The 182,175-nt window shown below is 62.2% G+C and carries 174 protein-coding genes, 2 tRNA genes, 3 pseudogenes and 1 riboswitch; of the genes and pseudogenes, 90 read left to right on the forward strand and 89 right to left on the reverse strand.

The window, feature by feature from the left end; all coding sequences use genetic code 11:
* Window positions 1-87: 87 nt before the first annotated feature.
* Window positions 88-2,316: a RelA/SpoT family protein gene (locus AC0L3O_RS20960; protein ID WP_023800771.1), complete on the reverse strand. Its 2,229-nt coding sequence runs from the start codon at window positions 2,314-2,316 to the stop codon at window positions 88-90.
* Between the two features lie 111 nt (window positions 2,317-2,427).
* Window positions 2,428-2,829 (reverse strand): DNA-directed RNA polymerase subunit omega, encoded by a 402-nt coding sequence (gene rpoZ, locus AC0L3O_RS20965; RefSeq protein WP_023800772.1) that lies wholly within the window; start codon window positions 2,827-2,829, stop codon window positions 2,428-2,430.
* A 320-nt stretch (window positions 2,830-3,149) separates the two neighbouring features.
* Between rpoZ and AC0L3O_RS20970 the strand changes: the two genes are divergently transcribed.
* Together AC0L3O_RS20970 and AC0L3O_RS20975 are read left to right on the forward strand one after the other, a co-directional pair.
* Complete coding sequence (locus tag AC0L3O_RS20970; protein ID WP_023800773.1) at window positions 3,150-3,731, forward strand: LabA-like NYN domain-containing protein; 582 nt, start codon at window positions 3,150-3,152, stop codon at window positions 3,729-3,731.
* Complete coding sequence (locus AC0L3O_RS20975; protein WP_373420431.1) at window positions 3,728-4,405, forward strand: uracil-DNA glycosylase; 678 nt, start codon at window positions 3,728-3,730, stop codon at window positions 4,403-4,405. The genes AC0L3O_RS20970 and AC0L3O_RS20975 overlap by 4 nt, the downstream gene beginning before the upstream one ends.
* Here the strand turns inward: AC0L3O_RS20975 and AC0L3O_RS20980 are convergent.
* From AC0L3O_RS20980 to dapA, 3 genes are all read right to left on the reverse strand, one after another.
* On the reverse strand, window positions 4,374-5,117 hold the full coding sequence (locus AC0L3O_RS20980) for a glycoside hydrolase family 25 protein (RefSeq protein WP_473616496.1): 744 nt from the start codon (window positions 5,115-5,117) through the stop codon (window positions 4,374-4,376). The two genes, AC0L3O_RS20975 and AC0L3O_RS20980, sit on opposite strands and share 32 nt — an antisense overlap.
* A gap of 28 nt (window positions 5,118-5,145) precedes the next feature.
* A complete protein-coding gene (gene smpB / locus AC0L3O_RS20985; RefSeq protein ID WP_128172698.1) occupies window positions 5,146-5,625 on the reverse strand; it encodes an SsrA-binding protein SmpB in 480 nt (159 codons plus the stop codon).
* 245 nt (window positions 5,626-5,870) lie between these two features.
* Complete coding sequence (gene dapA / locus AC0L3O_RS20990; RefSeq protein WP_023800777.1) at window positions 5,871-6,752, reverse strand: 4-hydroxy-tetrahydrodipicolinate synthase; 882 nt, start codon at window positions 6,750-6,752, stop codon at window positions 5,871-5,873.
* Between the two features lie 136 nt (window positions 6,753-6,888).
* Here dapA and AC0L3O_RS20995 point away from each other — a divergent pair, with 136 nt between their 5' ends.
* From AC0L3O_RS20995 to AC0L3O_RS21015, 5 genes are all read left to right on the forward strand, one after another.
* On the forward strand, window positions 6,889-7,029 hold the full coding sequence (locus AC0L3O_RS20995) for a hypothetical protein (protein WP_473616497.1): 141 nt from the start codon (window positions 6,889-6,891) through the stop codon (window positions 7,027-7,029).
* Between the two features lie 55 nt (window positions 7,030-7,084).
* On the forward strand, window positions 7,085-9,139 hold the full coding sequence (locus AC0L3O_RS21000; protein ID WP_473616499.1) for a lytic transglycosylase domain-containing protein: 2,055 nt from the start codon (window positions 7,085-7,087) through the stop codon (window positions 9,137-9,139).
* 300 nt (window positions 9,140-9,439) lie between these two features.
* Window positions 9,440-10,348: an alpha/beta fold hydrolase gene (locus tag AC0L3O_RS21005; RefSeq protein ID WP_473616500.1), complete on the forward strand. Its 909-nt coding sequence runs from the start codon at window positions 9,440-9,442 to the stop codon at window positions 10,346-10,348.
* Between the two features lie 52 nt (window positions 10,349-10,400).
* A tRNA-Ser gene (locus AC0L3O_RS21010) sits at window positions 10,401-10,491 on the forward strand.
* A gap of 408 nt (window positions 10,492-10,899) precedes the next feature.
* Entirely contained in the window at window positions 10,900-12,114 is a 1,215-nt protein-coding gene (locus tag AC0L3O_RS21015; RefSeq protein WP_128168083.1) for a porin, read from the forward strand.
* A gap of 324 nt (window positions 12,115-12,438) precedes the next feature.
* On the opposite strand, the gene AC0L3O_RS21020 is transcribed toward AC0L3O_RS21015, so the two are convergent.
* Window positions 12,439-14,121: a tetratricopeptide repeat-containing sulfotransferase family protein gene (locus AC0L3O_RS21020; protein ID WP_473616501.1), complete on the reverse strand. Its 1,683-nt coding sequence runs from the start codon at window positions 14,119-14,121 to the stop codon at window positions 12,439-12,441.
* A 141-nt stretch (window positions 14,122-14,262) separates the two neighbouring features.
* Between AC0L3O_RS21020 and AC0L3O_RS21025 the strand changes: the two genes are divergently transcribed.
* The 9 genes from AC0L3O_RS21025 (at window position 14,263) to AC0L3O_RS21065 (ending at window position 23,047) form a co-directional block, all read left to right on the forward strand.
* The gene (locus AC0L3O_RS21025; protein ID WP_473477320.1) at window positions 14,263-15,375 is read left to right on the forward strand and encodes a pyridoxal phosphate-dependent aminotransferase; all 1,113 of its coding nucleotides are present in this window, start codon (window positions 14,263-14,265) and stop codon (window positions 15,373-15,375) included.
* Window positions 15,376-15,594: 219 nt separating this feature from the next.
* Window positions 15,595-16,251 (forward strand): TetR/AcrR family transcriptional regulator, encoded by a 657-nt coding sequence (locus tag AC0L3O_RS21030; RefSeq protein WP_473616503.1) that lies wholly within the window; start codon window positions 15,595-15,597, stop codon window positions 16,249-16,251.
* A gap of 57 nt (window positions 16,252-16,308) precedes the next feature.
* Window positions 16,309-17,472: an isovaleryl-CoA dehydrogenase gene (locus AC0L3O_RS21035; RefSeq protein ID WP_473616504.1), complete on the forward strand. Its 1,164-nt coding sequence runs from the start codon at window positions 16,309-16,311 to the stop codon at window positions 17,470-17,472.
* Between the two features lie 84 nt (window positions 17,473-17,556).
* The gene (locus AC0L3O_RS21040; RefSeq protein WP_287173896.1) at window positions 17,557-17,949 is read left to right on the forward strand and encodes an AbrB/MazE/SpoVT family DNA-binding domain-containing protein; all 393 of its coding nucleotides are present in this window, start codon (window positions 17,557-17,559) and stop codon (window positions 17,947-17,949) included.
* Window positions 17,946-18,329: a type II toxin-antitoxin system VapC family toxin gene (locus AC0L3O_RS21045; protein ID WP_128168076.1), complete on the forward strand. Its 384-nt coding sequence runs from the start codon at window positions 17,946-17,948 to the stop codon at window positions 18,327-18,329. The genes AC0L3O_RS21040 and AC0L3O_RS21045 overlap by 4 nt, the downstream gene beginning before the upstream one ends.
* A gap of 5 nt (window positions 18,330-18,334) precedes the next feature.
* Window positions 18,335-19,942 (forward strand): carboxyl transferase domain-containing protein, encoded by a 1,608-nt coding sequence (locus AC0L3O_RS21050; RefSeq protein WP_473616505.1) that lies wholly within the window; start codon window positions 18,335-18,337, stop codon window positions 19,940-19,942.
* 3 nt (window positions 19,943-19,945) lie between these two features.
* A complete protein-coding gene (locus AC0L3O_RS21055; protein ID WP_287341839.1) occupies window positions 19,946-20,506 on the forward strand; it encodes an O-acetyl-ADP-ribose deacetylase in 561 nt (186 codons plus the stop codon).
* Between the two features lie 89 nt (window positions 20,507-20,595).
* The gene (locus AC0L3O_RS21060) at window positions 20,596-20,973 is read left to right on the forward strand and encodes a hypothetical protein (protein ID WP_023800789.1); all 378 of its coding nucleotides are present in this window, start codon (window positions 20,596-20,598) and stop codon (window positions 20,971-20,973) included.
* A 115-nt stretch (window positions 20,974-21,088) separates the two neighbouring features.
* On the forward strand, window positions 21,089-23,047 hold the full coding sequence (locus AC0L3O_RS21065) for an acetyl/propionyl/methylcrotonyl-CoA carboxylase subunit alpha (protein ID WP_473616507.1): 1,959 nt from the start codon (window positions 21,089-21,091) through the stop codon (window positions 23,045-23,047).
* A 116-nt stretch (window positions 23,048-23,163) separates the two neighbouring features.
* Here the strand turns inward: AC0L3O_RS21065 and AC0L3O_RS21070 are convergent, their stop codons facing one another.
* A complete protein-coding gene (locus tag AC0L3O_RS21070) occupies window positions 23,164-24,282 on the reverse strand; it encodes an ABC transporter substrate-binding protein (protein WP_473616508.1) in 1,119 nt (372 codons plus the stop codon).
* A gap of 447 nt (window positions 24,283-24,729) precedes the next feature.
* Window positions 24,730-24,996, reverse strand: a complete 267-nt coding sequence (locus AC0L3O_RS21075) for an SEL1-like repeat protein (RefSeq protein ID WP_027152750.1) — start codon at window positions 24,994-24,996, stop codon at window positions 24,730-24,732.
* Window positions 24,997-25,458: 462 nt separating this feature from the next.
* On the opposite strand from AC0L3O_RS21075, the gene AC0L3O_RS21080 reads away from it, so the two are divergent.
* The 5 genes from AC0L3O_RS21080 to AC0L3O_RS21100 all read left to right on the forward strand — a co-directional run bounded on the left by AC0L3O_RS21080 (window position 25,459) and on the right by AC0L3O_RS21100 (window position 29,130).
* Window positions 25,459-25,803, forward strand: coding sequence for a DUF2147 domain-containing protein (locus AC0L3O_RS21080; protein WP_128172685.1), 345 nt, complete (start codon window positions 25,459-25,461; stop codon window positions 25,801-25,803).
* Between the two features lie 204 nt (window positions 25,804-26,007).
* Entirely contained in the window at window positions 26,008-26,160 is a 153-nt protein-coding gene (locus tag AC0L3O_RS21085) for a hypothetical protein (protein WP_287173901.1), read from the forward strand.
* A gap of 36 nt (window positions 26,161-26,196) precedes the next feature.
* Window positions 26,197-26,391: a hypothetical protein gene (locus tag AC0L3O_RS21090; protein ID WP_128172684.1), complete on the forward strand. Its 195-nt coding sequence runs from the start codon at window positions 26,197-26,199 to the stop codon at window positions 26,389-26,391.
* Window positions 26,392-26,517: 126 nt separating this feature from the next.
* Window positions 26,518-27,978 carry an AMP nucleosidase gene (locus AC0L3O_RS21095; RefSeq protein ID WP_245277730.1) on the forward strand — a complete coding sequence of 487 codons (1,461 nt, stop codon included), beginning with the start codon at window positions 26,518-26,520 and terminating at the stop codon, window positions 27,976-27,978.
* 123 nt (window positions 27,979-28,101) lie between these two features.
* Window positions 28,102-29,130, forward strand: coding sequence for an endonuclease/exonuclease/phosphatase family protein (locus AC0L3O_RS21100; protein WP_245277731.1), 1,029 nt, complete (start codon window positions 28,102-28,104; stop codon window positions 29,128-29,130).
* Between the two features lies 1 nt (window position 29,131).
* Here the strand turns inward: AC0L3O_RS21100 and AC0L3O_RS21105 are convergent, their stop codons facing one another.
* Both AC0L3O_RS21105 and AC0L3O_RS21110 read right to left on the reverse strand, forming a co-directional pair.
* Window positions 29,132-29,737, reverse strand: coding sequence for a DUF922 domain-containing protein (locus AC0L3O_RS21105; protein WP_128172683.1), 606 nt, complete (start codon window positions 29,735-29,737; stop codon window positions 29,132-29,134).
* Between the two features lie 145 nt (window positions 29,738-29,882).
* Window positions 29,883-31,562, reverse strand: a complete 1,680-nt coding sequence (locus tag AC0L3O_RS21110; RefSeq protein WP_473616509.1) for an electron transfer flavoprotein-ubiquinone oxidoreductase — start codon at window positions 31,560-31,562, stop codon at window positions 29,883-29,885.
* Between the two features lie 247 nt (window positions 31,563-31,809).
* On the opposite strand from AC0L3O_RS21110, the gene AC0L3O_RS21115 reads away from it, so the two are divergent.
* The 3 genes from AC0L3O_RS21115 (at window position 31,810) to AC0L3O_RS21125 (ending at window position 34,550) form a co-directional block, all read left to right on the forward strand.
* Window positions 31,810-32,454, forward strand: a complete 645-nt coding sequence (locus AC0L3O_RS21115) for a hypothetical protein (RefSeq protein WP_128168068.1) — start codon at window positions 31,810-31,812, stop codon at window positions 32,452-32,454.
* A gap of 127 nt (window positions 32,455-32,581) precedes the next feature.
* On the forward strand, window positions 32,582-33,469 hold the full coding sequence (locus tag AC0L3O_RS21120) for a uracil-DNA glycosylase (RefSeq protein WP_473616511.1): 888 nt from the start codon (window positions 32,582-32,584) through the stop codon (window positions 33,467-33,469).
* 268 nt (window positions 33,470-33,737) lie between these two features.
* Window positions 33,738-34,550, forward strand: a complete 813-nt coding sequence (locus AC0L3O_RS21125; protein ID WP_473616512.1) for a helix-turn-helix domain-containing protein — start codon at window positions 33,738-33,740, stop codon at window positions 34,548-34,550.
* On the opposite strand, the gene AC0L3O_RS21130 is transcribed toward AC0L3O_RS21125, so the two are convergent.
* Both AC0L3O_RS21130 and AC0L3O_RS21135 read right to left on the reverse strand, forming a co-directional pair.
* A complete protein-coding gene (locus AC0L3O_RS21130) occupies window positions 34,551-35,453 on the reverse strand; it encodes a DMT family transporter (protein WP_473616555.1) in 903 nt (300 codons plus the stop codon). It lies immediately after the preceding gene.
* Between the two features lie 44 nt (window positions 35,454-35,497).
* Window positions 35,498-37,803 (reverse strand): annotated as a pseudogene (locus tag AC0L3O_RS21135) (xanthine dehydrogenase family protein molybdopterin-binding subunit).
* A 155-nt stretch (window positions 37,804-37,958) separates the two neighbouring features.
* Here AC0L3O_RS21135 and pepN point away from each other — a divergent pair.
* Window positions 37,959-40,604, forward strand: coding sequence for an aminopeptidase N (pepN, locus tag AC0L3O_RS21140; RefSeq protein ID WP_473616513.1), 2,646 nt, complete (start codon window positions 37,959-37,961; stop codon window positions 40,602-40,604).
* Window positions 40,605-40,921: 317 nt separating this feature from the next.
* Window positions 40,922-43,249 (forward strand): PAS domain-containing sensor histidine kinase, encoded by a 2,328-nt coding sequence (locus tag AC0L3O_RS21145; RefSeq protein WP_473616515.1) that lies wholly within the window; start codon window positions 40,922-40,924, stop codon window positions 43,247-43,249.
* 67 nt (window positions 43,250-43,316) lie between these two features.
* Here the strand turns inward: AC0L3O_RS21145 and AC0L3O_RS21150 are convergent, their stop codons facing one another.
* The 4 genes from AC0L3O_RS21150 to AC0L3O_RS21165 form a co-directional block, all read right to left on the reverse strand.
* Window positions 43,317-46,274 (reverse strand): bifunctional [glutamine synthetase] adenylyltransferase/[glutamine synthetase]-adenylyl-L-tyrosine phosphorylase, encoded by a 2,958-nt coding sequence (locus AC0L3O_RS21150; RefSeq protein ID WP_473616516.1) that lies wholly within the window; start codon window positions 46,272-46,274, stop codon window positions 43,317-43,319.
* Complete coding sequence (locus tag AC0L3O_RS21155; protein ID WP_287064264.1) at window positions 46,274-47,743, reverse strand: sensor histidine kinase; 1,470 nt, start codon at window positions 47,741-47,743, stop codon at window positions 46,274-46,276. Before AC0L3O_RS21155 ends, AC0L3O_RS21150 begins: the two co-directional genes overlap by 1 nt.
* 1 nt (window position 47,744) lies before the next feature.
* A complete protein-coding gene (locus AC0L3O_RS21160) occupies window positions 47,745-48,419 on the reverse strand; it encodes a response regulator transcription factor (protein WP_023800810.1) in 675 nt (224 codons plus the stop codon).
* Between the two features lie 360 nt (window positions 48,420-48,779).
* Window positions 48,780-50,309: a Do family serine endopeptidase gene (locus AC0L3O_RS21165; protein WP_473535239.1), complete on the reverse strand. Its 1,530-nt coding sequence runs from the start codon at window positions 50,307-50,309 to the stop codon at window positions 48,780-48,782.
* Window positions 50,310-50,494: 185 nt separating this feature from the next.
* Between AC0L3O_RS21165 and AC0L3O_RS21170 the strand changes: the two genes are divergently transcribed.
* Window positions 50,495-50,764: a CopG family ribbon-helix-helix protein gene (locus tag AC0L3O_RS21170; protein WP_091590846.1), complete on the forward strand. Its 270-nt coding sequence runs from the start codon at window positions 50,495-50,497 to the stop codon at window positions 50,762-50,764.
* Between the two features lie 71 nt (window positions 50,765-50,835).
* On the opposite strand, the gene AC0L3O_RS21175 is transcribed toward AC0L3O_RS21170, so the two are convergent.
* The 9 genes from AC0L3O_RS21175 to AC0L3O_RS21215 all read right to left on the reverse strand — a co-directional run bounded on the left by AC0L3O_RS21175 (window position 50,836) and on the right by AC0L3O_RS21215 (window position 58,920).
* Window positions 50,836-51,303: a cytochrome c-type biogenesis protein gene (locus tag AC0L3O_RS21175; protein WP_128172672.1), complete on the reverse strand. Its 468-nt coding sequence runs from the start codon at window positions 51,301-51,303 to the stop codon at window positions 50,836-50,838.
* Entirely contained in the window at window positions 51,300-53,291 is a 1,992-nt protein-coding gene (locus AC0L3O_RS21180; protein ID WP_473616517.1) for a heme lyase CcmF/NrfE family subunit, read from the reverse strand. The genes AC0L3O_RS21175 and AC0L3O_RS21180 overlap by 4 nt, the downstream gene beginning before the upstream one ends.
* 105 nt (window positions 53,292-53,396) lie before the next feature.
* The gene (gene ccmE / locus AC0L3O_RS21185; protein WP_023800816.1) at window positions 53,397-53,837 is read right to left on the reverse strand and encodes a cytochrome c maturation protein CcmE; all 441 of its coding nucleotides are present in this window, start codon (window positions 53,835-53,837) and stop codon (window positions 53,397-53,399) included.
* Between the two features lie 3 nt (window positions 53,838-53,840).
* Window positions 53,841-54,974, reverse strand: a complete 1,134-nt coding sequence (gene ccmI, locus AC0L3O_RS21190) for a c-type cytochrome biogenesis protein CcmI (protein WP_023800817.1) — start codon at window positions 54,972-54,974, stop codon at window positions 53,841-53,843.
* Between the two features lie 245 nt (window positions 54,975-55,219).
* Window positions 55,220-55,660, reverse strand: coding sequence for a hypothetical protein (locus AC0L3O_RS21195; RefSeq protein WP_023800818.1), 441 nt, complete (start codon window positions 55,658-55,660; stop codon window positions 55,220-55,222).
* Between the two features lie 178 nt (window positions 55,661-55,838).
* The gene (locus AC0L3O_RS21200; protein WP_128172669.1) at window positions 55,839-57,305 is read right to left on the reverse strand and encodes an ATP-binding protein; all 1,467 of its coding nucleotides are present in this window, start codon (window positions 57,303-57,305) and stop codon (window positions 55,839-55,841) included.
* Entirely contained in the window at window positions 57,289-57,954 is a 666-nt protein-coding gene (locus tag AC0L3O_RS21205; RefSeq protein WP_023800820.1) for a response regulator transcription factor, read from the reverse strand. The genes AC0L3O_RS21200 and AC0L3O_RS21205 overlap by 17 nt, the downstream gene beginning before the upstream one ends.
* 87 nt (window positions 57,955-58,041) lie before the next feature.
* The gene (locus AC0L3O_RS21210; protein WP_473535237.1) at window positions 58,042-58,341 is read right to left on the reverse strand and encodes a hypothetical protein; all 300 of its coding nucleotides are present in this window, start codon (window positions 58,339-58,341) and stop codon (window positions 58,042-58,044) included.
* Window positions 58,342-58,509: 168 nt separating this feature from the next.
* Complete coding sequence (locus tag AC0L3O_RS21215; RefSeq protein WP_473616519.1) at window positions 58,510-58,920, reverse strand: DUF3168 domain-containing protein; 411 nt, start codon at window positions 58,918-58,920, stop codon at window positions 58,510-58,512.
* A 145-nt stretch (window positions 58,921-59,065) separates the two neighbouring features.
* Between AC0L3O_RS21215 and AC0L3O_RS21220 the strand changes: the two genes are divergently transcribed.
* The gene (locus AC0L3O_RS21220) at window positions 59,066-59,335 is read left to right on the forward strand and encodes a hypothetical protein (RefSeq protein ID WP_473616520.1); all 270 of its coding nucleotides are present in this window, start codon (window positions 59,066-59,068) and stop codon (window positions 59,333-59,335) included.
* Window positions 59,336-59,657: 322 nt separating this feature from the next.
* On the opposite strand, the gene AC0L3O_RS21225 is transcribed toward AC0L3O_RS21220, so the two are convergent.
* Window positions 59,658-59,924, reverse strand: a complete 267-nt coding sequence (locus AC0L3O_RS21225) for a DUF1488 family protein (RefSeq protein ID WP_027152775.1) — start codon at window positions 59,922-59,924, stop codon at window positions 59,658-59,660.
* Window positions 59,921-60,193 carry a hypothetical protein gene (locus tag AC0L3O_RS21230; RefSeq protein ID WP_077381975.1) on the reverse strand — a complete coding sequence of 91 codons (273 nt, stop codon included), beginning with the start codon at window positions 60,191-60,193 and terminating at the stop codon, window positions 59,921-59,923. Before AC0L3O_RS21230 ends, AC0L3O_RS21225 begins: the two co-directional genes overlap by 4 nt.
* A 246-nt stretch (window positions 60,194-60,439) precedes the next feature.
* On the opposite strand from AC0L3O_RS21230, the gene AC0L3O_RS21235 reads away from it, so the two are divergent.
* The 4 genes from AC0L3O_RS21235 to AC0L3O_RS21250 all read left to right on the forward strand — a co-directional run bounded on the left by AC0L3O_RS21235 (window position 60,440) and on the right by AC0L3O_RS21250 (window position 63,265).
* Window positions 60,440-60,802 carry a co-chaperone GroES gene (locus tag AC0L3O_RS21235; protein WP_473616521.1) on the forward strand — a complete coding sequence of 121 codons (363 nt, stop codon included), beginning with the start codon at window positions 60,440-60,442 and terminating at the stop codon, window positions 60,800-60,802.
* A 100-nt stretch (window positions 60,803-60,902) separates the two neighbouring features.
* Window positions 60,903-62,522 (forward strand): chaperonin GroEL, encoded by a 1,620-nt coding sequence (groL, locus tag AC0L3O_RS21240; protein ID WP_473616522.1) that lies wholly within the window; start codon window positions 60,903-60,905, stop codon window positions 62,520-62,522.
* Between the two features lie 88 nt (window positions 62,523-62,610).
* Complete coding sequence (locus AC0L3O_RS21245; protein ID WP_128184590.1) at window positions 62,611-63,000, forward strand: hypothetical protein; 390 nt, start codon at window positions 62,611-62,613, stop codon at window positions 62,998-63,000.
* 100 nt (window positions 63,001-63,100) lie between these two features.
* Window positions 63,101-63,265, forward strand: a complete 165-nt coding sequence (locus tag AC0L3O_RS21250) for a hypothetical protein (protein WP_167366301.1) — start codon at window positions 63,101-63,103, stop codon at window positions 63,263-63,265.
* A gap of 18 nt (window positions 63,266-63,283) precedes the next feature.
* Here AC0L3O_RS21250 and AC0L3O_RS21255 read toward each other — a convergent pair whose 3' ends face one another.
* Window positions 63,284-64,837, reverse strand: a complete 1,554-nt coding sequence (locus tag AC0L3O_RS21255) for a trimethylamine methyltransferase family protein (protein WP_473616523.1) — start codon at window positions 64,835-64,837, stop codon at window positions 63,284-63,286.
* Window positions 64,838-65,007: 170 nt separating this feature from the next.
* Between AC0L3O_RS21255 and AC0L3O_RS21260 the strand changes: the two genes are divergently transcribed.
* From AC0L3O_RS21260 to AC0L3O_RS21280, 5 genes are all read left to right on the forward strand, one after another.
* Window positions 65,008-65,646 (forward strand): TetR/AcrR family transcriptional regulator, encoded by a 639-nt coding sequence (locus AC0L3O_RS21260; RefSeq protein ID WP_473616525.1) that lies wholly within the window; start codon window positions 65,008-65,010, stop codon window positions 65,644-65,646.
* Window positions 65,647-65,804: 158 nt separating this feature from the next.
* Window positions 65,805-67,964 carry a transglycosylase domain-containing protein gene (locus AC0L3O_RS21265; RefSeq protein ID WP_473616526.1) on the forward strand — a complete coding sequence of 720 codons (2,160 nt, stop codon included), beginning with the start codon at window positions 65,805-65,807 and terminating at the stop codon, window positions 67,962-67,964.
* 115 nt (window positions 67,965-68,079) lie between these two features.
* Entirely contained in the window at window positions 68,080-68,664 is a 585-nt protein-coding gene (locus AC0L3O_RS21270) for a DUF1214 domain-containing protein (protein ID WP_236371816.1), read from the forward strand.
* The gene (locus AC0L3O_RS21275; RefSeq protein ID WP_473535228.1) at window positions 68,657-69,205 is read left to right on the forward strand and encodes a DUF1254 domain-containing protein; all 549 of its coding nucleotides are present in this window, start codon (window positions 68,657-68,659) and stop codon (window positions 69,203-69,205) included. Before AC0L3O_RS21270 ends, AC0L3O_RS21275 begins: the two co-directional genes overlap by 8 nt.
* Before the next feature lie 551 nt (window positions 69,206-69,756).
* Complete coding sequence (locus AC0L3O_RS21280; RefSeq protein WP_287228792.1) at window positions 69,757-70,764, forward strand: hypothetical protein; 1,008 nt, start codon at window positions 69,757-69,759, stop codon at window positions 70,762-70,764.
* Between the two features lie 171 nt (window positions 70,765-70,935).
* Here the strand turns inward: AC0L3O_RS21280 and AC0L3O_RS21285 are convergent, their stop codons facing one another.
* The 3 genes from AC0L3O_RS21285 to AC0L3O_RS21295 all read right to left on the reverse strand — a co-directional run bounded on the left by AC0L3O_RS21285 (window position 70,936) and on the right by AC0L3O_RS21295 (window position 73,842).
* Window positions 70,936-71,283: a DUF1491 family protein gene (locus tag AC0L3O_RS21285; RefSeq protein WP_128168044.1), complete on the reverse strand. Its 348-nt coding sequence runs from the start codon at window positions 71,281-71,283 to the stop codon at window positions 70,936-70,938.
* Window positions 71,284-71,363: 80 nt separating this feature from the next.
* Entirely contained in the window at window positions 71,364-72,128 is a 765-nt protein-coding gene (locus AC0L3O_RS21290) for a peptidoglycan-binding domain-containing protein (RefSeq protein ID WP_473535227.1), read from the reverse strand.
* Entirely contained in the window at window positions 72,103-73,842 is a 1,740-nt protein-coding gene (locus AC0L3O_RS21295) for a PAS domain-containing sensor histidine kinase (RefSeq protein ID WP_473616527.1), read from the reverse strand. The genes AC0L3O_RS21290 and AC0L3O_RS21295 overlap by 26 nt, the downstream gene beginning before the upstream one ends.
* 520 nt (window positions 73,843-74,362) lie before the next feature.
* On the opposite strand from AC0L3O_RS21295, the gene AC0L3O_RS21300 reads away from it, so the two are divergent.
* Entirely contained in the window at window positions 74,363-74,713 is a 351-nt protein-coding gene (locus AC0L3O_RS21300; RefSeq protein WP_473535225.1) for a DUF5330 domain-containing protein, read from the forward strand.
* A gap of 132 nt (window positions 74,714-74,845) precedes the next feature.
* Entirely contained in the window at window positions 74,846-75,274 is a 429-nt protein-coding gene (locus tag AC0L3O_RS21305) for a SufE family protein (protein WP_023800835.1), read from the forward strand.
* Window positions 75,275-75,419: 145 nt separating this feature from the next.
* Here AC0L3O_RS21305 and AC0L3O_RS21310 read toward each other — a convergent pair whose 3' ends face one another.
* Together AC0L3O_RS21310 and AC0L3O_RS21315 are read right to left on the reverse strand one after the other, a co-directional pair.
* Entirely contained in the window at window positions 75,420-75,845 is a 426-nt protein-coding gene (locus AC0L3O_RS21310) for a Ros/MucR family transcriptional regulator (RefSeq protein ID WP_023800837.1), read from the reverse strand.
* 427 nt (window positions 75,846-76,272) lie between these two features.
* Window positions 76,273-76,641 carry an SH3 domain-containing protein gene (locus AC0L3O_RS21315; protein ID WP_473535224.1) on the reverse strand — a complete coding sequence of 123 codons (369 nt, stop codon included), beginning with the start codon at window positions 76,639-76,641 and terminating at the stop codon, window positions 76,273-76,275.
* 118 nt (window positions 76,642-76,759) lie between these two features.
* On the opposite strand from AC0L3O_RS21315, the gene AC0L3O_RS21320 reads away from it, so the two are divergent.
* Together AC0L3O_RS21320 and AC0L3O_RS21325 are read left to right on the forward strand one after the other, a co-directional pair.
* Complete coding sequence (locus AC0L3O_RS21320) at window positions 76,760-78,910, forward strand: S9 family peptidase (RefSeq protein ID WP_287239318.1); 2,151 nt, start codon at window positions 76,760-76,762, stop codon at window positions 78,908-78,910.
* A gap of 159 nt (window positions 78,911-79,069) precedes the next feature.
* The gene (locus AC0L3O_RS21325; RefSeq protein WP_287064288.1) at window positions 79,070-79,453 is read left to right on the forward strand and encodes an SET domain-containing protein; all 384 of its coding nucleotides are present in this window, start codon (window positions 79,070-79,072) and stop codon (window positions 79,451-79,453) included.
* Between the two features lie 29 nt (window positions 79,454-79,482).
* On the opposite strand, the gene AC0L3O_RS21330 is transcribed toward AC0L3O_RS21325, so the two are convergent.
* From AC0L3O_RS21330 to AC0L3O_RS21345, 4 genes are all read right to left on the reverse strand, one after another.
* The gene (locus AC0L3O_RS21330; protein WP_473616529.1) at window positions 79,483-80,433 is read right to left on the reverse strand and encodes a cytochrome c; all 951 of its coding nucleotides are present in this window, start codon (window positions 80,431-80,433) and stop codon (window positions 79,483-79,485) included.
* A gap of 9 nt (window positions 80,434-80,442) precedes the next feature.
* On the reverse strand, window positions 80,443-80,886 hold the full coding sequence (locus tag AC0L3O_RS21335; RefSeq protein ID WP_091590353.1) for a c-type cytochrome: 444 nt from the start codon (window positions 80,884-80,886) through the stop codon (window positions 80,443-80,445).
* 198 nt (window positions 80,887-81,084) lie between these two features.
* Window positions 81,085-81,681: a superoxide dismutase gene (locus AC0L3O_RS21340; protein ID WP_128168037.1), complete on the reverse strand. Its 597-nt coding sequence runs from the start codon at window positions 81,679-81,681 to the stop codon at window positions 81,085-81,087.
* A gap of 107 nt (window positions 81,682-81,788) precedes the next feature.
* Window positions 81,789-82,667 (reverse strand): branched-chain amino acid aminotransferase, encoded by an 879-nt coding sequence (locus AC0L3O_RS21345; protein WP_128168036.1) that lies wholly within the window; start codon window positions 82,665-82,667, stop codon window positions 81,789-81,791.
* Window positions 82,668-82,824: 157 nt separating this feature from the next.
* Between AC0L3O_RS21345 and AC0L3O_RS21350 the strand changes: the two genes are divergently transcribed.
* Window positions 82,825-83,487, forward strand: a complete 663-nt coding sequence (locus AC0L3O_RS21350; RefSeq protein ID WP_023800845.1) for a haloacid dehalogenase type II — start codon at window positions 82,825-82,827, stop codon at window positions 83,485-83,487.
* Between the two features lie 9 nt (window positions 83,488-83,496).
* Here AC0L3O_RS21350 and AC0L3O_RS21355 read toward each other — a convergent pair whose 3' ends face one another.
* Window positions 83,497-83,757, reverse strand: a complete 261-nt coding sequence (locus AC0L3O_RS21355) for a hypothetical protein (RefSeq protein WP_473616530.1) — start codon at window positions 83,755-83,757, stop codon at window positions 83,497-83,499.
* Between AC0L3O_RS21355 and AC0L3O_RS21360 the strand changes: the two genes are divergently transcribed.
* A complete protein-coding gene (locus AC0L3O_RS21360) occupies window positions 83,750-84,574 on the forward strand; it encodes a L,D-transpeptidase (protein WP_128247474.1) in 825 nt (274 codons plus the stop codon). The genes AC0L3O_RS21355 and AC0L3O_RS21360 overlap by 8 nt on opposite strands.
* Window positions 84,575-84,693: 119 nt before the next feature.
* Here the strand turns inward: AC0L3O_RS21360 and AC0L3O_RS21365 are convergent, their stop codons facing one another.
* Complete coding sequence (locus tag AC0L3O_RS21365) at window positions 84,694-86,241, reverse strand: helicase HerA-like C-terminal domain-containing protein (RefSeq protein WP_128172653.1); 1,548 nt, start codon at window positions 86,239-86,241, stop codon at window positions 84,694-84,696.
* 257 nt (window positions 86,242-86,498) lie between these two features.
* On the opposite strand from AC0L3O_RS21365, the gene AC0L3O_RS21370 reads away from it, so the two are divergent.
* The 4 genes from AC0L3O_RS21370 to AC0L3O_RS21385 all read left to right on the forward strand — a co-directional run bounded on the left by AC0L3O_RS21370 (window position 86,499) and on the right by AC0L3O_RS21385 (window position 90,737).
* Entirely contained in the window at window positions 86,499-87,938 is a 1,440-nt protein-coding gene (locus AC0L3O_RS21370) for a methylmalonyl-CoA mutase subunit beta (RefSeq protein ID WP_287140535.1), read from the forward strand.
* Complete coding sequence (gene scpA, locus AC0L3O_RS21375) at window positions 87,935-90,058, forward strand: methylmalonyl-CoA mutase (protein ID WP_473616531.1); 2,124 nt, start codon at window positions 87,935-87,937, stop codon at window positions 90,056-90,058. Before AC0L3O_RS21370 ends, scpA begins: the two co-directional genes overlap by 4 nt.
* Window positions 90,059-90,129: 71 nt before the next feature.
* Window positions 90,130-90,351 (forward strand): AbrB/MazE/SpoVT family DNA-binding domain-containing protein, encoded by a 222-nt coding sequence (locus tag AC0L3O_RS21380; protein ID WP_023800850.1) that lies wholly within the window; start codon window positions 90,130-90,132, stop codon window positions 90,349-90,351.
* On the forward strand, window positions 90,348-90,737 hold the full coding sequence (locus tag AC0L3O_RS21385; protein WP_473535221.1) for a type II toxin-antitoxin system death-on-curing family toxin: 390 nt from the start codon (window positions 90,348-90,350) through the stop codon (window positions 90,735-90,737). Before AC0L3O_RS21380 ends, AC0L3O_RS21385 begins: the two co-directional genes overlap by 4 nt.
* Before the next feature lie 121 nt (window positions 90,738-90,858).
* Here the strand turns inward: AC0L3O_RS21385 and greA are convergent, their stop codons facing one another.
* From greA to AC0L3O_RS21400, 3 genes are all read right to left on the reverse strand, one after another.
* Complete coding sequence (greA, locus tag AC0L3O_RS21390; protein WP_128184556.1) at window positions 90,859-91,332, reverse strand: transcription elongation factor GreA; 474 nt, start codon at window positions 91,330-91,332, stop codon at window positions 90,859-90,861.
* 168 nt (window positions 91,333-91,500) lie between these two features.
* On the reverse strand, window positions 91,501-92,505 hold the full coding sequence (locus AC0L3O_RS21395) for an asparaginase (protein ID WP_287173932.1): 1,005 nt from the start codon (window positions 92,503-92,505) through the stop codon (window positions 91,501-91,503).
* Between the two features lie 129 nt (window positions 92,506-92,634).
* Window positions 92,635-93,801: an acetyl-CoA acetyltransferase gene (locus tag AC0L3O_RS21400; protein ID WP_473535220.1), complete on the reverse strand. Its 1,167-nt coding sequence runs from the start codon at window positions 93,799-93,801 to the stop codon at window positions 92,635-92,637.
* Between the two features lie 225 nt (window positions 93,802-94,026).
* On the opposite strand from AC0L3O_RS21400, the gene betI reads away from it, so the two are divergent.
* From betI to betB, 5 genes are all read left to right on the forward strand, one after another.
* A complete protein-coding gene (betI, locus tag AC0L3O_RS21405; RefSeq protein WP_473535219.1) occupies window positions 94,027-94,617 on the forward strand; it encodes a choline-binding transcriptional repressor BetI in 591 nt (196 codons plus the stop codon).
* The gene (gene betC, locus AC0L3O_RS21410; protein ID WP_473535218.1) at window positions 94,614-96,143 is read left to right on the forward strand and encodes a choline-sulfatase; all 1,530 of its coding nucleotides are present in this window, start codon (window positions 94,614-94,616) and stop codon (window positions 96,141-96,143) included. Before betI ends, betC begins: the two co-directional genes overlap by 4 nt.
* Window positions 96,140-97,147: a threonine/serine dehydratase gene (locus AC0L3O_RS21415; RefSeq protein ID WP_473535217.1), complete on the forward strand. Its 1,008-nt coding sequence runs from the start codon at window positions 96,140-96,142 to the stop codon at window positions 97,145-97,147. The genes betC and AC0L3O_RS21415 overlap by 4 nt, the downstream gene beginning before the upstream one ends.
* 3 nt (window positions 97,148-97,150) lie before the next feature.
* On the forward strand, window positions 97,151-98,803 hold the full coding sequence (gene betA / locus AC0L3O_RS21420; protein ID WP_473535216.1) for a choline dehydrogenase: 1,653 nt from the start codon (window positions 97,151-97,153) through the stop codon (window positions 98,801-98,803).
* 162 nt (window positions 98,804-98,965) lie between these two features.
* Window positions 98,966-100,429: a betaine-aldehyde dehydrogenase gene (gene betB / locus AC0L3O_RS21425; RefSeq protein ID WP_473535215.1), complete on the forward strand. Its 1,464-nt coding sequence runs from the start codon at window positions 98,966-98,968 to the stop codon at window positions 100,427-100,429.
* Window positions 100,430-100,470: 41 nt separating this feature from the next.
* Here the strand turns inward: betB and AC0L3O_RS21430 are convergent, their stop codons facing one another.
* Complete coding sequence (locus AC0L3O_RS21430; RefSeq protein ID WP_473616533.1) at window positions 100,471-101,991, reverse strand: phosphomannomutase/phosphoglucomutase; 1,521 nt, start codon at window positions 101,989-101,991, stop codon at window positions 100,471-100,473.
* Window positions 101,992-102,194: 203 nt separating this feature from the next.
* Between AC0L3O_RS21430 and AC0L3O_RS21435 the strand changes: the two genes are divergently transcribed.
* Window positions 102,195-102,271, forward strand: a tRNA-Pro gene (locus AC0L3O_RS21435).
* Between the two features lie 287 nt (window positions 102,272-102,558).
* On the opposite strand, the gene AC0L3O_RS21440 is transcribed toward AC0L3O_RS21435, so the two are convergent.
* The 7 genes from AC0L3O_RS21440 to AC0L3O_RS21470 form a co-directional block, all read right to left on the reverse strand.
* A complete protein-coding gene (locus AC0L3O_RS21440) occupies window positions 102,559-102,837 on the reverse strand; it encodes a hypothetical protein (RefSeq protein ID WP_287345141.1) in 279 nt (92 codons plus the stop codon).
* A gap of 107 nt (window positions 102,838-102,944) precedes the next feature.
* Complete coding sequence (locus AC0L3O_RS21445) at window positions 102,945-104,033, reverse strand: hypothetical protein (protein ID WP_473535213.1); 1,089 nt, start codon at window positions 104,031-104,033, stop codon at window positions 102,945-102,947.
* Window positions 104,034-104,281: 248 nt separating this feature from the next.
* Window positions 104,282-104,779, reverse strand: coding sequence for a hypothetical protein (locus AC0L3O_RS21450; RefSeq protein ID WP_473535212.1), 498 nt, complete (start codon window positions 104,777-104,779; stop codon window positions 104,282-104,284).
* Window positions 104,780-105,108: 329 nt separating this feature from the next.
* Window positions 105,109-105,660 (reverse strand): hypothetical protein, encoded by a 552-nt coding sequence (locus tag AC0L3O_RS21455; protein WP_473616534.1) that lies wholly within the window; start codon window positions 105,658-105,660, stop codon window positions 105,109-105,111.
* Window positions 105,657-106,577, reverse strand: coding sequence for a hypothetical protein (locus AC0L3O_RS21460; protein ID WP_473616535.1), 921 nt, complete (start codon window positions 106,575-106,577; stop codon window positions 105,657-105,659). Before AC0L3O_RS21460 ends, AC0L3O_RS21455 begins: the two co-directional genes overlap by 4 nt.
* Before the next feature lie 21 nt (window positions 106,578-106,598).
* Complete coding sequence (locus tag AC0L3O_RS21465; protein WP_473535210.1) at window positions 106,599-107,054, reverse strand: hypothetical protein; 456 nt, start codon at window positions 107,052-107,054, stop codon at window positions 106,599-106,601.
* A gap of 49 nt (window positions 107,055-107,103) precedes the next feature.
* Window positions 107,104-108,987 carry an ATP-dependent helicase gene (locus tag AC0L3O_RS21470; protein WP_473616536.1) on the reverse strand — a complete coding sequence of 628 codons (1,884 nt, stop codon included), beginning with the start codon at window positions 108,985-108,987 and terminating at the stop codon, window positions 107,104-107,106.
* A 284-nt stretch (window positions 108,988-109,271) separates the two neighbouring features.
* Between AC0L3O_RS21470 and AC0L3O_RS21475 the strand changes: the two genes are divergently transcribed.
* The 3 genes from AC0L3O_RS21475 (at window position 109,272) to AC0L3O_RS21485 (ending at window position 112,257) form a co-directional block, all read left to right on the forward strand.
* Window positions 109,272-109,883 (forward strand): hypothetical protein, encoded by a 612-nt coding sequence (locus AC0L3O_RS21475; protein ID WP_473535208.1) that lies wholly within the window; start codon window positions 109,272-109,274, stop codon window positions 109,881-109,883.
* Window positions 109,880-110,674 carry a TIGR02391 family protein gene (locus AC0L3O_RS21480; RefSeq protein WP_473616537.1) on the forward strand — a complete coding sequence of 265 codons (795 nt, stop codon included), beginning with the start codon at window positions 109,880-109,882 and terminating at the stop codon, window positions 110,672-110,674. The genes AC0L3O_RS21475 and AC0L3O_RS21480 overlap by 4 nt, the downstream gene beginning before the upstream one ends.
* 458 nt (window positions 110,675-111,132) lie before the next feature.
* Window positions 111,133-112,257 (forward strand): aminopeptidase, encoded by a 1,125-nt coding sequence (locus AC0L3O_RS21485; protein WP_473535206.1) that lies wholly within the window; start codon window positions 111,133-111,135, stop codon window positions 112,255-112,257.
* Between the two features lie 162 nt (window positions 112,258-112,419).
* On the opposite strand, the gene AC0L3O_RS21490 is transcribed toward AC0L3O_RS21485, so the two are convergent.
* Together AC0L3O_RS21490 and AC0L3O_RS21495 are read right to left on the reverse strand one after the other, a co-directional pair.
* A complete protein-coding gene (locus AC0L3O_RS21490; protein WP_128172638.1) occupies window positions 112,420-112,653 on the reverse strand; it encodes a hypothetical protein in 234 nt (77 codons plus the stop codon).
* 136 nt (window positions 112,654-112,789) lie between these two features.
* A complete protein-coding gene (locus AC0L3O_RS21495) occupies window positions 112,790-113,626 on the reverse strand; it encodes a universal stress protein (protein ID WP_473535205.1) in 837 nt (278 codons plus the stop codon).
* A 328-nt stretch (window positions 113,627-113,954) separates the two neighbouring features.
* On the opposite strand from AC0L3O_RS21495, the gene AC0L3O_RS21500 reads away from it, so the two are divergent.
* The 14 genes from AC0L3O_RS21500 to AC0L3O_RS21565 all read left to right on the forward strand — a co-directional run bounded on the left by AC0L3O_RS21500 (window position 113,955) and on the right by AC0L3O_RS21565 (window position 128,525).
* Entirely contained in the window at window positions 113,955-115,517 is a 1,563-nt protein-coding gene (locus AC0L3O_RS21500; protein ID WP_473616538.1) for a bifunctional aminoglycoside phosphotransferase/ATP-binding protein, read from the forward strand.
* A 38-nt stretch (window positions 115,518-115,555) separates the two neighbouring features.
* Window positions 115,556-116,002, forward strand: a complete 447-nt coding sequence (trxC, locus tag AC0L3O_RS21505; RefSeq protein ID WP_473535275.1) for a thioredoxin TrxC — start codon at window positions 115,556-115,558, stop codon at window positions 116,000-116,002.
* Between the two features lie 196 nt (window positions 116,003-116,198).
* Window positions 116,199-116,951: a FadR/GntR family transcriptional regulator gene (locus AC0L3O_RS21510; RefSeq protein WP_473535203.1), complete on the forward strand. Its 753-nt coding sequence runs from the start codon at window positions 116,199-116,201 to the stop codon at window positions 116,949-116,951.
* Between the two features lie 63 nt (window positions 116,952-117,014).
* A complete protein-coding gene (gene kdgD, locus AC0L3O_RS21515; RefSeq protein WP_473535202.1) occupies window positions 117,015-117,920 on the forward strand; it encodes a 5-dehydro-4-deoxyglucarate dehydratase in 906 nt (301 codons plus the stop codon).
* 106 nt (window positions 117,921-118,026) lie between these two features.
* Window positions 118,027-119,535: an ABC transporter substrate-binding protein gene (locus tag AC0L3O_RS21520; protein ID WP_473535201.1), complete on the forward strand. Its 1,509-nt coding sequence runs from the start codon at window positions 118,027-118,029 to the stop codon at window positions 119,533-119,535.
* 82 nt (window positions 119,536-119,617) lie between these two features.
* Window positions 119,618-120,532 carry an ABC transporter permease gene (locus AC0L3O_RS21525; protein WP_128168008.1) on the forward strand — a complete coding sequence of 305 codons (915 nt, stop codon included), beginning with the start codon at window positions 119,618-119,620 and terminating at the stop codon, window positions 120,530-120,532.
* A gap of 3 nt (window positions 120,533-120,535) precedes the next feature.
* Window positions 120,536-121,459, forward strand: coding sequence for an ABC transporter permease (locus AC0L3O_RS21530; protein ID WP_128168007.1), 924 nt, complete (start codon window positions 120,536-120,538; stop codon window positions 121,457-121,459).
* Window positions 121,456-123,096, forward strand: coding sequence for an ABC transporter ATP-binding protein (locus tag AC0L3O_RS21535; protein WP_473530751.1), 1,641 nt, complete (start codon window positions 121,456-121,458; stop codon window positions 123,094-123,096). Before AC0L3O_RS21530 ends, AC0L3O_RS21535 begins: the two co-directional genes overlap by 4 nt.
* A gap of 82 nt (window positions 123,097-123,178) precedes the next feature.
* Window positions 123,179-123,295: riboswitch (TPP riboswitch) on the forward strand.
* A 101-nt stretch (window positions 123,296-123,396) separates the two neighbouring features.
* Window positions 123,397-125,226, forward strand: a complete 1,830-nt coding sequence (thiC, locus tag AC0L3O_RS21540) for a phosphomethylpyrimidine synthase ThiC (protein ID WP_473535200.1) — start codon at window positions 123,397-123,399, stop codon at window positions 125,224-125,226.
* The gene (gene thiO, locus AC0L3O_RS21545; protein ID WP_473535199.1) at window positions 125,223-126,224 is read left to right on the forward strand and encodes a glycine oxidase ThiO; all 1,002 of its coding nucleotides are present in this window, start codon (window positions 125,223-125,225) and stop codon (window positions 126,222-126,224) included. Before thiC ends, thiO begins: the two co-directional genes overlap by 4 nt.
* A complete protein-coding gene (thiS, locus tag AC0L3O_RS21550) occupies window positions 126,193-126,390 on the forward strand; it encodes a sulfur carrier protein ThiS (RefSeq protein WP_128168003.1) in 198 nt (65 codons plus the stop codon). Before thiO ends, thiS begins: the two co-directional genes overlap by 32 nt.
* 4 nt (window positions 126,391-126,394) lie before the next feature.
* The gene (locus AC0L3O_RS21555; protein WP_128172631.1) at window positions 126,395-127,168 is read left to right on the forward strand and encodes a thiazole synthase; all 774 of its coding nucleotides are present in this window, start codon (window positions 126,395-126,397) and stop codon (window positions 127,166-127,168) included.
* Entirely contained in the window at window positions 127,165-127,770 is a 606-nt protein-coding gene (locus AC0L3O_RS21560; RefSeq protein ID WP_473535198.1) for a thiamine phosphate synthase, read from the forward strand. Before AC0L3O_RS21555 ends, AC0L3O_RS21560 begins: the two co-directional genes overlap by 4 nt.
* Window positions 127,761-128,525, forward strand: a complete 765-nt coding sequence (locus AC0L3O_RS21565; protein WP_128172630.1) for a hydroxymethylpyrimidine/phosphomethylpyrimidine kinase — start codon at window positions 127,761-127,763, stop codon at window positions 128,523-128,525. Before AC0L3O_RS21560 ends, AC0L3O_RS21565 begins: the two co-directional genes overlap by 10 nt.
* 116 nt (window positions 128,526-128,641) lie before the next feature.
* Here AC0L3O_RS21565 and AC0L3O_RS21570 read toward each other — a convergent pair whose 3' ends face one another.
* The 7 genes from AC0L3O_RS21570 to AC0L3O_RS21600 all read right to left on the reverse strand — a co-directional run bounded on the left by AC0L3O_RS21570 (window position 128,642) and on the right by AC0L3O_RS21600 (window position 135,880).
* Window positions 128,642-129,610, reverse strand: a complete 969-nt coding sequence (locus AC0L3O_RS21570; RefSeq protein WP_473535197.1) for an ABC transporter ATP-binding protein — start codon at window positions 129,608-129,610, stop codon at window positions 128,642-128,644.
* 2 nt (window positions 129,611-129,612) lie between these two features.
* Window positions 129,613-130,620, reverse strand: coding sequence for an ABC transporter ATP-binding protein (locus AC0L3O_RS21575; protein WP_473535196.1), 1,008 nt, complete (start codon window positions 130,618-130,620; stop codon window positions 129,613-129,615).
* A gap of 2 nt (window positions 130,621-130,622) precedes the next feature.
* A complete protein-coding gene (locus AC0L3O_RS21580) occupies window positions 130,623-131,540 on the reverse strand; it encodes a dihydrodipicolinate synthase family protein (RefSeq protein ID WP_473535195.1) in 918 nt (305 codons plus the stop codon).
* A 19-nt stretch (window positions 131,541-131,559) separates the two neighbouring features.
* Window positions 131,560-132,462 (reverse strand): ABC transporter permease, encoded by a 903-nt coding sequence (locus AC0L3O_RS21585; RefSeq protein ID WP_473535194.1) that lies wholly within the window; start codon window positions 132,460-132,462, stop codon window positions 131,560-131,562.
* Window positions 132,462-133,421: an ABC transporter permease gene (locus AC0L3O_RS21590; RefSeq protein ID WP_027154064.1), complete on the reverse strand. Its 960-nt coding sequence runs from the start codon at window positions 133,419-133,421 to the stop codon at window positions 132,462-132,464. The genes AC0L3O_RS21585 and AC0L3O_RS21590 overlap by 1 nt, the downstream gene beginning before the upstream one ends.
* A gap of 82 nt (window positions 133,422-133,503) precedes the next feature.
* Window positions 133,504-135,090, reverse strand: coding sequence for an ABC transporter substrate-binding protein (locus AC0L3O_RS21595; protein ID WP_473535192.1), 1,587 nt, complete (start codon window positions 135,088-135,090; stop codon window positions 133,504-133,506).
* 40 nt (window positions 135,091-135,130) lie between these two features.
* Window positions 135,131-135,880 carry a FadR/GntR family transcriptional regulator gene (locus tag AC0L3O_RS21600; RefSeq protein ID WP_473616539.1) on the reverse strand — a complete coding sequence of 250 codons (750 nt, stop codon included), beginning with the start codon at window positions 135,878-135,880 and terminating at the stop codon, window positions 135,131-135,133.
* Between the two features lie 110 nt (window positions 135,881-135,990).
* Here AC0L3O_RS21600 and AC0L3O_RS21605 point away from each other — a divergent pair, with 110 nt between their 5' ends.
* From AC0L3O_RS21605 to AC0L3O_RS21620, 4 genes are all read left to right on the forward strand, one after another.
* Window positions 135,991-136,962, forward strand: a complete 972-nt coding sequence (locus tag AC0L3O_RS21605; RefSeq protein ID WP_473535190.1) for a Gfo/Idh/MocA family protein — start codon at window positions 135,991-135,993, stop codon at window positions 136,960-136,962.
* Window positions 136,959-137,954, forward strand: coding sequence for a Gfo/Idh/MocA family protein (locus AC0L3O_RS21610; RefSeq protein ID WP_128167993.1), 996 nt, complete (start codon window positions 136,959-136,961; stop codon window positions 137,952-137,954). The genes AC0L3O_RS21605 and AC0L3O_RS21610 overlap by 4 nt, the downstream gene beginning before the upstream one ends.
* Complete coding sequence (locus AC0L3O_RS21615) at window positions 137,944-138,897, forward strand: dihydrodipicolinate synthase family protein (protein WP_473535189.1); 954 nt, start codon at window positions 137,944-137,946, stop codon at window positions 138,895-138,897. The genes AC0L3O_RS21610 and AC0L3O_RS21615 overlap by 11 nt, the downstream gene beginning before the upstream one ends.
* A gap of 97 nt (window positions 138,898-138,994) precedes the next feature.
* On the forward strand, window positions 138,995-139,765 hold the full coding sequence (locus AC0L3O_RS21620) for a TIGR01458 family HAD-type hydrolase (RefSeq protein WP_473535188.1): 771 nt from the start codon (window positions 138,995-138,997) through the stop codon (window positions 139,763-139,765).
* Window positions 139,766-139,804: 39 nt separating this feature from the next.
* On the opposite strand, the gene AC0L3O_RS21625 is transcribed toward AC0L3O_RS21620, so the two are convergent.
* Window positions 139,805-141,337, reverse strand: coding sequence for an FAD-dependent oxidoreductase (locus AC0L3O_RS21625; protein WP_473616541.1), 1,533 nt, complete (start codon window positions 141,335-141,337; stop codon window positions 139,805-139,807).
* 279 nt (window positions 141,338-141,616) lie between these two features.
* On the opposite strand from AC0L3O_RS21625, the gene AC0L3O_RS21630 reads away from it, so the two are divergent.
* Together AC0L3O_RS21630 and AC0L3O_RS21635 are read left to right on the forward strand one after the other, a co-directional pair.
* The gene (locus AC0L3O_RS21630; protein ID WP_023801357.1) at window positions 141,617-142,588 is read left to right on the forward strand and encodes an SDR family oxidoreductase; all 972 of its coding nucleotides are present in this window, start codon (window positions 141,617-141,619) and stop codon (window positions 142,586-142,588) included.
* A gap of 88 nt (window positions 142,589-142,676) precedes the next feature.
* Window positions 142,677-144,389: an HAD family hydrolase gene (locus AC0L3O_RS21635; protein ID WP_473616542.1), complete on the forward strand. Its 1,713-nt coding sequence runs from the start codon at window positions 142,677-142,679 to the stop codon at window positions 144,387-144,389.
* Between the two features lie 162 nt (window positions 144,390-144,551).
* Here AC0L3O_RS21635 and AC0L3O_RS21640 read toward each other — a convergent pair whose 3' ends face one another.
* Window positions 144,552-144,998 (reverse strand): TIGR02588 family protein, encoded by a 447-nt coding sequence (locus tag AC0L3O_RS21640; protein ID WP_023801355.1) that lies wholly within the window; start codon window positions 144,996-144,998, stop codon window positions 144,552-144,554.
* The gene (locus AC0L3O_RS21645) at window positions 144,995-145,783 is read right to left on the reverse strand and encodes a TIGR02587 family membrane protein (RefSeq protein WP_473608460.1); all 789 of its coding nucleotides are present in this window, start codon (window positions 145,781-145,783) and stop codon (window positions 144,995-144,997) included. The genes AC0L3O_RS21640 and AC0L3O_RS21645 overlap by 4 nt, the downstream gene beginning before the upstream one ends.
* 254 nt (window positions 145,784-146,037) lie before the next feature.
* Here AC0L3O_RS21645 and AC0L3O_RS21650 point away from each other — a divergent pair, with 254 nt between their 5' ends.
* Window positions 146,038-146,481, forward strand: a complete 444-nt coding sequence (locus tag AC0L3O_RS21650; protein WP_023801352.1) for a PPC domain-containing DNA-binding protein — start codon at window positions 146,038-146,040, stop codon at window positions 146,479-146,481.
* A 508-nt stretch (window positions 146,482-146,989) separates the two neighbouring features.
* Here the strand turns inward: AC0L3O_RS21650 and AC0L3O_RS21655 are convergent.
* From AC0L3O_RS21655 to AC0L3O_RS21685, 7 genes are all read right to left on the reverse strand, one after another.
* Window positions 146,990-148,552 (reverse strand): adenylate/guanylate cyclase domain-containing protein, encoded by a 1,563-nt coding sequence (locus AC0L3O_RS21655; protein WP_023801351.1) that lies wholly within the window; start codon window positions 148,550-148,552, stop codon window positions 146,990-146,992.
* 25 nt (window positions 148,553-148,577) lie between these two features.
* The gene (locus AC0L3O_RS21660) at window positions 148,578-148,949 is read right to left on the reverse strand and encodes a response regulator (RefSeq protein WP_031255744.1); all 372 of its coding nucleotides are present in this window, start codon (window positions 148,947-148,949) and stop codon (window positions 148,578-148,580) included.
* A 49-nt stretch (window positions 148,950-148,998) separates the two neighbouring features.
* Window positions 148,999-151,731, reverse strand: a complete 2,733-nt coding sequence (locus AC0L3O_RS21665) for a hybrid sensor histidine kinase/response regulator (RefSeq protein ID WP_473616543.1) — start codon at window positions 151,729-151,731, stop codon at window positions 148,999-149,001.
* The gene (locus tag AC0L3O_RS21670) at window positions 151,728-152,489 is read right to left on the reverse strand and encodes a Tll0287-like domain-containing protein (RefSeq protein WP_031255742.1); all 762 of its coding nucleotides are present in this window, start codon (window positions 152,487-152,489) and stop codon (window positions 151,728-151,730) included. Before AC0L3O_RS21670 ends, AC0L3O_RS21665 begins: the two co-directional genes overlap by 4 nt.
* Window positions 152,490-153,667: 1,178 nt before the next feature.
* Window positions 153,668-154,942, reverse strand: coding sequence for a DUF763 domain-containing protein (locus AC0L3O_RS21675; RefSeq protein WP_473535184.1), 1,275 nt, complete (start codon window positions 154,940-154,942; stop codon window positions 153,668-153,670).
* A 150-nt stretch (window positions 154,943-155,092) separates the two neighbouring features.
* Window positions 155,093-155,530: a GFA family protein gene (locus AC0L3O_RS21680; RefSeq protein ID WP_473535183.1), complete on the reverse strand. Its 438-nt coding sequence runs from the start codon at window positions 155,528-155,530 to the stop codon at window positions 155,093-155,095.
* A complete protein-coding gene (locus AC0L3O_RS21685; RefSeq protein ID WP_473616544.1) occupies window positions 155,527-156,189 on the reverse strand; it encodes an alpha-ketoglutarate-dependent dioxygenase AlkB in 663 nt (220 codons plus the stop codon). Before AC0L3O_RS21685 ends, AC0L3O_RS21680 begins: the two co-directional genes overlap by 4 nt.
* A 131-nt stretch (window positions 156,190-156,320) precedes the next feature.
* Here AC0L3O_RS21685 and AC0L3O_RS21690 point away from each other — a divergent pair, with 131 nt between their 5' ends.
* Complete coding sequence (locus tag AC0L3O_RS21690; RefSeq protein WP_473616557.1) at window positions 156,321-156,503, forward strand: KTSC domain-containing protein; 183 nt, start codon at window positions 156,321-156,323, stop codon at window positions 156,501-156,503.
* A gap of 94 nt (window positions 156,504-156,597) precedes the next feature.
* Here the strand turns inward: AC0L3O_RS21690 and AC0L3O_RS21695 are convergent, their stop codons facing one another.
* On the reverse strand, window positions 156,598-156,825 hold the full coding sequence (locus AC0L3O_RS21695) for a lipoprotein (RefSeq protein ID WP_245268702.1): 228 nt from the start codon (window positions 156,823-156,825) through the stop codon (window positions 156,598-156,600).
* 177 nt (window positions 156,826-157,002) lie between these two features.
* On the opposite strand from AC0L3O_RS21695, the gene ku (AC0L3O_RS21700) reads away from it, so the two are divergent.
* Together ku (AC0L3O_RS21700) and ligD are read left to right on the forward strand one after the other, a co-directional pair.
* Window positions 157,003-157,872 carry a non-homologous end joining protein Ku gene (ku, locus tag AC0L3O_RS21700; protein WP_031255739.1) on the forward strand — a complete coding sequence of 290 codons (870 nt, stop codon included), beginning with the start codon at window positions 157,003-157,005 and terminating at the stop codon, window positions 157,870-157,872.
* A 3-nt stretch (window positions 157,873-157,875) separates the two neighbouring features.
* Window positions 157,876-160,425 (forward strand): DNA ligase D, encoded by a 2,550-nt coding sequence (gene ligD / locus AC0L3O_RS21705; RefSeq protein WP_023801341.1) that lies wholly within the window; start codon window positions 157,876-157,878, stop codon window positions 160,423-160,425.
* Between the two features lie 33 nt (window positions 160,426-160,458).
* Here the strand turns inward: ligD and AC0L3O_RS21710 are convergent, their stop codons facing one another.
* Window positions 160,459-161,499 carry an ATP-dependent DNA ligase gene (locus AC0L3O_RS21710; RefSeq protein WP_023801340.1) on the reverse strand — a complete coding sequence of 347 codons (1,041 nt, stop codon included), beginning with the start codon at window positions 161,497-161,499 and terminating at the stop codon, window positions 160,459-160,461.
* A 41-nt stretch (window positions 161,500-161,540) separates the two neighbouring features.
* Entirely contained in the window at window positions 161,541-162,344 is an 804-nt protein-coding gene (gene ku / locus AC0L3O_RS21715; protein ID WP_473523381.1) for a non-homologous end joining protein Ku, read from the reverse strand.
* Window positions 162,345-162,649: 305 nt separating this feature from the next.
* Between ku (AC0L3O_RS21715) and AC0L3O_RS21720 the strand changes: the two genes are divergently transcribed.
* Window positions 162,650-163,354: a phosphoribosyltransferase gene (locus AC0L3O_RS21720; protein ID WP_473535180.1), complete on the forward strand. Its 705-nt coding sequence runs from the start codon at window positions 162,650-162,652 to the stop codon at window positions 163,352-163,354.
* Between the two features lie 202 nt (window positions 163,355-163,556).
* Here the strand turns inward: AC0L3O_RS21720 and AC0L3O_RS21725 are convergent, their stop codons facing one another.
* Window positions 163,557-163,772, reverse strand: a complete 216-nt coding sequence (locus AC0L3O_RS21725; protein ID WP_027154083.1) for a hypothetical protein — start codon at window positions 163,770-163,772, stop codon at window positions 163,557-163,559.
* 16 nt (window positions 163,773-163,788) lie between these two features.
* Window positions 163,789-164,034, reverse strand: a complete 246-nt coding sequence (locus tag AC0L3O_RS21730) for a hypothetical protein (protein WP_128247512.1) — start codon at window positions 164,032-164,034, stop codon at window positions 163,789-163,791.
* 358 nt (window positions 164,035-164,392) lie between these two features.
* Here AC0L3O_RS21730 and AC0L3O_RS21735 point away from each other — a divergent pair.
* The 3 genes and pseudogenes from AC0L3O_RS21735 to AC0L3O_RS21745 form a co-directional block, all read left to right on the forward strand.
* Window positions 164,393-164,524: pseudogene (locus tag AC0L3O_RS21735) on the forward strand (IS481 family transposase); the annotation flags it as partial.
* 213 nt (window positions 164,525-164,737) lie between these two features.
* Window positions 164,738-166,060: an NAD(P)/FAD-dependent oxidoreductase gene (locus AC0L3O_RS21740; protein WP_473535179.1), complete on the forward strand. Its 1,323-nt coding sequence runs from the start codon at window positions 164,738-164,740 to the stop codon at window positions 166,058-166,060.
* Between the two features lie 626 nt (window positions 166,061-166,686).
* Window positions 166,687-167,085, forward strand: a pseudogene (locus AC0L3O_RS21745) (thiamine pyrophosphate-dependent enzyme); the annotation flags it as partial.
* A gap of 13 nt (window positions 167,086-167,098) precedes the next feature.
* Here AC0L3O_RS21745 and AC0L3O_RS21750 read toward each other — a convergent pair.
* From AC0L3O_RS21750 to AC0L3O_RS21760, 3 genes are all read right to left on the reverse strand, one after another.
* Window positions 167,099-167,413: a hypothetical protein gene (locus tag AC0L3O_RS21750; protein WP_287239413.1), complete on the reverse strand. Its 315-nt coding sequence runs from the start codon at window positions 167,411-167,413 to the stop codon at window positions 167,099-167,101.
* Window positions 167,414-167,554: 141 nt separating this feature from the next.
* Window positions 167,555-167,803 carry a hypothetical protein gene (locus tag AC0L3O_RS21755; protein ID WP_287228727.1) on the reverse strand — a complete coding sequence of 83 codons (249 nt, stop codon included), beginning with the start codon at window positions 167,801-167,803 and terminating at the stop codon, window positions 167,555-167,557.
* An 85-nt stretch (window positions 167,804-167,888) separates the two neighbouring features.
* Window positions 167,889-168,710: an SIR2 family NAD-dependent protein deacylase gene (locus AC0L3O_RS21760; RefSeq protein WP_128247517.1), complete on the reverse strand. Its 822-nt coding sequence runs from the start codon at window positions 168,708-168,710 to the stop codon at window positions 167,889-167,891.
* A 186-nt stretch (window positions 168,711-168,896) separates the two neighbouring features.
* Between AC0L3O_RS21760 and AC0L3O_RS21765 the strand changes: the two genes are divergently transcribed.
* On the forward strand, window positions 168,897-169,214 hold the full coding sequence (locus AC0L3O_RS21765) for a hypothetical protein (RefSeq protein WP_031255729.1): 318 nt from the start codon (window positions 168,897-168,899) through the stop codon (window positions 169,212-169,214).
* Window positions 169,215-169,472: 258 nt separating this feature from the next.
* Here AC0L3O_RS21765 and AC0L3O_RS21770 read toward each other — a convergent pair whose 3' ends face one another.
* Complete coding sequence (locus AC0L3O_RS21770) at window positions 169,473-169,934, reverse strand: GFA family protein (RefSeq protein ID WP_091590273.1); 462 nt, start codon at window positions 169,932-169,934, stop codon at window positions 169,473-169,475.
* Between the two features lie 257 nt (window positions 169,935-170,191).
* Between AC0L3O_RS21770 and AC0L3O_RS21775 the strand changes: the two genes are divergently transcribed.
* On the forward strand, window positions 170,192-170,809 hold the full coding sequence (locus AC0L3O_RS21775; RefSeq protein WP_287374455.1) for a TetR/AcrR family transcriptional regulator: 618 nt from the start codon (window positions 170,192-170,194) through the stop codon (window positions 170,807-170,809).
* A gap of 59 nt (window positions 170,810-170,868) precedes the next feature.
* Here the strand turns inward: AC0L3O_RS21775 and AC0L3O_RS21780 are convergent, their stop codons facing one another.
* The 5 genes from AC0L3O_RS21780 to AC0L3O_RS21800 form a co-directional block, all read right to left on the reverse strand.
* The gene (locus AC0L3O_RS21780; protein WP_245268704.1) at window positions 170,869-171,819 is read right to left on the reverse strand and encodes an NAD(P)/FAD-dependent oxidoreductase; all 951 of its coding nucleotides are present in this window, start codon (window positions 171,817-171,819) and stop codon (window positions 170,869-170,871) included.
* Window positions 171,820-171,878: 59 nt separating this feature from the next.
* Window positions 171,879-172,352 (reverse strand): DUF2269 family protein, encoded by a 474-nt coding sequence (locus AC0L3O_RS21785; protein ID WP_473535176.1) that lies wholly within the window; start codon window positions 172,350-172,352, stop codon window positions 171,879-171,881.
* Window positions 172,352-173,638: an SDR family oxidoreductase gene (locus AC0L3O_RS21790; RefSeq protein WP_473616546.1), complete on the reverse strand. Its 1,287-nt coding sequence runs from the start codon at window positions 173,636-173,638 to the stop codon at window positions 172,352-172,354. Before AC0L3O_RS21790 ends, AC0L3O_RS21785 begins: the two co-directional genes overlap by 1 nt.
* Window positions 173,639-173,876: 238 nt before the next feature.
* Window positions 173,877-174,095, reverse strand: coding sequence for a hypothetical protein (locus AC0L3O_RS21795; protein WP_236388317.1), 219 nt, complete (start codon window positions 174,093-174,095; stop codon window positions 173,877-173,879).
* A gap of 781 nt (window positions 174,096-174,876) precedes the next feature.
* Window positions 174,877-175,167 carry a hypothetical protein gene (locus AC0L3O_RS21800; protein WP_473616547.1) on the reverse strand — a complete coding sequence of 97 codons (291 nt, stop codon included), beginning with the start codon at window positions 175,165-175,167 and terminating at the stop codon, window positions 174,877-174,879.
* Window positions 175,168-175,247: 80 nt separating this feature from the next.
* Between AC0L3O_RS21800 and AC0L3O_RS21805 the strand changes: the two genes are divergently transcribed.
* Window positions 175,248-175,940, forward strand: a complete 693-nt coding sequence (locus AC0L3O_RS21805; RefSeq protein ID WP_473616549.1) for a DUF899 domain-containing protein — start codon at window positions 175,248-175,250, stop codon at window positions 175,938-175,940.
* Window positions 175,941-176,009: 69 nt separating this feature from the next.
* Here the strand turns inward: AC0L3O_RS21805 and AC0L3O_RS21810 are convergent, their stop codons facing one another.
* The 5 genes from AC0L3O_RS21810 to AC0L3O_RS21830 all read right to left on the reverse strand — a co-directional run bounded on the left by AC0L3O_RS21810 (window position 176,010) and on the right by AC0L3O_RS21830 (window position 179,801).
* Complete coding sequence (locus AC0L3O_RS21810; protein ID WP_287052275.1) at window positions 176,010-176,504, reverse strand: hypothetical protein; 495 nt, start codon at window positions 176,502-176,504, stop codon at window positions 176,010-176,012.
* 157 nt (window positions 176,505-176,661) lie between these two features.
* The gene (locus AC0L3O_RS21815) at window positions 176,662-177,282 is read right to left on the reverse strand and encodes a DUF4142 domain-containing protein (RefSeq protein ID WP_473616550.1); all 621 of its coding nucleotides are present in this window, start codon (window positions 177,280-177,282) and stop codon (window positions 176,662-176,664) included.
* A 47-nt stretch (window positions 177,283-177,329) separates the two neighbouring features.
* Window positions 177,330-178,727: a cytochrome B6 gene (locus AC0L3O_RS21820; RefSeq protein WP_473616551.1), complete on the reverse strand. Its 1,398-nt coding sequence runs from the start codon at window positions 178,725-178,727 to the stop codon at window positions 177,330-177,332.
* A gap of 109 nt (window positions 178,728-178,836) precedes the next feature.
* On the reverse strand, window positions 178,837-179,340 hold the full coding sequence (locus AC0L3O_RS21825; RefSeq protein ID WP_287052269.1) for a DUF2243 domain-containing protein: 504 nt from the start codon (window positions 179,338-179,340) through the stop codon (window positions 178,837-178,839).
* A 281-nt stretch (window positions 179,341-179,621) separates the two neighbouring features.
* Entirely contained in the window at window positions 179,622-179,801 is a 180-nt protein-coding gene (locus AC0L3O_RS21830; RefSeq protein WP_128247528.1) for a DUF3606 domain-containing protein, read from the reverse strand.
* 112 nt (window positions 179,802-179,913) lie between these two features.
* Between AC0L3O_RS21830 and AC0L3O_RS21835 the strand changes: the two genes are divergently transcribed.
* The 3 genes from AC0L3O_RS21835 (at window position 179,914) to AC0L3O_RS21845 (ending at window position 181,545) form a co-directional block, all read left to right on the forward strand.
* The gene (locus AC0L3O_RS21835; RefSeq protein WP_287052267.1) at window positions 179,914-180,066 is read left to right on the forward strand and encodes a hypothetical protein; all 153 of its coding nucleotides are present in this window, start codon (window positions 179,914-179,916) and stop codon (window positions 180,064-180,066) included.
* Window positions 180,067-180,201: 135 nt separating this feature from the next.
* The gene (locus AC0L3O_RS21840) at window positions 180,202-180,621 is read left to right on the forward strand and encodes a DUF983 domain-containing protein (RefSeq protein WP_473523392.1); all 420 of its coding nucleotides are present in this window, start codon (window positions 180,202-180,204) and stop codon (window positions 180,619-180,621) included.
* A gap of 519 nt (window positions 180,622-181,140) precedes the next feature.
* Complete coding sequence (locus AC0L3O_RS21845) at window positions 181,141-181,545, forward strand: hypothetical protein (protein WP_473616553.1); 405 nt, start codon at window positions 181,141-181,143, stop codon at window positions 181,543-181,545.
* A 147-nt stretch (window positions 181,546-181,692) separates the two neighbouring features.
* Here AC0L3O_RS21845 and AC0L3O_RS21850 read toward each other — a convergent pair.
* On the reverse strand, window positions 181,693-182,175 hold a 483-nt coding region (locus AC0L3O_RS21850), incomplete at its 5' end, for a YciE/YciF ferroxidase family protein (protein ID WP_473616554.1).

Below are 182,175 nucleotides of genomic sequence, written 5' to 3' on the forward strand. Positions count from 1 at the left end.
TTCACTATTCACTATTCACTATTCACTATTCACTATTCACTATTCACTATTCACTATTCACTATTCACTATTCACTACTCTCGCCATTCACCCATTCACCCGCCGTGCGTCGCTGACGCTCGAATTGTCCTTGAGCTGCGACAGCAGCCGGTTCAGGTGCTTCAGGTCCCAGACTTCGAGATCGATCAGCATTTCGGTGAAATCAGGCGCGGTGCGCACCATCGACAATGTATGGATGTTGGCGTCGTTGGATGCAACGACCTGCGCAATGTCGGCCAGCGAGCCCGGCGCGTTGATGGCGGTGACCGAGACGCGCGCCGGAAACCGCTCCTTGGTGCGCTCGTCAATGTCCCAGCGCACGTCGATCCAGCGTTCTGGCTGGTCGTCGAAGGCCTGCAGCGCCGGCGACTGGATCGGATAGATGGTGATGCCGGTCCCCGGCTGCACGATGCCGACGATGCGGTCGCCGGGCACGGCACCTTCCGGCGCGAAGCGCACCGGCAGGTCGCCGCGCACGCCGCGGATCGGTACGGCGCCGTCCCTTGGTTGGTCCTTGTCCTTGCGTGCGGCGCGGCCCGGAATCTGGAACAGCATGCCGGCGGCGTTGCGGATCTTCGACCAGCCCTCCTCGCGCTGCTTGGGCGCCGCCAGCGTGATGCGCTCGTCCTTGTAGTCGGGAAACACCGCCTTGATGACATCGGTAGAGGCAAGTTCGCCGCGGCCGACAGAGGCCAGCACATCCTCGATGTCCTTGCGTGCCAGCCGATGAAGCACCGATTTCAAGCTTTCCTTGGTAAAAATTTTGCCTGACCGTTCGAAAGCACGTTCCAGTATGCGGATGCCGAGACCCGAATACTGCTTGCGGATGGCGTTCTTGGTGGCGCGGCGGATCGCCGAGCGCGCCTTGCCGGTGACGACGACCGATTCCCATGCCGCCGGCGGCACCTGCGCCTTGGAGCGGATGATCTCGACCTCGTCGCCATTCTTCAGTTCGGTCATCAGCGGCATGATGCGGCCGTTGACCTTGGCGCCGACGCAGGTGTCACCGACATCGGTGTGCACGGCGTAGGCGAAATCGATCGGCGTCGCGCCTCGCGGCAGCGCGATCAGCATGCCCTTGGGCGTGAAGCAGAAAACCTGGTCCTGGAACAACTCGAGCTTGGTGTTTTCGAGGAAGTCCTCGGGATTGTCGCCTTCGGCAAGCTGCTCGATGGTGCGCCGCAGCCAGGCATAGGCGTTGGTCTCCTTCGAGATCGCATGGGCAGTGCCGTTCACCTTGCCGCCGCTGTCCTTGTAGATAGAATGCGCGGCAACGCCATATTCGGCGATCTTGTTCATCTGATAGGTGCGGATCTGTAGCTCGACGCGCTGGCGCGACGGTCCGACGATGGTGGTGTGGATCGAACGGTAGTCGTTCTGCTTCGGCGTCGAGATGTAGTCCTTGAAGCGGCCGGGCACCATCGACCATGTCGTGTGGATGGCGCCGAGCGCCCGGTAGCAGTCCTCGACAGTATCGACGACGACGCGAAAGCCGAAAATGTCGGACAGCTGCTCGAAGGACAGCGCCTTGGCCTCCATCTTGCGGAACACCGACCACGGCTTCTTCTGACGGCTCTTGACCTCGGCCTTGATCGCATATTTGTCGAACAGCGTGGATAGCGCCTTCTCGATCTCGGACAGCACATCCTTGTTGCGCTCGAAGATTTCCGCGAGCCGCGCGGTGACGGCGCGGTAGGCTTCCGGATTGATGAAGCGGAAGGCGATCTCCTCGAGCTCCTCGCGCATGCCTTGCATGCCCATGCGCCCGGCCAGCGGCGCATAGATATCCATCGTTTCCTCGGCGATGCGCAGGCGCTTGGCTTCGGGGACATGGTCGAGGGTGCGCATGTTATGCAAGCGGTCGGCAAGCTTGACCAGAAGCACGCGAACGTCTTCTGATATCGCCAGCAACAGCTTGCGCAGGTTTTCCGCCTGCTCGGCCTTCTTGGAGACGAGGTCGAGTTTCTTCAGCTTGGTCAGGCCTTCGACCAGTTTGCCCATTTCCGGACCGAACAGCTCGTCGATCTCGGCCCTGGTCGCCGTGGTGTCCTCGATGGTGTCGTGCAGCAAGGCAACCGCGATGGTCGCCTCATCCATGTGCATTTCGGTGAGGATGGCGGCGACTTCGAGCGGATGCGAGAAATAGGGATCGCCGGAGGCGCGCTTCTGGTGACCATGCTTCTGCATGGCGTAGACATAGGCCTTGTTGAGCAGCGCCTCGTTGACGTCAGGCTTGTAGCGCTGGACGCGCTCGACAAGCTCATACTGACGCATCATGGGCGGGATCTCGCAGTGCAGAAATGAATCATGCGCCGCACTGGCGTACGGCGCATGTCATAGATAACCACGAAACCGCCGGCGCGAAAGTGTCGGCGGCCGGTGGGAAGATCAATAATCGTCGCTTTTTTCCGGCGGCACCAGACCTTCGATGCCGGCCAGGAGGTCTTCCTCGGTCATGCGGTCGAAGGTGATGTTGTCCTCGGTGTCGTCGGCGTCAGTTGCCGCAGCGGCGGTACCGGTCTGGTCGGCGATCGCCTCGCCGTCGGCTTCCGGCTCATCGACCTCGACATGCTTCTGCAGCGAGTGGATCAGGTCTTCCTTGAGGTCGTCGGGCGACAATGTCTCCTCGGCGATCTCGCGCAGCGCGATGACCGGATTCTTGTCGTTGTCACGAGGAACGGTGATCTGCGCGCCCTGGCTGATCTGACGGGCGCGGTGGCCGGCCAGAAGCACGAGCTCGAAGCGGTTGTTGACCTTGTCGATGCAATCTTCAACGGTTACGCGGGCCATGAGCTGCCCCTTTCATGCCTGGATTTGATGGAAAACAGGCGCGGTCCATAACCCGAACGCCGCCAAAATACAAGCTTTTTGGCAGTGCCGGACAATGCCGGGCCTGGGGGCCTGGGCTCGGGGTCTGGCCAAGGCCAGTCTGGGCGCGCGCCGCCTGCGACATGCGGCACCGATCACAATTGCTTGCTATGCAGCATCATACCCTTGGATTGCCGTAAAACCGGCGTTATCTCGAATGACGAAGGTCAGCCGGTTATTTCAAGCTGACCGATAGTCACGCGCATTTAGACGACCGCATATTTTCGAAAAGGAATATTTCCATGTTCGACCCTCGTGAGAAAATCGCCCTTTTCATCGACGGTGCCAATCTTTACGCCACGTCGCGCGCGCTCGGCTTCGACATCGACTACCGCAGGCTTTTGTCGAACTTCCAGAAGCGCGGCTACCTGCTGCGTGCCTACTACTACACCGCGCTGGTCGAGGACCAGGAATATTCCTCGATCCGGCCGCTGATCGATTGGCTCGACTATAATGGCTTCAAGGTGGTGACCAAGCCGGCCAAGGAGTTCACCGACTCGACCGGCCGCCGCAAGATCAAGGGCAATATGGACATCGAGCTGACCGTCGATGCGCTGGAACTCGCCGATGTCGTCGACCACTATGTCATCTTTTCCGGCGACGGCGATTTCCGCACGCTGGTCGAGGCGCTGCAGCGGCGCGGGCGCAAGGTCTCGATCGTCTCGACCATGGCGTCGCAGCCGCCGATGATTTCCGACGATCTGCGCCGCCAGGCCGATCATTTCATCGACCTGATTACCTTGAAGAGCGATGTCGGCCGCGATCCGTCAGAGCGGCCGGTGCGCCGGCCCGAACCGGCCGAAGTCGACGAGGACGAGTATTGACGGCGGCGGTCTTGACCGCTCCCCTGGTCGCGTCCTCCGAGCCCGACCGCGATTGCCCGCTCTGCCCGCGGCTGCATGATTTTATCGCGCAATGGCGGCAGCGCGAGCCGTCCTGGTTCAATGCACCAGTGCCGACCTTTCTGCCACCCGAGGGCGAGGATGCGGTGCGGCTGCTGATCGTCGGACTGGCGCCGGGCCTGCGCGGCGCAAACCGCACCGGACGCCCCTTCACCGGCGATTTTGCCGGCGACCTGCTCTACAACACGCTGATCGCACACGGCTTTGCCCGTGGCCAATTCAAGGCGCGGCCCGATGACGGGCTGGAGCTTGTCGGCACGGCGATTACCAATGCAGTTCGCTGCGTGCCGCCGGACAACAAGCCGGCCGGCGCCGAGATTGCCACCTGCCGGACGTTCCTGGTGCCGACGATCGCGCGGTTCAAGAACCTGCGCGCCGTGCTGGCGCTGGGCTCGATCGCGCACCAGTCGACCGTGCGGGCGCTCGGCCAGCGTGTCGCCGCTTATCCGTTCAAGCATGGCGGGCAGCAGCAAACCAATGGCGTGACGCTGTTTTCCAGCTATCATTGCTCGCGCTACAACACCAACACCGGCGTGCTGACGGAAGCAATGTTCGTCAACGTCTTCAGGGAGATAGCGGCGTTTCTGGAGAGATAGATTCGGGCGGTGACGCAAACAGCTCGGCCAATTTCTCCGGCCCGCCCTGAAGCACATTCAGATCGACATCCCCGGTGATGCCGTCGACGCGACCGCTGTCGTGGTACTGCCAATAGATCCAGTCGTCATGACCTGGCTGCAGCGCCAGCGAACGAACCCAGCGCAGGCGGCCGACGATCTGGCTGGTATAGGCCCGTGCCGCGTCGTCGGTCACGTAAAGGATCGCCGTCTTGCCGAAAGCTGCCTCGACAGGGCCGAGGAAAGCCGAGAGTTCAACGCTCAATTCTTCGGGCGATGGCCGTCGCGGGCAATTGCCGACGAATTCGATATCAACCACCGGCGGCAGCAGCGCTTGATCGCTCGGCACGACGGAGATGAAATTCTTCGCCTGATCGGCGCCAGGCCGGCAGAAGGTGAAGAAATGATAGGCGCCGACCGCCAGACCAGCCGCACGCGCCTCACGCAGATTGGCCGCGAAGGCATGGTCGACGTGGTCGCCGCCTTCAGTTGCCTTGATGATGGCGAAGGCGACATCGTCGGCGGCAACACGCCGCCAGTCGATCTGTCGCTGGTGATGGGAAACGTCGATGCCCCTGACCGGATATTTGCCGCGGTCCGGAGAAAACGGCTGGAAGTAGAAATAGCCGGCGGCCGTGACAAGGCACGCCAGGATCAGGCTGGCCGCACCCCAAAGGACAATTCGGTTCCTCATCCGGTTCTTCAAAAGAGTGGCTCCCGGCCTACCCACGCTCCTTCAGCAGCCGGCCCTTTTCGCGCGACCAGTCGCGCTGCTTTTCGGTCTCGCGCTTGTCGTGCAGTTTCTTGCCACGGCCGACGGCGAGCAAAAGCTTCGCCCGGCCCTTTTCATTGAAATAGATTTTTAGCGGCACCAGCGTCATGCCTTCGCGATCGACACTCTGCGACAGCTTGGCCATCTCGCGCTTGTTGAGCAGGAGTTTGCGGCGCCGGCGCGGCTCATGGTTGAAGCGGTTGGCCTGCAGATATTCCGGCAGATAGGAGTTGATCAGCCAGATCTCGCCGCCCTCGACCGAGGCGTAGCTGTCCTGGATGTTGGCCTGGCCCTGGCGCAGCGACTTCACCTCGGTGCCGGTCAGCACCAAGCCGGCCTCGATCGTGTCGAGCACCTCGTAGGAAAACCGCGCCTTGCGGTTTTCCGCAACGGTCTTGTTGTTGGGATCGGCTTTTCTGACCTGGTTCATGACGTCTATAGTCCGTTTCGAAACTCGCTCCTGCGAGTCAGATGATGGTGCCACTAGAGCGCCGCGCTTTTTTAAACGCGCAAAGGACGCTCTAGAAGTCTGAGTTTGCGCATGGTCCTTTCCGAAAGCGAACGCTTTCGGGGCCATGCGCGAACCGGAGCGGAGCGTACATATAGTACGTGAGCACCGGAAGCGCAGGTGACGCCTTCAGTTGGCCGCAGGAGTAGAGTTTCCAAACGGGCTCGCTAGTTAATCAAGCCAGCGTGCTTCATGGCCGCATCGATCTTCTCGGCGGTCGACTGCTCGACGGTGACCAGCGGCGAACGCAACACATTCTCGACCTTGCCGAGCTTCGACAGCGCATATTTTGCGCCGGACACGCCGGGTTCCAGGAAAATCGCCTTGTGCAGCGGCAGCAGGCGGTCCTGCAAGTCCAGCGCCTTGGCGTTGTCGCCGGAAAGCGTCGCCTCCTGGAATTCGGCGCACAGCCGCGGCGCGACATTCGCCGTCACCGAGATGCAGCCGACGCCGCCATGGGCGTTGAAACCGAGTGCCGAGGCGTCCTCGCCGGAAAGCTGGATGAAATCTTTGCCACAGGTGGCACGCTGCTCGGAAACCCGCTCGACCTTGCCGGTGGCGTCCTTGACGCCGACGATATTCTTGAAGTCATGCACCAGCTGGCCCATCGTCTCGGGCATCATGTCGATCACCGAGCGCGGCGGAATGTTGTAGATGATGATCGGCAGGCTGGTCGCTTTGGCGACGGCAGCGAAATGCGCATAGAGGCCGCGCTGCGTCGGCCGGTTGTAGTAGGGCGTGACGACGAGTGCCGCGTCGGCGCCCGCCTTCTCGGCATATTGCACCAGGCCAACCGCCTCCTCGGTGTTGTTGGAGCCGGCGCCGGCGACGACCGGAACGCGGCCCTTTGCCACCTCGACGCATACTTTGACGACGTGGCGGTGCTCGTCATGCGACAGCGTCGGCGACTCGCCGGTGGTGCCGACCGGAACCACGCCGGTCGTGCCTTCAGCGATCTGCCAGGCGATGAAGGCGCGAAACGCTTTCTCGTCGAAACGGCCGCTCTTTTCGAACGGTGTCACGAGCGCGGTAAGCGAGCCTCTCAGCATGTCGTCCAACTCCTTGGGACTGGCGCACGAGCCCGAAAATCGGAGCCGATTCACGGAAAGATCATGCGCCAAATTTAAAGTGCCACAGCGTCCCTTGCGCATCCGAGATGACGCGCGGTGCTGCAGGTGTTTTGTCGTGCGCGCCTTCTACCCGAAAGCGAAGCGGCGCACCATAGTCTCGACATTGTTGCGCGGCAAGCATGACAAGAATGCCAGCAAGCGCAATTTGAACGACTTCGATAGCCCCGTTTACAGGCTCTTCACCACAGCCAACTAGGCTTCAGTTGATCTGTGCCTGTTGGTGATTGTGCAAGACAGGAAATGAGAAGACGATGCCGACCCGGCAGCCTCATTTTTTCGCGCTGCTTGGCGCAATTCTCCTGTTGACGCCGACCCTTGTGGCCGCCGGCAAGGTCGATGCACAGGTCACGTCGACCATTCCGAAGCCAAACCTGCTGGATACCGGTCTGCAGGGTCCGGAATCCCCACCCGCCAGCGTCGCCAGGTTGAAAAGCGGCCTCGATGCGCTGGCGGCAAACGACATTGCCGGTGCGCGCCAGGTGCGCGACGCCCTGCCGGTCAATTCGCTCGACCAGCACATCCTTGCCTGGGCGATCGCGTTCTATGGCGGCGACAAGGTGCCAAGCGGTGACATCGCCGATGCTGCGAAAATGCTGCCGAACTGGCCGGGCATGATCGCCTTGCGCAAGAACAGCGAGCGCGCGCTCTACCGCGAGAACCCCGCGCCTGAGATCGTGGTGCAGGCATTCGGCGGCAGCCAGCCGCAAACAGCCGAGGGCGTGGTGATCCTCGCCCGCTCCTATGTGTCGCAGGGCAACGTCCAGGCGGCGCGCTCGGTGCTGTCGCCTTTCTGGCGCACCGAGAAACTGCAAGCCAGGGACGAGGCGGCGATCATCCAGGAATTCGGCACGCTGATCCCCGCAGCCGACCACCGTTTCCGCATGGAGCGCATGTTTTATGCCGACCGGGTCAATTCGGCGCTGCGCGTCGCCGGCCTTGCCGGCGCCCGGCAGCTGGCCGACGCCTGGGCCGCGGCGGACAAGGGCGACAAGAATGCGGGCGACAAGAACGCGGCCAGACTGCTGAAGGTGGTGCCCGCCGCGCAGCGTTCGGCCGGCTATCTCTTCGCCCAAGCCCAATATCTGCGCAAGCAGCAGAAGTTTTCCGACGCCGCCGCAATGGTGATGAAGGCGCCGAGCGACCGCAACGCTCTGATCGACCCGGATGCCTGGTGGGCCGAGCGCCGGGTGCTTTCGCGCGAACTGGTCGACCAGGGCGACATGAAGACCGCCTACAGGATAGTCGCCGCACACGCCGGCGAAACTGCTGCCAACGTGGCGGATGCGGAGTTTCATGCCGGCTGGTACGCATTGCGCGGCCTCAACGATCCCACCACCGCTGCCAAGCATTTTGAGCGGATCGCCGGTCTCGCCCAGGGGCCGATATCGCTGTCGCGCGCCTACTACTGGCTCGGCCGTACGGCCGAAGCCGGCGGCCCCGGCAGCGCCAGGGATTATTTTAGCCGTGCCGCAGTTTACGGCACGACGTTCTACGGCCAGCTCGCCGGCGAGCGCGTCGGCCGGCAGGTCCTCAACATCGCCCATCCGCAGCCGAGCGCCACCGATCACCGGAATTTTTCCAGCCGCGAGGCGGTCAGCGCCATCAAGCGACTGCAGCAGGCGGGCTATCAGCGCTACGCCGACACGCTTTACCGCGACCTCGCCGGACAGCTGAGCAGTCCCGGAGAGCTGGCGCTGCTGGCCGCGATGGCGGAAAAGCAGGGCAATCACTTCCTGGCACTGAAAGTCGGCAAGATCGCCGGCGCGCGCGGCATCGATGTCGGGGCGCTTTCGCATCCGCTCGGCGTCATTCCCGAGACCGCCAATATTTCCGGCTCCGGCAAGGCGCTGGCCTATGCGATCGCCCGCCAGGAAAGCGAGTTCAACATCGGCGCCGTCTCCAGCGCCGGCGCACGTGGGCTGCTGCAGCTGATGCCGGCGACCGCCAGGCAATTGGCTGACAAGGCCGGAATGACCTTCTCGCAGGCGCGGCTGACCACCGACGCCGGCTACAACGCGACCTTGGGCGCCGCCTTCCTCGGCGAGCAGCTCGGCCGCTTCGACGGCTCCTATGTGCTGACCTTCGCCGGCTACAATGCCGGTCCCGGCCGCGCCGCCCAGTGGGTGGCCAGATATGGCGACCCGCGCGGCAAGGACATCGACGCCGTCGTCGACTGGATCGAGCGGATTCCCTATACCGAAACAAGAAGTTACGTCCAGCGCGTGATGGAGAATTACGAAGTCTATAAGATGCGCATTTCCGGCAAGTACGACATTGTCGGGGATTTGGTGAACGGGCGGAGTTGATCCGTTCGGGCGAAGGCTGGCTTGGCGAAGCACCCCCCTCTGCCCTGCCGGGCATCTCCCCCTCAAGGGGGAGGTTGGCAGTTTCACTGGCGGCGCCTTCCTTATCAGCGTTGGCGATTGGCGAAAAGCAAAGGGACAGCCAATCTCCCCCCTTGAGGGACCCTTGAGGGGGAGATGTCCGGCAGGACAGAGCGGGGCGCTGTCCCGCCGACATCTCGAAAATGACGCTTCGATTTGACCGTGCCCGCCCTCGCCTGTAGCAGTCGACGATCCGGCAACGGCGAGGAATCGAGTCCCAAAATGTCGATCGATTTTTCCGACTTCTTCTACGCCTCGCCGGACGGGCTTGAACTCCACGCCCGCATCTATGGCGAAGCGAATTCCGGCCACTGGCCGGTCGTCTGCCTGCCTGGCCTGACCCGCAATAGCCGCGATTTTCATGAGCTGGCGCTGCATCTGTCGCGGCGGGCGCAAACGCCGCGAAAAATCGTCGCTTTCGACTATCGCGGCCGCGGGCAATCCGCCTACGACCCCCATATCGGCCACTACAATATCGGCGTCGAAGCCGGTGACATCCTCGCCGGCTTGGCGGCGCTGGGCATCGAGGAAGCAGCGTTCATCGGCACGTCACGCGGCGGGCTGATCATCCATGTGCTTGGCGTGATGCGGCCGGCAGTCCTGCGGGCTATCGTGCTCAACGATATCGGCCCGGTGCTCGAGGCCGGCGGTCTCGCCCATATCCGCTCCTATCTCGAGCGCGCGCCGAAGCCGAAAACCCACGCCGAGGCCGTCGGCGCCCAGCGCGGCGCGCATGGCAGCGACTTTCCTGCCCTGACCGAGGCGGATTGGGAGCGGATGGCAGCGGCGCTCTACCGAGATACGGGTGGAGGATTATTGCCGGATTTCGATCCGAATCTGGTCGAGACGCTGGCGGGACTCGACCTGACCCAGAAGCTGCCAGACATGTGGCCGCAGTTCGAGGCACTGGCGGCAATACCCTTGCTCGCCATCCGCGGCGCCAATTCGAAGCTGCTGTCCGCCGAGACCTTCGAACAGATGCGAAACCGTCATCCTTGTGTCGAGACGATCACGGTCGAAGGCCAGGGCCATGCGCCTTTCCTCGAGACCGGCGGCCTGCCCGGCGCCATCGCCGCTTTTCTGGACAGGACCGAGCAACGCTTCGCCGGGAGCCGGTTTTTTCAACGATAATGGGTCAGGCTTGTTGATTGTGCCGGCGCTTTTCTTTATCCACCAGCGCAACGGAGAGGTGGCCGAGTGGTCGAAGGCGCTCCCCTGCTAAGGGAGTAGAGGTCAAAAGCTTCTCGTGGGTTCGAATCCCATCCTCTCCGCCATCCCGCTTCGCGCTCGCCGCTTTTCGCCATGCGGCGATTCTGCGGCAATGCCTTGGCCGGCGACTCACAGACATCGCCGCAATTGCGGCAGGCAATTGCCGGAATCGGCCGGATTGCAAGGGCTGGCCCAATGGGTCTCCAACCTGTCTCCGGCGGCGCAATGGTTAACGGGAGCTTTCCGAGTGAGGCCAAATCGTGTCATTTGTGCAACAAGGCAAGGTGATAGCGCCTGCACAGACCTTTCGCCGATGCGATGGTTGTTGAACGCCGCCGCCTCATGGGTAATGTCGGGTTCGAAGGAGCGGCGCGGTGCGCATCTTTTTCGGTAGTGGGGATGGGGCAGGGAACGCTGTCCTTCAGCAAAGAATACCCAGACCCGTTTTTTAACTTTTGACTGGAGGTCAGAAAATGAACATCAAGAGCCTTCTTCTTGGCTCCGCTGCGGCTCTGGTCGCAGTTTCCGGTGCGCGCGCCGCCGACGCCGTCGTCGTCGCCGAGCCGGAACCCGCTGAATACGTCCGCATCTGCGACGTCTACGGCGCTGGCTACTTCTACATCCCCGGCACCGAGACCTGCCTGCGCATCGGCGGCTATGTCCGCTACGACATCGGCGTCGGCGACGTCGGCTCGTTCGACGGTGCTGAGAACTTCGACGTCGAGGACGGCGACATCCAGGACACGTACTACAAGCAGGCCCGCTTTAACCTGAAGACCTGGACCGGCCAGGAAACCGAGCTCGGCACCTTGAAGACCTACACCGAGACCCGCTTCAACTTCGGCAACCGGAACCGGCACGTCAGCAGCACATACGTCCCCGGTCCCGATCCGGACGGCGCCGGTCCGCTGCCCCCGCTGCCAGGTGAGACTATCATTGTCGCTAACCCTGCCGAGAACAAAGGCATTTCGCTGAACTTCGCCTGGATCCAGCTCGGCGGCCTGCGCGTCGGTAAAGACGAATCGGCCTACGATACGTTCATCGGCTACGCCGGCAACGTCATCCAGGATACGCTGGTTCCCTACGGCGGTTTCGACACCAACGTCGTCCAGTACTACTTCGACGCCGGCAATGGCTTCTCGGCCGTGGTCTCGCTCGAACAAGGTTATGGCGACTTCACGATCGACAGCTATGTTCCGCATGTTGTCGGCGGCGTGAAGTGGACGCAGGGCTGGGGCGCCATCACCGGCGTCATTGCTTACGACGCCAACTACGAAGAAGTGGCCGGCAAGGTTCGCCTCGACGTCACCCCAATGGAGAACCTGTCGCTGTTCATCATGGCCGGCTACGGCACTGACGACAACTACGAGGATCCCGGCTTCGCAACACCCGTCGCCGGCGGCCGCGGCATGTACAAGCTGTGGAGCGGCAACTGGGCGGTCTGGGGCGGTGGCACCTACACCATCAACGAGAAGACCTCGTTCAACACCCAGATCTCGTATGACGAAGGCGAAAACCTCGGCATCGCTGCCAACATCGCCTATGACATCGTTCCGGGCCTGACGATCACGGCCGAAGTCGATTACCTGCACGCCGGCGACTTCGACGAGCCCGACTTCTCCAACTGGACCGGTGCGGACGACGAAGACAGCCTCGGCGGCATGCTCCGCTTCCAGCGCTCGTTCTAATCAGCAGCGTTTGACTGAACTCGAACCCGGCGGGCAACCGCCGGGTTTTTTTCGTGTCGGCGTGGCTGTCAAGGCCGGAATGTTTTCAGCCGAATAATGCAGCTGCACAGAATGAAAGCAGCGGCGATCCTTCGCGCCCCCCTCTGTCCTGCCGGACAGGGCTCTTCCTTCTCCCTCTGTGGGAGAAGGTGGATTGGCGCGCAGCGCCAAGACGGTTGAGGGGTGTTGGACGGAGTGCGGTTGGTGCCAAGCTGGAACACCCCTCATCCGACCGAGCTTCGCTCGGCCACCTTCTCCCACAAGGGGAGAAGGAGAGAGCCCCGGTCAAATCTCAGCAAGATCGCCCAGCGACTGTATCAGTGGCTGAATTTCGTTTTCATAATTCTTCCAGCGCTTGACCGACGATTTGTAGATCGGTTGGCGAACCTGCCAGCGGCTGGGCGTGTTGACCGAACCATCCCTGTCGAAAAAGCGCAGGCAGGCGTCATCCCAAGGCAGCCCGAGATAATCTATCAGGCGGCGCGACTGGGCTTCCTGGTCCTCAACCAGCGTTTCATAGCGATTTTCGAAGATAAGGCCTGGAAAGACCTCGTTCCAGTGCCGCATCAGGCGGTCATACTCGCGATAGTACAGGCCTAGTGTATTCAGGTCGGTGTTGTAGCTGTGTGCCTCGCTGAAGTTGAGGACGAAGCAGGAGACGCAGTTGTCGATGGCATCACGGCGGCAATGAATGATGCGTGCGTTGGGGAAGAGAAGGCCGATAAGGCCGATCAGTTCAAAATTGTGCGGCGTCTTGTCCACGACGCGAAGTGCGGCAGGCGCCCGCTCCCGCAAATAGGACAGATGCTCTTCGGCCAAGGTTCTGGACAGGTCTTCCGTGATCGAGGTGATCGGCTGGTTCAAATCACCAGCCGATGATGTCTTGAGGCCGATCGCGTTAGCAACCCGACTCAGTTTGCTAAGCTCCCCTGCGCCATGAACGTCGGGATGGCTGGCGCAGATCTGCTCGGTGAGCGTCGTCCCCGAGCGGGGCATGCCAACCACGAACACAGGCGCTTCGGAAGGATTTCCATAGCCGGCCCTGGCAGCCAAAAAGTCCGGCGTGACGGTTTCAATCATCGAATCGACCCACCGACGATACAGATCGATATCGAACCTTTGGCCGGAGGCCTGTTTCGCCTTGTTGAAATGGTCGAATGCCTCGTCATAGCGCTTGAGGTCGTTCAGCACCTTGCCGGCGGCGTGATGGAGTTGCTGCGCGCCTTCCGAACCAAGTTTCGGATTGCCGAGCTCACGAAGGATGGATTGGAGCTCCTCGGGCTCCTCGGTGAAGTTTCGCGTCTGTACAAGGTCGTTGTAGGCAGCCGGCACGCCAATACGACGTGCGATTGCTTGCTTCAGATAGGCGGCGGCTTCATCCATACGGCCCAGGCCGCTGAGCGCGCTGGCCAGCCCGGCTCGCACCTTGGGATGATCGCGGTTGATTTTCAGCGCCTTCTCGTAAAGCGGCAGAGCCATGTCGGGCTTGTCGAACGCCGTGTAAGTGCGCCCCAATGCACAAAGTGCTTCGATAAGGCCGGGCTGCAGTTCCAGGGCGTACTGCATATGCTTGATTGCTGGCGCATACTCGCTGACCTTCACATAGGCCTCGCCCAGGCTGAGGTGGTAGTAGGGGTTTTTAGGTTCCTCGCCGACCGCCCGTGCGAAATATCGCAAGGCCCGCTCATCGTCGTAACCCAGGTATATGGTCCCCAGGATGTATAAGGCGAGCGGATGGTTTGGCGTGCGCTCCAGAACCCGAAGGCATAGGTCCTGAGCCTCGTCGAGCCGCTTGGCCTGCTGAAAGGCATATGCCTGTTTCAGCAATGCGTCGTCGGCCTGCGCACGCGATTGGGCGGCGCTTGCTTTCTGCGGGCTCACCAAAGGCTTCACTATCGGCCCCTTCACTTTTGGCGCGGGTCCGGGCTTGATGTGCTTTGACCAGGCAGGCGGGAGTCGATTGTTCATGATATCTCGCTAGCAAAAAGAAATATCTCGCTAGCAAAAAGTGCGGGGGGAATCCAGCATGCTGGCTGCAGCCAAGGCGGGAGCTTGCGCGGCCACCTGTGCCGCGCTAGCAAGAAGGCACTTTTCGAGCGAGCTTTTGCCATGCGCCAGCGCCCTCCCCTCACGCCGATCGTCAGCGCGCTTCCTTCGACGGTGCCGTTTGTCGGCCCGGAGGCGCAGGAGCGGGATCGCGGCCGCGCCTTTCGCGCCCGCATCGGCGCCAATGAGAGCAGTTTTGGCCCCTCGCCGCGCGTCATCGCCCGCATGGCCGGCATCGCCCGCGACATGTGGATGTATTGTGATCCAGACAATCACGATTTGAAGCTGGCTGTTGCCGCGCATCTTGGCGTTGGCGTCGAAAACGTGGTGGTCGGCGAAGGCATAGACGGGTTGCTCAGCCTGGTGGCGCGCATGTATGTGGCGCCGGGCGACGCGGTGGTCACCTCGCTCGGCGCCTATCCGACCTTCAATTTCCATATTGCCGGCGTCGGCGGCCGGCTGGTCGCGGTCCCCTACGAGAACGACCGGGAAAGCCTCGACGGCCTGTTGGCTGCGGTCACCAGGGACAAAGCGCCGCTGCTCTACCTGTCCAACCCGGACAATCCGATGGGCAGCTGGTGGGAGGCGGCGGAGCTCATCCGCTTCATCGAAGCCCTGCCGGAGACCACCATGCTGGTGCTCGACGAGGCCTATGGCGAATTGGGCCCTGCCTCGGCGCTGCCGCCGATCGACGTGTCACGGCCGAACGTCATCCGCATGCGCACCTTCTCGAAAGCCTACGGGCTGGCCGGCATACGCTGCGGCTATGCGGTGGCCGACGCCCAGGTGATCCGCGATTTCGAGAAAATCCGCAACCACTACGGCGTCAGCCGCATGGCGCAGATCGCCGGCGTCGAGGCGCTGGCCGACCAGGACTATCTGCAAAGCGTGGTGACGCGGGTCGCTGCCGGCCGCCGGCGCATCGCTGAAATAGCCGAAGCGAACGGGCTGAAGCCGCTGCCCTCGGCGACCAATTTCGTCACCATGGACTGCGGCGGCGACGGCGCCTTCGCGCTGAAGGTGCTGCAGGCGCTTTTGTCGCGCGATGTGTTCATCCGCAAGCCGATGGTGCCGGTGCTCGACCGTTGTATCAGGGTCAGCGTCGGCCTCGACCACGAGCTCGACATTTTTGCCGAGGAATTGCCGGGTGCGCTGGCGGCGGCACGGGGAAGCTGAGAGGCGCTCTTCCTTCTCCCTTGTGGGAGAAGGTGGATCGGCGTGTAGCGCCGAGACGGATGAGGGGTGTTGGACGGAGTGCCCACGGTGCCAAGCTGGAACACCCCTCATCCGACCTCGCTTCGCGAGGCCACCTTCTCCCACAAGGGGAGAAGAAGGAGTCGCACTCTTGAATTAATTGAACGTTCGTTTTATTCTTATCCTCTCAACGAGGCTCGCATGGCGCGCACGACGGGTTCCGACGGCGAAAAGACCGAAGCAGCGGTCCGCGAGGCGGCAGTCAGCCTGATCGCGCGTCTCGGCTATGAGGCAATGTCGATGCGCCAGCTGGCCGCCGAGGTCGGCGTCCAGGCGGCGGCGCTCTACCGTTATTTTCCGACCAAGCAAGACCTGTTGTTCACGCTGATGCGCGAGCACATGCAAGGGCTGATCGAGGCGTGGGACTCGGCGCGCCCGGCCGCGGCCGATCCGGCGACCCGGCTCGCCGCCTATGTCGAAAACCACATCGCCTTCCACATCGAACGCCGCCATTCCACCCATGTCTCGAACATGGAATTGCGCAGCCTGTCGCATGACCGCCTGACGCAGATCCTGCGTATGCGCACCGCCTATGAGAAGGAGCTGCGCGTCATTTTGCGCGACGGCGCGGAAGCCGGCGTCTTCAGCGTCGAAGACACAGGGCTGACGGCCATGGCGCTGATCCAGATGATGACCGGCGTCATCGTCTGGTTCCGGCCGGGCGAGCGGCTATCGATCTCGGAGGTGACCGCCACATATCTTTCAATGACGATGCGCCTGGTTGGAGCAAAGGCCCATGGCGCGACAACGCGCCTGCAGCGCCACAGCCGGCGCGCAAAGGACGCTGTGGCACTTTGATTTTGCGCCCTTCCCGAAATTGAATTCGATTTCGGGCCGTGCGCCGGGAGGAACGGCATGTACACGCACACACTCAACTTCGGGCTTGACGAAGACATCGAGGCGCTGCGCGACCTGGTGCGGCGCTTCGCCCAGGACAAGATCGCCCCGATCGCCGCCGAGATCGACCGCTCAAATGAATTTCCGTCGCATCTGTGGGCCGAACTCGGTGGGCTCGGCCTGCTCGGCATCACCGCCGATCCGGAATTCGGCGGCACCGGCATGGGATATCTCGCCCATGTCGTGGCGATGGAGGAGATTTCGCGCGCCTCGGCCTCGGTCGGCCTTTCCTACGGCGCCCATTCCAACCTCTGCGTCAACCAGATCAATCGCTGGGCAACGCCGGCGCAGAAGGAAAAATATCTGCCTGCGCTGTGCAGCGGCGAAAAGGTCGGCGCGTTGGCAATGTCGGAATCCGGCGCCGGCTCCGACGTCGTGTCGCTCAAACTGCGCGCGGAAAAGCGCAATGATTGCTATGTGCTGAACGGCACCAAGATGTGGATCACCAACGGCCCGGACGCCGAGACGCTGGTAGTCTACGCCAAGACCGATCCAGAACTCCAGTCGCGCGGCATCACCGCCTTCATCGTCGAAAAGGATTTCGTCGGATTTTCCGTCGCGCAAAAGCTCGACAAACTCGGCATGCGCGGCTCCAACACCGGCGAGCTGGTTTTTTCGGATGTCGAAGTGCCGTTCGACAACGTGCTGCATGAGGAAGGGCGCGGCGTCGAGGTGCTGATGTCGGGTCTCGACTACGAGCGCACGGTGCTCGCCGGCGGCCCGCTCGGGCTGATGGCGGCGTGCCTCGATGTGGCGGTCCCCTATGTGCACGAACGCAAGCAGTTCGGTCAGCCGATCGGCGAGTTCCAGCTGGTGCAGGGCAAGCTCGCTGACATGTATACGACGATGAACGCCGCGCGCGCCTATGTCTATGCCGTCGCCGCTGCCTGCGACCGCGGCCAGACGAGCCGCAAGGACGCCGCCGCTTGCGTGCTGTTCGCTGCCGAGAAGGCGACGCAGATGGCGCTCGACGCCATCCAGCTGCTGGGCGGCAATGGCTACATCAACGACTATCCGACCGGCCGGCTCTTGCGCGACGCCAAACTCTACGAGATCGGCGCCGGCACCAGCGAGATCCGCCGCTGGCTGATCGGGCGGGAAATCATGGCGGAAAGAGTCTGATGGCGCTATCTCCTGAATTTGCCATGCTGGACAATTTGCCCCATATTTCTCCTGACATGTCATATTTCCGGACCGAGGCAGAACATGGCGAACGGAACCGAAAAGGCGGGGGTTGACGAGAATCCGCCGACACAATTCGAGGCAGGTGCTCCAAAAACTCCGCTCCGGTTGCCAGCGAAACGCGAGCGCGTAAGACTTGGCGAGGGCGGACGCTTCGTTATCCCGGCTGCGATGCGCGAGGAAATGGGCGTGAAGCCTGGTGAAGACTTGATCCTTCACGTCGAGAACGGCGAGTTGCGGGTAAGGTCGTGGCTTCGGAATCTGCGGCGCGTCCAGGCCGAATTGTCAGCGTTGAAAAAGCCCGGCGAAAGTGTCGTCGACGAATTTCTGAAGGAGCGGCGCGAAGAACAGCGTCGAAGCGATAGACGTTTGGACCGGCTTCATGCTGAAGGAACGGCGAGGAAGGGAGCGAAGTGAAAGCTTACGTCATGGACAGCTCGGCGGCGCTTGCGATCCTGCTTGACGAGAAAGGCACCGATGTTGCCTTGGGTTTCGCGCCGGATGCGCAATTCAGCTCCGTCAATGCGGCCGAAATTATCGCCAAGCTGATCGACAAGGGACGCAGCATGGAAGAGGCCGCTGACGACCTCGCCAGTCTCGGCATGCCGGTCGCTGCTTTCGACGAGATGATGGGCATCGCCGCCGGTCAGCTTCGCGAGCTGACGCGGCATCGCGGCTTGTCGCTGGGCGATCGGGCCTGCCTGGCCCTGGCAATTCGCGAGAACGCCATAGCCGTCACCGCCGACCGCGGCTGGGGCGACCTGGATATCGGCTGCAAGATCGAACTGATCCGGTAACGCCAATGGCCCCCCTCACCTCGCAGATCTCGCCAGCCTCCGACACCTTCCGCGCCAATGCCGAGCGCATGCGGGCGCTGGTCGCCGACATTGCGCAAAAGGCGGCAACCGTCGAGCGTGGCGGCTCGGAGGAAGCGCGTGAGCGCCACCATCGCCGCGGCAAGCTTTTGCCGCGCGAGCGCCTCGCCCAATTGCTCGACACCGGCTCGCCATTCCTCGAGATCGGCCAGTTCGCCGCGTGGTCGATGTATGGTGAGGACATCGCAGCGGCCGGCATCATTACCGGCATCGGCCGCGTCGAAGGCACCGAAGTGATGGTCGTCGTCAACGACGCCACGGTGAAGGGCGGCACCTATTATCCGCTGACGGTGAAGAAGCATCTGCGCGCCCAGGAGATCGCGGCGCAGAACAGATTGCCTTGCGTCTATCTGGTCGACAGCGGTGGCGCCAACCTGCCCAACCAGGACGAGGTGTTTCCCGACCGCGACCATTTCGGCCGCATCTTCTACAACCAGGCCAACATGTCGGCTTCAGGCATTCCGCAGATCGCCTGCGTCATGGGTTCGTGCACGGCGGGCGGCGCCTATGTGCCGGCGATGTCGGACGAGACGATCATGGTGCGCAACCAGGCGACCATCTTCCTCGGCGGTCCGCCGCTGGTGAAGGCCGCTACCGGCGAGGACGTCAGCGCGGAGGAATTGGGCGGCGCCGAGGTCCACACGCGGCTTTCCGGCGTGGCCGATCATTTTGCGCTGGACGACGAGCATGCGCTGGCGATCGCGCGCCGCATCGTCAAGAACCTCAATCGAAAGAAGCAGATCGGGCTGGCGCTACGCGATCCGATTGCGCCGCTTCATGCAGCCGAAGAACTCTACGGCATCGTGCCGACCGATCTGCGCCAGCCCTATGACGTGCGTGAAGTGATCGCCCGCATCGTCGACGGCTCCGAATTCGACGAGTTCAAGCAGAATTATGGCACCACGCTGGTCACCGGCTTTGCCCATCTCAACGGCATGCCGGTCGGCATCATCGCCAACAACGGCGTGCTGTTTTCCGAAAGTGCGCTGAAGGGCGCGCATTTCATCGAGTTGTGCTGCCAGCGCAAGATTCCGCTGATCTTCCTGCAGAACATCACCGGCTTCATGGTCGGGCGAAAATACGAGGCCGGCGGCATCGCCAAGGACGGCGCCAAGCTGGTGATGGCGGTCGCCACGGCCCGCGTGCCGAAGGTCACCATGATCATCGGCGGCTCGTTCGGCGCCGGCAATTACGGCATGTGCGGACGCGCCTATTCGCCACGCTTCCTGTGGATGTGGCCGAATGCCCGCATTTCGGTGATGGGCGGCGAGCAGGCGGCCACCGTGCTGGCCGTGGTCAAGCGCGAGGGGATCGAACGCAAGGGCGGGGAATGGAGCGCGGAGGAGGAGGCAAAATTCAAGAAGCCGATCCTGATGAAATACGAGCATGAAGGCCACCCGCTGTATTCCTCCGCCCGGCTCTGGGACGACGGCATCATCGATCCGGCCAAGACGCGCGAGGTGCTGGCGCTCAGCCTGTCCGCAGCGCTGAACGCCGGGATCGAGGAGACAAGCTTCGGCGTGTTCAGGATGTGACCGATGAGCGAGATCGAGGCAAGGATTCGCGTTCATGTCGGCGACATCACCAGGTTGGCGGTCGACGCCATCGTCAACGCCGCCAACACCTCACTTCTGGGTGGCGGGGGCGTCGACGGCGCCATCCACCGTGCGGCCGGCCCCGAACTTCTGGCCGAATGCCAATCCCTCAATGGCTGCAAGGTCGGCGACGCAAAACTCACCAAGGGCTACAGGCTGCCGGCACGCTATGTCATCCACACGGTCGGGCCGGTCTGGCAAGGCGGCGGCAAGGGCGAAGCCGAGTTGTTGGCCTCCTGCTACCGCCGGTCGCTCGAACTCGCCGCCGGCAAGGATTGCAGGACGGTGGCATTTCCGGCGATCTCGACCGGTGTATACCGGTATCCAAAGGACCAGGCGACGCAGATCGCCGTTGGCACGGTGAGCGCCTTTGTCAGCCACAATGCGGTTCCTGAAACCGTCATCTTCTGCTGCTTCGACCAACAGACGGCGGACCTATACCAACAGGCGTTGCTGCGCAATGGCGGGAGCGCGACCGGCTCAGGTAAGAAAATCCATTCATAGTTTTCAGACTTATTTTCATTCCCCGATCTGGCCAGACGAAAGAATCGCGGCTATTGCTCATTGCAAATACCAGTGGGGATTGGGCGAAGATGAGACAGCAGCTTTTTCAGAAAACAACTGTATCTGTACTTGCGGGATTGCTTATATTAGCAGCGCCCGGCATTGGAGCGGCGGAATCGCTGGCGGGAAGCAAGGGCGACAGACGTTTCGCCGTCCATTTTCCGGCAGGTTCGACTGGAGATTGCCCGAAGGCCTACAAGGCCTATGTCGCGGCGAGCGGCCATTCGGCCTATGCGACGACGTTCCAATCGCGCGTGACCGACCTCTACATCATCTGCGGCTCCAAACTCAACGCACCCTCGCAACAGGCCGCGGAAGAGAGTGCGTTGCGCAATTGCCAGGCCGGCTTGACGAGATGGAAGGTCAAGACCGCGGCCGGCGGCTGCGGGATCGCTGCCTCCAAGTAGGCAGGCTGGCTTACCGATCCTTTGACAATGGCCGGACTGCAAAGCAGGGTGTTGCCACAGCCCGCGTGAAGGAGCATTCGCGCCGTTGGCGGCAAGCTCTGGCTTTGGAGGTCCCATGTTCGCCAAAATCCTGATCGCCAACCGCGGCGAGATCGCTTGCCGGGTGATCCGCACCGCGCGCAGGATGGGCGTGCGCACGGTCGCCGTCTATTCCGAGGCCGACGCCGGCGCCTTGCATGTCGAGATGGCCGACGAAGCGGTGCATATCGGACCCTCGCCGGTCGGCGAAAGTTATCTGCGCGGCGACAAGATCGTCGCGGCGGCTTTGGCCACCGGCGCCGAAGCCATCCATCCCGGCTACGGTTTTCTGTCGGAAAACCCTGATTTCGTCGATCAGGTGACAGCGGCCGGGCTCGTCTTCATCGGCCCGTCGGCCGCCTCGATCCGCGCCATGGGGCTGAAGGACGCGGCCAAGCGGCTGATGGAGAAGGCCGGCGTGCCGGTTGTGCCGGGCTATCACGGCGAGGCGCAGGAGATCGTGCTGCTCGCCTCCAAGGCACGCGAGATCGGCTATCCCGTGCTGATCAAGGCGCGCGCCGGCGGCGGCGGCAAGGGCATGCGGCGCGTCGAACATCCCGACGACTTTTCCGAGGCGCTGTCGGGTGCGCGGCGCGAGGCCAAGGCCGCGTTCGGCGACGACCGCGTGCTGGTCGAGAAATATGTCGACAAGCCGCGCCACATCGAGGTTCAGGTTTTCGGCGACATCTTCGGCAATGTCGTGCATCTCTACGAGCGCGACTGCTCGGCGCAGCGGCGCCATCAGAAGGTGATCGAGGAAGCCCCCGCCCCCGGGATGACGCCGGCATTGCGCAAGGCAATGACGGAGGCGGCGGTGAAGGCCGCCAAGGCGATCGACTATTCCGGCGCCGGCACGATCGAGTTCATCGTCGACGCCTCGCAAGGGCTGAAGGCCGACCGCTTCTGGTTCATGGAAATGAACACTCGCCTGCAAGTCGAGCATCCCGTCACCGAAATGGTCACCGGCACCGATCTGGTCGAATGGCAGTTGCGGGTGGCGTCCGGCGAAAAGCTGCCGAAGACGCAGAGCGAGATTGCGCTCTCCGGTCACGCCTTCGAGGCGCGCATCTATGCCGAGGACGCGGCAAAGGGCTTTTTGCCGGCGACGGGCACGCTGCATCACCTGAAATTTCCGGATACAGTGCCGGAGGGCGCCAGCATGCGGATCGAGACCGGCGTGCGGACCGGCGATGCCATCTCGCCGTTCTACGACCCGATGATCGCCAAGCTCGTCGTCCACGGCAAGAACAGGCAGGCGGCGCTCGAGGCACTGGGCATTTCCCTTTCGCAAACCGAGATTGCCGGCTCGACCGTCAACACCGCCTTTCTCGCGGCTCTCGCCGCTGACGCGGATTTTTCGGCAGGTGACGTCGACACCGGGCTGATCGGCAGGCATCAGCAAGCGCTGACCGCAGTGCCGCCGCCGAGCAGCGAGATCGTCGCTGCAGCCGCACTTGCGGCGTCCGGCGCCGGGGCTCAGGCGCCGACCCGCGACCCGTGGTCGTCGCTTGCCGGCTATGCGCATTTCCACGCGATGGCGCGGCGCACGCGGCTTCGCTACGGCGAGGACGATATCCTGGCGCTTGTATCGATGCGGCCGGACGGGCGCTTCCAGGTGGCACTGGACGCACCTTATGACAGCGCGCTTGATCTTCGCGCTGCCCCTCGCCTCGCCCGCTGGCCAGGCCATGTCACTGTCTTTTCAGGCGCCGTCGGCTACAGCTTCGCGGTGCCGGACCCGTTGGCAAGGGCCGACGAAATCGCCGCCGGTGCCGACAGCCTGCGCGCGCCGATGCCGGGACTGGTCAAGCTGGTGCGCGCGGCAAAAGGCGAAACCGTCATCAAGGGCCAGCCGCTGTTGATCCTGGAAGCGATGAAGATGGAGCACACGATTTCCGCCACGCATGACGGGACGATCGCCGAGATCGCAACAGAGGGCGCGCAGGTCACCGATGGGACGGTGCTGGTGCGTTTTGCCGAGGAAGCCCACGGCTGACGCTGTTCATCCAAGGAGAGGCGACGACGGAAGACGCGCGCCACAAACGCATCACCAAATGAAAATGGCCGGATCTGCCCCGGCCATCTCCGATTGTCGCCAGGCAAAGCCGGCGATCAAGGCTGGATCGGCGCGTATTTGCCGTCGTGCCACTGGTTGATGTCGTAGCTGACGTTCTTGAGGTCGCCCTTTTCATCGAAAGTGACAGGGCCGACGACGGTGCTGATCGGCTGGCCATTCTTCAGCGCTTCGGCAACCTTGGCCGGGTCGTCACTGCCGGCGCGCTTGATACCCTCGGCAAAGGCCTGGATCACGGCATAGGAGAACAGCGTAAAGCCCTCGGGCACGAAGCCGCCCGCCTTGATCTTTTCGATGGCCTGCTTGGCTTCGGGCTTCGCCTGCGGATCCGACGGGAAGACGAACATGGTGCCTTCGCCGGCCGGGCCGGCAACCTGCCAGAATTCCGGCGTGGCAATCGAGTCCGGCATGATCAGCTGGAACTTGAAGTCCTGTTCCGCCGACTGGCGCAGGATGAGGCCGGCCTCTGGGTGGTAGCCGCCGAAATAGACCACATCAGCCTTCAGTTCCTTGAGCTTGGTGACAAGCGCCGAATAGTCCTTTTCGCCGGCGTTGATGCCCTCGTAGAGGATCTCGTTGAGGCCGTTCTGGTTCATCGTCGCCTTGACGGCATCGGCCACGCCCTGCCCATAGGCGCTCTTGTCATGCATGATGACGACCTTCTTGCCGGCGTATTTCTTGGCGATCCATGGACCGATGAAGGCGCCCTGCGCATCATCGCGCGTATAAAGGCGCATGATCGTCGGCCAGCCGGATTTCGCCGCCGCGTCCGTCAGCTCCGGGTTCGACGAAGCCGGACTCATCATCATCGCACCGGCTTCGGCATAGACGGCCGAGGCCGGGATGCTCGAGCCCGAGCAGGCATGGCCATCGATGAACTTGACGCCGTTGGCGACGATGCGGTTTGCGACCGAAACCGCCTGCTTCGGATCGCACTGGTCATCCTGGACATCGAGCTTGATCTGGCGGCCGTCGACGCCGCCGGCGGCGTTGATCGCGTCGGCGGCGGCTTGCGCGCCCTGCTTGAACTGGTCGCCGATGGTGGCAAGCTGTCCGGTCATCGGTCCGACCACCGAAAAGGTGATGTCTTCGGCGAAGGCCGGCGCGCTCATCACCAGGCCGACAATGGCCGCGCTCAAAATACCCAAGTTTTTCATGGCGATACAACTCCTCCACTCGCGCGCGGCCGCTCCGACCGCGCCTCTTCCAGATTAGGTGGGAGAATTTCACCGTTCGCCAAGCCTGTCTTGGCGCATCGGCGGCACTCGATTGGGCCTGCCGCCTTTCTGTTTGGCCATGATCTTCTTCCAAAAACCAGTTTCCACTTTTTGGGACCATGGTCCGAAAACGCGAAAAGCCGCGCCGGCCTTGTTCCGGCCGGTCGCGGCTTTTGTCGATCGAACAATCCCGAACGCTACGCGCGCCCCGAAAACCGCTCGCCTTCCCTGTCCGTCGCGCAGCTGGGCTGTATCCGGCCTGCGGCGTTCTTGTCATTGTTGGTCCGGCCGTCTTGCGCGGCCTTGTTCTTGCCGGTCCGGCCGTCTTCGCGCGGCCTTGAAGCGTCCCTGTCGGTGATCTCAGTACATGATGAGTTCAGGTGAGACTTAGTGCATCGTCATCCATTCGCGGGCTTCGCGCAGCGCCCTGGCGATCTCGACTTTCGACATGGCGGCCGACAATTCCGAGCGCAGTTCCGCGGCGCGCACCGAGCCCTTGATCGCAGCGATGTTGAACCATTTGTGGGCGGCGACGACATCGGTCTCGCAATCGCGGCCGGTCGCATACATCATGCCCAGTTCGAAAAGAATGTCGGCCTGGGCAGTTGCCCCCATGGCGCCGAAGCCGGCTTCAGGCATTTCAAAACGTGCCATTTCAATCCCCTGTTCTAGCCCCTGTCAGGCTCCCGAGAGCTGCCTCGTTCTGTCCCTTGGAAACCCTTGGGCGGCCGCTCTTTCGATGCTTTCGAGAATGAACCGAAGGCTTGAATCCGTCGTTAAACGGCGTGCTTAATTTGAGGAAAACAAAGCTAAAACAAGAGGTAAACGCCGAAATTCATTAACGATGCAAAGCCAGCAATTGCGCCGGTTTGCGCCAATATTGATGAAAATTTGCGAGGCGCAAATCAAGACTCCGCTAACCACGGAAGACAAAGCCAGCATGCCCGGCATTTCATTTCTCGCCGACCAGACCGCTTCAGGCGGCCGGGAAAAATCCCGAAGTCTTCCGCAGCGGCACCGCTTTTGTTTTGCCGGGAGGTGGATTAGCTTACGTTTGCGTAAGAGGCAGACTGGCGGGGCGGAACGTTCGTCCGGATGTCCACAGGGAGGAGAAACATGTTTCGCAAAATCAGCATGGGCCTCGCGGCCACATTGATCATGGCCGGCACCGCTTGGGCCGACCCGATCGAAGGCAACTGGAAAACGCAAGCCGGTTCGACCGCCGCCATCACGGGCGGTGGCGACGCATTTTCCATCACGCTCAAATCCGGCAAGTTTGCCGGCAAGCGTATCGGTTCGTTCAAGGTGTCCGGCGCCAACAAATACACGGGTACGATAACCGACCCGGAGACCGACAAGACCTATTCGGGCAAGGCCTCGGTCTCAGGCGCTTCGCTCAAGATGAGCGGCTGCGTGCTCGGCGGGCTGATCTGCAGGAGCCAGACCTGGCACAAGCTCTGATCGTTTCGACTGCCGCACAATGAACACGGGGCCGCAAAGGCCCCGTTTTTGTTCGCGCCTCTGTGTTTGGGAACACCGATCGATCGCGCAGGCTGCGCCTTCCGCGCCCTAACAGTCCAAATTTGAACCGCAGATGAACACCGGCATCAGAGCCGGTTCAGTTGCATCAGGGCATTGTCATGCGTGTTGAAGGAGAACCACGCCATGTTCGCCCGCCGCTTCGCCATCGTCTGCCTGCTAATGAGCCTGTTCGGCATGGCGTTCGCCATCCTCGTTGCAGAGGCCGGGCGCCCGGCCCGTTCCTGGGACCAGGCCAATTCCTGCCGGTTCGATTGCGTGAACCATTTTCGCCCCTGAACCGACAAAGTCTTCGAGAGGAGAAAAGCAAAAACCATGGACCGCATCGCCGCCAACGCCCGCAAGACCCTTCGGCTAGTGCCGCGGGCGACGCTCATCCTGATGGTTCTTGCCGCGCCGGTTCTGGCCGTGCCGACGATGCGCGCCGATGCCGGCTCGACGATCGAAGCGCCGGCGCTGAAGAAGACCGGCGTCGGCTTTGTGCTGCTGATCAGCCTGCGGCGTGGTTAGGCAATCGGCCTTCATCGAAACTCAAAACAAAAAACGACCCTTCGGCCCCCTCCCAACCGCGTGGCCAAGCCTCTATATTGGGTCATGGAAAAGCGAATCTACCCCCAAGCCATAGACTCAGTCGTGATGCCGGAGCCATTTGGCCGGCAGATCTTCAATGATGCAGCAAAGGCCGTCGCGGCCTTGCAGGCGCTCTACGACCGCAACACCAAATTCCTGCGCGATTCGTTTACGGCGCTCGCCGCAGGCGGCGACAACAACAAGCGCTACCGGGCGTTTTATCCGGAGGTCGGTGTCACCACGACTTCGTTCACCCAGATCGACTCGCGGCAGGCTTACGGCCATATGCCGACGCCTGGGCATTTCTCGACCACCATAACCCAGCCCGCCCTTTTCGAACGCTATCTCATCGAACAGCTTCGCCTGATCATGCGCAATCACGGCGTTCCGGTCACGGTCTCGGAATCGACGACGCCCATCCCGCTGCATTTCGCGTTCCTGGAAGGCTCGCATGTCGACGGCGCGGCAGCCGAGCGCATCAGACGGCCGATCCGTGACCTGTTCGACGTGCCGGATCTCGACGGCACCGACGACCAGATCGCCAACGGCACGTTCGAAGTGGCGCTAGGCGAAGCCAGGCCATTGGCGGCGTTCACGGCGCAACGCATCGACTACTCGTTGCACCGGATGTCGCACTACACGGCGACCAGTCCGCAGCATTTCCAGAATTTCGTGCTGTTCACCAACTACCAGTTCTACATCGACGAATTCGTCGCCCGTGCGCACGATCTTATGGCGAAAGGCGGCGGCGGATATGTCGAATTCGTCGAGCCGGGAAACGTCGTCACCAAGGCTGGACAAAATGCGCCCAGCCATGGCGTGGCGCCGCCGCGCCTGCCGCAGATGCCGGCCTATCATCTGAAGAAGCCGAACCATGGCGGCATCACCATGGTCAATATCGGCGTCGGCCCCTCCAACGCCAAGACGATCACCGACCACATAGCGGTGCTCAGGCCGCATGCCTGGGTGATGCTCGGCCATTGCGCCGGCCTGCGCAACACCCAGGCGCTGGGCGACTATGTGCTGGCGCACGCCTATGTGCGGGAAGACCATGTTCTGGACGACGATCTTCCGGTCTGGGTGCCGATCCCGCCGCTGGCCGAAATCCAGGTGGCGCTGCAGGAGGCGGTCGCCGAAGTCACCGGCCTTTCCGGCTATGACCTCAAGCGTATCATGCGCACCGGCACAGTCGCTACCATCGACAACCGCAACTGGGAGTTGCGCGACCAGCGTGGACCAGTGCAGCGGCTGTCGCAGTCACGGGCGATCGCGCTCGACATGGAGTCGGCGACGATCGCCGCCAATGGCTTCCGCTTCCGCGTACCCTACGGTACGCTGCTTTGCGTCTCCGACAAACCGCTGCATGGCGAATTGAAGCTGCCCGGCATGGCGACCGAGTTCTACAAGCGGCAAGTGGCACAGCATTTGACCATCGGCATCAGGGCGATGGAAAAGCTGGCCGAGATGCCGATGGAACGGTTGCATTCGCGCAAGCTCAGAAGCTTTTCGGAGACGGCGTTCCAGTAGGAACGGCGGCTTTCATCGATCGGAGTATGGTAACAGCGCGGCAGGGCGTTTCACCATCTTGATTGGCTGCATTTCTGCCGATAAGCAAAGTAGATGGCACCCGTTCGAGACATGATGGCTTCGATGGCATTCGTCGCAATGCTCGTCTTCTCGGTCGCGCTGGTGGCCGGGTTTTTCGGAACGCTGCATCCGGCCTTCGATTCCTTCGCTCATTTCCGCGTTCATCTTGCCGTGCTGATGGCGCTTTGCGCGCTGCCGCTGCTGGCGACCTCGTTTCGCCTGCAGGCGGCCACAGGGCTGCTCTTTGCGGTGGCTGCCTTTGCCACCACGTCGAACGCCCTGTCGGTGCCCCGCCTGTGGCCGGTCCAGGCAGCCTACGAAGTCGAGGCCGGCGATCAGGCGGTCTACCCCGGTGATCAGGCGGTCTACCGCCTGCTGCAGATGAACCTGCGGTTCAACAATTCAACGCCTGAAAAAGTCCTGTCGCTGATCGGCCGGACCCAGCCTGATGTGATCACCCTCGACGAGGTGTCCGACATGTGGAAGGCGAAACTTGGCCATGTTGCAAGCGCCTACCCTTACCGGATCTTCTGCCCCTACCCCAATGGCGTATTCGGCGTTGCGCTGCTGTCCAGACGGTCGTTTGCCGCCGGCGCGCAACCGCGCTGCTATGGCCGCGGCGCGATGGCCATCGCGACGGTCGATTTCGGCGGAACCGAAGTCGACGTCGCCGCCATGCACCTCACCTGGCCATGGCCGCGCAACCAGTCACGGCAGATCGGCGGATTGTCGGGGGAGTTCGCCTCGCTTGGCGAGACATCGATCATGGCATGCGACTGCAATGCAGCGCCGTGGAGCGCCGCCGTCCGGCGCGTCGCAGGTCTTGGCAAGCTGACCGTGGCGCCTTCGCCGGGGCCGACCTGGCTCCCTATCAAGCTGCCGGAATTCCTGCGCTTCGCCGGACTGCCGATCGACCTTGTTTTCAGCAAGGGCGCGGTTCTCATCCATTCGGTGTCGAGGCTAGAAAACACCGGCTCCGACCATCTTCCGCTGATGGTGGAGTTCTCGCTCAGGCAGGAACAGAAGAAGCCGGTCGACGAACAAGAAACCGCGACGGCATCGGTGAGACAGAACGGCAGGACCCGAGGCTGAGCTACTGCTTGCGCAACAGCGCCCTGATGAGGTGCTCGACATGGCCGCCGTCGCGATGCTCGCGCGCGTCGAAGGCGTTCTGTTTCGCCTCGTATTCGGCATAGACGGCCTTGATCCGGCGCCTCGCCTCGCGGTGCGTCTTGCTGCAAAACAAGTTGTCGGCGAACTCCAGTCCAGTGATCGATTTCTCGGTCGCCCGCATCATTGTCCTGGCGATGCGGCCATGGTTATGCTCGTGAGCACGAACGCCCGCGAAAAACCGCTTCCAGCGCTTCTGCAGCGCCGGCGTCGCGGCTGAGGCCAAACGCGGCAAGGTGTAGGTGAGATCGAGCGTGCCATTGGCTTGGCGCAGACGGCAGACACCACCCTCCCTTGTGACGTCAAGGTCCCAATCCACGGTATAGGCGGCCAGCGCGATGGCGTGCGTCATGAAGCCGTGCCGCTTCGGACCGTTGCGGTCCATGGCCTCGATCAGGGCGGCGCCCGTGGTTCCAGTGATGTCGTAGGTCCGGGTCTTGACCAGCACCTTCGTGTCAGCCAATGCCGGCGGTGCGAAGCCGCACAAGCCGCCAATCGCCACAAGGCACGTCAGAACCGCCAGGCGCATGGTCATCTCCCGGGTCAGAAAGAATGGAACCACAGGCGCCGCCCCGCTTCAACTTCTTTTAGACGCCGCACATATAATAGGCCTTCACGCGCTTTCATTTTGGTCAACGGGCGAGACGGCCGCCGGGCCGTTCTGGCTTGCTGGGCTACATGTTTTGGTAGACTGGTCCCTCTCCACCTTGTGGCGGCACCCAGGTAATGTTTCGGTTCGGATCCTTGATGTCGCAGGTCTTGCAGTGGACGCAGTTCTGCGCGTTGATGACGAAGCGCACGTCCTTCGCCGCGGGATCGGCGGCGGCGTTGCCATCCTTGTCGACCCATTCGTAGACGCCGGCCGGGCAGTAGCGTGTCGAGGGCCCGGCATAGACATCGTGCTCGGAACGCCGCTGCAGATCCATATCCGCGACCAGCAGGTGGACAGGCTCGTTTTCCTCGTGGTTGGTGTTGGACAGAAACACCGAGGACAGGCGGTCGAAGGTGAGCACGCCATCCGGCTTCGGATAGGAGATCTTCTTATGCCTGGCGGCCGGCTCCAGCGTCGCATAATCGGCCTTGCCGTGCTTCAGCGTGCCGAAAGGCGAGAACCCGAACAGCGAATTCAGCCACATGTCGAGACCGCCGATGCCGACGCCGACGACGGTGCCGAAGCGCGACCACAACGGCTTAACGTTGCGCACCTTCTTCAAATCCTTGCCGATGTCGGTTGCCCGCCATGCCGCCTCGTAAGAAGCCAGTTCGTCATTGGCGCGGCCGGCGCCGATCGCCTCGGCGACATGCTCGGCCGCCAGCATTCCGGAGAGCACGGCATTGTGCGAGCCCTTGATGCGCGGCACGTTGACGAAGCCGGCAGCACAACCGATCAGCGCGCCACCGGGGAAGGACAGTTTCGGCACCGACTGCCAGCCGCCCTCGGTGATGGCACGGGCGCCATAGCCGAGCCGCTTGCCGCCCTCGAATGTGGCCCTGATCGCCGGGTGGGTCTTGAAGCGCTGGAACTCGTCGAACGGCGACAGGTAGGGGTTCTTGTAGTTGAGGTGGACGACGAAGCCGACCGCCACCTGGTTGTCCTCCAGATGGTAGAGGAAGGAGCCGCCGCCGGTCTTCATGTCGAGCGGCCAGCCGAAGGAGTGCTGGACAAGGCCCGGCCGATGGTTCTCCGGCTTGACCTGCCAGAGCTCCTTGAGACCGATGCCGTATTTGCCGGGCTCGCGGCCGTCGGAAAGATGATATTTGGCAATCAACTGCTTGGCCAGCGAGCCGCGCGCGCCCTCGCCGATCAGCACATATTTGCCCATCAGCGCCATGCCCGGCGCGAAGCCCGGGCCTTGCGTGCCATCCTTCTCGACGCCCATATCGCCGGTGACAACGCCGGTGACCGCGCCCTCGTCACTGTAAATGAGGTCCACGGCGGCAAAGCCCGGATAGACCTCGACGCCCAGCGCCTCGGCCTTGGTCGCCAACCAGCGGCAGACATTGCCGAGCGAAACGATGTAGTTGCCGTGGTTGTTCATCAGCGGCGGCATCAGGATATTGGGCAGACGGAACGAACCGGCGGGGCCGAGGACCAGGAAATGGTCTGCGGTGACCGGCGTCTTGAACGGATGTCCCTCTTCGTCACGCCAGCCCGGCAGCAGCCGGTCGATGCCGATCGGATCGACGACGGCGCCGGACAGGATGTGAGCGCCGACTTCGCCGCCCTTTTCCAGGACGACGACGGAAAGCTCGGGATTGACCTGCTTGAGACGGATCGCGGCCGAGAGGCCGGCCGGACCGGCGCCGACGATGACCACGTCGAATTCCATGCTTTCGCGTTCGATCTCGCTCATCAACCCCTCACTGGCTGCCGCATTTGCGCATCTTGCTGGCTTATCCGCTGCATAGCGCATCAATTCGCGACGCGAAACCGGCGCTGACGTGACAATGCCGATTTCGTCAAAAGGCCGCGCATCGTACTACAAAATCGCGATTTGCGGGTCCACCAACATCGATCCGGGTCAAGCCAGTCCAAAGAGAGCCGTTGCCCTGATTTTTTTTAATTGTTCGGCGGCTTGCTTATCGGCCATACTTCGCACCATGCGCACATACGGGCCATCCGGCTTTTCATCGACGCGCTTTTTTTCGCCGCCCGGACGGGTTTGCCGGGCGCTCGTTTTGGCCCTTTTGCCGCTGGCGTCCGTTGGCGCCCACGCCGAGCCGCAAAGGGTCTGGGTGGCCGGAGCCTACTCCTTTTCCGACGAGCTGGGCGGCTTCCGCATCACCAGCGCCTCGGGCATCGGGACAAAGGAGGACCCGCTTGTCATCACCGAAGAGTTGAATTCGGCGACACCAGTGACACTGACGATCCGCACGACGAAGCCGATCCACCCCTTCGGCACTGCGGGCCAATTTGCCAACGGCCTCATGTACATGCGCATCGACGTGCTCAACAACAGCGGCCAGGCCTGGGTCGAGTTCCAATTCGAGCTCCAGGAGATACTCCACCGGCCGAGCGTGTTCGGCGACGGCCTGTCGTTCGACCAGCGCAACAAAACGCCTGACAACATCTGGTCGAGCAGCTTTGCCGATTTCGATCGCGACTTCGAACCCTATGACCGGCTGCTGTTCAAGAGCGGCAAGATCGACCCGTTGAAGACGGCAAAATTCGATTACCTGATCACCGACTACACACCACGCTGGACGTTCTATCTGGTGCAGGATCCGCGTATACCGTCGAGCTGAACTACTTCGTCATACTGGGTCTTCGCAACGTCTCTTCGCTCATGCTCCGCCCGACGATGACGAAATCATGAAGCATCGCGCCAATCACGATGTTGCAAATTCCTGCCGCGCGACTGAATGTGAAAGCATGACTGCCGTTTCCCGAGACAACCGACCTGATATTGCCGAGCTGCTGGCCTTCTACGCCAGCGCCGGCGTCGATGAAGCGCTCGAAGAGGAGCCGCTGAACAGGTTTGCCGAGGCTGCGTCAAAGCCGCCTGAGCGGGCGCCAGCGACAGTTACGCCGCCAACCGGTGAGAACGCAGCGCTGCCACGCTCGACAAGCCTGTCACGCGCCGGAATGGGCGAAAGGCAAGCTGCGGCGCCGGCGGTGCGCGCGCCGTCCGGTACGGCGACAGTGCCCGACGAGCAGCAAGCGGCATTGGCGCGACACCTGGCGACGACGGCGGCAACCCTGGACGAACTTCGCCAGCACATGGCGGCATTCGACGGCTGCAACCTCAAATTCACCGCCAAGAACCTGGTGTTCGCCGATGGCAATCCGAATGCCGCGGTGATGCTGGTCGGCGAGGCACCCGGGCGCGACGAGGACATCGAGGGATTGCCGTTCGTCGGCCGCTCGGGCCGGCTGCTCGACCGGATGCTGGCCGCGATCGGCCTCGACCGGACCTCGGCCTACATCGCCAATGTGATTCCCTGGCGGCCGCCGGGCAACCGCACGCCGACGCCGCACGAGACCGAGATTTGCCGGCCGTTCATCGAACGGCAGATCGAGCTGGTCAATCCGAAGGTGCTGGTCAATTTGGGCGGCCCCTCGGCAAGCACCCTTCTCAACACCACAGAGGGCATCCTGCGGCTGCGCGGCAACTGGCGCGTCCACACGACCGCCGCCGGCATTGCCATCCCCGCCATGCCAACGCTTCATCCGGCGTATCTCTTGCGAACCCCCGCGCACAAGAAGCTGGCGTGGCGGGATTTCCTTGAAGTGAAGGCGAAGCTTCGGGCGCTGGGTTGAGGGTTCGAGATTAGCCAGTCTCCCCCCTCGTGGTACCCTCGTGGGGGAGATGGCCGGCAGGCCAGAGGGGGGGCGCGAAGGATGGCCCACTTTCGTGGCCTCCCGATAGGTCGGCGGGACAGCGCCCCCCTCTGCCTTGCCAGGCATCTCCCCCACAAGGGGGAAGATTGGCTGTCATCACCGCTTTCGCAAATCTCCGACGTAGATGCTGTACCTATAACCTCCCCGGTAATTGAAATGCATCTGCGGCCGGCCTAGTCATGCACCCATGACCGCAACCCAGACTTCCGCCGGCAGCCTCATTCGCGAATGGCGCACGCGCCGGCGCATGAGCCAGCTCGACCTCGCCATGGAAGCCGAAATCTCGCAGCGGCATCTGAGTTTCGTGGAAAGCGGCCGCGCGGCACCCTCGCGCGACATGGTGCTGCATCTGGCCGAGCAGCTGTCGATCCCGTTGAGGCAGCGCAACCAGCTCCTGCTGGCCGCGGGCTTTGCCCCCAGCTTCAGCGAGCGTCCGCTCACCGATGCCTCGCTGGCGCCGGCGATGGCGGCGGTCGAGATCGTGCTCAAGGGTCACGAACCCTTCCCGGCTCTGGCTGTCGACCGGCACTGGAACCTGGTGTCGGCAAACGCCGCCATCGGCCCGTTCCTCGCCAACGTCGCCGAGCCTTCCTTGCTGAAGCCGCCAGTCAACGTGCTGCGGCTCAGCCTGCACCCGGGTGGCGTCGCGCCGCGCATCGTCAATCTGGCCGAATGGCGCGCGCATCTTCTCGACCGGCTGAAACACCAGAACGACGCTTCAGGCGACCCGGTTCTGGTCGAACTGGAGCGCGAGCTTCGGACCTATCCGTCCGGCCTGAACGGCGCACGGCCGGTGCCGGTCGAGCCGAACGCGATCGTGCACCCGCTGCGGCTTGCGCATGGCGATGCCGTGCTGTCGTTCATCAGCACCATCACCGTGTTCGGCACGCCGCTCGACGTGACGCTGTCGGAACTGGCGATCGAATCGTTTTTCCCCGCCGATGAGCAGACAAGGACCGTGCTGGTGCGATTGGCGAACGAGCGGGCCGAGCCGTCCTGATCATCCTTGTGGCGGGGTCGCCTGGCGGGTGCGGGCACGTTCAAGGCCCAGTTGCCGCTCGCGCCAGATGATGAAGATGCCGGCGGCAACGACGATCACGCCGCCGATGAGCATATGAACCGTCGGGACGTCGCCGAAGGCGAGATAGCCGACAACGATGCCAAGCAGCATCGACGTGTATTCGAAAGGCGCCACGACCGAGGCCTCGGCATGGCGATAGGCGGCCGTCATCAGAATCTGGGCGAGCCCGCCGCAAAAGCCTGCAGCAATGAGCAGGCCCGCCTGCGCCGGTGTCAGCGCCTGCCAGCCGAACGGCAGCGACAGCAAGGCCAGGAGGCTCGCCGTCACCGAAAACCACAACACGATGGTTGCCGTCGGCTCGCTCTGGACGAGGTTGCGCACCAGCAGCATGGCGACGGCCGAGATCGCTGCCGCGACCAGTGCGGCGATGACGCCGAGCACCTCCTGATCGCCGAGTGCTGCGCCCGAACCCAGCAGCGTCAGTTCCGGCCATGAGATGACCAGCACCCCGACCAGTCCGACCGCAACCGCGCTCCAGCGATAGACGCGGATCGCTTCGCCGAGGAAGATCGAACTGAACACCACCACCAGCAGCGGCTGTGCGTAGTTCAGCGCGATCGCTTCCGGCAGCGGCAGCCGAATCAGCGCGAAGAAGCCGAGCCCCATGGCGCAGACGCCGACAACGCCGCGCGCAATGTGGTTGAGCGGGCGCTTGGTCGAAAATGCGGTGCCAAGTTTTCCCTGGAAGGCCAGGAAGACGACGATCGGAAAGATGGCGAAGAACGAGCGGAAGAAGACGATCTGGCCCGCCGGCACCGTGCCCGCCGCCTTGATGCAGGACGACATGGCGACGAAGACCGCCACCGACGCGATCTTGAGCATGATCCCGGTCAGCGTGTTGTGCCCGCCGGGATGGTCCGTCGGGTTCACTTGGCAGCTGCTTCCTGGATCGCCGCCCAGATGCGCGCCGGCGTTGCCGGCATGTCGATGTGCCTGATGCCGTAGGCGCGATAGAGCGCATCCGTCACCGCGTTGAGCGCGGCCGGCGTCGCTCCGATCGTGCCTGCCTCGCCTGCCCCCTTGATGCCGAGCGCATTGGTGGTCGAGGGCACGTTGCGGGTCTCGAAATGGAAGAACGGCAAATCGTCGGCGCGCGGCATGGCATAGTCCATGAAACTTGCCGTCAACAGCTGCCCGTCCTCGTCATAGACCGTGTTCTCGGTCAGCGCCTGGCCGATGCCCTGGACGACGCCGCCATGCACCTGGCCGGCCAGCAGCATAGGGTTCACGGTGACGCCGAAATCGTCGACGATCGTATAGCGGACAATTTCCGTCACGCCGGTGTCGGGATCGATCTCGACCTCGCAGATGTGGGTGCCGTTCGGATAGGTGCATTCGTCCTGCACGAACTCGCCAAAGCCCTTGAGATCGTCCGGGTTCTTGGCTGCCTTGGCGATGCTCGAAAAATCGATCGTGCGGTCGGTGCCGACGATGCGAGCAACGCCGTTGGACAATTCGATGTCGTCGGCCGAGGCTTCCAGCTCATCGGCGGCGATGCGCCTGATCTTGATGGCCAGATCCTCGCCGGCGCGAGAAGCTGACACACCGCCAAGCGGAATGGAGCGCGAGCCACCGGTGCCGCCGCCGGCCTTCAGCTCGTCGGTGTCGCCCTGGCGGACATGAATGTTGCCGATGTCGAGATGAAGCTTTTCCGAGAGGAACTGCGCATAGGCGGTCGCATGCCCCTGCCCGTTGGTCTGGGTGCCGATCTTCAGCGTCACCGTGCCGTCGCCGTTCAATTCGACAAAGGCCGGTTCAGAGCCGGGAAAGGCACAGGCCTCGATATAGGTCGCCATGCCGATGCCGCGGATTTTGCCTTCCGCCTTCGACTGCGCCAGTCGCTCCGGGAACGCCTGCCACTCCGCTTGTTCGATGGCGCGGTCCATATGGCCTGCGAATTCACCGGTATCATAGAGGCGGTCGGTCTGCGTGCGGTAAGGAAACTGTTCGGGCCTGATGAAATTGCGCCGGCGGATCTCTTCGACTGGCAAGGCCAGGTCGTGGGCGCAGGCGTCGACGAGCTTTTCCAGCAGGAATGCCGTTCCGGACGGCCGGCGCCGCGGTAGGCATCGACCGGGCAAGTGTTGGTGTAGAGGCCGGTCACCGACACGTCGAGCGCCTGGATGTCGTAGACGCCGGTCGACATGGTGACGCCGATATAGGGGATGAACGGGCCATATTGCGAGATATAGGCACCGATATTGGCGAGGAGATCGACCTTCATGCCGAGAAAGCGGCCGTCCTTGTCCATCGCCATCTCGGCGGTCACGACATTGTCGCGACCTTGCGCATCGGTGAGGAAATGCTCGGTGCGGTCGCCGGCCCATTTCACCGGGCGGCCAAGGCGCCTGGCGGCCTCCAGCACCAGCGGATGCTCGCGATAGACGAAGCTTTTCGGCCCGAAGCCGCCGCCGACATCCGGCGTGATGACGCGCAGCTGATTCTTCTTGATCTTGAATATGTCGGCCAGGATGTACTGCATGGAATGCACGCCCTGCGAGCCTGTGGTCAGCACGAAGCGGTTCTCCTGCGTGTTCCACTCGCCGATCGCCGAACGCGGCTCCATGTAGTTGCAGACCAGCCGGTTGTTGATGAATTCGATGCGGGTGACATACGCCGCCCTGGCGAATGCCGCCGCGGTCTTCGCCTTGTCGCCGATGTGGTAGCTGAAGGCGCGGTTGGAGCCGAGTTCCGGCCAGACAAGCGGCGTGCCTTCGTCAAGCGCCGTGGCGGTGCCGGACGCGGCATCCTCGCCCTCGTATTCGACCTCGATCAGTTCGGCCGCGTCCTGCGCCAGCGCGCGGCTGTCGGCGACGACGAAGGCGACGGCGTCGCCGACATAATTGACCCGGTCGCGGCAAAGGACCGGAATGTCGCGGGTCGGCGCCTTGGTGCCGTCCGGCTGCCTCTGCATGACGCCGGATTTCAGCTTGCCGAGATGAGCAAGATCCGCACCGGTCAGCACCAGATGGACGCCAGATGCCGCCTTGGCCGCCTCGGTCGAACCGAGGGTGAAGCTTGCCTTGGCCACCGGCGAGCGCAGGACATAGCCGTGCAGGAGGCCGGCCGGTTGGATGTCGTCCGTATAGCGGCCGAGACCCTTGATGAAGGCCTGGTCCTCGCGACGCAGCACAGAGGCGCCCATGCCGAATTTCGGTGTGACGACGGTCATGGATACCTCGCGACGATGATTGGAAAACGAGTGCCTGAAATAGGCGCTGCGCCAGTTTTGTCGAGTGACGGTTTCGTGTAAAGAGCGCGTGCTTCACATTTCTTCGACCAGCGGACCCACCTGCCGCTGCGGGAATCGACAGGAAAACCAACGGAATGCGCACGGACACCGGCCAGGTCTTCAAGCTCGAAGACTATCGCCCCACCGACTATCTCATTCCGGAAACCGGCCTGACTTTCCGGCTGTCGCCGGAAGCCACGCGCGTCATCGCCGTGCTGACGGTCGAGCGCCGCGACGGCGTCGCGGCGTCAATGCCGCTGGTGCTGGACGGCGATGGCCTGACGCTCAGCCGCATCGCAATCGACGGCCAGACACTTGCGCCGGCCGATTTTTTCGCCACGCCCGATCAGTTGACGATCACCACGCCGCCTACAGCAGCCCGCTTCCAGCTGCTGATCGAAACCGAGCTGGCGCCGGCGCACAACGAAGCCCTGATGGGCCTCTATCGCTCGAGCAACGTCTATTGCACGCAATGCGAGGCCGAGGGCTTTCGGCGCATTACCTATTTTCTCGACCGTCCCGATATCCTGTCGGTCTATACGGTGCGCATCGAGGCGCCGCACCACGAGTCGCCACTGCTTCTTTCCAACGGCAACCCGGCTGGCGGCGGCGAACTTGCCGACGGCTGGCACTATGCAGTCTGGCACGACCCCTTCCCCAAGCCGTCCTATCTGTTCGCGCTGGTCGCAGGCGCTCTCGGCAAGGTCGCGGACAGCTTCGTCACATTGTCCGGCCGCGAGGTCGAGCTCGGCATCTTTGTCGAGCCGGGCAAGGAGCGGCTCGCCGGCTACGCCATGGACGCCCTGAAACGGTCGATGAAATGGGACGAGGAAGCGTTCGGCCGCGAATACGACCTCGACGTCTTCAACATCGTCGCCGTGTCCGACTTCAACATGGGCGCGATGGAGAACAAGGGCCTCAACATCTTCAACGACAAGTATGTGCTGGCCGACCAGGAGACCGCAACGGACGCCGATTTCGCCAATATCGAGGCGATCATCGCGCACGAGTATTTCCACAATTGGACTGGCAACCGAATCACTTGCCGTGACTGGTTCCAGCTTTGCCTGAAGGAAGGGCTGACGGTTTTCCGCGATCACGAATTCTCCGCCGACCAGCGATCGCAAGCGGTGAAACGCATTGCCGAAGTGCGCACGCTCAAGGCACATCAGTTTCCCGAAGACCAGGGACCGCTGGCGCATCCAGTGCGACCGCGCCGCTACCGCGAGATCAACAATTTCTACACGGCGACAGTCTACGAAAAGGGCTCGGAAGTGGTGCGCATGATCCGCACCATTCTCGGCGCCGAGACGTTCCGGGCCGGCATGGATCTCTATTTCGAGCGCCATGACGGCGAGGCTGCGACAATCGAGGACTTCATCAAGGTGTTCGAGGATGTGTCCGGGCGCGACCTCGCGCAATTTTCGCTGTGGTACCATCAGGCCGGCACGCCCAATCTGACCATCAGTTCGACGCACAATGCGGCGGCCCAGGAATTCACGCTCGAGATCGAGCAGTCGGTGCCGCCAACGCCGTCCGAAAGCCGCAAGCGGCTGATGCATATCCCGCTGGCCTTCAGCCTGGTCGGCACCGACGGCAAAGCGATAGAATATAGCGGCGTCGAGGGCGCCAGCGTCGAGGACGGCGTCATCCATATCCGCAGGCGCCGGCACATGGTGCGCTTCTCGGGCGTCACTGAGCGCCCGGCGATGTCGCTCAACCGCGGCTTCTCGGCGCCGGTGACGCTTTCCGTCGAGCAGAGGGCCGACGATCAGTTCTTCCTTGCTGGCCATGACAACGATACCTTCTCGCGCTGGCAGGCGTTCAACACGCTTTTGACCGAGGCTCTGATATCCACCTTCCGCCAGGTCCTTGACGGCAAGCAGCCCGGTTTCGCATCGCGGTTGATCGAGCTTGCCGGCAAAATAGCCGGCGACGAGACACTCGAACCGGCCTATCGGGCGCTGGCCCTGGCGCTTCCAAGCGAAGCCGATATCGCCCGTGACATCGGCAAGAACATCGACCCCGATGCCATTTTCTCGGCCCGCGAGGCGCTGACGGTCGCAATCGCCGAGGCGAATCGGGAGATATTCTCCGGCCTCTACGATCGACTGACCGACAAGGACGCTTTCAGTCCTGATGCGGCAAGCGCCGGTCGCCGGGCGCTGCGCAACACCTTGCTCGACTATCTTTCGCTGCTGCAAGGAGGTGCGACGCTTGCGGCCCGGCATTTCCAGTCCGCGACCAACATGACCGACCGCGCCGCCGCATTGAGCGTGCTTGCGCTGCGCCATGGCGGTTCGCCCGAGACGGTCAAGGCGCTGGCGGAGTTCGAAGCGAAATATGCGACCGATCCGCTGGTGATGGACAAATGGTTCCATATCCAGGCCAGCGTGCCGGGCCCGCAAACCATTCATGCGGTGCGCGCCCTGACCGGCCACCCGGCCTTCTCGATGGCCAACCCGAACCGGGTGCGCTCGCTCGTCGGCACGTTTTCCAGCGCCAACCAGACCGGCTTCCATCGCGCCGACGGCGAAGGCTACCGGTTTTTCGTCGAAACGGTCCTGCAGGTCGAAAAGCGCAACCCGCAATTGGCCGCCAGGCTGGCGACGGCACTCAGATCATGGCGCTCGCTGGAACCTGCCCGGCAGGGCAAGGCAAGGGAAGCGCTGCTTTCGATTGCCAATACCGAGAACCTGTCGGCCGATTTGCGCGACATCGTCGAGCGCACGCTGGCGTAAGGTGTGTCGATATTCAGGTGATGCCGGCCTGCGAACGGCGGTTTCCTGCGCTTCCGGTGCTCACGTACCCAAAAGTACGGTCCGCTCCGGTTCTCGGAATCCACCGTTCTCGGCGCGGCCTGACCTGAATCTCAACACACCTTAGAAGGTTGCCGCCCGGCATCATCGGGCGGGAAAGTCCATTATTTTAGTCGATTTTTAATCTTTTTTCGCTGCGCCTCTGGACAAGCCGAATCACCTTTGATTCTTTAGCTGAAGATTCGGAAGTGCGGCGTCGCCGGATCGTCAAGCAGATTTAAAATCGGGGAGAGCCATTTATGGCGAAGGCGGACGCGTGGGGCGCGCCCGGAGGGACGGGTTTTGAGCAGCGTGAGGCGGGAAGCGACGGTCTCGCCGGCAATGCGCGGCTGATCGCCGAACCCGCCTACCGACGGCTTCTGGCAGCCGAGCCATTGCTGCGCCGATCGATACCGGCCCTCATCATCATTTTCCTGATTGTCATCGCGGCACTGCGGTTCCTGTCGCTGATGCACGAGCGCGACGACGTGGAACGCGACGCCAAGGCGATCCTCTCGCTCGCGGCGGGCCAACTGGCCAGTTCGATCAGCGTCGATGCGAGCATGACCTCGACGCCTGGCGCGACGCAGGACCTGTTGGAGGGCATCAGCCGTCAGGGCGCCATGGGCCGAAGCCACGTGCTTGCGGTCACCGACAGCGCGTTCAAGATCGTTGCCGTGACACCGCAATCGACGGGCTGGGAAGGGCGGTCGCTCGACGCCATCGCCCAGGGCGGTCAACCGCTGTTCATGTTCGGTGACCGCGCCGGGGTGATGGAGGTCAGCATCGGCGGCCAGGACTGGTATGGCGCGGTGAGCCTGGCAAATGGCAGGAATGGTGCTGCCGCAGCGCTCGTTCCGCAGGATGCGGTCTTCGACACGTGGCGCAAGACCGTTTCGCTCAACGTCACGCTGTTCGTGCTGACGGCCGGCGTGCTGATCATCGTCCTCTATGCCTATTTCGGCCAGGCGGCGCGCGCCCAGACCGCCGACCGCATCTATCTCGAAGCGCACCAGCGCATCGACATGGCGCTGGTGCGCGGCCGCTGCGGCCTGTGGGACTGGGACATGGTGCGCGGCAAGATGTACTGGTCGCGTTCGATGTACGACATGCTGGGCTATGAGCCCTGCGACACGATGCTGTCGTTCGGCGAGGTCGACGGGATCATCCATCCCGAGGACGGCGACCTATTCCAACTCGCCAACAGGATCGTCGCACGAGAGATCGACCACATCGACCAAGTGTTCCGGATGCGCCACGCCGACGGACAATGGGTGTGGATGCGCGCAAGAGCGCAGGTGATCGACCCGGAAGCGCCGGAGATCCAGTTGATCGGCATCGCCGTCGACGTCACCGAGCAGCGGCATTTGGCGCTGCGCTCCGAGGCCGCGGATCTTCGCCTGCGAACGGCCATCGAAAACATCAACGAATCCTTCGTGCTCTGGGATTCGGCCCAGCGCCTGATCATGTGCAATTCCAAGTACCAGCAGGACAACGGCCTGTCGGATCGCGACGTAATGCCGGGCGCCTCGCGCGCCGTTCTCGAAGATCGCATGCTTGCCTTCGCCTCGGAGCGCCGGCTTGCCAACACCAACGGGCAGCAAGGCGGCGTGACCTTCGAGCGGCAGCTTGCCGATGGCCGCTGGCTGCAGGTGAACGAATTGCGGACCAGGGACGGCGGCACCGTCTCGGTCGGCTCCGACATCACCCAGATCAAGCTGCACCAGGAGAAGCTGGTCGACAGCGAGCGCCGGCTGATGGCGACGATCCACGATCTCAGCCTTGCCCGCCGGGCAGAGGAAGAGCGGTCGCGCGAACTGGTCGAGCTCAATCACAAATACATGAAGGAAACCGAGCGCGCCGAGGCCGCGAACCGGGCCAAATCCGAGTTCCTGGCCAACATGTCGCATGAATTGCGCACGCCGCTCAACGCGATCATCGGCTTCTCCGAACTGATGGAACAGGCGCTGTTCGGGCCCCTGGGTTCGCCGCGCTACGAGGAATACGCCACCGACATCAACGGCAGCGGCAAATATCTTCTGGGCGTCATCAACGACATCCTCGACATGTCGAAGATCGAGGCCGGCCAGTTCTCGATGGATCAGGAGGAGATCGACCTCTGCCCGCTGATGCGGGAAACGGTGCGCGTCATCTCGCTGCAGGCGGCGGAAAATTCGATCACCGTCGAAACACGCATCCCCGATTCGCTGACGCTGTTCGCCGACCGCCGGGCGATCAAGCAGATCATCATCAACCTGCTGTCGAATGCGGTGAAGTTCACCGGCCAGGGCGGCCGCATTGCGGTAAGGGCCCGCAACACCTCCAGCGCTCTGGTGCTGACGATCGAAGACAATGGCTGCGGCATCCCGAAGGAGGCGCTGAGCAAGCTCGGGCGGCCGTTCGAGCAGGTGCAGAACCAGTTTTCCAAGAGCCATGCCGGTTCCGGCCTTGGCCTTGCCATCTCACGCTCGTTGGCCGAGCTTCAGGGCGGCGCCTTGAAAATCCGCTCCACCGAAGGCACCGGCACGATCGTGTCGGTGCGCATTCCGACCAGGAAGCCGACGCAGCCAGTCAGGGCCGCCGCCTGACTAGTGAATAGTGAATAGTGAAATAGTCAGTAGTGAATATCTAATTCCATTCACCATTCACTACTCACTACTCATTCACACGAAGCAAAAAGCCAAAATCCTTCCTGACATTTTGCGACGTCTCCTTGAGGTGCGCTTCCAGCACCCCGAAATCCGGCAGGTCGGTGACCGCCAGTAGCAGATCCGAAAGCCCCGGCGGAACGTCGTCGCGTTCGAATACGCCGGTGAGGCAGAGCCGCGTCATCTGGGTCAGCGCCAGATAGAGCGCATAGGCATCGCAAAGCTCCTGCCTGATCTGCGCCTCGGCGAAATCCGGCGCCAGCCTCGACAGCACGTCCGCCGTCCCGGTGACCCGGCGGCCGGCTTCGACCTTTCCCGTGATCACCGCCACCTGCGCGATGAATTCGAGATCGATGAGACCACCCGGGATCAGCTTGATCTCCCAGAGATCGCGCGGCGGTTTTTCCTTCTCGATCATCGCGCGCATCTCGGCCGCCTCGGCCATCACCTTGGCGCTGTCGCGCGGCAGGGCAAGCACCTGTGCCACTTCGGTCTCGACCTCGGCGCACAGCGCTTGATCGCCGCCGATCGCGCGGGCCCTTGACAGCGCCATATGCTCCCAGGTCCAGGCGTCCTTGCGCTGGTACTTCTTGAAGGCATCGACATGGGTCGCCACCGGCCCCTTGTTGCCGGACGGCCGCAAGCGAAGGTCGAGTTCGTAGAGAACGCCCTCGGCGGTCGGCGCGGACACCGCAGCGATCAGCCGCTGCGTCATCCTGGCGTAATAGTGCGACGGGGCGAGCGGCTTGTCGCCATCGGATTCGTCGGCATCGGCGTCGTGATCATAAAGCAGGATGAGGTCGACGTCTGAGCCGGCCGTCAATTCGCGGCTGCCGAGCTTGCCCATGCCGAGCAGCGCAACCGTGCCGCCGGCGATGCGACCGTGGCGTAGCGCGAACTCGGCGATGACCGCCCGCAGCGCCGCGTCGATGGTGAGATCGGCCAGATCGGAAAAGGCACGGCCGGCGCGCGCCGGATCGATCGAGCCGGCAAGCAGCCTGACGCCGATCAGGAATTTTTGCTCGGACGCAAAGATGCGCAAGCGGTCGAGCACGTCCTCATAGGCCCTGTCGCCTTCGAGAAACGCGGCGAGACGGCCGGACAGATAGGCGCGGTCCGGCAGTTCGGTCAAAAGGGCCGGATCAAGCAGGCCGTCAAACACGTGCGGCCGGCGTGTGATGATGGCGGCCAGCCGGGGCGCCGCGCCCATGATGGTCGCCAGCAGCTTCAGCAGAGCCGGATTGGAGTGGAGCAGCGAGAACAGCTGAATGCCGGCGGGCAGACCGGCAAGGAATTCGTCGAAGCGTATCAACGCCTCGTCCGCGCGGCGCGTCTGGCCGAAGGATTGCAGCAGCGCCGGCGTCAGTTCGGTCAACCGCTCGCGCGCCTCGGCTGACTGGGTGACGCGATAGCGGCCGAAATGCCAGCCGCGGATGACGCGGCAGATGTCGCTCGCCCGCTGGAATCCCAATCTCTGCAGGGTCTGCAACGTATCGGGGTCGTCGACATCGCCGGTAAAGACCAGATTGCCGATGCCCGCCGAAAGCTCGGGCGCGGTCTCGAAAAGCGCTGCGTAGTGGCGTTCGACCTGATGGAGTGCGGCGCGGAACGCCTCGGCAAAGGTCGCCGCATCGGCAAAACCGAGCAGGCGGGCAATGCGTTCGAGCCCTTCGTCATCGTCCGGCAGTATGTGGATCTGCTCGTCGGCGACCATCTGAACGGCGTGCTCGACGCGGCGCAGGAGCCAGTACTGCCTTGTGAGCGTATCGCGCGCATCGGCAGTGATCCAGCCGCGTGCCGCAAGCTGGCCAAGCATCGGCACCGTCTCGCGGCCGCGCAGTTCGGGGAAGCGGCCGCCGGCGATGAGCTGCTGGGTCTGGACGAAGAACTCGATCTCGCGGATGCCGCCGCGGCCGAGCTTGACGTTGTGGCCCTTCACCGCGATCTCGCCAAGACCCTTGTGGGCATGGATCTGGCGCTTGATCGAATGGACGTCGGCGATCGCCGCATAGTCCATGTATTTGCGCCAGATGTAGGGCTGGAGCTCCTTCAGGAACGCAGTGCCGGCGGCGACATCGCCGGCCACCGGACGCGCCTTGATCATTGCGGCCCTCTCCCAGTTCTGGCCCCGCGCCTCGTAGTAGCGCAGCGCCGCCTCGACCGGGATCGCCAGCGGCGTCGAACCGGGGTCGGGACGAAGCCTGAGGTCGGTGCGGAAAACATAGCCGTGTTCGGTGCGGTCCTGGAGCATGCGGACCAGCCGGCGGGTCAGGCGCGAAAACAGCTCCGTCGCATCGAGCGGATCGACGACTGCTGGCGCTTGCGGGTCGAAGAAAACGACGAGATCGATGTCGGAGGAGAAGTTCAGCTCATGCGCGCCAAGCTTGCCCATGCCGAGCAGGATCCAGCCCGACCGGCGCGCCGGATCCTCGAGATCCGGCAGTTTGAGCTTGCCTTGTCGGTGCGCGTCGCGAAGCAGGAAGTCGACGGCAGCGCGGGTGCAGGCGTCGGCAAGATCGCTCAGCCGCCGTACTGTGATTGCAGTTTCGGCCTCGCCTGCAAGATCGGCCAGCGCGATCAGGACATGCGCTTCCGCTTTCCATTGCCGCAACTCCATCATCAGGCCGTTTTCAGAGATGGCTTCCGCCCGCGCGGCCTTGCCGATGGCGGCGCCGATCGACGCCAGCCGCGCCTCGACGGTCTCATCGAAAAGCGCATCTAGGATCTGCGGGCGGCGGCGCACCGTGTCGCGCAGGAACGGCGACAGGTCGAAGACTGCCGCGAGAAACTCCTGGACGGCGCCCTCGCCGGCCAGGAATTTCGCCAGCACGGCAAGCCCCTCTTCCTGCGCTGCGGAAGCGATCTCCGACAATTCCCCCCGGGCTCGGTTCTGATCCAGAGGCACGAGCCTTGCCGCCGGCCTCAGAAGCCAGTTGGTGTGTTCCGCAGCCGCCTTCACCGCCATCAGCGATCCTCCCGTTCGGGAAAACTCATGACGACGGATAATCCAGGATTGGCGGGCAGGAGATCAAGCCGCCCTTTGTGGAATGTCATGATCGCCTTGGCGAGGCTGAGGCCGAGACCGGAACCCGGCTGCGAGCGGCTCTTCTCCAGCCGCACGAAACGCTCGGTCGCCCTGGCGCGATCGGCATCGTCGGGAATGCCCTGGCCGTTGTCGGTGACGGAAAGCCTGATTTCGCTGCCGACGCGATCGAGCGCCACGCGAACGGTCGGCTTGGCTGTCGAGTCGGTCGAATATTTGATCGCGTTGTCGACGATGTTCGATAGCGCCTGGCCGATCAGCTCGCGATTGCCTTCAACGGCGAAGCCGTCCTGCACAGAGGTCTCGAGTGTCACTCCCGCCTCCTCCGCCACCGGCTCGTAGAGCTCGACGACATCGCGCACGGAAGCAGCCAGATCGACCCGGCTGGTGATTTCTGAGGAATAGCCCGCCTCCAGCCTTGAGATCATCAGGATGGCGTTGAAGGTCTTTATCAGATGGTCGGACTCGGCGATGGTCGCTTCCAGCGCCTGCCGGTAGGCGGCGGAGTTGTGCTTGCCGGAGAGCGTCGCCTCGGCGCGGTTGCGCAGCCTGGTCAGCGGTGTCTTCAGATCGTGGGCGATGTTGTCGGAGACCTGCTTCAGCCCTTCATTCAGCGTCGCGATCCTGGCCAGCATGGAATTGAGATTTTCGGAGAGCCGATCGAACTCGTCGCCGGCCCCGGTGACCGGCAGCCGGCCGGAAAGGTCGCCGCCCATGATGCGGCGACTGGCCTGCGACACCGAGTCGATGCGCTTCAGCGCCGCGCGGCCGACGAAGAACCAGATCAAAATTCCGCCAAGCGCCATCATGCCGAGCGCCAACGTCAAGGCGCGGCGGATGACGGCGCGGAACCGCTCAGGCTCGCCGAGATCGCGGCCGACCAGCATGATCATCTGGTTCGGCAGGCGCAGCACCAAGGCAATGGCGTTGTGGCCCTTCTCGCCTTCGACCTGGACTTCGCTCTGGCTGGGTTCGTTCGGGTCGGCGATCGGGTTGCGTTGCCGCTCGAGCTCGCCCTCGCCAAAGCGCCGGTAGGAAAACGGCTCCGTCGTCCAGCCCTCGGCCACGAGAACGCCGGGTTCCAGGCTCTGCACGTTGCCGGTCAGGATCTGGCCGTTGGCATCGGCGATCAAATAGAGGTTGGCGCCGGGCTGGCGGGAGCGCTGCTCGACCACCCGCACCAGCAGCGGCAAGCCGCCGCGCTGATAGACCCGGGCGAGGCCGAGCACCTCGTCGTTGATGGTCTCCTGCGTCTGGCCGGTCAGCATGCGCGCCGACAGCGAGGTCATGTAGAAGACGAGCAGCACCGCACAGATGGCGAACAGCAGGAGATAGAGCGCCGAAAGCCGCGCTGCCGTCGTCTTCATGATGGCCGGCATGGAAAGGGCCATGCTAGCCGCTCTTGAGCATATAGCCGGCGCCACGAACCGTGTGCAGGATGGGCTTGTCGAAGCCCTTCTCGATCTTGCCGCGCAGCCGCGAGACGTGAACGTCGATGACGTTGGTCTGCGGATCGAAATGATAGTCCCAGACATTTTCCAGCAGCATGGTGCGCGTCACCACCTGGCCGGCATGGCGCATCAGATATTCGAGCAGGCGGAACTCGCGCGGCTGCAGCGTAATCTCGCGGGCCGCGCGCCGTACCGAATGCGACAGCCTGTCGAGTTCGAGGTCGCCGACCCGGTAGACGGTTTCGGCCTCCCTGGCGCTGGCGCGGCGGTTCAGCACCTCGACCCGGGCCAGAAGCTCGGAAAAGGCATAGGGCTTGGTCAGATAGTCGTCGCCGCCGGCCCGCAAGCCGGTGACCCGGTCGTCGACTTCGCCGAGCGCCGACAGGATCAGCACCGGCGTAGTCTTGCCTCGGGATCTCAGACCGGCGATGACCGACAGGCCGTCACGGCGCGGCAGCATGCGGTCGACGACCATCACGTCATAGTCGCCGGAGTCAGCGAGCGCGAAGCCGGTTTCGCCGTCGCCGGCGACATGGGCGGTATGCCCGGCCTCGGTAAAGGCTTTCTGGAGGTAATCGGCCGCTTCGCGATCGTCTTCTATGACGAGAATCTTCATGGGACCGTTATACGCGATTTCGCTGGAAGATTGAGTGGCCGGCATAGGCATCATGGCCTCGAGGTGTATCGCGAACAAAATGATTCAAGAACGAGCAGTAAGTCTTTGTTTTATAATGTTATTGGCGTCGAGCCGCCGCATCCTCGGATTTGGGCGACATGCTTTGTTGTTTGAGCATGTCGTCATCCCAAAACCGTTTCACACTTTGGGCGACTGCTCTGTTATTCGAGCGGCAGCGGGCGATGGGAGCCCGCTGCCGCTGGGCCGGAACACGATGACTGACTAACGTATTCAAGCCCCGTGCTTTCCCATGCTACGGCTCGGGTGTTTGAAACCGCCGCATCGGAAGAGTCTGGAACGTCAGCCCTTGGCGACAGGCAGCGCGACGAAGCGGTTGCTGTCCTCGCGGGTGATCTGCATCAGCACCGCCTTGCGGCCCGACTTCACCGCGTCGGCCATGGCCTTGGCGACGTCCTCGGTGCCATTGACCTCCGTCGAATTGACCGAGGTGATGACATCGCCGGGCTGGATCCCGCGATCGGCAGCATCGCTGTCGGGATCGACATCGGTCACCACAAGCCCTTTGCCATCGTCGGACCTGGTGACGGTGAGACCGAGATCGGCCAGTGTATCGGCCTTTGGTGGAACCGAAGGCTGCTGGTCGGCCGAAGCCTGTTTGTCAGTCGAAGGCAGCGTGCCGAGGTCGACCTTGACCGTTTCACTCTTGCCGTCACGCCACAGCGTGACGTCGACCGGCTTGCCGGGCGGGTAGGCGCCGATCAGACGGGCGAGTTCCTTCGGCGAAGCGACGTCCTTGCCGTCCACCTGAGTGATGACGTCACCAGCCGATATGCCGGCCTCCTTGCCGGGACCATCGTCCTGGGCGCTGGAAACGAGCGCACCCTTGTCGGACTTCAGCCCGAGCGATTCGGCGATTTCGGAGGTGACCGGCTGGATCTCGACGCCAAGCCAGCCGCGCTGGACGGTGCCGTCCTTCATCAGATCCTGCACGACCTGTTTGGCGGTCGAGGCGGGAATGTCGAAGGCAATGCCGACGCTGCCACCGGACGGCGAGAAGATCGCGGTGTTGATGCCGACGACCTGGCCGTTAAGGTTGAAGGTCGGGCCACCCGAATTGCCGCGGTTCACCGAGGCATCGATCTGGATGAAATCATCATAAGGACCGGCGCCGATGTCGCGACCACGGGCCGAGACAATGCCGGCAGTGACTGTGCCGCCGAGGCCGAACGGATTGCCGACGGCCACCACCCAGTCGCCGACGCGAACCTTTGAATCGTCGGCGAAGTCGACATAGGTGAACTTGCCGTCGCCTTCAACCTTGAGCACTGCGAGGTCGGTGCGCGGATCTGTGCCGACCAACTTGGCGTCGAGTTCCTTGCCGTCATGCATCACCACCGTGAAGGACGAGCCCTCTCCGACGACATGGTTGTTGGTGACGAGGTAGCCATCCTCGGAGATGAAGAAGCCGGACCCCTGGGCGACCGGGCGTGGCTGGCGGTCACCGCGTCCGAAACGTCGCATTCCATCCCGGCCATCCTGATCGCCAAAGCCACGGAACTCCCTGAAGAAGCGGCGCAATTGCGGATCGTCGGGGAGATTGCCGAAGGCGTCGGGCATGTCGGAGCCGTCGTCGGCGGTCGATTCTATCTTGGCTTTGACGCGGACACTGACGACCGCCGGCGAAACGCGCTCGACCACGTCGGCGAAGCTCGGAACTTGAGGCGCCTCGACACGCACGGCCTCGGCCAGGACGGGGGCTGTCCCGGTGGCAACCGCGCCGAAGCCGATCGCGCCGGCAATGGCCACTGATGCGGCGGCGGCCATCAAGCGTTTGCGGGTGCGGGAATGTGAATTGGGGGCAATATTCATGGGTCTCGTATCCTCTTTCAAGGGATGCGCTTCGCTCGGCATCCTCGGCCAAGAGAAATAGAGGCGCGCACATTACGGCGCCATTTCCAGTGCATGAAACTTTGGTAATGTTTGCAGGCACCAACCCTTTGGTTGCGCCCGCCCGTTGCCCTATGTTGTACACAGTTCAGCACAAGGCTTTCACCATGACCGCAAGCGCCACCATGACGATACGGGTTTCGTCCGAAACCAAGCTGAAGCTGGAGCGGATCGCCGCCGACACGCGGCGCAGCAAATCCTTCCTCGCGGCCGAGGCGATATCGGCCTATGTCGATCGCGAGCTTGAGATCATCGAAGGCATCAAACGCGGCATGGCCGATGCGGCAGCTGGCCGTGTCGTGCCGCACGACGAAGCCATGGCGGAAATCGACGCCATCATCGAAGCGTCGGAAGCCAGGCGCGCAGACAAGGCTTGAAGCGGTTCGTCACCTGGTCGCGAGACATCGTGACACGGCCGCGGTCTTGGCGACGGGGCGGCCGGGCCGAACTAGTTACCCAGAACCTTGTCCAACGCTGCCTTCTCCTCGGCGGTGAGCGTGGCCGCAGGCGTCGAACGGCGCGACCGGGCGGTCAGCACGATGAAAATCCCGCCGGCAAGCAGCAGAAGGACCGGCGTGCCCCACAATAGCGCATTGCGCAGGCTGAAGCGCGGCTTCAACAGCACGAACTCGCCATAGCGGGAAACGATGTAGTCGATCACCTGCCGGTCGGTATCGCCGGCGACCAGGCGCTGGCGCACCAGCACGCGCAGGTCGCGGGCAAGGTCGGCATCGGATTCGTCGATCGACTGGTTCTGGCAAACCATGCAGCGAAGCTCTTCCGAAAGCGTCCGCGCCCGCGCCTCGAGCGCCGGGTCGGCCAGAACCTCGTCCGGCTTCACCGCAAGTGCGGCGCCGGCAAACAACAGCGTCAGCAGCAGGATCAGGGAGGCCAGTGAAGTTTTTCTTGCGGTCATGGCAGGCTCGCCGAAGGCATGGCGCCCGCCGACTTGCGGCTGCGGGACGGTGCGCCGACGCGCAGCCGCCGGTCCATCAGCGACATCGCAGCGCCTGCCATCATGACAAGGGCGCCGCCCCAGATCAGCGTCACCAGCGGCTTCCACCACAGCCGCACCACGACGGAGCCGTCGGTCGCCTCATCGCCAAGCGAGAGGTAGAGCTGGCTGAAACCGATCGTCTTGATACCGGACTCGGTCGTCGTCATCTGCCGGACCGGATAGGAGCGCTTGGACGAGGTGATCACGGCGGTGGTGCTTCCATCAGCGCCGAGCAGGGCGAAGCGGCCGCGATCCTCGCTGTAGTTAGGCCCCTGGGTCGGATAGAGCCCTTCGAAGCGCAGTGTGTGGCCGGACAGTTGCACGGTCTCGCCGGCACGCATCGACAGGATCTTCTCGGTGCCGAAGCAAAGCGTGCCGACAATGCCCAGCGTCGTCAGCCCAAGACCGAGATGGGCGAGCGCGGTGCCGAAGACCGAACGCGGCAGGCCGGCGAAGCGCCTGAACATGATGCCGGGCGCGACACTGCCAAAGCCGGACTTGACGGCAATATCGGTGAGCGCGCCGCAGATCAGCCAGAAGGCCAGGCCGACGCCAAGTGCAGCGAACACCGACGAGCCGTCGATGAACAAGGCCGTCACCAGCACGGCCAGAAGCCCGGCGGCGAAGGCCGCCATCAGCCGCTGGGCGACGGCGAAAATGTCGCCGCGCTTCCAGGCCAGCAGCGGCCCGAACGGAACCGCGACCAGGAGCGGCACCATCAGCGGGCCGAACGTCAGGTTGAAGAACGGCGCGCCGACCGAAATCTTGTCGGCCGAAACGGCCTCGACGACCAGCGGATAGAGCGTGCCGATCAGCACGGTGGCGGTGGCCGTGGTCAGGAACAGATTGTTGAGGACCAGCGCCCCTTCGCGCGAGATCGGATGAAACAGGCCGCCGGCCGTCAACCTCGAGGCGCGAAAGGCGAACAACGCCAGTGATCCGCCGATGAACAGTGTCAGGATGCAGAGAATGAACACGCCGCGCGTTGGATCGGTGGCGAAGGCGTGGACGGAGGTGAGCACGCCGGAGCGCACCAGGAAGGTGCCGAGCAGCGACAGCGAGAAGGTCAGGATCGCCAGCAACAGCGTCCAGATCTTCAGGGCCGAGCGCTTTTCCATGACGATCGCCGAATGGAGCAGCGCGGTGCCGGCCAGCCAAGGCATGAACGAGGCGTTCTCGACCGGATCCCAGAACCAGAAACCGCCCCAGCCAAGTTCGTAATAGGCCCAGTAGGAACCCATGGCGATGCCGCCGGTCAGGAACATCCAGGCGACCAGCGTCCATGGCCGCACCCAGCGCGCCCAGGACGCGTCGATGCGGCCTTCGATGAGGGCGGCGACCGAGAAGGAAAAGCAGATCGAGAAGCCGACATAGCCGAGATAGAGCAGCGGCGGATGGATGGCGAGGCCGAGATCCTGCAGGATCGGGTTGAGATCGCGGCCCTCGATCGGCGCCGGATTGAGCCTGGCGAACGGGTTGGACGTCGCCAGGATGAACAGCAAGAAGGTGGCGCCGATCGCGCCTTGCACGGCCAGCACGTTGGCTCGAAGGGTCGCTGGAAGATTGCTGCCGAAAGCAGCGACGAGCGCCCCGAAGAAGCTCAGGATCAGCACCCAGAGCAGCATCGAGCCCTCGTGATTGCCCCATGTGCCGGTGATCTTGTAGATCAGCGGCTGCAGCGAATGCGAGTTGTCCCAGACGTTGGCCACCGAAAAGTCGGACGTCGCATAGGCCGTCGCCAACGCCGCGAAGGACAGAGCGGTCAAGGCGAAGCCGGTCACCGCGACCGGACCGCCGACGGCCATCATCTTCTGGCTGTTGATACGCGCGCCGAACAGCGGCACCAGCGCCTGTACCAAAGACAGCGCGAACGCCAGGACCAGTGCGAAATGTCCGGTTTCAACCATTGTGGCCAAGCCCGCCAGGTTTTTGCTTTGCCGCAGGGTCTTGCCGCAAAATCGTGGGAACCCTCGGGTCAAGCCCGAGGGCAGGCTTTTGCGGAACCTGCTTAGTCACTTTTTGCTCTCCTGCCACACGCCTCTGGACTTGAGGCCGTCGGCCACCTCCTTGGGCATATAGTTCTCGTCGTGCTTGGCCAGCACGCTGTCGGCGACGAAGACGCCGTCCGGGCGAAAAATGCCTTCAGTGATGACGCCCTGCTCCTCGCGGAAAAGGTCGGGAAGAATGCCGGTGTAGGTGACCTTGACCTGCTTCTGGTTGTCGGTCACCGAAAAGGCGACGGTGGTCCCCTGACCGCGCTCGATCGTGCCTTTTTCGACGAGGCCCCCGAGCCTGATACGCTGCCCGGGCTGCAGGCTGGCGGTGGTCAGATCGGCGGGCATGTAGAAGTAGGAGGCCTTCTGGCCGAGCGCATAGAAGGTCAGGCCGGTGGCGGCACCGAGGAAGGCCAACCCTCCGGCGATCACCGACAGTCTTTTCTGCTTGCGCGTCATTTCTTACTCCGTCGCCGTCAGGCCAAGCGAGGCGGCAAAGGCGGTGAATTTCTTCGCTTCGTCACTATCGGAGCCAAAAACGGCGATACCGCGATTGAGCGCGTCGCGCGCCTGATCGGCCTTGCCCAGCACGACATAGGAACGAATAAGCTGCATCCATCCTTCCACATCGCGCGGGTTTTGCCGCAGTTTTTCGTCAAGCCCCGCAACCATGGTGTTGATCATCGCTTCCTTATCCTGCGGCGACATCGACGAGGCGGCGTCGACATCCCCGGCGTTCGGGCCTTTTGCAGGCACTCCCGAAGCGACGCTGCGCCTGGCGGTTTCGGCCAGTGCCTGCGCGACGGCGCCGCGCCAGGGCGAGTCCTGCGGCAAGGCCGCGAGCATTTTCTGCCAGCCGGCCGTCGCCTCCTCGATGCGGCCTTCCTGCGCCATGCCCATCGCCAGATAAAAGCTGGCCTTCGGAGTCGCCGGATCGAGCTTCAGCGCCGCCTCGAAGGCTGCCTGGGCATCGGCCGAGACAATGCCGCCCGCTTCGCTGGCGATCGCCTCGCCGAGGCCGGCCTGGCGGGCTGCGCTGTCGCCGTCGAGGCGAATAGCGTTGCGGTAGGCCGTCACTGCGTCGGAGAACCGCTGCATGCGCAGATAGATTGGCGCCAGGACGTCCCAACCCTTGCCATCGGACGGGTTGGCGGCAAGGTGGGCCTCGGCGCGTGCCACCAGTTCGTCGACCGAACTGTCGGCGGGATTCTTGGCCAGTCGCTCGCTGAGCGGCTGCGACGGCAGATCGGGCGAGCCGAGTTGGCTGTACAAGCCCCAACTGACCAGCGGAACCGCCAGGACCGCAGCCGTCGCGACCAGCCTGGTCGCCATCGACGGCTGCCGCGCCGCTGCCTTGTCGGCGGCATTGTCGAGGCGAAGGATGCGGCGGGCGATCTCCGCACGCGCCTCTTCGGCCTCGGCCGGCTGGATCAGGCCACGCGCCACGTCGCGGTCAAGCTCGGACAGCTGGTCGCGATAGACTTCAAGGTCATGATCGCTGCTTGGCGAACCACCCTTCGGGCCGCCGGCCAGTGGCAGCAGCACCGCCAGGCTTGCACCCAGCGTGAGAATGGCGGCTATGACCCAGAACAGCATGCTTCTTCCAATAACGGCAGAGCCCTGCCCTGCCAACACAGGCGTCCTGCGACGCTTTGACGGCAGATGCGTCGCATGTCCTTGATTGATGTCAACCGGACCTAAAGCGCGTCGCGTTCGACCGGCGTCATGCGACGCACCTTAGATAGTTGTTTTCATGCATATCGTCATCGCAAGATCGCTGCACACCCTCGAGTCAGGCCCGAGGGCATGCTTTTGCGCCACATGCATTATCCGGCCGGTCGTTACGTCAGCGGCGTCCAGCTGCCATCGGCGTTGCGGCAAGCGGTTCCGCGCGCGGTGGCCCCGGCGGCGCCGGTAAACACCGTATGGGTGTATTGTCGGCAGTCCTGCGAGCCGACACGATAGGGCTGGGCGGGCACGACTTCACCGTAATGCGCCGACCGATCGCTCTTCCACGTCACCTTCTGGCTGCTCGCCGTGTACTCGAGCGCCCTGTATTCCGCCTCCAGCGCCTTGCGCTTTTCGGGATCGCTCAAGCCAGTACCGATCGATCCGCTGACGAGGCCGCCGCCCATGGCGGAAATGACCGTCGTCGCGATCTTGCCGTCACTTGGCGGCGTTGCGGCCGGCTGCGGCGCCACCGTGGGGCCAGGGTTCCTGCCCAGCGTCGTGCAGCCGGAAACGGCCAGCAGTGCGGAGACGAGCGCGACGCGAATCTTCATGCCAAAAACCGGTCTCTTGAGTTAAAGCTGGGGGCCGCGCCATCGGGGAAGTCGGCGTGGCCATAGTGTCGATGTTTGTCGGAAATTTGGCCGCGGCCGACGGCTCCCGGACCAGTCGACATGCCGCCATATCACGCACCGTCGATCAATGTCGACCGGCCCAGCAAAAAGCATGGGCCTAGTGAAGGCTCCGCAATCGAACCACCGCCTTCAACCCGCCCATGCTGGACCGTTCCAGAGCCAGAACGCCTCCGTATTCGTTGACGAGGTCGGCGACAATGGCAAGTCCAAGCCCGGTCCCCGGCCTTGTCTCGTCGAGACGCCGCCCGCGCTTCAGCGCCTCGCGCGCCTTGTCTTCCGGAATGCCCGGGCCGTCATCCTCGATACTGATCTCGAACAGGTTGACAGCACCCTCCTTGCCGGCGCCACTCTTCTTGGCGGAGCCACCCTTGCCCGAGATTGGCGCCACCGACACAGCGACCGCGCTCTTTGCCCATTTCATGGCGTTGTCGAGCAAATTGCCAAGCAATTCTTCCAGATCCTGGCGTTCCCCGGCAAAGACGATATCGACTGCCGGCAGCGAAAGTGAGAGAGCTGTCTGCGGATTGAGTTTTTGCAGCACGCGCACCATGCGCTGGACCAGCGGCGCCACCGGCGTGCGGTAGACGACGCTGTCGCGTTGCGCCGCAACGCGGGCCCGCTGCAGATAATGGTCAATCTGCTTCTGCATCGAGGCGGCCTGTTCGGCTATGAGTTGGCCCTTGGCACCGCCGAGCGCCCGTCCCTCGTTGATCAGCACCGCCAGCGGCGTCTTCAGCGAATGGGCGAGGTTGCCGACCTGCGTCCGCGAGCGCTCGACGATACGCTTGTTGTTTTCGATCAACGCGTTGGTCTCGTCGGCGAGCGGCTCGATCTCGGCGGGGAAGCGACCGTCGAGCTTTTGCGCGGTTCCTTCGCGCACCATGGCGAGAGCGTCCCTGACCCGGCGCAATGGCTGCAGGCCCAGCAGGATGGCGATGGCGTTGATGGCGATCATGCCGACGCCGAACAGCGAAAGATAGGTCAGCAGGCGACGCTGAAAGGCGCTTATCTCCTGCTCGAGCTCGGTCCGGTTGCCCATGACGCGGAAGCGCGCTGCGCGATTTTTCGCGTCGAGAACGAATTCGCTCTCGAACACTTCCAGTTCCTCGCCATCGATGCCTTCTGTCGTATAGCTGCGCTGGAAGCTGGCATTGAACGGAACCTCGGCGACGCTTGGCGACAGGATCGCCGTGGTCATCGAGGAGGAGTGCAACTCACCACTCACGCCTTCCGACGCAGGCTCCACCGACCAGTACCAGCCGGACTTCGGCTCCGAGAACCGAAGGTCGCCCAGGTCGGGAGCGCCGGTCAGCGAACCGCCTTCGGACACGCCGACCGAGCCGATCAGATTGAACAGATGCGCCGACAGCAGGCTGTCAAAACCGCGCTCGTTCGCCTGGCGATAAAGGGTCGTGATCAGCGTGAAGATGACAATCAGGGTGAGTATCGCCCAGACCGTGGAAAAGGCGATCACCCGGAACGCCAGCGAACGCGGCCCGAACCGCACTGAAAGCGGCGTCCTTACAGTCTGTCTGAGCGGTTCCGCCTTACGCCTCCGGCTCACGCATTCGATAGCCCATGCCGCGAACGGTTTCTATCATGTCGATGCCCATCTTCTTGCGAAGCCGCCCGACAAAGACCTCGATTGTGTTGGAATCGCGGTCGAAATCCTGATCGTAAAGGTGCTCGACCAACTCGGTTCGGGACACGACCTCGCCCATATGGTGCATCAGATAGGCAAGCAGGCGAAATTCGTGCGACGTCAGCTTCAACGGCACGCCGTCGACATCGGCCTTGGAGGCTTTGGTGTCGAGCCGCAACGGCCCGCAGGTCAGCTCCGACGACGCATGGCCGGCCGCGCGCCGGATGAGCGCTCGGACCCTGGCCAGCACCTCTTCGATGTGGAACGGCTTGGTGACATAATCGTCGGCGCCGGCGTCGATGCCGGATACCTTGTCGCTCCAGCGATCGCGCGCCGTCAGAATCAGGACCGGCATCTTGCGGCCGCCGCGCCGCCAGCGTTCGACCACGCTGATGCCGTCCATCTGCGGCAAGCCGATGTCGAGCACCACGGCGTCATAGGGCTCGGTGTCGCCGAGGAAATGCCCTTCCTCACCGTCGAAAGCCCGGTCGACAACATAGCCGGCATCGACCAGCGCGTCGGATATCTGCCGGTTCAAGTCCTTGTCATCTTCGACAACGAGTACGCGCATATGGGATCATACCAGTTGAGGAATCGGCCTGTTGAGGAGCTGGACGTCAGGTATAGGCCGATTCCAGCGCCTGGGATACGGCAGGCATCAGTTCAGCGGAACGACGATCTCCGTGCGGCGTGGACGCTGCCCATCCTTGCCCGGGACCAGCACGACGATGACGCAGACCGGCTGGCCACCGCGCGTCGACTGTGACGCCTTGGCCAGCGTGCCGCCATTCTGCTCGGCGACCTGCTGACCGATCGCGTAGCAGTCGGAGGCGGCCGGGACGATCGGCCGGTTCTGCTCGGGCACGACGACCGGCAGCGCCGTCGCCTGCGACGCAAACAGACCAGCAGCGCAGAGAGCAAGTGTCGCGGTTGGGAAGTGGGAGCGAAGCGTTTTCATGATCAGCGTCCTAACGCATCGGTGCTGAACGTGATATGAACATTGCCTGCAACATATGCCTGTCTCACCCCCTGGTATGCGACACAACCAACCCCGGTGATTTGGCCGCCCCAACCCGGCAAATCCCGGCGCCAGTCTAGACTGTGTTGCAGCCTTATTGAAAGCGCGTCAGGCGTTTTCTTCCGTCACGGCAAGAAAGCGCAGCAGCCCGTGACAGGCTGAAAGATCCTGGTCGTAACGGACCTCGGTGAATTCGAGCCTGAGGTTGACGCGGTGATGCTCGTCGAGCGCGAGCGCCGCATCCTGGAGGCGGGCGCTGACCATGTCCATCACGTCGAGCATTTCTTTCCTGGCCTCGGATTTCGACCAGAAATGCAGAGTGAAAAGCTGCTCGGCGTCTTTCTCCCTGCCTGTTACCCAATCATAGACGCTGGTCCGGCCGAACGTCACATAGGGAAACGGGATGTTTTCCGGGACATGGTCGAATAGTTTTGCGCCGCCCAACGCCGCTGACAGGGAACCGTCAGCGTCCAGCGCCTGGAACAAGGCCTTCTGCAACGCGGCAGCCGGCGCGGCCATTGTTTTCTCCCTCGCCCGTCGCGGCTGAACAGGCCTTTGTGTCGTCAACGATTCGTGCTTGCAGCGTAGCCGCGTTGAGGTGGCTGCGCCAGATCAGGGGGATCTCAGGTGGCTACCCACGCCTTTCATTTGACATGCAAGGCGTTTGAAAAACGGTGCTATGGAGTGTTTGTTTCTCCAGACCTTCGAGGTTGTTTTCGTGCGCGAGCCATCTCTGCTGCCTGTTTTCGGAAAGCTTGGGATCAAGACGCCAGTCGTCGTTGCGGCGGCGCCGACCATGTCGAAAAGCATTAAGAACATTGTGCCCCGCATGCGGGAGGTTCTGTCTTCATACGGAGGCCTAGCCTTGAAGCTGTTCGTCGTCGTTTGGACGGTCCTTGTCCTGGCGGCAGTGTTCTACATCACGCAAGCCTGACAAATCGCATTCATCGATCGGGGACGGAAACGAAACGGATGCCGGAATGGCAAACCGCTACGCACTGCGCATGGAGCATCCGCACAGCTGGGCCGTCTTCGATGGCTTCACCGGCCAGCCCGTCGAGCTTAAGCACCGGGTCTTGGTTGGCATGAACACGCGCGATGCAGACGCGATGGTCGGATCGGCCGAACAGCCGAGACGTCAAGCGACGGGCAAAGGCGGAGAGCAAGCCCTGATCCTGCCGCTAGGTTCACTCGGCACATTCGTGCGCCTGGATCGGATCTGGCGCGTTGGCCCTGAACGCGATGACGTTCGGGATTTAACGAAAATCGGCCGCCGTCAGCACATATATGCTCTTGCGGGTCCGGTCATAGGCATTCCTGGCAACGTCGTGGATGGAGCTGGAAGCCGTATCGAAGGCGGCGAGATAGGTGGCTTCTGCAGTTGGTGTCCCCGACTCTGCCTTCGAGATGGCATCCGTGGCTACGGAGAAGGAAATCTGGAACATGCCGTCATGGCCGACGAAGCGGATGCGTTTGCCCGCCTCGTCGTAGCTGCGGCTTCGATTGGGAAATGTCAGGCTCATGACTTGACCTCCGTTGATGCAACGTCTGCCTTCTTGACCGCCCGCGACGCCCGCTTTTTCTTGGGGGCGACGGGATTGAGGGCCTCCGCGGCGCGGTCGGCCTCTTCCTTGGCCAGCCGCAACGCCCGCAATCTTGCCGTCTTAATGGTCCTGGCCTTGGCCTCGGAAACATACTCGGCCGTTGCCTGGTTGCGTTCCGCGGTTTTCTTCTGCTTCTCCATGAAGCGCGCTTCGGCTTTTTCCATGATGTTCTGGCTAACTTCCGCCATCGATTAAAACCTCCTTTTGGCTGCAATGATGAAAATGATTTTCTCCCTTAAAATAGTCACTCGATGTGGAAAAATCAAATTCTGACCTATTTTTGATCGAGCAAATTTCTGAAGCGAAAACGCAAAATAATACTATTCAATGTTTTACGGCGGCCAACGAATATTTTTTGGCACTCCTATCTATCGAGTGCCAACGCGCCTATAGAAGGGAGCGGCCGCCTAAGCCGGCCCCAGAAAGAAGTTTCCATGAAATTCCGGCCACTCCACGATCGCGTCGTCATTCGGCGCGCCGAAAGCGACACCAAATCCAAGGGCGGCATCATCATCCCCGACAATGCCAAGGAAAAGCCGCAGGAAGGCGAAGTGATCGCCGTCGGGCCGGGCGCGCGTGACGAAAGCGGCGCGCTGATCGCGCTCGATGTCAAGGCCGGCGACCTCATCTTGTTCGGCAAATGGTCCGGCACCGAGGTCAAGATTGACGGAGAGGACCTTCTGATCATGAAGGAGGCCGACATCATGGGCATCATCGACAGGAGCGAGATGGGCATCATCGACAAGAGCGAGATGGGCATCATCGAGAAGACCGGGGCTGCCAAGAAGGCCGCCTGATTGGAGCGCCGCGCGTCTTGGACGCGCAAAGGACGCTCCAAATTTTTGATTCAGGCGGTGCTGACAGCGCCCTGCCGCAACCAACCGAACTGGAAAAAAGATGTCTGCCAAGGAAATCAAATTCTCCACCGATGCGCGTGACCGCATGCTGCGTGGTGTCGAAATCCTCAACAACGCCGTCAAGGTGACGCTCGGCCCCAAGGGCCGCAACGTCGTCATTGACAAGGCCTATGGCGCACCGCGCATCACCAAGGACGGGGTGGCGGTAGCCAAGGAAATCGAGCTTTCCGACAAGTTCGAGAACATGGGCGCGCAGATGGTGCGCGCAGTGGCGTCGAAGACCAACGACCTTGCCGGCGACGGCACCACCACCGCCACGGTGCTTGCCGCTTCCATCTTGCGCGAGGGCGCCAAATTCGTTGCCGCCGGCATGAACCCGATGGACCTCAAGCGCGGCATCGACCTTGCCGTTACCGCTGTCGTCAAGGAAATCCAGGCACGCGCCAAGAAGGTCAAATCTTCCGGTGAAATCGCGCAGGTCGGCACCATTGCCGCCAATGGCGACACCACCGTCGGCGCCATGATCGCCAAGGCGATGGACAAGGTCGGCAATGACGGCGTCATCACCGTCGAGGAAGCCAAGACCGCCGACACCGAACTCGACGTCGTCGAGGGCATGCAGTTCGACCGCGGCTATCTCTCGCCCTATTTCGTCACCAATGCCGAGAAGATGCGCGCCGAGCTGGAGGACCCTTACGTCCTCATCCATGAAAAGAAGCTCGGCAATCTGCAGGCGATGCTGCCGATCCTCGAAGCCGTGGTGCAAAGCGGCAAGCCGCTGCTGATCATCTCCGAGGACGTCGAAGGCGAAGCGCTGGCGACGCTGGTCGTCAACAAATTGCGAGGCGGCCTCAAGGTTGCGGCCGTCAAGGCGCCGGGCTTCGGTGACCGCCGCAAGTCGATGCTGGAAGACATCGCGGTGCTCACCGCCGGCCAGGTGATTTCGGAGGACCTCGGCATCAAGCTCGAAAACATCACCATCGACATGCTAGGCCGCGCCAAGCGCGTGCTGATCGAAAAGGACACGACGACGATCATCGACGGCGCCGGCGAGAAGGCCACGATCCAGGCGCGTGTCCAGCAGATCAAGGGGCAGATCGAGGAAACCACTTCCGACTACGACAAGGAGAAGCTGCAGGAGCGGCTGGCCAAGCTCGCCGGCGGCGTCGCGGTCATTCGCGTCGGCGGCGCGACCGAGTCCGAGGTCAAGGAAAAGAAGGACCGCATCGACGATGCGCTGAACGCCACGCGCGCGGCAGTGGAAGAAGGCATCGTTCCCGGCGGCGGTGTCGCGCTGCTGCGCGCCAAGGCCGTGCTGAACGGGCTGACCGGAGCCAATGCCGATGTGACGGCGGGCATTTCGATCGTGTCGAGAGCGCTCGAAGCGCCAATCCGCCAGATCGCCGAGAACTCCGGCGTCGAAGGTTCGATCGTTGTCGGCAGGCTCACGGACAGCAAGGATCACAATCAGGGCTTCGACGCCCAGAACGAGACCTATGTCGACATGATCAAGGCTGGCATCGTCGATCCCGCAAAGGTGGTGCGGACCGCGTTGCAGGACGCCGGGTCGATCGCGGCGCTGCTGATCACCGCGGAAGCCATGATCACCGACATTCCAGCAAAAGACGCTGCGCCTTCGGCCGGCATGGGCGGCTACTGACCACCCCTCCCGTAAATGGGCCCCTGCAAGGCCTGGCCCCAGCAAGGCCGGGCGACCGATCCCAACATCAACCAGGAAGGAACTGTCCGTGGCCACACAAAGCAGCAAGCCATCTCTCGCGCGTCGATGGGAAGATTACCAGCCGGCCAAATCCACGCTTTTGTGGGCATGCGCTGCAACCTTCGTCGCCACGCTGATCATCGGTTTCAACTGGGGCGGCTGGGTGACCGGCGGCACCTCGCGCGCGCTGGCGGCCACCGCCGGCGATACGGCGCGCGGCGAACTGGCCTCGGCGGTCTGCGTCGATCGCTTCAATACGGCGCCCGACGCGGCCGCCAAACTTGTCGAGTTCAAGGCCATAACTGACAGCTACAAGAAGCGGCAGTTCATCGAGACGGGCGGCTGGGCGACCATGCCCGGAAAAACCTCGCCCGACAGGCTGGGTGCGCAAAGCTGCGCGGTCGCTCTCGCCACCTAACATCTTCGACCTCTCGGAGAGAACGTGCTCTTGACGAGAGCCCGAAAGACAGCCGCCGGGGCATCCTCCGGCGCGCAGCCGTCGGCAAGGAGATCGATCCATGATTGCATTCGTCCCGAAGCCAAATGCTGTAGTAAAGACCAAAGTGGCCGAGGAAAGCCGCTTCGATCGCATTCGCAGACTCGCCGCCGACAAGCACAGGAAAGCCGATGCCGGCACGATCCGCCGCGACCCGCAGAAGGCAGGCGACAAGCGCCCCATGTAACGCCCTCGCTGAACTACATCACGAGACCGGTGCTGCGCCACCCTCTTCCGTGCGCCGCGCAATGAATTCGTCGAGAACACCTGATGTGGCAGCGGCGCAAGCCGGCGGCCGAAAATCGGCCAGCAGCCGTTTCCAGATGCCGGTGGCGCGCTCCGTGGCGGTTCTTGACCCGGCCTCAGTCCAGTTGCCGAAATTCGACCAGTCGGCGACCAGCGGTTCGTAGAAAGCGGTGCGGTACCGCGCCATTGTGTGCCCGGCCGAGAAGAAATGCCCGCCCGGCTGCACTTCAGCGATGGCCTCGAAGCCGATCGCGGCCTCGTCGCCGGGCGTCGCGGCGCAGAGTTCCGCGATGGTCTGCAGCGCCTCGATGTCGGTGATCAGCTTCTCGAACGAGACGCTCAACCCGCCTTCGAGCCAGCCCGCAGCATGGATGCAGACCGTCGCGCCGGCGAGCACCGAACCCCATAGCGCGAACTGCGTTTCGTGGGCTGCCTGCGCGTCCGAAATGTTGGCGGCACTGCCGCCGCCGGACCGCCAGGGAAGGCCGGTGAAGCGTGCAAGCTGACCGGCGCCGAGCGTCGCCTTGACGTGCTCCGGCGTGCCGAAGGCCGGCGCCCCGGACTTCATGTCGACATTGGAGGAGAAGGAGCCATAGACCACCGGCGCGCCCGGCCGCACGATCTGGGCCAGCGTCAGCCCGGCCAGCGCTTCGGCGTGCTGCAGCGTCAGCGCGCCGGCCACGGTGATTGGCGCCATGGCGCCGGCCAGGCAGAAGGGCGTTATGATCAGCACCTGCCCCGCCTTGGCAAAGTCGATGATGCCTTGTGCCATCGGAATGTCGAGCTGACGCGGCGAGTTGGTGTTGATGACGGTGTAGCAATGAGCGCCCGAACGGAATTCGTCCTCGGACAGACCGCGCGCCAGCCGCAGCATCTCGAAGCCGTCCTCGACCTGCGGCGTGCCGCGCGCGAAGACGAACGGCAGCTTGTCCGACAGCGTCAACTGCGCGCGGTTGACGGCATAATGGCGGAAGCGGTTGTCGATGTCCTGCGGCTCGATGCAAGGTCCCAGCATGTGCAGCACGTCGAAATGCTGCACCAGGCGGATGAGATCCTCGAAAGCGGCAAGCGTTCCCGGCCGCCGGCCGTGCTCCAGATCGGTGACGTTTGGCGCCCCGGATCCTGCCAGGAACGTCATCGAGCCGAGTTCGAGCGTCAGGTCGCGGGCACGGTCACCGGCATGGACGCGGATCGATTTCGGCGCCGAGCCCAGCGCCGCCGCGACGATATCGCGGCCGATGCGCACCATCTGGCTGTCCTCGTCGACCAGCGCGCCGGCACGGGCAAGAATGGCGCGCGCCTCCGGCAGCAGCACCTTGGCGCCGAGTTGCTCGAGCACGCGCAGCGCCGTGTCGTGGATCGCGGCGACCTGGTCGGCCGAAAAGATCGGCTGCGGCAGGAACGGGTTCTTCAGCGAACGATAGTCCGGCCGGCGGCTGGTCTCGCTGCCGGCCTCGCCGGTTCGTCCGCGCCTGCGTTCGCGCCTGAGGTTGCGTGCGGCGTCATCGACCATGGCGGATACTCCTCATTGCCGTATTGCCCTGCGTTGCGGATCGTAGGCAGGAGCCGCGATGACGCGCGTCGGCCGCTCGGCCCAGTTCGTTGAGGCAGACAGGATACTTGTACTGTACATATGTGTCTAGTACGGTTGTATGCAGTTCGCCCTCATGCCTTTGTGCGGCCATGACCATGATTTCTCCGCAGCACGAGCCGGCGCCCGGCAACACCAAGGTGACGCGCCGGGACTGGATCAATCTTGCGCTCCAGACACTGATTTCAGACGGCATCGAAAGCGTGCGCGTGCTGCCGCTCGGCCAGAAGCTCGGCGTATCGCGCTCAAGCTTCTACTGGTATTTCGAGAGCCGTCAGGACCTGCTCGACCAGTTGCTTGCCCATTGGCGGGACACCAACACCAAGTCGATCGTCGAACGCGCGCAGCGGCCGGCCGAAAGCATCATCATGGGGGTCATGAACGTGTTCGAATGCTGGGCCGACGAGCGCCTGTTCGATCCCAGGCTCGACTTTGCCATCCGGGAATGGGCGCGTCGCTCCTACGACGTGCGCCGGGCCATCGACCAGGCCGACAATGACCGACTGGGCGCGATCCGCGACATGTATCGCCGGCATGGCTACGCCGAAGAGGATGCCTTCATCCGCGCCCGTGTGCTCTACTACATGCAGATCGGCTATTATGTGCTCGACCTCAAGGAACCGGTCGAGGCAAGAGTCAGTCATCTCGCCGCTTATCTGCGCAGTTTCACCGGCCAGGAGCCAAGCGATGCCGACGTGGCGCATTTCATGCGCTTTATCGCGGCGCGTTAAGTGAGTGCGAGGTGGCAGAGGTGGCAGGCCCGACCCCGGTATCAACAAACTGTACCGCGAAAGCCCCCCTCACCCTTGTGAGCGAGGCCAAAATGGACAAATAGTCTGGTATGAGTGCCGCTTCTCAGTGGGAGGCGTAGCCGCAGCCGGATCTTGGAATGGCCAGTCCTTTGAAAACACGCAGGAGAAGGGGTCCGATTGCCGCAAGACTGCTGGCGGCGGATGCGTGGTTCGATTCCTCGCTCTACGAGACCGGCTTCAAGGCGCGCCGGTTCTGGGAAGCGGCCACCATTTTTTTCCGGCGCTTCCGCGTCTCCGGCTGGCGCCGCGGCATCATCGAACTGTTGAGCGAAGGTTTCACGCTCGGCGCCGGCGGCATCGTCGTCATGCTGGCGCTCGCCTTGCCGGCCTTCCAGGAAACCGCCGGCGACTGGCGCGCCCAGGGTGATTTCGCCATCACCTTCCTCGACCGCTACGGCAATGAGATCGGCCAGCGCGGCATCATCCAGCGCGATTCGGTGCCGGTCGACGAGATGCCCGACCAGGTCATCAAGGCGGTGCTGGCCACCGAGGATCGGCGTTTCTTCGATCACTACGGCATCGACGCGCTCGGCCTTTCGCGCGCGATCTTCGCGAATGTGCGGGCGAATTCCGTGGTGCAGGGCGGCTCAAGCATCACCCAGCAGCTGGCCAAGAACCTGTTCCTGACCAATGAACGGACGTTGGAGCGGAAGGTCAAGGAAGCCTTCCTGGCGCTATGGCTCGAGGCCAATCTGTCGAAGAAGGAGATCCTGCAGCTCTATCTCGACCGCGTCTATATGGGCGGCGGCACGTTCGGCATCGAAGCGGCCGCCGATTTCTATTTCGGCAAAAGCGTCAAGGATGTGAACCTCGCCGAAGCGGCGATGCTGGCCGGCCTGTTCAAGGCACCGACCAAATACGCGCCGCACATCAACCTGCCTGCTGCCAGGGCGCGGGCCAATGTGGTGCTGTCGAATCTCGTCGAAGGCGGCTTCATGAGCGAGGGTCAGGTGCTGCAGGCGCGGCTGCATCCGGCTGAAATCGTCGACCGCGGCGAGCAGAAGAGCCCGGATTACTACCTCGACTGGGCATTCGAAGAGGTCAAGAAGATCGCCGCGAAGTCCGGCCAGCATTCGCTGGTCGCCCACACCACTTTCGACGCCAACATCCAGAAGGCGGCGGAAGAATCGATGGAGTTCCATCTCCGCCAGTTCGGCAAGGAATACAACGTCACCGAAGGCGCCATGGTCGTCATCGAAACCAATGGCGCAGTCAGGGCGATCGTCGGCGGCCGCGACTACGGTGCCAGCCAGTTCAACCGCGCCACCAAGGCGCTGCGCCAGAGCGGCTCATCGTTTAAACCCTACGTATACGCAACGGCGATGGAGCACGGCTTCACGCCGGACTCCGTCGTTTCCGGCGCGCCGATCTCCTGGGGTGCCTGGTCGCCGCACAATTACAATGACGGACGGGCCGGCAAGGTCACGCTGATCACGGCGATGGCCAAATCGGTCAACACCGTGCCGGTGCGGCTGGCCAAGAATCATCTCGGCATCAAGCCGATCAAGGCGATGGCGGAAGCCATGGGCGTCGAATCGCCGCTCGAATCGCACAAGACGATGGTGCTCGGCACATCGGGCATGACCGTGATGGACCAGGCGACAGGCTTTAGCGTGTTCGCCCAGAACGGCTTTGTCGGCTCCCGGCATGGCGTCACCCAACTCGTCACCCGTACCGGCGAGGTGGTTTACGATTTCGCCAAGGATGCGCCGCCGCCGCGCCGTGTGCTCTCGGAGCAGGCACTGAAATCCATGAACACCATGCTGGCGGCGGTGCCGGTGATGGGCACGGCGCGGCGCGCGGCGCTTCCCAATATCGTTTCGGCCGGCAAGACCGGCACAACGCAGTCTTACCGCGACGCCTGGTATGTCGGCTTTACCGGCAACTATACGGCTGCCGTGTGGCTCGGCAATGACGACTTCACCCCGACCAACAACATGACCGGCGGCTCGCTGCCGGCGATGGTTTGGCAGCGGCTGATGGTCTATGCGCACCAGAATATCGACCTCAAGCCGATCCCCGGCCTCGATCATCCCTTCGTCGACGAAGAGATCGCCGCCAAGGCCGAGGAAGCGGAAAAGACGAATGCCGAGCAGGCAGCGGCCGACACCGCCGCCGAGCGGCCGCCGGTGCTGTCCAGCCAGACGACGCGGGCGCTCAGGGACATCACCAGGCTGTTCCAGTCGGCACCCGTCCTCCAGGCGCCTGCGACACCGGAGACCCTGTCGGCGCTTTGATGCCGGCACGACTGGCCAGGCCATCCCTCGCGCCGCAATTCCACAGAGGTCCGCTTGCCATGGCCCCCTGCCCCGCGATATCCCCGAGCGGCACTCCTCTTGCCCGCGGCTCTTCATGTTCAAGAACGCATTCCTGACGCTCCTCGCGCTTGCCATATCCATCGGCGGCGGCGGCAGCAGCGTCTGGTACGCTCTCAAGACGCAGGATGGCATTGGCGCGATCAGGATCGGCCAATGGACGGCGTTTCCCGATATCGGCACGCAGTCGGCGGATCCTTATTCGAAAGCCCGCGTGGCGCGCGAGGGTGTCCTTGCACTCGGGCAGGCAGAAGGCCTGTCGTTTATCGCCGAACGCGATTCCGATGGCGAACTATTGAAACGCCAATGCGCCTATGAAATCGAAGGCGGATTTCCCACAGCCCGGTTCTGGACCCTCTATGCCGCCGATCGGTCGCTCGGCGTGGTCGAGACCGGCAAGCCAAGGCTTGCGGCACTTCAGTCCTACCAGGTGCTGCGCCAGCCCGACAATTCCGTGCTTATTTCCGTCAGCAACCGCCCCGCGCCCGGCAACTGGCTGCTTTCCGACGGCTTCGGCCGGATGTATCTCGTGCTGACATTCTACGACACGCCGATCGCCAGCAGCACGGGCCTTTCGGATGTCACGCTGCCGCAGATCGTAAAGGTCGGCTGCAATGCGTAGGCTGCTGCACGCGATCCTGCTCGGCCTGCTTGGCGCCGGCATCGTACACATCATCGTGCTGCTGCTCGCCCCGGAATTTTCCGAACGCAATGCCTGGTCGCGGCTGGCCATGGCCTCCAACCTTTATCGGATGACCAGGCTGGACGCTGAGGCCGGCGGTACGCCTGTGGTGAAATCGGTCGATCCGCTGTTTTATGCTGCGGCTTGCCGCTTCGATCTGTCCGATGGGATGGTTCGGGTGAAGGCACCGGGAAACGTCCCGTTCTGGTCCGTATCGGTCTATGACCGCAGCGGCCATAACATCTACTCCTTCAACGACCACAGCGCGACCGGAAGGGTGCTGGACAGTATCGTACTGACGCCGGCGCAGATGATCGAGATCCGCAAGGATCTCCCGGAGGAATTGCAAGGGGCAATCTTCGTCGAAGCGCCGATCGACGAAGGCATGTTCGTCATCCGCTCCTTCGTGCCCGACGACAGCTGGAAGCTGACCGTGTCGCGGTTTCTCGAGCAGAGTTCCTGCGAGCTGCAGGACTACTGACGTCAACTGAAACATGCCGCCGGTTGCGGCCCATGCCTTGCGAGCCGCCGCGGCGCTCATTCAAGAGATAGAGCGTCCTTCGCGCGCCCAACGGGGCGCGGCGAATCCATTCAGCCGCGACGCGCGTTAATGATGCGGAACAGGCAACGTCCCCGACGTCCCCGGCATCGTCCTTGACGAACCCGGCTTGTCCGGACCGGCGCCTGGCCGCGTCTCGCCCGTCAGTGGCGGTTGCTCGTAGCGGACGCCGGGGAAAATGATCACCGCCGCCGGCGTTCCGGTGTTTCGGTCTGATCGATTGGTTGCCGCCGTTCGCGGCACGAAAGACAGTACCATGCCCATGGTTCGTGCATTCCTCTCGGTTGCCCCGGAGCACAACGCAACGCCTCCAACCTGATTAAGGAGCCAGTAGGTTAACGGAACGCTAACGGATCGCCGCTAATTTGATCTTTGTTCTGAGGTCAGGAAGTCCTGACCCGTGGCAAATGCGAAACCGACACAGTCCCGGTCGAGCATGGTCCAGATTGTGTCGAGTGTCAGGCGTATCCTTCGTGTCATCTGCGGATTTCAGGCAAATCGCTATACGGGCTGAACCGGGAAAGGCCGAAAGGCTGTTCCGCGCCACGGTGTCGGCGTTCTGTTCGCTGACCCGCCCTTCGCGCCGGGAGATCGCGCAACTTGAGGATCTGACGCTTCCGCTTTTCGCCGATGTGTCGGTCGAATCGCGCCGCTACGTCGCCGCCGCCCTTTCCGAATGCGAATATGCGCCCGCTGCGCTGGTCCGGCGGCTTTGCGAGGAGCCGGTCGACGTTGCCGCGCCGCTGCTCATCCGCTCGCGCGCGCTCAGCGATATCGACCTGATCGCGCTGATCGGCCGCCATGGCCTGCCGCATGCGCGCGCCATTGCGCGCCGCAAGGATCTGAACCCGACCATCGCCCACCTGATCAGGGCGCTAGAAAAGCCGACGCTGGTGAGCGTGCGGCAGCCTGAGGCGAACGCCAAGATGGTGCCCGAAAGCGCCGAAGTCGTCGCCGACAGCCAGCAGGTGCCCGGCGCCGCCGCCGAGACTGCACGGCGCCGGCTGCGGTCGATGATGCGTGATGCCGAGAGCGGCGGCGCGACGATCAATCCGTTCGCCGGCGCTAACACCTATGTCAAACTGCGCGAGACGGCGCTGACCGGCAATGCCGCATTCTTCCAGACAGCACTGGCCGACGCGCTCGAGATCGATTTTTCAACGGCGCGGTCGCTCACCGCGCACCAGAACTACACGTCGCTGCTGGCCGCCCTGCGCGCGCTCGATCTCGGCGAAGAGAGGGCGTTCCTGATCACCGCCGCCGTCTATCCCACAGAGTTCTCGCATCCGCAGGCCATCCGCATCTTCCTCGACCGCTATCGGCTGCTGCATCGCGACGCAGCGCTGGACAGGCTACGCGGCTGGAAAGCCGAGACACTGTCGAAGGCCATTCGCAATGCCGGACCGATCGCGGCAAACGCCGACGTCCGCAAAGCGCACAGCGACAATACTGCCGCCAGCCCTAAAGCGCGCCGCGTTTGACCCGCCTCATGCGACGCGCTTAGGCTGTTGTTTTTAAGCATGTCGTTATCGCAAAACCGCTGCACACCCTCGGGTCAGGCGCGAGGGCATGCTTTTGCGCGACATGCTTTAGGCGCGTCGCGACTGAAAAAGAGATTCAAGCGAACGCTCTAAGCCTTTGTCTGCATATCGCTATTGCGACTTGACGGAAAGAAGCTCCTCGACGGGAACAGAGCCGGCCTCGATCTCGACCACCCAGATGTCGGGATCGAATTTCTTCTCCCTTTCCAGTCGCCCGTCAAAGACGGCGGCATCGTCGCCGGCGCCGAGCAGACTGAAGTAACGGTCGTCGGGTTTGGCTGAATCGTAGCTCGTCTGCGGCGCCGGGCCAAACAAGGCAATCTCGCCCATGCGGCCTCGCGCCAGCACGAAGACGGCACCGGCCTCGGTTGCGCCGCGCTTGACCACGGCGGCAAAGCCGCCGGCGCCGAAAACCCGGCGCAACAAGGCCGACACCCACAGATCCGTGGTTACGCGCATGGCAGCATTCTGGACAACATCGGACGGTACTTAGAGCGCTTTGCGTTTGGGTGAAACCAAAAACCGCCCGCCTCCGCTCATCAGTTGGTCAGGCCGATCTCGCGCATCTTGACGTAGACGACCTCGTCGGGCTCGCCGGTCTCAGGCAGCCCGAACAGCGACTGGAACTCCTTGATCGCTGCCTTGGTGCGGGCCCCGACCACGCCATCGAGTTGCATGTCGTCATTGCCGAATGCCTTCAACCCGGCCTGGATCTTGATGATGCGGGCGTCGGGTGCCTGCGCCGACGCATCTGCCGGCGAAGCCGAGACGGGAGTCGCGGCCATGTCGTCCGGACGGGGTGCCGGATGTGGCACGACCGTCGAGGCGGTTGGCATGGCGCCCAGTTGATCGAGCAGAATGCTGTCGATCTCGCCGGAAGCGTTGAGCCCGACCTTCTGCTGATAGGCTTGGATGGCCTTGCGCGTGTTGGGGCCGGAAATACCGTCGACGGTGCCGGAATAGAAATCGAGATCCTTCAATATGCCCTGGACCTGCTCGACGATCGGATCGCTCTTGATCGGGGCCGGCTCCGGCCGCACGATGTTGATGGTGGTTTCAGGCTCGTCGGCGCCGGCTCGAGGAAAGCCCTCCATGCTCCTGGTCGCAAAAAACGCGCCGGCATGAGGAAAAGGCTGATACCACAAAGCGTTCGCCGAGACGTAGAACAGCGTCACCAGGAAGGCGGTCGAACCGCCAACCAGAACCGGATTGCGTGAAATCTGGCTGCCGAGGGCGACCGCGCTGCGTTGGAAGGCATTGCCGCGGCGCTTGACCGCCTTAGGCTGTTTTGCGGAGCGAGCCATGCCTGTCCCCTTTCGTCTCCGCCTTGGCTGCAGGCATCGGCAGTACGCCGGGCTTGTCGTTCGAACGTCCTTTCGGTCCGTTCACCGGCAAGCTGATCGTGACCGTGGTGCCCTCCCCCGGCATGCTTTCGATCGACATCGTGCCCTCGTGAAGCGCCACCAGACCCTTCACCAGCGACAGGCCGAGCCCGGTCCCCTCGAAGCGGCGCGTATAGTCGTTCTGGATCTGCATGAACGGCTTGCCGAGATTGGCAAAGTCTTCCTCGGCGATGCCGATGCCGGTGTCCCTGACCCAGAAATGCAGTCGCGAGCCGATCCGCTTGGCGCCGACGACGACATCGCCGCCATCGGGCGTGAACTTGATAGCGTTGGAGACGAGGTTGATGAGTATCTGCTGCACGGCACGACGGTCGGCGTTAATCTCGCCTGCATCCGGCGCGATCTGGGCCTGTAGATCGATGCTCTTTGCGTCGGCCTGCAAGCGCATCATCGACTGGCACATTTCGACCGCTTCGACGAAACGGAATGGTTCCGGCTCGGTTGCGTAGGCGCCGGCCTCGATCCTCGATACGTCGAGTATCGAGGTGACGACGGCAAGCAGATGCTGGCCGGACTCCTTGACCAGGCCGACATATTCCTTCTGGCGCGGATCCTTGAAGGTGCCAAACATCTCATGCAGCAGCATGTCGGAAAAACCGATGATGGCGTTCAACGGCGTGCGCAGCTCGTGGCTGACGACCGCCAGAAACCGTCCCTTTGCCACTTCGGCAGACGCGGCCGCCTCTTTCGCAGCGGCAAGCTCTTCGCGCAAGCCGGCGAGTTCGTCGTTTTCGCGCAGGACGAACGTGAGGACGTCCTGCTGCTCTTCCCCGCGCGCCAATTCAAGCGAAAACGGCCGGTAATTGTCCGCCGTCGGGCCATTGCCGTTTTGCGGCAGCCGGACGCGAAGATCCAGCCGGCGCGCCGGCGCGCCATCGCGCATGTCGGCCAGCGCGCTGAGGTATGCGACGCGATCGGAAAGATGGATGCGGTCGAACAGGCCGGTGCCGAACAGCAGTTCCGGCTGCAGCTTCAGGATCGTGCGCGCCTTTGCCGACGCATCCAGAACCTCGCCATGCCGGCCGGCCCGCAGGACAACGGCGTCGATGATGTTCTCGAGCCGATCGTCGGTCGCCGGATCAAGCTGCGCGCCGGCCGCGCTGCCAAGCGCTGCGACGCGGGGAACGAGGGTGAGCGCCCAGGCCAGCGGCAGCAGCCAATGCCAGGCGGCGATTTCGGCCGGACCGAACGGGAAGACAGAACCGGCAAAAGCCTGCAGCAGGATAGCGACACATGCGGATAGGGCACCCCAGAGTGCAGCGCGACGAGACGCGCCGATCCACCAGGCTTCGAACGGCAGCGCCACGACAAGCATGGCGACCGGCGAGGCCATCCCGCCCGCCGCGGCGATGACACCGGCAAGAGCAAGACTGCCCATCACCAGGGCGACCTGGCCGGCGAACGCCATCTTGCCCGATGCCGCCACCAGCAAGGCAGCAAACCAGCAGAGGCCGAACGTCGCAAAGATCGCCGCCATGGTCACGGCCACGCCCATGCCCGAGGTGACCAGCGTGACTGCTGCGCCTGCGGCGAAGAACGGAGCGGCCAGCATGACACCGATAAACCGCCTCTGGCACCGGCGGTCGTTCTGTCCGAGGATCGACGGATGAACCATACGTTCGCAACCGGCTGCCATCGCGCCGGGCAACTCAACGTATCTGGCCCTTATCGAACTCAACTCAACGCACTCGCACCTGGTCGTGAACAGCCCTGCTTCGCAGATGCTTTTGTCGATCTGAAACTCGCATCCAGCGTTTAAGGAATGGATAAGGCAGGACCGATCAATGCCCGGCCTGAGGCAGATATTGGGGGGCCGGCACGGGGCAAACCTTGGCAATTGCGGCCATAGTAAACGGAGCGTTATCCGGGCGAACCGCCCTCCCGCCTTTGACAGTCGCCCCGGTGAGCCGCGCTTCTGGGAAATACATAAGGAAAACAGTTGGATATATGGTTAACCTTAAGTGAAGAAAATCGGCTGGATCTGAGACAAATCCATTGCAAAATGCTTCGTTTCGAATTTGCCTAAAATTTGAGGAAAATTTTTGCTGACCGGGCAAGCCGTCCTTTGCGCGTCCATGCCACTATCGTATCATGCCGCATGAACGCATGATCCGGTCACGAATGAGGGCATACAGATGGGCTTTCTGATCAGAATGGCTTTCTGGTTTTCGCTGGTGCTTCTGGCGCTGCCGCTGAATGTCGGCTCCGACGAGACCGGCCAGCAAAGCGTCGGGCCGATCCAGGCGTTGTTTGCGGCACGCGAAGCCGTCGGCGACATTGCCGGCATATGCGAGCGCAAGCCCGACGTCTGCGAGACCGGCAAGTCCGCAATGCACACGATCACCGCCCGGGCCAGGGAGACAGCCAAGATCGCGGCCGCCATGTTGGACGACAAGACCGCCGAACCCGACACGGCGACAACGACCGGCAGCGTGCCCGAAGACATCGTGTTACCGGTGAAAGTCGATTTGCCGGCGAAAAACTGAGATATTTTTCAGCGCATCTGTCACCGTCCGCAGGCCGTCCGCGCTAAAGCGCGTCGCATTTGACCGGCCTCACGCGACGCGCTTTTCCTCTTTTTCCGTGACGCGGCGTCGCCGGATGATTATATCCGGCCTATGACCACGACGATCCAAACGATCCGCGACGACTTCTCCCTGCTTGACGAGTGGGAAGACCGCTATCGCTATGTGATCGAACTGGGCGAGGCCCTGCCGCCATTCCCCGATGAGGAACGCAACCCTGCCAACAAGGTGCCCGGCTGCGTCAGCCAGGTCTGGCTGACCACCGAGTATGGTCCGGGGCCCGACCCAGTCGTCACCTTCGCCGGCGATTCGGACGCCCATATCGTGCGCGGCCTCGTCGCTATCATGCTGGCGCTGTTTTCCAGACGACCCGCCAGCGAGATCCAGAAAACCGACGCGGAAGCCACGCTGAAGGCACTTGGCCTCGACGAGCACCTGTCGCCGCAACGCGCCAATGGTCTTCGTTCAATGGTCAAGCGCATCAAGCGCGACGCAGAGGCGGCCTTGAAGCAGACCGCCTGATCAGACGAACAGCGCGCGATGGCCCGACATGATCGGAGCCGCACATGTTGCGACGCATATCGATTGCTCCAGCATCGCCCCAAGATCAAAACGGCGCCCGGAGGCGCCGTTGATCATCTAACCCAGGTCGGGAAGGGAGCCGGTATCAGCGCCCCTTGCGCTTGCGGCCGAGACCCATCTTCTTGGCGAGCTGTGAGCGGGCGGCAGCATAGTTGGGAGCAACCATCGGGTAGCTGGCGTCCAGGCCCCATTTTTCACGATACTCGTCGGGCGTCAGACCGTAGTGGGTCATCAAGTGACGCTTCAGCGACTTGAACTTCTTGCCGTCTTCAAGACAGACGATGTAGTCGTCATGGACGGAGCGTTTCGGGTTTACTGCCGGCTTCTGCTTGTCGGCAGGAGGCTGTTCACTGGCCCCGCCCACGCGCCCGAGGGCGGCATGGACATCGGCGATGAGGCTAGGCAGCTCGCCGACCGGCACCGGATTGTTGCTGACATAGGCGGCCACGACATCGGCCGTCAATTCGATCAGCGCATCACTATTTCTGGAAGGTGTTTCGATAATATCCATGGCTTCCTGGCCCCAACGTGAGTTGTTTCTACCTGCGCCCTATTTTTGATAGGTCGGGCATCGCGCGAAATTTTTGCAGGAAAGAGCCTCTGCGATTCGCGTCGCAGCATCCTAATGAGCCACTAAACCAAGTAAGTCAATTCGCTTCTTGCGCTGTATTCATCGATGGCAATAAAATATTCGACGATCAGCTTCAACCTTTCGTGCACTCTGTGACTTTGCGATATTTTCTGGGCAGACCAGCAGCGGCGGACGCCCAGTCAAGCTGCCGTTACATCCCATGAGAGCAGTAAAAAAATCTCAATGCTTGGCTATGCTTGGTTGTGGCGTAGGCTATCTGGTTGTTTTTAGAATCTACAAAACCATAGGTTGCGATTTGCTGTTGCAAGCAAGCCGGAAATCAGCACCGCGGACCGGCACCGATCCATCAATGTGGGGTGATGTATTTTCCGTAGACCCAGCCGGTGACGAAATTGCCGTTCTGGGCCGGATCGTGCCAGACTTCGCACCAGCCATAGCGGATCTTCTGTTCCTGCTTCCAAACCGGCTGTTTGCCGATGTCGAGCAGCTTTATGCCGCCGGTGCATCTCCCGGTCATCTGCAAAACAGCACCGTTGGGATAGGCGGCCTGCCTCTGGGACGATCCCGCCGGATACTTGCGCACGTTGAGCGTGTCGCCAAACGGAAGGTTGGTCACTTGCCAAGCTGCGAACACGGTTGCATGAGATTGGCCGATAAAGGCCAAGACTGTCGAAGCGACGGCGAAAGCCGCAGCAGCGTGAAAACGGAACTTCATTTTTCCCTCTCCTCCGGCTCATCTTTTGGAGCCCGACGCAAACATATACTCCGGCTCTTGAACCTGCGCTGATCGGCGTGTTCATTCTTCATTCAAATAACTTCCACAGCGAGACGCAATGACCCGAACCCCAGCATTTCCGACTGCCAGCCCGCCGCAACCAGAGAAGCGACCGGTCTTCGATGTGCATCATGGAGTGACCCGGACGGACGACTATGCCTGGCTGAGAGCCGGCAATTGGCAAGAGATGTTCAGGGATCCGTCGCTGCTCGACGCCCAGATCCGCGCCCATCTCGAAGCCGAGAACGCCTATCAGGCAGCGCTCATGGCCGACACCGCCCAGGTGCGGAAGCAGCTCTTCAAGGAGATGAGGGGCCGCATCAAGGAAGACGATTCGTCCGTGCCGATGAAGGATGGACCGTACGCTTATGGGTCATCTTTCAAGCTTGGCGGCGAGCAGCCGCGTTATTTCCGCACGCCGCGCGACGGCGGCGACCAAGAGATCCTGCTCGACGGCGATCTCGAGGCCGAAGGCAAGGCCTATTTCCGCCTCGGCGGTGTCGACCATTCGACCGACCACCGCAAGCTTCTGTGGGCCTTCGATGATAAGGGTTCCGAATTCTACACGCTTCGCGTCCGCGATCTCGCCGACTGGAACGATCTGGCCGACAGGATTCCGGACACCGGTGGCGGCGGCGTGTGGGATGCCGGAAATGACGGATTTTTCTACACCCGCCTCGATCCCAACCACCGTCCTTCCAAGGTGCTGTTCCATGCCCTTGGCGACAGTCCTGAGAACGACCGGCTGATCTACGAAGAAACCGATCCAGGCTTCTTCATGAATGTCGGCGGCACACGCTCCAACGAGTGGATCATGCTTGGCATCAACGACCACGAGACCTCGGAATATCGCATCATGAGCGCCAGCGAGCCGTTCGCCGAACCGAAGCTGGTTGCCCCGCGCGAGACCGGCCTGCAATACGACCTCGAAGAAGGCGGCGATATCTTCTTCATTCTCACCAACGCCGACGGCGCCAAGGATTTCAAGATCATGACTGCGCCGGCGAGCGACCCGGTGCGCGCCAACTGGCAGGCGTTGGTGCCGCACGAAGCGGGCCGGCTGATCCTTTCGGTAATCGGTTTCAAGGACCACATGGTCAGGCTTGAACGCAAGGAAGGCCTGCCGCGCATCGTCGTGCATGACCGCAACAGCGGCGAGGAACATCTCATCTCCTTCGACGAGGAAGCCTTCTCGCTCGGCCTGTCGGGATCCTATGAATACGATACCGAGATCATGCGCTTTTCCTACTCATCCATGACAACGCCGGCGCAGGTCTTCGACTACAACATGCGGACCCGCGAGCGCGTGCTGCTGAAGACCCAGGAAGTTCCGTCCGGTCACGACCCGGACCACTACGTGACGCGGCGGCTGATGGCGCCCGCAGCCGACGGCGAACTGGTGCCGGTCTCGCTCATTCACCATCGCGACACGCCGCTCGACGGATCAGCGCCTTGCCTGCTTTACGGCTACGGCTCCTACGGCATCACGGTCCCGGCCGCCTTTAACACCAATTTGTTATCGCTGGTCGATCGCGGCTTCGTCTACGCGATTGCCCATGTCCGCGGCGGCAAGGACAAGGGCTATGGCTGGTACGACGACGGCAAGCGGGCGCACAAAATGAACACGTTCACCGATTTCATCGCAGCCGCCCACCATCTCGTCGCCGAACGCTATACGCAACATGACCGCATCGTCGGTCAGGGCGGCTCGGCCGGCGGCCTGCTGATGGGCGCTGTCGCGAATATGGCGCCGGAATGCTTCGGCGGTATTGTCGCCGAGGTTCCGTTCGTCGACGTGCTCACCACCATGCTCGACGCGACCCTGCCGCTGACGCCACCGGAATGGCCCGAATGGGGCAATCCGATCGCCTCGGAGGAGGACTACCGAACGATCGCCGCCTACTCGCCCTATGACAATGTCGCCGCGCTCGACTATCCGCCGATCCTGGCGCTTGCCGGCCTCACCGACCCGCGTGTCACCTATTGGGAGCCGGCCAAGTGGGTGGCGCGGCTGCGCGACCGCAAGATCGGCGACAATCCGGTGCTGTTCAAGATCAACATGGACTCCGGTCATGCCGGTGCATCCGGCCGGTTTTCCCGGCTCGAGGAAATCGCCTTCACCTATGCGTTTGCGCTGAAGGTGGCGGGCAAGGCCGACCTTGCCACCACAGCGCCGCCGACCCTGTTGGACGCACAGACGGCGCTGTAGGAGCTTGATCTTGCGCACCATCCCCACCAGCGGAAAATCGATTCCGGGTCAGGTCAGGTCGATTTTCCGCTCGCGATTGCCATAGCTGCGCGCTACCCAATGCGCGGCTTTTCGCAGCCGCGCCACCCAAAAATCATCCAGTCAGGCCAAGGGTCCGCCATGTTGCTCGTCGACGTCTATCTCGACAAATCGCCCATCCAGGGCATCGGTGTCTTTGCCAAGAACCACATTCCCCGCGGCACACTGGTCTGGAAGCTCCATCCCAATTACGACCGGCGCATCCCAGTCGAGGTCTATGAACGCGAAACCGGGCCGGTCAGAGCCTATCTCGATCGCTATTCTTATCCCGACCGGCGCGATCCAAACTTTGTCGTCTTCGAAGCCGACGACGCCCGCTACATGAACCATGCCGACGACCCGAATTGCGACGTCGCCTCGCCCGAGGAGACCTATGCACTGCGCGACATCGCGCCCGGCGAGGAAATGACCTGCAACTACAATCATTTCTTCGAGACCGGCTTCGATTTCCTCGGCGATCGCTGACGCGCCGCCATCCCGTCCGGCTCCCGGAATCAGTTCGCTGGCTGCTTGCGCGCCGGATAGCCGCTGGGATGCGGCGGTATCGCCTTGAGATAGGCTGATATCGCCGCCCGGTCCTCGGGCGTCAACTCGGCCAAGTTTCTCTGCACGTCGACCATGGCGCCACCGACGGAATCGAAATCCGGGGTGAAGCCGGTTTCGAGAAAGTAGGTTATGTCGGCCTCCGACCAGTCACCGAGCCCGCCTTCGCCCGAGGTGATGTTCGGCACGATGCCACTGCCTTCGGCAGCCGCGGCCCCCGCCAGCCACTCGCTCTTCCTGGTGCCGCCAGCAAAATCGCGCGGCGTGTGGCATTCGCCGCAATGGCCGGGCCCTTCGACCAGGTAACGGCCGGCCATCACCGGATCCGGCGTGCCATCGGGGAAGGAAACCACCGGCTGGTCACTCAAATAGAGACGTTTCCACAGCCCGATGCCGCGACGGATGTTGAATGGGAACCCCAGCGAATTGGGCGGCGCCTTGCCCGCCACCGCCGGAAGCGTTTTCAGGAAGGCATGGAGATCGGCAATGTCGGCCGGCTTCATGCGTGCGTAGGACGCATAGGGAAACGCCGGATAGAAGTGCTCGCCGCTCGGCGACACGCCCTTCAGCATGGCGTTGGCGAGGTCTTCGACCGACCAGCCGCCGATACCGTCCGTGGCATCCTGCGAGATGTTCGGTGGCACGAAGATGCCGAACGGCGTCTTGAGTTCGAGACCGCCGGCCAGTTGAAGGCGGGCGTCGCCTTGCGAGCTTGGCTTCGCATGACAGGACGTGCAGCCGCCGGCATAAAAAATGCGCTTGCCCCTGGCGGCATCGCCGGGGCCGAGCTGCGTCAGAGCCTCGCTGTCGAGCCTGACCGGCGCCGACAGGAACCAGCCGGCAACCGCGCCGGCGACGCCCAGAACGAGGGCGGCGCCGACGAGTTTTTTCAGCAGGCGCATCGCCCGCTATCAGCCCTTCTTAATCCTGTATGTCTTGTGGCAGGTGCCGCAATCGCCGCCTATGGTGTTGAACCCCGCCTTGAAGGCATCGACGTCGGCAGGAGCGGCGGCCGCCGCAGCCTTGACGTCGGCGAGATATTTTTCTTCCACCGCCTTGAAGCCGGCCATATCGTCCCAGATTTTTGGGGCAGCTGTGGTGTCGCCGGTGTCGCTGCCAGCCGGGAAAAGAGTGTCGACGTTTGCATGGAACTTCTCGGCGTTTGCCTCCAGCGCCTTCAACGCCGCCAGCACGGCCGCTGCGTCGTAAGGGGTCTCGCCCTTGACGACTTTCGACAATTGGCCGGCGATCTTTCCACGTTCCTTCATAATGGCCTGCCGCTCCTGGATCGGATCGGCAAACGCCGCCGAACCGGCGAAGGCGAGCATCGAGATGGCGAGGATAAGCTTTCTCATTCAACTGGCTCCATGGTGAAGATGTTTCGGGTGAAGGTCCGACTGATCCATAACGGCAAAACTGGCTTGAAAATTCCGGAAATTCGCCTCACGCTTGTGTGAATTTTTCGCGACGGTCGTTGGAAAAGGGCGGCCGATCATTTGGCACATAGAGAAAAGCCCCGGTTTTGCCGGGGCTCTTCTGCAACTCAGTCAGGCCTACGCCTTTTCGTAGAGCTCGAGGACATGGTCCCAGTTGATGAGATTGTCGACGAAGGCTTCGAGATATTTCGGCCGGGCGTTGCGATAGTCGATGTAATAGGAGTGCTCCCAGACATCGACGCCCAGGATCGGGGTCGCGCCATGGACCAGCGGGTTCTCGCCGTTCGGGGTCTTCGAGATCGCCAGCTTGCCGTCCTTGACCGAAACCCAGGCCCAGCCCGAACCGAACTGGGTGGTGCCGGCGGCGATGAAATCGGCCTTGAACTTGTCGTAACCGCCAAGATCGCTGTCAAACGCCTTTTGCAGCGCGCCGGGCAATTTGTTGCCGCCGCCGCCCTTCTTCATCCACTGCCAGAAGTGGATGTGATTGTAGTGCTGGCCGGCATTGTTGAAGAGCCCGGGGTTCTTGCCGAAGGATTGTTTCACAATCTCTTCGACCGACAAATCGCCGAGCCCGGCTTCGGCAGCCAGCTTGTTGCCGTTGTCGACATAGGCCTTGTGGTGCTTGTCGTGGTGATACTCCAGCGTCTCCTTCGACATGTAAGGCTGCAATGCCTCATAGTCATAGGGCAAGGCGGGCAATTCGAAAGCCATCGGTCGTACTCCTCGTGGAAAAAATCCGGTGTCGATACCGGACTAACATAGGTCTGGATTGGTGTGGAGCAACTCCGGAACGAAGCGCCGGTTCGCTTTTTAGCCAGTCAGCCGGCCGAAGTCGAATGCGCCCACTCCCAATAGAGTTCGCGCGCCTTTTTCGCTACAGGCCCGGGCTGGAGATTGCGATCCTCGATGCGGGTGACCGGCACGACTTTCGAGTGGTTTCCGGTCGAGAATATCTCGTCGGCTTCGAGGAATTCGCGCACCGACAGCGCCTTTTCGATGGTCTTGAAGCCATATTCGTCAAGCAGCGTCATCGTCCGCGAACGGGTGATGCCGGACAGGAACGTGCCGTTCGGCGCCGGCGTCAGGACATGGCCATCCTTGACCAGGAAAATGTTCGAGGTTCCGGTCTCGGCGACATTGCCCAGCATGTCGAGCACCAGCGCGTTGTCGAAGCCGCGCATCTTGGCTTCGAGGATGGCACGACCATTGTTGGGATAAAGGCAGCCGGCCTTGGCGTTGGTCGGCATGGTCTCGATGGTCGGGCGCCGGAACGGCGAGACGGTGACAGAAAAGCCTGCCGGCGAGATCATCGGCGATTCATAGAGGCAAAGGCAGAACCGGGTCGAGGCCGGATCTGCCGGCACGCCCATATAGCCACCATGTTCGGCCCAGTACATCGGCCTTATGTAGACCGCCGTCTTGCCGTCGAACTTCTTCAGCCCGTCCCAGGTCAGCCCGACGATCTTTTCGGCGCTCATGGATGGTTTGAGACCAAGCGCGATCGCCGAGGCGTTCACCCTGGCGGCGTGGCGGTCGAGGTCGGGGGCGACGCCCTCGAACCAGCGGGCGCCGTCGAACACGCTGGTGCCGAGCCACATGGCATGGCTGCGCGGCCCCAGAATGGCGACGTTGCCGTCATACCAGTCGCCATCCACGAAGGTCCATGTCGCGGATTGCGCCGCAGCCGCCAGTGTCATCGCTTGATTCCGCGTTTCAGAGCTGTCTTGTCTCGCCATTGGAAGATGCTTTGGCGTCTGCCGTCAACTGATATGGCTGAGATTTGTTAAGGCCAGCGGCATGCGAAATTGCAATCCGTGCTTGCGCCTGGCCTTGCCTCGCCGCAAAACTGTCACCATGCAACATGCGGCTTACGTTTTCGACGCTTACGGAACGCTGTTCGACGTGCACGCAGCCGTCCGCCGTCATGCCGACCAGATCGGACCGGACGGCCAGCTCCTGTCGGAGATCTGGCGCGCCAAACAATTGGAATATTCCTGGGTGAGGACGCTGATGGGCGCCTACGCCGATTTCTGGCAACTCACCGAACAGGCGCTGGATTTCGCCTTGCGCAAGGTTCCCTCCGCGGACAAGGGACTGAGGGCCAAGCTGCTCGACGCCTATTGGCGGCTGGACTGCTATCCGGAGGTGCCGGCCGTGCTCAAGGCGCTCAAAGCATCTGGCGCCAAGCTGGCGATCCTATCCAACGGCTCGCCTGAAATGCTGGAAGCGGCGGTCAAATCGGCCGCGCTCGACCAGGTTCTGGACGACATCTATTCCGTCGAGGCCGTCAAGCGCTTCAAGGCCGATCCGTCGGTCTACGACATGGTCACGACAGGCTGGCGTCTCTATCCGGGTGCGGTGTCGTTTCAGTCATCCAACCGCTGGGACGTCGCCGGCGCCACCAAATTCGGGTTCCGGACAGTCTGGATCAACCGCTCCGACCAGCCCGAGGAATACCGGGACTTTCCGCCGGCCCTGATCCTGCCCTCGCTCGAAGGCCTGCTCGCCGCAGGCTGACACATGACCCTAAATCGGAATCGATTCTTGGAAAGGATCATAGGCAAAATAAAACTGCGACAGCGTCCTTTGCTGACGCGCGGCGCTGCGGGCCTGATGCCTCGGCGCAACAGGGGCTGAACCGTCACAGCTTTGCCTTTGTTTGTTCACCCTCAGGCCAGAATCGGAACCGCCTATCGCGCCAGGCATTGGTAGGGCTGGCGCGCCGTACTGATTGGCGTATTCATGTTCTGTTTCGATATGAGACTTAAAAAAGGCAACGATGTTCACAACCGAAATCGACTCCTATCGCCTGAGCCGTCGCGGCTTTCTCAACGCCGCTGCGCTCGGCGCCGCCTCGATTGCGGTTTCCGCCTGCACCACGACGGCAGGCCGGCCTGTCGAGCCGCCGCCGCCAGCCAATGTCGAGCCGCCGCTCATGGACTATGCAACAATGTACGGTCCGGTCAGCGACAATGGGTTCGAGCTGCCGGGCATACCCTACGAGAAAATCGACGAGCAATTTCTGCGTCAAATCGTTCCCGATCCGACCGGCCAAGCGCCCGGCACCATCGTCGTCGATACGGCCGGCCACCACCTCTATTTCGTGCGTCCGGGCGGACAAGCCATTCGTTATGGGGTCGGGCTGGGTCGCGCCGGTTTCGAATGGTCTGGCGATGCCGTCGTCCAGTGGAAGCAGAAGTGGCCGAAATGGACGCCGCCGGCCGAAATGATCGCCCGCCAGCCCGAGTACGCAAAATACAGCGCCGAGAATGGCGGCATGCCCGGCGGGCTCACCAATCCGCTCGGAGCGCGGGCGCTGTATCTCTTCGAGGGCAACGAGGACACGCTGTACCGCCTGCACGGCTCGCCGGAGTGGTTTTCCATAGGCAAATCAGTGTCATCTGGCTGCGTTCGCTTGATAAATCAGGACATTATCGACCTCTATGACCGTGTGCCCAACAAGACGCCGGTGATCGTTACCTCCGGTGTCGGTCAGGAACTGGTTGCCACGGCAGACCGCAAAGCCATTCCAATCGATGCGGGCGTCCCGGAAGGATCGATCCTGCTCGGCCCGGCAAGGGCGATCTCGGAACCGATCTTCTGAGCTGGTCGAAGGCGCTGGAGCGGCGGACTTTCGGCGCCGCGAATTTCCGGTCCGATGCTTTTCCCGAGCATCGGATTCTCGCAAAACCGGTGCCCGGTTTTGGGTCCGATGCGGTGCTTTCAGCGCCGCCCCCTGGCCAGGCTGCCGAGGATGCCGCGCACGATCGCCCGTCCAACCGACGTGCCGACCGAGCGAACCACCGATTTGATCGCCGCCTCCGCCACCGTCTGGCGATTGGACGCTCGCGGCGCCGGTGCTCGCCTGCCGCCGGTGGGCTGGGGGGCGGGATCATCATTGCCGAAGCCTGGAATGGTCCAGCGCGAGCCGCCGCTCTCCTGCTGCTGTGCCTCCGCGTCCAACGCATCCTTGGCTTTTTTCTGCAGCATCTCGAAAGCCGATTCGCGATCGACGGTCTGATCGTACTGCCCCACAACCGGGCTCTCGGTGATCAGCGTGCGGCGCTCGTCAGGCGTGATCGGGCCAAGTCGCGACGACGGCGGGCGAACCAGCGTCCGCTGGACCATGGACGGAACACCTTTGGCTTCCAGCGTCGAGACCAGCGCCTCGCCGGTGCCGAGCTGCGTGATCACGGTAGCACAGTCGAAGTCGGGATTGGGCCTGAACGTCTCGGCGGCGGTCCTCACGGCCTTCTGCTCCCGTGGCGTGTAGGCGCGCAGGGCGTGCTGCACCCGGTTGCCGAGCTGGGCCAGAACGGTTTCGGGGATATCCAGCGGATTCTGGGTGACGAAGTAGACGCCGACGCCCTTCGAACGGATCAGGCGGACCACCTGCTCGACGCGGTCGATCAGCACCTTCGGCGCGTCGTCGAACAGAAGGTGCGCCTCGTCGAAGAAGAAGACCAGCTTTGGCTTGTCGGGATCGCCGACTTCGGGCAGCTCCTCGAACAGTTCCGACATCAGCCACAACAGGAATGTCGCATAGAGCCGGGGATTCATCATCAGCTTGTCGGCGGCCAGCACGCTGATCGCGCCGCGCCCGTCGCGGGTGGTGCGCATGATGTCGGCGATCCGCAATGCCGGCTCGCCGAAGAAATTCGTCGCGCCCTGCTGCTCCAGAACCAGCAGCGTGCGCTGGATTGCGCCAACCGAAGGTTTCGTCACATTGCCGTAGCGAGCGCCGATTTCTTCGGCGCGTTCGGCGATGTTGGCAAGAAGCGCTTGCAGGTCCTTCAGGTCCAGCAGCAACAAGCCTTCCTCGTCGGCGATGCGGAAGGCGATGTTCATGATGCCTTCCTGCGCCTCGGACAGGTTCATAAGCCGCGACAGCAGCAGCGGCCCCATTTCCGAGACGGTGGCGCGGATCGGATGGCCCTGCTCGCCGAAAAGATCCCAGAATATGACCGGAAATTCCTGGAAATCATAGGGATCGAGCTTGACCTGCTCGGCGCGCTTGACCAGAAAATCCTGTGCCGCGCCCATCATGGCGATACCGGACAGGTCGCCCTTGATGTCGGCGCAGAAGACCGGCACGCCGGCGTTGGAGAAACCTTCCGCCAAAATCTGCAAGCTCACGGTCTTGCCGGTGCCGGTCGCGCCGGTGACCAGGCCATGACGATTGCCATACTGAAGCAGCAGGTTTTCGGCGCGCTGGTAGCTGTCATCAGGCTTTCGGCTGGCTCCGATGAAAATACTGGTGTCGTCAGCCATGTGTCGGGTCTCCGCAACCTGAAGTGTTGAATGCCCTGATCTATTGAAAGTAGCGGGGCTCGCCGCAGGTATAATGACGCCATTGCGCAGCGACAATGGCCATGGTCGAAATTGGGTTTTGGAGCTTGCGGATTTTGCGCATGTTTGGCAATCGGTTGACGGTTCACCGTCGCAGGGCCCGTGTTGCATTGTGATATGCGACGGGGAACCGTAGACTGACGTTCCAGGCCTATCGGCCGAGAAGACGAGGAGAGCGGATGGCCGGTGCCTTGAACCACGATGCCGAACTTCCGAACCCTGACCGGCAGCGGTGGCTGGCCCTTGCGGAAAAAGCCCTGGCCGGCGGATCCTTCGAGGAAAAACTCGTATCCCATACGGACGATGGCATCCGCATCGAACCGCTTTATGATCGTTCGGTCACCGCAGAGCCTCTCCCACGGGCAAACCCCGGATCGCCGTGGATCGTCAGCCAGCGTATCGACGATCCGGATGTCGGCCGCGCCAAAGCCCAGGCCCTGGAGGACGTCGCACAGGGCGCCACCGGATTGTCGCTTGTCTTCGAAGGCGCGCCGAATGCGTTCGGCTACGGCCTGCCGAGGACTGCCGAGGCGCTGGAGACCGTGCTGGACGGCGTGCCGCTCAACCGCATCCAGGTCCGCATCGACGCGCATCCCTGGAGCCGCGCCGTGGCCGACTGGCTGGTTGCGTTCTTGAGCAAGCGCCGGTCAGACCCGGCAAAGCTCAACCTGTCCTTCGGCATCGACCCGGCGGCGATCTTTGCCGGAACCGGCCGGTTGCGGATGTCGATCGAGGCCTTGCAGGCGTCGATGCCGCAGTCCCTGGCGCACTTTTTCTCGATGGGCGTGCCCGGGGTCCTGCTGGAGGCAGACGGACGCGTCTTCCACAATGCCGGTGCCACCGAAGCGCAGGAGCTGGGCACCATGATGGCTTCGGCGGTCTCCTATCTCCGGATGTTCGAGGAGGCGCGCCAGCCGCTTGTCTATGCGGCGCCCCATATCGGCTTTGCGCTGAGCGTCGACCAGGACCAGTTCGTATCGATGGCCAAGGTCAGGGCCCTGCGCAGGCTGTGGGCGCGGGTCCAGGAGGCATGCTCGATCTCCGCCGCCACCGCCAACATCCATGCCGAGACATCGTTCCGCATGATGACCTCGGCGGATCCGGAGACGAACATCCTGCGCACCACGATCGCCGCTTTTGCCGCGGCAGCCGGCGGGGCGGACTCGGTCTCCATCCTGCCTCATACGATCGCGCATGGCCTGCCGGCGGGCTTTGGCCGCCGTGTTGCCCGCAATACGCAACTGATCATGGCCAACGAAAGCCATATCGATCATGTCGCAGACCCTGCTTGCGGTTCGGGCGCCGTTGAAGCGCTGACTGGCGAACTCTGTGAAGCTGCGTGGGAAGAATTCCAGCGGATCGAGGCGGAAGGCGGCGTGCTGTCCAGCCTGCAGCAAGGACACATCCAGAAACGGGTTCAGGCGGCCGCCGCCCGCCGCAATGCCGCCTATCAGGCGGGCGACCGGGCCATCATCGGCACGACGCTTCACCCGTCGAAGATCGAACGTCCGGTCGAAACCTTGGCGGCGGAGCGGCGGCCCTCGGTCACCGAGGGCGTCGCGGTGTGCGAGCCGCTGTTTCCGATCCGTATCGATCAATCGATCGGAGCAGCATCATGATTCCGGATTTCAGCCAGATCGGCTGGTCGGCGCCGCGCCGGGCGCCGATTGAGGTCAAGGGCCAGCGGATGACCCCGGAAGGACTGGCCATCACGCATCTGTACAACCAGGGCGACCTCAAGGGGTTGCCGCATCTCGACACTTATCCGGGCCTGCCGCCATTCGTGCGCGGCCCCTACCCGACCATGTATGTCCAGCAGCCGTGGACGATCAGGCAATATGCCGGCTTCTCGACGGCGGAAGAGTCGAACGCCTTTTACCGGCGCAACCTCGCGGCCGGCCAGAAGGGACTGTCGGTCGCTTTCGACCTTGCCACGCATCGCGGCTACGACAGCGATCATCCGCGCGTTGCCGGTGATGTCGGCATGGCAGGCGTCGCCATCGATTCCATCCTCGACATGCGCCAGCTCTTCGACGGCATCCCGCTTGATGAGATGACGGTGTCGATGACCATGAACGGCGCGGTGCTGCCGATCATGGCGCTCTACATCGTCGCCGCGGAAGAACAGGGCGTTGCGCAAAAGGACCTCGCCGGGACCATTCAGAACGACATTCTGAAAGAGTTCATGGTGCGCAACACCTACATCTATCCGCCAAAACCTTCGATGCGGATCGTGTCGGACATCTTCTCCTATACGTCGCAGCACATGCCGAAGTTCAATTCGATTTCGATCTCCGGCTATCACATGCAGGAGGCAGGGGCGACCGCCGACCTCGAGCTCGCCTACACGATCGCCGATGGAATCGAATATGCCCGCGCCGGTGTCGCGGCGGGTCTCGATATCGACCGTTTTGCGCCGCGCCTGTCCTTCTTCTGGGCGATCGGCATGAACTTCTTCATGGAGGTCGCCAAGCTGAGGGCAGCCCGCCTTTTGTGGTCGACCCTGATGCTGAAGAACTTCTCGCCGAAGGACGAGCGCTCGCTGTCGCTGCGCACCCATTGCCAGACTTCGGGCTGGTCGCTAACGGCGCAGGACCCTTACAACAACATCATTCGCACCATGATCGAGGCGATGGCGGCGACGCAGGGTCATACACAATCGCTGCACACCAACGCCTTCGACGAGGCGATGGCGCTGCCGACCGACCATTCGGCCCGCATCGCCCGCAACACGCAGCTCATCCTGCAAAAGGAATCCGGCACCACCCGCATCATCGACCCGTGGGGCGGCTCTGCCTATCTCGAACGGCTGACGCATGACCTGGCGGCGCGCGCGCTTGCCCATATCGAAGAGGTCGAGAGCCTGGGCGGCATGGCCGCCGCAACCGAAAAAAACATACCGAAGCTGCGCATCGAAGAGGCCGCCGCGCGCACGCAGGCGCGGATCGATTCGGGCGAGCAGATCCTGGTCGGCGTCAACGCCCATCGTCCCGAGACGGATATCAAAGTCGACGTGCTGAAGATCGACAACGCGGAAGTCAGGGCCCGGCAATTGTCGAAACTGCAGCGGCTGAAAGGCACGCGCGACGTCGGCGCCGTCGAGAGCGCACTGAGTGCGCTGAGCCGGGCTGCGGAGAGCGGCGAAAATCTGCTGGAGTTCGCCATTCGCGCCGCACGCGCCAACGCCACGGTCGGCGAGATTTCACTGGCGCTGGAAAAGGTTTTTGGCCGCCATGTCGCCTCCGTCCAGACGATCTCCGGCGTCTATCGCAAGGCGCTCGGCGACAATCCGGAGGTCGATCGGCTGCAGGACAAGATCGTCGCGTTCGAGGAGAAGTCCGGCGGCAAGCCACGCATTCTCGTCGCCAAGATGGGACAGGATGGCCACGATCGCGGCCAGAAAGTGATCGCCACCGCCTTTGCCGATCTAGGCTTCGACGTCACCGTCGGGCCGATGTTCCAGACGCCGGACGAGATCGCCAGGCTTGGCGTCGAGCACGACGTGCATATCATTGGCGCCTCGTCGCTGGCCGCGGGTCATTTGACGCTCATTCCCGAACTCAGGGACGCGCTGAAGAAGCTTGGCCGCGACGATATGCTGATCGTCGCCGGCGGCGTCATCCCGCCGCAAGATCATGAGGCGGTACGGCAGGCGGGTGCTGTGGAAATCTTCCCGCCAGGCACCGTCATCCCGGAAGCGGCGGAGCGGCTGATGGATAGGCTGCTGCAGGCCGGCTGAACTTGTTATAATCCATGTTGCAACGACCGACAATTGGAGTTATAATTGGCGTTGCAACAAGGGTTGAATCCATGAACACGACCATTCGCAAAATCGGCAATTCCGAAGGCGTGATCCTGCCCAAGGAAATTCTCGATCACCTGAATTTGAAGGCCGGCGATCAGCTTGAGATCGTCGAAACGAGCAAGGGCATCGCCCTTCGGCCAGTGGACGACAGCTTCGAGCGGCAGATGGAAGCTGCTCGCCAAGTCATGGACAAATACAAAGTCGCGCTTCAGAAGCTCGCCGAATGAGCTGGGAGTTCCTGAGCCGGCGTGCGGTCGAAGCCATGCACGCCGACCAGTTGCGTCGGCACGGCGGAGCGCACGGTTTGAGGGATGAGAATGCCCTCGAATCGGCGCTCGCCCGAGCCGAGAACAAGGCGAACTATGGTGATCCATCGATCGAGGATCTGGCGGCGGCCTATATCTTCGGCATCGCCAGAAATCACGCCTTTGTCGACGGCAACAAGCGCGCGGCCATCGTCGCCGCCGGCGCGTTCCTGATTGTCAACGGCTATGTGCTGACGGCCGACAACGGCACGATCTATGAGTTCGTCATGGGCGTCGCCGCCGGCGAAATCGACGAGGCGGGTGCTGCGGCGTTCTTCCGCGACCATGTCGTCAAGGTCGAGGGCTAATGTGCGTCGCGTTCGGGATGGATTCCCGCGACGCGCTTTAAGTTCTCGTTTTTATGCAGTCGCTATCGCAAAACCGCTGCGCACCCTCGGGTCAGGCCCGCATGCTTTTGGGCGACATGCATTAGCTGTCGGAGAGCTTCACAATCTCCCACTCCCTGCCGTTCACCACGGCAATTTCGCCGACCTTCTTGCCGAACAAGGCCAAGGCCATCGGTGAAACATGGGAAATCGTCCCCTTGGCCGGATCGGCCTCGTCCTCGCCGACAATCCTCCAGTGCACCTTCCTGCCGTCATCGCCTTCCAGCGTGACGCCCATGCCGAAGCGAACCAGGTCGCTGCCCGGTTCCGGCACGGAAAGCTCGGCGCTTTCACGCCGCGCGGTCCAGTAGCGCAGGTCGCGCGAGATGAGCGCGATGCGCTCGCGGTCGGCCCTCTTTTCCGCTCTGCCCAGATCGTCGCGCAGGGCAGCCAGTTCGGCGTCGATCAGCGCCAGGCCGCGTTGCGTCACCAGATTGCGATGGTGGCTGATCGGCCGCTCGCCGATGCCGGCGATGGCGTTTTCGCTATCTTCTTCGCGCGTGAAGGCTCTGCTCATCAGTCGAGCTTATGCCTCGCGTGGCGACTCCACAAGCTATTGCCGGAAAACCGGATCTGCCGATCCGGCGTGACACGATTCCTGCGGCGCGACGGGAGGACGCTGGGAATTTGTGTGGCTTTGCGCAACTGACCGTCGGACGCAATCATGCGAGCTGAATGCCCGTTCTCAGTCCAGCGCAGCAGTAGGGCGGAGTGAGCCGACCTTGGCGCCGATCCGGCTTTCTATGGGCGGATGTGCCTCTTCGGTCAGTATCGCCGCCAGCGCCTTGTCGGCGTGCAAAAACCTGGCCAGCACGGCCGCGACCGTGACTTCAGCGGCGCGGCCGGCGCCATCATCGCATTTCAGCGCAATGCCTAGGCCAAGCTCGGGAAGTGCCGCGCAATAGACGCCTTCGGCCCCTCCCTTCACAAAAATCCGGCCTGACGCGGCCTGCATCAGCGCAACATCAGCCCTGCCCGTGCCGGCGACCAGAAATGGCTCGGCCATGCAGGCGGAAAGCAGCCGCTTTGCGGCCTTGGCGCGCACGGGTTCAAAGCCGGCACCGGTCGCCATGCGGGCAAAGCCGAGGGCGAAGCTGCGCAGCGGCACGGCATAGGTCGGGATCGAGCAGCCGTCGGTGCCGCAATGATCGACATCATGGGCGGCACCGGTCACCGCTTGCATCGCATCGCGCACCATCTCCTGCGAGGCATGGCCGGATTTGACGTAGCCGCGATGGGCGACGCCGGCATGGACGCAGGTGCAGAGGAAGCCCGCATGCTTGCCGGAACAATTGTTGTGCAGCGCGTTTGGCAAATTGCCGTTGCTGGCCAGCGCAACGGTCGCGTCATGGCTGGACGGCCAATGCGCGCCGCATTCCAGTGCCGCCACGTCCAGCCCGGCCTTGGCCAGCATCGCCCGCGCCAGTTCGACATGCGCCGGCTCGCCGGAATGCGAAGCGCAGGCCAGCGCCAGTTCGCGGTCGCCGAAACCGTACGCATCGGCGGCGCCGCTTTCGACCAGCGGCAGCGCCTGGATCGCCTTGACCGCCGAGCGCGGGAACACCGGGCGAGCCGTATCGCCGATTTCCCAGACCGGCTTGCCATCGGCATCGAAGACCGCAATGGCGCCACGATGCGCGCTCTCGACCACGGCGCCGCGCAAAACTTCGACCAGAACCGGATTTGTCATGAATTCCCCACTAACGCACGACCTCGAAAATCGGATTCGATTTTCGAAAAGGATCATGCGTAAAATCAAAGTGTTACAGCGTCCTTTGCGCGCCCGGAAGGGCGCGCGGCGCTGTAATGCGGGCGGGTTTTATCTGATCCGATCGAGAATGGAAACATAGTTGGCGACGGCGGCGCCGCCCATATTGAAGATGCCGCCGAGCTTTGCTCCGGGCACCTGGATGCCGCCGGCCTCGCCGACGAGCTGCATGGCGCTCAGCACGTGCATCGAGACGCCGGTGGCGCCGATCGGATGGCCCTTGGCTTTCAGCCCGCCTGACGGATTGACCGGCAGCCGGCCGTCCTTCGCCGTCTCGCCGTCCAGCGCCAGTTTTGCGCCCTCGCCCGGTTTCGCCAGGCCCATCGCCTCATATTCGATCAGCTCGGCGATGGTGAAGCAGTCATGCGTCTCGACGAAGGACAGATCGTCGAGCGTCACACCGGCCTTGTTCAGCGCCTGGTTCCACGCCTGCTCGCAACCCTCGAATGCCAGGATGCCACGCTTCGACATCGGCAGGAAATCCTGCACATGCTCGTTGGCGCGGAAAGCGACGGCGCGGCGCATCTTCAATGCCGTCGCCGTGTCGGCAAGCACCAGCGCGGCGGCGCCGTCCGACACCAGCGAGCAGTCGGTACGCTTCAGGGGACCGGCGACGAAGGGGTTCTTCTCGCTCTCGTGCCGGCAGAACTCATAGCCGAAATCCTTGCGCATCTGCGCGTAGGGATTGTCGACGCCGTTCCTGTGGTTCTTGGCGGCGATCATCGCCAGCGCGTCCGACTGGTCGCCATAGCGTTGGAAGTAGGCTTGGGCGATCTGGCCGAAAACGCCGGCGAAGCCTGCCGGCGTGTCGCCCTCCTCGGGCAGATAAGAGGCCTTGAGAAGATTCTTGCCGATTTCTGGACCTGATGTCGTCGTCATCTGCTCGGCGCCGACCACCAGCACGATGCGAGCCGCTTTGGCGTCGATGGCGCGGATGCCTTGCCTGACCGCCGCCGAGCCGGTGGCGCAGGCGTTCTCGACGCGCGTCGCCGGCTTGAAGCGCAGTCGGTCGTCGGCCTGCAGGACCAGGCTTGCGGTGAAATCCTGTGCGGAAAAGCCGGCATTGAAGTGGCCTAGCACGATCTCGTCGACCTCGTCCGGACCGATGCCGGCATGATCGAGCGCCTCGCTGGCCACCTTGGTGATCAGGCCCTCCAGCGTCTCGCCTTCGAGCTTGCCGAAGCGCGAATGCGCCCAGCCGACGATGCATGCTGTCATGGTTATCTCCATCCCTGCGGGCCGGGCTACGCGATGTCGCGGCGCGCTATCAACATTGTTCAAGCATGAACCGTTCCAGCGACTTCGTAAAGGGGCCGGAACCACACAACGACTTGATCTTGATATCTGGTCACGGCAGCTGACATTTGCCACACAATCGCGTCGGATTTTTGTTGATTGATCCGTCAATAAAAAATAATCTTGCCGCAACGGACCGGAGCAAAGATGCCGAAAATCGGAATGGAGCCGCTGCGCCGCAGGGCGCTGATCGACGCGACGATCTCGGCGATCGGCGAGCGCGGTTCGCTTGATGTGACGATGTCGGAAATCGCCGGGCGCGCCGGGGTGTCCTCGGCGCTCGCCCATCACTATTTCGGCGCCAAGGACGAACTTTTGCTGGCGACGATGCGGCACATCCTGGCCGAGTTGACCGCCGACATGCGGCGCGCGCTTCGATCGGCCAGCACGCCACGCCAGCGCGTTTCGGCGGTGGTCGCCGTCAATTTCTCCGACGCCCAGTTCCAGCCGGAAACGATAGCCGCCTGGCTCGCCTTCTATGTCGAGGCGCAGAAATCGCCTGCGCTGCGCCGGCTGCTCAAGGTCTATGCGCGGCGCCTGCATTCCAATCTGTTGAGCGGGCTGACCGGCATCCTGCTGAGAAGCGAAGCCGACCGCGTCGCCGAGGCGACAGCGGCGCTGATCGACGGGCTCTACATCAGGCGCGCGCTGAAGGACGGCGTGCCCAATGCCGCGACCGCGATCGCGCTGATCGAGGACTATCTCGAAACGAAACTCGGCCGGCGGAGCGCGCAGTGACGTCAAAGCGACCCAATTTTCTGATCGTCATGGTCGATCAGCTCAACGGCACATTGTTCCCGGATGGGCCGGCGGACTTCCTGCATGCGCCGCATCTGAAGGCGCTGGCGGCTCGTTCGGCGCGCTTCAAGAACAATTACACCGCCTCGCCGCTCTGCGCGCCGGGCCGTGCGGCGTTCATGAGCGGCCAGTTGCCATCGCGCACCGAGGTCTATGACAATGCCGCCGAATTCGCCTCTTCGATCCCGACCTATGCGCATCACCTGCGCGCCGCCGGCTACCACACCTGCCTGTCCGGCAAGATGCATTTCGTCGGGCCGGATCAGTTGCATGGCTTCGAGGAGCGGCTGACCACCGACATCTATCCGGCCGATTTCGGTTGGACGCCGGATTATCGCAAGCCCGGCGAGCGGATCGACTGGTGGTATCACAATCTCGGTTCGGTGGCCGGCGCCGGCGTCGCCGAGATCACCAACCAGATGGAATATGACGACGAGGTCGCCTTTCACGCGGTGCAGAAGCTTTATGATTTCGCCCGCGTCTCGGACGATGCCGCGCGCCGGCCGTGGTGCCTGACCGTCTCCTTCACCCATCCGCACGACCCCTATGTCGCGCGCCGGCGCTATTGGGATCTCTACGAGGATTGCCCGGCGCTCGAGCCGGAAGTCGGCTTCGTCCCCTATGATGAACAGGATCCGCATTCGCAGCGGCTCTACCGCGCCAGCGACTATGACAGTTTCGACATCACCGGCGAGCAGATCCGCCGCGCGCGGCGCGGCTATTTCGCCAGCATCTCCTATCTCGACGACAAGGTCGGCGAACTGCTGTCGGTGCTCGAGCGCACGCGAATGCTCGACGACACGATCATCCTGTTCTGCTCCGATCACGGCGACATGCTCGGCGAGCGCGGCCTGTGGTTCAAGATGTGCTTTTTCGAGGGCTCGGCGCGGGTGCCGCTGATGATCGCCGGAAAAGACATTTCGGCCATCCTGATCGACGCACCGGTCTCCAATCTCGACGTCGTGCCGACGCTTTGCGACCTCGCCGGCATCGACATGAGCGGGATTGCGCCATGGACCGACGGCCAGTCGCTGCTGCCGCTGCTCGACGGCAAGACGCGCACTGAACCTGTGCTGATGGAATATACGGCCGAAGGCTCCAACGCGCCGATAGTGGCGATCCGCGAGGGCCGTTACAAATTCATCCATTGCGAGATCGATCCGCCGCAACTGTTTGATCTTGAAGCGGATCCGCGGGAATTGACCAACCTCGCCGCCGACCCGGCGCACGCGGCTTTGGTGGCTTCCTTCACCGACAAGGTCCGGGCGCGCTGGGACATGGCTGCCTTCGATGCCGCCGTACGCGCCAGCCAGGCGCGCCGCTGGGTGGTCTATCCGGCGCTGCGCAACGGCACGCATTACCCCTGGGAATTCCAGCCGCTGCAGAAGGCCTCGGAACGTTATATGCGCAACCACATGAACCTCGACCTGCTCGAAGAGCAGAAGCGCTTTCCACGAGGCGAATGATGACAACCCAGGTCCCCTCCCTCGATCACCTCAAACAGGCCTATGCCGTCACCGCCAAGGCGACGCAGATCACGCCGCTGCTGGAATCGGCGGCCTTGGCCAGAGAGACCGGCGCCTTGCGCGTCTTCGTCAAGCCGGAGTCGCTGCAATGGGCGGGTTCCTTCAAGGTGCGCGGCGCCTATTGGCGGCTGAAGCGGCTTTCGCCCGATGATGCCAGGAAGGGCGTTGTCGCCTATTCCTCCGGCAATTTCGCGCAAGGGCTGGCCGCCGCCGGCCAGGCGCTGGGCATTCCGGTGACCATCGTCATGCCGATCGACGCGCCGGCCGCCAAGCGCGACGCAACGACCGGCTATGGTGCGCGCGTGGTGCTGACCGACCATGGCGAGCGCGCGCGTGAGGAGGTTGCCGCCGCCACGGCGCGCGAGATCGCCGAGACCGAGGGGCTGGCGCTGCTGCATCCGTTCGACGACCCTGAGATCGTCGCCGGCCAGGCTGGTGCCGGGCTGGAGGCACTCGAGCAACTCGATGCCAGGAATGCCAGCGCCGATCTGCTGTTCTCCGCGGTCGGCGGCGGCGGGCTGATCGGCGGCGTTTCGCTGGCTTTCCACTATCTGTCGCCGGCGACCGAGATCATCGGTGTCGAGCCGGAAGGTTTCAACGGCATGGGCGCGTCGCTGGCGCATGGCGTCATCGAAACCATGCCGATCGGGCCGAAATCGATATGCGACGGGCTGATGGCGCGCAGGCCCGGCGACGCGCCGTTCGCGGCGGTCAGGACCGCGGGCGTTCGCGGCATCACCGTCGACGATCAATCGGTGCGCGGCGCGATGCGCGTCGCCTTCGAACGGTTGAAGCTGGTGCTGGAACCTTCGGGCGCTGCATCGCTGGCGGCGCTGCTCGGCGGCAAGGTGGATGTGAGCGGCAAGAGCGTGCTCGTGGTGGCAACCGGCGGCAATGTCTCGCTCGCCGATTTCATGACGCATATGAACGATGGGCGCATATGAACCATGCTTGAGGCGGATTTCGTCATCATCGGCGCCGGCTCGGCCGGCTCGGCCATGGCCTACCGGCTGTCGGAGGATGGCAAATATTCGGTGATCGTCATCGAATTTGGCGGCAGCGACATCGGGCCGCTGATCCAGATGCCGTCGGCGCTGTCGATCCCGCTCAATATGAGCCTCTACGACTGGGGTTTTGCCAGCGAGCCGGAGCCGCATCTCGGCGGCCGTGTGCTGGCGACGCCGCGCGGCAAGGTCATCGGCGGCTCGTCCTCGATCAACGGCATGGTCTATGTACGCGGTCACGCCCGCGATTTCGACCATTGGGCGGAACAGGGCGCGGCTGGCTGGGGGTTTGCCGACGTGCTCCCCTACTTCAAGCGCATGGAGGACGCCAACGGCGGCGAGAATGGCTGGCGCGGCCATGGCGGCCCGCTGACCGTGCAGCGCGGCTCAAGGACGAATCCGCTCTACGGCGCCTTTGTCGAGGCAGGCCGTCAGGCCGGCTTCGAACTGACCGACGACTACAACGGCGCGAAGCAGGAAGGCTTTGGGCCAATGGAGCAGACCATTCGCGGCGGCCGCCGCTGGTCGGCGGCGAGTGCCTATCTCAGGCCGGCGCTGAGGCGGAAAAATGTAAGCCTGGTCAAGGGCTTCGCCCGACGGGTGATCATCGAGAATCAACGTGCCACCGGTGTCGAGATCGAAGTGCGCAGACGGATTCAGGTGATCAAGGCACGACGTGAAGTGATCGTTGCCGCGTCCTCGATCAATTCGCCCAAGATCCTGATGCTGTCCGGCATCGGCCCGGCCCAACATCTCAGGGAATACGGCATTCCGGTGGTCGCCGACCGGCCCGGCGTCGGCCGCAACCTGCAGGACCATATGGAGCTCTACATCCAGCAGGAATCGACGCAGCCGATCACGCTGAATTCGGTGCTGAACCCGTTCTCCAAGGCGCTGATCGGCGCGCAATGGCTGTTCTTCAAGTCGGGCCTTGGTGCAACCAACCATTTCGAGGCGGCCGCCTTCGTGCGCTCGCGCGCCGGCGTCGACTATCCCGACATCCAGTATCACTTCATCCCGGCGGCGGTTCGCTATGACGGCAAGGCGGCGGCGAAAGCGCACGGTTTCCAGGCGCATGTCGGGCCGATGCGATCGAAGTCGCGCGGTTCGGTCACGCTGCGCTCGCCTGATCCCGGATCGAAGCCGGTGATCCGCTTCAACTACATGTCGCATCCGGACGACTGGATCGAGTTCCGCCACTGCATCCGGCTGACGCGCGAGATCTTCGGCCAGTCGGCCTTCGACCCCTATCGCGGCAAGGAGATCTCGCCGGGCTCGCAGGTGCAGTCGGACGACGATCTCGATGCCTTCATCCGCGATCACGCCGAAAGCGCCTACCACCCCTGCGGCACTTGCAAGATGGGCCGCAAGGATGATGCGATGAGCGTCGTCGATCCGGAATGCCGTGTCATCGGCGTCGACGGGCTGCGGATCGCCGATTCTTCGATCTTCCCGCGCGTCACCAACGGCAATCTGAACGCGCCGTCGATCATGACCGGCGAAAAGGCCGCCGATCACATTCTCGGCCGCACGCCGCTGGCGCCGTCCAACCAGGAACCATGGATCAATCCGCGCTGGCAGGTGTCGGATCGATAGAACGACGTGGGTCCATTCGGACGCACATGCGCTCTATCGCTTTTTTAGTCCTCGCATCGTGCTTTCCGAAAATCGATTCCGATTTTCGGGCCGATGCGATAAGCGATGATCCGGCGGTGTCTGCCCGCCGGGCCCGTCGAAAGACAATTTGGAGAAGATCCCATGCGCGCCCAGCCAAAGGCATCGCACTATGTCAACGGACGCTACATCGACGATGAGCAAGGTGCGCCGCTGCCGGTCATCTATCCGGCAACCGGCGAGACCATCGCGATGCTGCGTTCGGCGACGCCGAACGTGCTTGAACTGGCGATCGAAGCAGCGCGTGCAGCACAACCGGCCTGGGCGCGGCTGAAGCCGGTCGAGCGCGGGCGCATCCTGCGCCGCGCCGCCGACATATTGCGCGTGCGCAACGCCGACCTGGCGCGCATCGAGACGCTGGATACCGGCAAGCCAATCCAGGAGACGCTGGTGGCGGACGCGCCATCGGCAGCCGACTGCCTCGAATATTTCGGCGGCGCGGTCGCTGCCTATAATGGCGAGTCCGTCGATCTCGGCGGCGCCTTTGCCTATACAAGGCGCGAGGCGCTGGGCGTCTGCGTCGGCATCGGCGCCTGGAACTATCCGATCCAGATCGCCGGCTGGAAATCGGCGCCGGCACTCGCCATGGGCAACGCCATGGTGTTCAAGCCGTCCGAGAACACGCCGCTGTCGGCGCTGGCGCTCGCCGAAATCTACACCGAGGCCGGCCTGCCCGACGGCCTGTTCAACGTCGTGCAAGGCTATGGCGATGTCGGCGCCGGCCTCGTCGGGCACGATGTCGTTGCCAAGGTTTCGGTGACCGGCTCGGTGCCGACCGGCCGCAAGGTTCTGTCGCTCGCCGGCTCGAAGATGAAGCACGCCACCATGGAACTTGGCGGCAAGTCGCCGCTGATCGTCTTCGACGATGCCGATCTCGAAAATGCCATTGGCGGGGCCATGCTCGGCAATTTCTATTCGACCGGCCAGATCTGCTCCAACGGCACGCGGGTGTTCGTGCAGAAGAGCATCCACGACCGTTTCGTCGAACGGCTGGTCGAGCGGACCAAGAAGATCCGTGTCGGTGATCCGCTCGACCAGGAAACGCAGATGGGGCCGCTGGTCTCCAAGGCCCAGCATGAAAAGGTCATCGGCTATATCGAGACCGGCAAGCAGGATGGCGCTGTGCTCGCCTGCGGCGGCAATGTACCTTCGCTGCAAGGTTTCCAGGGCGGCTTCTTCGTCGAGCCGACGGTCTTCACCGGCGTCACCGACACGATGCGCATCGCGCGCGAGGAGATTTTCGGGCCTGTCATGAGCGTGCTGAAATTCGACGGTGAGGACGAGGTGATCGACCGCGCCAACGATACCGAATTCGGCCTTGCCGCCGGCGTGTTCACGCGCGATCTGCCGCGCGCCCACCGCGTCATCGCCGAGCTGCAGGCCGGCACCTGCTGGATCAACGCCTACAACCTGACGCCCGTCGAAATTCCCTTCGGCGGCTTCAAGCAGTCGGGAATCGGGCGAGAAAACTCACTTGCCGCGTTGGCACTCTATTCCCAGTTGAAGTCGGTCTATGTCGAGACCGGCGACGTCGCGAGCCCCTATTGAGGCTCACCGGCGCCGCCGACCAGAGACCTTAGCCAGAGAACTTAAAACGTCTGGTTGTAGGCGCCGACCTCAGGGCTGCGGCGCAGCACCGCATCAACGGCTTCGAACATCTGCCGGCGCCGCTCCGACGATACCGGGCTCTCCACCACGACGACAAGCTCCGGCTTGTTCGACGACGCCCGCACCAGGCCCCAAGTGCCGTCCTCGGCAACGACGCGAACGCCATTGACGGTGATCAGCTCGGCGATCTTCTGGCCGGCGAAGATGGCGCCGTCATGCTTCATGGTCTGAAAGTCGGAAACGACCCGCTCGACCACGCCATATTTCAGCTCGTCGGCGCAGTGCGGCGACATGGTCGGCGTGCCGAAGGTCAGCGGCAGGTCGCGATAGAGATCGGCCATGCTGCTTTTGGGGCTGCGACCCAGCATCTCGCAGATGGCGATGGCTGTGATCAGACCATCGTCATAGCCGCGCCCGATCGGCGGGTTGAAGAAGAAATGACCGGATTTCTCGAAACCGGCGATAGCGCCAAGCTCGGCGACGCGCCGCTTTATGTAGGAGTGGCCGGTCTTCCAATAATCGGTGACGGCTCCATCGGCGCGCAGCGCGGCGTCGGTATTGAACAATCCGGTCGACTTGACGTCGACGACGAAGGTCGAGCCTGGATGCAGGCGCGCAATGTCGCGCGCGAGCATGACGCCGACCTTGTCGGCGAAGATCTCGTTGCCTTCATTGTCGACCACGCCGCAGCGGTCGCCATCGCCGTCGAAGCCAAGCCCGACATCTGCTCCTGTCTCCAGCACCTTGTCGCGGATCGCGTGCAGCATCTTCATGTCTTCGGGATTGGGGTTGTAATTCGGAAACCTATGATCGAGCTCGACATCGAGCGGGATCACCTCGCAGCCGATCCGTTCCAGCGCTTCAGGTGCAAAAGCGCCGGCAGTGCCGTTGCCACAGGCGGCGACCACCTTGAGCTTTCTCGCTATGCGCTTGTCGCGGGTCAGGTCGTCGAGATAGATCTTGCGGAAATCCGCAACGAAGTCATATGAGCCGCCGCCGACCAGGTCGAAGTCGCCGGCAAGCACGATCGTCTTCAATGCGCTCATTTCCTCCGGACCGAAAGTCAGCGGACGCGCCGCCCCCATCTTGACGCCGCTCCAGCCGTTCTCGTTATGCGAGGCGGTGACCATGGCGACAGACGGCGTGTCGAGCGCGAACTGGGCGAAATAAGCCATCGGCGACAGCGCCAGCCCGATATCCCTAACCCGCGCGCCGGCGGCCATCAGCCCGGAAACCAGCGCCAGCTTGATCGCCAGCGAATAGGAGCGGAAATCATGCCCGGTCACGATGTCCGGCCCGGCGCCCAGGCGCCGGATCAGCGTGCCGAGCCCCATGCCAAGCGCCTGGACACCGATCAGGTTGAGCTCCGGCGGCTCGGCAGAGCCCGGATGGCCGAACCACCAGCGCGCATCATACTCACGAAAGCCGGACGCCTTGATCAGCGCCGTGGTTTCAAACTCGAAGGTGTTGGGAAGGGCTTCACTAACGATCTTCAGGGACAAGACAGCAACTCCAAGCGGCTGGATTCAGAGTGGTTTCAACGCAGGTGGCCATGCCTATAACACGAGCCGTTAAGCGGTGTTTATCCCGCAGGGAACTGAAACCTGTATGACGTTAGAGCGAAACGGCAAGAAATGCGACAGAAGCGCTGCCATTGGTGCTTGCAGGAAGGAAGTACGGCGGCTATAAGCCCGCGGTCTGGTCACGGAGTGTAGCGCAGCCTGGTAGCGCACATCGTTCGGGACGATGGGGTCGCAGGTTCAAATCCTGCCACTCCGACCAGAAAAAACAATGGGTTAGGCATCCCGAATTCTGCCTGCCCCACAGATATCCCCACTGAAAAGATGGAAAAGCATCTAGGCCGCTCGATGGAGCTGGCAGACGCATACCAAACCACTCGCGATTTTGCAGAATCTGAGGCCGCGCCATCTAAACTATGTCTGCTTCGCGCCAAACGTGTTCAATCGGCGATAGTTGTCGAATGACTTCACTCGGGGCCGTAAGCAGTCCGGCAGCTATCAGGAAGCGGCGCAACAAGCGGCCGTTCTGTTGACGGCCCCTTTGCGGACTCAAAAGCAGGGTTCACAGACGAAGTGAGAACGATAGCGTGGATCCTCTAACAGCGTGCCAAAGCCGAGAAGAAATGCTCCCTGTGCGAGCACAACTGCCGCAGCCATGATGCCAACTCCTGAAGCCAGTTTGCAAGCCAAGCCGACCGATGAAGAAAAGCGCCAAGGGCGTATCAATGCAACGATTGCGGCTGATGCCAGCAGAATAAGCCCTGGAACGCCTAAGACCACGGCGTGCATCTCCAGCATAAGGGCGAACGGAGTATCCGCTTTTATCATCGGCTTAATCTCCCCTAAAACCTGAAGGCATTCAACATCGCGACTTCAATGACTAAAGCGTTAACATTCCACCATTTGTAACCTGCCATTGGCGCTGTGCGCGGGATTTAGGCTGCCGCGGATCGGACACCGCCGGCACCGGCGAGTCGTCCAACGATCTTGCTCAGCGTTCGCAGCGTCCAGGCCAGCGGCGCCAGAACCATCCTCAGCAGAGAAGCCAGGACAAGACAGAGTATAAGGTAGGCCGCAAAGGCGCCGAGCCAGGCCGGGAGACCTGCTTGTTCGGCTATCCAACCGGCCGCGTCTGTCAGAAGGTGAGGTCGCGTGATCGCCACATAGGGAAGTGCGACGACGGCGGCGACACCGGCTGCGGTACCGACGGCGGAAAGCGATTGGAACGCGCCTTTGCCTGCAGCCCTCAGATGTGCCATCCGCACAGTTCCGCGACCAGCCGCGGCCACCGGTGCCTTCGCAACGCGCAATGCCTTGGCTGCGGCGCCCACCCCCCCGACGACGATTGCCGCATCGAAGGCCGCCCAACCCATCTCGCCCCAGGTCGGAAGCCGCTCGCCGCGGGTGATCACCCCTTCCAGATCGGAAACGCCGCCCAGGACTATGTTCTTCGCAACAAGCAGCGTGCGGGTGAACTGTCTGCGGACTGCTGTTCCGTCAACGATCTCGAACTCCGACAGCATCTCATGCCCGCGATCCTTGAGCTCGTGAATGGCAATAAGCCCATATTGCTCCGGCGAAATCTCGGCGAGGCCGAATCCTACCTGCCGGTCGTCCCACAGGCTCGAGAGGCCCTGACCGACGGTTTCCTGCAACAAGTACTGCGACGATCCATTCCTCACGAAATAAGCAATCACCGGCACGACCGGATGGCCGAGACGGTCGAAAACCTCCACGAAATCCGCATCCTCGCCATAGACGAGGAACACTCTGGCTGCATCGTCGCCATATTTCGCCGCTGCCTCATGCCAGCCGAGCCCGCCTGCCGCGCAGGCTGCAAGAACCCATGGCCGAGCCTGCTCCACAGCTTTGCTGCTGAGCGGGCAACGGGTGTCGTCCCGGCGAACTTCCTCCGCCAGCGCGGCTCGCATGACCTCATCCTCGAAGTGATGGGGCTCCCGCCATTCCCATCTGAGCGTCAGGACGATTGCCACAACGAGTGAGGCGGCTAGCAGATATCTCATTCTCAAGGGGGCATCCTCCCGCAGTCCTGTCATCCCAAGACGTGCCGAAGCTATCAGCCAATCCCGATGAAGCGATCGTTAGTTCTGGGATGTGGTGGAAATTTGCTAGAGGGTGCGCCGACATCAGATGTTCCGTTTTCCACCAAATCTCGGCGTTCATGGTCATTTTGGGGCCGCGAGCTGTCGGTCTGCTTAGGAGTTCCAGCCAAAGGAAAGCGGCCTTCAGGTCACGACCTCAATTTCGCCGTTCAGTGTCCCGGCTGCAAGCCAAACGCTGCGCTTGCGCCTATCCGCTCATCAACCACGCGATCCAGCTCCTGCAGGATGGTGACGACGGCGACATAGTCCATAGGATTGTACTGGCTGGTATCGTGCATGTAGCGATACCCGAAGTCTTTGTGGTCGGAGCCGAGCTCCTGAACCAACCGGCCAAAGTCAGGCGTCTGTGGTAGACCGTTGGCAATCGCGTCCTGATGCAGGTCCTCGATATCATGGCCGTAGATGTCCCGCAGGTCGCCTTCGGTTGTTCCGGAATGATGCAGCCACGCTTTCAGGAAGAGCTCCAGCGCGAACCCGAGCAGCATCCTCTTGGGAAGATGGAAGCTCATTTCGTAAGCGGTGCCGAAAGGTTGGTGGTTATGACCGACCACCACGAACTGAAGGTAGCCGCGGGCCGTACTGTAGATGAACTGAGATGTCGTAGTCCTGGCCGGACGCTGGTTCTTGGGGCGACTCTTCTTGGCCATCAGGCTGCCCCCGTGCCCAATATCCCCGCAACCACGCCGATCGCGAAATTCACGATGGTCTGAATGACCTGCTGTGCGAACTTCATCCGCTCCGAATCCTTGCTAAAAGCATAGATCAGCACAAGCCCAACTAGGATCGACCGGTCACGTTGCCGTCCCGGTCCGGGCTGCCTATAAGCCGTCTTTCTGCTTTTCCCCGATAGGTGCAGTAGACCTCGGCCCACCCGCTTCCAAAGTGGGAATGAATTCCCGTGGCCGATCTGGGGCCGTGAACCGACGGACATCTTTCGAGCTGAAGTCATCAATAAGCGGCTGTTATTCCTCCGACTTCATTGTAGTCGTTCCGCTACGAGGTAGCGCCGTATTTGCTCGGCCTCGCCCTCCGTACAAAGCCGGCGATCGAACGCCTCCTCGTCTTCATGTCCATAGGAGAAAATGGGAACGCGCCGCTCGAGTGTCCTCACGACGGTGATGCAGGGCCTTGCGATCACAGCCACCCGGTGGATCACGCCCGCCTCAAGCCGGTAGGATGCGCCCGCAGCGGTCTCGAACGACGCGATCGGGAGGAGCCGTCCCCTTCTTCCTGATGGCGTCAGGATCGACTCCTGCGCATCGTAGGTAACCGCGTATTCCGCCTCGGGACCGTCCGCCTCCTCTTCGAACCGGAACAGTTCGCTGCGCATGCGCCCGGCGACCACTAAGGATTCGATGTCGAACGAATGCTGGTGACGGTCATTCTCCGGCCGGTCCGGACCGTCGGATAGCCAGACATGGACGCGGCGCGTCCTCCCCTCCACGACAGCACCCTGGAGGTAGAAGAACCCGAGCGGATGCAAGCGGAAATTGCTGGCCCGCTGCGCGGCCTCGACCAGTTCCTTCATCCGTAACGGTGGGGCCGGACCGTGATCAGGCGCGCCACCTCCTGCTGAATCGCGTCCACGTCGGCGACGTTGATGCCAAACGCTCTTAGGGTCTTCGCGTCGCAACTTCTCTCTTCCAGCGTCAGGTCCGCGAACAGCTCCTTGTCCCAGATCACTTCTCGGGAAACGTCGCGCTCGTTCGTCACCGTACTACGGAACATGTCGTAGAACTCGGAGCCGTAGCCGAAATAGAGGGCCGACCTCTTCTTGTCGTCCTGCGTGAGGATCGCGCCGTTGTCGGAAAGGTCGACCCGGAACGCTGGCAGAAAGCGGGACAGATGAACCTTGATGTCGAGGTGCTTGTTGTTCGACGACACGATTGCGCAGGCCATACAGGTCGCCAAGACATTGGGAAGCAGTGGGTTGGCCCCCGGCTCCTCCCCAAGCGCCTTCAGGATCTCCCTGTATGACCTTACGAGGCGCTCGTCGTCGGGATCGGGCAGGAGGACGTCGACCACGATGTTGCGCTTGTTCTCGCGGGCCTGCCTGTCTAGCTGGAGCAGCGGATAAGCCCTGAAGAACGAACCCGACCGTCCCCAGAACATGTAATGCCGGACGTCCTTAGGCATCGCAATCATCCGCTCGCTGATATCCTGCGGACGGGTGACGTTCACCTCTCTGACGGCTGTATTGGCTCCGATGAAGTAGACATAGAGAGCGTAGAACCCGAGGATGATCACTGACCCGGCCACGATCTCGATCAGCACGGAGACGATGATCTCGTTGGTGATTGGCCATGTGACGTATGCTTCAACAACGCCGACGAGGACCAGGCAGAACACTATCAGCAGGCTGAACCCACCGAAGAACCTTTTGCGCGCGTAACTTGAGGTCAGGTCGTCAAAGAAATCTATCGCCGTTATTTTAGATGCTCTCATAGTATTGCTTTCGAGTGGCGATTATGTTCGCTGCGGCGAAGATGCATCATGTAGAATAATTTCCGATATTTGTGACGTAATGGCGCTGGCGATCTGCCATGCTTGGAATAGTTCTTCGTGGATAGCTTCCAGATCGGCAATCATTGCGTCCCGCCCCACGTCGGTCTGGATCTTGAAGTTGTGTCGTTCGTAAAACCCATGGTTCAGACGATTTCGAGCTCTCAGAGCGGACGCGAACCTATCCGCAAGGTCTCCTTCAAAGCGGATCGGACCTTTGAAACTATTTAATAGGCGCCCGAGCGTGCTCCGGTCGATCTCATCCAGAAAGGCGCGCGCTTTCTCGCCATTCGGCACGAGGTGCCAGCCATGCTCGAGTCCTTGCGAGCAGAGAAGCAACGTTCCGAGCTCTGTTTCGAATAGCTGACCGGCTTCGGCCGTGATCCCGAACTTCGCGTACAGTTCCTCTCGCGTCGGCAATTTCGGTCACGCGCCTCCTGTCGTGGGCTTGGGCGCGGCCGGTCCGAGATCACTCAAGAAGCGGCTCGGTAGGAGGTTCGCCATGGGGCCGTACTTCGATTTGAAAGCTACATTCGCGCCGTAGGCGTCCTTGATCGTCATCTGCTGCGGAGCTGATGAAGAGATTTCCCGGCCGACCGTTCGCCAGGTCGGATTTCACGCGCGTGATCCCCACGTAGAAAAGCCGTCGCGCTTCCTCAAGGGCGGCGTCCTTCACCTCCTTCGGCCACTCTGGATCGGGCGCCGCCGGCAGAATGCCCTCAACACAGCCCGCAATGAAAACGAAGGGCGAGCTTAAACCCTTGCTCTTGTGAAGGCTCATCAACCGCACTTCCTGGACGGTGGGAGGGATATCGGGCTGCGTGATTTCCTCCATCATGCCGCCGAGCAGTCCCTCGGGCGTCCCGGCCGCCTCCAGTTGTGCCACTGCCAGCCCCCGCAACTCCGACAAGTTCTCATCACCGGCCGGGAAGAGCGCATCAACAAAAGCGGGCAAGTCCGCCTTTAGCACGTCCAAGGTGTCCAGTTCGTTCCGGATTGCCTTGAACCGCTCCACTAACGGCTTTGTGTGGGAGAGCTTCAGCACGTCGTCCGCGAGCTTTTGCATCGCGATCCATGGACTGTCTCCGCTCGCCTCGCAATGCGCACGAACCCGGGCGTAAGCATTCCGGCGAAAATCGCCATCGCCGGCGCCTAGCAGATACCGGAGCGCCACTCGGTCCTCATTGTTGAGTAGGAGCTTGAAGGTCGCGAACCGCTCTTGCGCCGCCTCGGAGTCGAGCTGGCTTTCCTCGTAGTAGGACTTGGCGGGAACACCCGCCTGTTTCAGCGCCTCGAGTATGGGACGGCTCGCGACGGCGCGCTGGACAAGAATGATGATGTCGCTCGGATGGACGCCGCTCGCGAGCAACTCCGACACCTTATTGGCGATCCACTTCCCCTCGCTCCAAAGGTAGGGGACCTGGACGATGACTACCTCCCCCGGCCCCTTATCCTGCAGCGGATTGAGCGCTCGTGGCAGGCGGCTTTTGTTCACGGCGATGAGCGCATTCGCCATGCCGACGACCGTTGTCGGGCACCGGTGGCAATCGGCCATCTCGAGGTCGGCGCACTCGGGATGGAGATCCTTCCATTGCCGGATTCCATCGGGGTGCGCGTTCTTGAAGCTGTAGATCGATTGGTCGTCGTCACCGACGATACAGATTTCCGCTGCCTCGCCGAGATAGGCGAGAGCCGTCTGCTCGGCTTTGTTGAGATCCTGGAATTCGTCGATCAAGAGGTGTCGGAATTCCTTCCGTTCCGCCCCGGCCGGGTTATCTTTCAGGTAGCGGACCAGGTACGGGATCAGCTCACCGATCAGCATGCCCTGGTGAAAGTCGAGCCAGTCCAGCAGCTGGGCTTGGAAATGCTTTTCCTCACTCGTTTTCGCGAAGCCCGGTTCATCCCCCTGGCTCTGCGCCCACGCCGCCGTGTAATCCTGGATCATCCTCTTGACTGCCCGCTTCCCGCCGTTCTCGCCGGCTAGGTCGCAGATCATTGCCTTCGTCTCGAAGGTATTCAGCGGGCGTGGAGCGCGGCCAACCGCCTCGAGCACATGCTTCCGGGCGAGAATGCGCATCGCGAGGCTATGGAGCGTCTGCCCCTGAAGTTCCTCGCAGCCCGGCGTGTCCAGCTTCTGCAGTTCGCGATGTAGATCCTCTGCAGCCACGCGCGTGAAGGTGACTGCCAATACCTCGTTGGGAGCACTCCCGGACTCAAGCAGCCGCGCCACACGCCGCTTCATCGCGAATGATTTTCCGGTTCCCGGACCGGCGATCACCCGCACCCGAGGTTCGGGTGCTGACGCGATCGCGTAGGCAACACTCCCCTCATCAAGTCCTGAATCCCAAGCCAATACTCGCCCCCATTTGCTTTGATCGTCAATCTACCGGTTCCGGGACAAATTCAAAGTGCCCTTCTACGTTAGCGTGATTGTCCACCGTTGCTCCCTGTGCGAGCCCGCGGGGCGGCCTTAACCTCGCTATACAGGCTGACAGGTTTAAGCCCGCGGCGGGGGAATACGCGAGGAGTCCAGCGCACAAGCATCACAGATCCAGGACGGCATTGGGGTCCGCGTGCAACTGTCGAGGTCGAAGATGTAAGAACGTGGTACCGAAGCAAGACCGGAGGGGAGTTGCCATGAAGAAGAAAGCCAGCCATCTCGACAAGTACGCCGCACTTTTTCACGAGAAGATGGGGCAGATCGATCCGCTCCTTCAGGCAGTCTTGACAGGTCACCTGATCATTGAGACCGCGCTAGACAACATCCTGACCGTAGTCTTCTTCCACCCAGAGCATGTTTTCAAGGAAGCACGCCTCAGCTTCTCACAAAAAGTTCACGTCGTACGCGCCTACGGTTTACGGAAAGACGATAACTCAATCTGGGACCTGATTCTCGCTGTGAACTCAGTGCGCAACGAGATCGCCCACAATCTCGCGGGCGAGAAACGCGACGCACGGCTGCAGCAGCTCCGGTCACTTTTCATGGCCGAGGCCAGCGGCGAGATGCAAAATGCGCTTGAGAGGGAGTGGAAGAGGCTGAAGGACGTGCCCGACCCGGTAATTGTGCTCTGGGCATGCTCCCTGTGCACGGGCTTCCTCGGAGAGTTTGAGGCGGATGTCTCTTCCCTGAGAAACATGATCGACGCGCTCGATGGGAGTATTAATCCATATCGGGAGCGAGTTGCGCGGAAGACGCCGGAGGAAGCGAAAGCCAGGATGAAGAAAGCGGTGAAGGGGGATGCACGATGAAGTTCAAGCAGGAGCATCTGGAAGCGATCGCGGACGCGCTGGGCGACACTGACGAGGGTCTGAAGAACAACGAGATCGACTTCCTGCTTGAGAGCGCGAAACTGAAGAATCCCGGTCCCGGCACGAAGCGCGACAGGATCTACAACGCCTTCGTCGAGTACCAGAACCGAGAGCAGACCAACACCCACATCCTTGCCTTCATCCGCAAGGCTCTCAAGCCTGCCCGGTTCGTCAGGTTCCCAGAGCGGTACGAGCCGATGCGGGCGAATATCAATCGTGCGCTGGCCTTCACCGGGTTGTACGTCGACGAGTCCGGGAAGCTCGGCAAAGGTGGAACGGCGACCACGCTGTCAGAAGCTGAACGCCGAGCGTCGGAACTCAGGAAGGACTTGGCGTCGCGAGGCACCCATCCTGACGTTCTCGATTTCTGCCGGGCCGAGTTGATCGCGGACAACTACTTCCACGCAGTCCAGGAGGCCGTGAAGAGCGTTGTCGAGAAGCTCCGAAATCGGACTGGCCTCATCGACGACGGGAACGTGCTGTTCGACCACGTCTTCGGCGGCGACATCCCGATGCTCATCATCAACGGGTTTCAAACTATGAGCGAGAAGAGCGAGCAGAAGGGCTTCGTGAACCTGCTGAAGGGGACGTACGGCACCTTCCGGAATCCTACCGCTCATGCGCCTAGGAAAGACTGGGAGATGAAGAAGGAAGACGCAGAGGATCTGTTGTCGCTCCTCTCCTTCATCCACCGGAGGATCGACAAGGCGATGATGCCGCCAAGGGTCTGAACGCCTGGTCCTCTGGTGCGCATAGATCCAACCGTACCTTCTACAGATTAGATGTCAGAGTGGAACCCAGCCCATGATGAGCCTCTTCGGGTTAGGGATGGCCCGGCGAGCTTCAGCGTCGTCGCGACGACGTCCGCTTTTAAGACGCGGCGAAGATCTTCGCAACGGCGAGCTTGGGCGCATTGCGGACCAACAGCGGTGGGCCGGATGCGACCGGAAGCTCCAGGAGAAAAAGACCTCCTAGGCGGATAGTTCGCATGCCGCCGTGTCCGGCTTATAGCGGACATTCGGCAATTTGGCAGCGAATGATCACATTGTGACAACCTTGCCGAAGACGAACGTCTAACCTAAACCCTCATCCCAGGATATCAACCGAATTGGAGCCACTGTTTGGGACCGGGCGTAGTTGCGACGTTTGCCCTATCCGGACGTGTGAGCAAATGCCGTGGGCAACCGTGATGCGTGCATTTTTTCGTTCGGTTGCTGCGACGATCGTGATGTCCGGCGTGGCCGGTTGCACCAGCATTTCTTACTACGCACAATCCTTGAAGGGTCACGTGGAGATCATGGCGGCGCGCCAGGATGTCGAAGAGCTGATCGACGATCCTTCGATCCCTGGGACACTACGCGCTCGAATGGAATCGGCGAGCGCCATCCGACAGTTTGCGATAGATGAACTAGCGCTGCCGGACAACAATAGCTACCGCAGCTATGTTAACGTTGGTCGGGACGCGGTGACATGGGCCGTCTTCGCCGCGCCGGAATTCTCGCTGACGCCACGAACATGGTGCTTTCCGGTGTTCGGATGCGTTCCGTACCGAGGATACTTCTCCAAAAGGTCTGCGATTGAAACCGCTGTCGAACTTCAGAGACAGGGCCTGGACGTCTATGTGACGGGCATCACTGCATATTCCACGCTTGGCTGGTCAAGTGACCCACTGCTAAATACGATGCTCAGCCAAGATGAAACGTATCTTGCGGGGCTAGTTTTCCATGAGCTGGCCCACCAACGCGTCTATGTGAAGGACGATTCCGCATTCAACGAGGCATTCGCTGTCGCCGTCGAAACAACCGGCGTGAGAAAATGGCTGCGCGCGGCTGGTGATACCGGCGAGTTGCGCCGTTACAAAGCCGACCGGAGGCGCAGAGCTCAATTTCTTGCGCTGGTGTCGCAGACCCGGGACGAGCTAAGCCATGTCTATGACGGCAGCGCTACCTCTGAGCAGAAGCGGGCCGCGAAGATGGCCGCGATCGAACGGCTGCGGATGCGCTACCGAGAGATGCGCGACAGTCGCTGGCGTGGATACCAGGGATACGATGTCTGGTTCGATTCTCCGATTAACAACGCGAAGCTCGCCGCGACTTCCGTCTACGGCGATCAGGTGGCGACGTTTCTCCGCTTGTTCGATTTGTGTTCGGGCGACTATCCACGGTTCTTCGCGTCGGTTCGACGGATCGGAGCGTTAGACAAGGCTTACCGCGCCGAAGCGCTCAAAGCAGCAGATTCATGCGATAGCCGGTCAAATCCGAAGGCCAGAAGCGGCGAGTCGGTCGCCGATGTGCTCGGCAGCCGGCGCAGGTGATTGAATTGACCATTTGTCGGCCGATTTCCTAGGAACTTTCACGTCGGCGGGGCCGGAAGCCGCATGTCGGCCTACAGAAGCCAAAAGCGGACTTGCCTGAACTCCCCGGCGGATCCTGGACCACAATGGTTGCCGGCGGGCCGTGGCGCCTCAGCCTGCGCCCTACGAGGCCGAAAACCTCACGCTCACGCCGCGCTGCCGAAAATAAGCCTGCATCAGCTTGCGGCCCGAACGGTTGTTCTGCGCCAGTCTGGTCGGATCGAACACCGCCTGTTTTATCCCTTCTCGTGTCATCGCCACCTTAAGCGTCGCGATATGCGCGTCGATGTCGGCATTGTCCGCCCGCAGCGATGCATAGATACTTTCGGTCGCCTCGGCCACGGTCGGTTCGCTCACAGGTGTCGTCCTTTGGTTGGTTGAGCGGCGGCTTACCACAGATTCGCGGCTCCGCCGATACCGATGAGACGGCTAGATGGGCGGCAACAGTGTCCCTTGGGACTTAAAAAGGGATGCCAATGACGGGCGCCGGCGGCTAACGCGCCATAAGGATCGGCATCGACGGGTCTTCAAGCATCGAGACGGTGACGCCACCGAAGATGCGCTCGCGCAACCGGGAATGACCGTAAGCCCCCATCACCATCAGATCGGCGGCGATGTCGAGCGCGTGCCGGCGAAGCACGTCGACGACTGAATGGTCCAGGCTGGGCAGCCGGTCGACCGTGACATTCACGCCATGCCGCGCGAGATAGGCGGCGGCGGCGGCTCCGGATTCGGCCCCGTGGCGGTACTCGTCCTCCACCGGATCGACCATAACGAGGTGCACCTCATCGGCGCCTGGCAGCAGGCCGAGGGATTCGCGGACGGCACGCGATGCCTCCAGACGGGCGTCCCATGCAATCAGCACGCGTTTCGGCTTCAGGGTCGGCTGCGCCCCCGCGGGGATGAGCAGCAAGGGCTTTCCCGAAGAAAACAATGCGCCTTCGATCGCTTTGCTTTTCAGCGTTTCGTTGGCGAGCAGCTCCGGTCCAATGACCGTAATGTCGGCATAGCGGGCACGGCGGCCGATGGTGTCGTCGGCCCAGCCGGCTTCCGGATATTCGCTGGAGACATCGGCCGAAAGCACGCTGCCGGCGAGAAAAGCCGACAGGTCAGCAGTCCGCTTCTTCAACAGATCCTCGACGGCCCGACGCTCGTCCAGCCAGGCTTCTGAAACGACCGCGGCATACTCCCCGACTGGTGGCGGCGCAGCTACGGCAACGACCAGAACAGCAAGATGGGCGCCGATCTCGTTGCACAGGTCGGCGGCAGGTTTGAGATCACCGTCTCCCTCGTGCGGTCCCGTAACGGCAAGTATCGTCCTGAAAGCCATGGCGGCTGCTCCCGATTTTGCCCCAAAGCCCAATCGTCGTTGCAACAACAGCGAGACGGCTCGGCGCGCTGCTAGCGCTGAGTCAAGAACGCCGCCGGTCATCATTTGATCCGTATCAACATGCCCACGTGCCGACGCCAACAGGTTTCAGGCCGCTGGAGGACGCCAAGAATACGCCCCGAACACCGGAGCAGCAGCAGCACGGAACGCATTCGTGACCTGGCTGGTTATATCCAGGCGCTGTGGCAGCAAGGGCCTGATGGCGTGGAATTTCAGCGACCACGCTCGCTGGCTTCCCCAGGTTGGGTACAAAACAAAGAGGCATCCGATGATCGTCGAGGATCAGCAATCCGTGGCCGCGATGTTGATGGACCCTGCCGCATATGGCGAGAGCGGACCGGTCGAGGCGATCGAGACCCATATCTCGCGGATATTCCTGGTTGGCCAGCGCGCCTACAAGATCAAGCGAGCGGTCAAGCTGCCCTATGTCGACTTCTCGACCCCAGCGCTGCGGCTCGCCGCTTGCGAGAAGGAGGTCGATCTCAACTCCAGGACTGCCCCCGGCCTCTATCTGGGGGTGCGGCGCGTCACCCGCGAGGCCGGCGGCGAGCTGGCCTTCGACGGAAGCGGCAAACTGGTCGATGTGGCGATCGAGATGGTCCGCTTCGATCAGTCGAAGCTGCTCGACCGAATGGCAGTCGGTGGCGAACTGACGCCTGCGCTGATGACGGATGTCGCGCGCATGATCGTGCGCTATCATCGTGGCGCGCCGGAGGTCCACAAGGGGAGCGGATCCTGCAACCTGGCAGGCGTGCTCGCCATCAACGAAGCCGGCTTTGCCACCAGCCATGTTTTCGAGCAAGCCGAGATAAAGGCATTCACCGGGATGTTTCGCACCGCCCTCGCCCGTCATTGCGAGTTGCTCGACCGGCGGGAGACGGCAGGCAAGATCCGACGATGCCACGGCGACCTGCATCTGCGCAACATCTGTCTCTTCGACGGCGAGCCCCGCCTCTTCGATTGCATCGAATTCAACGACCAGATCGCCAGCATCGATGTGCTTTACGACCTGGCTTTCCTGCTGATGGACCTCTGGCATCGCAGCTTTCCGGAACTCGCCAACCTGGTGATGAACCGCTATCTCGACGAAGCAGACGACGAGGACGGCTTCATCCTCCTGCCGTTTTTCATGGCAGTGCGGGCCGCGGTGCGCGCGCATGTCACCGCAACCCAGATCGAGGAAAGCGGTGACGATTCCAGCGGGCTGCTTGCCGAGGCCAGATCCTATTTCGAGCTTGCCCGAACACTTCTCGAGGAAAAGCCTCCTCGGCTGATCGCCATCGGCGGCTTGAGCGGTTCCGGCAAAACGGCCGTTGCCGAGGCACTCGCCGCACATGTTGGCGCGCCGCCCGGCGCACGCATTGTCGAAAGCGACCGCATCCGCAAAGCCCTGCATGGGGTGCCAGCCGAGACGAAGCTGCCGGACAGGGCTTATCGACCTGATGTGTCGGACCGCGTCTACCGCGAAATGGCATGGCGCGCCGACTTGATCATTGCCGAAGGCGGTTCGGTGGTCGCCGATGCCGTCTTTGACCGGCCGGCCGATCGCAACCGCATCGAGAAAGCTGCAAACGGCAGAGACGTTGCTTTCGCCGGATTCTGGCTGGAGGCGGATCCGCTCGTTCTTTGGCAGCGGGTGAGCGAGCGCAGTGGCGGTCCTTCTGACGCCACAGTCGATATCTTGTCGCGGCAATTGCAGCGAAAGGCTACCCCGTCCAACTGGCGCAAGGTCGACGCCGATCGAAAGCTCGCCGATATCGCCGCAGAATTGGCCAAGGTTTCGGACGCGGTCGCTTTTGCGCAGAATCCTCCACTCAAGACCGCATCGTGACGGCGACGATCGACGCGCATAAAGACGGGTAAATGGGAATGACGCAGGAAAAACTGGTGGTTTGCGGCAAATGCGGCGGGGTCAATCGCCTGCCGCCGGCAGGCGATGCCGGGGACGCGAAATGCGGAAAGTGCGGCTCCAGGCTGTTCTCGGGTCATCCGGCAGACGTCGATGCACAGAGTTTCGATCGCCAGGTCACGCGAAGCAGCCTCCCCGTCGTCGTCGACATATGGGCACCATGGTGCGGCCCGTGCAAGATGATGGCGCCGGCCTATGAAGCGGCAGCCAACGAACTGGAGCCGCATGTTCGACTGATCAAGCTCAATTCCGACAATGAGCAGGCCGTTGCAGCCAGGCTCGGCATCCGCGGCATTCCGACCATGATCATCTTCCACGGCGGACGGGAGGTTGCGCGCACATCCGGCGCAATGACGGCGGGACAGATCGTCAGGTGGGTCCGCGATCACCTGCCGGCCGCAGCCTGAAAGCTGCTACTGCGTGGATTTCGCTGATCGCCGTGCCCAGCACGACGGGCGAATTGATGGCCGACACTGAGCACAAAAGCCATATGATGACCTTAAGAAGTTCGAGACATCGAACGACGAATTTTCATATGATGACCTCGCTTTTGGCCCGCACTGGGAGTATGAATCCTCAGATCCGGCAAAGTTGGGAGGACCCATGCAGCAGGCCGAACATCGAACGTCCCGGCGGTCGTTCGTCTCTCAAGTTGCCGATGCGCTGCGCGACCAGATCGAAGCCGGCTTTTATGCGCCTGGCGATAAATTGCCGACAGAACCCGCGCTGATCGACCGGTTCGGGTTCAGCCGCACCGTGGTCCGGGAGGCCATTGCCGCGCTTCGCGCCGACGGACTGGTGGAATCGCGGCAAGGCGCCGGCGTCTTCGTTCTCGGCGCGAAACCCGTCGACGAGGGATTGAAGCTGTTCACCGACGAAACGAACAAGATCTCGGACATCATCGAAGAGCTCGAGCTGCGCATCGGCATCGAAGTCGAGGCAGCCGGTCTTGCCGCCGCCCGCAGCTCGCCGGCGCAAGAGGCCGAAATCGAGGCCCAGGTCGAAAGGTTCGCCGACCTCATGGCGCAAGGGCAACCCACGGACGATGCCGACTTCCAGTTCCACATGGCGATCGCCGCCGCAACCAATAACGCCAGGTTCAAGGCCTTCCTCGAACATGTCGGCCGGCGGATGATCCCGCGGGTGAAGTTCAAGACGATGATGGGCGGCGTCGACCCCTTGCCCAATCGCGACCATCCGATTCTGCAGGAGCACAGGGAAATCGCCGATGCAATCCTCGCCCGCGACCCGGAAAAGGCGCGTGAGGCGATGCGCCGCCATTTGGTGACCGGGATAAAGCGCTATCGCGCCCTGACCATCCGGCGCCCGACAAATCAGGACAACACCGGCGGTTGACTCGTCTGGATACTCATCATATGAATCTAGATGACATCATATTAATTTGTGGGATGAGTTCCTTTGTCGCCAGATGAAATCAAGTCGCGTGTCGCTTCAGGGCTGCTGTCGTTTCCGGTCACGCATTTCAACGAGGATTTCAGCCTCAATCTCGAAAGCTATCGCGCGCATGTCGAATGGCTGTCGGGGTTCGGTGCCGCTGCCCTGTTCGCGGCCGGCGGCACCGGTGAATTCTTCTCCCTGTCGCCGGAAGAGGTCGCCGACGTTACCCGCGCGGCCAAGGATGCCTCGGGAGACGTGCCGATCATCGCCGGCTGCGGCTACGGCACGGCGCTCGCCACGGAAATCGCCCGCCGCGCCGAGGCTGCGGGAGCCGACGGTCTCCTGCTTCTGCCCCACTATCTGATGGAGGCCTCGCAAGAAGGGATTTTTCGGCATGTCAAAGCCGTGTGCCAGTCCACCGGCCTCGGCGTCATCATCTACAACCGTGCGAACTCGGTCGCCAATGCCGACACCGTTGCCCGCCTTGCTGACGCGTGCCCAAACCTCATCGGGTTCAAGGACGGCACAGGCAAGATAGATCTTGTCCGCCACGTCACTGCAAAGCTCGGCGATCGGCTCTGCTACATCGGTGGCATGCCCACGCATGAGCTTTTCGCCGAGGGCTTCAACGGCGCCGGCGTGACGACTTATTCCTCCGCGGTCTTCAACTTCGTGCCGGAATTGGCCCAGCGCTTCTACAGGGCGATGCGGACAGGTGATCGCGCTGTGATGGAAGAAATCCTCCACAGCTTCTTCTTCCCCTTCGCGGCTTTGCGCGATCGCGAGCAAGGTTATCCGGTGTCGATCATCAAGGCCGGCGTCGAGCTCATCGGACGGACACCCGGCCCGCTTCGGCCGCCGCTGACCGATCTGAAGCCGCAGGAGAAAGACGTGCTGCGCGGACTGATCGAGAAGATCGCCGCCTAGCTGCCGCGAGATCGGCAAATTGTCGGCCGCACGGGATGAGGAGGATCGTCTCGTGCGCCAGCCAAAAACGGAAGATCCCAAACGGAAGCTCAAAGGGAGGAGTGACATGAACAGAAGCATTCATGCGATTGCAGCTGTCGTATTGATGACCGCTGCCGCGCCATCGGCCGTCGCACAGGAAGCGGCGCAGGAGATCCGTATCGTCCTGCCGGAGCAGCCGGCCAATCTGGAGCCCTGCGGCACCATCATCACCAATGTCGGCCAGATACTCAGCCAAAACGTGGTTGAATCGTTGACCGTCATCGATCCGGTCAGCGGACAGCCCCAGCCGAAACTGGCGACGGAGTGGACCAGCGTGGACCCGACCACCTGGCGGATCAAGCTGCGCGAGGGCGTCAACTTCCAGGACGGAACCGAACTCAATGCGGATGCGGTCGTCTTCTCCATCAACCGGATGATCAGCGGCAAGCTTACCTGCAGCAACATTGCGAAATTCGGCGATGCCAAACTGACGCTGACGCCGGTCGACAAGCTGACCGTCGAAATAAAGTCGGACAGGCCCGAGCCCATCATGCCGACGCTGTTGAGCGTGGTCATGATCGTCTCGCCGAAGACGCCGGTCGACCAGGCGGTGAACGATCCGGTCGGCACCGGCCCGTTCACGCTGTCGACCTTTTCCCCGCAGACCGTGGTGCTGGACGCATTCGACGGCTATTGGGGCAACAAGCCGCAGATCACCAAGGCAACCTATGTCTGGCGACCCGAATCCTCGATTCGAGCCGCCATGGTGGAAACCGGGGAAGCCGACCTGACACCGTCGATTGCCATCCAGGACGCCAGCAATCCGGAGACGGATTTCGCCTACCTGAACTCCGAAACCACTGCCATCCGCATCGATGCCGCCGAGCCGCCGCTCGACGACCTGCGCGTGCGCAAGGCGCTCAACCTGGCGATCGACTGGGAGGGCCTTGCGCAGCTGTTCGGCGACGACGTCAAGCGTGCGTCGCAGATGGTCGTCTCCGGGATCAACGGCCATGACGATGCGCTCGAGCCTTGGTCGTATGATCCGGAAGAGGCGAAAAAGCTCATCGAAGAGGCGCGCGCGGCGGGTGTCGCGGTCGACACCGAGATCAAGCTCATCGGGCGAAACGGCATCTATCCGAACGGCGCCGAAGCGATGGAGGCGATGATGACGATGTGGCAGGACGCCGGTCTCAACGTCAAGCTTACCATGCTCGATGTCGCCGACTGGCTGCGCTATCTGCAAAAGCCGTTCCCGGCGGAGCGAGGCCCCAATCTCCTGCAGATGATGCATGACAACAACAAGGGCGATGCGGCCTTCACGGTGCCGATCTTCTATCGATCGAGTGGCAGCTACTCGACCTTGGCCGATCCGGCATTCGACAAGCAGATAGACGAGGCACTGGCGGCGACCGGCGAAGCCCGCACCAACAGCTTTAAGGCGATTTTCGGCAAGGCCCGCAACGAAGTGGTGGCGGACATCCCGATGTTCCACATGATCGGCTACACCCGGGTTGGCACCAGGCTGGAATGGAAGCCCGATATCACCACCAACAGCGAAATACCGCTGGCCAATATCGCCATCAAAGACTGAGCGATACGGGGGTGCCAGGCGGTCGTCGCCCTGCGCCCCCTGACCCGCTGCCTCCGTCGATATCCGCCGAAGGGCATCCGAAATGATAATCTATCTTGGACGCCGGGCGTCGCACAGCATCCTGTCGGTCATCGGTCTTTTGACCTTGGTTTTTTTCCTGACACGGCTCACCGGCGATCCTTCCGCCTTGTACCTGCCTCTGGACTCGACTGCAGAAGCTCGGGCCGCGTTCGCGCGGTTGAACGGCCTCGATCAGCCGATCCATTGGCAGTTTCTGGGATATCTGCGCGATCTGCTGCAGCTGGATTTCGGTGAATCGCTGCGCCAGAACCGCTCGGCGATGCAGGTCGCGCTCGAGGCGTTCCCGGAAACGCTGAAGCTGGCCGTCGTCGCGATCACGCTGTCGACCGCCTTGGCAATCCTTGTCGGCTCGCTGGCGGCCGCGTGGCCAGGCAGCATCTTCGACCGTATCGCCAGCCTCGTCTCGCTGGCCGGCGCAAGCGCGCCGGATTTCTGGGTCGCCATCGTCGGCATCCTTGTCTTCGCCGTGGGGCTCGGGCTTTTGCCGACATCGGGCACCGGCACCTGGGTCCACTGGATCATGCCGACCTTCGTGCTGATGCTTCGCCCTTTCGGTCTCCTGGTGCAGGTTGTGCGCGGAACCATGCTGTCGGCGCTTGCCTCTCCATACATCAAGACCGCAAGGGCCAAGGGCCTGCCGCGGCAGAAGATCATCTTCGGCCATGCGCTTCGCAACTCGCTGCTGCCCGTCGTCACGGTCGCCGGCGACCTGGCGACCAGCCTCGTCAACGGCGCCGTCGTCGTGGAGTCGATATTCGGCTGGCCCGGCATCGGCAAGTTGATGATCGATTCGATCATCCAGCGCGATTTTGCCGTCGTCCAGTCGACCATCCTGGTGACGGCAACCGCCATCTTCATCCTGAACATCGCGATCGACCTCCTCTACGCGGTTCTCGATCCGCGCATCCGGTACTGAGCCATGACGATCATCACCCCCGACATCAAGCCGGCGGCCGTTCCAGGCAGCGGCCGCGTGCTTTTCGCCTATTTGAAGCGCGACAGGCTTGCGCTCGCCGCCGCCATTTTCCTGGTGATCGTCGTGCTCGCTGCGGTCCTCGGCCCGTGGCTGGTGGGCGATGCCGCTTCGCGGCTGGGCCTGCGCCAGCGCAATCTTGCCCCGTTCTCGCTGGCCAGTGGCTGGATCTACGTCCTTGGCGCCGACACCCTCGGCCGGCCCATCCTGGCCAGGCTGATTGTCGGCGCGCAGAACACATTCGGCATTGCCGCGGCGGCGGTGTTCGCGTCGATGCTGGTCGGTGGAACGCTGGGCCTGATAGCGGGCTATTCGGAGCGCTGGTACAGCCATCTCATCCTGCGCCTCGCCGATGTCGTCATGAGCTTTCCCTCGCTGCTGCTGGCGCTCATCGTGCTCTACACGCTGGGTCCGAGCATCACCAACCTGGTGATCGTTCTCGCCGTGACGCGCATGCCGATCTACCTCAGAACGGCGCGCGCGGAAGTGCTGGAGTTGCGCGAGCGCATGTTCGTCAGCGCGGCGCGAGCCATGGGCGCGAAGCCGGCCCGGATCATCATCCGGCACATCGCCCCCCTGGTCCTGCCGACATTGGTGACGATTTCAGCCATTGATTTCGCGACCGTCATTTTGTCGGAATCGGCGCTGAGTTTCCTTGGCCTCGGCATTCAGCCACCCGACTTCACCTGGGGCGCAATGGTCGCAAACGGCCGCGGCTATCTCGCCACCGCCTGGTGGATCGCATTCTGGCCGGGCCTTGCAATCATGCTGACGACGCTGTCGCTCAACATCCTCTCGAACTGGGCCCGCACCGTCGCCGATCCGCAGCAACGCTGGCGCCTTCAGACATTGCGAAAAGCTGCCCGATGAGCAACGCGACCATTCTCAAGGTGGAGTGTCTGACCGTCGATTTTCTTTCGGACGATGAACCGATACGCGCCGTCGACGATGTCTCTTTCCACGTCAGCCGTGGCGAGACGCTGGTGATCCTCGGCGAAAGCGGTTCGGGTAAGAGCGTCAGCACCAGCACGGTGATGGATCTCATCGACTGTCCGCCAGGCGACATCGTGGCCGGCTCCTGCCTCTTCGATGGCGTCGAACTGTCAGGCCTCGGTGCCGAGGCGCGCCGAAGCATCAACGGCCGCAGGATTGCGATGATCTTTCAGGATCCGCTCGCCTATTTGAACCCGGTCTACACGGTGGGGCGCCAGATCGAGGAGGTCTATGAGAGCCACGGCGCAGAGAGCGGCAAGGGCGCACGCGCCAAGACGATAGAACTGCTTCGGCGCGTCGGCATTCCAGAGCCGCAAAACCGCGTCGACTTCTATCCGCATCAGTTCTCGGGCGGACAGCGCCAGCGCGTGATGATTGCCATGGCGATCGCGTTGAAACCGGACATCCTGATCGCCGATGAGCCGACGACTGCCCTGGACGTCAGCGTGCAAGCGCAGATCCTCGATCTGCTGCGCGATCTCCAGCGCGAAACCGGCATGGCGTTGATCATGATCACCCACGACCTCGAAGTCGCCGCGTCCATGGCGGACCGGATCATCGTCATGAACGGCGGCAAGGTCGTCGAGACAGGCATCGCCAAGGAGGTCTTCAGCAATCCGCAGCACCCCTATACGCGCCGCCTCATCGCCGCCCTGCCCCACGGCAACGCAGCGGAGGCGCCGAACAGGCGTTCGACGGCGATCGCCGGCGAGACGCTGCTCAAGGTGGAACATCTCACCAAGCACTATGAGCTTGCTTCCGGAGCTTTTAGCAGCAAGCGGACGTTCAAGGCGGTGGACGACATAAGCTTCGAGGTCAGGAGAGGAGAAACGCTCGGCATCGTCGGCGAGTCCGGCTCCGGCAAATCGAGCGTCGCGCGCATGCTGTTGGGGCTGAACGCGCCAAGCGCCGGCAGCGCGGTCTTTGCCGGTGAGAACATCTTCGACATGAATGGAAAGCGCCTCATGGCGTTTCGGCGCAAGGTCCAGATGGTCTTCCAGGACCCATACGGATCGATGAATCCGCGCATGCGCGTTTATTCGATCATTTCCGAGCCCTGGGTGATCCACCGCGATATCCTGCCGAAGGACAGGTGGAAGGCTCGCGTGGCAGAGCTCCTGGAACTGGTGGGGCTGCTGCCGGAGCACGCCGAGCGCTACCCGCATCAGTTTTCCGGCGGCCAGCGGCAGCGCATCGCCATTGCGCGCGCGCTTGCCAGCGAGCCGGAACTGATCGTCTGCGACGAGGCGGTTTCGGCGCTCGACGTCTCTATCCAGGCGCAGGTGATCGACCTTCTGGCCGACCTCAGGACGAGGCTCGGCCTCTCCTATATCTTCATCACCCACGACCTGCCGATCGTGCGCCATTTCGCCGACCGGATCATGGTCATGAAAGACGGAAGGATTGTCGAGGAAGGCCAAACCGCGGCGCTGTTCGGGGCGCCTCGCCACGACTATACGCAAAGCCTGCTGCAGGCGGTGCCGCAGCCCAAATGGCTAACGCAGGCTCAATAGTTCGTCCGCGCGCGCCCAGCAAGCGTTGCCGATTGATGGGCCGAATGCGCTTGACAAAATGGCGATCGCCCGCTCAATTTGACCCATTCACCAGGGGGGTCCCGGCAAGGGGCTGAGATACTGCTGGCTTTCGCGGCGCAGTGACCCGTTGAACCTGATCCAGTTCATACTGGCGTAGGGACGGTGCAAGCGCTTTGGGGGAGTCCATGCCCGAAAACCTGTAAGCAGGCAGGCAGAAGCGTCTTTTCATCCTTCCGGCACAGAACTGGGTCTCCAATGCATGAGCAAAGGAGCCTCAAAATGAATGCCATTTCCCCCGCCGTGTCGACGGGACCGCTGCCCGCCTCAAGGAAAATCCACAAACCCGGCCTGATTCACCCGCAGATCAGGGTGCCGATGCGGGAAATCGCCGTCCATCCGACGGCAGGCGAACCGCCTGTCACCGTTTACGATCCGTCCGGCCCCTATACGGACCCGACTGTCGAAACCAGCATCGAAAAGGGCCTCGCCAGGTTTCGCAATGAATGGGTGACGGTGCGCGGCGACGTCGAATTCCACGATGCCCGCAGTGTCAGGCCGGAGGACAACGGCTTTGCGTCAGGTGAGCGCCTGACGCCGGAATTTCCCGTGCGCCACCGGCCGCTAAAGGCAAAAACGGGCCAAGCGGTGACGCAGCTTGCCTATGCGCGCGCCGGGATCATCACCCCCGAAATGGAGTTCGTCGCCATTCGCGAGAATCTCGGCCGCGAGAGCTTACGCGGCGGGATGCAGCGCGACGGCAACTCTTTCGGCGCGGCGATCCCGGACTTCGTCACGCCGGAATTCGTGCGCGACGAGATAGCGCGCGGACGGGCTATCATTCCAGCCAACATCAACCACCCGGAGAGCGAGCCGATGATCATCGGCCGCAATTTCCTGGTCAAGATCAATGCCAATATCGGCAATTCAGCCGTCACCTCGTCGATGGCCGAAGAGGTCGAAAAAATGGTCTGGGCGATCCGCTGGGGGGCCGACACCGTCATGGACCTGTCGACCGGTCGCAACATCCACAACATCCGCGAATGGATCGTCCGCAATTCGCCTGTGCCGATCGGAACCGTGCCGCTCTACCAGGCGCTTGAGAAGGTCGGAGGGATCGCCGAGGACCTGACCTGGGAAATCTACCGCGATACGCTGATCGAACAGGCCGAACAGGGCGTCGACTATTTCACCATCCATGCCGGTGTGCGGCTGCACTACATCCCGCTGACGGTCGACCGGGTCACCGGCATCGTGTCGCGCGGCGGCTCCATCATGGCCAAGTGGTGCCTGCATCATCACCGCGAAAGCTTCCTCTACGAGCATTTCGAGGAAATCTGCGACATCTGCCGCGCTTACGACGTGTCGTTCTCGCTCGGCGACGGCCTTCGTCCCGGCTCGATCGCCGACGCCAACGACGCGGCGCAGTTCGCCGAACTGGAAACGCTCGGCGAGTTGACAAAGGTCGCCTGGGCCAAGGATTGCCAGGTCATGATCGAGGGGCCGGGCCATGTTCCGATGCACAAGATCAAGGAGAACATGGACAGGCAGCTCGAAGTCTGCGGCGAGGCGCCCTTCTACACGCTTGGGCCGCTGACCACCGACATCGCACCCGGCTACGACCACATCACCTCAGGCATCGGCGCGGCAATGATCGGCTGGTACGGCACGGCGATGCTCTGCTATGTCACGCCCAAGGAGCATCTCGGTCTCCCCGACCGCAACGACGTCAAAACGGGCGTCGTCACCTACAAGATAGCCGCGCACGCCGCCGATCTCGCCAAGGGTCATCCGACGGCGAAGGTCAGGGATGACGCCCTTTCCCGCGCACGCTTCGAGTTTCGTTGGGAAGACCAGTTCAACCTGTCGCTCGACCCCGAAACCGCGCGCTCCTTCCACGACGAGACTTTGCCGAAGGAGGCGCACAAGCTGGCGCATTTCTGCTCGATGTGCGGGCCGAAATTCTGCTCGATGCGCATCTCCCACGACATTCGGGCCGAGGCACAGAAAGAGGGCATGGCGGCGATGGCCGCGAAGTACCGCGAGGGCGGCAATCTTTATATGCCGGTGGACGGCGAACCGCCCATGCCGAAGATGCCGGAGCCGTCATGAGGCTGCTGGTCAAAGGGGCTGGCGTCGCCGGCCTCACCGCCGCCTTCGAACTCGCCGCCCGCGGTGCTGCGGTAACCATTGCCGAGACCCGGCATGGCCTTGGCGGCAACGCATCATGGATGGCCGGCGGCATGCTGGCGCCCTGGTGCGAGCGCGAAAGCGCCGAGCAGCCGGTGCTGGATCTCGGACGCGATGCCGCCGACTGGTGGGATGCGGTCCTGCCGGGTCATGTCACGCGGGCCGGAACGCTCGTTCTGGCAACGCCGCGGGATGCGGGCGAACTCGACCGGTTTGCAAGCCGCACGTCGGGTCATCGGCGGATCGACGAAGACGAAATCGCGCTCCTGGAACCCGATCTCGCCGACCGCTTCCGTCGCGGGCTGTTCTTCCCGGGCGAAGCCCATCTCGACCCACGCCGTGCAATGGCGGCGCTGCATGAAAAACTCGCCGGAAGCGGCGTCGAGTTCCGCTTCGGAATGGACGCCCTGCACATGACGGGATTCGACCGCGAGATCGACTGCATAGGAATGGCGTCCAGCGATGAAAGGCTTCGCGGCGTTCGCGGCGAGATGCTGATCCTGCGTACACCGGACATCTCGCTGTCGCGCCCGGTCAGGCTGCTGCACCCGCGTTTGCCGCTCTATCTGGCGCCGCGCGCCGACCATCATTTCATGGCGGGTGCAACGATGGTCGAGAGTCTGTCCACGGAGCCGGTCACGGTGCGGGCGATAATGGAACTCCTGAACGCCGCCTATTCGGTTCATCCCGCCTTCGGCGAGGCCGCGATCGTTGAGACGGGCGTCGGCATTCGCCCGGCGTTTTCCGACAACCTGCCGCGCGTCGAAGCGCATGGCAGGACCGTCGCGATCAACGGGCTCTACCGCCATGGTTTCCTTCTGGCCCCCGCCATGGCGCGTCGGGCGGCCGACCTTGTTTTCGATTCTGACAAACCGGTGGAACTTGCTGATGAAACTGACGGTCAACGGCGAAGCGCATGAGATCACCGCCGCCACCCTGGCGGAGCTTCTCGCGGCGCTCGACTACGAAGGCAACTGGCTTGCAACGGCAGTGAACAGCGAGGTTGTGCACGCGACTGAGCGGGCGCTGTTCCAGCTGAAGGACGGCGACCGGATCGAAATCCTCTCACCCATGCAAGGAGGTTAGCAACGTGATCGAGCTTTACGGAACCAAGCTTCCGTCGCGCCTGCTTCTCGGCACCGCACAGTACCCCTCGCCCGCCATTCTTGCCGATGCGGTCAAGGCATCCTGCGCGTCCGCGGTGACCGTCTCATTGCGCCGCGAAATGGCCGGCGGCAAGGGTGGCGAGAAATTCTGGTCGCTTATCCAATCGCTGCGGCTGCATGTCCTACCCAACACCGCCGGTTGTCACTCCGTCAAGGAAGCCGTCACGACCGCAAATATGGCGCGCGAGGTCTTCGGCACGAACTGGATCAAGCTCGAGGTGATCGGCAATCATGACACGCTGCAGCCTGACGTCTTCGGCTTGGTCGAGGCCGCGCGAATCTTGTGCGACGACGGCTTTGCTGTATTTCCTTACACGACGGACGATCTCGTCGTCGCCGAGCGATTGCTGGAAGCCGGATGCAGGGTGCTCATGCCCTGGTGCGCGCCGATCGGTTCTGCGCTTGGACCGGTAAATATCACCGCGCTCCGCTCGATGCGCGGCCATTTCCCGGATGTCCCGCTGATCGTGGATGCGGGCCTCGGCCGCCCATCTCACGCGGCTCTCGTGATGGAACTCGGCTTCGACGCGGTGCTCCTCAACACGGCAGTGGCCAAGGCCGCCGATCCGATCGGCATGGCGCGCGCGTTCGGCAAGGCGGTCGATGCCGGCCGTGAGGCGTATCGCTCGGGCCTGCTCGAGCCGCGCGACCTCGCCGTCCCATCGACGCCGACAATTGGCCGGGCAGTCTTTCAATGAAACTCGATCCTTTTTATCTGATCGTCGACAGCGCCGCCTGGATTGAAAGGCTGGCGCCGCTCGGCGTCAGGCTGGTGCAGCTTCGCGTCAAGAACCTCGACGAGGCTGCGTTGCGCGCCGAGATCCGTAAGGCGAAGGCCTTGTGCGCCCGTTACAAATGCCAGCTCATCATCAATGACTTCTGGCGGCTGGCGATCGAGGAGGACTGCGATTTCATTCATCTCGGACAGGAAGATCTGCAAGCGGCGGACCTTACCCGGATAAGGGCTGCGGGTCTCCGTCTCGGCCTCAGCACGCACGACCATCTCGAACTCGAAACAGCCCTTGCCGCCAGACCGAACTATATCGCGCTCGGCCCAGTCTATCCGACCATCCTGAAACAGATGAAATGGGCGCCGCAGGGGCTCGAACGGCTTGACGAATGGAAGCGCCGGATCGCGCCGACACCTCTGGTCGCGATTGGCGGCCTCAATCCCGACCGGATCGAGGGCGTCTTCGGTGCCGGTGCGGACAGCGCCGCGGTAATGACCGACATCACATTGGATGCCGATCCGGAAGCGCGAACGCGCCAGTGGATCGAAAAGACGAGCCGATGGCGTTGAGGCGCGAACCGCATGTGCTTGTCGTCGGCGGCTCGGACTCCAGCGGCGGCGCCGGCATAGTCCGCGACATTGAGACGATCTCCGCCCTCGACTTGCGCACCTGCCTTGCCATTACCACCGTGACGGTGCAGACGCATGAAGCCGTCACGCAAATCCACAATTTGCAACCCGGTCTGGTGGCCGATCAGATGCGTGCCGCGCTGCAAGCCAATGCGGTCGGGGCGATCAAAATCGGCATGCTCGCGACGGAGCAAACCATCGTCGCCGTCGCGGATGTGCTGCGCCAAAACCCACAGATACCGGCAGTCATCGACCCGGTGCTGGTCTCTTCTTCGGGTTGGCCGCTTCTGGACACAGGCGCTATCGGCGTCCTGAAGCATGAACTCATCCCGCTTTGCCGTCTCGTCACACCCAACCTCATCGAACTGGCTGTCCTTGCCGGCTCAGACCTGGCCATCGACGAGGACGGCGCATTGCAACAAGGTCAGAAATTGCTCACCGCCGGATTGCAGGCCCTGCTGATCAAGGGCGGCCACGCCGCGGGGTGTCGATCGACGGACATCCTGCTGCGCGCCGATCAAGAGCCCATCCGCTTCGATGCGCCGCGTCTTGGCGGATCGATGCGCGGGACGGGTTGCGCGCTGGCCAGCGCCATCGCCGCGCACCTGGCAAACGGAAGCCTGCTTGAAGACGGCGTGCGCAAAAGCAAGCTGTTGGTTTTCGAGAAGCTTCGGAAATCGATCTCTCGGGATTGAGGCGGTTGAGCTTGGCGGGGGCTTTTCTGGGCAGCAAGCTGGCGGCCGGTTCTTCGCCTTCCTTCGGAGAGTCTCTCAGACAGCACGCGAAGTAAATCGCCTTGTCGGGTCTTGTCTCAAGCGATGTCGTCGCGAATGCAGGCCTTCAAATGGCCATCGGACGTTGTTGCCCGTAATGGCGGGACGATGCCGGCGCAAGCGTCGAGGGCAACCGGGCAGCGGGTTCGGAAAACACACCCGGTCGGCGGATTTGCCGGGCTTGGAATGTCGCCCTTCAGCACCTGCCGGCCTTGCCTGGCCAGCGGGTCGAGCGACGGAATGGCCGAGAGCAGCGCGCGCGTATAGGGATGCTGCGGCCGGGCATAGAGCGCGGCAGCAGGCGCGACTTCCATGATGCGGCCGAGGTAGAGAACGATCACCGTGTCGCAGATATATTCGACGACGGCCAGGTCATGCGAAATGAACAGCATGGTCAGGCCGAGCCGGACCTGCAGGTCGCGCAAAAGATTGATGATCTGCGCCTGAATGGAGACATCGAGGGCAGAGACCGGCTCGTCGGCGACGATGAATTCGGGTTCGAGCGTAAGCGCCCGGGCGATACCGATGCGCTGGCGCTGCCCGCCCGAAAATTCGTGGGCGTAGCGATCGTAGGCATCGACTGGCAACTCAACAGCAGCAAGCGCCTTCTCAGCCTTCGCCCGCCGCTCGCGCCTGCTGCCGATGCCCTGAATATCGAGGCCTTCGGTCAGGATCTGACCGATGGTCATGCGCGGCGACAGGCTGGCGAACGGATCCTGGAAAATATACTGCATCTTGCGGCGCTGGCGAGCCAGAGGCCCGGCGCTCAGCTTGGTGATATCGACGCCGTCAAACCTTATTTCGCCGGACGTCGGCTCGATGAGACGCAGCACCGAGCGGCCAATCGTGGTCTTGCCAGACCCGGATTCGCCGACGAGGCCGACCACCTGGCCGCGCGCGATGTCGAAGGAAATATCGTCCAGCGCCCTGACGACAGGACCGCGCGAGAACGCCGTCGGCGCAAAATGTTTGGTCAGGTTCCTGACTGAAAGGAAGGGATCGTCCACTGTCAGAGATCCTCCCAGCGCAAACAGCGGCTTTGCTGGGTCGACGTCGCCGCGAGCAATGGCGGTACAGCAGTGCGGCAGGCATCGACAGCCAGGGCGCAACGCGGCGCGAAAGAGCAGCCCTTGGGCAGCAAGGCAAGCGATGGAACATTGCCGGCGATGGTCGGCAGCGGCGTTCCTGCTGCCTTGAGCGTGGTGGCTTGGCCAAGCCGCGGCACCGAACGCATCAGCCCGGCGGTATAGGGATGACGCGGACGGTTGAACACCTCGCTCACCGGACCCGATTCCACGATGCGCCCGGCATACATCACCGCGACCCGGTCGGCGATCTCGGCAACGACGCCGAGATTGTGCGTGACGAATAGAATGCCCATGCCGCGTTGCGCCTGCAGCGCGGCCAGCAGGTCGAGAATCTGGGCCTGGATGGTGACGTCGAGGGCGGTGGTCGGCTCGTCGGCGATCAACAAGGTCGGATCGCACGACAAGGCCATGGCGATGGTGGCGCGCTGGCGCATCCCTCCCGACAGCTCATGCGGGTATTGCCGCGCCCGCCGATCAGGGTCGGGAATTCCGACCTGAGCCAGCAGCCGCACGGCATCAGTGGCCGCATCACGGTGCGATCTGCCGAGATGGATGCGGATCGGCTCGGCGATCTGTTCGCCGATGCTGTAGACCGGATTGAGGCTGGTCATCGGCTCCTGGAACACCATGCCGATATCGTTGCCGCGCACCTTGCGCAGCGACTCGGGATCGAGGCCGGTCAGTTCGGTGACCGTGCCGTCCCTGCGCCGCAGCGCGATCGAGCCCTCGGCAATGCGTCCGACCTTCTTCGGCAGCAGGCCGATGATCGACAGGCTGGTGACCGACTTGCCCGATCCCGACTCGCCGACCAGCGCAACCGTCTCGCCCGAACCTATCATCAGGTCGACGTCCTGCACGGCGGCAATGTCGCGTCCGGCGATACGGAACACCGCTCGCAGACCGGAAATCGAGAGGATCGGAGCGTCCACGGTCAGCGCAGCAAGCCGACGTCGCGAAGGATGATGTCGACCTTTGCGCCTTCCTCGTCGTTCAGGCTGCGTTGCGGCCGCGCCATGGTGTTGGAGGCAATGATGCCGAGGCTCCTCATCGCGGTCTTGAAGGCACCGACCCCGGCCGAGCCGGCGCTCGTCCTGCCGAGCGAGATCCAGACGATCTCGAACAGCTTCAACAGCCGCTCCTGCTCTAGGCGGGCCTCGGCGTGCTGACCCGCCTGCATCAGGTTCCACAGGCTGACGTAGCCGTGCGGGTCGACATTGGCGAGGCCCGGCACGACCCCATGCGCGCCCATGGCAAGCACGCTGTCGACCAGGATCTCGGACCCGGTCATGCCGAAAAAATTCGGGTCGTTGGCCATGTCCTTGAGCACATAACGCAGATTGCCGTCGTCACCGCTGGAATCCTTGATGCCGGCGATAACGCCCTCGCTGGCAAGGCCGACGGTGGTCTGGCGCTCCAGCTTGACATGGACGCAGACCGGGATGTCGTAGGCGATGATCGGGATGTCGACTGCGTCCTTGATGTAGCGGAAGTGATCGCCGATCTCGGGCTGGCTGGTGCGGGCATAGAACGGCGCGGTGACCACGACTGCGTCAGCGCCGGCCGATCTGGCGATCAGGGCGTGGTTGATGACGCGATCGGTTGTCGGGTCGATGACCCCGGCGAAGATCGGAACGCGGCCATTGTTGACCTTGACCGCGTGCTCGATGATGGCCCGGCGACCGGCCTCGTCATGGAAGACCACCTCGCTGGTCGAGCCGAGCACGAACAGGCCGTGAACGCCGCCGTCGAGCAGGTTTTCGATGGTCCGCGTGAACGACGCAAAATCGACACTGAGATCGGAATGGAGTGGGGTGACGACGGGTGGCACGACACCGGTAAACAGGGGCATTTTTTCAAAAACCTTCAGGTCAGTTGAGATCGGAACGAGGGTCGAATGCATCGCGCAGGCCATCGCCGATGAAGTTGATGGCCAGCACGGTGAGCACGAGTAAGGCGCCGGGAAACATCCATTGCCAGGGGTATTGCTCGAGCACCACGGTGGAGCGGGCGAGATTGAGCATGTTGCCCCAACTGGCTTCGGGCGGTGCGATGCCGAGGCCGAGGAAGGAAAGGCCGGCTTCGAGCAGAATGGCATTGGCGATCTGCAGCGTGGCGTAGACGACTAGAATGTCGATGCAGTTCGGCAGGCCGTGGCGGAACAGGAGATGCGGCAGCCCCGCCCCCATGCCACGGGCGGCGACGACGAAGTCACGCTCGCGCAGCTCGAGCAGCCGGGCGCGCACCATGCGCGACAGCACCGGCCAGGAGAGCAGCGAGATCACCAGGATGGTCGGCGCGATGCCGGTGCCGGCGATCGAAGCGAGCACGAGCAGGAAGATCACCGGCGGCAGCGTCATGGCGAGGTCGACGAAGCGCATCACCGTGCCGTCGACAAGGCGCCCGCCGAAGCTGGCGACAGCGCCGACCAGGAAGCCGATGACGATCGAGATGGCGACCGAGCAGACGGCGACCAGCAGCGAGATCCGTCCGCCCTGCAGCAGCCGGGCCATGACGTCGCGGCCGACGCCGTCGCTGCCGAGCCAATGAATGGCGGACGGCCCCTTGTTGATCGCCCTGAGATCGATGGCGTTGGGGCTGAACGGCCACCACAGGGAATAGGTCGAGACCGCCAGCAGAATGGGGACGACGATAAGCAGACCGGCGCGCGCCGCACGATTTTCAAAGAACCGGCCGAGCGCGCGGCGAAGCGGTCCCTTGGTTTGCGGCCCGGCTGTCGGGTCGTTTGTCGGAGCTGGTGCGGTGATCGTCATCACGACACCTGGATGCGCGGGTCGACGACGGCATAGACGATATCGGTCAGGAGATTGACCAGAATGACGCAGATGCCGATTACCAGAGTGGCGCCCATGATCACCGGGTAGTCCCTTGTGCCGACGGCGTTGACCAGCAGCAGGCCCATGCCCGGCCAGTTGAACACGCTTTCGAGGAAGATGGCGCCGCCGATCGCTATGCCGACCGTCGACCCGATCAGGGTGATGACCGGTAAAAGCGCATTGCGGGTTGCATGCTTGATGATCACCCAGAATTCGCGCACGCCCTTGGCACGTGCGGTCCGCACATAGTCCTGGTTGAGCACTTCCAGCAGCGACGCGCGCATGTAGCGCATGATCAGCGCGGCGTGTCCGATGGACAGCAGGCAGGCGGGCAGGACCAGGTGCGCGAGCACGTCCGCTACAGAAAAAGGCGCGCCGGCGGTCTGCATGCCGCCTGATGGCGCCCAGCGCAGCAGCACCGAGAAAAAGTACAGTCCCAGAAGTGCCGTCAGAAACGCCGGGCTGGAGATGCCGACGAAGGAAACCACCGACAGCGCGATGTCGGGCAGCGTGTTACGGCGGACGGCGCTGAAGATGCCGGCGGAAATGCCGAGCACGATGGCGATGGCCAGGCCGGTGCCCATCAACAGCGCGGTCGGGCCGATGCGCTCCATGACCAGCGGCAGCACGCCAACGCCGCTGCGCTGGATCGAATAGCCGAAGTCGCCGCCGAGCGCAGCGCGAAGCCAGGCGAGGTATTGCACGGGAAGCGGCTGGTCGAGCCCAAGCCGGTCGCGCAGGACTTCGAGGTCGGAAGCCGACATCGGGCTGGACGGATTGATATAGGCATCGATCGGATCGCCGGGCGCCAGCCGCAGAAGGATGAAGATGAGGACGCTCAGGGCGACCAGCATCAACAGTCCTGTAGCGCTGCGGCGGGCAATGAAACTCAGCATTGGCTGTCCGTGGCGATGGTGAGCGGAGCCGGCATCGTGCCGGCCCGTATCATTGGCGGGCCGGAATGGCCCGCCAGCCGTTTTACTGGATGTCCCAGCGTTCCGGGTGAGCCGCATAAGGACCGCCGCCCGGCGCCGGCGTCCAGACAAAGTCACGTAGCTTGTTGGAGGCTACGCCATAGCGGTTGGCCACCCATAATGTCGCCCAGGGCAGATCCTTGTTCATCGCCTTGCAGACTTGCTGCCAGGATTGATCGATCTTGGCCGGATCGGTCTGGGCGAGCGCAGCGTCCAACGCGGCGCTGAGATCATCGAACTCGATGCGCATGGTGTTGAAGCCTGCCGGCGGAATCTGGGACTTGTTGAGACCCGGGCTGATGCCGGCCGGATTGGGACCGTTCTGCAGGCCGGCATAGACCATCGCAAACGCGTTCCAGTCCGGCGTGCCTTCCTTGTAGACGATGCCGTTATAAGTCGGCGTATCGACGACGCGCGGCACCACATTGATCCCGACCTCGGCCAGCATCGACTGGATGGCAGCCATCACGTTGGCGGCTTGCGGCGAGCCGTAATAGGTCAGCAAGGTGATCGGCTTGTCGCCGTTGATCTTGTCCCAGCCCGCCTCGGCAAGCAGAGCCTTGGCCTTGGCCGGATCATAGGCATAGGGTTCGAGACCTTCGGGAAGCAGGTGCGGCGCGACGTAGCCGCAATTGGCCGGTTTGGCCGCGCCGCCATAGAGGCTCTCGATGATGGCATTGCGATCGATCGCGTACATGATCGCCTGGCGCACGCGAACATCCTTAAAGAGCTCGACCTTCTGGTTGAGGCCGATGTAGTTGACCACATAGGAGGCGCCCTCGATCACCTTGAAATTGCTGTCGCTCTTGAAGGTTACCGCGTCGTCGGGCTCGACATAGGTGAACTGGATTTCGCCGGCGCGCAGCGCCGCAACGGCCGCCGCCGGGTTCTCGAAATACCTGTTGATGAGCACGTCGACCTTCGGCTTGCCGCCGCGATAGTCGTCATCCGCGGCCAGTTCGACATATTGATCGCTGACATAGCGCTTGAACTTGAAGGGGCCGGTGCCGACCGGCGTCGTGGACCACCAGGTGCTCGTGGCCAGCGTTTCCGGCGGCATCGCGGCCAGGGCATGCTCCGGCAGGATCATCACCTGCGAGAGAATCGACAGGAAGGAGCCGTTGGGCTTCGACAATTTGACGACCACGGTGCGATCGTCCGGCGCGTCGACCGACGCGATGTCGCCGAGGCGCGCGGCAAACAGGCTGCCGGAGGCCTTGTTCCTGGCGAGCTCAAGCGTGAACTTGACGTCCTTGGATGTGAACGGCTTGCCGTCGTGCCAGCTCTCCTGGGCAAGGTTGAACGTGTAGGTCAGCTTGTCGTCGCTGACCTTGTAGTCCTTGGCCAGATCGCCTTCGAGTTCGGTCAGTTCGGCGTTGTAGATGACCAGCGGTTCAAAATAGGTGCTGAGCCAGGTAAAGCCGCCGGTCGCAGCCAACGGATTGAAGTTCTTGGGAAAGCCGCCGGGGCCGACATCGAAGCCTCCGGTGATGGTCTTGGCGCCCTGTGCCTGGACGCTGGTGGCAAGGCTAATGCCGCCGAGCAGCAGCCCGGTGATGGCCAGATGACGAGCTATAGTTCTGATGCGCATGGTTTCCTCCCTTGGCATTGTCAGGTAGTTCGGCGTTGGGTCAGGTAATCCGGTTTTTGGCGATCACTTGCTGAATACCCGTGTAGTGGTCGTCGAGGCGCTCGCGCGCCCGGTCGACGTCCTTGGCGGCGACCGCCTCGACGATCTCGTGATGGTCGCGCCAGGTCGCCAGCGGCGTCGGATTGTCGAGGCTGGTGAAATTCGAGGCCTTGTTGAACGCCACCCAGAAGATGTCGATCAGCGCGCTCAACATGTGATTGTTCTGGCAGCGGAACAGCAACTGATGGAATTGTTGGTCCTCTTCGGCAAAGCTCTCCTGGCGCTCGGCGCGCCGCCGCATGCTTTCGGTCAGCTGGCGCAGCGCGGCGATGTCTTCGGCGCTGATCATCTCGATGGTTTTTGCGATCAGGCCGGTTTCAAGGACACGGCGGATCTCGCGCAGTTCCTCGACGTCGCGCAGCGAATCCTGCAGGCCGTATGCCAGATTATCCAGCAACGGCTTGAACGAGAATTCCTTGACGAACACGCCAATGCCGCGACGCGTCTCCAGAATGCCGATCGACTCCAGCGCCTTGATCGCTTCGCGCACCGAGTTGCGGCCGACGCCGAGCCGCTGCGCCAGGAAGGTCTCCGGAGGCAAGGGGTCGCCCGCCTTGAGCTGGTTGCTCTGGATATATTTCCTCAGGCTTTCCTGCACGCTGACGTGAAGCAGCGGCGGTCGGGCCAGCGGTTCGATCGCTTTTTGGTCCGGGTTCAACTTGGGTTCCGAGCTCAACTTGGGTTCCGGCATTTTTCTCCCAGCGCCGCTGCAATTGCGGCCGCTGGCGCGTCGCAAAGCGGTCGATGCTTGTAGCATAGCGACTTGTAGGATATCCTGCAAGCGAGAGGATTACACGCTGAATGAAAGTCGTCCTGGCCGGCTCAAGCCATTGGCACGCCGAAATGCATCTCGACGCTGCACGTTTTTGCGGCGCCGAGATTGCCGGCATTTGGGATGAGGACGCGCAGCATGCGCGCGCCTTCGCGACGCGCCATCATTTGCCGTTCATCGCCGATTTTGCGAAAATCCTCTCCGGCCCGCCGGACGCGATCCTGCTGATGGGACACCCTTCGACGGTGCCGGCGCGGGCCCGTGCCGTGATCGAAGCCGGCATACCGCTGATCCTGGAAAAGCCGGCGGCCAGCAGCACCGCAGGGTTGGCCGCGCTCAGCGAGCTGGCGAGGCAGCACCAGGCCTTTGTCAGCGTTCCCCTGCCCAACCGCTTTGGGCCGGCCGCCACTGCCTTTGAACGGCTGCGCAGCCAAGGCCGTGCCGGTGCGGTTGCGCATTGCCAGTTCCGGCTGGTTAATGGCCCGCCGCAGCGCTATGCGGCCGACGGCGTCGCCTGGGTGGTGGATCCGGCGATCATTGGCGGCGGCGCGCTGAGGAACCTCGGCATACACGGCGTCAATGCCGCGCTCGGCCTGGCAACCGGCGCGCTCAGGCTAAAAACCGTTTCGATCGAGAACCGCATTCACCGCGCCCCGGTCGAGGACCATGCGCTGCTTGTGCTGGAAGACGCTGCCGGAGCGTTGTTCGTCGTCGAGGCCGGATACACTTTTGCTTCGATGCGCCCCGGCGGCGATTTCGAATGGCGTATCGTCAGTGAGAATGCGACCCTCATCGACTATGGCGAGCGCGCCTTCTGTGCGACGCTCGACGATGGCGCTATCATCGAATTGCCGATCGAATTGCCGGCGACGCGCTACCGCCTGTGCATGAGCGACACGCTCGACCGGCTGGCTCGAAAAGCGCCGCCGGCGACTTCGGTCGATGACTATGTTGCGGCGATGTCGCTGATCGACGCCGCGTATGAAAAGGCAGGACGATGATTGGAATAGGCATTATCGGAGCGGGCGATTTCGGCGCCGCCCATGCAAGGGCAATCAAGCAGGTGCAGGGCCTGCATCTCGTCGCATCGTGCCGCGGGAATAACGATGCCCTGGCCGCCTTCACCAGCGAACATGGTGGTCGCGGCTACACCGACTGGCGCAAGCTGCTCGACGACAAGGATGTCGAGGCAGTCCTCATCGCCAGTCCTCACCATCTCCATGCCGAAATGGCCATCGGCGCGGCGAACGCCGGCAAGCACGTCATGCTGGAAAAACCGATGGCGCCGACGGCGGCGGCCTGCGATGCGATCAACGCCGCCGTGGCCGCTGCTGGCGTCAAGCTGATGGTCGCCCATCTCATGCATTTCGCGCTGCCTTGCATGGCGGCCAGGCAAATGCTTGAGCAAGGAACGCTCGGCCGGCCGCTCGTCGGATCGAGCTGGATCATCAAGCTGTGGATGGAGCACAATCGCCGCGACTGGCATCTGCGCAAGGCCACCGGCGGCGGCATGCTGTTGACGGCCGGCATCCATGCGCTCGACCGCCTCGTCTGGCTCATGGATGACGACGTCGTGTCGGTGAGCGCCATGCTTGGCGCCATGTCCCATGATCAGGAAGCCGACGACACCGCCCTGCTCGGACTGCGCTTCGCCGGCGGCGGGCTCGGCCAGGTGCAGAGCGTCGGCTATCGCAATGGCGCGGCCGGCTACGTCATGGACCTGGTCTGCGAGCAGGCAACGCTGCGCATCGACATGGACCGCGGCACGATGCTTGGCCGCGACACGGCCTGGACCGACCTGCCCGGCTCGTTCGAGCCGAACTGGATGCATGCCGCGCTGGTGCGCGAATGGAGCGCGATGCGCGATGCCATTGCCGACGACAAGCCGGTGCCGGTCGACGGCGCCTATGGCCGCAAGATCATCGCCATTATCGAGGCCGCCTTTGCGTCGAACGAAACGCGCCGCGAGCACGAGATCGCCGATGCGCCCTGAGCTCGACGATCACCCGAGCCACTTGCCCGCAGACGCGCCGCGCGGCGTCTGGGGCGCGGTGATGCTGGCCATCGACGATCGCGGGGCAATCGACTGGGAAGCGACGGAGGAAACGATCGCCCGGCTCTGCGCATCAGGCGTCGACGGCATCTATTCCAACGGCACGGCCTGCGAATTCCACTGCCAGACCGAGCCCGAGTTCGACCGGCTTTGCGCCCTGGTGGCCGCGATTGCCGGCCGCGCGCGCCTGCCCTTCCAGATCGGCATCAGCCAGTCCAATCCGCGCGTCGCACGCGAGCGGCTGATGCGGGTGTCGGCGATTCGTCCGGCCGCGGTGCAATTCACCTTGCCCGACTGGTGGCCGCCCAGCGACGGCGAGGTCATGCGCTTCGTCGGCGGCCTTTGCGAGACCGCGCCCGACATGCCGCTGGTGCTCTACAATCCACCGCATGCCAAGCGCCGCCTGACGCTCGAAGCCATCGCCAGGCTGCGTGCAGCGGTGCCGTCGCTGGTCGGCGCCAAATTGCCGGGCGGCGACGCCGGTTGGTACGCCGACATGCGCCGCGAACTGCCGGGATTTTCGGTCTTCGTGCCCGGCCATACGCTGGCGACGGGATTTGCCCAGGGAGCGCATGGCAGCTACTCCAACGTCGCCTGTCTTAGCCCTAAGGGCGCGGTAATGTGGTGGCAGACGATCCGCACCGACGTGGCGGCCGCTGCCGAGGTCGAGACGCGCATCCAGGCCTTTCTCGCCACCCACGTACTGCCCTTTCGCGCTCGCTATGACGTCAGCGATGCGGCGCTCGACAAAGCGATGGCGGCGGCCGGCGGCTGGGCGCCGCTTGGCCCGCGACTGCTCTGGCCCTACAGCTCGGTTCCCGACGAGGCGATCGCGACGCTGGCCCAAGCCGCACGAACGGCCCTCCCCGGATGGTGGCAGTGATCTCGGCTATCGCATGTGCCTGCCCCCTGATCCAAGGGGAACAACCATGGCCTGTTCCGGATTTGACGCCTGACAGACTCGTGGTCATGCTGGACCGATGACAAGAGGTGTACTGCTGGACCTCGCAGGCGTCATCTATGATGGCGAGACCGCCATACCAGGCGGGATCGACGCCGTCACGCGTTTGCGCCAGGCCGGCTTGGCCATACGCTTCATAAGCAATACCACGCGCTCGTCGAAACAGAGCGTTCTCGAACGTCTGCAGGCGATGGGACTCACCGTTACCAGGGCAGATGTTTTCACCCCGGCGCACGCTGCACGCGATTGGCTGCTTCGCAATGGCCGAGCGCCATATTTGCTGATTCACCCCGGCCTTGCGCCGGACTTTTGCGAACTGCCGGATCGCGACAAGCGCGCCGTCATCGTCGGCGATGCCGGAGACGCCTTCACCTATGCGGCGTTGAATGACGCGTTCCGCGAGCTGAGCGCCGGGGCCGAATTGCTGGCCCTTGCCACCAACCGGACGTTTCGGGATGCCGACGGCGAGCTCAGCCTCGATGCCGGGCCATTCGTCGCGGCATTGGAATTTGCCTCGCTGAAACGCGCAAACGTTCTCGGCAAGCCGTCGTCGGAATTCTTTCTGTCGGCGCTGGCAAGCATGGACTGTCCGCCAGACCAGGCGATCATGGTCGGCGACGACGCCGAGGCCGACATAGCTGGCGCGCTAAGCGCCGGACTGTCGGGCGCATTGCTGGTGAGGACCGGCAAATACCGGCACGGCGACGAGAAACGGTTTGATCCGCGCCCGACCGCAACCGTCGCCGATCTCGCGGCGGCGACCGACTGGATCCTTGCGCGCCGGGACTGAACCGGCCGCACAGCGTGCGCTTCGCTCGAGATATCCGGGCTAGGTCGTCTGGCGCTCCATTTCCACCTCGGCCCCCAGACTTTCGATGTCGCGGAAGATCGAAGCGACAGCCAGCGTGCGCCCTTCGCGCTTGAAGCGGAGCAGGCAATCCCTGGCAACGATGTCGCCATCGATCGCGATCTCGTCCCGTTGCACGGCATGGCCGACATAGTTGATGGGAACATCGTAGTGCTGGCTCCAGAAGAACGGCACGGCGAGGAACTTCTGGCGATGGCCGAGCATGTTGAGGGCCGCGGTTTGCCCCTGCCGCTCGGCAACCACCCAATGCTCGACCCGAATGTTCTCGCCACTGTGAGGATCCGGCCACCGCGCAATGTCGCCGGCCGCGAAGATGCCTGGTGCGCTCGTCTCCAAAAAGGCGTTTACGACGACACCGCGGTCAAGGGTGAGCCCCGCCGTTTCGGCAAGCCCTGTCCGCGGTCGCACGCCGATGCCGGCGACGACGAGATCCGCCGCCCATGTATCGCCACCGCTGAGTTTCACCTCGCTGGCGTCGATGCTGCTCGCAGTGTCCTCGAGATGGAATACGACACCATTCTCCTCATGCAGGGCGCGGATGAAGTCGGCCATTTGCGGACCCATGATCCGTTCCATGGGCCGTTTTTCCGGCGCCACGACATGAACTTCGATCGAGCGCGACCGCAGCGCCGCGGCAACCTCCAGGCCAATGAAACTGGCGCCAAGCACGACGGCGCGGCGCGCAGTCGTGGCTCGCTCGATGATCGCCTTGCAGTCTGCGAACGAGCGCAGCGTGTGAACATGTGGCTGGTCGGCGCCTTGTATGGTCAGGCGAACCGGTTCGGCTCCGGTCGCCAGGAGTAGCCTGTCGTAGGCAGTCCGGGCCCCGTCCGCGAGCACAACCTCGCCAGAACGCGTATCGATGCTGGCGACATCCGCATTGAGGCGCAGGTCGATGCCGTTCTTCGAATAGAAGCTTTCTCGGCGCAGCGGAATCCAATCCTCCGGTGCTTTGCCGGCGAGGTAGTCCTTGGAAAGATTGGGCCGATCAACCGGCGGCGCTTCGTCGTTGCTGAGCATGACAATGCTGCCTTGATAATGTTCGCGCCGCAGTGTTTCTGCCGCCGCGAAACCGGCGGCGCCGCCACCGACAATGACGATTTTTTCGGGAGCCTGGCTGGAGCCGCCAGGGCGCGGCTTGGACGCCGTCCGCTTGCGTTTCTCGCCCACGACGATCCGATCATCGCGTTGTTCCACCGACCAGCACGCGAGTGGACTGAAAGCAGGCGCGCGCAAGGCCTCGCCTGTACGCAAATCAAAACACGCGTGATGCCAGGGACACCGGACGGTGTCTTCCGCCACAAGACCGTCGACGAGCGGCCCGCCATAATGTGTGCATGTCGCGCCGATGGCGAAGATCTCGGCCCCGCGGCGCACCAGCAGCACCGGCTCTTCGTCGCAATGGCCGAGGAGCTTTCCGCCGTCGGCAAGGTCGGATAACGCGATACCCTCGACCAGATCCGGCCCGGTTGGTTTGGCATGATCTTCAGCCATTTTCCTCTCCCTTGGCGCGATCCAGAAGATCGCCTGTACGGCCGACAAGCGGGAAATCGTCAGGTCACCAGCCTCGGAATACCTTCTGCTTGGCCAGCGCGCCTTCAGGTTCTCGGACACCGCTTGTGCCCAAACGTCCGGCCGCATCATTCGTTGCCAGTTGCGCAGTACACGCCGTCGATTTCCTGGCGTTTGGATTCGTTGCCGAAGGAATGACGCCGTCGCGTAAACTTTTTCGCCGGACATGCGTTGTTCGTTCTCCAAGCCAAGGAGACAGCCATGCAGAGGAAATCGGAAATCGCCGGCGAGGCCGCCAAGCAACGCCACATCCAGCGCGGCATCGACGCCAAGGACAAAACGAAGGGCAACGGCAAGCAACAAGGCGCCATGCAGGCCGGAGCACGCAAATATCCCGAGCCGCCCTTTCCCGAGCAGCACCAGCCGAAGCCAGGGCATGAGTGGGCGATAGAGCCGGCGCCGCTTTACGACGCGCCATTCTATATCGGATCAAAAAAGCTGGACGGCAAAGTGGCCGTCATCACCGGCGGCGATTCCGGCATCGGCCGAGCCGTGGCCGTGCTCTATGCGCGCGAAGGCGCCGATGTGGCGATCGTCTATCTGTGCGAGGACAAGGATGCTGAAGAAACGAAGAGGGCCGTCGAAGCCGAGGGCCGGCGCTGCACGCTGGTCAAGGCCGACGTCAGCGAACGCGACCACTGCCACAAGGCTGTGACTAAGGTGGTGAAGGAATTTGGCCGGATCGACGTGCTGGTCAACAACGCCGCTTTCCAGGTCCATTCCAGCGACTTCAGTGAGCTGACCGAGGAGCATTTCGACACGACGCTGAAGACCAACCTCTACGGCTATTTCCACATGGCGCAGGAGGCCGTTCCGCATATGAAGCCTGGTTCGGCGATCATCAACAGCGGCTCCATAACCGGCATCGAGGGCTCGAAGCAGCTGGTCGACTATTCGATGACCAAGGGCGGCATTCATGCCTTCACGCGCGCGCTGTCCGGCAACCTCATCGAAAAGGGAATTCGGGTGAACTGCGTGGCGCCAGGCCCGGTGTGGACCCCGCTCAACCCGTCGGACAAGCAAGCCGGCGACGTCTCGAAATTTGGCGCAGACACACCGATGAAACGGCCGGCGCAACCGGAGGAAATCGCGCCGGCCTATGTGTTCCTCGCCTCGCCGCATTGTTCAAGCTACATCACCGGCGAGATATTGCCGATCATCGGCGGCTACTGAGAACGTGTCGCCCGCACTGCCTCGATCATCGTGGACCTCTCGCCTGTGGCGGAGGTAGCGGCGATCTCAGATATGAAATGGTCGACAGATGTATTTCATTGCCTTGGCGACGGACTATGACGGCACGCTGGCGCACGATGGGATCGTAGTCGAAAAGACGCTTGCAGCCCTCGAACGATTCAAGAAAAGTGGCCGCAAGCTCATCCTCGTCACTGGCCGCGAACTGCCCGACCTCAAGCGGATTTTTCCCGAACTCGGCGTGTTCGACAAGGTCGTCGCCGAAAATGGGGCGTTGATCTACACGCCTGCCAGCGAGGAAGAACGTGCGATCTCACCGGCGCCGGCGCCGAAATTTGTCGCCAGTTTGAAGAAACGCGGCGTCAAGCCGCTTTCAGTCGGACGGTCGATCGTCGCGACCTGGGAACCACACCAGGCAACAGTTCTTGAGGTCATCAAGGAACTCGGGCTGGAGCTGGAAATCATCTTCAACAAGGGCGCGGTGATGGTGCTGCCCACCGGCATTAACAAGGCAGCCGGGCTGGCAGCCGCACTTGAGGACCTCAAGCTGTCGCCACACAATGTGGTCGGTATTGGCGATGCTGAAAACGATCATGCGTTCCTGCGGGCCTGCGGCTGCAGCGTCGCTGTCGAGAACGCCCTTGCGGCGGTCAAGGATACAGCGGATCTTGTAACGCGCGGCGCACGTGGAAAGGGCGTCGAGGAACTGATCGAAAAGCTGGTAAAGCGTGATCGGGAATTTGTCCGAAAAGCCCGTGACGGCATCCTTCTCGGTTCGGTCGGCGGCGACGAAGTCTATCTGACGCCGACCGACACGGTTCTGATCGCCGGAAGCTCCGGCATCGGCAAATCCACCTTGGCCACCGCGCTGACGGAACGCTTCGTCGAGAACGGATTTCAATTCTGCGTTTTCGATCCGGAAGGCGACTATGATGGCCTCGAAGGCGCCGTCCGGGTAGGCGATGCCTCAAGCGAACCGACAAAGGCACAAGTGCTCGACCTGATCGAAAAGCCCGACACCAATGTGGTCGTCAACGGGCTGGCGTTGCGGGTCAACGAGCGACCAGGCTTCTTTGCCGACCTGCTCCCCGGTCTTGGCAATTTCCGCTACCGTACGGCGAGGCCGCATTGGCTGGTCATCGACGAGGCGCATCATCTTCTGCCCAAGAGGCGCGACGACACGCGCGCCATCCTGTCGTTGGAATTGCCGGGCACTGTCCTGATCACCGTTCATCCGGAAGCGATCTCGACCGACGCCCTGCGTCTGGTCACTGCCGTCATTGCGCTCGGTCCCAAGGCCAAGAATGTCATCAAGGCCTTTTGTCAGGAGACGGACACCAAGCCGCCAAAGGATATTCCCTCGCCAAAAGGCGAGCGTGTGCTGTTCTGGCGGCCGCAAGCCCGCAAGAAAATTGCCATGGTCAAAGCGATCGAGCCGCGCCAGTCGCTCAAGCGTCACAGCCGCAAATATGCAGAAGGTCAACTCGACGAGGCCGGCAGCTTCTATTTCAGAGGTCCCGACAACGCGATGAACCTCCGGGCCCACAACCTGATGATCTTCGCTCAGATTGCCGAGGGCATCGACGACAGAACCTGGGAGCATCACCTGCGCGCCGGCGACTATTCCGAATGGTTTCGCCGACAGATCAGGGACAAGGATCTGGCGCGCGAGACCGCCGAGGCGGAAAAGGACGAAATGCTCTCGGCGCAGGAAAGCCGCAAGCACGTTCTGGATGCGGTGCGTCGCCGTTATACGGCTCCTGCCACCGCCCCGGAGGAATAGAGAGGAATAGGGTGCGAAAGGATCGCCCACGCACATCATTCTCGGAGGCACCGGCCGTGTTGGTTCTCTGCAGCCATGTCGCTTTTACAGCAGGGCGAAGCAGTGGCCGGTTGACCGCGTCATCCACGCCGAGTTCCCTTTCATCCATGGCGTTTTGACTGGTCAGGGTTCACTATATCCAATGGCAAAGAGGCGCAGGTCATAGGCCTCGGGATCGCGACGAAAGATCAACGCGCCCTTCCGTTGGGAATTCTGTGGGACATAGTCGAGCGTAGCGCTGCTATCCTCGACGACCTCATCGCCGTTGCGGAGCTCACCTTTGATCTCGACAGCAGCAACTGATTTCCCCGCCCTGTTTGCAGCGGCGAACTCGACCACGTAGCCCCCCTCGGTGACCGCGACCGCGAGCGGCACCACAACGATCCGGGCGGTCCCATCGCGCGTGCTCACGCCATCGACGACAAGATAACCGAGCACGGCAAGCAGGACTACGGAGCTTATGCCCGCCACGACCCACTCCGTGACCGAAGTCCCGGGTTTGCGTGTCTTTGCTTTGTTATCGGACTGCTGCTTCTGTTGCTTGTCGCCTTTTGCCGGGTTCCTTGTCACAGAATGAGCCTCGCAACCGCCGCCCCGAGCGCGCCAGGAAACGATAGAACCACGACTGCACTAAGTGTCTCCGAAAAGCCGGCGCCATCGGTCCTGCCGAAGGTCCACAAGATGTAGAGGTTCACAAGCATCACCAGGACATAGCCGACGATCGCATAGCGAAAGAAGATGCTGACGAATCCAGCGCCTGGCTCGGGACTGTGCGAGCCGCGGAATTCGAACTCATAGACGAAGGCGTGCATGAGAGCGAGGGTGACCACCACCAGGGCGATTTCCTGCCAGGGCTCCATCTTGTAGGCGATGAGGACGACCTCTTCCGTTGGTGCGATGTTCACCGATAGAAACAGCGCTCCGACCACCATCAGGAACAGCTCTCCGGTGTAGCCGGGCTCGGGAATGTCCTCCTCCTCCAACAAACTCGGGCCGAGCTGAGCGCGTGCCAAGGATGCCCCGAGACTGCCCGGGACAATTTGCACCGCAATTTTGCCAATCACCTCCCGTAGCGGCATTTCGGCGGTCACGATGCCGAAAATAAACAACACCGCCGTAGCCGCCACAGCGGCCACAAGTATCGCCACAAAAGCATCGGCGATGCGGTCGCGCAGCGCCACCGTGTGACGAAAGCCTCCGTACTTGTGCAGCAGCACCAGCATTGGCAAAGTGACAGCGAGGAACAGGGCGAGCCGCAGTGGGTGAAGGTGAAAGCCCAGCGCCCAGGCCTCCATGGTCATCAGCACCGGGGCGGCGAAGATCAACGCTCCGGCAAAGGCACGGCCAAGACCAATCCAGAACTCACGCGGCGTTAGCGCATGCCTGACGATGATCTCGGTTGGCGCCACGTCCGCTCCTCAGAGATAGCCTGCGGGGAACAATGTTTCCTGGACAATCTTGTTCCGCACCGCTGCATCTTCGCCACAGCCGAACGGCGCTGCGATGTTCAAAGCCAAGCCAAACCTGTTGGGAACTCGCGAGCCAGCTTTCCGTTCAACCTCTCGATCGAATGACAACCCAAAGCCGACACAGCGTCTGGAGTGAAATCATGAAATCGCAGCTCGTCGCCGAAAGCGCCGGACAAAGGACGTTCGTTGTGGTGCTTGATCCCGGCGAGGAAGCGTTCGCGGCGCTCACATCTTTCGCTGTCGATAACGATATTGGCGGCGCCTCGCTGACCGCGCTCGGCGCCTTCGAAAAGGCGACTGTCGGCTGGTTCGACATCGAGGAAAAAACTTATCGGAAAATCCCGGTGCTGGAACAGTGCGAGGTGCTCAGCGCGATCGGCGACGTTGCGATCGGCGACGACGGCAAGCCCAGCCTTCACGTCCATGCGGTGCTCGGATTGCGCGACGGCAGCACGAAGGGCGGACATCTGCTCGATGGCATTGTTCGGCCTACACTCGAAGTCACTTTGGTGGAAACGCCTGGTCATCTGCGCCGCAGAAAACGTCCGGAACTCGGCATCGCCTTGATCGATCTGGATGCCTGAAGCCAAGCGCGGATCAGGCTAGTGGTGAAAACCTGACGCTTGGTCCCCGAGGTTAGACAACCGCTTTGGGTGGGAAGCCTAGTTCGTTTAGCCTCCTGAACGAGCAGAGAGCGCCATAATCGGACTTGCGCGGCCATCGCTATGGAGGTCGCGTCTCGGACACGTTCCGGACGTATCGTGCCACATAGATCAGCACCCGTGTCGCGATAGCTCTTGCGTTATTCTCGACCATCACAGATGGATGAACTTCCGCTTGGAGATGCGGCGGAAGCACAGAAAGCCCGTCTCGACATAGGCCTCCAGTCTCGCCAGCAACCCATGACCTAAATTCGATATGGATGGGACGGGTGGTGGTAGCCAAGTCCGCCGAGCCTAACCCAGTCATGCTGATGATGACACGGACGCTGGTTAATCTGCTCTTCGATTCGCGAATGCTATGGTAGTGATAGCCTCTCAACGCCGGTGCCGTAAGCTACTCGCTTACGCGTCGCTTTGAGGAAATCAGACATCAGTGTCGAACGAGATAGGTTTCCATCGTGCCGACGCCTCTCAGTTCCACAGTGCAGCGCGGTTCTAGCTCCCAAGAGTCGTGCAAAGCGCGTCTGGTTGCCTCCGAGATTTGCATGCGGTCGGCTACGCCCTGGGATTCGAGCCGGCTTGCGATGTTCACGGTTTCGCCCCAGACATCATAGACGAACCGATGTCGGCCGATCAGACCGGCGATCACCGGTCCGGTGTGTACGCCGATTCGGACGCGAAAACTATCGCTGCCCGACGCCAAGAGCCTCAACGAGTCCAGCATGGACTTTCCCAGCGCCACGGTCCTGTCGGCGTGATCGGCCGCCGGCTCCGGAAGACCACAAGCGGCCATATACGCGTCTCCGATTGTCTTGATCTTCTCCACGGAATGCTTCTCCGCCAGCGCGTCGAACATGCTGAACATCCGGTCGAGGCGCTTGATAAGGTCGGATGCCGGCAATTTCGCTGCGATAGGCGAGAATCCGACAATATCGGCAAAAAGGATGGTCACTTCCTCGAACCGGTCCGCAATGATCTCCTCGCCCCCTTGCAGCCGCGCAACGATTTGACCGGGCAGGACGGCATGTAGAAGCGAGTCGGCCCGCCGCTTTTCCGCCTCTATCCGCTGAAGATACTGGTGCTCGCGGTCGCGCCAACGCTTTTTCTCCAGACTGGAGTTGATCCGGGCGCGCAACAGGACCGGATTGAATGGTTTAAGCAAGTAGTCGTCGGCTCCCGCCTCGATGCAGCGGACCACGGCGTCGACTTCGTTCAGCCCCGAGATCATAATGACCGGGATGTGCCGCCACCGGCGCTCAGCTTTCAATCGCGAGAGCACCTCGATGCCGTTCATGTCCGGCATCAGTATGTCCAACAGAACAAGGTCGAATTCATATTCCGCAAGGCGGGTCAGCGCGGACAGGCCTGACTCGGCAGTGACTACCTGATGACCGTCGTGCAGCAAGCGGCGCGAGAGAAGATCGCGGTTACTGCCGATGTCGTCGACGACAAGTATTCTACCGCTGCGTCCTGAGAATGCATCGTGCTCCGTCTTGCCGAGCGCCCTTTCAAGCCCTGCTGCATCGATCTCTGCCTGATCCGTCGTCCACAGCGCTTCGTTGTCGCTGGCGCGCGATAGGCCGGCAATTGCATCGACATGCGCCAACAGCTCGGCCGCAGCCGCGAGCATCACCCTGACATCTTCGTCCAATGCGTGTTCGTGCAATTCTTCGGCTTCTTCAAGGATCATTTCGGAATAGCCGATAATCGCGTTGAGTGGTGTTCGCAAATCGTGGCGCAGTTTCGCCTCGATCTCGCGCCCTGCATGGTCCGGACAGTCGGCTTTGCCATGGATCAAGCTGTCGATGAGGCTGTTCAATTGCCGGGCAGCGGCGCCGACCCTCTCAAGATCTGGAGTGATGTGCACCAGACTATGGTTCTGCACCTGTTCTAGCAGCAGTTCCTGAAATCCCGAGATTGCCCGTGCCGGTCCAGCAAGCCGCTGCGCCAGATGGGCGGCTATTGCGTGGCGTTGGAACTCGTTGGCAGTCATGTCTCCAATCCGCCGACTCGGCGGCTCACGGATTTGCGGCAAGCAATTGTTCGATTTTCTGGACAAGCCTCGGCAGGTCCACCGGCTTGCTGTCGTAGTCATCGCAGCCGGCCTCAAGCGCCAATTCCCGATCGCTGGTCATAGCATGCGCAGAAAGCGCGATTATAGGGATCCCCGAGGTGGCCGGATCAGCCTTGATCCGCCGCGTCGCCTCCCATCCGTCCATCACGGGCAGGCTCATATCCATAAGGATCAGATCCGGTCTTTCCGAAATGGTTAGTTCCACGCCGGATTGTCCGTTTTCCGCAATAAGCACTTCGAACCCACGCCGCGACAACCGCCGCGAGAGCATGTCGCGATTCATTTCGTTGTCTTCCACCAGAAGGATTCTCGTCATCTTCGGCCTCTTCTAACGATGGGTCAACGAACTGAGATGCCGGGCCAACCTACTCGGCCGCGGAAATCTGGCGTTCGAGCGCCTTGACCAATTGAGACCTGCTGTTCGCGCCCTTGGTCACAACGGCAACCGCCCTATCGCGGAGCCATTCGAGCTCGTTCATCGACAGATCTTTCGAGGTAACTACGACCACCGGAATATTCTGCAGTTCGGGCGTCTGCTGCATCTCACTCAATGTCTGAAACCCGTCCATTTCGGGCATCAGCAGATCAAGCACCACCAGGCGCGGCAACAACCGTTTCATCAGGCCAAGTCCGCGCGCGCCGTCGCTTGCCTCGTGAACCCGCCAATCCTTCTTGATCAGGATACGCCGAAGGAAATCGCGGGAGGCTTGGTCGTCATCAATTACAAGCACATCGCGGTTGCCACCGCCGCAAGCCTCAATTGTTTGAATCAGCTTCTCGGTGTCGATCGGCTTCGTCAGGTATTCAACCGCCCCGAGTGAGAGGCCGAGTTCGCGATCTGCAAGTATCGTCGCAAGGATCACAGGAATCTCGCAAAGCTCCCTATCGTTCTTCAGAGATCGCAGCACTGACCAGCCGTCCTGATGCGGCATGATGATGTCGAGAATGATCGCCGCGGGGCGATGCGCTCGAGCAGCGGCTATTCCTTCCTCGCCGCTTGCTGCTTCGAACGATGCCAGTCCCGCCTCCGCCAAGGCCCTGGCGATGACGGTTCGGGCGGCTGGTTCATCATCTATGATCAGAACCGCCTTGTCTCGTGGCGGCAACGGCACAGCTTCGGAGGGGTGTTGCTCGCCAGATTCTTTTTTGAACTCGGCTGGAATCTCCATTGTGAAGGTCGAGCCTTTTCCGAGTTCGCTCTCGACCTTTACAACGCCTCCGATCATTCGGCTAAAACTCCGGGTTATGCTGAGGCCAAGCCCCGTTCCGCCATAGTTGCGAGTGGTGGATGCGTCCGCCTGCGTGAAAGCGTCGAAGAGCCGTTCCTGCTGCTCCGGCGTCATCCCGATCCCGGTGTCGGACACTTTGAATATCAGCCAATCGCCCTTTGGTCGTCTGTCGCGACGCACCGTGAGTGTTACACGACCCCCTTCGGTAAACTTGGCGGCGTTGCTGAGCAGGTTAAACAGGTTCTGACGCAACTTCGTCTGATCCGAATGCATTTTCCCGAGGTCGTCGTCGAGGTCCAGTACGAAACCGTTTCGGTTTTTCGCCATCAGAGGCGCGACTGTGGCCTGGACGTCGCGCATCAAATCGGCGACGACGAACGTTTCCAAGAAAATTTCCATCTTGTTCGCCTCGATCTTTGACAAGTCGAGGATGTCGTTGATGAGCGCCAGGAGATGGCGACCAGCCGCGGCGATCTTCTCCAGTTCCGGAACGAATTCCACCATGTGCTGGTCGCTCGCATCTTCGATCAGCATCTCGCTGTAGCCAATAATCGCGTTCAGCGGCGTACGCAGTTCGTGGCTGACGGATGCGACGAAGCGGCTCTTGGCTTCATTCGTCGATTCAGCACGGCTCTTGGCGCGCTCGAGTTCGTCTTGTCTCTGTTTCAATTCCGTGATGTCGGTGTAAACGGCGACCGCGCCGCCGTCAGGCGTTTTTCGCCTGCTTACGCGAACCCATCTGTCGCCGAACCGATCCTCACAGACGAAGCCCGCCGGGTCCTTGTGGATGTGTAACCGCTGGGCAATCCACTCCTCCGGCGACGCGCCCGCAAGGTCGACTTGCCCGCCCGCCAGGCGTTGCTCCAAGATTTCTTGAAAGCTTTGCCCAGGAAGAGAAGCTCGCGCATGGTCAGGGAAGAATTCGCAAAATTTGCTGTTGGCCAGGATGACCCTGTCCTGCGGATCGAATAGGACAAATCCGTCAGAAATTGCCTCAAGCGCCGCTGCGATCGTCCGTCTTTGCTGCTCCGCCTCGTCTTCCAGTCGTTTCTTTTCAATCGCGCCCGCGCGAAAAAGTCGAAGCGTCCGCGACATTGCGCCGAGTTCGTCGCCTCCCTCAATCGGTATTTCAATATCGTAGCGTCCTTGCGTCAGTTCGCCGATGACCCGGTTCAGCCGCCGTAACGGGCCAATGATCGAGCGAAGAACAAGGATTGTAAGAAGCGACCCAATCAACAGCACGATGATCACCAGAATGGCAGCGGTAGTCGCGGTTTTCTGGGCTAGCCTTACAGCCTCGTTGCGAGCAGCTTCTGCCTCGGCGCTCACTTCCTCGACAAGTTCGTTAAGGGCGGCATCGACATTCGTGCTGTGGGTTCGCGCCTCCGCCAGGAGAGCGTTTCCAATGATGCGGTTATCCTGAGTATAGCTGTCCGCCGCCTCTAGTGCCCTTTTGACATAGTCATCGATCTCGACACGGATTTCCCTCACTGCATCGGGGGATGATTTCGAAAGGCCGTCCAGTTGGTCCAGCAGTCGCTCACGCGCCTGCTCGGCATTCCGCTGGGAGTTCATTAGCAAGCTGACCGACAAATCGGTGAGCCAGTATCGCAATTCGCCGAAGGTCACGTGCGCCGCAGCCGCATTCGCCGCGAGATCGAACAATGCCTTAGTGTCTGCGGTGCGGTCGGCACTGCGATAAAGCGCCTGCGTGAGAAGGATGGAAGATACGATGAGACTAATGAGGCCGGCCGCTGTCAGTGCAGCTACGCGGGCCGCGATCGGCAGACTGGCAAGGCGACGTCCCAGGGATTTCGACGGCGCCGGTATGGCTTCCACCTCGTGGGGTGTCTGTTCCAGGACGCTCATTTGAACAAGACGATGCTGATTGCGCCCCCCAAATCGCCGGCTTTTCCGCCCTCCTTGGGATATCCAGTTATGTCGATCTCGCCCTTCGGCTCGCCGTGGCAGGAAAGGCACGACTCCGTATAGTATTCGGGCAGGAGCATTCGAAATGCCGGGCGTCCCTCCACCTCGGTCACATCCGTGTAGGCTTCGCCCTTTGCTTTCTTCGGATCTGAGAAGACGCTTACGATGATGCTGGCTTCCCAAGCGTCCGGAAGAGATTTGCGGTTGCGCACGAGTTGCTCGGGCGCTGTCACGCGCACCAGAGCTTCGTTGCCAACCTTGGCGGCGAATTTCTCATTCAACAGACGCGCGAAAACGGCCGGCACGAAGCCCTTGAACCCGATCCCAGCGCGGTTGATGTCATCTTGCTGCTCGTCCACCACCTCCCGCATAGCCCCAATCTGGGCCTCAAGCAGACGCCGGTCGCGATTGGTCAATTCGCCGGAAAACGGGTCCTGGCCGGTGTTTTTTGAGTAAACGGCGATGGCCTCGCTCGCGAACCGCTCGCTGTCGAGGTGCTTGTCGCCAAGTGCTGGATCGTTGATTAGTGTCTGATAGTTGGAGACAACGCTTCGCCCCGCGCGAAGCAATTCCGCAAGTCGGATTCCCATCGCGACATCTTCAGTATCTCCCGCTCCCATGGCAGCCGACGCGAGGAAAGCGCAACCGACAAGAGCAACGCCAATGCTTCTCCGCGTCAAGGTTGACAGGGCGAACATCTCTCCATCCCGTCGAAGGAAGCCAAACAAAAAGTATAGCACGACGCAGGCCGATAGCGTAGCGACAAATGCCCATGCGCAAGCGGTGAGAGAAGGAACGAAGCATCCGCCGCCGCTCCGAAGCGGCCCTGGCCCGCAAACCCGTTTTTGCCGAACGTCTCTTGACCACCCTGGGTGGAGCACCGAGAGGTTAGCGGTGGATTTGTCAAGCTTGCCGTTAAAATATAGCTTGCTAAAGCTATAAAATTAGCTTTGAAATATATATTCGTTGTGTTCGAGCGCAACCTCACGCACCGTAAACTTAGCATAGCAATTGTTTGTAGAAGAAGATGATGGTTCTGGCCTTATGTTGTCGGCCGGCACAACCTATGCATGTCATCTTGATCGCTTGATGAACCATCATCGCTGAAAGGAAACAGAACTATGTTACGAAAAACAATCAGCATTTCAACCCTCGCCGGCGCGGTTGCAGTCGCTGCCGCCGCGGTGCGCCCAGCCGGACGAGACCGATAAGTTCGGAATTGAGACGAGTCAGACGCTACGTAACCGGTCCTTCTCGCGGTGAATACCGCCAGTGCCGTTCCGTGCCGTGTGTTCGAGCCGATGATTAAGATGACTTCGATGTGGACGAGTTTTCATAATGGCACCATTGGCTACATTCGCGGATGGTTCCGCCTTCGCGCCGAGCGAAAAGCTATGTGGATGATAACGGACGGGTTGAGCCGGTCACCGGATGACATTCTTAACGACATTGGTATCTCGCGCGACGAAATCACGTGCGCTTTGTCAAAGCGTCCCAATCCGAGTTCCGGGTCGGGTCGGAATGCGGCCGGCCCATGATTTGTCCAGCCCACAGTATCTGCCATGTCGCATGCCAAGGTCTCATTGTCCCCGCGGCGGCGAGTCGAACCGACCCCGAGTGATCACGGCGCTGGCCGATCGGTTACCTGCTCGCAGATCGTGATTCAGTGGCTCGTCGCTCCACGACTGCGCAACAATGACAGCATTCACCCCCTGTGCGGACGTTGAAGCGCGATGTCAGGAAGGTCGTTACGGGTCAAGGCTTCCCTTCAATTTCTCCGACAGAAGGGCAGAGAAGGGTCGAAATCGGTATTTCGTTTTGGGTATCAAGCGTCAGATTTTCACCACTTGGTCCGCTGAACTGCGTTCCGGTCCGATCATCCCTTTTGTTTGATTTGTTTAGCATCCGCGGGCGGCTCGGGTGCGGCCTCCCAGCCGAACACGCTGCGGCCGCCGAGCTGATGCGACCGATCGAACTCTCCGGCGACGATTTCCTTCAGGCTCGGGCCGGTGACATAGCGTTCGACCTGCCGCGACTGCTCGTCCAGCCGCTTCAAGGCGCCGAGTTCTTCGTCGCGACCGAGCCTGGCCTTGTGGACGGCCGACTTCAGGACGCCGATCGTTTCGTCATAGACTTTCAGCGGCACGGGGAACGGATGCCTGTCCTTGCCGCCATGTGCCAGCGAGAAGCGGCCGGGATCGGAAAACCGGCATGGCGCGCCATGCAAAACCTCGGCGACCAGCGCCAGCGCCCGCACCGTGCGCGCACCGACGCCGGGTACCAGGAGAAGTTCGGAGAAATCGGCGGGGCCACGCTCGGCAGCCGCCGCCATGTTGCCATGAAGACGACGCATGATGACATCGGTTTCGCGAACGTCGTGGTGCGCCGGCATGACCAGGTGCGGCAGCATTGGCTGGTCGGGCTCCGGTGCGGCAGCCACGTCACGTTCGAGCGCGGCGAACTCCCTCAGAATGCGATCCGGTCCGAGGTCCTGCAGGAGATCCAACTGTCCCTTGCGCGAGGCATCGGCCCGGCGGTCCGTCAGGTTGACGATCTCGCCCTGGTTGGCGCCTTCGATGGCGGCATGCGGCTGGTCGACAAAACTCTTCAGGCCTTCGGACAGCCAGTGATAGCGGCGCGCCACCTTGCTGTCGCCGTTCATGCCCTGCTGTACCACGACCCAGTCGCCGTCATCGGTGACGATAAAGCCATGCAGATAAAGGTCGAAGCCGTCCTGGACGGCGGCGCTGTCAACCTTGGCGACAAGCCGGCTGGCCATCGCCAGGCCTGTTCCGTCGAAGCCGACGCGCTCGCCGATGGCGGCAAGCTCATGCGGGGTCTTGCGCGAATGCGCGCCGCGGCCGCCGCACACGTGAATACCGAGTTCGCCGGAAAGCGGAGCCAAACCACGTTTGAGGCCGCCGATGACGCTGGTCGTGATGCCGGAGGAATGCCAGTCCATTCCCATGACGGCGCCAAACGATTGAAACCAGAAGGGATGCGCCAGCCGGCGCAGCAGCTCTTCGCGACCGTAATGGTGAATGATCGCCTCGCACATGACGGCTCCAAGGCGCGTCATACGGTCGCCGAGCCATTTCGGCACGCGTCCGCCATGAAGTGGAAGGTCTGCGCTTCCCGATCGTTGTGCCAAATTTTTCTGCCTGTTCCGACCTATGCCTTGCGCTCAACAGATAGTATAGAAAGCGGCGTGAAGAAGCGATGATGCCGGTCCGTTTGGATTACAAACTGATCGCAATTCAATTCAGCTGGGCCACTCGGGTCCCATCGGCGGCGTTGCCGGTTACCGGTCGGCCGGATTTCCGACCGCCGGATCGCGCCGCCTTGAATATCTTCCCACACGCGGCAGATCGTCGCCAAATTCCACCCACGGCAGCTTCATGTCCCAGTAGGCATGAGCCTGCGGCGCAAAGTGCTCGGGGTGGTCGAAGAAGCCGATCGTCAGATAAAGTTCCTCGGGAAGCCCCTGGTCGAGGTAGGCTATGGATGTCCCGCAATCGGCGCAGAAGGTGCGGAGCACGCCTCGGGTCCTTGAGAATTTTTTTGGCGCGCCGGTGAGCAATCTGAATTGGGCCGGTCGATAGCCGACCCAGACGGTCAACGGGCTGCCTATCGCCTTGCGACAATCGTCATCGTGATCGGAGCAAATCCAGAACGGGTCACCATGCATCTCAGCACTTATCGAACCGCAAAAACAGGAGCCGGTCTCGATTCTGGTCATCGAACTATCGCTTCTGATCGAGGCGACCGTTGCGGCCGCAGGGTCCGCAGGGTGATCGAATAACGGTGCGCGGCAACCGGCGGGATGCTGTGCTCCCATTCGGTGCGCGCCAGGCCCCTCATCAGGTAAGCCGACCTTGGCTCGAGGGTGACGGTCACGCGAGCCCATCTCGTGCCGTTCTTCCGGCGGAGCCGAAAGCTGCATGGCGCAAGAAGAGAAACGCCGGCCACGGCATCGAACTGCGGCTTGTCGCGATGCCAGCCGATACCCGCGCCGGGCCGATACTCGTTGATCAAGACGTGCACGAAAGCATCGGCGGGCAGCCGCGCAAATGCCGCCACCTTGTCCCTGAGCGGCATCAGAAAAGCAGGGATCGGCGGCGCCTCGACCACCTTGCGTTGGTCAAAATCGTAGCGCAGGCCAAAACCGGCGACGCGCCGGTTTGCGAGATGGCCATGAAAGTCGTAAGGCTGGAAGGCGAGACTTTTGAGCTGCCGCACCAGTTCGGCCTCTTCCTCCGCCGTGATCAGCTCCGGCCGGTAGCAAAATCCTTCCGGCAGGTCGTCACGTGCGTGAAAGTCGGGCGCGAGAAAGTCAGGCGCGCGAAACAGGTCGCCTTGGCCAGCGGATTGCGGCTGCCTGGTTTTGAGCGATGGCATCAACCCTAATTGGTGAAGCCGGCCCGTGGCGGCAAGGCCTTGGGGCCCGCCGGATCATTGCCTCCACATGCGCGAGATGGAACCCGGATTGCCGGGGCGGGTTATTGCCCAGGCGCGTCGAGTGTTGGGAAATGCCTTCAACTGTTATCCAAAGCATCAATTACGACCCGGCGACGAGGACCCTCTCCGTATGGTTTGTCCCAAGCGGAAATCGCTACGATTTCAACGACGTGCCGCCGCAAACTTATGCGGCATTCCGCAAGGCCTGGTCAAAAGGCCGGTTTTTCAACGCCTTCATTCGCGACCGGTATTAGCTACCATCTGGTCGAACAGAGCCCGTCGGGATGAGATCTTTTGCCCTTGTCGCGCGTAATGCATCCGGGAGAATCCGGTCGGTCGGCCGATCCCTCATTGCGCGGGCGGCGTTCCGGGTTGATCGCCGCCCGTGGTCGTCTTCGGCGTCGGGTCCTTGTCGACTTCGGGATTTTGATCGACGGTGTTGGTGTTGCTCTGGGTCGGCTCAGTGCTGCTGGTGCTGCCCTGTGTCGGCTCGGCCTCGTTGCTGCAACCCGCCAGAGCCAGAGTCGCCACCAGCGCCGACAAAAACGACAGTCTCCTCATGGATAATCCCGTCATGGCCAACCGCTCCCTTGCTGCTCGACAACGACGGGTGGTGAATTTGGTTGCAGCGGAATGGCTTGTCTGCTGGCCCAGGACCCTTCTGATCATCGCAGAGCAGGCGCCAAAGGAACAAATCTCGGCGCCGCCACGTTGCATTTCCTGTGCAACGCTTGTGACAGTGAGGCTATCGTCTTGGCGCCGAGAGCAAATTGGAAGGGTTTTCTGAAAATCGGAGAACTCAGCTGCCCGGTGGCGCTCTATACGGCTGCCTCAACCTCCGAGCGGATCGCCTTCCACACGATAAACCGCGCCACCGGTCATAGGGTGCATCGCGCCTTCGTCGACAGCGATAGCGGCAAGCCGGTCGAGAAGGACGACCAGGTCAAAGGCTATGAGATCGGCTCGGGTGAGTACGTCGTGCTCGAACCCGATGAGGTCGCAGCCGCTGTTCCCGAGAGCGACAAGACGCTGTCGGTCTCGGCCTTCATCGGCTGTTCCGATGTCGACGACGTGTATTTCGACAAGCCTTATTACCTGGCCCCGTCGGACAAACACGCGGAGGAAGCGTTTGGGCTGATCCGCGAAGGCATGCGCAGGAAGAAAGTCGCCGCCATCGCCCAGACCGTCCTGTTTCGGCGCGTCCGGACCCTGCTCGTCCGCGCCTATGACGAAGGCCTGGTCGCAACGACGCTGAATTTCGATTACGAGGTGCGCTCGGCGGAGGAGGCTTTCGACAACATCCCCGACTTGAAGATCGAGGGCGAGATGCTCGAACTGGCCGAACACATCATCAAGACCAAGAAAGGCAAATTCGATCCGACCAAATTCGACGACCGTTATGAGGCGGCGCTGGCCGAGCTTGTGAAGGCAAAGCTCGAGGGCAAGAAGATCGCCGTTCCGAAGCCGGCCAAGCGGGAGAGGGTCGTCGACCTTATGGATGCGCTGCGCCAGAGTGCCGGCGTTGGCGGGAAGCAGCCCTCGACAAGAAAGCCCGCGGCAAAGTCAAAGCCAGCGCGCCATGCCAAGGCGAAGCAGACAGCGCCGCGTCGGAAGGCCGGCTGACCGATGGCGCTCGAGACCTACCGCAAGAAGCGCAATTTTTCCGTTACCCCGGAGCCGCAGGGCCGCAGGGCGCCGAGGACCGGCAACAGCTTCGTCATACAGAAGCACGATGCCACCCGGCTCCATTATGATTTTCGTCTCGAAATGGACGGCGTCCTGAAGAGCTGGGCCGTCACAAAAGGGCCGAGCCTGATCCCCGGCGAGAAGCGTCTTGCCGTCCACGTCGAGGACCATCCTCTGGAATATGGCGACTTCGAAGGCACAATCCCGAAGGGCGAGTATGGCGGCGGCACCGTCCTCCTTTGGGACAGAGGCACTTGGGCGCCGATCGGCGACGCGCATCGCGGCTATGCGAAAGGCCATCTCGACTTCGAACTTCACGGCGAGAAGCTTGGCGGCCGCTGGCATCTTGTGCGGATGGCCGGAAAGCCCCGGGAGAAGCGCGAGAACTGGCTGCTGATCAAAGGCGACGATGACGCCGCGCGCACCGAACGTGATCCCGACATTCTGGACGAGCGGCCGGAATCCGTCGCGACCGGCCGCAAGATAGAGGACGTCGCCGGCGAAGAGCCCGGCTGGTCGTCTAAGACAGGGCGCATTCGCAGGCGCCGCGGCGGCAGCACCAGGCCAGCTCCAGCGGAAGAGGCCCCCGCCACTATCAGCGTTCCCGAACCGTCAAAGATCAAGGGCGCCAAGAAGGCGGCGCTTCCCGATTTCGTCGAACCGACGCTGGCGACCCTGGTCTCGTCAGCGCCGTCGGGCGAGCGCTGGCTGCACGAGATCAAATTCGACGGCTACCGGCTGCAGGCCAGGATCGAAGCCGGCCGCGTCAAACTGTTGACGCGGAGCGGTCTCGACTGGACGAAGAAATTCGGCAAGGCGGTCGTTTCGGCGCTGGCCGATATCCCTGTCGGGACGGCGCTGATCGACGGTGAACTCGTGGTCGAGACGTCAGCCGGCGCATCGGATTTTTCCGCGCTGCAAGCCGATCTCAGCGAGGGCCGCAGTGATCGCTTTCACTTCTACGTCTTCGACCTGCTTCATCTCGACGGCTACGATCTGCGCGACGTTGCGTTAATCAAGCGCAAGGAATTGCTGGAAAAAATCATCGGCAGTAACAGCGGCATCATCAGCTACAGCGGCCATTTTGAGGAGGATGGCGCCCTGGTGCTGCGACATGCCTGTCGGCTGAGCCTGGAAGGCATTGTCTCCAAGCTTCGCGATGCGCCCTACCGCGCCGGCCGCAGCAAGAACTGGGTGAAGTCGAAATGCTCGGCGCGGCAGGAATTTGTCGTGGCCGGCTATGTCCCCTCGACAACGTCGCGCAAGGCGATCGGTTCGCTTGTCTTGGGTGTCTATGACCACGGCAAGCTGCATCATGTCGGGCGCGTCGGCACCGGCTACACGGCAGCGGTCGCCGAGAGCCTGTTCAAGAAGCTCGAGCGGTTACGCATTCCGTCAAGCCCGTTCGAAAAACGGCTGAGCGCCGACGAGGCTCGGCAAGTCCGCTATGTCAGGCCGGACCTCGTCGCCGAAGTCGAGTTCCGGGCGTGGACCGCCGACGGCCATCTGCGCCACGCCTCGTTCCGCGGGTTGCGCGAAGACAAGCCGGCGAAAGAAATCACGCGCGAGACGCCGAAGACGAGCAAGGAGGTGGCCAAACCTCAGCGCCGGACCGTCAAGCTCACCCATCCCGACCGTCTTTACTGGCCGGACGAGGGCGTGACCAAGGAAGGCCTCGCCGACTATTATGCCGAGGTCTGGCGTTATGTGTCGCCCTACATCGTCGGCCGCGCGCTGGCGCTGGTGCGCTGTCCCAACGGGATTTCGGGCGAGCAATTCTTCCAGAAGCATGCCTGGAAGGGGCTGAACCCCAACATCGTACTGGTCCACGACCCCAAGGATCCGCCCGACGAGCGGCTGATCAGCATCAATGATCTCGACGGGCTGATCGGTCTCGTCCAGTCGGCGTCGCTGGAGATCCACCCCTGGGGCTCGACGGTGAGCGATTGGGAGCGTCCGGACACGATCATCATGGATCTCGACCCCGGCGAAGGCGTGAGCTGGGAGGCGGTGATCGAAGCCGCCGTCGAGACCCGCGACCGGCTGAAGGATGCGGGGCTTGTCCCCTTCATCAAGACCTCCGGCGGCAAGGGTCTGCACGTCGTGGCGCCATTGAAGCCGAAAGCCGAATGGCCAGCTGTAAAAGCCTTCACCAAGGCGATTGCCGACTCCATGGCCGCCGACAATCCCAACCGCTACGTCTCGACCATCACAAAATCGAAACGGCGCGGGAAAATCCTTGTCGACTATCTGCGCAACCAGCGCGGCGCGACCGCAGTCGCACCCTATTCGACAAGAGCACGGCCGGGTGCGGCGGTGTCGATGCCGCTTGCCTGGGACGAGCTCGGCCCCGGCATCGGACCGGCCTATTTTACCGTCGAGAACACGCCGACCCGGCTTGCCTCGCTGTCGTCGGACCCCTGGCAGGATTTCCGCGCGGCCGCGGCGCCAATCGAAGACCGTGCAAACCGGCGCAAGAAAGCGGCTTGAGGACGGCACTACGAAGTGCATGCATCGGAATAATCAGGCGACCTGCTCGAACGTGCATTGCTCCGGAGCCTTGTCCGGCCGCCAGCGCAGGAACTTGGTGCCGTGCCGGAAACGGTCGCCGGTGACGTGATCGAAGCGTACCTCGACCACCAGCTCGGGCCGCACCGGCTCCCATTCGCCGCTGCGCTCGGTGCTCCAGCGGCTCGGCCCGCCCGGCGCCTTTCCGGTAAAGCCCGGTGGCTCGCGCATGGCTTCGAGCTTGCGGGTAAGCTCGGCCCTGTCCTCCTTGGCAATCGTCGAGGTGAAACCGACGTGGTCGAGCTTGCCGGCCTCGTTGTACAGACCCAGCAGCAATGATCCGACCTGACGACTGCTGCTGAGATAGCGAAAGCCGCCGACCACACAATCGGCCGACCGCAGCCGCTTCACCTTCACCATCGCGCGCACCCCCGGTTGGTACGGACCGTCCAGCCGCTTGGCGACGACGCCGTCTGTCGCCCCATGTCCGGCATCCCCTAGCCAGGAGCGGGCTTCCTTCACATCGCGCGTGCAGTGCGAAAGCACGATGTTCCTGCGGTTTGCCGAAGCGACGAAAGCCTCAAGGATCGCTCGCCGTTTTTTCAGGGTCCGCGCCAACCAGACGGTTCCGTGCTGATCGCAGAGCATGTCGAACAGGACGATGCTAGCCGGGGTTTCGGCGGACAGCTTGCGGATCCTGCTCTCGGCCGGATGAAGCCGCATCTGGAGCGCGTCGAACGAAAACTTGCCGTCGACCGATATGACGATTTCCCCGTCGACGACAAAACGGCGCGACGGCAGTTCCTTCAATGTCGCGACGAGTTCGGGAAAATAGCGTCCGAGCGGCTTGCCTGACTTTGCGCGCAACTCGACCGCATCATCCTGCCGAAATGCCAGGCAGCGAAAACCATCCCATTTGCGTTCATACTGCCATCCCTCTCCTTCGGGAATCGCATCGGCCGCCTTTGCCTCCATCGGAGGCGTATCGAGCGGCAGGAGGAAATCGCTGGATCGGCGGGTGCTGTCGAAAGCAGGATCGCGGGGTATGACCTTCATTGTGCTGCCTTTGTCCCCCAGCCCAGCCTGCTCCCAGGCGTTTATTTCCGCTTTCCGGGCTCCGAGCCGATGCTCTTGCGCAGCGCATCCATGATGTTGATCACGTTGCTGGCCGGTTGCTCGGCCTTGGCCTTCGCCTTGGCCGGGCCCTTCTTGCCCTTCTTCTTCGAGGCAATGATCTCCAGCAGCCGCGCCTGGACGGGATCTCCGGTCATGGCGGGATCCCACTGCCTGGTTCGCTCATCGATAAGGGTCGAGACCATATCCATCAGTTTCGGGTCGGGTTTGACGTCATCGATCTTGCCGAAATAATTCTCGGGATCGCGAACCTCTTCGCCATAGCGCAGTGTCCACAGCACAATGCCCTTGCCTCGTGGTTCAAGCATGACGGCGCGCTCGCGGCGGTACATGACCAGCCGCGATATTCCGACTGTCCCTGTCGATTGCATCGCGTCGCGAATGACCGAGAATGCCTCCTCCCCAACCGGGTCGTCAGGGGTGAGATAGTGCGGTTTGTCGTACCAGATCCAGCCGATGCTGTCGGCATCGACAAACATGTCGATGTCGATGGTACGCGTGCTCTCGAGCGCAACTGCGTCGATCTCGTCGTCCTCGAGCAGGACGTATTCGTCCTCGCCGCGCTGGTAGCCCTTGACCTCGTCGTCTTCAGCAACGGGCTTGCCGCTGACGGCATCGACATATTGGCTGACCACCCGATGCCCGCTCTTGCGATTGAGCGTATGGAACCGGACCTTCTCGCTCTCGGTGGTAGCGGGCGTCATCGCCACCGGGCAGGTCACCAGCGAAAGCTTCAGATAGCCTTTCCAGAAAGGTCGTGGCGCCATCGAGCATCCCTGACAGGAAGGAGCAAAACAGTCGAACGCAGCAGGGCGATCGATTGTTCCAGCAGCGTTTTTTTCGCGCGCCAAGGCCACGGCATTAGCCCATTGCCTGAGACGCCCTCCGGGCCAGCAGCAGAACCGGGGCCAATCGCATGGTTCGGCAAATTTTTACCAAGGTGAGACGAAACAATTGCCTCCTATCGTCGTTTCGCCAGTAAGGAATTTTGGTCGAGGAGCGCGACCGGCCGGGGTGTTTTCGACAATCCGGGCCTGAGCAGCGCGATGCCAGGGTCAAAAGGGTGAAGACCATGCGCTTTGACGCCTTGGGATTCAAAGATCGAACGGATGCGGGGCGCCAGCTTGCCGCCGCTTTGGTCAGGTTCGCGGCAACCGATCCACTGGTGCTGGCGCTGCCGCGCGGCGGCGTGCCGGTTGGCTTCGAAGTGGCGAAGGCACTCCGTGCTCGGCTCGACGTGCTGCTTGTGCGCAAGATCGGCGCGCCGGGCCATTCCGAATATGGCATCGGCGCGGTCATCGACGGGGAAAATCCGCAGCTCGTCCTCAACGAGGAGGCGATGGCTTTGGTCCGGCCGTCAGACGAATACGTCGAAGCAGAGAAGCGGCGGCAACTGCTCGAAATCGAACGTCGCAGAAACCTCTATCTCGGAAGCCGGCCTGCGGCTTCGGTCCTGGGCCGGACCGTCATCGTCGTCGATGACGGCATTGCGACTGGAGGCACGGTCAGAGTGGCGCTCAAGGCGCTAAGGAAGGATCGCGCCGCGCATGTCGTGTTGGCCGTCCCGGTCGCACCTCGGGACACGCTGGACCTGATCAAAGCCGATGCGGACGAAGTGGTCTGTCTCGCCACGCCTGAGCCGTTTGTTGCGGTGAGCCGGTATTATGAGGATTTTGAACAGACCACGGACGCGGAAGTGATCCGGCTGCTGCGTGAGGCAGAGCAGTTTGAGAGCAGGTCGTCGACGCGATCTGTCGAAGGAGCACGCCATGGCTAGCAAGGACCGACAACCGATGGCGATCGTCGAGCGCGGCGATATTTCTGCGCGAACTCAAAATGACCAAATCGCGCCATCCGATAGAACCGCTCTTCAGTGGCGAATAGGCCTGGCCTGAGCCAAACGGCCTTGCGCTAGCAGCCGACCTGAAGCGCGGCCCCGGTCAGGGCCGCGACACCGCGCGCCAGCGGCGGTTGAGCCGTCAATCGCGCAAACGATTGGCAGCGTGATCCTGGCGCTGCTCAGTCGCGATCTGCCTGGAATCCAGACCGCGTTGCTTCGTGTGCTGGGCCTTGTCGCGGTTGGACAGGACTTTGTTTTCCTCGAGCTTGTCCTTTGGGGTGGTGGTCATGGCGCCTGCACCGGAACCCTTTCCCCGCGCACCCGCTCCGATGTGCTTCTTGCTACCTTTTGCCATCGGCTTGCTCCAATTCTTAGTCGTCGGGACGGTTCTTGTGATGAACGCTCTCCTGATTTTCTCCGCGAAGGATGTTGCGATCGTCAGGGTCAACGAGGTCGGGTGTCTTGGACCTGATTTCCGACCCCTTGCGCCGCGCTTCACGTTCCGCTGCTGATCGCTTCAGGTCAGCCTCTGCGTCGAAATCCTTGCCGGCGCCCTTCGTGTTCTCCCGCTTTTCAATGATGCGCAATTGCTGCTCATGGGTTCTGCGTCCAGCCATTGGTTTCCTCCAAGGTGCCTTGCGTTCGATTTTTTGAGGCCCAGATCGCTGGCGGAACCGTCCACTTCCGGTGATTGCAGTTGGCCACAGTCCTTGCCGAAGCGGACCAATCGTGCGCCACCACGATCTGAGCCTGTCCTTATGGCGATAATGGCAGGGCGGCGGGATCGTTCCGAGATGGCGGCCGAATAAACCGTCTATTCGCTCATCTGCTCCGGGCTGCTATCCGCATTTGCCATGATCCGTCAGTCTTTCTCCCCGCGGTGTTCCGATGGAACATCAGAGCATCTCCGTCGTTCGGCGACTGATCGCCTATGTCCACGTCTGACGCCCCGCCGCAGCGAGCGCGTAAAGCTGCAAGAGAATGGACCGCACGATCAAGGACGCCACGGTCAAACGCTTCTACTACGAGAGCCACGATCAGCTCAGGTACCACCTCGCCGACTTCGTTGCCGCCTACAACTTCGCTCGCAGGCTCAAGACCGTCAAGCGCGATCCAACGGACTCGCGAGCAGGTTACGCCGCCCTGCGCCGAACTGGAACTCGGTCGGGCTTGAGCAGCTCGTATCGATCAAGGGATCAAAAACCCGCACATCTGGCGAAGTCCTGGATGATTTCGGCACATTCTTTCGAGCGCACGATGCGATGAAGGGCTGATCGGAACTTTGCTTCCGCATTCTTGGCAGCCGAGGTTGGTTGGAACATGTCGCCCCGAGTCGAACGCATTCACAGCGATGAGCGTCTCCCGGCCGAGGTCGACGTCGTCATCGTTGGCGGCGGCATCCTCGGCTCTGCGGCCGCCTATTTCCTGGCGAAGCGTGGCCTCTCTGTGGCTCTGCTCGAGAAGGGCCACGTCGCGTGTGAACAATCGAGCCGAAACTGGGGTTGGTGCCGCCAGCAGAACCGCGATCGGCGCGAACTGCCGCTCTCGGTGATCTCCATGCGACTGTGGGACGAGCTGACGCGCGATATCAATCGGGACCTTGGATTTCGACGCTGCGGTCTCGTCTATGCCACTCACGACGAGGCTGTGCTCGCCGGCTGGGAAAGGTGGCGCGAGGTCGCCAGGGAGTACGAGGTCGACACCCGCATGCTGAGCCGGGCGGAGGTGGCCGAGCGCGTCCCCGAAGCGCGCGACAAATGGGTCGGCGGGACCTATTCGGACCGGGATGGTAAGGCCGAACCTGCGCTCGCCGCGCCGGCTATCGCCGATGGGGCCAGAGCTCTGGGCGCCACCATCCACCAGGAATGCGCCGCGCGGGCGCTCGACTTGGCCAATGGCAAGATTGCGGGCGTGCACACGGAGAAGGGCTACATCAGAACCAGCGCGGTGCTGTGCGCCGCTGGCGCCTGGTCCTCGCGCTTCCTTAGGCCGCTCGGGATCAGTTTCCCCCAAGCGAGCATCCGGCAGACCGCGCTGCGTTCCACCCCGACAATCAACATAGGCGAGGCGGTCTCCACACCCTACTGCACGATCACGCGCCGACTGGACGGCAGCTATACGCTTGCGATCAGCGGCAAGGCGAACCTCGAAATCACGCCCCAGGCTATCCGGTATAGCCGGGAATTCATGCCGCAATTCTTGCGTCGCCTGAAGAACGTCAGGCTCGGCATCGGCCAATCGTTCCTTTCGGGGCCGGATTCAATGCCGGCGCTGCTGACCAGCGACGATCGGATCTTCGAACAGAATCGGGTGCTGGATCCTCCACCCTTAAAATGGCTGGTAAGCCAAGTGGTGGAGAGTGTCCGGAAGACCTTCCCCCAACTCGGCGATATAGAGATCGATAGTGCCTGGGGCGGCTTCGTCGATTGCACGCCGGACGCAGTGCCTGTGGTGTCGCAGGTGGACGGGGTGAAAGGCCTCGTCCTCGCGGCGGGCTGCTCGGGCCACGGCTTCGGTTTGGGCCCGGGGCTTGGCTATCTGGCCGCAGAGCTTGTCGTAAACGACACGCCTTGCGTCGATCCTTCACCGTTCCGCCTGTCGCGTCTGGTCGACGGCTCGAAGCTGGACATCGCCGCTATCTGAAGATCAGCCGGAAGTCAGGCCTGACGCGCACCAAGCGAAGTCAAAGTGTCAGCAGACGGGTGAGCGGAATCCCCACGTTCCCTCGCAGTCAAGTCTCCGGGTGCATGAGCGCAACGTGGTAGGAGTTGCACCAGAATCCGCTCGGGCGAGCGCCGCGCTCATCGCGCTCGTCTTTGGCGCAGTTGGAACCGTCGCAGGAGTTCATTCTAGCGTTTTCTGCTTCTGCCGGTAAGGCGAATTGCTCGGCCCATACGCCGCGCCAGCGGCCGGGATGTTTGCCGCAACCTACACACGTGGCAGCGCAAACTTCAACGCCGTGGCCCTGCACTACGGCGTCATGCGGGAGACCGGTTTCTACGGCGCTGGGGTGTCGGCGACAACGTCTTAACCAACCTGTGGGTGGTCGCCCCCTGCGCGGGGCACGCACGGCTTTATCTCACCCAGCTCTTCCACAGGCGGAGCGGCCCCGCACCTCGTGCACGCCGGAGGCGTCAATCTCGGCGCCGCTTCTTATAAGCGCCCTCGCCCTGCTTCTCCCGGTTGTCCTTGGCCTGGGGCGGTCATTGGCCCGGGACAACACACTGGAGGCAACCATGCCCAACACCGCCGAGATCCTTGTCGACACATTTTCGACGGCCGTGCGTTACAGGATTCCGCTCAAGCTTCTGGTGATCAAGAACAACATGCTCAACCAGATCGCCTGGGAGCAGATGATGTTCCTTGGCAACCCGCAATTTGCCTGCGAACTCCAGCCGATCGATTTCGCCCTGGCCGCGGAGGCTATGGGGGGCATCGGCTACAGCGTCACCCGGCCTGAAGACGTCGATGGGGTTCTTGATGCCGCGTTTGCCGCGGAAGGCCCGGTGATCATAGAGGCGGTCGTCGACGCGTACGAACCTATGCTGCCGCCGCGCATGCCGGACGAATATCGCAAGAACATGCTCACAGCCCTGCGGGAAACGCCGGGCCGCAAGGAGATCGAAGCAAACCTCGCTAGGGAGCCGCTGAAGACGATGATGGGCTGAGCTCCCTGGCCGGTCAGTCCTTGGTGTAGGCGCCTGGCTGGCGGCCGCTCTTCGGAGCCTTGGCGTCCTTGGAGCGCTCGGCGATCGACGGACCGGCGCCGGATGTCTTTTCGGTCGCTGCGCTGGGCGTGGACCGCCTGGGCGGGTCCTGCCCTTCGGATTGATGGGTTTTGTCCTCCACCTCGTCCCTTGACCGGGTCAGGCCCATGCCGCCGACAGGCTTCTTGTTGCCGGCTGCCTCCTGCGAGAATTGATCCGACGCGTCGGCATCTTTCTTGGGAGGGTACTTGGTCGCGCCATGTTCGTAACGGGTCTCGTTTTTGTTCATAGCATTTCTCCGGTTTCACGGATTGTGGCTAAACGCTCCTGCTGCGGTACCGCCGCCAGCGCTCCCGACGGCGGCATATTCAGTGCGTGCAGCGCCCGGCCGGCGCGGCTGCCGATATTCGGCACGCTCAGGCGTCCTCAGTCAGGCATCCTGCCATGGCGTGTGCAGGATATCGGCGCCCGGCTGCTCGTCGAACAGAACCGCGCAGCCGCGCGCCCACGCCACCGGCGACAGTGCGTTGGCCACGATTTCGTCCGGCGAGATGAAATCACCGGTCAGCACCCGCAACTCTTCGACGGCTTTGGCCATCGACACCAATCGCCCTGCGGCGCGGTCGGTGGTGCAGGCGTCGATGACGGAAACGAGATCGATCATTTGGAACTGGCCCATCATAGGCCTCCGCAAACAGCATCCCTTCGCAGCTATGAACGTCGCAACGATCTACAATGTTCCCGGCCGGCCGAACGCATCGGCACTAAGCCTGGTCTATCGCGTCCTTGAGCTTGCTCAGGAATGCCACCAGAGCATCCTCCGGCCGATCGGCCTCGTCGGTCAGCATGTCGATACCCCAGCGTCCGAGGACCGCTTCCTGGACGACGCTCGGTTGCGGCATGAAGACGAACGATTTCGGACGATTCCTTTCATAACCGGACCGACGCCAGGTTTCCCAAAGCCGATACAGCAACAGACGGATGTTCATGTCGGACATGCTGTAGCCGATGAACAGGACAGTGCGCCCGAGTGCGTCGGCGCGAAACTTCACATCCAACGGCGACTCGAACGACAGCCGCTCGAAATAGTCGGACTCCGCCAGGACGAGAGACGCGTCGTCGTCGAAATCGCCGTGGTATTTGATGATCTGGGTAACCTCGCCGTTCACCTTGGGGATATCCTTGGCATTGGCCACTTTCACGAACGCGCGGTCGTGGACTTCGAACGCAACCTCAAGGTTTCGATCATAGTTGGTTGTGTAGATGATCGGGAAATCGAGTGACACGATCAGCTTGTGGATCGCCGATCCCTTGACTTTTTCCCGCGAGACGCTCCATTCGCGATCCATCCAACTGCGCAAGGGGCCGAGACTGCCATGCTTTAGCCGGTAATATTCGGCAAGAGCCTGGTAACTGGACTCTGGCCTGTCGACCACGTCTCGATCGAGGCCGAGTTCATCCACCATATGCTCGATGAGCGTCTCCCAGGATGGCAGGCCGACGCTCATCGACACACCCGCCCCAACGAACAAGATCGCTCGTCGCTCTTTCACGGATTGAGCCAGTTGCTCAAGTGCAGACGGCATGGCCAACTCACCAGGCAATGATCCAAACACAACTGCGAAAGCCGCCCTCTGTTCCGCAGAAGCCGGATCAGCGCCAAGTCTGTTCAGAAACCGGGTCTGTTCGGAAAATCGGGTGTGTTCAGCAAATGCGGCGCAGACTGGAACCGCTGAGCCAGATCGAAGTTTGGTGTCAGGGGAGAGACCATGATGGCCGTCCGACGAGATCAGACCAAAGCGAGAGGCGATATTCAGGCCGGGGCGACACAGGACAAGACCCCGGGGTTCGACCCTGCCGCGGCACCTGAAAAGACCGACGCCGAAGCGGCCGGTATGCCAAATCCTGTCGCCGAGGCTCGTCCACGGCGACAGCCTGAGTTCACGAATGAAGCAAGCTTCGGCGATGCGATGCGGCCGGCAGCAAGCGAGCCTGGTCTTCAGCCTGGCAAGAACTGGCCGGTGCTGGTGATTGCCGCAGTCGTTCTCGTAGCGGCCGCGGCCTTCGTGCTGGCAGCCATGCTGCGCTAGCGAGATAGGTTTCGAGAGCTTATCGGCCCCCGGACATGAAACGGGCACAGATATACGTGAGCCATCCCCCGTAACTTCCGTAAGGATCTGGCCGCGCCGCCATGTCACGCCCAAAAGCATAGTTCAGTTCGGTGAGGCCGTGATGAACCTGGCCGATCTGCCGAAGATCGAGCCGATGATGCCGCATGACGACAGGTAGATGCCGGACAGCGCCGAGACCATCACGTCGATGGCACCCAAGTAAATCGACTCACCAATTCACAAGCCACTCATGATCATTTTCCCGACTGCCAAAAGGCTCGGGTAATAGCCGCTGTACTTGGGCAGGCTGCCGGGCATGTCCAGCACACGACGGTGATAGAATATATCCATCCGAACCGGCGGCAGCCGGGCCCCGGGCTCGAAATTGCTGGCCGGGATGAACATCGTCTTGAACGGCCCAAAGCCCGCAACCTCCACAACCGGCTTGCCGCAGGTCCGGCAGGCCCCGCGATTGAAGTTCGGCGGCGGACGGTATTTCTTGAATGAAATATTGCCGGCGTTTTTCAGCACGACACCCTTGGCGCGAACGGCAGCCACGTCCGCAAACGGTTTGCCGTTGAACGCCTGGCAAATCAGGCAGTGGCACCGGAATCTACCCTTCGGGGCAGTACGCACCTCGAACGAGCAAGCGCCGCATTCGCAGGAGCCGTGCAGTGGCAACAATGGGTCGGTCGTCATGTGCTGATGCTCCTGAACTCGATTTGATGACGGCATGCTGGTCACCGGAGCATCATGTTGAAGATGGTATCGATTGGCTGTCTGAAGGGCGCGCGCAGAAGGTTGGAGAGGTTCCAACGGCCCCGCTCATAAATCCCTTTGATTTTTGCGATTGCGTTCATGGTCCACTCCGATGTAGACAGAAGAAACTTACGCCCTGATGTAGCCCCTTAAGTAGCCAGTGTCAACAATGTATTCACAAGAAACTTTGAGGTACCATGCAGGACGCACCCAGCCGCCCCTATCACCACGGTGATCTCCGCCGTGCGGTTATCGAGACGGCGTTGGATATGCTTCGGGAGGAGAAGGGCTGGCAGTTCACCCTGCGGGAAGTCGCCCGCCGGGCTGGCGTAAGCCACGCGGCACCCTACAAGCACTTTTCCGATAAGGCCGCGCTGCTTGCGGAGATCGCTATGATTGGGTTCGACCGGCTGCGCGAGTCCCTATCGGCAGCGAAGTCTGAAGCGCCGAAAACTCTGCGCGACGAAATTACTCCGATAGCTCGAGCCTACGTCGCGTTCGGAACGGACAATCCGGCTCTCTACCGCCTGATGTTTAGCGCGGAGGAGGGAAAAGCGGTGGGAATGCATCTCAATGAGCGGGCGCTGGCGGTATTCGACGTTCTCGTCGAAATCCTCCGGCGGGGCCAGGCTGCGGGGAGCATTCGCAAGCGGCCTATAGAAGGTCAGGCGGCAGCCGGCTGGGGGCTCATCCACGGCATGACCATGCTTGCGATCGATGGACTCCTGGTGCCCGAGAAGGTGGGATCGGCCCCCTTGGATGCGGCCTTGAGCACACTGTTGGAGGGGCTGGGAAACCCAGCACCACAACAATAGCTGGTGCCATCCCGCTCGCCCCGCCTACCGTATATCTGTGCCCTTTAATGTTCAGGGCCTTATTCGTAGCCGAGGGCCAGGTCATTGTGAACATCTGTCGCAGCGATCGCAGCCTGGCCGAAGGCGACTGCGATCTGGTTCAGAGCCTTGACCAGGTCGCCGATGGCATACACCCCCTCGACCGAAGTCCGCTGATGCTTGTCGACGATGACATAGCCCTCGTCGCAGCATTTGACGCCCATTGCCAGCGCAAGGTCGGAACGCACCTGGCATCCCATCGCCGGATAGATGACGTCGAAATGGCGCACCTCGCCGTCCTTGAGGATGGCCTGGTAGCCGCTGTCGGTGGGAACAAACTTTTTGAATGCGTCGCAAATAGCAATGTTCTCTTCCGTGGCCACGCGTCGTGTGCTGGCGGAAAAATCTGGAAGATAGCGTGCGATCATTGTGACGTGCTGCGTATACTGCTTGAGGAACAAGGCCTCTCGCAGCACCTGCGCCTCGTGACCGATGACCGCGACCTGACGATCTATGACTTCGTAGCCGTCACAAACCGGGCAAAGGCGTACGCTGCCTTTGGCGATGGCCTCGCGCAGACGCGGAATTGCAGGCACGACATCGACGATACCTGTCGCCAGGAATACCTTTCGGGCGACGATCCGCCCGCCGTTGGTTTCGGCGCCGAACCCGCCTACGGTCGGCTCGACCGATGACGCGTGATCCTGGATCAGTGTCGCTCCGAACTTGGCGGCCTGGGAACGAAGCCGCTGCAGAAGATCGGGGCCGCTGATCCCTTCCGGAAATCCCGGACAGTTGCGGCTTTCCGCAATCAGCCTCGCGCGCGGTTCACCCGCGTCGACCACGACGACCCGATGACGGAACCTGGCGAGATAGATAGCCGCCGCCAGCCCCGCAGGTCCACCGCCAACGATGAGAACATCCGCTTCAGTCGCGGACGAGGCTGAATGTCGGCGTTTGCGCGCGGGTTGATCCATCCGCGCCGAACGCATTCATGGGAAAGATGTTCCAGCGCCGAAATCGAAGCCACGACATCTGTCGCGGCAAGGCGTTACCACTCGATCGTCGGCCGCGCGATCATCAGCCAGAAAATCCCGAGGACGGCAGCAAAGGCGGGAAAGCCGAAGGCGAACCACAGCCGGAAAAGCCTGGTATACCGGGCCGGCAGCGGGGCCCCCGTTTTGGCGGCTTCGGACGCCAGATTGCGCATTTCCCTCTGCATCCATACCACCGGCAGCCAGAACACACCGGTGACGATATAGAGCGCGATGGACAGCACGATCCAGCCTTCGGAGAGCGAGTAGCCCGCCAGCCAGGCGAGCGCGACGCCGGTTATCGGCTGCGCCACGACGGCAGTTGCCGTGAAGAGAAAGTCGGCGACCACTACGATGCGCGCCACTGCCGCAATTGTTGCCGCATTGCCGGTCCTGTGGGCGAGAAGCATGAAGAACGCGATGCCGGCGCCGGTGCCAAGCAGCACGCTGGCACCGATGACATGCAGGAACTTCAGCACGAAATAAAGCATCAGCGCTCCTCCAGGATCGCCAAGGCAACAAAGTGAAGGACGATGATCGGCAAGACCTTCAGGAATGGCCCAAGTGGTTCGTTCCACAGGTCCGGGCGCAGGAAAGTGCCCACGACCAGATAGAACAGCGACAGCGCGATGCCGGCGTAGAGGCCTTTTCGCGCCGTTGGCCGCCAGGCTATGAGTGCGCCGACGACGATGTCGGCAAGAGCGCCGGCGATCACGGCAGGCGCCGACAACATGCCAGCCCCCGTGCTTTGCATGAGGCCGATGCCGTTGCCGTAGCCCGTGGTCAGCGAAACAATCCCTGTCATGATCCAGAAGAACGGCAGCACGACGAAAATTGCAGGCTTTGTGAAATAAAGCCAGGCAAACCATTTCTCCTGCACCGTCGCAGGATTGAGCGCGAGGAACTGCGCCAGGCTTTGTGGCCGCATGCCGGTCAGGGAAATCCAGTCCGACGGATCTCCGAGCGCCCCCCGTGCGATCTCCCTGGCGGCATTGGTGCGCATTGGGGGCCGCCAGCCGAGCATCGCGGCAAAATCGCCGAGGCGATAGAGAAGCCGCGCACCCCAGCCCGGTAAGACCAGCCTGGCTGCAGGAGCCCAGCCGAGCCAGCGGCGGAAAGTACCGACAATCTCATCCATGGTCAGCTGTTCGGGACCGGCGAGTTCCAGCGCCAGACGAGACGGACTGCCGGGATTGAGAAAGAAGAGCACCGTCGAGACCACATCCTCGAGCTGCACGACCTGCAGCCGGCCGGTATCTGGCATTGACGGCAGGATCGGCAGCGAGGCCAGACCGCGAAACAATGCACTGGCTCCAAACACAGGCCGGCCGAGCACCACGGAAGGGCGAAGGATTATCCAGTCCAGGTCAAGCGCCATCAGCGCCTGATCCCCGGCATATTTCGTCGCCGAGAACGACGAAGGCTGTGCCCGATCCACTCCCATTGCCGAGAAGTGGATCACCTTGGCAACGCCGGCCCGCGCGCAGGCGAGAAAAAGAGCCGCCGCCGCATCGCGATGGACTTGCCCGGTCTTTTCGCGCGGGCTGTCCTGCAGAACGCCGGCGCAGTTCACCACGGCATCGACGCCAGTCAGATGCGGCAGCCAATCTTCAGGGCGTAGCGCGGCTGCCATATCCAGCACCAATGTCTGGTAATCTCGGGCGGCATTTGCCCGCGGGCTACGCGCGATGCCGACCACCTCATGTCCTTCGGAGACGAGGCGGGCGCAGATCGAAGCGCCGATCAAGCCGGTAGCTCCAACAACGAGAATTCTCATCGGACCCCGATCTCCGGCAGCCACGAGATCGTCGCCGTTCTATTCGGCGCGTATCTCCTCCACGCCGTCGATGTTTTTCCGGCGCTGCGAAAGCACACGTCTTTCGGCCAGCTGCTCAAGGTTGATGATGACCATAGGCGTTCAAGTCGAAGGTGGCGACGTTTACTGCTGTCCATGGTGCGCGCTTGCAGCGTTGCTCCCACACGATTGTCCTCCCGGCGCCGCATGACCAAGGTCTCTAACGCGATGGGGCGGAATCCTCATTCCTGTACTCATGAATGAGACCAAGGATTTGCGAGCGGACCAACTCGCGAGCCTCGGGCTGAACGAACGGCATCAACAGTTCGACCCGTTCCTCGACGCTCTCTGGGAGATCCGCAGCAGGATCGACGAGGTCGTTACCGTGCGCGTAGAGATTTTCCGTCAATTTCTTATCAAGGTCGGAAAAAATGCCCATTGATCTGCTCCAAACCAGCTTCTCTGCTTAATTGAAGGTTGACGAAAATGTTCCCCGGATGATCGATCACAACAGCTGCTTCTCCGGCCGAAGCGCTGGGACTGGTCCAGCTACACTTGTCCGGGCGGCAAGGAATTCAGGCAGTGTCTTAATGTGGGAGAATTAGAGAGACATTTGCGCGAGGTGCGAAAAAGCAACGCCAATACAGCTGATTAGTGACGACGTAGGTACTCTCGCAGATGTGGTATTGGCCGTCCGGCGATTCCTGCACACGGTCCCGTGGGATGTTGAAATTATGCGGCAAGTAAGTGTAACCACCGTCTATCCTGGACCGTACCGACGACCGAGGTATGGCGCGGCAATCAGAGCCACCGCAACACTTGAATTTCGTCAGTGGGTCAATCCTGTCCTCGTACCAATCATGGGCGCTGGCGGCAGTTGCGGTGGCGATACACATCGTGAAGACGAGGCTTCGCATGGCGTTCCCCAGGTATTTGGCAGGCGCTGCTCGTTCGAGCGTCCATGTATATTAGCGTTCCATTAGAAACACCATTGGCCTCCGACCGACCAACGCAGCTCCAGCAAGCGACGCTCGCGCTGAAAGACTGCATTGGGTCAACCCTGCCAACAACCGGGAGTCGTCTCATTCGTTTCCGTGTCGGCCAAGCGCGGTGAGATTGCGTTGGATTGAGGGCTAATGCGCGCTCCCGATTATTGCGGTAGGCGATTGCTGCAGGTCCGTTTGCAGCCCCACATTGAAATCCCGTCACACTTGTAACTCTCACCTCTCCGGCTGCCCGAGATAGCGTCTTTTTATCGAAAACGTGGAAACGGCGAATTCGACCGCAGGACCGGAAATGACGATGTTTGCAGCAAAAGAGAAAGCCACTTCGTTGCTCGGGCAGGCGGTCGATTTTGCCGGCCGGCTCGGGCTCGCCGCCGCACCGACCTTTGCCCTGATGGCCTGGATTTCTGCTGTCGGCTCGGCGGGCATGACCATGTGCTCTGCCGCCTCGCCTTCATGCCGATCAACGACATGGCCCTGATGGACCTGCTGATGAGCCTCTTTCACCTATCGCCGTGGCTGAAGCTCTTTTCCGCCCGTTCGCAGCACTGCAACACTTCCGTCGCCCAAACCCAAGGAGACTGACAATGCAACACGCTGTCGTTTCACGCGATAACTGGCTGACCGCCCGCCGGGACCTCCTGCGAGCGGAGAAGGAACTCACGCAGCTTCGCGACAAGGTCGCACGCGAGCGGCTCGCCTTGCCCTGGGTGCGTATCGACAAGGAATACCTGTTTGACACGCCGGATGGTCCGCGTGCGCTCGCCGATCTCTTCGACGGCCGCTCGCAACTTCTCGTGCAACATTTCATGTTCGCGCCGGGATGGAAGGAAGGCTGCCCGAGTTGCTCGTTCATGGCTGATCACACCGACGGCATGAACAAGCATCTGGCGCATCACGATGTAACCATGATCGCCGTCTCGCGCGCGCCGCTGGCCGATATTGAGCGCTACCGCAGACGTATGGGCTGGCAGTTCCGATGGGTGTCCTCGAACGGCAGTCCGTTCAACTACGATTTCCGGGTCAGTTTCACGCCCGAAGAGGTCGCCACCGGGCACATCGACTACAACTACGGCGAATGGCGGGAAACCGGCGAGGAATGGCCTGGCCTGAGCGCCTTCTACAAGGATGAGGCTGGCACCGTCTTTCACACCTACTCCGCCTACGGCCGCGGTGTGGAGGTGATGATGGGCACCTACGCCATGCTCGACCTGATGCCAAAGGGCCGCAACGAAGCTGAGGGAATGGACTGGGTGCGCCGCCACGACCGCTACGCGTAGGCCCGCGAATGAGCCCGGACGGAAAACGAGAAATATCCGTCGCATCTACAAGCCGCTGCCCTGGAGCCATCAGCCTGGCTCCTCACGAATTTCCGATATCGCCGCCCTTGGGCCGGCGGGCCGACCAAACACTTCGCTGCTTGCGGCTTCGAGCTCGCTCAGAGATCTGGAGAGGGTCGCGCCCCAGACGACATGGACAGCCAGCATCAGAAGATTTCGGTAGGCGGGGTGCCGCCAGGCTGGCGCGAGGATATGGGCGGCGGGAATCCATCCGAGATAGCTGAGCGCCCACACGCCGAGGCCATAAAGGATGCCGTTGCCACGGCGCATGGGCAGAAGCGCAAAAATCGAGCCGGTCAGGGCTCCAAAGCCGAAATGGGCAAGCAGCGTGCTTGTTCGCGCGTCCTGCTCGTCACCGGCGGTGGCGACACGCTCGACGATCTCGCGCGGTGGCAAAGGATAACGGTCCCGGTCGTCGAGCAACGGATGAAGGTGCCGCATGGCGATGGTCATCGCCAGCGTGGCCGCAAGTCCTGCCAGAGCTCCTGATACGACCCGCTGCAAAAGCTCCTCCCGCGATGATACTGCGAAACGGCAGTCTGGCTCGATTGTTCCCGACTACCGCTGCGCGGGATAGTGGGCGGCCGCTCGCCGCAAGAAAACGCGACGAGGACTGGCCGAGGAATAATGCAGGAGACAGCTTGATGTTGCCGCCGGCGGGCTACTGCTTGGTCGGCGCCGTGGTGTCGTCGGCGATCGCCTGGCTTGCCAGTTCCGCCTTGATGTCGCGCGCCAGTTGCAGATGCTCGAGCACTGTCGGCAAAGTCTCCGAGGCGAAATGCTGAAGGTCGGCGTCCTGTCCCGACCCGATCTCCCATTCAAGCAGCTGCACCGTCTTCTGGTGATCGGTGATCTGCCCGCTGATATAGGCCATATCGAATTTCGCCCCGTCGAGCTTTTCAAGCTCGGCCCGCTGCCGCTCGTGCTCCTCGTCGAGCTCTTCCGGCAGCGGGATCTTATTGGTCTCAGCGAGAGATTTCAGTTTCGCGTTCGCCGCCGAGTGGTCGTCGACCATGCGACCGGCAAATGCCTCGACGGCGGAGTTGTCGGACTTTTTCGCGAGCTTGCCGAATTCGACCTCGGCTGCGCCGCCGGCGGCGGCGAGCTGCGCGAACAGCCGGTCCTGGTAGTTGGTCTGATGAGGCGCCGGCTGTCCCGGCGCCTCCATCCTGGTATCCGGGGCCATGCCGGCCGGGTTTCCGATCTGGGCCAAAAGGGGCGATACCGAGAGAGGCGATGCGCAAAACACCGCCAATCCCAAAGCAGTTGCAAAGACACGCATCAGAACCTCCATCGAAGATGTGCCGGGATCGGTCGGCCAGCCGGGTGTCAAAGCGCGAGCATATAGGCAACGAGGTCGTTCTTTTCGTCCTGGGTGAGCTTGGTGCCGAGCACCAGGTTGAAAAACTCCACCGTATCGGCGAGCGTCATCAGACGGCCATCATGCAGATACGGCGGCGTGTCCTTTATGCCGCGAAGCGTAAACGTCTTGATCGGTCCGTCCGGCAATTCCACCATGTCGTTGAAGGTCTGCCCCGGTCTATAGAAGCGCTCCAGCTTCAGATCGTGCATGTTGTTGTCCATGAACGACGTTTGCGGGACATGGCATTGCGCGCAGCGGCCCTTGCCCATGAACACGCGCTCACCTGCCAGTTCCTGCTCGCTGGCCATGGCGGGATCGAGCCGGCCGAACGGATCGAGCTTCGGCGCCGGCGGAAAATCGATGATGTTCTGCATCTGCGCCATCATCGCCACCTGGTTTGTACGATCGGGCAGGTTGACGCCCTTCCTGGTAGCGCTGACATGATCGCCGTTGAAGTATGCGGTGCGCTGCTCGAACTCGGTAAAATCCTCGACCGAGCGCAGCGACCGTTTCGACCCATGGATCTGCTGGTTGAACAGACCGCGCAGGCTGGGCGTGTCAAGACGGAAGCGCGCGGCCTGCGGTCTGACATCGGGCGTCAGATGAAAGGCAGCGTTGGTGTTGAAGTTGGCATGGCAATCGAGGCAGGTTACGCCCAGGCTCTGCGCCGCCACCTTGCGGTCCTCGGTCTGATTGAATTCCTCCTGCGGGAATGGCGTCAGGAGAAGCCGCAGCCCTTCCATCTGAACCGGCGTGATGATGCCGTTCATGATTTCATAGTAGTTGCGGATCGTCAGCAACTCGCCGCGGGAAACGTCGCCCAGTTCCGGATGGGTAGTCAGGAAAATCGGTGACGGGAACTCTGGCGTAAGGTGATCGGGAAGATCGAAATCGACGTCGAAGCGTCGGAGATCACGCCCCTCCTGCCGGCCGATCTCGCGAATTTCTTCTTCCGGAAAAACCTGTCCCCCGGTCGCCTGTTTGACATGCGGCAGCGGCAGAAGACCGTTGGGCAGCAGGTTGCGGTCACGGATCTCGCCAGGGCTCATCTCTGCCAGGCCCTGCCAGGTCTGGCCCTTCGCCAGCTTGACCCGGACGCCGTGCTGGACAGGTTTTGTCCCGCCCGACATCATTGCGCCTGGCATGGGGCGATCCGACAAATCGTATCGCTCCTCCAGCAAAGCCCTCTGGCGCGCCATCACGCGCGGCTTCTGCGCTTCGTCGTCGGCCTTGACGGCGGAGAATGGACGGGCGGGCAATGGTCGGTAGGTTGTATCGGGCGGCAGTGGATCCGACAGTGCGCTGAGGCTGGCGGCAACAACGACAAGAGCGCACGGAATGCCTGCATTCAACACTCTGCGCATTTTTCCCTCCATGGCTGAAGTGCCCCGAACCGCGCTGCGCGTGATTTGTTCCCGCAGCGAGCGGCGCATCCGGATCGACCAGTTCGGTGCATGCGTGCAGTGCCGGAAACTAGCGAGGCTCGCCTGGCGTCTCCCGTTTGCCCCGCCTAGCCAGCGCCAGGCCGCCGATCAGCATCAACGCACCCCAAACCAGGAACCCGATGTCCCAGTAGATCCACTGGTCCGGCGGGACGGTTTCGTTGACATGGTGGATGCCGAGAAGCTGGTGATTGATCACCCCTTCGACCAGGTTGAACATCCCGAAGCCCATGAGCATCGTCCCAAGCAACATCTTTCCCGACCACCAGAGATGAGATTTGTGAGCGGTGCGCCAAAGCACGGCCAAACCAAGCACGACGAAGATGTATGTGCCGGCGTGGAACAGGCCATCGAGAAGCGTGTTGAACCTAAGCTTCTCAACACTGTCGGCGGGATAGCCGGCGCTGGTCGCCATATGATGCCACTGGAGCAACTGGTGCAGCACGATTCCATCGAAGAACCCGCCCAGGCCAAGCCCCAGCAGAATACCTGCGGACGTCGGAAAACGGCGATGCTGCGAAGCCGTGGTCGCCATCCCTCTCCTCCTTTGGCACCCCCAACTTCGGGCCAGGCCATGTGTTCCCTGCCCTACCTGCGCCTTGGATATGCGTGCCTCACATCGCAACCACCGCGCAACAATTATTAGCGGCGGGCTCACCGCCTAAAACGACTCCAGCGTTTGCAATGCGCCTTCCTCGCGACAGGCTGCATCGCCGGCACGAGACTCCAGGCCTTGGGAGATCACTGAAATCGACGTCGGGCGCGGATTGTCGACTGCATGCTTGGAGGCGGGCATCGCGCCGAAGATCGACCCGACTAGTCCTCCTTCTTCAAATCTTCAGCTTCGTCCTTCAGCCGCTGCCAGTCTGCGCCGTGCTTGCGAAGCAATGCCCGCGCTTGTTTGGGCGTCACGCCTGTCACCTCCGCGAGGTGCTCAACTTCTAGTTCTGCACCCTTCTTAACTCGGCTCGCGTCGCTCGTACTCTTGACCGCCATCTGTTGCGTCCTCCTTGGCCCAAGGTCAGTGGCAACGAATGTTGAACGTTGTGGTTCCGTACCCGTGGAACTAACTGCCGGCCGTGTAGTTCTACCGCCGAAGGAGATCTCAATGCTTCGATTCTTGATCAGTCTTGGCGCGCTGTACGCGGCATTTCAAATTGGCCGTGAGTTCGGCCGCATCGAGGCGGAGGTCATCCAGATTCCACGCGACGATCGTCGTCCGACGCCTGGAAACGGGAGAGAGTTCGGCGAGCGGACCTAAGGGGTTCTGGTAGCCCCTAAAGCTTGCGCTATCTACGCGACATTGGCGCGAGCAAAACCAGTTACTTCTCGTCGCCGAAATCCAACGAGGACGCAGCCTGCCTCGTAACAATGCCGCGGTGATGTGGTTTTGAGGATGACCTACAACGAAACGACCAACCCCGTCCTAACTGGTATCAGGGGCCGTTGCCCGCGCTGCCAACAGGGGCATCTGTTTAGCACCTATCTCAAGCTGGCGCGGAGTTGCGATGTATGCGGATTGAATTTCTCGTTCGCCGATCCGGCTGACGGCCCGGCCTTCTTTTCCATGTCAATCGTGGCGTTCCCGGCGCTGGCTTTCGCACTATGGTTTCAGCTCACGTATGAGCCGTCTTATTGGATGCATGCGCTCACCACCTTGCCCCTCACCGTTGGCGCGTGTGTTGCATTGCTAAGACCGCTCAAAGGCTGGCTAGTTTGCTCGCAGTACTTCCACAAGGCTGAGGAAGGCTCCATCGACCGAGCATGGCATGCAGCCGAAGCTGAGCGCCAACGGCAGCAGCCGCCGAACACGTGAAGTGTATTGGCCAAGGAGGTAGGTAGAGCCGCAGCACCTTTTGGCCCGCCAATGCTCCCAACTACCGGTTCCGATTCGTAGCTGATACACGGCGCAGAATCATGTCGGATAATGGCCATGCTCGTCGCGGAGGTGCTTAATATGCAGCTTAACGCCTCTGGCCCACTGCTTCGCCGGCCGTTTCTTCAACTCTTTGGGCGGTAGACCGGCGTTGTCCGGAAGCCTTACCGTCGATAATCGCATTCTCGATCTCAAGCTCACTGGCGGCTTCGATGAGCAGTGTATTTGCGCGCCCAATCTGCATCGGTTTTCCTGAAGACCAGGGTAGGCACGTTCGGAACAAATCCGCCACCCGCGGCTTAGAGAAGTCCAGAGCAATTGGCAGGGCTCGCGAGGACCAAACGTAGCGAATTATCTGACGCTGCCTACGACTACAACGAAGGATCGGATCAGGGTGGTCGTGGACCGAGCACCAGCCGCTGCAGCCTGTAATTAAACTGCGCCTTGAGACAGCCGCCGATGATTGAAGAGCGCCAGGTGCAGCGTGGCTATTACGACTTCTTGATCTTCCAATTCCTCTTCGGTTTCGGTGCCGGAGGAAGAGCGGTTTCAGTCCTCAGTCGTTGTTCCCGAAGCCGAGCCGTCTTTGCGTCTCGTGCCGCGCGCTCGACCTCGATCAATTCTCGCGCAGCATCCGACGTGCGCTCTTTTCTGTCTTGTTTTTCTTTGTCGGTGAATGCTTGTCTTTCCCGCATTGATCTCCCCGATCCGACAGCACAGCGCTTTGTTGCCGCACCGAACCATTGTCGCCAGATCGGGTTCCACCCGGAAGCAAAAAAACAGCCGCCTCCTCCCACACGGGCTACATCCATTCCCAAAGCGCACGAACGCGATCGTGCTTTCGTTCAATCGATTTTCACGTGACAGAGATGTTAGGCTCGAAAAGGAGTTGCCGCAGGCTTGGCGCCCGGCCGGCCGGCACCGGCGACAAAGGCGCGCCGCCGTCGTCCGGAGGCGCGTTCTCTCTATTGTTCATGACGTGCTCATTGATTCCGTCGAAGCGCCGATTACCTAGGCAGCTTCCTGCATCGCTCTCTCGTTGACGCTGGTCTCTCCAAGCTGCGTCAGCGCTTCGTCAGTCGCCTTTTCCTCTTCGAGCGTCTCCTCGAGCAGCGGCACGGCATCCTTCAGGCCGAGCAGTCCGGCCCAGGTGATCAGGGTGCCATAGCGGGCGATCTCATAGTGTTCAACCTCTTGCGCCGCCGCCACAAGCCCAGCGTCCAGAGCTGGAGCTTCCTTGAATTCCTCAAGTATCTCCTGTCCTTCCTCAATGATGCCGTCGATCGCGGGACAAGTCTTTGCTTGTGGCCGTTTGCCGAAGATCTCGAAGACCTGCTGCAGCCGTTCGATCTGAGCTTCGGTCTCGTCGCGGTGCTTTTCGAATGCGGCGGTCAGTTCGTCGGATTCGGCACCCTTCGCCATCTTCTTCAGCGCAGCCAGGATTTTGCGCTCAGCGTAGTAGACGTCCTTCAGTCCGTCGTGGAAAAGATCTTC

It is taken from the genome of Mesorhizobium sp. WSM4810, assembly GCF_055811235.1.

Excerpts from the sequence above, each read along its gene's own strand:
- betI (WP_473535219.1), top strand. The coding sequence starts at position 94,027 with ATGCCGAAAATCGGAATGGAGCCGCTGCGCCGCAGGGCGCTGATCGAC.
- AC0L3O_RS21155 (WP_287064264.1), bottom strand. The coding sequence starts at position 47,743 with ATGGCCCTTTCCATGCCGGCCATCATGAAGACGACGGCAGCGCGGCTT.
- AC0L3O_RS21290 (WP_473535227.1), bottom strand. The coding sequence starts at position 72,128 with ATGGCTCGCTCCGCAAAACAGCCTAAGGCGGTCAAGCGCCGCGGCAAT.
- thiO (WP_473535199.1), top strand. The coding sequence starts at position 125,223 with ATGAGGCTGCTGGTCAAAGGGGCTGGCGTCGCCGGCCTCACCGCCGCC.
- AC0L3O_RS21025 (WP_473477320.1), top strand. The coding sequence starts at position 14,263 with ATGCGCCAGCGCCCTCCCCTCACGCCGATCGTCAGCGCGCTTCCTTCG.
- AC0L3O_RS21785 (WP_473535176.1), bottom strand. The coding sequence starts at position 172,352 with ATGCTTTATTTCGTGCTGAAGTTCCTGCATGTCATCGGTGCCAGCGTG.
- AC0L3O_RS21260 (WP_473616525.1), top strand. The coding sequence starts at position 65,008 with ATGACCATGATTTCTCCGCAGCACGAGCCGGCGCCCGGCAACACCAAG.
- AC0L3O_RS21780 (WP_245268704.1), bottom strand. The coding sequence starts at position 171,819 with ATGCGTTCGGCGCGGATGGATCAACCCGCGCGCAAACGCCGACATTCA.
- AC0L3O_RS21175 (WP_128172672.1), bottom strand. The coding sequence starts at position 51,303 with ATGACCGCAAGAAAAACTTCACTGGCCTCCCTGATCCTGCTGCTGACG.
- AC0L3O_RS21100 (WP_245277731.1), top strand. The coding sequence starts at position 28,102 with ATGGCATTCGTCGCAATGCTCGTCTTCTCGGTCGCGCTGGTGGCCGGG.
- AC0L3O_RS21605 (WP_473535190.1), top strand. The coding sequence starts at position 135,991 with ATGAAAGTCGTCCTGGCCGGCTCAAGCCATTGGCACGCCGAAATGCAT.
- ccmE (WP_023800816.1), bottom strand. The coding sequence starts at position 53,837 with ATGACGCGCAAGCAGAAAAGACTGTCGGTGATCGCCGGAGGGTTGGCC.
- AC0L3O_RS21825 (WP_287052269.1), bottom strand. The coding sequence starts at position 179,340 with ATGGCGACCACGGCTTCGCAGCATCGCCGTTTTCCGACGTCCGCAGGT.
- AC0L3O_RS21565 (WP_128172630.1), top strand. The coding sequence starts at position 127,761 with ATGGCGTTGAGGCGCGAACCGCATGTGCTTGTCGTCGGCGGCTCGGAC.
- AC0L3O_RS21665 (WP_473616543.1), bottom strand. The coding sequence starts at position 151,731 with ATGAGCGTCCTGGAACAGACACCCCACGAGGTGGAAGCCATACCGGCG.
- AC0L3O_RS21090 (WP_128172684.1), top strand. The coding sequence starts at position 26,197 with ATGGACCGCATCGCCGCCAACGCCCGCAAGACCCTTCGGCTAGTGCCG.
- AC0L3O_RS21360 (WP_128247474.1), top strand. The coding sequence starts at position 83,750 with ATGTTCACAACCGAAATCGACTCCTATCGCCTGAGCCGTCGCGGCTTT.
- AC0L3O_RS21070 (WP_473616508.1), bottom strand. The coding sequence starts at position 24,282 with ATGAAAAACTTGGGTATTTTGAGCGCGGCCATTGTCGGCCTGGTGATG.
- AC0L3O_RS21820 (WP_473616551.1), bottom strand. The coding sequence starts at position 178,727 with ATGCGCAGAGTGTTGAATGCAGGCATTCCGTGCGCTCTTGTCGTTGTT.
- AC0L3O_RS21670 (WP_031255742.1), bottom strand. The coding sequence starts at position 152,489 with ATGTTCGCCCTGTCAACCTTGACGCGGAGAAGCATTGGCGTTGCTCTT.
- AC0L3O_RS21230 (WP_077381975.1), bottom strand. The coding sequence starts at position 60,193 with ATGGCGGAAGTTAGCCAGAACATCATGGAAAAAGCCGAAGCGCGCTTC.
- AC0L3O_RS21075 (WP_027152750.1), bottom strand. The coding sequence starts at position 24,996 with ATGGCACGTTTTGAAATGCCTGAAGCCGGCTTCGGCGCCATGGGGGCA.
- AC0L3O_RS21685 (WP_473616544.1), bottom strand. The coding sequence starts at position 156,189 with ATGCCATCGCTCAAAACCAGGCAGCCGCAATCCGCTGGCCAAGGCGAC.
- AC0L3O_RS21040 (WP_287173896.1), top strand. The coding sequence starts at position 17,557 with ATGGCGAACGGAACCGAAAAGGCGGGGGTTGACGAGAATCCGCCGACA.
- AC0L3O_RS21180 (WP_473616517.1), bottom strand. The coding sequence starts at position 53,291 with ATGGTTGAAACCGGACATTTCGCACTGGTCCTGGCGTTCGCGCTGTCT.
- rpoZ (WP_023800772.1), bottom strand. The coding sequence starts at position 2,829 with ATGGCCCGCGTAACCGTTGAAGATTGCATCGACAAGGTCAACAACCGC.
- AC0L3O_RS21770 (WP_091590273.1), bottom strand. The coding sequence starts at position 169,934 with ATGACGACCGACCCATTGTTGCCACTGCACGGCTCCTGCGAATGCGGC.
- AC0L3O_RS21320 (WP_287239318.1), top strand. The coding sequence starts at position 76,760 with ATGACCCGAACCCCAGCATTTCCGACTGCCAGCCCGCCGCAACCAGAG.
- AC0L3O_RS21275 (WP_473535228.1), top strand. The coding sequence starts at position 68,657 with ATGCGTAGGCTGCTGCACGCGATCCTGCTCGGCCTGCTTGGCGCCGGC.
- AC0L3O_RS21495 (WP_473535205.1), bottom strand. The coding sequence starts at position 113,626 with ATGGCTTTCAGGACGATACTTGCCGTTACGGGACCGCACGAGGGAGAC.
- AC0L3O_RS21790 (WP_473616546.1), bottom strand. The coding sequence starts at position 173,638 with ATGAGAATTCTCGTTGTTGGAGCTACCGGCTTGATCGGCGCTTCGATC.
- smpB (WP_128172698.1), bottom strand. The coding sequence starts at position 5,625 with ATGAACCAGGTCAGAAAAGCCGATCCCAACAACAAGACCGTTGCGGAA.
- ccmI (WP_023800817.1), bottom strand. The coding sequence starts at position 54,974 with ATGCTGTTCTGGGTCATAGCCGCCATTCTCACGCTGGGTGCAAGCCTG.
- AC0L3O_RS21300 (WP_473535225.1), top strand. The coding sequence starts at position 74,363 with ATGGGCTTTCTGATCAGAATGGCTTTCTGGTTTTCGCTGGTGCTTCTG.
- AC0L3O_RS21165 (WP_473535239.1), bottom strand. The coding sequence starts at position 50,309 with ATGAATATTGCCCCCAATTCACATTCCCGCACCCGCAAACGCTTGATG.
- AC0L3O_RS21730 (WP_128247512.1), bottom strand. The coding sequence starts at position 164,034 with ATGGCTGGACGCAGAACCCATGAGCAGCAATTGCGCATCATTGAAAAG.
- AC0L3O_RS21205 (WP_023800820.1), bottom strand. The coding sequence starts at position 57,954 with ATGCGCGTACTCGTTGTCGAAGATGACAAGGACTTGAACCGGCAGATA.
- AC0L3O_RS21725 (WP_027154083.1), bottom strand. The coding sequence starts at position 163,772 with ATGGCAAAAGGTAGCAAGAAGCACATCGGAGCGGGTGCGCGGGGAAAG.
- AC0L3O_RS21775 (WP_287374455.1), top strand. The coding sequence starts at position 170,192 with ATGCAGGACGCACCCAGCCGCCCCTATCACCACGGTGATCTCCGCCGT.
- groL (WP_473616522.1), top strand. The coding sequence starts at position 60,903 with ATGTCTGCCAAGGAAATCAAATTCTCCACCGATGCGCGTGACCGCATG.
- AC0L3O_RS21840 (WP_473523392.1), top strand. The coding sequence starts at position 180,202 with ATGACCTACAACGAAACGACCAACCCCGTCCTAACTGGTATCAGGGGC.
- AC0L3O_RS21655 (WP_023801351.1), bottom strand. The coding sequence starts at position 148,552 with ATGACTGCCAACGAGTTCCAACGCCACGCAATAGCCGCCCATCTGGCG.
- AC0L3O_RS21395 (WP_287173932.1), bottom strand. The coding sequence starts at position 92,505 with ATGACAAATCCGGTTCTGGTCGAAGTTTTGCGCGGCGCCGTGGTCGAG.
- AC0L3O_RS21615 (WP_473535189.1), top strand. The coding sequence starts at position 137,944 with ATGCGCCCTGAGCTCGACGATCACCCGAGCCACTTGCCCGCAGACGCG.
- AC0L3O_RS21445 (WP_473535213.1), bottom strand. The coding sequence starts at position 104,033 with ATGAGATATCTGCTAGCCGCCTCACTCGTTGTGGCAATCGTCCTGACG.
- scpA (WP_473616531.1), top strand. The coding sequence starts at position 87,935 with ATGATTCCGGATTTCAGCCAGATCGGCTGGTCGGCGCCGCGCCGGGCG.
- AC0L3O_RS21365 (WP_128172653.1), bottom strand. The coding sequence starts at position 86,241 with ATGGCTGACGACACCAGTATTTTCATCGGAGCCAGCCGAAAGCCTGAT.
- thiC (WP_473535200.1), top strand. The coding sequence starts at position 123,397 with ATGAATGCCATTTCCCCCGCCGTGTCGACGGGACCGCTGCCCGCCTCA.
- trxC (WP_473535275.1), top strand. The coding sequence starts at position 115,556 with ATGACGCAGGAAAAACTGGTGGTTTGCGGCAAATGCGGCGGGGTCAAT.
- greA (WP_128184556.1), bottom strand. The coding sequence starts at position 91,332 with ATGAGCAGAGCCTTCACGCGCGAAGAAGATAGCGAAAACGCCATCGCC.
- AC0L3O_RS21050 (WP_473616505.1), top strand. The coding sequence starts at position 18,335 with ATGGCCCCCCTCACCTCGCAGATCTCGCCAGCCTCCGACACCTTCCGC.
- AC0L3O_RS21225 (WP_027152775.1), bottom strand. The coding sequence starts at position 59,924 with ATGAGCCTGACATTTCCCAATCGAAGCCGCAGCTACGACGAGGCGGGC.
- AC0L3O_RS21255 (WP_473616523.1), bottom strand. The coding sequence starts at position 64,837 with ATGGTCGATGACGCCGCACGCAACCTCAGGCGCGAACGCAGGCGCGGA.
- AC0L3O_RS21600 (WP_473616539.1), bottom strand. The coding sequence starts at position 135,880 with ATGCCGGAACCCAAGTTGAGCTCGGAACCCAAGTTGAACCCGGACCAA.
- ligD (WP_023801341.1), top strand. The coding sequence starts at position 157,876 with ATGGCGCTCGAGACCTACCGCAAGAAGCGCAATTTTTCCGTTACCCCG.
- AC0L3O_RS21110 (WP_473616509.1), bottom strand. The coding sequence starts at position 31,562 with ATGAGCGAGATCGAACGCGAAAGCATGGAATTCGACGTGGTCATCGTC.
- AC0L3O_RS21030 (WP_473616503.1), top strand. The coding sequence starts at position 15,595 with ATGGCGCGCACGACGGGTTCCGACGGCGAAAAGACCGAAGCAGCGGTC.
- betB (WP_473535215.1), top strand. The coding sequence starts at position 98,966 with ATGCGCGCCCAGCCAAAGGCATCGCACTATGTCAACGGACGCTACATC.
- AC0L3O_RS21150 (WP_473616516.1), bottom strand. The coding sequence starts at position 46,274 with ATGGCGGTGAAGGCGGCTGCGGAACACACCAACTGGCTTCTGAGGCCG.
- AC0L3O_RS21055 (WP_287341839.1), top strand. The coding sequence starts at position 19,946 with ATGAGCGAGATCGAGGCAAGGATTCGCGTTCATGTCGGCGACATCACC.
- AC0L3O_RS21580 (WP_473535195.1), bottom strand. The coding sequence starts at position 131,540 with ATGCCCCTGTTTACCGGTGTCGTGCCACCCGTCGTCACCCCACTCCAT.
- AC0L3O_RS21525 (WP_128168008.1), top strand. The coding sequence starts at position 119,618 with ATGATAATCTATCTTGGACGCCGGGCGTCGCACAGCATCCTGTCGGTC.
- AC0L3O_RS21415 (WP_473535217.1), top strand. The coding sequence starts at position 96,140 with ATGATGACAACCCAGGTCCCCTCCCTCGATCACCTCAAACAGGCCTAT.
- AC0L3O_RS21450 (WP_473535212.1), bottom strand. The coding sequence starts at position 104,779 with ATGGCCAAGAAGAGTCGCCCCAAGAACCAGCGTCCGGCCAGGACTACG.
- AC0L3O_RS21250 (WP_167366301.1), top strand. The coding sequence starts at position 63,101 with ATGATTGCATTCGTCCCGAAGCCAAATGCTGTAGTAAAGACCAAAGTG.
- AC0L3O_RS21485 (WP_473535206.1), top strand. The coding sequence starts at position 111,133 with ATGCGTGCATTTTTTCGTTCGGTTGCTGCGACGATCGTGATGTCCGGC.
- AC0L3O_RS21510 (WP_473535203.1), top strand. The coding sequence starts at position 116,199 with ATGCAGCAGGCCGAACATCGAACGTCCCGGCGGTCGTTCGTCTCTCAA.
- AC0L3O_RS21285 (WP_128168044.1), bottom strand. The coding sequence starts at position 71,283 with ATGCGCGTAACCACGGATCTGTGGGTGTCGGCCTTGTTGCGCCGGGTT.
- AC0L3O_RS21370 (WP_287140535.1), top strand. The coding sequence starts at position 86,499 with ATGGCCGGTGCCTTGAACCACGATGCCGAACTTCCGAACCCTGACCGG.
- AC0L3O_RS21115 (WP_128168068.1), top strand. The coding sequence starts at position 31,810 with ATGCGCACATACGGGCCATCCGGCTTTTCATCGACGCGCTTTTTTTCG.
- AC0L3O_RS21625 (WP_473616541.1), bottom strand. The coding sequence starts at position 141,337 with ATGGCTGAAGATCATGCCAAACCAACCGGGCCGGATCTGGTCGAGGGT.
- AC0L3O_RS21720 (WP_473535180.1), top strand. The coding sequence starts at position 162,650 with ATGCGCTTTGACGCCTTGGGATTCAAAGATCGAACGGATGCGGGGCGC.
- AC0L3O_RS21835 (WP_287052267.1), top strand. The coding sequence starts at position 179,914 with ATGCTTCGATTCTTGATCAGTCTTGGCGCGCTGTACGCGGCATTTCAA.
- AC0L3O_RS21340 (WP_128168037.1), bottom strand. The coding sequence starts at position 81,681 with ATGGCTTTCGAATTGCCCGCCTTGCCCTATGACTATGAGGCATTGCAG.
- AC0L3O_RS21695 (WP_245268702.1), bottom strand. The coding sequence starts at position 156,825 with ATGACGGGATTATCCATGAGGAGACTGTCGTTTTTGTCGGCGCTGGTG.
- AC0L3O_RS21845 (WP_473616553.1), top strand. The coding sequence starts at position 181,141 with ATGATTGAAGAGCGCCAGGTGCAGCGTGGCTATTACGACTTCTTGATC.
- AC0L3O_RS21305 (WP_023800835.1), top strand. The coding sequence starts at position 74,846 with ATGACCACGACGATCCAAACGATCCGCGACGACTTCTCCCTGCTTGAC.
- AC0L3O_RS21005 (WP_473616500.1), top strand. The coding sequence starts at position 9,440 with ATGTCGATCGATTTTTCCGACTTCTTCTACGCCTCGCCGGACGGGCTT.
- AC0L3O_RS21690 (WP_473616557.1), top strand. The coding sequence starts at position 156,321 with ATGCCTTCAACTGTTATCCAAAGCATCAATTACGACCCGGCGACGAGG.
- AC0L3O_RS21235 (WP_473616521.1), top strand. The coding sequence starts at position 60,440 with ATGAAATTCCGGCCACTCCACGATCGCGTCGTCATTCGGCGCGCCGAA.
- AC0L3O_RS21385 (WP_473535221.1), top strand. The coding sequence starts at position 90,348 with ATGAGCTGGGAGTTCCTGAGCCGGCGTGCGGTCGAAGCCATGCACGCC.
- AC0L3O_RS21440 (WP_287345141.1), bottom strand. The coding sequence starts at position 102,837 with ATGATAAAAGCGGATACTCCGTTCGCCCTTATGCTGGAGATGCACGCC.
- dapA (WP_023800777.1), bottom strand. The coding sequence starts at position 6,752 with ATGCTGAGAGGCTCGCTTACCGCGCTCGTGACACCGTTCGAAAAGAGC.
- AC0L3O_RS21380 (WP_023800850.1), top strand. The coding sequence starts at position 90,130 with ATGAACACGACCATTCGCAAAATCGGCAATTCCGAAGGCGTGATCCTG.
- AC0L3O_RS21270 (WP_236371816.1), top strand. The coding sequence starts at position 68,080 with ATGTTCAAGAACGCATTCCTGACGCTCCTCGCGCTTGCCATATCCATC.
- AC0L3O_RS21455 (WP_473616534.1), bottom strand. The coding sequence starts at position 105,660 with ATGAAGGAACTGGTCGAGGCCGCGCAGCGGGCCAGCAATTTCCGCTTG.
- AC0L3O_RS21060 (WP_023800789.1), top strand. The coding sequence starts at position 20,596 with ATGAGACAGCAGCTTTTTCAGAAAACAACTGTATCTGTACTTGCGGGA.
- thiS (WP_128168003.1), top strand. The coding sequence starts at position 126,193 with ATGAAACTGACGGTCAACGGCGAAGCGCATGAGATCACCGCCGCCACC.
- ku (WP_473523381.1), bottom strand. The coding sequence starts at position 162,344 with ATGGCGCCACGACCTTTCTGGAAAGGCTATCTGAAGCTTTCGCTGGTG.
- AC0L3O_RS21585 (WP_473535194.1), bottom strand. The coding sequence starts at position 132,462 with ATGACGATCACCGCACCAGCTCCGACAAACGACCCGACAGCCGGGCCG.
- AC0L3O_RS21480 (WP_473616537.1), top strand. The coding sequence starts at position 109,880 with ATGAAGTTCAAGCAGGAGCATCTGGAAGCGATCGCGGACGCGCTGGGC.
- AC0L3O_RS21500 (WP_473616538.1), top strand. The coding sequence starts at position 113,955 with ATGATCGTCGAGGATCAGCAATCCGTGGCCGCGATGTTGATGGACCCT.
- AC0L3O_RS21035 (WP_473616504.1), top strand. The coding sequence starts at position 16,309 with ATGTACACGCACACACTCAACTTCGGGCTTGACGAAGACATCGAGGCG.
- AC0L3O_RS20980 (WP_473616496.1), bottom strand. The coding sequence starts at position 5,117 with ATGAGGAACCGAATTGTCCTTTGGGGTGCGGCCAGCCTGATCCTGGCG.
- AC0L3O_RS21125 (WP_473616512.1), top strand. The coding sequence starts at position 33,738 with ATGACCGCAACCCAGACTTCCGCCGGCAGCCTCATTCGCGAATGGCGC.
- AC0L3O_RS21560 (WP_473535198.1), top strand. The coding sequence starts at position 127,165 with ATGAAACTCGATCCTTTTTATCTGATCGTCGACAGCGCCGCCTGGATT.
- AC0L3O_RS21195 (WP_023800818.1), bottom strand. The coding sequence starts at position 55,660 with ATGAAGATTCGCGTCGCGCTCGTCTCCGCACTGCTGGCCGTTTCCGGC.
- AC0L3O_RS21805 (WP_473616549.1), top strand. The coding sequence starts at position 175,248 with ATGCAACACGCTGTCGTTTCACGCGATAACTGGCTGACCGCCCGCCGG.
- AC0L3O_RS21830 (WP_128247528.1), bottom strand. The coding sequence starts at position 179,801 with ATGGCGGTCAAGAGTACGAGCGACGCGAGCCGAGTTAAGAAGGGTGCA.
- betA (WP_473535216.1), top strand. The coding sequence starts at position 97,151 with ATGCTTGAGGCGGATTTCGTCATCATCGGCGCCGGCTCGGCCGGCTCG.
- AC0L3O_RS21265 (WP_473616526.1), top strand. The coding sequence starts at position 65,805 with ATGGCCAGTCCTTTGAAAACACGCAGGAGAAGGGGTCCGATTGCCGCA.
- AC0L3O_RS21130 (WP_473616555.1), bottom strand. The coding sequence starts at position 35,453 with ATGCTCAAGATCGCGTCGGTGGCGGTCTTCGTCGCCATGTCGTCCTGC.
- AC0L3O_RS21590 (WP_027154064.1), bottom strand. The coding sequence starts at position 133,421 with ATGCTGAGTTTCATTGCCCGCCGCAGCGCTACAGGACTGTTGATGCTG.
- AC0L3O_RS21120 (WP_473616511.1), top strand. The coding sequence starts at position 32,582 with ATGACTGCCGTTTCCCGAGACAACCGACCTGATATTGCCGAGCTGCTG.
- pepN (WP_473616513.1), top strand. The coding sequence starts at position 37,959 with ATGCGCACGGACACCGGCCAGGTCTTCAAGCTCGAAGACTATCGCCCC.
- AC0L3O_RS21765 (WP_031255729.1), top strand. The coding sequence starts at position 168,897 with ATGGCCGTCCGACGAGATCAGACCAAAGCGAGAGGCGATATTCAGGCC.
- AC0L3O_RS21530 (WP_128168007.1), top strand. The coding sequence starts at position 120,536 with ATGACGATCATCACCCCCGACATCAAGCCGGCGGCCGTTCCAGGCAGC.
- AC0L3O_RS21630 (WP_023801357.1), top strand. The coding sequence starts at position 141,617 with ATGCAGAGGAAATCGGAAATCGCCGGCGAGGCCGCCAAGCAACGCCAC.
- AC0L3O_RS21740 (WP_473535179.1), top strand. The coding sequence starts at position 164,738 with ATGTCGCCCCGAGTCGAACGCATTCACAGCGATGAGCGTCTCCCGGCC.
- AC0L3O_RS21065 (WP_473616507.1), top strand. The coding sequence starts at position 21,089 with ATGTTCGCCAAAATCCTGATCGCCAACCGCGGCGAGATCGCTTGCCGG.
- AC0L3O_RS21660 (WP_031255744.1), bottom strand. The coding sequence starts at position 148,949 with ATGACGAGAATCCTTCTGGTGGAAGACAACGAAATGAATCGCGACATG.
- AC0L3O_RS21310 (WP_023800837.1), bottom strand. The coding sequence starts at position 75,845 with ATGGATATTATCGAAACACCTTCCAGAAATAGTGATGCGCTGATCGAA.
- AC0L3O_RS21020 (WP_473616501.1), bottom strand. The coding sequence starts at position 14,121 with ATGAACAATCGACTCCCGCCTGCCTGGTCAAAGCACATCAAGCCCGGA.
- AC0L3O_RS21535 (WP_473530751.1), top strand. The coding sequence starts at position 121,456 with ATGAGCAACGCGACCATTCTCAAGGTGGAGTGTCTGACCGTCGATTTT.
- AC0L3O_RS21400 (WP_473535220.1), bottom strand. The coding sequence starts at position 93,801 with ATGACAGCATGCATCGTCGGCTGGGCGCATTCGCGCTTCGGCAAGCTC.
- AC0L3O_RS21795 (WP_236388317.1), bottom strand. The coding sequence starts at position 174,095 with ATGGGCATTTTTTCCGACCTTGATAAGAAATTGACGGAAAATCTCTAC.
- AC0L3O_RS21750 (WP_287239413.1), bottom strand. The coding sequence starts at position 167,413 with ATGAACAAAAACGAGACCCGTTACGAACATGGCGCGACCAAGTACCCT.
- AC0L3O_RS21345 (WP_128168036.1), bottom strand. The coding sequence starts at position 82,667 with ATGACACTGGCGGCTGCGGCGCAATCCGCGACATGGACCTTCGTGGAT.
- AC0L3O_RS21475 (WP_473535208.1), top strand. The coding sequence starts at position 109,272 with ATGAAGAAGAAAGCCAGCCATCTCGACAAGTACGCCGCACTTTTTCAC.
- AC0L3O_RS21085 (WP_287173901.1), top strand. The coding sequence starts at position 26,008 with ATGTTCGCCCGCCGCTTCGCCATCGTCTGCCTGCTAATGAGCCTGTTC.
- AC0L3O_RS21295 (WP_473616527.1), bottom strand. The coding sequence starts at position 73,842 with ATGGTTCATCCGTCGATCCTCGGACAGAACGACCGCCGGTGCCAGAGG.
- AC0L3O_RS21325 (WP_287064288.1), top strand. The coding sequence starts at position 79,070 with ATGTTGCTCGTCGACGTCTATCTCGACAAATCGCCCATCCAGGGCATC.
- AC0L3O_RS21755 (WP_287228727.1), bottom strand. The coding sequence starts at position 167,803 with ATGGGCCAGTTCCAAATGATCGATCTCGTTTCCGTCATCGACGCCTGC.
- AC0L3O_RS21105 (WP_128172683.1), bottom strand. The coding sequence starts at position 29,737 with ATGCGCCTGGCGGTTCTGACGTGCCTTGTGGCGATTGGCGGCTTGTGC.
- AC0L3O_RS21145 (WP_473616515.1), top strand. The coding sequence starts at position 40,922 with ATGGCGAAGGCGGACGCGTGGGGCGCGCCCGGAGGGACGGGTTTTGAG.
- AC0L3O_RS21760 (WP_128247517.1), bottom strand. The coding sequence starts at position 168,710 with ATGCCGTCTGCACTTGAGCAACTGGCTCAATCCGTGAAAGAGCGACGA.
- AC0L3O_RS21460 (WP_473616535.1), bottom strand. The coding sequence starts at position 106,577 with ATGAGAGCATCTAAAATAACGGCGATAGATTTCTTTGACGACCTGACC.
- AC0L3O_RS21650 (WP_023801352.1), top strand. The coding sequence starts at position 146,038 with ATGAAATCGCAGCTCGTCGCCGAAAGCGCCGGACAAAGGACGTTCGTT.
- AC0L3O_RS21080 (WP_128172685.1), top strand. The coding sequence starts at position 25,459 with ATGTTTCGCAAAATCAGCATGGGCCTCGCGGCCACATTGATCATGGCC.
- AC0L3O_RS21815 (WP_473616550.1), bottom strand. The coding sequence starts at position 177,282 with ATGCGTGTCTTTGCAACTGCTTTGGGATTGGCGGTGTTTTGCGCATCG.
- AC0L3O_RS21315 (WP_473535224.1), bottom strand. The coding sequence starts at position 76,641 with ATGAAGTTCCGTTTTCACGCTGCTGCGGCTTTCGCCGTCGCTTCGACA.
- AC0L3O_RS21170 (WP_091590846.1), top strand. The coding sequence starts at position 50,495 with ATGACCGCAAGCGCCACCATGACGATACGGGTTTCGTCCGAAACCAAG.
- AC0L3O_RS21210 (WP_473535237.1), bottom strand. The coding sequence starts at position 58,341 with ATGAAAACGCTTCGCTCCCACTTCCCAACCGCGACACTTGCTCTCTGC.
- AC0L3O_RS21215 (WP_473616519.1), bottom strand. The coding sequence starts at position 58,920 with ATGGCCGCGCCGGCTGCCGCGTTGCAGAAGGCCTTGTTCCAGGCGCTG.
- AC0L3O_RS21520 (WP_473535201.1), top strand. The coding sequence starts at position 118,027 with ATGAACAGAAGCATTCATGCGATTGCAGCTGTCGTATTGATGACCGCT.
- AC0L3O_RS21000 (WP_473616499.1), top strand. The coding sequence starts at position 7,085 with ATGCCGACCCGGCAGCCTCATTTTTTCGCGCTGCTTGGCGCAATTCTC.
- AC0L3O_RS21610 (WP_128167993.1), top strand. The coding sequence starts at position 136,959 with ATGATTGGAATAGGCATTATCGGAGCGGGCGATTTCGGCGCCGCCCAT.
- AC0L3O_RS21680 (WP_473535183.1), bottom strand. The coding sequence starts at position 155,530 with ATGACCAGAATCGAGACCGGCTCCTGTTTTTGCGGTTCGATAAGTGCT.
- AC0L3O_RS21335 (WP_091590353.1), bottom strand. The coding sequence starts at position 80,886 with ATGAGAAAGCTTATCCTCGCCATCTCGATGCTCGCCTTCGCCGGTTCG.
- AC0L3O_RS21620 (WP_473535188.1), top strand. The coding sequence starts at position 138,995 with ATGACAAGAGGTGTACTGCTGGACCTCGCAGGCGTCATCTATGATGGC.
- AC0L3O_RS21160 (WP_023800810.1), bottom strand. The coding sequence starts at position 48,419 with ATGAAGATTCTCGTCATAGAAGACGATCGCGAAGCGGCCGATTACCTC.
- AC0L3O_RS21350 (WP_023800845.1), top strand. The coding sequence starts at position 82,825 with ATGCAACATGCGGCTTACGTTTTCGACGCTTACGGAACGCTGTTCGAC.
- AC0L3O_RS21710 (WP_023801340.1), bottom strand. The coding sequence starts at position 161,499 with ATGAAGGTCATACCCCGCGATCCTGCTTTCGACAGCACCCGCCGATCC.
- AC0L3O_RS21330 (WP_473616529.1), bottom strand. The coding sequence starts at position 80,433 with ATGCGCCTGCTGAAAAAACTCGTCGGCGCCGCCCTCGTTCTGGGCGTC.
- AC0L3O_RS21635 (WP_473616542.1), top strand. The coding sequence starts at position 142,677 with ATGTATTTCATTGCCTTGGCGACGGACTATGACGGCACGCTGGCGCAC.
- AC0L3O_RS20970 (WP_023800773.1), top strand. The coding sequence starts at position 3,150 with ATGTTCGACCCTCGTGAGAAAATCGCCCTTTTCATCGACGGTGCCAAT.
- AC0L3O_RS20960 (WP_023800771.1), bottom strand. The coding sequence starts at position 2,316 with ATGATGCGTCAGTATGAGCTTGTCGAGCGCGTCCAGCGCTACAAGCCT.
- AC0L3O_RS21015 (WP_128168083.1), top strand. The coding sequence starts at position 10,900 with ATGAACATCAAGAGCCTTCTTCTTGGCTCCGCTGCGGCTCTGGTCGCA.
- AC0L3O_RS21595 (WP_473535192.1), bottom strand. The coding sequence starts at position 135,090 with ATGCGCATCAGAACTATAGCTCGTCATCTGGCCATCACCGGGCTGCTG.
- AC0L3O_RS21095 (WP_245277730.1), top strand. The coding sequence starts at position 26,518 with ATGCCGGAGCCATTTGGCCGGCAGATCTTCAATGATGCAGCAAAGGCC.